The sequence below is a fragment of the Nitrobacter sp. CN101 genome (assembly GCF_055390255.1).
Map to the genome: position 1 here is coordinate 1740011 of NZ_AP038833.1, position 230686 is coordinate 1970696.

A 230686-nucleotide genomic window follows, 5' to 3' on the forward strand; every position below is an offset into this window, starting at 1 on the left:
TGAAAAAACGCTTCGCTTTCAATCGCCTTCGATCCGCGCTGCTTCCGATCTTGATCGGCTTCAATCCTTCGCCGTGCGAGCATTCGTTCCTCAACCCGCGTTCGAGAACATAGGCTGCATTAGCGCGGGATCGTCGCATTGCGTGTCATACATCGATCCAACTGCCGGCTGCAGTATTGCAAACATTTGTTCTGATGGCCTCCCAAGTCGCCAGCGCCTCCCGTCGGGTCGTCGCATTTTACTATGCAATGTATTCCCCTTTCCTGACACTGCCTCTGGTTCGCGCCTGATGGTGAGTTGAGGAGCGCGCCGGTAGCCAAGATCGTGATCGCGAAGAAGAGCTGCCGTGTCATCGTCGAGCCTCCTGAGAACCGCGCGGGCCGCTCTATGCCAACCTGACCGGGTTGACAGAGCCCAACTCAAGAGGACTGAACGCGCAAAGGCTCCTTGTTGATCTAGATCAACGGATGCCTGCCATGTGGTCGGGGTTGCGGTTGAGTAGCGGTTGGTAGGCACGTCGACCTCACGACTCCGGCCAACTTCGCGAACACCGTGCCTGCGGCGACTACCGACGCTCCTACGGCCATGGCGGTGATGACGATCTGCCACTTGGCCCATCCGCGCCCTTAATAGCGCGCGACCACTGGGCCGGTTCGCGCAAGTCGGTGGCGTAGCCGCTGCGATCCCTTCCGGAGAGGGCAGCCTTCAATTAAGAGCCCACAGGTAAGCGAGAGTCGCAGCGAAGCCGAGTACGGTTCTGACAGCATGCAGTCGTCCCCACGACACGAGTATGGCTCGCGATGTCGGACCCGCGTCGATCTCTGCGATAGCCTTCAGTCTGTTATTTGTCGGCATGATGCCAAGGAGGGTATAGGGCCAGTTGGCGAATATGAGCACCGCGCCAACGATCCATCGCCAGTCCCATGTGATCCACGCCGCAAGCAAACCGAGCGCCGCTGAACTGGCAGCCAAGCTTGCTTGCATGGTGTAGCCGGCGGCATAGCTGGGCTTCCATTGCTTAAGCAGATTTTCGTCGTCCAGCGCCAAACGCGCGGGATGCTCAGCGAAATTGATGTAGAAGGCTGCCCCCGAAAAGGCGGCGGCAAGAATGAGAGCCATCTGACCGGCAAGCATGGAGATCAGCATCCTCTACAGATACTACCTATCTTTTTACCGACCCGCGAGTTTTCAACCCCAAGAAGATCGTCTTGCCCATCTTGGGGTATATCGGTGTTGTGCTTGGTGGACGACTTGCTCCGACTTACCGGCGGTGAGGCCCTATCATAGCAAGCCAGGCGATCTTTCGCCTTTTGTATTGACTGGCAATCGCTCACCTGCGCAACGACCGGTCCACAAAGCGCGAAGAGCACGATCAACGATATACCGAATTTCATCTTGTCTCCTGCATGGCATCTATTGCCGTCATCAGTCGCATTCCAGTGTCGCTATTGCTTCAACGATCCGTCTAACACAGCCGTTTACAGACATCTTGCTCGAATCCAAGGCCACACGAGCCTCTGACCATACTTCGTACTCGCGACGCTGAACGCTGTTCCAATCCGGCAGATCAAGCCCAGCGATATCGCTACGACGTTGTTCTATCCGGCGTTTATGCTCGGCCTGATCCGAGCAAATAATCTCGACGTTTAGCAACCGCGCATTGCTGGCTAAGGCGGCTTGTGCCCACCAATTTCTCGTCACATCAATCGGGTTGACCGTGTCCGCAACGACGTCGAGCCCGTTGACTAGATTATCTTGCGCGACCGCCATTGCCGCGAGATATCCAGAATCTTCGGCCGGATGAATTTGCAAGCTACTGTTCTTCAGAGCTGCCTCGATCGAGTCAACGCGTACGTAAACGGCGCTGATTTCCCCAGCCAAGGCGCGTGCCACGGTCGTTTTGCCGACGCCCGGCAGGCCGGAGAATGAGATCAAGACCGACATGTTACCAGCATTGCCCGTCCGAGAAAGCCGAGGCAATCGCGAAGGCGTCGATAAAGCTAATCCTCACCGGCCTCACCCAACCAGCCCCAAAAACGCGCACCAACTCGCAGAGCGGCATCCCAGCCGGCACCCGCTCCATCCAGAGGTCCCGGCGTGGGATCTCAAGGCTCACTGGCGAGTCGAGTCTTTCATCCAGCCAGGCGGGGGACTTTTGTCGGAATTTCATCGGAGGCCATTCCGACGAAATTCAGGCCAGAAAAGCCTTTAGAATCAATATATATCGGGTTGTCGGTTTGAAGGTTGATCTCTGACCAACGCATGCCGGCACATTCTTCGCGGCGTTGCCCGGTCATCAGGGCTAACGTGAAGAATTGCCGCCAGGGCCAATCAAGCCGCGTGACCGCCATCGACAACAACCGCAGTTCGTCATCATCAAGGATGCGGTCGCGCGGCAGCTCTTTAATAGCCTCCGTCCCCTCAAACGGATTCCCGGCGCAAAGCTCTCGGCGCATACACCAGCCAAAGAAGTGCCGCTCATAAGCACGTAAGCGTTTCGACTGCACTGGCGCGCGCGCCTTCACCGCGTCGAGCAACCGAATAGCGTCGCCGCGACCTATGTCATCGATCCGTCGCCTGGCCCATCCCTTTAGCTCCCGAGTGAGAACCCGCCTTATCTCGCTCCCTGACTTTAGATGGTCAGCGTGATCCACAAAGTAGCGGCCGAGCACGTTCTCGACAGTATCGTCCCTCCGGCGTGCTTCGCGTTCCTCAGCTTCAATCCGCGCCGCTTCAGTCTGCCGTTCGGCCTTCGCTGGTCAGCCGGATCGCCACCCGTTGAGCGTAAACGCCGCGCGTCGTTCTGCATCGCGTGCTTGCTGCAAGGTGAGCGCACCGGGTCCGGCCGCTCGGCCTAGGGTGACTTTTACGCCCTTCCTGTCTTCGCGCTCGTATCTGTAAGCCCAGCTCTTTGCGCCGGATGACTGAACAACCAGCCGCAAACCGGGCTGGAGACTGTCGGCGATCTCGTATCGCCGGTCTCGCGGAGCCGCATTTATCACGTGCTTGGCAGTGAGTTTTTCGGGCACCTGATTTGCTTTCGGGGTACGGGCAGGGGTACGGGAAATTGGCGATAGGGTACGGTGTGGCTGCGTTACTAACGAGCCCTAACTTACCTGATAATATATTGATTACAAATGAAAAAATGCGGCGGATGAGAAATGGAAAGTGACGGATAGTTTCGTTGTCGCAGCTGACTCTTAATCAGCGGGTCGTAGGTTCGAGCCCTACATCGCAGTTCGTAGGAAACGGACTCCGTGGCATATCCCTCAATTTGTCCCGTAAATTGCGGGGTTTTGGCGATGCGTCTAGTCTCTGCGCGCGTCTCTAGCGTCAAATATATCGCCAAAGGGCGCCTCGTCTCTGCATCGAAAATTCCCGTTCCTGGCGGAGCGGCAGAGACCGGTTCGCTGACTGGGTGAGGCAGCCAGTTCGGCCCGCTGCAACCAATCGGTTCAACGGGACATAGCCGGCGTCATGCTACTCTATGAAGAGTTTGGACAATGTTGGTCTTGAATCGCGCTTTCGGGAAACGCTAGAAACGCCGCCGCTGCGACTTGGAAATGCAATACCGACGGTGTTGCTGGTCAGATTGGATCGAGAGCGAGCGCTTCGAGCTGACGATCCCATTCAAGCGGGAGCCCGCGAAGTTGTTCGAGTCCGATGCCGCGTGGCAACCGGCCTTCGACGGCAGCCTTGGTGAGTGCGGGAGAGAGGAAGGCCAACGACAGTGTCATGTTGACGTAGCGCAGGCTGCATCGCTCGCGCGTCGCGATCGCTTTGGCATCTGTCGCTGAATCGGTGATGAGTTCATCAAGCCAGCGCTGGCCGCGGGAGATTGCTGCGACCAGCGTGGCGCGTCGCTCCAGCTTCATCGGGCGGAGCGGACGTTTTGCGGAGGTCGGGCGCAGGATGGACCGTGCTCGTTTAGAGGGTGGCTTGGTCCAGGGGATGACGATGGTGGAGTGGTCTTCGTCGGCGTGATTGTCCGGATCCTGCTTCAGCTGCACGACGAGGCGGGTTTGCTGAACCTCGATCCGTTCGATCAGCAAGGAGGCGTAGGTGTTGTCGATCGGGTTCGTGCTTTTGTTTCGCGGCTCCAGGACAACCTTGCGGACCTGGTCGTCGACATCATGGGCAGGGATTCGAGAGACTGAACCAACTGCGGCGGTCGCTGCATTCCCGAACAGCAGTGGCCGCGAGACATAGTAGCTGTAGTGCCGACCTTTCTTCTGGGCCCGGGTCGGCGCCATGCGATGGCCGGCGTCGTCAAACATCAGACCGGTCAGGAGATGGCTGAAGGAGGTCCGGGTTCTGGTCTGATGACTCCGCTGGTCCGTGAGCATCGTCTGGACGCGCTCGAACAGGTCGCGATCCAGGATCGGGGGCTGCTCGCCCGGATAGATCTGGCCCTTATAGTTGACCTCGCCAATGTAGAAGCGATTGCGCAGCAGATGGAATAAGGCTCCACAGCCGAACGCAACACCGCCCCGAATTGTTCCGGTCTTGAGAACGCGCCGCCTGCTGACGATGTTGCAGTCGTTAAGGTCGCGCATCAAGGCACGGACACTGCCAAGGTCGAGATAGCGGCCAAAGATGTGACGAACCCGTTCGGCTTCTTCCGGGACGACGGCCACCTTACCGTTCTCCATGACGTAGCCGAGGGGGAGGGGACCTCCGACCCAGATGCCCTTCTTCTTGGAGGCCGCAACCTTGTCCCGGATACGCTCCGAGGTGACCTCCCGTTCGAACTGAGCAAAGGACAAGAGAACGTTGAGGGTCAGGCGTCCCATGGACGTTGTGGTATTGAACTGTTGGGTGACCGAGACAAACGACACCCGATGGGCATCGAACAGCTCGACCAGTTTGGCGAAGTCGACGAGCGAGCGGGTCAGACGATCGACCTTGTAGACCACAATGACATCGATCTTGCGGGCCCGGATATCCTCCAGCAGGTTTTGAAGTGCCGGCCGGTCGGTTGATCCGCCGGAGAAGCCGCCATCGTCATAGCGGGTCTTGACCTGCACCCAACCGGCATGGGCCTGGCTTTTGATATAGGCACTGGAAGCCTCATACTGGGCATCCAGCGAGTTGAACTCCTGGTCGAGGCCATTGTCGGTCGAGACCCGGGTATAGATCGCGCACCGGACGAGCTCTCGGGCCAACGCTTTTCCCGCCCTCACGGCTCATCCTCCCCACCGACCGTGCTATCCCGCAGGCCAAAGAAGCGGGGCCCGCTCCAGCGGGTACCGGTGATGGCGAAGGCGATCGCCGAGAGGCTGTCGTACCGTGTCCCCTCCCACAGGAAGCCATCCTCAACGACGATCGCCCGATGGTTGGTGCCGTTCCATTCCCTGGACAAGATAGTGCCGGCCTTCAACTCGACCTGGCCCCGGTCGAAGGCGACGAGCTTGGCCATGATGGATTCGGGTGTCTCCTTGTCGACAATACGATCAAGGAACTGGCGTATCGCCGGATCGAGATCGCCCGACTGATCTGCCTGTCGCCGATAGCTTACAATGGCTGTCTGGAGATGCTTCGGAAGATGCGCCAGCGCGGACCAGCTTGACCGACGACCACCAGACTGCGGTCGCTGACCACCGAGATCGCGACGGCCCGCGAGCTCGTTCTTCGCGGCCTTAGCCATCGTCAGGCCTGCTTCGCTGCGATGACGCGGTAGATGCGCTGATCTGCTTCAACTCTGAGACCAACTCGAGCCCGAGCTTCTTGCGAACCACGCCGGCCAAGAATCCGCGCACCGAATGCTGCTGCCAGCCTGACACTTCCACGAGCGCCGCAATGGTTGCACCAGCCGGGCGCCTCAGAAGATCGAGCAGGTTGGTTTGCTTGTTCGCCCGTTTGTTCGCTTCAGCAACTACGCTGACCACGCCGCCCGCTGGAGCCGGGCTTGAAGGAAGCGTTGAACGTCGTTTCGTCGGCTCTCTCACAGGACGAGGTGCTGTCCTTGCTGCCTTCGTTGTGGTGAGGGCCTTACCGCGTCGGCGGCGGTTCGATTGTGGCTTCCGATTGCGGGATGACTTCTGCATAGACCCTCCAAAATGATGCGACATCAGCGTCGCACCACCCGAGGCCCCGTCAGCGATGTTGCGCTGCGGGGCCGATCCAAGGGTCATCTCACGCCACAGCAATGCTCGCTTCGCCCACAAATGCCAGTCCTTTCTGGAAGAATCTCGACAGTAACGATGCGGGGATGGCACAGATCTTGAAAGCTGCCGGGATCTCGTTACTCGCTTCTGGGATCGGTGCGGTGGTGGATGTGAAGTTCTGGAGCGACACCAGAATCCGAATCTGGGGGTCAGGAGTTCGAATATCTTCGGGCGCGTCAGCTCTCTTTGTAGAGTTGGCCTTGGAAGGCGTAGCGCGAATCCCTCCGAACTAAACCACTCTGGCTGTCAACAACGCGTGGCCAACCATTTGGGTAGACGATTTCTACCTTAAAGCGGCACGGTCATAAAGGCCATGATGATGGTCTTTCCCGGCAGATCGGCAGGTTGGTAGATGGTCAGTTCAATCCCTGGCGATACGATTCGAACCGTACCCTTCAGCTGTGCGCTGATCTGGCGAAGGGTGGGATTGACCTGCTCGGAATTCACAATCATGGCGTCGCGTGAGGCGGCGCGGCAAGAACTCCTAGACCGGAAAATCGTATGGATGGGCCAGAGAGCTTCGATCACTTCATCGAACAACTGTCTCATCCGTCGGAAGCCATGGCCGACACCGTCAAGCATCTCCGCTTTTTCCGGCGTATGATGAAGCGCGAAGAAGAACCGCTCGTTCAGACCGATCGGCGCCTGTTCCATTGCTTGAGTTGCGTATGACGTGGACCCGCTCAGCAAATGCTCGAAATGGAAATGCGAGTCCTCCTGCGCATATCCACGGAAGAACAAGATCTCTCGGGCCACGGGAACGTGCGCCCAAGTGATCACGCGCTCCGGAATCGACGCCGCAGTCTGTCTCGTCTCCCATACCGTATCGGGCAGGGGACAAATTGCACAATCGATCGGGAACGGCGCGGACAGAAAACCGTGATTCATTCGAAAAACGGAGTCGGTGCAAGGGAGTCCGTAAGCCAAATTCGGCCGTTCCAGACCGGTTTTCTCGTCGATCAGGACATGCTCGTTCGTAAGGATGAAACGACGGCCGAACAGTTCGACGATTGAGCCTGTGCCTGATAGGCGCGGGAGATCATCGGGCTTCGTAGGAGATCGCGGAGCCGAATGGCGCCGTAAAGCCCTTCATCGCTGCCAACGCTTTGCGGCAGTGCTCCTTCCATTCGTCTCCCGTCATCGTGGGCACCTCGACGGGCTCAGACATAACGCGGCGTTTCCAAAAGCGTGGACAGTTCGATACGAGGTCGTTTCGAAAAGCCCTCTGGGGCAGGCACGCCCAGCCCAGCGACCTGCTCTGGCTCCTGGCTCATTCGGGCGTGGCTCATCCCGTGCAGAATCCCGAGAGGTCACCCGCCACGGCTTGTTCCCTTGGCGATCCCTGCGGAAGAAGGCGGCGGGCTTCCCCTGTCGCTGTGAGCTCATAGGCGACAGCGTTTCGGCGGAACAGGAGGTTCACGTCCGCCACAAATCGCGCAAGGCCGGCGTCTCGATCCCAACTCAAGTGATGGTGACGGTAGTAGGAATGATAGGCCCCCTGAATCGGCTCACCCACTGCGCTGGCGCAGAACTCGAGCAGATCGAGGGTCACCGGCGTGTCGGGCACGTTGCTCGGGGAGAGCGGCCATTCGATCCACGGCACCTCCGCGCCCAGCACCTGGCGGAAGGCCTGCTCGTCACACCCGCACGGACCATTCCCGTCAGGGCACTGTTCCGGAAAGCGCAGGCCAAATGAGCCGTTGCCAATTCCCGTCTGGATCAAGCTGTAGAGGCCGGCCCACAAGCGCTCATCGATGACATCGATTGTTTGGGGCCGTGTTCCGTATTCACGATCCGTAAAATAGGTAGACACCCGTTTCCCCCAATATCATCCCTTTGCCGCGCGGTTTGCCCGCTCTGCTATGTCTGCACATCGCTCGATTAGCGCCTCGAACGGCTCGGCATCTTCGATCAGCAGTCCGTCTTCGACCATGCGCGCATAGTCCGTGGCCAATGCCGTGCGTGCGTCACCACCCGGCGCGAGCTGCAGTTTCCCATCGACGGCGGCTTCGTAGTCGATGACCTCGCCATCGGCCGTCTTCTCGGAGAAGAACATGCTCTTGTGGCGAGCAACGACGTTGGCGAGATCGCGATCGGACATCGCGGCGGTGGCGATCCCCGCATCGTCCAGTCGAACAACGTCGTGCCAGTGGCGGGCGAAGCGTTCGCTACGAAGCCGTTCCTGCAAGCAGAAGACGTGCATCGCCGTCGCCTTCTCCCAGAAGGTCCGCTCGGCGTGCATCACGCGCGGATGCGCCGTTGGAAATTCAACACCTTCGATCAACCCGGCCGCGTCGCAGACGACATCGCGCGGGCTTGCCGGCTCGCCGGTGGAGCGGGCGCCGAACTCCAGCATCACGCTCGGAGCCACATAGCCCGACCCAGCCGAGGTCGCCTCATAGTCGACGAACAGCTTGTCGTCTTCGACGCGGAGCGCTGCGGGGAGCGATTGCGCTTTGATCGCGCGGGCAAGAAGGGGCAGGACCGTTCCGCTGACCCACTCGGGCAGGCGGTGCCGGACGGCCTTCGACCATCGCTTTTCCTCGCTGCGGTTTTTCGGCAGGGCTTCGCCGTTCTCGCCCACCAGGTCGGGGGCGACGGCGCGGATGTCGTAGGTGAGATCCACGTCTTCGGAAAATCGCCGGATGACGTGATAGGCCTTCGACAGCGACGTGCCGCCCTTGAACACGAGATGCTCGCCAAGATTGGACCCGAACAGCGTTGCGAGGGTCCAGACGACCCACACATCCTTCTCCAGCAGATGGTGCGGTCGCCCGGATCGATCGGCAGCGACAGCTAATGCCTCGCGCCGATCGTCCGCCGACAATGTGAGGAACGCCTCAGCCATGCGCGACCTTGCCCACCGTCCTGGCGAGCCAACTCGGTAGCTGGGGCGCGGCCACGACGAGTTCGCCGAAGGTGGAAGACGGCAGCTTGCGCTTCAACGTCTTCAACGCGGCTTCTGCCTTTTCCGGCCCCAGCCAGGCGAGCGCACGCACCGCCTGTCCGGCGGGCCGATCGGCCAGCGCCAACTGCCAGCGCGGCGCATGCCGCAGCTCGACGACCTGCTGGCCCAGATTCATCGTCCGGCTACGGCCCGATGTCAGATAGACCGACCGGACCGGCACCTGGGTCGTGAGGCCGAGCGCATTGGCGGCGGCTGCACCGTTCGACACGATGACCTCACCCCGCTGGAGCGCGAGGGCTTCGACGGCCTTCTCGACGGATGGTGCCCGAACGCCAAACCGACTCGAAACCGGGCGCAGATAGACGCCGCGCCCGGCACGCATCAGCTGGCCACGTTCAACCAGTCGCGACAAGGCCTGGTCCACCGCGGCGCGATTGCCGAGATGGAGCAGGCTCTTCGCCGCGATCGGAGCGCCCTCGGGCAAGCCCTCGGTATGCGCCAGAATCTGTTCGGTCAGTCGTTGCACGGCAATCTCCTGTCAGAAATATACGCAGTTTTCTGACAGTTTTCAATCTCGCCTGCGGCGTCGACCTAATCGGACTCTCTCCGGAGGGAAGGCATTCCTCTGCGACCAAGTCGTATCTCGGCGGCCAACCGGCGGGGCTTCGCGTTTGAGATGCGCTCGCCGATTTGACAATGTCGTATCTTTATTAAATATATCTGACATTGGAGGTCGGTAATGAGCGACGGTCCACTTAGATTCCGATCCGCGTGGTGATCTTGAACCGAAGGAGTCGGCGCTAGGCAGGCGCAATCGGTGCAGCTTCAGGCGGAACTTCGCATCCGGATGTGAAGCAAAGTACTCTGGGTCACTCTCATCGCACGAGAACACGAGGCGGTATTGGCCGCGATACCAAACCACGAACAGTACTTCTCTGCCGGGCACGCTGATCGCCGCGAAGAAGCCCAATAGCTAGTCCGGTGTGGAGAGAGGTCCCATCTTCGTATCACCGGCGACTAAAATCTTTCCGATATACCGCTTTAACGCATTTTCAGTGGGTCATTATGCGGTCGCGCCTTCACGAGTCCGCACATTTGGCGCTCGCTCCTGCACATGTTCGGTCCTGAAACCCAGCCCTATCAGGCGGCCCGCGAGATGAGCAAGAATAGGCCAGCGCGCGATGCGCCGCATGAAGGAGGGCGGCCCGTTTTGTTCTCCGCCCGCTGCTTCACGTCTGCTGCGGGCGCGCTGCATCATCAGTTGCACTTTCTGCGTCGCTTTCGTCGGGAAAGACCGCCGCGCCTCGACCGCCGCTAGATGTTTGTCCGCCAGTCTGGCGGTGCGTAGCGGCGCGGCGAGAATGTTTGCGGCTGCGACTGCATCCTGAATCGCAAGGTTTACGCCGAAGCCACCGATCGGCGACATCGCATGGGCGGCGTCACCAATGCAGAGAAGGCCCGGCCGCCACCAGCGAGTCAGGCGGTCAATGCGTATGCTAAGCACATGAACATCATCCCACGACCTCACCTCGTCCATACGTTCGGGCGGCAACGGTGAGATCGCAGCGACGGCTGCACGGAATGCATCCAGCCCCACGGCCTTCACGTCATTGAACGACCCCTTCCGAACAACGTAGCCGCATTGCCAATAGTCGCCACGGTCGATCATGACGAAGCCTTGCCGCGGTCCGCCATGTCCCATGACGAAGGGTGGATCATCGGGCCAGTGTGAGAGCTTCATCCACAGCACGTCGCGCGGGCTTCCGAAGCGTTCGATCTCGATGCCTGCCTTTTCCCGCACGATCGAATTGCGTCCGTCGGCCCCGACGACCAACGCTGTCCTGATGTCCAACTCGCCGTTCGGCGTAGCGGCCCGGACTCCGACGATCCGGCCGTCTTCCTCGATAAGCTCTGTCACCGCCGCCTGCATGATCAGCCGGAAATTCGCAAATCTGGACGCCTGCCGCGCGACATAGTCGAGAAAATCCCATTGCGGCATGAAAGCGATGAAACGACACCTCGTCGGCAGGCGTGAGAAGTTCGCGATGGTGATGTCCTTGCCGTCGATCTCGGCGTGCAGTCTCGGCGCTTGCGTGTGCGGCAGCTTCAGGAGCCCCTCAAGAAGTCCGAGTTCGTGCATCACTTCGAGGGTGGAGGGATGAACCGTATCGCCGCGAAAGTCGCGCAGGAAATCGCTGTGCTTTTCGAGAACGGCCACCTCGACGCCCGCGCGCGCAAGTAGCAGACCCAACATCAAGCCGGCTGGGCCGGCGCCGACAACGCAGCAGGTTCGATGGGTCATTCCCTGCACCTCCTAAAGGCAGTTTTGAAAATCGGTTGAAAAGGGGTCTGCACGCGGGGGAGTATGATTCAAGTTCTTGATGTGGACAGAGCAAAGCCGGTAGGCAGATGGTCCGTATTGCGAACCAAACGCTATCCGTCTCATTTGCCACCTTGCCACCTGTGATCGCCTTTCTTTCACATGGATGCGGTGGTTAACTTAAGGGGCAAGCTGTCGTTGGAATTTCGAACGGCGTTTAGCGTAACCGTAGAGTACGGCGTTTAGCGTAACCGTAGAGTAATGGCTTCGTCGGGATTCTTGGCTCTCGTATACGATCGACCGGCGTGGCCCGCGCAGCCAGAACCCAAGCACTGATGGAGGATATCAGATGCCGACCCTCTACACGATGCCTGGCACTTGCTCGCTTTCGCCGAACATCGCCGTCGCGTGGCTCGACGCCCCGGTCGCAATCCACAACATTCCCTATGGCGACCAGAAAAAGGAATATTATCTCGCCATCAATCCTCGGGGGCAGGTGCCGGCGCTACGCTTCGAAGACGGGGACGTGCTGACCGAGGCGACGGCGATCCTCGCTTGGCTCGGCGCCACCTATGGTAAGGAGGGCTATGCGCCCAGTAGCCGGCTTGGCCGCAAGGAAGCCGAAGCGCTGGCCTACATGAGTTCGGAAGTCCATGCGGCTTATGGAGGCCACTTCAACACTCCAAAGTTTGCCGAGAGCGCGGCGGCTCAGGATGAGGTTAAGCGCAAGACCTATGAGAAACTCGTCGGTCACTACGGGCGGTTGAATGGCGTTCTGAGCGGGAATGGCGGCAAATGGTATCTCGGCCAGCGCTCCTTCGCCGACACCTTTCTCTATGTGCTGACGCGCTGGATCGAGAAGACGCCGCTGTCAATCGGCGATTATCCGGCGCTGAAAGCGTACCGCGCGCATATGGAAGCGGACGAGGGGGTAAAACAAGCGCTTGCGCGGCAAGCCATGGAACCGATCGGATGAGCGAGGAAGAAACGGGCTGGCCGGTTTTGCATTATGGCGATTGGGCCGAAACATGCTCCGCGCTCCATCTGTGGACGCAGATCGTCGGCAAGTACCGGCTCGCGCACACACCCTGGGTCAATCACTCCTGGCACGCCACGCTCTATGTGACGCCGCGCGGTCTGACGACGGGAATGGTGCCCGACGGCAAGTCGGCCATCACCTTGACCTTTGATTTCCACGGTCATGCGCTGATCGGCGAAACGGCCGATACGCGCGAGAGCTTTCCGCTGGAGGCAATGCGTGTGGCCGACTTCCTGAGCCGGACGACCACGCTGGTCGAACGGCTTGGCGGGCGGATGAACATTCATGGCGCTCCGAACGAGATTCCCGATGCGAAACCGTTCGCGCAGGACACCGCATTGCGGCCCTACGATCGTAAGGCGGTCGAGCGATTCCATCGGGCGCTGGTGCAGATCGATCGCGTGTTTGCACGATTCCGCACCGGGTATCTTGGCAAGGTCTCGCCGGTGCACTTGTTCTGGGGCTCGTTCGATCTGGCTGTGACACGGTTCTCGGGCCGCAAAGCGCCGCTCCATCCCGGGGGGATTCCCGCGCTTCCCGATTCGATTACGCAGGAAGCCTATAGCCACGAAGTATCCTCGGCCGGGTTCTGGCCTGGCGGCGGCGGGGTGGATGAGGCGATGTTCTACTCCTACGCCTATCCGGCGCCCGGGGGCTTCGCCGATCGTTGCGTCAAGCCGGCGGCGGCCCGCTTCGACCAGAAGCTTGGAGAGTTCTTGTTGCCTTATGAGGCGGTGCGGACCAGTGCCGATCCTCAGGAGGAGCTCACGAGCTTCCTGCAATCGACGTACGAAGCGGCCGCTGACCTGGCTAAGTGGGACCGGCAGGCGCTCGAATGCGACTTGGGCATCCCACGGATTCCCACTGGTCATTCCGAAGCGCATCACGATCCATCGCCGATCTCCAAAACTCAGCGTTGAAACCCAATTTGCGCTTGCTGACTTTCCAGTTTCGTCCTTGAACGCCTTATCCTCGGAGCCGATTTTTAGCTGAATCTGCCACAGAGAAGGGGCTAGCTCCCTGAAACCAGAGACTGGTTCGGCAGACTGCGTGGTGGGCAACCAGTTCGAGCCATGCATCGTCCACCACCCAGTCCGCAGGGATCGCGCTCGGTGGCAGATCCGTCAATTTGTCGCGCAAATTGCGGGGCTTTCGCGATCCGTCCGGTCTCTGCGCGCGTCTCTGGCCTCAAAAATATCGCCAAAGGGCGCTTTGTCTCTGCATCGAAAATTCCCGTTCCTGGCCGAGCCGCAGAGACCGGTTCGCTGACTGGGTGGGAGTACCCCGTTCGGCCGCTGCAACCAAAATAGGGACATAGCCGGCGAAGGGTTTGGAAGGCGACGGTCTACCCTCTGCTTGAAACGTGCCTTGGGAAAAATGCCAGCAACGCTTCCGCCGCGACTATAGGCCGGTGTCGCTGGTCAGATCGGACTGAGACCTAGCGCTTCGAACTGACGATTCCATTCAACCGGAAGCTCACGCAGTTGTTCGAGACCGATGCCGCGTGGTAACCGACCTTCGACGGCAGCCTTGGTGAGTGTGGGAGAGAGGAAGGTCAACGACAAAGTCATGTTGACGTGGCGCAGGCTGCATCGCTCGCGCGTTGCGATTGCTTGGGCATCTGTCGCCGAATCCGTAATGAGTTCATCAAGCCAGCGCCGGCCGCGGGCAATCGCTGCGACCAGCGTAGCCCGTCGCTCCAGCTTCATCGGGCGGAGCGGAACTTTTGCGGAGGTTGGGCGCAGGATTGACCGTGCTCGTTTGGACGGTGGCTTGGTCCAGGGGATGAAGATGGTGGAGTGGTCTTCGTCGGCGTGATTGTCGGACCCTTGCTTCAACTGCACGACGAGGCGGTTTTGCTGAACCTCGATCCGCTCAATCAGCGAGCGCGCGAATGCGTTGTCGATGAGACCCGTAGCTTTGAGTTGCCGATGCTTCGGCTCCAGGACAACCTTGCGAACCTGATTGTCGATGTCAGGGGCTGGGACCCGAGAAACTGAACCAACCGCGGCGGTCGCTGCATTCCCGAACAGCAGTGGCCGCGAGACATAGTAGCTGTAGTGCCGACCTTTCTTCTGGGCCCGGGTCGGCGCCATGCGATGGCCGGCGTCGTCAAACATCAGACCGGTCAGGAGATGGCTGAAGGAGGTCCGGGTTCTGGTCTGATGACTCCGCTGGTCCGTGAGCATCGTCTGGACGCGCTCGAACAGGTCGCGATCCAGGATCGGGGGCTGCTCGCCCGGATAGATCTGGCCCTTATAGTTGACCTCGCCAATGTAGAAGCGATTGCGCAGCAGATGGAATAAGGCTCCACAGCCGAACGCAACACCGCCCCGAATTGTTCCGGTCTTGAGAACGCGCCGCCTGCTGACGATGTTGCAGTCGTTAAGGTCGCGCATCAAGGCACGGACACTGCCAAGGTCGAGATAGCGGCCAAAGATGTGACGAACCCGTTCGGCTTCTTCCGGGACGACGGCCACCTTACCGTTCTCCATGACGTAGCCGAGGGGGAGGGGACCTCCGACCCAGATGCCCTTCTTCTTGGAGGCCGCAACCTTGTCCCGGATACGCTCCGAGGTGACCTCCCGTTCGAACTGAGCAAAGGACAAGAGAACGTTGAGGGTCAGGCGTCCCATGGACGTTGTGGTATTGAACTGTTGGGTGACCGAGACAAACGACACCCGATGGGCATCGAACAGCTCGACCAGTTTGGCGAAGTCGACGAGCGAGCGGGTCAGACGATCGACCTTGTAGACCACAATGACATCGATCTTGCGGGCCCGGATATCCTCCAGCAGGTTTTGAAGTGCCGGCCGGTCGGTTGATCCGCCGGAGAAGCCGCCATCGTCATAGCGGGTCTTGACCTGCACCCAACCGGCATGGGCCTGGCTTTTGATATAGGCACTGGAAGCCTCATACTGGGCATCCAGCGAGTTGAACTCCTGGTCGAGGCCATTGTCGGTCGAGACCCGGGTATAGATCGCGCACCGGACGAGCTCTCGGGCCAACGCTTTTCCCGCCCTCACGGCTCATCCTCCCCACCGACCGTGCTATCCCGCAGGCCAAAGAAGCGGGGCCCGCTCCAGCGGGTACCGGTGATGGCGAAGGCGATCGCCGAGAGGCTGTCGTACCGTGTCCCCTCCCACAGGAAGCCATCCTCAACGACGATCGCCCGATGGTTGGTGCCGTTCCATTCCCTGGACAAGATAGTGCCGGCCTTCAACTCGACCTGGCCCCGGTCGAAGGCGACGAGCTTGGCCATGATGGATTCGGGTGTCTCCTTGTCGACAATACGATCAAGGAACTGGCGTATCGCCGGATCGAGATCGCCCGACTGATCTGCCTGTCGCCGATAGCTTACAATGGCTGTCTGGAGATGCTTCGGAAGATGCGCCAGCGCGGACCAGCTTGACCGACGACCACCAGACTGCGGTCGCTGACCACCGAGATCGCGACGGCCCGCGAGCTCGTTCTTCGCGGCCTTAGCCATCGTCAGGCCTGCTTCGCTGCGATGACGCGGTAGATGCGCTGATCTGCTTCAACTCTGAGACCAACTCGAGCCCGAGCTTCTTGCGAACCACGCCGGCCAAGAATCCGCGCACCGAATGCTGCTGCCAGCCTGACACTTCCACGAGCGCCGCAATGGTTGCACCAGCCGGGCGCCTCAGAAGATCGAGCAGGTTGGTTTGCTTGTTCGCCCGTTTGTTCGCTTCAGCAACTACGCTGACCACGCCGCCCGCTGGAGCCGGGCTTGAAGGAAGCGTTGAACGTCGTTTCGTCGGCTCTCTCACAGGACGAGGTGCTGTCCTTGCTGCCTTCGTTGTGGTGAGGGCCTTACCGCGTCGGCGGCGGTTCGATTGTGGCTTCCGATTGCGGGATGACTTCTGCATAGACCCTCCAAAATGATGCGACATCAGCGTCGCACCACCCGAGGCCCCGTCAGCGATGTTGCGCTGCGGGGCCGATCCAAGGGTCATCTCACGCCACAGCAATGCTCGCTTCGCCCACAAATGCCAGTCCTTTCTGGAAGAATCTCGACAGTAACGATGCGGGGATGGCACAGATCTTGAAAGCTGCCGGGATCTCGTTACTCGCTTCTGGGATCGGTGCGGTGGTGGATGTGAAGTTCTGGAGCGACACCAGAATCCGAATCTGGGGGTCAGGAGTTCGAATATCTTCGGGCGCGCCACTTGGCACTCATCTGCGAACTTGGTTCCGTCCCGGATCGACTGGCAAGAACTGCCCGTTCCAGCCCATCTTTACTGCCCTTGATGCGGATTTGTGCGTCATCGACCTCAATGATGTCGATCAACGAGCGAAGGTACACTCGATTGATCGGCAAGGAGACCGTGGTGAACCACACCGCGACATGCCTCAACTGCGATACCGCAACTTTGGAAGACGCCCGCTGACATTTCATGGTGGTGGCACAAATTGCCAAATCATTGGCCCATGATAGCAAAGACTGGGTTGACGGTTTGCCGCTATAGCGGCAGCGGCGTGGCGCCCGAACAAGGTTTGAGGGGTGGCGCTCATTTGCATGGCTTTAGGACTTCGTCCGGGTGCGCGAAGATGAGTCAGATGGACGGTTGAGTAAAGGAAAGCGACCTGCGCCACGTTCGTAAGGTGATTTTGTCCCCATGGCGGTGTTTCACGAAGGCGAGTTTTAAGCCGTGAAGACAATCAACTGGTTCAAGCTTCCGGCCCGGCCGCGTCACCCTTGGCTTTATTTTTTGATGTTTGGCGGAGCCTACGCGGTACTCTGCCTTTTCGGGGTTCTCACGGCGGACAATAAGATCTTGTCGCTGATCTGGCCCGCCAACCCGTTCATGCTCGGCATGCTCGTGCGCTTTCCCTTATTGGCGCATCCCTTGGGCTGGCTCGCTTGTCTTGCCGGATTCGCAATCGCGATCCCGATTATCGGTTGCGGGCTTGTGACAGGCGCGAGTCTGGCCGTCTATAATTTTGGTAGCGTGGCCCTCGGCTATGTCTTGCTGACTAGCATCGCTCGCGCCGACCAGCTTCTCCAGCGTCGGACGTCGGTTTTCGACCTGCTCGTTGCGGTGGGCGCCGTTTCCGTCTTTGCCGGCATCGTTGGCGCAATTCTGATCGGTCCCTTATTCCACGATCCGCTATTCCATGATCCGGGAACTATAAGCTTTTTGCGCTACTGGTTTTCCGTCGAACTTTTAAACCAGCTGGCTTTTTTGCCGATAATGCTGTCCTACCCGGAAGGCCATAAATGGTGGCGGCGGCAATTTCCGCCGCCGACTTTTCGCGATCAAGCACCGATTGTTGTGTTCGTTTTCTCAGCCGTCACGGGAATCCTTTTCGGGGGAATGGGAGCTCTAGCATTCCCTATACCCGCTCTTCTCTGGTGCGCCATTTCCTATCGCGTGTTCTTGACGGCCTTGCTGACCTTTTTCTTCTGCATATGGGTAATCATAGCGACAACTCTGGGCTACATCGACGTTTCAGATGTCGATCAATCGCTCGTGCTGTCGATCAGCTTGGGGGCTGCACTTATCTCCCTTGGCCCCCTCATCATCTCCACGACCACTGCGATGAGAAATGAAGTTCTTGATCAGCTAAGGCACCTCGCGGCCGAGCGTGAGATTGTGGCCAATGAACTGGATCATCGGATCAAGAACTTGTTCGCGCTCGTCAACGCGCTGGTCAGCCTGTCGGTCCGTGTCAACCCCGAGATGAAACCGTTGGCGGACATACTGAGACGCCGGATCGGGGCCTTACATCGTGCACATGGTCTTATCCGCAGCGACGCGTCGTTGGGCGCCCCTGGAGGACACACGTCACTTAAGGAACTCCTCGGCGCCCTGCTTCAACCTTATGAGGGGGCTGAGACCATCGATGGCGATGACGCGTTCATCCCTGGTGGAATCGTTACACCGCTGGCTCTCGTTTTCCACGAACTGGCGACAAATTCGAGCAAGTATGGCGCTCTTGGTGATCCCGACGGTTCCTTGAGCGTCAATATAAGCCGCGGAATTGACGAGCTGCGCATCACGTGGACCGAGAGGAGCCCAGTGAAGGCAGGCTGTTCTGATATCGCAGAGAGTGGCTTCGGGTCGAAGCTTTTGGATCTTATCATCGATGAACAGTTGCAAGGAAACTATGCTTGCACCTATACAGAACGCGGCATGGACTTCGAGATCATCCTGCCGGGCAACTGTTTAGCAGCACCCCAACCAAACCTTCCATCTCTTGGTGGATCAGCGCTAACTGCGCGTGACCGCTGGAATCTTCTCTCGGTGTGACGATACGGCAGGGCTGGGATGCATCGTCTACATTTTGCCGTCACCCGGCGGCAGCCTGGCAGCGAGCTTCGCTCACCGACTAATGCTCCCTGGTGACTCCCTGGTGAGAAGAAGTCTGCTGCGGATTGTTAGGCGCGACCCAGCCCGCGAACGGTGTCGCTAATAGTTGCCGGCATTGTCGACTGGACGGCTCGCAAGAACCTTCGCCACGGAACAATCGTCTACGATCTGGAGAGCCGGCGGATCCTGCTTCCAGATTGCGTGATTGCAACGATGTGCGGGCGTAGCTTCAGGCTTTGGAGTGCGCAATGTAACGAAACTGCCTACGGCGCCATGCTCTGGCGCCGTTTAAAAGAGCAACGCCTTCAGGGATGTTTGTTATCGCGAAGGCACCTCAATTGATCTAAGTCAAATTTCCACGCGGTCAGACGGTCGATGTTGGTGGTCGGGAGGCCCTTCTTGCGCAAGATGCGGAAGATGCGGAAGAATAATTTTTCTGACTGCTTATCGTGGATGCCAACCTCCACCGGGGGAATAGCGCGGCTCGCATGCGATCGATTGCGCGAACGGGGAATAGTTCCGGATCCGGTGATGTTGAGCGCTGGCGTTACAATCGAGGAGGTGCAGAACCGACAGCGTCGCCTTAACGCAAGTGCTCAGCTCCGGGTCTTGGAATTAGCCGCCCAAAAGTTGCATGACGATTGGTTCGGCTTCCATCTGGCTCTTGATTTCAAACTAGGTGAAATCGGACTATTGTACCACGTTATGACCTCCTCAGAGCGGCTCGGCGATGCTCTACGAAATGCGGAACGTTATTGCGCAATTAACAACGAAGGCGTTCGGCTGCGGATTTCGTCAGAGCGTTCGCTCACCATCGCGATTGAATATCTGAACATCGATCGTCTGTCCGATCGCCACCACATCGAATTCTGGCTCGTAACCTTGGTTCGCATCTGCCGCACTCTGACGAAGAGCAGCCTCGCCCCCATTCAGATCAAATTGAAACATTGTAGACCAGAAACGCCCCCAGATGTGCGATCTTATCTGGGCTGCGAAATTGACTTTGCGGCCAATAATGACGAAATATCATTTCTGCAGCGAACCGAAGCGTTGCCTATTATTGGGGCTGACGTCTACCTTAACAATCTACTCGTACAGTACGCGGATGAAGCTCTTGCCAAACGAGCAACATCGCGGCGCGCCAGCCTTCGATCTCATGTCGAAGATCAGATCGTCCAGTTACTCCCGCACGGTCGGGCGAACGTAACGGAGATTGCCCGCCGTCTTGGCATGAGCCGCCGTACCCTGGCACGCGTGTTGTGCTCCGAGAATGCAGCTTTTTCTGACTTGCTTGACGCATCGCGGCAGGCTCTTTCCAGACGCTATCTCCTGGAACAGCAACTTCCAATTACGGAGGTCGCGTGGCTCCTAGGCTATAGCGATTTAAGTTCTTTCACACGTGCTTTCACTCGCTGGACTGGTTTGACGCCGAAGGCGTACCGCAATTCGAAACGGGTTTGCTAAAATTGGCAATAATTGCCCGATTTTGGCCCGTGATAGCGAGGCTGAATTGGCCGGGCGCCGTATCGGCGATTGGCGCGCCTTCGCTGTTAATAGCGAAAGTTCATATGCCCGAGTGGCTTCCCAAACCTTTCCGCCTTGCGCAAAGTGTCGCAGTGGTCTCCCCACCATGTCATCATCCGCACTCGCTCGTCCCAAAAATCGCCACGGAGGTACCGTAACCATCGCCATTACCCCACCGGCCGGCCGATCTTGATCTTCTCGAGGTGGTCGATGATCTGCCGCAACTCTTCAGGCAAGGCGCGCTTCTTAGCGTCTCTTGCGCTGGGTCTTGGCCCTAGTCTTTGGCTTGGGGCTCGGCTTTTTGCTGGGCATCGCCATGATGGCGTAAGCGCTTTGCTGGTTACGTGTAACCAGGGGGCGCCCATCAATGTCGTCAGGTTACACATTGAAGGAATTGAAGGGTGGGGGTGTGCGTAACCACTATCAAAGATGCTCTGAAAGGCTTTCTTCCATTGCATCGATGAATTGCCGGGCGGCTCGATGCTCACATCATCGCCTTGTAACCATTCGGCCCTTCATGCGCATAGACCGCTTGCGCATCACACCTGTCCCTACCGTAAATCCAATCCTGCTGGCAGTTGATCGAGAATCGGATGATGCTGTCGCGTGATGTTGGACCTGTGCAGACTGATCTGGCGGATGTTCACGGATCTTTTCCGGTCGCGAGCTACGCTTGAGGCCGAGATTTTGGTATTGAGGCAACAAATCAATGTGCTTCGGCGAGGGGCGCCTCGCAAGCTTGCTTTCAACCTAATTGACCGACTGATTTTGATTGGTCTTTACCGGTTGCTCCCTCAGACTTGTCGTGCGCTTGCGATCGTTAAGCCGGACACTGTTATAAGATGGCACCGCGCGGGCTTCCGATCGTATTGGCGCTGGAAATCGCGACGCCGCTGCGGCCGACCAACGGTGCCGTTGGAAATTCGCCGGCTGATCCGCGAGATGAGCCTCGCCAACCCGTTGTGGGGAGCGCCGAGAATCCACGGCGAGCTTCTCAAACTTGGTATTGAGATCGGCCAGACCAGCGTCGCCAAGTATATGGCGCGGAGGAGGGCCCCTCCGTCACAAGGATGGAAGACGTTCCTTCGTAACCATGCTGACGGTATCGCAGCGATGGACCTTTTCGTGGTTCCGACAATCTCGTTCCGACTGCTCTATGGGTTGCTGATCATGGGCCACGGCCGGCGGCAGATCCTGTGGTTTGGGGTGACCGCGCATCCGACGGCGGAATGGATCGCCAATCAACTGATGGAGGCGTGTGGCTCGGAGCAGGTCCCTCGTGACTTGATCCGGGACCGCGATGGAGCTTATGGCGAGATATTTATCCGCCGCGTTCGATCCATCGGCATTCGAGATCGCCCGACGTCTCCTCGCTCACCGTGGCAAAATGCGTACGCTGAACGGCTGATCGGATCGATCCGCAGGGAATGCGTTGATCATATCGTGGTATTCGGCGAACGCCATCTGCGCCAGGTGCTGCTCTCGTACATGAGCTACTACAACGGCACGCGCACCCATTTGTCATTGAACAAGGACGCGCCGATATCACGTGCCGTTGAGACAGCCGGACGCATTCTCTGCCGTCCGATCCTGGGCGGACTGCACCATCAATATGTTCGGAGTTAATTTGCGGTAGGCACAGGGGATTGTCACCGAGCTGCGTGAAGAGGTCGCCGCACAGAAGCGTCCTCGTCGCTTCCTCGAACATCACGCCCGCGTCCCAACCATGCGGCGTATGTGGCGTGTCGATGTAGCGCACGCGCTTGCCGCCGCCGAGATCGATGAGCTCATTGTCGCCGAGCACGCGCGGGGCGCGGTCGGCCATGTCGTTGAGCGACACAAGGCAGCCCGTCACGCCGTGTGCGACTTGCGCATCCGGCGCGGCTGCCAGCCACTCATTCATCGCGCCGCATTCGTCCGCTTCGTAGTGCCCGAACGCAATCCAACGCAGGCTCGTGACTGGGATCAGCTTGGCGACGGCCTCTCGGTTCAAGGCAAACATCTTATGCAGTCCGGTATGGAAGAGCAGCGGTTGCTCGGCGCGGATCAGAAATGAGTTGAAGGCAAAACCGGCAGGCTCGGCGATCTGCGGCACGTAGGTCGACAGGCGATAAATCCCATCAGCGATTTCGGCGATCTTAGTCTCCATAGAACTCTCCGAAGGTTTGGGGGATTGGCGACTGGAAGTCGAGCCGCGGCTTTGTCACGTTAGCGGATGATGGGCGCGACAAATCCAGCATTCAATCGCGATCACGCCGCAGCAATCACTTCGCGCCACGTCTGCATCGCCGAGGCTCGGAATGCCCGGTGCGTCTTCGCTGAGATGAGGTGACGCTGGACGTTGAAGGTGTTGTAGGTGGCGGCGTGGACGGACAGAAATCGTTGGGTTGATCCCGCACTCTTGAACCCCTGCATCTTGCGCTCCCGTCGTCGGGTCGGTTGATGCGAGTTCTCCGCTCGGTTATTGCGCCATCGCCCCCGTTCATGGCGGATGCGCCCCTATCGCGCACGATTTGATTTGTGACAGGCACAGCCGGTTGCTCGCCCGGTTCAGCGAACCGGTGTGATCAGTTCACGCGCCATCCTGGGCGGACTTCATCATCGCTACGCCCGTGTTTAAGTTTTCGGTACACACAGGACATGATGCGTTTAAGCGCCGCCTCGGCAGGGTCCAGACGTAACGCCAGCGATCACGGAATGAGGACTGCGGCAAACGCCATAGCCATGGGAAGCAACCCAAAACCGATCACGCTGGCAGTATAAGCGACCTGACTGTCGAGTAGTGGTTTATGACGCATGGCCAACCCTCCTCGCAGCCCGACCAGCAACCCCCGCGTCCTTGCGGTCGGGGCAACTATCTAGCTGCTGAAGCATGCACCCACTGAAGCAATTGCGCCAGTTCTTTTGTATTCGCAGCCCGACCCCTGAGATGGGATCCGGGCTCATGGCCAGGCGTTCGACGACCGGCAGCAGGGGGCTCCTGCCGCCGTGATCGATCGCAATTGCCGAAACGGGAATAAAGGAATGTCATTTCCAAAAGAGTGCGAGGGCTGCCAATGTGCCGTCGAGACAGCCGGACGCATTCTCTGTCGACCGATTCTGGGCGGATTGCACCATCAATATGCTCGGATTTAATTTGCGATAAGGACAGGCACAGAGTCACCTATCACGGCGGTCGCCCGATACTTAGTCATCGGCTATGGTGTGCGCCGCTATGGTTGTGCGTGCATCGAAGTTATGCCTACCCTGTTAGCCTAGGCTCGGGCCTCATAAAGTCTGCGGCTCACCGCGGTCGCTCGCTACCCCTTCCATCTCGACGTATCCACTGGACGCGAGTGGACTAATCCGATCCCAAATGACCTGACGACAAACTGCGCAGAAAGGAACGCCAAGGTTGCGCATTTTGCAATCGTACTGGGGTCTGAACCCGCCGCAGTGGTAGTAGTGTGCGCCTTCGAATAGTCCCACCGTACCCGACGGCACGGAACTCGGACGGCTGTCCACTTGGGCGCAGTTCGGATTGCTCATGGTCGGGATCGCGGTCGTTGATGAAACCGCCCACCGCCATTTCAGCGTATTTCGGTCAGTATTAGTCGTAACGTTGGGTTCGCCTGGCTCACCTGCCGGATGGTGGTCATGCCCGGTCTCGTTGCCGCCAGCGTAATAGGGATACTCGTCCGCAAGATCGAATGCGGTATGCCCCATCTCATGAATTGCTATCTCAGTTGCCCCCCCGGCGAGTGAATAGGTGCCGACAGACCCGCCGCTGCCACCGTAGATGGGAGAATTCACGACGACGATAGCTACGGTAAATTCGGGTACTTGAGCTGCCGCCACTTGCAAAGCAGTTGTCGTATTACAGAGTAGCAGACGACGAATGCCATTTCCGCCGAATGTGGCGTCAAAGTACGTGCTGACTACGGCTCCCGTTCCTCCAGCAGAGGCCGGATCGTCAGCGCCGGAATCGGTCGAGCTGACGTTGACCCGAAAGACGTTAATTGCCGGAGCCAGTTCGTCGAACGGCGGCGTGCCGGAAAACGCCGTTAGAAAGCTTCCGCAAGCGGTGTTGAAGTCGGCTTGCTGGCCACCCGTAAAGCCCTCTGCCAGCAGGACGACATTGAATGCGCGATTGCGCGGGGCGGTACCGAAAATCTGGGTCGAGCCGAGAACCGCACCATCTGCAGTGGACATGGCTCCCTCCCTAGCGACTCAAGCGAAGCGGAAACCGGGCGAGTTCGCGCTCCTGCGCTCCCCCGACCGGCTGACTCGTGACCCGAGCGGCAGGCTGCGACACATTAGGTAGAGCCGGTACAACGTGCATTACCCTAACATGGTCGGCATTCTGGGGCACCGGTACGATGACCGTGAACGCCCCGCGCGGTCGGTCCACGTCCATGCGCGTGATTGGTTCGCCGGCTCTCTCGGGAAATACTTCAACGCCATGCTGGAACGCGCCACGCGCCAGCACTCGAGCGAGAACGCGGCCCGAGGCATCAGAAGTGTAGACGTAGTAGCCCTCGCGCTGAGTGTGCGTCAGATCGACGCCGGTAATTGAGACATCGACCGGTTGCTGGGTGACAAGGCGAACTTTGTCGCCCTCGTATTCAAAGATCAAGCGCATCGCAAGCGTTTGCGCCGACTGGTTGATATCACTCATGGCGCCAGCTCCCATCTTTGTAGGCTCGATCTTCCGTTGCAACCGGCAAGACTTCGGTATCTGTCAGCAATCCTCTCGGGCCATCCCGGATCGGCCTCAGGTCAAAGATCTTATCGTTGTACTAGCCAGTCCTCCAGATAAGACGACGACGCGCGCGAATAACTTTGCTTCATATTCTCCCAAAAGTTGTACAGCGTAAAGAGGCCAATAGGTTCTTGTACCTTGGCGCGACTGCCACCACAGAATGGGGTCAAAGAACGGGAACGGCGGCGCCACCACACCGCCTCTCGATGGTAATAGCGAAGGAGTCCACCAGTCGCTCGCGCACCGCACAAGCCTCTGCGCTATCAGTCCTGAAGCGGCTGAAATACTGAAGGACACGCCCTGTTCGATGAAGGTACTGGAATTACGCGAGCTGATCCGCGAGATGAGCATCGCCAATCCACTCTGGGGAGCGCCACGAATTCATGGCGAGCTTCTCAAGCTCGGCATCGACATCGGACAGACCAGCGTGGCCAAGTATATGGCCAAGCGGAGAGGCCCGCCATCCCAGGGTTGGAAGACGTTCCTCCGCAATCATGCCGACGGCATCGCGGCGATGGATCTGTTCGTCGTACCGACGATCTCATTTCGCTTGCTCTATGGCTTGTTAATCATGGGGCATGGTCGACGGCAGGTTTTATGGTTTGGCGTTACAGCGCATCCGACCGCAGAATGGATCGCAAATCAGATCACGCAAGCGTGTGGCTGGAAGCCGGCCCCCGCTATCTGATCCGCGACCGGGACGGGGCCTATGGCGAAGTCTTTATTCGAAGAGTTCGATCCATGGGCATTCGCGATCGACCGACGTCGCCGCGCTCCCCATGGCAAAACGGCTATGCTGAACGACTTATCGGTTCGATCCGACGGGAGTGCCTTGACCATGTTGTTGTGTTCGGCGAGCGGTATCTTTCGTCACTGTCCTCTGCAGTGCTCAGCCAAAGCCAAATGCGAAAGCCGCTTTCAGCAGCACGACGACGAAGAGTGATCCGGCCACCGCCATCAAAGTGACCTCGTATAGACTTTTAGGTTTTTTGAACATCAATTCACATACCGTGCCGGATGGATCTAGGCAATCACCATCCCGACAATCCTGCGATGTAGGTCTTGTATCGACAGACTTTGCTGCCACTTGTAACAAGTGAATGCATTTGTTGGAGTCGGGACGCGACCTAACGATCCGCGAGGCGCCGGGGGTGTGTCGCTATTCAGCAGCGACGTAGCGCGACTTGTAGCCGGAGATGCTTCGGAACTCGTTGCTTGAAGTTGACGAGGAGACTACGGAAGATTCGCAGCCTCTATAATGACACCGCGTTTCCGTTGCAGCGAAACAGGCGGAGCGGATCATGGCCACACGAACGCGCCGAGAGACGGTTTACTTCAAGCATCCATTCAACTTGCAAGGCATCGATCGCCTGTTGCCCGCGGGCCCTTACCAGATCGTCACAGACGACGAGATGATCGAGGGACTGTCGTTTCCCTGCTATCGTCGCGTGGCTACCATGATCGTGGTGCCGAGCGCAGCTTCGTACACAGCGGCGGTGGAAATGTTGTCAATTAGTCCGGTCGATCTGTCTGATGCGCAGTTCAGGGACGCGCGTATGGGCTTGTGATCCTTCCTGAATGGGATCTTTTGCGGTTGCGCGCCGAACCTGACGTTGCGCGCCGGATATGCCGGATATTCGGTGCGCTCGCTACAGGGAAGGAAACAATGTCATGACGCTGACGCGCGGAGCCTTTGGTAGGTTTGAATACGATCGAATGGTCGTGCTGTTCTCGATGATGAACGGCAAGGTGGAAGTCCCCTGCGCCATAAGCACCGACGCGCTCGACAGCCTCGAAAAATCCGGGCACGTCAAGCCTGGCCAGCGCGCGGCACAATTCGAGCGATTACGAGACCGGATCGAGGATTGCGCGATCCGCAAGTTTCAGATGTCGGAGTTCGAGGGTAAGCCGCCCGGTCTGATCCTACGCACCACCGACTTTCGTTGACAGGACGCAACGGCTAAGCGGTGGGTTGGCGATAAAGCAGATCAGCGGGGGAACACTTCGCTCTAAAATGGAAACCGTTGATCCCTTCCTGGGTCACTGATGCGCGGCTAGACGATCGCCATTCTAAAACTGTTTATTAAGAATGCCTCCCGCTACTTTCCCGTAGACCGGATTCGTTCTTTGAGAACGAAATGGATTCAAATCAAGAACTCCTGAGCGAGCGCCGCTCCTCTATCCACTGTAGCATGGATGAGGTCGCCGCGGCCAGCTATGTAATGGGAAGGTAGTGGGTCAGTTTGAAATTTCCGTACTGCGCTTTTTGTATGGGCCGCGAATTTTGGCGGCAGTGCTTGCTTCTTGAGCTTCGACCAGCGCGACGATATCAGACACCTCCCAAAGCCGATCCGAGATGCCAGCGGCCATTGCCGGCGACATACGCAGCTTGGAATGCAGCCGAACGAAATTGTAATACATCATATGAAGGGCAACCGCGTAGGCGTGGTTTTCGACCTTCTTGGAAAAGCCGTTGGTTAGGCGAGTAAACCGCCGCATGTGCATGCGGATCGTCAGATTGCTGCGCTCGACATATGACGTTGAGACGTGCGCCGGATCGGGCGCGCCCTCGATAAGCTCTTTGCGGGACCCGGTGCATTCAGCAGGGCTGTAACGGCCCTTGAAACTTTCTGGCGAAGCTCCGTAAATCTTTACAAGCTGGGCGTAGTCGATGTCCCCGCCGAAGGCACCTTCAACCGCCTCCAAATAAGCCTTGTGACCGTCCGATGTAAGTTGGACTCGATTGGCGAGGCGCGCCCGCAGATCGTCCATGAACCACATGGCGCATTCGCCATCCCGGCCGCCAACAAAATAGGAAACGATCATCTTGGAGTCGGCGTCGAGCGCCGTCCAAGTCCATGTATCGCCAGCCTGCTCTGGGGCGGCCTTGGCCTTCGCGACGTTCTTCTGCTTGGCGTAGGTGAAGGACCAGATTTCATCGACCTGAATGCGCCGGGCGGCGACGTTGCGCACGTTCGCGTCATGGTAGGCCATGCAGGCGCGGCCAGCGTCGCAAAGGAGCTTGGCAACAGTGTTCTTGCTGGCCCCGATCACGCGGGTGATTGCGCGGATCGACTGCCCTTCGCAGAGAAGGTGAAGGATACGGGTGCGATCTTCGGGGGTTAGCTTGTTCATGCATCCAAACTGACCAACTCAAACACATAAGTCAAGCATAAAAGGTCAATTTGATTTTTGGCGCAAGTTTTCCTTGAGCTGCGCTTCGCCCCGGTCTATCGTAGGAGAATGAAAGACTACAAAACCCCCGGCCAACTAATCTCCGACCTTCTCGATAAGCGGGGATGGACCAAGCGTGCGCTGGCGGTCGTCCTCGAAAAGGACGAGAGTACGATAAACAAGATTGTCTCTGGCAAGGGCGCGGTGACGACGGAAACGGCGTTGGCGTTGGAGGACCTATTCGGCACGCCGGCCGAGACATTTCTCGACCTCCAGAAGAAATATGATCTTGCCGTCGCCAGGATCGTAACCAAGCCAGATCTCGGTCGCGCGACCAGGGCGGCCATCTTTGGAGACCTACCTGTCGCTGCAATGTGCAAACGGGGATGGCTCGGCACAGATGATCCGCAAGACGTTCCAAGAGTTGAGGCCGGGCTAAAAGCATTTTTCGGCGTCAAGAATCTTGATGAGATTGTGGCTTTGCCGCACGCAGCAAAAAAGACGGATGCAGACTCTCCGCCGACATATTCGCAGATCGCTTGGTTCCATCGCGTGCAAGTGATCGCCCATGAATTGCTCGTGCCGAAATACTCTCCGGCCGCGCTGAAAGCGGCCATTCGAAAATTACACGCGCTGACGGTCGCCCCCGAAGAAGTTCGGAACGCCGCTCGTATTTTGGCAGAGTGCGGTGTCCGGTTGGTCATCGTTGAGAGCCTGCCTTCGGCCAAAATCGATGGCGTATGCTTTTGGCTCGACGAGCATTCGCCTGTCGTCGGCCTGTCATTGCGGCATGACCGCATCGACAACTTTTGGTTCGTGCTGAGGCACGAATTGGAACATGTCCTTCAGGGACATGGATTGCAGGCTTTTGTGCTCGACTCCGAACTAGAAGGGGAAAAGGCCGGGGCCGGCCCGAATGTTCCCGAAGAAGAAAGGATCGCAAATACGGCTGCTCAGGATTTTTGCGTTCCCAAGTCAAAGATGGATGCCTTCGTTTCGAGGAAAGCACCTTTATTCTCTGAAAGTGATCTGTTGGCGTTCGCAAAAATGTTGCGCGTCCATCCGGGGATCGTGGCCGGTCAGCTTCAACATCGCACCGGCCGATATGACAGATTCCGGCAGCATCTAAAGAGTATTCGCGTTCACCTCGGTTCCACCGTCGCAATTGACGGATGGGGCGATATTTATCCTCTTGGAGCATGAACAATGGCAAAGGTCGCGGACCGACAAAAATTCATCCGCTATTGGATGGATACCACTGGCGAAACCGAAATCGACATGACGGCTGTCGCCAAACTGGCAATCAAAATGGGCTGGAAAGCGCCTCCGCCCGTCACGGAAGAAGACCGGCTTGCTCAGCAATTCAAGGAAGCCGCTCGACAGGACATTCGGCACGACCGCAAAACGGGGCGCCCGTACCGGGGTTACCACGCTGTCCCGAAATATGACGCGACCGGGCAGCTCCACTTCTCATACATCGATATCGATGAACCGAAGACCAAACCAGATAGCTTCCGAAAGGCTTGCGTCATGAGGCGTGAGCAATCAGTCGGCGACGTGGTTCAACTGCGGCTTGACCAGCTTCACTGGAATGATACGCGCCCATCCGACCAACAAGTCGAACTGCTGCCGGCAGACATGGAATTCGACGTAGAATTGAAACTCGCCGGCATGGATACTGAAGACGACGCAGCTTAGCCTTTTTTCCAACGTGCTTGGGCGGCGGCGCTGGCGATCTCCGATCGCTGCTTGGGGGTCAGAGCGTTAGCCCGAGCCGGGCCGCCAGCAGTTCCCGCGTTCTTGGCTCTCGCGACTTTGGGCGTATCGACCTTCGCCGACGCTTCACCGGTCGCCGCATCGATGATGAACTTGGCGAGCTGGTTCGGGTCGCGCGGACGTTTGGGGTGCTTCACCATACCCTCTATATGGCATAGCCGGCGCGGCCTTTCCATGACGGTCAAGACCCGCCAATTTCAAACTGACCCACTACCAATGGGAAGTGGTGTAGGCGCTGGAAGCAGCTTGGCCAGTTTTCTCAGGTTTTGGGCCGTAGCGGCGAGCAGGAACTCGTCATGTGCGCCACATGGGCCGCGCAGTCGCAGTCGGTCGAGCTTGAGGATGCGTTTGAGGTGGGCAAAGCACATCTCAACCTTCTTGCGCTGTCGCCGCGAGGTTAGATAAGCGGCGGTCTTGGCGATGTGGCGGACGAAGTCTCGTGCGCCCTCATGGATACTGCGAGGCACTCGCCGCATCGGGGTGTTAGGGCTGCAACGAGATTTAAGAGTACAGGCGGAGCAGTCAGCCTTGCTGGCGCGGTAGAACAAGGTGGCGCCGTCGTTCACCAGCGTTCCCTTCGTCGTTAGGTTCTTGCCGCCGGGACAGACATAGATGTCGCGCTCATGGTCGTAAATAAATTCGTCTCGTGAGAAGGTCCCGTCGGTGCGTTGGGATTTGTCGAACACCGGCACGTGCGGCTCGATACCTTCTTCGTTGACCAGCCAATCGAGCATCTCGGCTGAGCCATAACCCGTATCGGCGGCGAGACGCGCCGGCTGAAGATCGAAGCGATCGTGGGCTCGCGTGATCATGGTCTTGGCGGCTGTAACCTCGGCCTGGCGTACGGCGCTGGATGCCTCCACCTCAACGATGACGGCATGATCAAGGTCGATCAGGTAGTTCGTCGCGTAGGCGAAGAACGCGAGGCCGCCGTTTGCCGCGGTCCACCGCGCGGCCGGATCGACGGGCGCGAGATATTTCGGCGCGACGGACGTCGCCGCACCGAAGGCTGCGTCATCTAGCACCGCCAGATACTCACGAACTGCGCGACGAGATCGAACTGGATCTAGCTCCTCGGCGCCCTGCACCCCGCTTTGGCGGTTGGCGTCGGCCTTGATCAGACTGGCATCGACAGCGAAGCTCTCACCGCCAACCAACCCCTCGGTCATGCAGCGACGCACCACGGTCTCGAACACATGTCGCAGCACATCGCTGTCACGGAAGCGGCCGTGCCTGTTCTTGGAGAAGGTTGAGTGGTCTGGCACGTCGCCATCGAGGCCTAATCGGCAGAACCAACGATAGGCGAGGTTCAGGTGGACTTCCTCGCACAAACGCCGCTCCGATCTGATGCCGAAGCAGTAGCCGACAATCAGCATCCGGATTAGCAGCTCCGGATCAATCGAGGGGCGACCCGTCGAACTGTAGAACGCTGCCAAGTGCGCCCGCACACCCTGCAGATCGACGAACCGGTCGATCGCCCGCAGCATGTGGTCCGCCGGCACGTGCCGCTCCAGCGAGAACAGATAGAAAAGCGCCGCTTGATCGATTCGCCGTTCACCCATCATGGCTTCGCCCCAGGCTTGGATGCCTGAGTGAATCAGCGCTTCTGACCGTTCACAACCCGGAGTTTTTCAACACAATCGGTCAACAACAGACTTGGCCAACCCGAAATGCGACTTCCGCTCTTCCCCCGCGAGCGGACTCAAGTCCGGCATCGCGCAATGTCCGAAACGGGCCTTAGCGGAATTTGCTCTGAACTTCCCAGCAGCACCAGTACGCGATGCCGCTGGATGGCGGCACCATGAAGCCTAGAGCTGCTTGTCCGCCGGCGCAGGGAGTACGGCGCGGCCATCCGCACGACCGCCTTTCGCTCCGTCAAATACCTCGTCCATGATTTCTCGGATGGTGCGGGCGCAGCGACCGCACTGAGCTCTGCAGCCAAGGCAGCTAAAAACATAGCTGGTGGTTCGGTGCGTCGCAGTGTTGGCGACAGTTCGTACCTCGGTGTCGCTTAGGATGTTGCAGGAACAAACGATCATAGGAAGTCCGCCAGCTCAATCCTATGTCTGCTTTATCACGCAGAAAGCGGACATTCATCACGACAACGCTGATACGAGCATTCAAAATTATCAATCGGAATCGGCAGGCGCTTGCGAAGTGCAAGCAGGCTTAGTGGTTCGGCTGCGCACATAATTCGGTGGCAGCCAATTCAGCGGTGCCGCAGACCGCGGTGCACATTCGGAGAGTGGGCCGTGATCAGGTTTTTGTGCTTCCGGGCCGCCGCTTCGGCCTCGCGAGCAAGTCGTTCAGCCTTTAACCTCTCGCGGTTAGCATGAAACGCCGCTTGGATGCGTTGATACTCGGACATCGCTACTTTGGCATCGGTTTCCTTGAAGACCCTTTGCGCCTCACGTTGGGCGGCAGTGGGCGGCTTCCATTCGTAATTTTTATAAGTGGTCATTCCCTCCTCCTTCGGTGATAGCCGTAGGGGCTGTTGGGTCCGACCGTCAAAGTCTCTGCCTGTTTTTCAGTTACCGCAATTGAATATTTGCCTGTCCCTACCGTAAATCCAATCCTGCTGGCAGTTGATCGGGAATCGAGCGATGCTGCTGCTCGATGTTGGATTTGTGCAGACTGATCGTTGGAATGGTAATCGACCTGCTGCGGTCGCGCGTTGTGCTCGAGGCAGAAATTCTGGTCTTGCGGCAACAAATCAATGTGCTTCGGCGAGGGGCGCCTCGCAAGCTTGCTTTCAACCTAATTGACCGACTGATTTTCATTGGTCTTTATCGGTTGTTCCCTCAGGCCTGTCGTGCGCTTGCGATCGTTAAGCCGGACAATGTTATAAGATGGCACCGCGCGGGCTTCCGATCGTATTGGCGCTGGAAATCGCGACGCCGCTGCGGCCGACCAACGGTGCCGTTGGAAATTCGCCGGCTGATCCGCGAGATGAGCCTCGCCAACCCGTTGTGGGGAGCGCCGAGAATCCATGGTGAGCTTCTCAAGCTTGGTATCGAGATCAGCCAGACCAGCGTCGCCAAGTATATGGCGCGGAGGAGGGCCCCTCCGTCACAAGGATGGAAGGCGTTCCTTCGTAACCATGCTGACGGTATCGCGGCGATGGACCTTTTCGTGGTGCCGACAATCTCGTTCCGACTGCTCTATGGGTTGCTGATCATGGGCTATGGCCGGCGGCAGATCCTGTGGTTTGGGGTCACCGCGCATCCGACGGCCGAATGGATCGCCAATCAGCTCACTCAAGCTTGCGGCTGGGAGCAAATCCCTCGTTACCTGGTCCGGGATCGCGATGGCGCATACGGCGAAATATTCAGTCCATCGGTATTCGCGATCGCCCGACGTCTCCTCGCTCACCGTGGCAAAATGCGTACGCTGAACGGCTGATCGGATCGATCCGCAGGGAATGCGTTGATCATATCGTGGTATTCGGCGAACGCCATCTGCGCCCCGTGCTGCTCTCATACATGAGCTACTACAACGGCACACGCACCCATCTGTCATTGAACAAGGACGCGCCGAAATCACGCACGGCTCAGAGAACAGGGCGTATTCTTCGCCTTCCAAGCCTGGGTGGCCTGCATCACCAATATATTTGGAGTTAATTTGCGGTAGGCACAGCAATCGGCAGAACCTTGCAGATCGGCTCGACCCCATAGACCTCGCGATGATCGTCAATAAACGCGATCATGTCTTTGACCGGCGGTCAGGCTCCGCCTGGGCAAATACGCGGATGCCTTGCGCAGGATCTCATTGGCTTGCCGGAGTTCACGGTTCTCGCGCTCCAAAGACTTCATCTTGGCGGTCATGTCCGTCGATGCGCCAGGACGCTTGCCGGTGTCGACCTCCGACTTCTTCACCCAGTCGTTCAATGTCTGGCCTGTGCAGCCGATCTTCGCGGTAACCGAGGTAATCGCAGCCCATCGCGACTGACGCTCATGCTCGTGATCAAGGACCAGTCGGACAGCGCGGTTGCGGACCTCAGGCGAAAACTTGTTGGTCGTCTTACTCATGGTGGCTCCATCCTCTCAAGAGTTGGAGCCTCCGGCAAACCCAGGGCGGTTCACAGGTGAAGAACAAGGCAGCCCCAAGGAAACCGGCAAGGCCGTGGCCAAGATTCTGTTTTGACGCCGCGCTACTCGGCCGCATCGATGCCGACGCTCGGCGGCTTGGGATCAGTCGCACGGCTTGGCTGCACGTTGCCGCAAACGGCTTGCTCGCGAAGTAGGGTGTTCCGGCTCGGGTCAGCGCAAAATGTCTGACGCAGAAGCCTAAATGGCGTTGGCGCTAAACAACGCGCAAAACGAGCTGTCGCTCATCTCCCGCTTCTGGCTTTTTGTTAGCGGCGTGCTATAAAACGCGGATGAGCGAAGAGCCCGACAATGACGACGTCCAACTGGTCGTCCATGAGATGCTGCGCGCCATTCGCCGCAACCAGACTGCTATCCTCACCAAGCTCGATAATATCAGCGAGGAAATTCGCGCTATGGAAGTGCGCTTCGGCGCGCTCGAAACTCGTTTTTCAGCCATGGAAGAGCGAATGGCTGGCGTGGAAGTGCGGCTCGATCGGCTAGTCATTCCACGAATGTAGCTTATCGGTCGGCCAGCCATTAGCATCGCAGCCGGCCGGGTTGCCGTAAATGGCGCGGAAGTCGTTGTCCTTATCGTAAACCTAATCCGGCTGGCAGTTGATTGAGAATCGGGCAATGCTGTTGTGTGATGAGGGACCTTTGCAGGCTCATTGGTTGGATAGTCGTCGATCTGATCCGGTCGCGGATAGCGCTCGAGGCAGAGATTTGGGTGCTACGGCAGCAAATCAACATTCTGCGGCGAACGGCTCCAACGAAACACGCCTTCAGCGCCATCGATCGGTTGATATTCGTTGGTCTCTATCGGCTGTTCCCTAAAGTTCGCGACGCGTTGGCAATTGTGAAACCGAACACCATTGTCCGCTGGCATCGCGCCGGGTTCAGATCGTACTGGCGCTGGAAATCGCGCCCCCGCGGCGGCCGGCCGACGGTGCCGCTGGAAATACGCGAGCTGATCCGCGAGATGAGCATTGCCAATCCGCTGTGGGGAGCGCCACCGATTCATGGCGAACTGCTCAAGCTTGGCATCGAAATCGGACAGACCAGCGTAGCGAAGTATATGGTCAGGCGTAGAGGCCCGCCGTCCCCAGGTTGGAAGACGTTTCTCCGTAATCATGCCGACGGTATTGCGGAGATGGACCTTTTCGTCGTGCCGACAATCTCATTTCGCTTGCTCTATGGCTTGTTAATCATGGGGCATGGTCGACGACAGATTCTGTGGCTCGGCGTCACAGCACATCCGACGGCGGAATGGATCGCAAATCAACTCACGGAAGCTTGCGGCTGGGAGCAAGCTCCCCGCTATTTGATCCGTGATCGAGATCGGGCCTATGGCGAGGTCTTCAATGGGTATTCGCGATCGACCGACGTCGCCGTGTTCCCCATGGCAAAACGGCTGTGCTGAACGACTGATCGGTTCGATCCGACGGGAGTGCCTTGACTACGTTGTTGTGCTCGGCGAGCGGCATCTTCGTCATGTGCTGCAGTCGTATATGAATTATTATAATGAGACGCGCACGCACCTATCCTTGGATAAGGATGCGTCGGTATCGCGCGCCGTCGATCGTCACCGTGCTCTCGGGCGCAGCGCGGCTGGGAATGGGAACGACAGACGATCACGACAAAGCTCAGGTTCTTCCCGCGGGTAGTTTCTTTGCGATGCCCGCTCGTTCGGTGCACTCGTTCTTCGCCGACGACGCCACGGTTATTCAGCTCAACAGCTCCGGTCCATGGGGCATCAACTACATCAATCCCAAGGATGATCCGCGTCCGAAGATGTAATAGCAGGATCAACGCCGAAGGTTTGCGGGCGGGCTTGCCAAGAGCGCGGCCTCGTTGCGGCCGCCCCGCGTGTCGCGGCCGTGACCTGCTGAGGAGTGTCTTTGGTCTCGCACGCAAAGTTCGGGACTACGCTCTCCGGAGGGGTATGGCTACCCAGCGGGTAGCGTCATTCATGCCGATGTTGGCCGCGCTTCACGCTTGCTTCCTGAAGAATCGGATTGTCATAGCAAAAGCCATTCCGACAGGCGACCGCGAATAGCCTTGAAATCGCCAAGAGCGAGTTTAGGGCCGCGTAGGGCGCTTCTATGGGTGTGGGCCAAAGAAGGCGCGGTTGTCCGGAACCCCTCTCGTCTCACTCAGTTACTCACGTTGAACGGGCGTGAGATCGCCGCCATGACTCTATTCCTGAGCAACGTTTTGATTCCGATCGCGGTGGCCGCAGTCGCTGCCGTACTGCTCACGGGTTTGATCAACATGATGCGCGGCGGTAGTCCCAACCTATCGCAAAAGCTTATGCGAATGCGGATTCTCCTTCAGTTCATCGCGATTGTCATCACAATGACGAGGGTCTGGATGGTGGGATAGCCATAATTCGCGCGCGCCGGGGCGAACAGGTCGCGCCTCACTATCGCGCTATACGTACCGATGTTGTGGTCGGACATCCATTTGCAAGTGTCCGCGCCGCGTATGGGTCAGAGCAATTCGGCGGTTGCGGGGCTCACGTTTTGGAGACTGGCGTAGGCCCCGATCCGGTGCAGCTCTCGCAATTCTCTCGCTAACTGGCGAAGATCGTTTCTCGCTGCGCCCACCGGAAGCTTGCGCGCTCGGCGAAGGGCATCGGCAGCATGCAGAATGATAGGGGACTTGGATGCGCCGCTCATCTCGGCTGCGCTTGCTCCTTCTTGAAACGTGATGTTCATATCGTGCTTGTTCGCCAACTGTTTCATGTACGCTGTTTCCAGTGATTGAGAGGAAGGCGAGGAGCGCTACTTGCTGTCGAAATTCAACGTGACGAAAAGAGTATGGCTTCGAAAATAAGGAAGAGCGAGTCGATTATTTTGGATTTTCGCCGGAACAAATGAATGCGCAAATTCAGACCTGCATCGTCATGGCGTTGCTGCGCCTGCTGAATCGCGTCGTGCGCATTGAACCAGTCTACGGCGATGTCAAAATCCGGATCGACAAAGCCGGAGCCAGCCTTGCGGGTCACCGGTGCCTTGCGCGAATGGCTGTAGGCGTCCCATGCCGCTGCTAAGATCGCGTCAAGCTCACGGCCGAGTGACGAAAACGCGGGGTCTCTGAAGCGATCGCGATAACGCCGCTCAAATTCGTCACGACCAAATCTGACCGGAGGCATTCCTTTTCGGACTAGCGGCTCCGCCATGAATATCTTCTTTTGACATCCGCAAATATGCAAAATTAATTCCGACCCTTGGCGAAGGTTCCCCTGCGAGTTTCCCGAGGGCATATGTCATATTGGATTCCAGCGTGCCGTGACCAAGCGAGAGTTATCAGCATGTTGGCGGTCGGAAGGTCATGCTTCTCGTCAACGCTGTCGGATGAATTGTTCTGATCGGGATGCTGTTCAATTTGCCGAGGTCAGGGCGGCGGTGCTGGTGCTTCCGATGCCGCGTCTTAAACGAAGCTTTCCTTAAAACGACGCCTCGGTAAACTCCTGCGTTGGCGATGTGCATCCGCACGGAGGTCCTCATGACCGAGGATCGGAAAAGAACAGGAGTTGAGCCCCCCCCGCGCAAATATGCGCCGGTCGGATGAGCATCGGCTGTAGTATCATAAATATCTCCGCTCATGGGGCTGCTATCGATGTTCAGAATCCGGGCGGCGTCCCCGACCGGTTTCAGCTTGTGACCGAGCATGGTCGCGTCGTGCTCAATTGCCGAATCCTCTGGATCAAGCAGAACGGATTGGCGTTGCGTTCGAATAGGTGTGGGAGCGGTGTTCGCCGCTCGCCATTTATGGCGATGGGCGTCTGCTCTGTTAGCCCGATCGCCACCGCTCCGTCTCGGAGCGCACCTGCCGGCAATCCGCGCGGATCATCGCCGCCATGATGTTGACGGCCGGATTGAGGTAGGTCTGCGTTGATGGTGTGACCGGACGCGCCGGGCACGAAAAGCTTGGACCATTGAACGCGCTTGCTGCCAATGAGCGCAGGAGCGCCGCTTCCGGCCGGTACTTGCTCGAGCCACCACCACTAGAAATCCCAAGAGTTTGCCGACCGCCCGCCTAATTGCGTGCGACAAATTCTACGCCGCACGTATTTCTGTCCCTCCACACCACGTGGCAATGCTTTGTCGTTCTGAAGCCATCCAATGATAGATCAAATTGGAAAGCGGCAATGTGAAACGTGACTGAGTAAAGCCTGGCTCCCCTATCGTGGATATCCACCACCATGCAGGGATGTACGCCGCAAACACCGTCAAGGTGAAACATCGCGAGCTGATTAATTTCAATGCGGTCAAGGGCTCGACGTTCAATCATCGGAACATCTCCCAAAACTTGATCTAAACCCTCCGAGGCATAAGGGGCGTAGATTAACGCCGTCGAACTGTTTTAAAAGTCAGGCCAGTTGACTCTTTAAACTTGTAAGAAAGCGCCGCGCAGTTCCCGCTCGGCCTGTCGGCGAAATTCCTCGTCCCTTCCTGAGGGAAAGCCCGCTTGCTGCCATAGCTCATACGACCGACGCTCGATTTGCTCTTGCGTTGGCTCGCTTGTGCTACCACTGAGGGCGCACGGCCCCACGGGGCTTGAGGTAGAGGGCGGCGGGACCGTGGTCGGCCATGGTCCCTGCGAATAGCCTGCGATGTAGCGGACGAGTTCCGCTAGAGCGGCTGCTCTGTGAGGCTTACCCATTGCTGCGTCTCCGCAGCGTATTATCGGCAAGCGCGATCCATTCGGCGGCGAGCTTTAGCCATGCCTCCTTGTCGATCGCGTGCCTCGCCTGCTCAGCGTGAGCCTGGCACTCGTCTGCTGTCGCGCGGTATCTTTCAACGTTCTGCTCGGACATCCATTTGGGATTGTCCAGGCCGCCCATCGGATCACCGCATGCTATCGAGGCCCGGTTCGGGACTCTCGTTGCTTTGGAGGTGGGCATACGCGCCCATCTGGTGAAGGTCACGCAATCCCCTCGCCAGCTGGCGAAGGTCGTTTCGTGCCGCCCCGACAGGAAGCTTGCGCGCGCGTCGGAGTGCGTCGGTCGCATGAAGTATGATCGGGGTCTTTGGCGTATCAGTCATTTCGGCGGCCTCAATTCGGGAGACGCAAGCCATTTCTCCAAGCGCGAACCGGCTTCAGCCTCGCTGGCGCGGCACAACAGAAGCTCTCGATATGAGTCGGAAGGTGTTTTGGCGAAATCTTCCCTGAGACGCTTAGCCTATTCGTTGAGGCACTCTTGGAAGGTCTTATCGTGCTTGACGCGGATACGCAGATTCATGACGCTATTCCTTTCCGTGGGAGGAAGGTGGAGCGCAATAAAGCGTTTCGTCATACGAAAAGGATAGTGCAACAGTGTGTACCGAAAATTGACAAAGCGCGAATCATTTTTAAGGGCCACCGGATTTTTTCTGCACGTTGATCAGCCGAGAGAATCAATTGACCGACCTTGCCCTCTGCATCAGTCACCATGCTCCGGTGAGTAGGGCAATTTCGCGGGCGCGAAGTCCTGCCCGAATCGAGAGCAGGAAGATCAGCCTGTTGCGGATCGGATGGCGGGTCTTAGAGGGGTAGCCTAGGACGGCTTCGACTTGGGCTTTGGTCAGAGGCTTGGCTTGTTTTCCGAGGGACACGGTTTTGCTCCTGATCGATCTATCAGGATGCAGAACCATACACAGTCACGGGTGATCGTACAGGCTATACTGAAATGCCCGTTTCTGACTCGCAACGGAACTCTGCCGATTACGTGACGACGCCGTTTCATCAGCGGCTTCGCAAGCTCGCCTCGCCCGGATTGATCCAGATCAACGTTCGGGTCCTGAACACGAACATGCTCCTTTCGGAGGACCAATCCGTGTAGGGAGGGTCGCATGACCAGAAGCAGTTTCCGACTGGCCCGCGCTACCGCGGTCGCATTTGCCTTCTTCGTAGGCTTTACCGTAGACGTCTCGCCAGCTGTCTGGCAGTCGGGCACCCTCATCTCGCAAGCCGAAGCCGTGATAGGCCGTCCGGCGACACCTAGAAGCGCGGCTGGAGTAGCGCGGCGGACGACGAGGCGCGCTGTGCGTCGCCATTACAACTAGGGACAGCAAGACAATCTTCGAACCAGGACTGCCGTAGGCGCGCCGCAATCTCAGCCAACCGTCTTTCCACTGATTTCCACCATCCATGCCGCGGGTTTGCATGCCGAGTACCTAAGGCAAAGGAGAAGCCACAATGGATCGGTTACCCTCATTGTCGCGATGACGGTGATCGGACTCGCAGCGCTCGCTGGCAGTGCCGTTTCCGCGATCCTTTGGCGCGCGCACCCAAACCGCTGTTCACGGCGAAGTACCGGTCTCGGTGTTTCAATGAACCACGACATTATCGTGAAACAACACGGTGGGAGCATTGATGTTGACACGCCGCATGGATCGTTCATCGAGTTCATTGACAGCAATGCGCTTTCTTCTTATCGAGCGTTCGCCTCATCCGAACACCGGTTCGGCCGTCCACCGCCCCATCTGCAAGCCCTGTAGTCCCACGGCACAACGTAACTACCAGCCCAGACACCGCGACCCGCACGCTCAGCGTCCTTTTGAGCGCCCGCATAATTTCCGCTTGAGTACCTGGGCCGCGAACGCGAGTCCAGCTCGCACGATCCATTCCCCAAGATCATCGCCGCCGACAAAACATACGGCAACAACACGCCGATATCGGTCAACGTCCACACCCTTGCAGCTAACCGGCCTATCAGCAATAAAGCGAGCTAGCTCGTTCGCAGCCTTCGCGCCGCACCGATATTGTAGGCTATCGTCGCCGCGACAGAGCTGATCGGACTCGGGCGCGTCCACGCCTGATAGGCGAATGCGCTGCCCGTGAATTTCGAGTGTATCGCGTCAACAACGAAAGTCTGTCCTGTGATTGTACCCGCGAGTGCAGGCGAGGAACCGAGTGTGACAAGTGCTGCGATCAAGAAACGGTTCAATCTTGAGGTCGAGATCGCTCGCATGGGGTCTTCCTTATTCGATCTTCGCGGCGATGGTGGCCTTCATTGGCATCAAGCGATTCTGGATGGGGTCAGCATAAACTCATATGTCGACGAAGCATCCAATCTGAGCCCTCGCGCCGCGCCGAAGATGCGTGCGCACTCTATACAAATGTCGTAGATCGGTCATACTTTGAGCTTGGCTTGAACGGAGGGTGCCGTGATGAACGAACACGACCGCGCCAATAGGTTGATGATCTTGACCATGACCGTTGTCTGTTTGCTTGTCGCGGGCAGCGTGGGTTTGGTTTGGAGCAGCGGCAACGCGCTTCCGTCGAAACCGATAGCAGAAGCTCCGAAGGCAAAGGCACAAGTCGCGTCTCCCCAAGTAGATGCGGTCGCCATGCTTGATAAGCGCTTGGTAGAGGTCGAATCCAAGATGAAGAATCCCCCGGCATTCGACACCTCTCAGCTCGAAGCACAACTTAAGGGTCTGGGGTCCCAGCTCGCGGCAATACAAACGCAGTTGGGCACTTTCAAGGGGGCGGATTTCGACGCTTTCAAGACAAAGATAGACAGCGCCGCAACGGCAAATTCTGAGTCCGTCAAAACGACGATAGACGCTCTTCAGACGGACGTTGGAAATCTGAACAAACGCTTTGATCAGCTATCGCAGCGGGCTCCTTCCGTCACAGCGCCGGATGATGTCAAACACAGATCGCAGAAGTCGCAGCACTCAAAGTCGAAATAGAGACTACCGCGGAGATTGGTGAAGCGCGGCAGGCGAGTTGCACAAGGCTAGGCTTTTTGTTCGTCGTTCGGATATCATTTGCGAATAGGCTCGCCTATTCAGAATGGTGGAATGTCCCGTCGCTTTGAATGCGCCATTCGGTTGCATCAAACGGAATGCAATGGTGCGGATTCCATGAGTCGAACATGGACCTGCGTCGTAAAACGCGCCGCTCTGCCGCTGAGCTAAATCCGCGTAAACGAAGCCGCCGAGCGGAGTATGTTCGATCGACGACTTCGCCAAGGTGGACCCGGACTTAGGGCAATGTCCGGTGTTGGGAAGCTAGCGCGGACTCCGGCAAACGCAACAAAACTCGCTTATTAAGCTTGATAGGCGCGTTGCGGGTTAATTCTGGAACCCTTCGCGGCACAATCTATCACCGGGTGAACGTGGTTGCTACCGGTCCATCCGTAGACTATGTGCGGTGGGAGCCTAGTCGTGGCTAAGCCACAAAGCGCTCACGGTAAACTTTTGAAACGACGAGTCCGCCGCCGACTCCCACCACTGCGCCTGCCAGTTTGATCGCGATATCATGCACAGTCCCATGTCTGTAATTCACGAAATGTTGCAGGTACTCAAAACAGCAAAGAGCGCCCGCAAGAAAAACTAAAACGACAAGGAGTCGGCGGGGATAGGCAAGAGAGAAGGCAAACCCGAGCACAGCGAGTGTCAGTAGTCGCTCAGCATTTGGGTAACCGAACGTTGGACGCAAGCCGAGCGGCCCAACCGTAAAAATGAAGAGGGCGAGTAAGAGTATCCAAGCCGTTGCTTTCAGTGCTTGCGCCATTATTGAGTGCTTAGCGACACACCGATGGTATGCGCCTTCGCTGCCGTTGCGCCTGGCGTTCGCTTCAACGTCTTTGCAATCTTCGCGACGCCAACCCTTTGCTTCGCGAGCGCCTTGAGAGTGCGAACGTGGTTTTTCGTCCATTCACGGCGAACAGCTGCTTTCTTCGTGGGCAAAATCTTCATTCCTCGATCGTAAAACGCGGGATTTAGCAGATCGCGCGTTTTGCGCAAGGCAATGGCAATGTCTCGCGCGAGCTTAGCCAACAAGGGAGGTTGATGAAATGGAGCGTAGGAAGGTCTCGTCGCAATCCCTCAAGCGATCTGACAAGGCTGTGCGTTTGGTCAACCGAGTCGCGGCCGCTATGTTGAGGAAATTGGACGTAGCGAATTATCGCTTCTGCGAGTGCGAGCGACGATGGTGACGTAGCCTCTTCACTGACCGTTAGTAATCACGGCGGTTGATTTTAGCGACGCTGATTCGTTCTTCGAGAACGGAATAGAGCCAGAGGGGGAACGAGCATGACGAACGCAGGCGAGAAAGCGAGATACCAATTGCTGCGATGAGACGGTCCTAGCGTCATTTAGCTTGATTCATGGCCTTCCATTTGCCGTCACGAATTGCCAGCATGACTTTGGCCTGGGGTGTGAGAATGGGATTTTGCTTGCTCGCTGCAAGCGCTTCGACTTCATCCCAATCGATTAACACCGTGCCGTCTTCCTTCACTTCATAGAGCGCGGTAGCGCTGAGCGATTGTGTGACTTTGACAGTCTTGATGGCCTTTAGCTCTTGGGCGGAGGCGGCGGTTAGAAAAAGTATCGATGCCAATAGCGCAGCATATCGCGTCACGATTCAAGCCTCCATCATAGGGCCTCGATTCTCTAGGCGCACGACGGCGTTCACACTATCAACCATCTGAATGTACGTCACACAACCGCCCTGGACCAGAAATCCAGCCAAGAAGGGAACTGTATCGCGTTATCCTTCACCACAACGTGCTCGATCTCTCCAGCACTACGCCGCCCCAAAAAGGCCATTAGGCGCATCATGGGATGCGCTGATACGTCAGAGTGACGGCTTCAACATGGGCGGCAGGAATAATACAGGCCAAAGGATAAAGCTGGTGGTGAACCTTCGAAGGATTTATGAATTGGAGTTCGTGGCTCAATGAATACTACGGAGACAAATTGGCCAGGACGGACGCGGTATGCGAAAAGGGGGCATCTGTTTACGTAGTGTTTAGTTGGATAACGGACCCGTACCTATGGAACGTGCTTCTTTGGAAAGAGTACGATGGATACGAGGCCATAAAGAATATACTCCCTAATGTGCCGGATTCTGAAACTCAAAAAAAATTGGTCCGGACGCTCGGGAATGGAGTTGGGGGGGGCTCAGTTGTTGAAACTTATCGCCTTATGCATGATAAGCTGAGGCTTCATCTTAGGAAGCCATTCGATGGCTTTGTCACGTTAGCGGATGATAGGTGCGACAAATCCAGCATTCAATCGCGATCACGCCGCAGCAGTCACCTCTCGCCACGTCTGCATGGCCGAGGCTCGGAATGCCCGGTGCGTCTTCGCTGAGATGAGGTGACGCTGGACGTTGAAGGTGTTGTAGGTGGCGGCGTGGACGGACAGAAATCGTTGGGCTGATCCCGCACTCTTGAACCCCTGCATCTTGCGCTCCCGTCGTCGGGTCGGTTGATGCGAGTTTTCCGCTCGGTTATTGCGCCATCGCCCGCGCTCATGGCGACGAGACAGCCCAAGCTCACGGGCGGCCGCGCCGTAGGATCGAAGATCGTCGGTCACAAACTTGTCCGGAACAAAGGCCATTTTCTTGAGCAGTTTCCGCAGCAATTTCAGTGCCGCGCGCTTGTCCCGCTTGCTCTGGACAACAACGTCGAGGACTTCGCCTTCGGTATCGACGGCGCGCTATAGATAGACCAACCGGCCATCGATCTTGATAAACACCTCATCGAGATGCCAAGTCGAATGAGGCTTGGGCCGGCGTCGTCGAAGGTCAGCTGCGATCGTCGATCCGAAGTATCTCACCCAGCGGCGCACCGTCTCATAGGACACCATGATTCCGCGCTCCGCCAACAGGTCTTCGACATCCCGGAAGCTGAGGGTAAACCGGGCATAGAGCCAAACGGCCTGCTGAATAATCACGGGTGGGAAGCGATATCCAGCGTAGCTGATTTTGCTCATGATCGACACCTATGGCCGCAGATCAGCGCCGGCAAGCCCAACAACGTGACAATGCCCTGCGATGGGAAAACCTTACGCGTAGGCCTCGATTGCCGATGTGACTCTCACGAAGGCGGCGATCGCGGGCGAACCACTTCGATAATATCGATAACGCCGTATTTGAAAAATCTTTCGCCCTCGGCAATCCCTGCCTTTTTTTGCATCAAACTATTTAGCTTCTAGGTCCGGTTCTAGGATAGCTCGAGCAATGGCAAGTTGGGCTTCCTTTTGAATCTGCCGCAGATGAGCGGGGCTGCAAAAGCTCTCCGCATAGATTTTGTAGACATCTTCAGTGCCGGATGGCCGCGCAGCAAACCAGCCGTTTTCCGTGATGACTTTGATTCCGCCGAACGGTTGGCCGTTGCCGGGTGCGGTGGTCAGCGTCGTGCGAACGGCTTCGCCAGCAAGTTCATCGAGGGCCAGGTCGGCGGGCGACAGGGCTTGCAGCCGTTTCTTTTGCGCCGGCGTCGCGGGCGCGTCGATACGCTCGTAAAACGGTATCCCCAATTCGGCGCTGAGTTGATCGAATAACTGGCTGGGGTCCCGTTTTGTCTTCGCCGTGATCTCCGCAGCCAACAGTCCCATGATTAAGCCGTCCTTGTCCGTGGTCCAAACCGATCCATCGCGCCTCAGGAACGAGGCGCCGGCACTTTCCTCACCGGCGAAGCCTAACGACCCCACATTGAGACCGTCGACAAACCATTTGAACCCGACCGGTGTTTCCGTCACGTCATGGCCAAGCCTTTTGGCCACGCGATCAAGCATGGCGCTGCTGACAATGGTCTTGCCCACGGCGCTATTCTTGGCCCAATCCGGGCGGTGCTCGAACAAGTATGCGATGGCGGTCGCAAGGTAGTGGTTCGGATTCAATAGGCCATTTGAATTAGTGACGATGCCATGGCGGTCCGCATCGGTATCGGTGGCAAATGCAACATCGAATTGGTCGCGTATGTCGATCAGTCGTACCATCGCGTAGGGCGATGAACAATCCATCCGGATTTTTCCGTCCCAGTCGGCGCTCATAAACCGAAATGTCGGATCGATTTCGTGACTAACGACGGTAGCCGCGATACCGTAACGGTCGATGATCGGTTGCCAATAATGCACGGCCGCGCCGCCGAGCGGGTCGATGCCGATCTTCACGCCAGAGGACCGGATCGCTTCCATGTCAACGACGTTTGCGAGATCGGCGACATAAGGTCCGATGAAATCGTAGCGATGAATGGACGGCGAATTGCGAGCGCGTTCATAAGAAATTCGCTTTACGTCCCTGAGATCGCCTTCCAGATACGCGTTGGCAACGCGTTCGATTCCCGCAGTTATAGCGGTATCGGCCGGCCCGCCATTAGGTGGATTGTATTTTAAGCCGCCGTCCTCAGGCGGATTGTGTGACGGCGTAATCACAACCCCATCGGCTAAGCCGTTCTCGCGGCCTTTATTATGGGTGAGGATCGCATGGGAGATAACTGGCGTCGGTGTATATCCGCCGTGCTCGTCGACCATGACGTTGATGCCGTTTGCCGCGAATACTTCCAGCGCGCTGATTAACGCAGGCTCGGCCAGTGCGTGGGTATCGATCCCAATGAACAGCGGACCTGTGATCCCAGAGCTTATCCGGTAATCACATATGGCCTGACTGATCGCCAAAATGTGCCGTTCATTGAAAGCGCAGTTGAACGCCGACCCGCGGTGCCCGGACGTGCCGAAGGCAACACGCTGCGCCGCTACTGCCGGATCGGGCTTGCCCGCGAAATAAGCCGTCACCAACCTCGGCACGTTGACGAGCATCGCCGATTCAACCGTCTTGCCAGCGAGTGGACTTACTTCCGCAGCCATGTGGCCTCCACTAAAATACAACGCTCCGCCGCATCTGCGTCATCAGGCAGAGGCGAAATGCGATCTTCTGAATTTATGGCCGCTATGGGCAGATCATCCTTTGCAAAGACGGCAAGTGGTATAGCCGCTATATCCATCCACCAGCCCTACACCAATCTCTGATTCCTAGCATCAATAGCTCCTTTTTTCGAAGCGGGTCTGTGCTGTATCCCGCACGAGAAAGCTGTGCACTTTTCCCGAGACACTATGGACCCCTGTTAGGATGTAGGCAGCCAGTTCGATTCGTCGGTTTTGGAATCGTGCGGCGCAGTTGCTTTTGAGTATCCCCACTTCGCAGTACGCCTTCACAACCGAGGAGCGTCGCCGATGTGGCAATCAAAGCACCAACCACGCATCAAGAAGACATGCGACTTCTGCAATGGGTCCGCCTTCGGCCTCATGCGCCGGCACAGCGGGGGCAAGACGTTCTGCTCCCCGCACTGCGAGGCGTCGTTCACTAACTGCCGGATGATCGAAGGGCCGGAGTTCGTCCCCGGGCCGCACGGCGACTTCATCGCCGCGCTTCGTTACCCGTGAAAACCCAGCCTTGTCGGATTTCCCTTCGTCCCGGCAAGCCAACTGCTCCCGCTTCACAGGCGGGAGACTTTTTGGACGTGATATACTTAAGGGAGTTACCAGCTAGCCTTGCGGCTATTGGCGGCTTCCTACTCGCAAAGCGGGGAGCTACCAGCCGCTTTCAATCGTGAAAGACATACCTGTCCCTGTCGGAAACTCAATCTTGCTGGCAACTGATATCGGTTCGGGCGATGCTCCTGCCTTATGCGAGAGGGCTGTAGCCGTTGGCGTTGGTCGGAGCGTTCTGGTCGCGGGTCTCCATTGAGGCAATGAACAAGGACGCGCCGATATCACGTGCCGTCGAGACAGCCGGACGCATTCTCTGTCGACCGATTCTGGGCGGACTGCACCATCAATATGTTCGGATTTAATTTGCGGTAAGGACAACTATATAATGTGACGCGCACGCACCTATTGTTGGACAAGGATGCGCCCCTATCGCGCACGGTTCAGAGAGCAGGGCGTGTTTTTCGCTTCCAATCCTGGGTAGCCTGCATCACCAATATGTTCGGATTTGATTTGCGATAGGCACAACGCCCGAGCTTAAGTTTTCGGTACACACAGGGGGATCGGCGCGCCGCGAGCAGCGCGCGGCAGCGCCAATACCCGCATTGGGCGAGTGCTGGTACTTGCGGTCGATGAAAGTGAAAGTCCGTGCCTCAACAAAACCCGCCGGCAAGGGAGACCACCGGCGGGTCTTTGGTCGGAGACGGTAGCCCATCCCAAAGGGCTAAATCAATGAGTGGGCTGCACATCCGGTCCGAACTGACAATAACTGATGCAGCCTGCGGCATAAATTCACTGAACCGTGAGCAACTAAAATCAGAAATAGCGATTAGGATGGCTTAACAGGTCGCGGCAAGACCAGGTTGCTTGCTCACGCGTCTGGCCTTGATCGTGATCTTTTCAAAACGGGCAAACTCGCGCCTTCTTGCGGCGTCGGGATTTACCCTCGTGAAAGGGAGACAACGAACATGGCCACTTCTTATCCTCTCGACCACACGTCACGACGACCAGGAGCGGTCGCTGCAGACGGACAGGTGATCCGGCACATCGGTTTCTCCGATCTTCTCGAAGCCTTGCGGCTGGGCTGGGAAGACTTCAAGGCGGTTCCCAGCCACGCCATCGTCCTATGCGTTATCTATCCCATAATCGGAATTCTGCTGTGGCGGATGGTGCTCGGCTATTCGGTCTTGCCGATGCTGGTTCCGATCGCCGCCGGCTTTGCTCTCATCGGGCCGTTTGCGGCGCTTGGACTTTATGAACTGAGCTATCGGCGCGAACTTGGTATGGAAGCGTCCGCCTGGCACGCATTCCGCGTGTTGCGGGCACCGTCATTCGGATCGATGCTTGGACTGGGCGCGCTGCTGCTCGCTATTTTTGTCGCTTGGGTGATAACGGCGCACGCGATCTACGTGTCCACCTACGGCGATACCCCGGCTTCGGCAATTCCAGATTTCCTCACGCGGGTCTTCACCACGTCCGAGGGCTGGCGCATGATCATGGTCGGCGTCGGCGTCGGATTCCTGTTCGCAGCCGTTGCCTTGTGCATCAGCATTGTGTCGTTCCCGCTGATGCTCCACCAGCACGCCGACATGAGCGATGCCATGATGACGTCGATGCGCGTGGTGGCGAAGAATCCAGTTGCGGCCGTGGAATGGGGTTTGATCGTTGCCGTTTTGCTGGTGATCGGGTCGATTCCCTTCTTCCTCGGCCTCACGATCGTCATGCCGTTGCTCGGTCATGCGACGTGGCATCTCTATCGCAAGGCGATCGAGAGCCCGTTGACGTCGTCAGCACACGAAGTCCCGGAAACGGAGAAAGAAAAGCGCTACGCGGCCGATTTCCCGTCCGTCTTGTTCCCGCCTTACGGGCACAAGCACCGATATTTCGATGGCTCGGATTGATGAAAAGACGCCCACAGGCCGTCTCGATGTCTGCGGCTATTGAGTTCGCGGGGGCATTGAGGCGGCCGCAACGTCCATATCCGCATCGGTATCTGCATCCAAATCTGTCCCTACCGGCTGAGTGATGTTGGACCTGTGCAGACGGATCTGGCGGATGTTCACGGATCTTTTCCGTCGCGAGCTACGCTTGAGGCCGAGATTTTGGTCTTGAGCCAATAAATCAATGTGCTGCGGCGAGGGGCGCCTCGCAACGCTGTCAACCCAATTGAGCGACTGATTTTCATTGGTCTTTACCGGTTGCTCCCTCAGACCTGTCGTGCGCTTGCGATCGTTAAGCCGGACACTGTTATAAGATGGCACCGCGCGGGCTTCCGATCGTATTGGCGCTGGAAATTGTGACGCCGCTGCGGCCGACACAACGGTGTCATTGGAATCCTTCGTAACCACGCTGACGGGATCGCCGCGATGGACCTTTTCGTGGTGCCGACAATCTTCTTTCGTCCTGTCTATGGATTGCTGATCATGGGCCATGGCCGGCGGCAGATCCTGTGGTTTGGGGTCACCGCGCATTCGACGGCTGAATGGATCGCCAACCAGATAACGGAGGCGTGTGGTTGGGAGCAGGCCCCTCGTTACCTGATCCGGGACCGCGATGGCGCATATGGCGAAATATTCATGCGTCGGGTTCGGTCCATCGGTATTCGAGACCTGTCCCTATCGTAAACCTAATCGAGCTGGTAGTTGATCGAGAATTGGACGATGCTGTCGTGGGATGAAGGACGTTTGTAGACTCATTGGGTGGATGGTTGTCGATCTGTTTCGATCGCGGGCAACGCTTGAGGCAGAGATTTGGACGCTACGGCAGCAAAAAACGTTCTGCGGCGAACGGCTCCAACGAAACACGCCTTCAGCGCCATCGACCGGTTGATATTGGTTGGTCTCTATTGGCTGTTCCCTAAAGTTCGCGACGCGTTGGCAATTGTGAAGCCGGAGATGGTCGTCCGGTGGCATCGTGCCGGGTTCAGATCGTACTGGCGCTGGAGATCGCGTCGGCGCGGCGGCCGGCCGACGGTGCCGCTGGAAATGCGCGAGCTGATCCGCGAAATGAGCATCGCCAATCCACTGTGGGGAGCGCCACGAATTCATGGCGAGCTGCTCAAGCTCGGCATCGAAATCGGACAGACGAGCGTGGCGAAATATATGACCAGGCGAAGAGGCCCTCCGTCCCAAGGCTGGAAGACGTTCCTCCGCAATCATGCCGACGGCATCGTGGCGATGGATTTGTTTGTCGTTCCGACAATCTCGTTCCGTCTGCTCTATGGCCTGTTGATCATGGGGCATCGTCGGCGACAGATTCTATGGTTTGGCGTCACATCTCATCCGAGCGCAGAATGGATCGCAAATCAGCTCGTGGAAGCATGTGGCTGGGAGCAGACGCCCCGCTATCTGATCCGCGACCGGGACGGGGCTTATGGCGAGGTTTTCATCCGAAGACTTCGATCCATGGGGATTCGCGATCGACCGACGTCGCCGCGCTCCCCATGGCAAAACGGCTATGCTGAACGACTGATCGGTTCGATCCGACGGGAGTGCCTTGACTATGTTGTTGTGTTCGGCGAGCGGCATCTCCGTCACGCGCTGCTGTCGTATATGAATTACTATAATGAGACGCGTACGCACCTGTCGTTGGACAAGGATGCGCCCCTATTGCGCACGGTTCAGAGAGCAGGGCGTATTCTTCGTCTTCCAATCCTGGGCGGGCTGCATCACCAATATGTTCGGATTTGATTTGCGACAGGTACAACCACGAAAGCATCGGCAATCTCACTCCCGCCGACGTCTACTTTGGGCGCGGCGACATCATCATGCTGGAAAGGGAAAGGATCAAACGCGAAACCATCAAACAACGCCGCTTGCTTCATCGACAAGCGGCCGCCTAAAATGACAATCCTGATGGGCCAGAGCCTCCGTTAGCTCACACCGCCGATGGTCCCAAAATCTCCGACGACGGACACACCATCAATATGCCCGGATTTGATTTGCGGTAGGCACACCCGAATTCCCATGGCGCGCAATCGACGGGTGACAACCACGCCACCCCCCGTAGAGCTTCGGAGGACAGCTTTCCGCGAGCGGAGCCACGTGAGCGATCTTCATGGCGTCGCGTTTCCTGCTGCTAAATTGCGGATTGATAGAGCGAGGCGTAGGCTTTCGCCGAATTGGTCCAGCTGAACGCTTGGCCCATGGCTGCTCGCCGCATTCGATCGAGGCGGTCTCTCGCGCCGAACGTGGAGAAGGCGCGGCACAGACTGCTTAGGAGACCATCTGAAGAAGGACGTTCGAATAAGAAACCAGTCTGACCGTCCTGAATGGTTTCGGCCAAGCCGCCCGTGCGATGGCCGATCGGCAACGAGCCAAAACGCTGGGCGTACATTTGGCTGAGACCACACGGTTCAAAGCGCGAGGGCATCAAGGTAAAGTCACTGCCCGCGAAGATGCGGCGCGCTTCGTTATCATCGAAGCCGATCCGCACCGCGACGGCTCCCGGGTGGCTTATCTGGGTCTGCCGCAACGCTTCCTCGAACTGCGCTTCTCCTTTACCCGTGACGATGATCTGTCCGCCAGCATCGACGATCGCCTTAGCATTTTGAATGACGAGATCGACACCTTTCTGGTGAACAAGCCGGGCGACAAGCGCGAAGAGGGGACCGCGCGAAACTGCCAGTCCGAACTGACGCCGAATTTCCCTGGCATTCTTAGATCGACTTCGCCAATCCCCAGCGTCGAAGGTCCGGGTCAGGGACGTGCAAGTCCGCGGGTCCCAACTTTCGTCGATGCCGTTCAAAATGCCAGATAGCTCGTTCTTTTCGGCGCGCTTACGGAGAATGCCCTCCAGGCCGCACCCGAACTCGGGCGTGGTGATTTCGGCGGCGTAGGTCTGGCTTACCGTCGTCAGCTGGGAAGCGTAGACCAGACCGGCTTTCATGAGGGACAAACGGTTATAGAACTCCACGCCATCTATATGGAAGGATTGAGCCGGAATGCCGAGGCGAAACAGCGCGTCTCGGGAGAAGACGCCCTGATAGGCGAGGTTATGAATCGTGAACACGCTCGGGAGTGACCGCTGCGACCATTCCAGGTAGGCCGGTATCAGCGCGCATTGCCAGTCATTGGCGTGGACAAGGTGTGCAGACCAGTCCTTGTCGATACTGCCCAGAGCGATCTGGGCCGCCGCGTAAGAGAACGTTGCGAAGCGGACGTCATTGTCCTGCCAATCGACGCCGTGCTCATCACTATAAGGAGAGCCTGGCCGCTCGAAGAGTTCGGGACAAATGACCACGTAGTAGGGCATGCCGTCAGTTGCATGCCCCTTGCCCACTCGAAAGGATGGAAGGCCGGCGAACGCGGGCGAGTTGCCGACGACCTCTAGATTGGCGAGACCGCGGCGCACTTGCGGATAGCCTGGTACGACGACACGGATATCAGCGAGTGGCAGAAGAGCACGCGGCAAGGCGGCAGACACAGCGGCGAGACCGCCGACCTGCACAAAGTCGCACGTCTCAGGGGTCGCGAAGAGTATCCTCATCGCAAGCGACCCTTACCCGAATGACTGTTCATTGAAGCCCCCGAACGCCTTGGGGCAAGGCGCACCTCCTTCAAATTCCAAACGTCGGTTTTAGTTCCATGTTGTGATGAGTAATTTGTCCACGCCGGTCTTCCTGTGACGGCTGGCGCGGGGCCGCGTCGCCTCCTCGACGATCCAGCGCTTGTCGGCTTCGCTGAACCGTCGCCGATGCCCTTCACGTGGTCTTGGAACAATGGGCTCCGCTGCCGTCGAGGAGGGATAAGACCCCGGACTTACGAGGGGACTTAACGGCGGACTAAGGGGAGGACTTAAGGGGCGTCGTCGATACAACAGCTTCCGCTTGGGCGGCTGTGGCTCCACTTTAAACAACGATCGCCAGTTGCCAAACGCCTTGAGCGGAATGCCGTGCGCTTCACAATATTGACGTTGATTCAAGTCGCTACGCGTCCATGCCTCGTGATGCGCCCGCCAAAAATCCTCGCCTTGACGCCTCCACCCTCGATGTTCGCTCGTCATGCTGTTCTCTCCATCTTCAAATTGAAGACAGGAACAGATCGGGGTCGCTAACGATCGAACAAGGGTGCGAGAAATGGACGCTTACGAATTCCCCTGATCCGTTGCTCAAAATTCCCGGCAACGAATCCAAAAATTCCCTGCTCGGCCGAGCAGGGAATTTGCCCGCAAATCTTTGAATTCTTGTGAAAATCACTGGTCGGATTAGGTCCTGGCAGCAGCGATTTCGTAAATTCCCTGTTATTTTCCCTGTTAGCAGGGAAATCGCAACGGAGACCGGTTCGCATCCGACTGCGTCCGCCACCACCCAGTTCGTAGGGATCGAACGCGGTGGCACATCCCTCAATTTGTCGCGCAAAATGCGGGGTTTTGCCGATCTGTCTGGTCTCTGCGCGCGTCTCTGGCCTCAAAAATATCGCCAAAGGGCGGTCCGTCTCTGCATCGAAAATTCCCGTTCTTGGCTGAGCGGCAGAGACCGGTTCGCTGACTGGGTGAGGCAGCCAGTTCACCCCTGCAACTAATCGGTTGAACGGGACATAGCCGGGCGTCATGCTCCTTTACGAAGAGTGTAGATGGCGGTGGTCTGCCCGTCTGCTTGAATCGTGCCTTGGGGGAAATGGCAGAAACGCTTCCGCCTCGCGACTTGGAAAAGGCAAGACCAAAAAGGCGGTGACGCTCGTCAGCTCGGATCGATACCTAACGTTTCGAACTGACGATCCCATTCAAGCGGGAGCTCCCGCAGTTGTTCGAGACCGATGCCGCGTGGCAACCGACCTTCAACGGCAGCCTTGACGAGTGCGGGAGAGAGGAAGGCCAACGACAAAGTCATGTTGACGTGGCGCAGGCTGCATCGCTCGCGCTTTGCGATTGCTTGGGCATCTGTCGCCGAGTCCGTGACGAGTTCATCAAGCCAGCGCCGGCTGCGGGCAAGCGCTGCGACCAGCGTAGCGCGTCGCTCCAGCTTCATCGGGCGGAGCGGAAGTTTTGCGGAGGCCGGGCGCAGGATGGACCGCGCTCGTTTGGATGGTGGCTTGGTCCAGGAGATGACGATAGTGGAGCGGTCTTCTTCGACGTGATTGTCCGGATCCTGCTTCAGCTGCACGACGAGGCGGGTTTGCTGAACCTCGATCCGCTCAATCAGCGAGCGCGCGAATGCGTTGTCGATGAGACCGGTCGCATTAAGCTGCCGATGCTTCGGCTCCAGGACAACCTTGCGGACCTGGTCGTCGACATCGTGGGCAGGGATTCGAGAGACTGAACCAACTGCGGCGGTCGCTGCATTCCCGAACAGCAGTGGCCGCGAGACATAGTAGCTGTAGTGCCGACCTTTCTTCTGGGCCCGGGTCGGCGCCATGCGATGGCCGGCGTCGTCAAACATCAGACCGGTCAGGAGATGGCTGAAGGAGGTCCGGGTTCTGGTCTGATGACTCCGCTGGTCCGTGAGCATCGTCTGGACGCGCTCGAACAGGTCGCGATCCAGGATCGGGGGCTGCTCGCCCGGATAGATCTGGCCCTTATAGTTGACCTCGCCAATGTAGAAGCGATTGCGCAGCAGATGGAATAAGGCTCCACAGCCGAACGCAACACCGCCCCGAATTGTTCCGGTCTTGAGAACGCGCCGCCTGCTGACGATGTTGCAGTCGTTAAGGTCGCGCATCAAGGCACGGACACTGCCAAGGTCGAGATAGCGGCCAAAGATGTGACGAACCCGTTCGGCTTCTTCCGGGACGACGGCCACCTTACCGTTCTCCATGACGTAGCCGAGGGGGAGGGGACCTCCGACCCAGATGCCCTTCTTCTTGGAGGCCGCAACCTTGTCCCGGATACGCTCCGAGGTGACCTCCCGTTCGAACTGAGCAAAGGACAAGAGAACGTTGAGGGTCAGGCGTCCCATGGACGTTGTGGTATTGAACTGTTGGGTGACCGAGACAAACGACACCCGATGGGCATCGAACAGCTCGACCAGTTTGGCGAAGTCGACGAGCGAGCGGGTCAGACGATCGACCTTGTAGACCACAATGACATCGATCTTGCGGGCCCGGATATCCTCCAGCAGGTTTTGAAGTGCCGGCCGGTCGGTTGATCCGCCGGAGAAGCCGCCATCGTCATAGCGGGTCTTGACCTGCACCCAACCGGCATGGGCCTGGCTTTTGATATAGGCACTGGAAGCCTCATACTGGGCATCCAGCGAGTTGAACTCCTGGTCGAGGCCATTGTCGGTCGAGACCCGGGTATAGATCGCGCACCGGACGAGCTCTCGGGCCAACGCTTTTCCCGCCCTCACGGCTCATCCTCCCCACCGACCGTGCTATCCCGCAGGCCAAAGAAGCGGGGCCCGCTCCAGCGGGTACCGGTGATGGCGAAGGCGATCGCCGAGAGGCTGTCGTACCGTGTCCCCTCCCACAGGAAGCCATCCTCAACGACGATCGCCCGATGGTTGGTGCCGTTCCATTCCCTGGACAAGATAGTGCCGGCCTTCAACTCGACCTGGCCCCGGTCGAAGGCGACGAGCTTGGCCATGATGGATTCGGGTGTCTCCTTGTCGACAATACGATCAAGGAACTGGCGTATCGCCGGATCGAGATCGCCCGACTGATCTGCCTGTCGCCGATAGCTTACAATGGCTGTCTGGAGATGCTTCGGAAGATGCGCCAGCGCGGACCAGCTTGACCGACGACCACCAGACTGCGGTCGCTGACCACCGAGATCGCGACGGCCCGCGAGCTCGTTCTTCGCGGCCTTAGCCATCGTCAGGCCTGCTTCGCTGCGATGACGCGGTAGATGCGCTGATGCGAGACGACGATGGCGGGATAGCTCTTCTTCTCATCGAAGCCCGCGGGAAAATTGATCACCGCCGACATCACGATGGTCTCGTTGTTCGAATTGGCGAAGCTGATCTTGCCCATGGTCCGGTTCCTTTCGATTCCATCGCCTCGCGGCTCGTTGCCGCCGCTTTAGCAAGTCCCTTGCTGATGAACGCAATCTAGGCCAGAACGATTGCATCGATTAGACGGGTAATTTGTCTTTGGCTTATCATTGAGGTGATAAATTCGGCGAGACGAGATTGCCGATCTGGCGGCCTTCGTGGTGGTCGCCGAGGAACGCAGTTTCACAAAGGCGGCCGCCCGGCTCGGCATGGCGCAATCCGCGCTCAGCCAGATCGTGCGGCGGATCGAGGAGCGACTGGGGCTGCGGTTGCTGTCGCGCACGACACGCAGCGTGGAGCCGACCGATGCCGGCGAGCGGCTGCTCGCGACGCTCGGTCCGATGCTGCACGATCTCGATGCGGCGATCGCCTCATTGGGTGAGTTGCGCGACCGGCCATCCGGCACGATCCGCATCACCACCGTCGAACACGCGGCAAAGACCATCCTCGTGCCCGCGATGAAGCGACTGCTCAAAGACAACCCGGATATCACGGTTGAGATGACGATCGACTATGGGCTGGCGGATGTCGTGGCCGATCGCTTCGATGCCGGCGTTCGCCTCGGCGGTGAGATGGCGAAAGACATGATCGCGATGCGCATCGGCTCTGATATCCCGATGGCGATCGTCGGCGCGCCGGACTATTTCCGCGCGCACCCCGCACCGGCGTCACCGACCCAATTGATCGATCATCGCGCGATCAATCTGCGGCTGCCGACCTCTGGCACGCTCAATAGCTGGCGGCTGAAACGCGGCGGCCGCGACGTTCGCGTGCGAGTCGAGGGACCGTTGATCCTCAACACCATCGACCTGATCCTCGATGCCGCGCTCGACGGCCACGGGCTCGCTTATCTCCCGCTCGATCAGGTCCAGCACCATTTGGATGGAGGGCAATTGGTGCGGGTGTTGAGCAAGTTCACGCCCGACCTTCCTGGCTATTACCTCTATTATCCGCACCGGCGTCACGCTTCGTCGGCCTTCACGCTTCTGGTGGAAACGCTGCGGTTTCGGGCGTGAAAGCGATTGTCCTGGGGCGCTCCCCGAATACGACGAGCCTCCGTTGATGACGGCGGCTCTCTAAAACGACTATCGATTAGCTTTGGGAGAGTTTTAGAGGGCTATAGCGTAGACATAGTTCGCATCATCGCCTGAAACGGCGCGCCAAAATCCCATTTCCACTACTTAAGTGCCCAAAATTGCCGCCGATCATCAACACGCGGCTTGCCCGCGTATCTGTCGGTAAGTGCGGCCCAATCTTCGAAAACTGCGCTTCCGTCAGCTCGACTCATCATGCTCCCCTTCGGGAGCCTGAATCACAACACGCCGATCACGCCAACGCATTTATGGGTCCGGACCCTACGCAAACAAGCTCTCACCCTCACGCCCGCTAGTTCAAAAATAGCTCATTGCTGATTCTGGCTATTACAGCCGTCGTATCTTCGAGGACAAATGTTTGCATTCTTCCACGACCCTGAGGGACCAAATCTTCTCGGGGTTACTTGGATGGCCGCTGTCATCTACCTCGTGTAGTCAGTTGTATATTTCTCAAACGTCTGTCCTTTGCTTGCAGGGTTCAACAGGATTTCGGCGACGATTTTCATCCAGACATTCATTGCAAAGGGCTTTTACGTAGGGTTGCGCTGATAGAATATAGAATGATGGTCGAGACCCATTCAGCCGATGTAGCCTCATGCGTGGTATTGCCGTTCGCGGCCGGCGGCGAGGGGCGGAACCGCGCGAAGCTATCAAATGCACAAGTGCGAATGCTGAGATACGAAGTGCTGAGCGAATTGCGCGAACTAAGGAACATATGGGTGCGAGGACATTCAGCCGCACAGGCTGATCCTACCAGCGGTGAGTTTGCAGATGCCGTTTTGCTGAATGCGTTTGGATTCTGCACACACAGTTATTCTGGAGATGTCTTTGAGGATGCGAGTTAGCTTTGTTATAGCTAGGTGTGCTCTATCATTGGCAGGATAGGCAGCCATGTTACCGTCATTCTTCCGTTTTTCGACCGCGGCACTTCCAGAGCGTGAGCGGCTCGCAATGTTTCGCGAGGCGTTCGGTCGTAATTTGTCAAATATGGACATCATGCCGCTGGATGAGAACTGCTGGGCGGAGATCGAGCTTCGCGCGCTTCCATCGGCCTGCATCATGTGGGGAACCAACTCGGCGCATCGTTTCGAGATGCTGCACGACCGGTCTCGCGGTTCGGACGAATTAGCACTCCTGTGGGTTTCCTCACCAGACGGACGTCCGCCGAAGAGGCTGACGCAGGTTGGTAGAGATGTAACGCTCGACAGCGGAATGGCCGTGCTGACAACCTGCGAAAGTCCGCTTTCGGCAGTGTGTGCCTCTATGCCTCATCACACTACCATCAAGCTCGCCCGATCTCGATTACAGCCGCTTCTTACCAATCTGGACGACGCTCTGATGCGCCCGATCCATCACGAGTCTAAAGCGTTGCGGCTGTTGAAGAGCTATGTAGGAAGTTTTCGCGAAGAGCAACCGACAGGTGCGGAACTCGAGCATGCCGTCGTGACTCACATTTGTGATCTGATCGCGCTCGCTATTTGTACGGATCGCGATGCCAGAGAACTAGCGCGCGGTCGTGGTCTTAGCGCCGCTCGCCTCGATGCCGCGAAACGACTGATACTGAAAAACCTCAGCGATCAGCATTTCTCAGTAGCTGATGTCGCATTGGCGCAAGGTGTGACGCCCCGCTACGTCCAGATGCTGTTCGAGAGAGAGGGCACGACATTCTCCGCCTACCTGCTTGAACGACGGCTCGCCTGGGCGCACCGCAGATTGAGTGATCCGTCGCAGGCGGATCGCCAGATCGGTACGATAGCGCTCGACGCGGGTTTCGGCGACCTGTCGTATTTCAACCGCGCTTTTCGTCGGGGCTATGGCGAAACACCATCCGATGTGCGCTACCGGGCTCTGCGTGTCGGCCCACAGGGACGCTCACGACCGGATCGGTAAGCATCGGCACCTGGCGTGCCGAATCAACGACGTCGAACTTCGTTTCAAGACTATTGGTCGCTTCGTTCCTGCCCAAGCATCAAATCTGCTTCGCTTGTAGGTTCTTGGACCGAACGGCGATGTCAGCTTCGATAAGCAGGCAGCAGATTCAGGTTCTCGAGGAGGCACGCCCCGATGATGGTCGAGTTCCGGTTTCACACGCTGCGCTGCGTCCGAACGGGAGAGTCGGGAGCGGGCGAGCCCTATTTGTGGGCGGCGGTCGTCAGACTCGATTCAACGCTGCTGGGGCAGACCGACGACGGCCGGTTCCTGACCGGCGAGCCTCAATTTATGTTCAATAAGGATAGCCAGGGTAATCTCGGCGGTCCGATCACAAAGGGCAGACACCGCACGATCGATCCGGCCACCGGCAGGTTCGTCTTCGACCTCCAGCCGCTGAATCTCAATCTGGGGACGTTCGGGATCGAGACCGATGGCGCGGTAGGCTATGTCGCGGTGCTGCTGGAAGAGAACATGGTGCCGGCAAAGGCGATGGAAGCCGCACATCATGCGTTCAACGCCGTGATAAAGCGGCGGATGGGTGAGCTCCTGCGGCAGATCGATTTGATCAGCGTTGGCTTGGACATGCTGAGCAGGAAGCAACATCATGCAGACGCCTCCTCGACCGAAGAGGAGCAACGTGCCTCCGACAGGGAGAATCGGACCCTCGTTCGACAGGTATTAATGGAGCGTTTGGGAGATCAGATCGCGACCATCCGGGACGATGCGACGGACGAGATCGTCCGCATCGCGGCAGCCGAGGGAGGCGTCGGGGCCGGTGTCCTGCAGAACGTCCTCGCAGGAATATTCGGCGTCTTCCCCGCAGTCGGGTTCGACGTCGACAACTTTCGCGGTCTTGAGTTCGATGCGTTGATGGGCGACGACATTGCCGAGGGCGAACCGATCAGGGACCAGATACGCTTCGCTACTGAGAAGCCCATTGTCGGCGGCGGCGGCGGCGGTGGACCGGGTGCGAGCGCGCTCTATCTCATCGATTTCAGTTTCTCGCGCACCGATGCGATCGACCGGTGGCAATCGCTGGGCGGTGAGCTGACGGAGGCGCCGGCCGCCGCTTCGACGGGGGAGAACCGGCTTGACGTTTTCGCGCGGGCGACCAATGACGCGCTCTACCGGCGGAGCTGGACGGGCAAGACCTGGACCGGCTGGGAGGAGCTGGGCGGCCGACTGGCGTCGGCACCGGCGGCCGTCTCCTGGGGACCGGGCCGCCTCGACGTCTTTTTGAGGGGCATCAACAACAAGCTCTGGCAGTGGTGGAGCGACGGCCCGCGCAGCGGCTGGCAGGAACTGGACGGCGAGCTTACCTCGGCACCCGCCGTGGCTTCGCAAGAGCGGGGCAGCCTCGACGTGTTTGCCCGTGCCACGGACATGATGCTTTACCGCAAGAAATGGCGCGGCAGCTCATGGGGCGAGTGGACACCGGTACCGGGCAGCATCCGACTGACCTCCGATCCGGCGGCCGTGGCCTGGGGGAAGGGGCGGCTCGACGTGTTCATGCGAGGCGAGGACGCGGCGCTCTGGCAGTGGTGGACGAACGCACAGCAGAGCGGTTGGCAACGGCTCGGTGGAGAGCTGACATCTGGTCCCGCAGCGGCCTCACGAAAGGTGAACAGGCTCGACGTCTTCGCGCGCGGCACTGACGATGCGATCTATCATCTCGTGTGGAACGGTACCGCATGGAGCCAGTGGGAGACGCTGGGCGGCCGTGCGGCTTCGTCGCCGGCGGCCGTCTCATGGGGACCGAACAGGCTCGACCTGTTTGTCAGGGGAAGCGACAACACGTTGCGGCAGAGATGGTGGGACGGGATTTGGCATCCCTGATCGAAGGGCTGCCGCCCGTCCGAAAGTGAGGCACGGTGGCCCATTCGTGTTCATGGGCACGTGTCGTCTTCAACCGGGCCGTCTATCTACGGAGCACGTCATCATCAAGGATCGGAAGTCGAGGGCAGAAGTTGATCACCCCGTGCGAACAGGTAGTAATGGAATGAGCATCGAGTGTAGCGTCGCAGATATCTCCGCTGATGGGGCGTCTATCGATGTGCCGGACGCGCGCCACATCTCCGATCAGTTTCCAGATCCTGCCGTGATGCAGTGGCTCTCGCCATGCAATGCCTCATGGCCAAGTAAGTTGAACACGCCGCTATGGGGGAAGATGAATATGTCTTTACGACTATTTGCTTCGATATTCTCGTTCGTTCTTTTTGCGTCAAGCACCGTCTCCTATGCCCAGCCAGCGCCCTGCCAGAGATTTGTAGTTGAAATCCCGTGCTCAATGGTTCTCAAGAAAAAGCTTAGCGTTACGCGGGAGTGCGTTAGGTCATCCGCTTCGGATGATTTCCCGACCGCCGATGATTACCTGTACAATCAGGAGGTCTATCGTCGCACTGCCAAGGAAGCTTGCGAAAGGGCAGCCTACTTCAATGCGGCAGGTCATGACGGAGGCGTTGTTGAGGTCACGAGCGCTGGCATGTGTCAATTCAAGGACGCAATGGGTAACCCTGAAGCAACCCCTGTTTACGATCGATTAGTTTTGGACCGGATGTGCACCATGAAGGTGCGTGGCCCGTACAGTGAGCGATTAGAGAGTTTTAAGAACGGCTCCTCGGTGCCGATCAATAAGAAGACCGGAAAGCCCGTCTTCCCCGCGAAATGGGTAAAGAACTCCGACCTTTATTCTAACAAAATCGCTGAGCTTGAGAGTGTCGTTCCCGAATACGGCGCGGAATTTTACCTCGGTAAACAGCTGGAGATGTTCAGAGTACTGAACCGCTGGGCGAACAACAAAAAGCTCCTTTCCGACAATCAAGTGCGCGACAAGCCTCGCGTCAAGATGAATACGATCCCTGAGCACGACAACCAGGCAACGGCTCACCACATCATTCCACGTAAAGATAGCTTTGGCTGCGACTGCGGATCGAACTCGATCGACAACGCGGTTTTGATCCCCTATGTCACGAACAATGCCATAGGCAACAACGGATCGCATCCAACGTTACGTCGGACAATTCGAACCTGGCGTACTCCCGATTGACACCATGCACCATGCCAGAGCAAATCCGTCCTAGATTCGAGCGATGATCGTGCGCGTCCGCTGGCTAGACTGCTCTACACAAGTTCGCCAAACGAATTCTGGATGAGCGGCTTGAAATCGCCTTGCCTGCGATGATCGTCGACGAGCGTGGTGAGAAGGAAATTGTCATCCAGGCGGAGAAGCGGACGTTCGATCGGGCAATTCTAGAAACGAAAGACGGGCAAATCATTCCCGATGTCGTGGATCCTGCGCGACCGCCGCTTGATCGTTGAGTTCAAGGTGACCCATCCGTGCGACGAACAAAAGATCGCACGGATCCAGATGAGGATTCAGTCTGGCCGACGGGTCTGCATTTGGTTTCTAAATCCCTCCTTAAAAGCTCTGATTCTGAGATGATCTTTAAAATTTCTACCGAGTTGGTCATGTAAACTTCTACAGAGTGTTTAGCCGTGGTTCCGCGCGGCGTGTTGGACCGTGATGATGCGCGACAACTTATGTGACGGCACGCATTGAGCGCGGGAGAACGTGCAATGGTCGGCGGTAGCGTCTTCCACTCACTTGGAGGGTCGTTCAAAACGCCCCAGTTTCTCGCTATCGTTGCCGTTCGCACGGCACGACGGTCACTCATTGCTTCCGTACTCGCCGCCACTCTAACGCTGGGAAGCGCGGCGGTGTTCGCCCAGGACGCTCCCCCAGCGTTGGAGGCAATCGATCCTGCACATGCTCAATACACCCAGACTATTCGAGCGGGCGAACAATTAGCGTAAGCGTCTATTCCTGACACGTTATCTTAGTTGAGGATAGTTGCCGGGCGCCAGTTCCATGGCAAGAGCTGATCGAGCCGGCTCATGGGATGACCGGCCGACATGCGTTCAAGGATGTCCTTGAGATAGGTGAAGGGCTCGACGTCATTTAGCTTTGCCGTGGTGATGAGGGAGCAGACTGTGGCCCAGCGCTGAGCCCCGCCATCTGATCCGGCGAACAGGTGGTTCTTTCGTCCGAGCGTGACCGGACGAATGGCGCGTTCGACGGTGTTAGTGTCGAGCTCGATGCGGCCGTCATTGAGGAAGCAGCAAAGAGCATCCCAGCGGCTCAGGGCATAGCGAGTGGCATTGGCGAGCCCGCCGCGCGGCGGGATTTGGGCGAGTTGCATTTCGAGCCATGCTTTCATCGCCGTGACCAGAGGCAACGACTTTGATCGACGCATGCTTTGCCGTGCTTCCGCGGTCTGGCCGCGGATGTGGCTCCACTTTAAACAACGATCGCTAGTTGCCAAACGCCTTGAGCGGAATGCCGTGCGCTTCACAATACTGACGTTGATTCAAGTCGCTACGCGTCCATGCCTCGTGATGCGCCCGCCAAAAATCCTCGCCTTGACGCCTCCACCCTCGATGTTCGCTCGTCATGCTGTTCTCTCCATCTTCAAATTGAAGACAGGAACAGATCGGGGTCGCTAACGATCGAACAAGGGTGCGAGAAATGGACGCTTACCAATTAGCCAAAGCGGGAGATTATCTGGGCGCGCTCGAGCAATATAAGAAGGCTCTCGCTCTCGGACCGCCGACCCGCGCGCCCTATCCATTTTGCTCACTTACCGGGCAGGCTCATTGTGGCACCTCGGACGGTCAAGCGAGGCGCTGGCTGATCAGAATCGTGCCGTAGAGGCTGACGCGAATGGATTTGCGCTCTGGGCGCGCGGAGAAACATTGCGCAAACTAACACGTTACTCAGATGCGCTACGCGATTACGATGCCGTAGCGCAAATAGCGCCAGATTATGCGCCGACCCACCTCGGACGCGGGATCGTGCTTTGGCGTCTCGGCCGGAATGAAGAGGCGCGTCGCGCATTCGATCGCGCTGTGATCCTCCAACCGGACAGCTACACGCTTACCCAAAGAGCTGATTTTCTGATTGGACAGAAGGAGCTCGCGGAAGCAATTTCCGATTTTTCCGAAATACTCAAGTTTGATCCGTCTCACCTCGGCGCTCGCCTTAATCGAGCCAATGCACTGGCGCAATTGGGAGAGTACGACAAGTCCTTAGACGACTATAACGTTGCGCTGAATGCGCATGCGAGCGATTCCCGCATTTACAGTGGTAGGGGCTGGGTATTTCAGCGCCAATGCCTGATCGGGCGAGCGCGGAAAGAGTATCGCCGGGCTCTCGAACTGAGTCCAACCGATCCGCGACTAATAAACGTCTTAAAGAACTTGCCGCAAAACTGAACTAGAAAAATGCCGTGTCGACGGTACCCCTGATCTGATACCCGGACCTTATGCCATCAACCTTGCATAGAATGCTGCTAGGCACTCAAAGCTGCATTTCGCGTTAAACGGCGCGATCTTGGCCTGCCCCTATGAGGTTGGTCCGGTTTCAATCTTAATGCATGATGGGCTGGAGCTGCCCGTTTTGTGGTCCAGATGTCAGGCAATTTCTCGAGCTGTTTGAGTTTGTCGTGCGAACTCGTTCGGCGTCAAGTTGCCGAGCGAGGTGTGGGGCCGATCATTGTTGTAGTGGCACCTCCATTCCTCGATCCGTTCGATAGCGTCGGCCATCGACAGGAACCATGAGGCATTCAGGCACTCCGCCCGGACGCGACCGTTGAAGGCTTCGCAAAACGCATTGTCCGTTGGCTTTCCGGGTCTCGAGAAGTCGATCTCGACGCCATTGTGATAGGCCCACTGGTCGAGCATCTTGCCGGCGAACTCGGGGCCATTGTCGCAGCGAAGGGTCTTTGGCTTGCGGGGCGCCCCCCAAAGCCGATTTTCGACGCTCATCCGCCGGATCAATACGCGTAGCTCCGCGTCGATCCGCGGGCGCCCTCCCTGCGGGCGCGACTTCCAACGCCAATAGCGGCGAAAGCCAGCCCGATGCCAACGCACGAGCGTCTCGGGCCGGATGATGGTGAGAACCTTCAGGATCGACGGGAACCAGCGATACAGCTGGATAAAGAACCAGCGATCACTATTTGCGAGTCGAACACGGCCACGCAACTTGCGCCGCAAAACAATCAACTGATGTCGAAGCGCCGCGTTCTCAGCTTCAAGCCGCCACTTCGACTTGAATGGCGAGGCCAGGACAGCCAGAACGAAACAGAACAGCCCGATCATTCCACCAGCTTAGGCGATTCCATCACATCATCAACTCGGATGAGGTTTTCGGCACACACAGGCAGTTCGGGCGGCAATCACTGCGCCTTGGTTCAACGGGCAGACCGAGGGTCAGATCATGCGCCTCAAGCTTGTCAGACGGCCCGGGACCGAAACGACGGCGAGATCGCACTGCTCTACAACGGGAACCGTCGGCCTGAGATCGAGACCCTGTGTGTACCGAAAACCTAAGCTCGCGTAGTGGTGGTGAAGTCCGCCCAGGACGGCACGTGATTTGATGCTTCCGGTTCGCTGAATTTTGACGAGAGGTCGGTGTTCTTGTCCAAGAATATCGATGCGAGAGATCGCGCGGGTGCGCGAAGGTTTAGTGAGCGCGTTGCGGGGATCAAAATCAAGTCTGAGTTATAAGGAGACACCGCGCAGAAAGATTGATGTTCGGCCAAATACTTGCTTCTCCTGCCTCGCCGAGGAGGCCAAAGACGAGGCCGCAATACAAGCAAAGGGTCGCGGGTTGGCACTCAATCGCCTTGTAGATAACACCTGATCACGTTGATGGTAACGAACCGCCGAATTGAGAATTGGGATGTGCCGCCGGTTACTGTTCGTACGGCTGGTTGGGCGCTAACCGCATTTCCTCGAAGACCGCAACAATAGCGATCATTCGGCATCGTACGGCTGAGGGACTGCCGTCCCGTAACGCAACGTCCCGCCACGTTCTTCGAGCCAGAGCCGGATCTGGTTTGCGGTGACGGATCCGACGCCCGGTTCGGACAACAATTCGTCCCAAGTGTAGGCGGCGGCGATCACGGCGAGATGACGGCCGCGCTTGGCGACGGTCTTGCCGCCAGTCGATGCGTGGCGGCCATGAAGCAAAGCTTGGATGGCGCGACGCGGCAGGTTGCGGCGCGGGTCTTTCTCACTCGGATTCGGATAAAGCGCCCGCACGTCGTGCTCCTCGATATCGAGCTGCGCGGCGATGCGCCGATGATCCATGCCGAGCGTACGCAGGATCCCGACCTCGTCGCGCAGCCATACCAGGAAGCGACGCCGGTTGTAATTATGGTGACGCGGCGTCGAATCCTGCTGGATGGCGAGATCATTCTTAGCCAGCGTTAGCATAGGCACCTCGTATTGGTGTATTGGTGGGTGTCTGATTTAACCGCGGTGCACAAACTCGGACCTATCTACGATCGAGCATGATCTTGTCGAGAACCAGCTTCCACACTTTTGGCTGGCGCAACCCAAGGTTCGGAATTGCGCGTTCGGTCCCTTAGCCTTGCTAGGACTGTTCATTCTAGTTCGTCGACAAAAGTCATTTGTTACAAAATATTAGGGCCAAGAACGCGTTGGGAAGTACGCGTATCCGTATCTTGACTTAGTAGATAAGCTTTGTCGAAGCACGCTCGCGTCACGTCATTGATGAGACCACCGTTCGGTATCGAAAACCGCGCGCGTTCAATCGTAACGGCAAATCCCGCGAGCGCGAACAAAAAGGCGTACCCGGCCCTGCCGCTTGTACGTAGAAGTTAGGTTCATCTTGACCGTTAGGCGGTTCGAGCGCAACTTTCCTTCGGCTTACATGCGCGCGAAGCACGCCGCCCGGAGGCGCCTTTTTACCATTAGGGCAGGGCGATCAGGTCACGCCCATTTTCGTACAGAATATCGAGCGCAGATCGAATGGAAACGAGCCGACGAAGGCCGACTTTCCAAGACGGCAACGGTCTTAGTAAGAACTGGTGCTGCTTAATCCAAAGGAGATACATCCCCGACGGATGATGGCTTGGGCGACTCAATCTTGATCCCGACTTATGCGGTTGAGCAACGAGGCGGCGTCATGGAGCCGTCCGGCTTCATAAACGAGCTGCTCGATATCCATTGAGACTTCAACGCCTTCAGCAATTGCGCCGTTCTGGACACAGGCATCGGCGGCTCTAGCAATGCGTGCCGCTTCGCTCAGGCGGGTATGAATCTCGGCAATGATGAGTTGGATCGCTGGTTCTAGGTTGGCGCGCTCCATCGAGCCCTCCTTAAACGTCGGACCCACTACCGCTCTGCTGTCGCGCGATGTCGAGCGGAACCTGGATAATCTTGTGACGAAGAGCGGGGACGCTGGATCACGATGTGACCGCAGGGGGGGGAGGGGGGCTATTTCGCCGATGCGCGCCGGGATTTGGCCGGCGGCTTGCCGGCCATCAGATCCCGCAGCAGCTTGATGGGATCAGCCCCAATGGCCCGCACGATGGCAACGAACTCGATGACATCAATGCGGCGCTCGCCGCCCTCGTATTTGGCGACAAAAGATTGGGGTCGCCTGAGGCGGCGTGCCAGCTCATGCTGGGTCAGGCCGGCCTGCTTGCGGGCAGCCACCATCAGGGCGCAGAAGGCGGCCTGATCGGAGGAATGGACGGTTTTGCCGATCCCGCGGGCGGAAGTTGTCATCGCCCGGGTAGGCTGATCCCGAGACGGGATTATCCCAAAAAAGGATGATATTAACTCTGACCTGTTGTGTTTCACGGCAGGCTTGCTTTTTCCCCAGGGGATCGGCGGTGTAAACGCTCGGGCCGCGGCGAGATATTCGGCGATATCCAGCCTGCACCCACCGCCTTCCTATTTGGCGACAAGGATTGAGCCGGTCCAGCGCTTCGGCCAACTGTTGCTGGCTGAGTTTGGAATGATTTCGCTTTGCATCGACAAGCTCGATCAGTTGCCAAAGTCGACTGATTAGGGTCGTCTACCTAACGCCTCAAAATTTGGCGCTATGCGATCTGATCCGAAAATCGAATTATCCTAAAATAGGATTATATTAACCGACCTCGGGGATGGTGGTGCGGACAGCCTGAGGTTGTGCTGGACTTCGCCCTAGACGGAAGCGACGTACTGGTCCACCCGCCAGGCGGCTGTGGAATCAAAAACTCTCAGTCGGCATTGCGTAAAGGTGCAGCCGATCAATAAACGGAGTGGTCCATGAACATCGCGATTAAAGCAGCCTTAGGATGTGCGCTGGGAGCTGTGGTTGTTGGAGCACTCGTCGGCGGCGGCGGCCAAAGTGCAGCGCCCCCCGTCCCGAAGGTACCCCCTCCATCCGATCAGGCTCGTTTTATGTCAGCCATTATAGAGGCTCGGTCCCAATTTAGGTCGGCACCAAACGAATTGGCCGCCGGTGGAATTCGCAATACCAGGCAGCAGGCGATCTGCAGTGCTGTTGGAGGCCAGAACGCCTCTGGATGGATAGGAAAGGTCTCTTATCTCTCCACCAATGGCGATGGCCGTGGCGTGATCACACTCGAACTTGGGCCGGGCTTGCACGTCTCCACCTGGAATAATGCGATATCAGATTACTCCGATAAAACGCTGATTGATCCCGATACGCAACTCTTCAAATCTCTCGCTGCGATGAAAAAAGGCGACGTAGTCCGATTTTCAGGGTCGTTCTTTCCATCGAACGTCGATTGTCTGCGAGAGCAGAGCTTGACTTTGGCGGGATCGGCTCAGGCGCTTTCTGCATTTCGCCGGTCCAGGCGCGGTGATTTTGCCTTTGCGCCGAAGACGCGCCGCTTGGCGTTCGGCTGGTCAATCAAATGAACGCGCGCTACGGCCAGCATACGGGCGTTCGCGCGAACCACGCCAAAGGTGCCGTGTTTGAAGGTATCTTCACGCCGGCGCAGGGCGCGGACTCCTTCAGCTCGGCTGTCTTTCTCAAAGGCGCTCCGACGCCGTTGGTCATTCGCTTCTCAAATGCGGGCGGCGTCCCCGATGCGCCCGACACCCACCCTTCGACCGGCGGGATCCGGGGCATGGCCATCAAGTTTCGCCTCTCGGATGGCAGCGAGCAAGACATTGTCTGTATATCGGCCAACGGGTTTCCGGTGGCAACCGGCGAGGATTTTCTAGCTCTGCTCCAAGCCATCGGCGCGAGCGGCCCCAATGTCCCCAAGCCGACGCCGGTCGAGAAATTCTTGTCGATTCACCCTGCGGCAGCAGCGTTTGTCACCACGCCTCGGCCTGTAGCTGTCAGTTACGGCACGCAACCCTTCTTCGGCGTGAACGCGTTCAAGTTCACCAACACGCAAAAAACGAGCAAGTTTGGCCGCTATCGCATCGTGCCGGAGAGCGGCCCGGCCTACGTAACCGACGAGGAGGCGGCGAAGCGTCCTCCGAATGCACTAGCTGACAATCTACGAGCGTCACTCGAAGCAGGACCGGTCAAGTTTCACCTTTTTGTGCAGGTTGCTGCCGCTGAGGATCCAACCGCGGACGCTACGAAAGTCTGGCCGGATAGCCGTCCGACGATAGAACTCGGAGAAATCGCAGTCATCAAGGCGTTGGATACGAAGAAGATCGAGAACGATCTGCTGCCGACCAATGTGACGACCGGCATCGAAGCTTCGGATGACCCGATCATCAATACGCGTACCGAGGCGTATGCCGAGTCGTTCGGTCGCCGCACCAAATAGATCGTTCGCCAGGTCATATTGACAAAGTCGTGACCAGCAATGGCTCGACTTCATCGGCATCAGCCCAGACCCGAAAAAAGCCGACGGAATGCAGTACACCATGACCGTGCGCGACTGAATTTTAGCGGGCTGTCGACATACCTGGAGTCTCCAAGCGCTGGTATGGTTCTGAGTTTTATCTGGGCTCGATCTCAGACGAGCAGACCCACGACACCGGGGCCAGCGTTACAGACCCTCGCAGACTTCGAAAAGACGTGGCAGGTGTCCTCGGCGAGACGTATCGAAACCGATTGTGCACCGATCTAACGTGCCCGACTTGAACTGAGCGTCAGATTGGTAACACTTGCCGCGAAATTCAGCCCGACCGATCTTTCGGTCGATAGCGGTTGGAGGATGATCGTGCGGCGGGATCCACCGATCAGTGCGTTGGCCCCAAAGCCCGGCCCAAATGCGATATTACCGCTGACACCCACATAATTGCCGCGCAGTGTGCCGGGACCGATGCGTGAGTTCCTAGCAAGAACGGCCCACGAAAGGACAGCTCCGCTGGTCACTCCGAGGTCAAGACCGACGCGCCGGATCCTCCCTTCGTAAACGTACTGCCGCCCCGAGTTTCCCGCCCGGAATACGCAACGCAAGTCCTGCGCCGAGCCGAAAACTTGTCCAACGCGCGGTGTACTGGCGCACAAAAGCCTGCCGACCCTAAATCTCTCCGCATGGGCGGGAAGAGCAACGACGCAAATCAAAGCAGACACGCAAATGGTCGCGAGACGCTGACTCATCATCATCTAAATCTCATCGGGGCTTTTGTGTCGGCTGGATGCGGCGCTCGTTTGACCGCTATTGCGAAACCAGAACGTGATGCCGAGGCCGATCAGAAAGACAGCCGCCAGCAGAAATAGGAGAATAGATTGTTTCAGCCAGGATATCATTGGAACCGCTGCGCCCATCGCAAGACCGAGAAAAGCGGTCTGCAGCGACAGAAGGCTCACGCCCGCGAGGAATGTCCCCAACGCAAGCAGCGTAAGGAGAACAAGACTGATTGCTGGTGTCGCCAGAAATTGACTAACGCCCGACAGTAATATGATGTTCATCGCAACTAAGACAGCGATCCAGTGTAGCGCCTGGGTCCAGACGAGTTGCCATCGTGCCTCTCTGCTATGCACCTGTGACCACTTGCTGATCACGCCGGTGACGCCGATCGCGAGTGCCAGAAACTCCCAATAACCGACGAGGGGTTGGCGCGACGCGTTCGTATACGCGACCCCGGCGATAGACAGCACCAGTGCAACGATAAAAGGAAACTGCTCCCTAACAAAGCGGGTCACCGGCGACCGCGCCACCGAAGGGTTCGTTCGATCGTCTCGTGTAGCTTCAATTTCATCCATCGGTGCCTCATTGACGATTCGCGGCTTGCTGGGGGATCATCGCCGATCGCAACGTTCCGCCTGTTTTCGTGTCGTTCATCAATCGGTCAGCCCGCCGAGCCACCTAGAGTGAACCAGCACCCTAGATTACCGAAACCCGTCTTGCCCATCAGGGATTTTCCCTAGAAAGCAGGTCGCCGTTCCCTTAGCGACGACCAAATCTCGTGCTGAGCAATCGCACCACCCTCGCCACAGGCGGGACCTTGAATACAATGCCCTCAGGTTACCGTTCGATCATGCCATTTAGAGCGGCAATCAGTACATTTGGCCGAAATTTTCAGGGTTTTGTGGGATATTCACCCGTGTTGCCACTAATGTAACTGCTGGTTTGCAGTTGATCGCGCTCTTTATTGCCCGACGTTTAGCCGGAAAACGGGAACGACGCCGTGAAGCGCTTCGTCATAGCAGATGATCATGAAGTTGTTCGCTCCGGACTTCGCGCGCTTGTCGAAACGCGAGCCGATTGGATCGTCAGCGCGGAGGCCATCAATGGAGAGCAGGCTGTCGCACTGACATTAGAAACGCGGCCTGACGTCGTCATCGTGGATTATTCAATGCCCTTGATGAATGGGCTGGAAGTGAGCCGCCGCCTCAAGTCAATGGGTGTACAGGCAGCGATCTTGGTCCTCACGATGCACGAGAATGAGGAGTTGTTGACTGAGGCCATTTTGGCCGGCGTTCGTGGCTTTCTCTTCAAGTCAGATGCAGGAAAACATTTGATTTCCGCAATCGAGGCACTGCTGGACGGCAGGCCCTATTTCACCGGCGCTCTAATGGAGAAATTACTTCATCACTACCAGACCAACAAGCAAAACAAGTTGGACGTTGTGCTCACTCCGCGCGAGCAAGGCATAGTTCAACTCATTGCGGAAGGGCATACGAACAGATCCATCAGCGGAATTCTGAAGCTCAGCGTGAAGACCGTAGAAACGCATCGCGCATCGGCCATGCGAAAGCTGGGTATGTCCTCGACAGCCGATCTAGTCCGTTATGCCATCCGCAAAAATCTGGTCGCACCCTGAGGGCGATCTGGATTTTAGATCGGCACCAGACTACGAATCTGGGGGTCAGGAGTTCGAAGCTCTTCGGGCACGCCATTTAAATCAATCACTTATGCGGAATCACCGTTCGAAAGCCAAAAATAAAAACGGTTTTTCAAACGGTTTTGGCAAATAGAGTAATTGCGGAAACCGGCGCGAATAGGCTCGCACAGATGCGTGGTCTTCCCCGGCTTGACCCGAGATCACAAATTCACACCGTTGCAGCCGCGCGTGTCGGTCTAGAGTCCAGATCATCAATATGCGGCGTGTCTTTGAGCTAGATAACCTCGCCGATGGTGTAGGGCACCGCGATCTCAATCCTCGATGCTTTCAGAGTTGTCTGTGCAGGTCAGAAGAAATCTCATCCCGGAGGTCGTTGTGCAATGGACAGAGCCCCCGACTATTCCTGCCTGAGATGAAACGATACGTACTGACTTAAGGGGTGAGCGACGAAAGCCTGACTGAAAGGCGGTTTAATGTGGCGGAGGATGTAGCATCAGGTCGGGACGGGACACCGCAGACGTGGTCTCTTGCCGACTTCTACAGGAACAACGGCGCGGCTTGGGGAGGGGCCGATCTCTTCCTGATCGGTGACCGTGACGTTCTGGACCACACCGCACAACTCCTTGCGGTGTTAAGGTTCATCCACCTGCCAGATGGAAAGCCAGCATTTCGAACAATCGTCATTGTCATCCCCCCATTCGAGAAACCGCCAGCAGAGTTCCTGACGGGACTTAGAGAAATCTTTTCGGATGCGGTACGGCGCACACGCGGGTATCCCGCCAGTCCGGCGGAAGTCGTAGCGGCGTTCTCCAACGTCCTCTGTGAACGTTGCTCGGATATGGACGTCTCGTCACTTGCGGCGCTCGTCCGTGAGATGAGGCCGAAATCCGCAGCGATCATCACGCACGGAGCGCTTTATAGAGCTGCAGGAGTGCAACCGACCGTGCGGAGTCCGCCGGTCCCTGACGACAATTGGGCGCCGCACCTGCATGCGCTGGGCGCCGCACTCGAAACGGCCGCCATCGATGCCGATGGCTACGTCATAGTGAATGGAGGCGCTTTCATTCCTTCGAGGCTTGAGAACTACGACTTGCTCGAGACGTGCAAATGGGGTGTTGCAGGCATCGAGGCCCCCGGACGTTCCGATTTGGCCATCACCGAACAGGCAGCGCGCTGGCATGGGCTGATGAGTGAAGGCCGTCTCGGAACAATTATGGCGGAGATCGACGCGATAGACGGGCTTTCGGCCACCGCACGATCGTTAATGAAGCTGCAGACACTGGCCTCCGCGGGCCTCGTGCTGGAAGTCCGATCGGCTCTTGAAAGGCAACCCGAGTTGACAGCCGATCTCGATCCCGTAGGCCGGCTAAAGGTGGCCATGCTCGCTGAAGTGGTGCCGACGCCAAGGCTACGGATCTGCTCAGGTCAGCCTCTGGTCAGTTGCGTTCGCAGGAAGATCTCGAAGATGCGCTTCACCTTGCCGTCAGGCTGCGCAACGAGCAGTTGACCAATGTTTTCGAGGATAAGTTGGCGTGTATGTTCTCCGGCAGTGCGCAGCTCAGGAGACATCGTCTCTCGAATCTGCTCGGTGCGCAGGACTACTCGGGCGCTGCAAGGCTGTTCCAGGATATCTCGACCCCGGATGGGCGCGCGGACTTCGAATATTTCAACGAACTGGCAAGGACGTTCGGCGGCGGCACCGAACCGGATGTCCCATCAGTCCTTCGCCTTCTCTCCGAACGGTTTCCCGCCCGCTGGAACGAAACCCTCCTAACGGCGGCCCGTTACCTCGAAGCGCACGCTCAGCGAGGCGCTGCCGTAAGGCTGCTCTCGAAGGCTGCAGTCAGCGAAGCGGATTCGGATCGTTGCACGATCGCACTTGCGATCGATATGGTTGAACGCGGCCGCCTGCTGCTTGATGAGCAGGTCGATAACCAACTCGTGCTAAACGTCATCGAGTGGCTGGCGCATGAACTGGCGCGGTTGCCGCACGACAGCGCCATGCGGCATCGCTTGGCGAAGCTTGTGTCGCCTGAAGTCCTCGGTTCAAGCGGGCTCCCGATCGTCGCGGCGGTGGTGTTATCGCTTTTTCGGCGGCCCATTACACCTAGGAGCGTGAAGCCGCTTAGCCAGAGGCCAAAGGCCAGCGGGCCGGACGAACTGTGGCTCCTGATCGAGCGGGGGATGAAGTGGCTCGTCGAGGAGCGGCCGATCGTGATCGGACGTCGTGTCTTTCCCGCTGAGATGATGAACGTGCCTGCGGATGAGGCTTTGGCGGGCTTGCAGCGACTGACCGAGCATATTGGGCGCAACGCGCAGAACGACAGTGTCGTGCAGACGATCGAGGTGTGCGTCGCCATCGCCGCGGCTACCGCTCCGCTCGCGGCAGACCGCAACGGTGACCTTCTCGTATTGCGACTGGCCGCAGGACACCTCACCGTCGCGGGTCGGGCGCAACGGGCTCGCGATCTTGTCGAACAGGGTCTCTCGATAGCAGGCGAAGACGCCGAGCGACAGCGCTTAGCATGGTTTGCATTCGCCGATGTCTACGCGCGTCTCGGCAATCTAGGCGAGGCGTTGATCGGACTAGCCTGTTGTGCTGTGGCGAACCAACAGCCGACTTGGGACCAAGTTTGGTACGAGACGCAGCTTCTGATGCGGATGCTCCGCGACCTCGGGATGCTGCCGCTCACGCGTCCGTTGCTCGCACCCGCCCGTCGTGCGTTGACCGAAATGAAAGCCCCCCAGCAATACGCGTTCCGGGTCGACACGCTTGAATTGCAGATACGTCTCTTTGAGACTGACGCCGCCGAAGAGGTTGATGCGGAAGCCAATACGACACTTGTGAAGGATCTCGAACGGAACGTCCGGCAGGTGCTTCAGGCGCGCGATGAAATAGAGCCCGCGGCCGTACTGCTTGCAAACGGGATCCGGCTGATGGCTGAGCACGGCCTGCCGCATAGAGGATCGGCCGTCTCGGCCCTCGACGAGGCTATGGAACGCGTCTCGAGTTCGTCGCGTGCATGGATCGAGGCGAGCCGCGCGGCGCGGCCCTCGGTTGACCAACTGCTGCCGCTGGTGCGTCGCATGGAGGCTGCACGGCATACGGAGGATGTCGGATATGATGTGAGAAATATAGTGATCACCGCAAAGCGGGTGCTCGGGAGCGACAAGGGGATGAGCGCTGGCGATGCAAATCTATACAACCGAGCTCCTCACTGATCAGGCGATCTCCCTACCGGCCGCCGGCCGCAATTCAAGTTTTCTCGGGGTCAGGCGGGACGCTCCGGCGGCGGCGGCGCAAGCTCTTTCGATGCACAATATATCGGTCGTCACGCTCGCAAGCTCTGAGATCGGCCTCGTCAGGACCATCGCCACGCAGGGAGCTCTCAGCGGTCCCTTCTTGGAACCTGTAACGACGTTTTCCGAAAGACGTCTCGCGGAATGGTCCGAGCATTATCCCTACGGGTACAAGCAGGTAAACCGTACGCCGAATTCAATGGCGATGATGAGCTGTGGACAGCGCTTGATCGCGTGAGTGCAGCTGCGAAGCGCGACAACAGATCTCTCAGCTATCTGCGTGGCTTCAGCTATTTCGAATCTGATCGTCTCCACATGCTTAAGCCGGCCACGATGCGGAATTGGTCCCGCACGGCTGCGCTCAACGACGCCGATGCCATCTTCGAGCACTTAGTAAGGCAAGAGGCATGAGCAGCCAGATATTCAACGGCCGCCTTGATCCACAATTCAATCCCTTCGACGACGACTATTTGGTCGAGATCTTGGAGGCGACAGCCGTTGCCTGGGCGCGGATGAATCAGCCAGGCACAAGTGAAATCGAGGATCGCATCACATTTCGGTTGGCGGGTCGGCTGGCAAATGATCCCTATTTCGCAGAGCTGCCCTATGACATCGTCGCGCAGTGCTGGCTATTAGATTTGGAGGGAGAGCGACTTGGACGTTTGGATCTCCGTTTTAAGCACCGGCATTCGCAGCGTGACTATTTTGCATTCGAATCGAAGCGGCTACACGTAACGTATCCCGGAGGTAGCTTCTCGACGGAGTACCCGGCTTATGCCGGAGAAGATGGTATGATGGCCTTCATCAGCGGACAATACTCTCAAGGATTGTTGGCAGGTGGTATGCTGGGATACGTTATGGACGGCAGGACGGACGGTGCGTGGAGCGGGCTTGAGCAACGCATTGAACTACAACGGACGCCTCTCAAGCTCATTGAGAGCTCAAAGCTTGCACAATCGGTCCTCTCAAGAGCCGTTGCAAGCGCGATGGCAAGCACTCATTTGGGAGAGACCGAGCATAACCTTGATACGCACCACATGCGCCTTTTCCATTTGCTGCTTCCGGTCAATGTCTAGTGACGTGTCCGGGTTCACCGGAGACGCAATTTCCATTTCGATCTCGCAGTAGAGTCTCCGGAGCGATCGATTGCTCCTCACTTCTTCACTTCGATTTCGGTCTGGTAGGCAGCGGAGGACTACGCTGCGAAGCGTGTGAAGAGGCGACTGCTATTTCTCGTTTGACTCTCGAAACTGGTGTTCGGAGATTGTCTGTACCGAAAACCTCAAATCCGGCCATAGTGGTGGTGAAGTCCGCCTAGGATGGCGCGTGAACGAATGACACCGGTGTGCTGCACTGAGCGAGAGACCGGTGCATCCTTGTTCAAAGACCGATGCGTTCTGAAACGGTTGTAATAGTCAGCGTAAGATTTCAGGACCCGACGCAAATGTGCCTCGCCACAGATGATCGCGTGATCGAGACACTCGCGACGGATCGATCCAATCAGCCGTTCGGCATAACCATTCTGCCAGGGTGAGGCCGGTGCAATAGGCTTCCCGGATGCCCATGGCACGCAGCCGGCGTGTGACGACCGCACCGTAGATGCGATCACGGTCCCGGATCATGTAACCCGGAGCACCGTCCCAAGGGAAAGCCTCGGTGATCTGCCGAGCGATCCACTCCGCCGTCGGGTTGGCTGTGACGTTGATCCAGACGAGATCTCTGCGATCAATCCGTACAATCACGAAGCCGTAAGCAGTTTGAAGCCAATGGTCGGGACCACGAACAAATCCATGGCGGCAATATCCGGAGCGTGGTTTCGCAAGAAGGTCTTCCACCCCTAACTGGGCGGTCCACGTCGTTTCACCATGTACCTGGCGACGGTTGATTGGGCGACGCTAAATCCAAGCTTGAGCAGTTCGCCGTGGATGCGCGGCGCACCCCAAAGCAAATTCTCCATGCTCATCTGCCGGATCAGCGCGCGCAGGTCCGCTTCGATTTGCGGGCGACCACCCCGCCGCCGCGATTTCCACCGCCAGTAGCAGCGAAAGCCCGCCCGATGCCAACGCACGAGGGTTTCAGGTTGGACAATCGTGATAACCGTCAGGATTGATGGAAACCAGCGATACAGCTGGACGAAGAACCAGCGATCGTGGTTTGTGAGCCGGCCGCGGCCACGCAGCTTCCGCCGCAATACAATCACCTGATGTCGGAGCGCGGCATTCTTTGCCTCAAGCCGCAACTTCGACTTGAATGGCGAGGCCAGGACGGCCAGAACGAAACAGAGCAGTCCGATCATTCCACCAGCTTAGGCGATTCCATCACGTCATCAACTCGGATGAGGTTTTCGGCACACACAAGGGGCTCGTTCTAACGTATTCGATCATCAAAGATCGTCGAAATCGGATTAAAGGTGTCAGGCATTAATCCGATAATCGAAGTCGAGAAGCCGACCTTTTAATCGCAGCGCGACTTGGAGATGACCCTGAAATGGCGCCAGAAATAGAGAACCCCGCGCGGATCATGGAGGATCTGATCCATTGACCAGCACAGCTATTGCTCTGATCGGATTCATCGCGTGGACGCTAGCTCTGCTGGTTCTGATGGAGATCATCCGGACTTACCTGGTTTTGGCAGGGAAGGTCCCGGCAAACGGATTCCATCCCGACAAATCTCTCGCCCTTTATGCAGCGCCTTGCCCGCGCGCACGCCAACTGCATCGAAGGCCTGCCAGTATTCGGAGGCTTGCTGGGCTTTGCAATCCTCCTCGAGAAGACGGTCGTCACCGACAGCCTAGCGCTATGGTTCTTGGCTGCGCGCATTACGCAATCAATCATTCATCTGGTTTCGACGAGCACCGCGGCGGTGAGCGCTCGTTTCGCAGCCTTCGCCATGCAAATGATGATCGGCGTTTATTGGGTAATTGCGCTGATATAGAAACCCCGCCGGAGCGGGGTTTCTATAAATTGACTGAAGACGATGGCGGGTGCCAGTCCGTCCTCCAACGGTCCGCGCGCCGGCCGCCTCAGTTACCATCGAGACGGCCTTGAGAGCATGCGCTGCTTTCCATCAATCCGAACTATCGAAGAACCGATGCTTGCGCCCGTAAGGGGGCAATAAGACGGACGGGAAATCGGCCGCGTAGCGCTTTTCCCTCTCAATTTGCTCGGGCTCGTGCGATGACGACATCAAAGGGCTATCGATCGCCTTGCGATAGAGGTGCCACGTCGCATGACCGAGCACCGGCATCACGATCGTGAGGCCGAGGAAGAACGGGATTGATCCGAGCATCAGCAGGAAGGCAACGATCAAACCCCATTCCAAGGCTGCGCTTGGATTCTTCGCGACCACGCGCATCGACGTCTGAATGGCATCGCTCATGTCGGCGTGCTGGTGAAGCATCAGCGGGAACGACACAATGCTGATGCACAAGGCAACGGCTGCGAACAGGAACCCGACGTGGTGAAGACCTGCGTGAAGAAATCGGGAATTGCCGATGCCGGTGTGTTGCCGAAGGCGGACACATACATCGCGTGCGCCGTTACCGCCCAGGCGACGAAAATGGCAAGCAGCAGCCCGCCCAGTCCGAGCATCGATCCGAACGACGGTGCTCGCAACACGCGGAACGCGTGCCAGGCGGACGCATCCATGCCGAGTTCGCGCCGATAGCTTAGTTCATAGAGTCCGAGCGCCGCAAACGGCCCGATCAGGGCAAAGCCGGCGGCGAGCGGAAACAGCAGCGGCAAGACCGAGTAGCCGAGCACCATCCTCGCGATCAGAATTCCGATCACGGGATAGATTGCGCAAAGGACAAGGGCGTGGCTGGGTACCACCTTGAAGTCTTCCCAACCTAGCCGCAACGCATCGAGAAGGTCAGAGAAACCGATGTGACGGATCACTGGTCCGTCTGCGGCGACAGTTTCTGAGGGCGGGGGTGACGTGCCTTCGAGAGGATAATAGGCGGCCATGTTCGTTGTCTCCCTTTCGCGGGGCCAATCCTCACGCCACCAGAAGACGCAAGTTTTGCCCTCCGGAAACGATCACAAGCAAACCCCCGCGAGAGCAAGGAAGGCTTGCCGCGACCTATTGGTTATTCCAATTCCTATCCCTGAATTTGGTTGCCCGCGATTCAGTGATTTTTTATGCCGCACGCTGCTAAGGCTGCATTCACCGGAACGCGCCTTCGCTCAATGCGTTATCGGTTCGGAAGGGCGTGCAGCCCACTCATCCGGGATGGGCTGTGATCTCCGACCAAAGACCCGCCGGTCGGCCGGTTTTTTTTGGATAGCCTACGCTTGGATTAAATTAGTCCCGCCAACCCGTCGGTGCCTCAGACCAGCGCCGCCGGGCGCTCCGCGGGCTGCACGGATCTCGGGCGCACCGATGCCAGGCGACGCAAGGTGCAGCAGCGCGTTCCAAGACGCCCGCGAATAGATTTCAGGCCGCGCGCCATACACTCGCGCGACCTTCATGACCTCGCAAGCGTGCTGGCCATAAGTGACGGCCTGGAACTTGATCTCATCCTCGGCTGCCAGGACTGGCACGGCGTCACCACGAAAATACGAACCAGTCATCGCGATGATGTGGGCTTTGTCGCGCGCCATGAAAGCGCCGAGCTGCGTGCCAAGGTGCGGTAACAGGGACCAAGGAGTGGTGTCAGCTTCCACGCGTTGAGAGACCCCGTCGCTAACCCCGATATCGATCCTGTCATGATGGTGCATCTTCTCTGGCGCGACGAAGTCATAGAACTCCTACGGCAAGCCGGATATGTGCCAAAGGACCTCCGACGGCCGAGAAGGCAGCTTTACGAGATACTTTGCGAGGCTGTGACGCTTTGCGAGATCACCGCTTCCATCCGTGCTTTCATGGTGTGACGCCAGACATGGAGAGGTCATCCAGCACATGCGTGATGTGGTGGTTGATCGTAACGAACTTCCACCAGGGTTGATTGCTAGGCTTCGCCGTCCTCGCCGCACATTTGGCGATGTAGTCATCGCCGCTTGAGAAACCCGCTCCGCTAAACTTGCCGGAGGCCACGATCGAAGCACAGTGGTCGTGCATCTGCCCTGGATTGTCTCGGAACGCCCCGCCTTTACGGACCTCCCATGCCGTCGATGTAGTATATACGGTTCTTCAGAGTCTGGGTGTCAGCGCTCGATCTTTCCCTGGTGTGTGTATTGCAGCGTTGAGGGCATCGCCGAGCATCAGCGACGCGAGGATGGCTGTCACTCACCGGCAACAACTGCTATTCATGTGCAGCAGGAGAATCATCTATGACTGCACGAGTGCTGTCCATCACTGCCATTGCCCTTTGGTCTGTTACCATTGCCGTCACTGCATTCTTCTTCGTTCGCGGTCAGACGCAACTGGCGTCCGACGGGCGCACGACTGTTCTGCTGGGATCAGATGAGCGCAATCTCGTTCTCACCGAAATGCGCGGTATGCTTGAGACCGTGCAGATTGTCGTTGACGGTGTGAACGAAGGCGACATGAAGCGGGTTGCGCAGGCGGCGCGCGCGAGCGGTATGGCAGCGGCCGCCGACGTCAATCCGGCACTGATGGCCAAGTTGCCGCTCGAGTTCAAACAGCTTGGGCTCAGCGTCCATAAGCGCTTCGATGAGATTGCTACCGCAGCCGATTCGGGTGCCAGCCGCGAGCAGTTGCTCGCGACACTCAGCACGCAGCTGTCGGCTTGCGTTGCCTGCCATGCGAGCTATCGTTTCGACGCGGTGACGCCGGCGGCGAAGTGAGTGAGGACAAAGAAATAAGCCTGAGGGTTGCTGCACGGTATGCGGCGCGCCAGTGATCCACTCCGACCTGTCTCTGTCGGAAACCTAATCCGGCTGGACAACTGAGGTCGGATCGCGCAATGCTTCGGTCTTATGAGAGAAGCTTGCAGCCTGGTCTGGTTGGCGCTGGTCGGATTGTTCCGGTCGAGGGCCTCGCTGGAAGCCGAAATACTGATCCTTCGTCATCAGCTTAACATCCAGCGACGTCAATCACCGAAGCGGCTGAATTTCAGTACTTTGGATCGGTTGATATTTGCTGGGCTGTATCGTCTGGCGCCAAGTGTTCGAGGGGCTCTGGCGATTTTGAAGCCTGAGACGGTGATCCGTTGGCATCGTGCCGGTTTCAGATCATATAGGCGCTGGAAATCGAGGCATCGCGGCGGCCGGCCGACGGTGCTGATCTGCGAGATGAGTATCGCCAATCCACTCTGGGGAGCGCCACGAATTCATGGCGAGCTTCTCAAGCTCGGCATCGACATCGGACAGACCAGCGTGGCCAAGGATATGGCCAGGCGGAGAGGCCCGCCATCCAGGGTTGGAAGGCGTTCCTCCGCAATCATGCCGACGGCACCGCGGCGATGGACTACTATAATGAGACGCGCACGCACCAATCGTTGGACAAGGATGCGCCCGTATCGCGCACGGTTCAGAGAGCAGGGCGTGTTCTTCGCCTTCCAATCCTGGGTGGCCTGCATCACCAATATATTCGGATTTGATTTGCGACAGGCACACGCGGGAGAAGGTCATCGACGGCGCTGCTAGGCGTTTTCTTCAATTTTTAGGTATTGAAACCATCAGCTATCAACTCTTTCGGTCCATCGTAGAAGTGAGTAACAACCGGGGATCGGATGTTTGTCCTGTTGAGTGTCGCGGCTATTTTGGCCGGGGTTGTACTGGCGTGGGCCGCGGATAGGCACCCCATCCATTCGAAAACATTGGAGACCTGCGCGGGCATATCGCTTTTTGCGGGATTCGGTCTGCTGGGAGCTTCGCTATGGTGGATGGTCGCGTGATCGAACGAGGCAGATTTTTCGCGATGGATTTATTGAGGGGGTCCTGATAGCCGCGCACTAGGCGAGTCGGCGGTCAGTGTTTGCAGAAATTCAATTAGCGCCTTCTTATCGGTTTCCGTCAGCGAGAGTGGTTCAATGGAAGGCGAACGGCTAGGTCGATCGATGCCGCCTCTATTGTACAACTCGATCACAGCTTCCAAAGTCGGAATCGAGCCATCGTGCATGTAGGGTGCACGCTTCGCGACGTTGCGTAACGTCGGAGTCTTGAAGGCGTAGCGCAGCATCTCTGATTTCGGAAAAATTCGTCCCCTTCCAATATCGGCGCCAGTCGCAGTACCAATGTCCTGAAAGGATCCATCGGTGAACGATGGGCCGCTGTGGCAGTGCGAGCAGTGGGCCTTGCCGTTGAACAGCGCGAACCCGCGCTTGGCTTCGGCAGAAATGGCCGTCTCGTCGCCCGCAATCCAGCGATCGAACGGTGCTTCACCGGCGACGATGGTGCGTTGGTAGATTCCCAACGCCTTCTCAATTCTGGTTCGTGTGATAGCGCCTTTCCCGAAGGCGGCGTTAAAGGCGGCAACATATTTCGGCGCGTGGCGCAGACGTCGTACCAGTTCACGTTCTGTGATGTTCATGATCTGCGGACTCACCAATGGCTTGAAGGCCACCGACTCGAGATCCGGAAATTTTCCATCCCAGCCAAGAATATCAACGAACGCGATGTCAATTAATGTGGGCGTACGAATCTTAAGTCCCGCCGGGTCTTCGCCGACCGCCTGCTGCAAGCCGTCTGCCCATGATTTCGACGGGTCATGACATGACGCACAGGAGATCTTGCGCGATCCTGAAAGGATGGGATCGAAGAACAGCATCTTGCCAAGATCAGCCTTGGCGGGAGTGTAGGGATTACTGTCCGGAAATGGGATCTTTGCCGGGCGTTGATAGTCGGACTTGACCTTATCAGAGATCGTTTCTTCGGCCGCTAAATAATTAGGCGGAAGATAGGAAACCATTAGCACTGCGAAAAGAAACCCAGTCAATCGCGCCATTGCTGCCCTGTGACTACGACTACAATGTTGGGTCCGCTTTCGGTCAATCAACCTGTACTAACCACTGATTGAATTGCCCTGTTCATGTTGTCATCCAAAAACGCGCGACGCTTTCATTATTTTTGCGTCGCTCGCGCCGCTGAGGATTGAAGCGAGCGGTCGGGCAGAGCTTTCCTCTCGGACTAAGACGATAACGCCGACTGGTTCCGCATCAACGTTCGGCAGCCGATGCGCCCCCGTTGATTGTCTTCCAATCCTCAATTTTTCGTATATTAATATATTGAAAGCACGTTCTAGTTGATCCGGTATCGGCAAGATCGGCCTTTTTACGAGGGAGCATCCCCATCCTGAGAAGCTCTTCTCTTGTCCTCGCCCGGTGTCTCCTCGCCTTGCTGTTCGCCGTGACGAGCACTGCCAATGCCAGCGCCCATGTGAAATGGTTCTGCGCTTACGATGTCGCGGGCCAACCACTGGAACTCTCCAACGTGCTGACCCAAGACTTCGGATTTCTGATCCTCGTAGCCGCGGTCGGACTTCTTGCCGGTTGCTTTCTCGAGAAGACGCCTCTCGGCGAAGCAATGTTACGGTCAATGGATCGCGTCACCATTGGAATACGCCTCCATACTGAGGAAATGGTGCGTGCGTTCTGCTTCTTTTTCTTCATCGGTGTTTGGACGCTGGGTGGCATCCTGTTAACGCCGGAATTGACCAGCAAATCGGCCCTCCTCCCTCCCCTGCAGTTCACAATCGCGATTTGCCTATTGTGGAGGCGGACTTTGCCGATCTCCGCGCTCGGCATCGTCATTTTGTTCGGCATGGCGATACACGACTACGGAATGTTCCATTTGGCGGACTACCCAATCTTTCTGGGCATCGCAGCGTATCTTGCTTTGAGGGGGCTTCAGAAGAAATTCTTCGGGATCGAGCCGATTGATATCATGCGTTATGCGACGGCGGTGACTCTGATGTGGGCGTCCGTCGAAAAATGGGCCTATCCTCAGTGGAGTTACCCGATCTTCATCACGCACCCGAGCATTACTTTCGGGTTTGATCCCGAGTTCTATATGCGTGCTGCTGGCGCCGTTGAGTTCGTACTCGCATTTGCGTTGCTCTGGACGCCACTGGTCCGGCGCTGCGCAGCGGCAATTCTAGCGGGTATGTTCATCGCTGCTTGCTTGGAATTTGGAAAGATAGACACCATCGGGCATTCGGGCATCATTGCGGTGCTGTTTGCAGTGCTTGCCGATGACCGCCGAGTAGAGAACGACCGGCGTGTTCCACTCGCCGCTCCGGCCGGGTTCTGCGCTGCACTTGCCGCAACGCTGTTTGTCTACTACGTCGGCCACGCAACGCTGTTCAATACGACGGTTTTGTAACCCGGGCGGCCAGCAAACAAACTCAGTTCACCTTCACCATCAGCTTCATTTTTGGATGGATCCCGCACCGCACCGTAAAGCTGCCCGCGACCGGAAAGACGACGGTGAACGAACTACCCGGCTTCTGATCGTTCGAATCGAACGAGAACGTTGGGGAGGTGAGATAGGCGTGGTGAAGAAGATCGCCATCGTCGTTGACAAAGCGCAAAGCCTCGCCGCGGCTAATGGCAATATGGCCTGGCTGAAATTCACGATTTTTCTGTGAAATTTGATAAGGGCCGGCAGCTAATACTCCGCCGGCGAGCAAACCACCTAACACTGCTAACAAAACATGCGTATCACTCCGTCTTAGAAGGATCGAAATCCATCTGAGCACATGCATTCCGTTACTCCGTCAGACCTTCATGCGCGAACTGAAAATCCAACCAATTCGATGCACTAACTGGTTACCACACTCCAGAAGTACCTTCACTCAACACCGGCCGTAAAGATTATATCGCTATTCCGATGAGTGATGTCACCTCCGAATGCCCTTATCGCCAGGGCTATCCCTGAGAATAGGGCTTATTCTTCGGTCGCTGACGGAAGTGGAGCCATCGTGTGGGTGCGAGTATGTCGTCAGGAGTCGGGACAAATCGCGCGCTGTTCCACGCTGCTTACGAAAGCATACGCTCCTGCATACCGGCGGGTAACACAATCCGAACACAGATCCTGGTTTGCTATCTGTTAATGAGTGCCATCACGGCGGCTCTCGGATTCTACGCCATGCAAAGCATTAAGCACGCTGGCGGTCTTGTTGCCAAAACATTCGACGAATCTCTCATGTCGATCAACTACGCACGGGCAGCGGCCGCAGACTTCTCTAAAATGCGCGCAGTCGCCTCCCGGCGACTGGGGACTCTCGACCTTCAGGCGCGCACCGAGCTTGATAAAAAAATTACCAGACTTGAAAGTGCCTTTTACGACGATCTGAATATCGCCGCCGAACGGTCTCAGTCTCCCGGCGCGACTGACGCGGTCACAAAGGTGCGCAAAGCCGTCAGTGACTGGGCCACGCTGTATAGCAACGGCGGCAAAGTACCTGATGTGAATAGCCGCGCCATCTATGTCGACCGCCTGGATGGCTACGCGAAGACCGTTGACCAGCAGATTGATCTTTTGATCAACCACACTGCTGGCGACGGCTTTTTGTTCCGCCAACGAGCTCTGTCCGCGATTGATCGTGACTTGCATTTCAATCTCGGCGCTATCGCCATCGCGCTTCTTCTCTCCGGATTCGTCACTTGGTTGTTAAGCCGCCGTATTATTGGGCAGGTTGCCGTTGCCTCCAAAGCCGCACGAAGCATCGCGGCGGGCGAGCTCGATGTTAACATCCCCAGGGGAGGAGCCGACGAACTCGGTACGTTAATCGCCGCGATGAGCGTGATGCGAAATAATATTAAAGATATGGTTGGGCGTGAAGTCGCTCAGCGGAGGTCCGCACAAGCGCGTTTGACCGATGCGCTTGAAAATTCCCGCGAAGGCGTCGTGCTCCTTCATCCTGATGGAAAGATCGCGCTGGCCAACTCCCGCTCAAGCGAATTTCTTGCCAGTGCACCGGAGCTTCTCCGGTTCGACTCGCTGGACACATTCAAGATTGCGTTTCCCTCAACTGGCCCAGCTCTCCTCGCGAACGACGACCTCACAGGCGAAGCTTGTTTACCGGACGGTCGGTGGCTGCGCATCAGCCGTAGCAGGACTCAGGAAGGCGGCGAGATTGTAGTTTTCAGCGACATCACAGCCTTAAAGAGGCAGGAAGAACAACTCTACGAAACCAACCGACGACTCGATGCCGCTCTCGACAACATGTCGCAGGGTTTATGTCTGTATGACAATGATGGTTGCCTGCAAGTCGTCAACCGTCGTTTCTGCGAGATTTTCCGCATTCCTTCCGGCCATGTCCGCGCTGGCATGCAGTTCGAATCTGTTCTGAAGCTGAGCATCATGGCAGGAAATCATGCGGGTCAGACCCTCGATGAACTCGTGGAGTCGTCCATATCGCGCTCGGAGATCGGAAGCTATTTTCAGAATTTAGACGATGGTCGCACTATTCGTATCGACCGTCGTTCGACCTCCGATGGCGGATGGCTGGAGACTTGCGAAGACGTCACCGAGCAGCAGCGGGCGGAGACTCAGATCGCTTTTATGGCCCGTCACGATGCCCTCACCCACCTGCCGAATCGTCTGCTGCTGGCGGAACGTATCGAACAAGCTATTGCCCAAGCTGGACGCGGAGCTGGATTTAGCGTTCTATGTTTGGACCTCGACAACTTCAAACAGGTCAACGACACACTCGGACATCCGATCGGCGACGAGCTACTTTGTGCAGTCGCCGACAGGCTGCTCGCCTGTGTCCGCGAGATCGATACCGTCGCTCGTTTGGGCGGCGATGAGTTTGCCATCATCCAAGCAGGCACGCGAGACTCTAACGATGTGGAGCGACTTGCACGACGCATCGTTGAATGCATCGGACAGTCTTATGAATTCAACGGACAACGGATTGTTATCGGCTGTAGTATCGGTATCTCGCTGGCTCCTCACGATGGCTCGAATGGCGAAAAGCTCCTGAAGAATGCGGACTTGGCGTTGTATCGTGCCAAGGCTGAAGGTAGCGGCGTCTGGCGGTTCTTTGAAACTGAGATGGAGGACAGTCTACAGAAGCGCCGCGCTCTCGAACTCGATCTTCGGGACGCGATGACGAATGGCCAGTTTGAGTTGGTCTATCAGCCAATCTACAGTCTCAAACTTGAAAAGATTTGCCGGTTCGAAGCTCTGCTGCGGTGGCGTCACCCGCAACTCGGCCTAATCTATCCTGAAAAATTCATCGCTGTGGCCGAGGAGATTGGTATCATCATCCAACTCGGCGAATGGGTGATCGATCAGGCTTGCCAACAAGCTGCATCTTGGCCAGACGACATCAAGGTCTCAGTGAATGTCTCTTCCGTCCAATTCCGTAGCCCGCGCCTCGTCGAGGCTTTCTCATCGGCGCTGATGCACTCGCGGCTACCAGCCGGACGACTGGAGATCGAGATCACCGAGTCGGTGCTTCTTACGAATAGCACGGAAACCATGGCGACCCTGCACAAGCTTCGCGCGCTCGGCTTGCGGATGGCGATTGACGATTTCGGGACGGGTTATTCCTCTTTGAGCTACCTGCAGAGTTTTCCCTTCGATAAGATCAAAATTGATAAGTCGTTCGTACATGATTTGACCTCGACAGAAGGCTCGAAGCTGATCGTTCGCGCCATCGTGAGCCTTGGAAAAAGCCTCGGCATGCAAATCACAGCCGAAGGCGTGGAGAACATCGCCCAGTTCGATCAGGCTGCCGCTGAAGGCTGCGATGAAGTGCAAGGCTATTTTCTTAGCGAGCCTGTCTCGGCACCCCAAGTCTCGTACGTCATTCGCAAGTTTGAGCGTCCAAATATTGTCCCGTGGCCGCGTTGAATCAGCAGCCGCGGCGAAATATAACAATCGGACATCCTCCCAAAATTTCCTGAAATCGGGGCTGCGTAGCACTAATCTACTCAAATAGCCCGCTTGAGCATATCAAATGTCGACCCTGCCGACATCCGTAATGGCCGCGGGCCACCTGCTTTCAGCTGACTGACATGTGAATGGCCCTACGCCTCGGTCAACTGAAATGAAGATCATAAGGAGACCTTGGCGCTGCCTGAGCAATTGCTTGGAGTATCCGTCGCTGACCATCTTCCTCGCGTCCCGGGAACCCTGTCCGTCCTTTGTCCTCTCAAGGCCGAAACAGGTGTTCGATTCCCTGGTGAGCGTCGTCGCACTTGTAAAATACTCATCGCTGGACGGTCTTAGTTCTGAGGCGGCAATTTAACCGCAGCGGTGCGCTTTTTCATTTGCACCATTGATGGGCCCTCCGGATAATCTACCCAGCGTTTAGCCCAGTCGCGTGTGGCTCGCCACGAAGTCGATGACATGCGGCGGTTGTCCTGCTTGCTCAGCCTTCGTGATGAACCAGCGTTCGGAACGAATGGAAGTCGTAAGGGGATTTCTCGCCAACGTCAGCCTCGATCTTCATCTTGCGTAGGCGGAGTGTGAAGGCCTGCGATGCCGCGCCGAACGCTGGCGCGTAACCGGAACGAAGCTGAAGCGTTGAGATGACATCAGAAGGCTAACCTGCGGCAGGCTTGCGTCCGCAGTTGACCGATCAGTAGGCTCAAGGCAGCGAAACAATATTCTTTGCTAGAGCATTTTTCGATTAGTTTGCGTCGTATTCAGCGGCGGCGAGATAATTTTGACATTCATTGGGTGAGAAGCGTTTGAGAGCGTTTGCGATTGCTTGCCAGAGGTCTGTCATGGTGCGCGCGGCAGCGGCGCGCACCAGCGCCTTCAATTTAGAGAAGGCCATCTCGATTGGGTTAAAGTCCGGACTGTAGGGCGGGAGCTAGACTTTCTTCCATCTAATGGGATGGACGGCTCTCCCTCCACCATTCAGGCTGAGAGCCTGCAACGGGAAGGAGAGCTGCAATGACCGTCGAGACGCTCGGTATCGATATCGCCAAGAACGTGTTTCAACTTCACGGGGTCAATCATCATGGCTGCGTCGTGCTGAAGCGGCGGGTGATGCGCGATCAGCTTCTCGACATTGTCGCGCAAGTCGAGCGCTGCACGATCGTGGTCGAAGCCTGCACCTGCACCGGCGCGTTCTGCTGGGCGCGCAAGTTCGAGGCGCTAGGCCACCAGGTCAAGATCATCAGCCCGCAATATGTGAAGCCCTTTGTGCGCCGGCAGAATGAACCGCCCCGGGTTTGCCGGAGGCTATTTCGTTTGAGTCACGCCGCCAGTTTCTGCTCATTGAGCATAGCGTAGTAACGTTCCTCAGCTTCGGCCGGCGGGATGTTGCCGATTGGCTCCAGCAGCCGGCGATTGTTGAACCAGTCGACCCAGGTCAGCGTCGCGAACTCGACGGCTTCGAAACTCCGCCAGGCGTTTGCCTTCGTGTCGAAGGGCGACTTCCTCGAAAGCGTGGATGAAATCCCGGAGCCGCATGCCTTCACCGTTCGGTTGGAGATCGACAATACGGCGGGCACCGAGATCCACGAGATCGCATTCAAGGAGCATGACCACAGCCACATGAATCTCGGCGACGAGGACGATGCGCATGCTCGCGCGCATGCCGCGGATATTCGACGCCGGTTTGACGGGCGCACGGTCACGACCGGGCAGATCATTCTCTTCGGCCTGACGGGCGGCCTGATTCCGTGTCCTGCGGCGATTACCGTGCTGCTTCTGTGTATGCAGCTAAAGCAACTCAGCCTTGGGTTCGTGCTGGTCGTGTGTTTCAGCATTGGGTTAGCGCTGACGATGGTATCGGCCGGCGTTCTCGCGGCGCTCAGCGTCAAGCACGTTTCGAGCCGCTGGTCGGGCTTCAGCAGCTTCGCAAGGCGAGCGCCTTATGCTTCAGCCGTCCTGATCGTGTTTGTCGGCCTCTACACCGGCTGGCTTGGCTGGCAGGGTATGCAACACACCGCACCGCTGCAAACATCTGCGCAAGGAGTTTTGCCTCAGAAGTCGTGACCGCTGGGTCAGCTCCATCGAGCCTTCCGCGTCGAGCTAAGGTACTACTTCCTATCGCTGATCTTGCAGGAGCAGCACCCGCCCATCCCAATCCGCATCTCCACCTTCATCGGAGCGCGTCGCATTAGGAAATTTAGCGACCAATGCGTCTCGACCGACGTTCATGTTGTGGCCGATCGTGGCCGACGTGACCAGCGAGAGGTGCCGGGCAAGCTGCTCCCCGACAACGGAGCCGATCCACACCGGCGTTGGTGCTGCACCGGACAAATTTACGTCTGTCGACCATAGCCGCAGCACCAGGCGCGACGGCACGGGCGCGGTGGCCATGTCATGAATCAGTTTGAGCGAAGGCAAGCGTCCACTGGCGAGGCGCGTCACGACGGGCAAATCGATAGGTGTCGCATTGGCGGTGAGCCAGCCAAGGGCGCTCGCCGATTGCCACGAAGCCGATTCTCGCCAGCCACTCGCGATAGCCTAATTCAGGGAGGACCACTTTTCAGGGAGTAGACCACTGCGGACGCACCAAATCGACGCGGATGACCCGAAGCAGAAGTCAGGCTCAAGTTACACACGGAAATTGCTTGCTCCAGATCAATCGGTGTCATGTTCGAGAGCCCACCGTACGCCACATGGCGCGGTACGACTTGGAAATCTGTCATGACCCTTGGCTCTGGCGGTTGGCACCCTCTGCATCCTCGTTCGCAACGTAATCTCGCGCACAAGGGGGTTATCGACAGCTGCTAAACCGACGAGAGAGATGCGACAATGAAGAGAAGCACGCTGATCAGTCTCAGTACTTCGGTATCGATCGCCGTTTTGGCAGCTGGTGTCGCGATTTCCGCGCAGGACAAATACACGGTGCAAGTCCCGAATGGCCTCGGGTTCTCTGAGTTTAGGGGATACGAGGACTGGCCAGTGATCGCGATCAGTGAGAGCGGAGGCAAGATTGCTGTGATTGTGGGAAATCAGGTAATGATCAACGCCTATAAGGAGGGCGTGCCCGGCAATGGCAAGCCCTTTCCAAACGGCGCCAAGATGGCAAAAATTCATTGGAAACCGAAAATTCAAGAGACGTACCCCGGTCAGCCAACGGTGCCAGGTGCCCAGACAGCGGCGGATGGGGATGGGCCGAGTTCCTCTACGACGCGGCGTCCGATACGTTTAAGCCCGCCACTGCAGCGCACAGTCCGCCTCAGGGAAACGACGCGAAGTGTGGGTTCGGGTGCCACTCAGTGGTGCAGAACCGAGACTACGTTTTCACGGAGTACGGAAAACGGTGAGTATCCGATAGCGTTAGCGGACGGTCGTAACCACTGCACTGAATAATGGTTGATGTTAGCACAAGGCCTTTTTCAGACCTGACTCTATGCTGAGCTTGAGACCCTTACGCATACAAGTGTCAATCGGCGTTGGAACGGGACCCTCCATCGGCCTTCAAAAGGCTTATTCCACGCCGAAACACAGCTGATTCTGAAAGAGGCTGTCTCGGGAAACTTCTTCTCTATTCGGGGGCGCATGATGCAAGCTCCCTTTTACACGTCCACGACATCAGAGATCATCCTGCGAGGCTCTTGCTTCTCTCCGAAGTCGGCATTTTGCAGCCTCATGATGGGATTAGAGGGAAAGGGCGGAGCTATCTAAGCCGCGCGGTCGTAAGTGCGCCGCACGAGTTTCCTCGGTTTCACCCAATCCCGTCGTCCTCGCGGGACGCCTCCTCCAGCATGGAGGAAGTTCGGCGTAAGTCCGTAGTGAGCACCCACGCACTTGGATCTTGAGAACCGCGCGGGATTGTCGACGCAGGTTCGGAACGTGAGAGCGACGATCGGTCCGACCCCTGGCGCGGACATCAGCCGGCGACAGACCGGATCGACCTGCACCAGATCAAGCAGCATGCGGTGAAGTTTAGCAAACTGAGCTCGTAAAGCTGCTCGTGTCTCTAACAACGGAGCGACGATGGCAGCAACGAACGAATGATCTGCAACGAGCTCACGGATACGGTCCTCAAATTTGATTGCGGAGATGACGGCCAAGATCGTACGCGGTTGGTTCGCAAAACTCGGAGCAAAGACGCTCTACATGGCGCCCGGCAGCCCATGGGAAAACGGCTATTGCGAATCTTTCAACGGCAAGCTGCGCGACGAGTGCGGCGAAATCTTTTACAGCCTGAAGTGAATGAGAAGTTGGCCTGATTCTATCTGCTCAGAATGAGCACCTCGCTTGCCACATTTGCGGCGAAAATCGGCAATCAACTAGTCTCCGTGATTCGCAATAATTTTGCGCGGCACGTGGGGGCGGGTATGGCAAAGGAACGGCTCAGCGTTCAGCAGGGACACATTCTTTGGGATGGAACGTCCCTGCGGTGCAAGGTCCGTCACCTAACGGCCACGTCTGCGACGGTACAAACGTGGGATGCGCCTGCGTTACCAGCAGCGTTTGCCTTGCGCGTACCAAACGCAGATCTTGATGCGCGATGTCAGGTCATCTGGCGCGACGAACGTCGGCTTGGTGTAACTTTTGTCTAAACCCCGTCCCTCGTTCGGGTGCTGGACCGTATTCTATTGAAGGCGTTCGTTGCCTTCCGACTTAATGTGCAAACTAGCGGCGCCGCGGACGTAACGGACCTGCACTTTTTCGCACCTATCTAACAATTGTTTCTCAAAATATGAGGCTCCAATGGTTCGATCGACCGCGATCGAGATCATACCTCGCCGCCTACACCGCAACGCGGGTAGGTTGGCGGCTGTGTGTTCCGAAAACCCTATCCGGGTTTATCGAATGATGGAATCGGCTAAGTTGGCGCAATGATTGCGCTGATCTGCTTCGCTCTGGCCGTGCTGGCCTCGCCATTCAAGTCGAATATCCTGTTCCTACCGCAAACCATATCCGGCTGGTAGTTGATGAGAATGACCGAGGCGCTCACTGATCCCGCGCCAGCTTCCGCTTCCCACCTTTGGCTCTTCTTGCGTTCCGCTGTCTTGCATTCGTCACGGCTTGGGGCTGTAATCGCGTCTCAATGTTTTGGGGAAGACTAACGTGGCAATTGGTACTGTGAAGTGGTTCAACGAGCAAAAGGGCTATGGCTTTATTCAGCCCGACGGCGGCGGCAAGGACGTGTTCGTTCATATCTCGGCCGTGGAGAAGGCAGGATTCACCGGCCTGGCAGAGGGCGCTAAGGTGTCCTACGAGGTCGTGGCTAACCGCGGCAAAGAGCGCGCGGAGAACCTGCGGATAGGTTAGTGAGCTGAGCCGGATGTACGCTCGCTCGTGATGTGGATGGCCCGGGCAATGCTTCGGGCCATTTGCTTTTCCGGGTTGCCTACCCCTTGATAACCTCGAAATAGCAATAGCCCTTAACGGCTATGTCCAACGTTGCGTCGGAATGCACCGTGGGGCTCTCGCGCTCGCTGAACAAGACCCGATCTTTTGCCGGAAATTGGGGCGGCAGCTTAGCGCCAGGCCTGATTGCCAAGCGTACCGAGGGGCGGCTCTTCTTGCGGTAAACGTCAAAAGTCTTTTTTGGGGTCGCATCCATCTGCCGTAAATATGGATGGGCCGATTGGCGTCAAACTGGCATCCGTCCTTAACGTTACCGGCTACCAAAGATGCGGCGATGAAGCGGCTGCGTAGCACGGATCGGTCGACAAAAAGGCCCGCCACTCGGTTATCGAGACCGAAAGCCGAGATCTAAAAACCATTGATCAAGGAGATGATACGCGGGATCGGGTTTCACCTTACAGAAGGTGCCACTTTGGAATGTTGATCTCGGACATGAGCGAACCTCATATCCGGTTTCAATAGCTACGCAGAATCTCCCATTAAGGACGTAACCGGTAGGGCAGATTCCACTCTCAGAGATATAGTTATTATCAGCCAGAGCTGGCGTCGCAGACATCAAAACAGCAATGGCAATCATCGTCTTCAAGCCACGACCGCTCAAGGTCCAAAAGCGCCGTCCGGTGCTGGGCATGGCCATCCCTCTTATCGCTCGTGCGCCACGAGGAGCGCCGCTCCGAATTATCGCCAACTTTCCGCAAGAACAGTTCGATGTCGCCGTCGATAGCTCAGGATGTTCGAACTTGTCAGGCTTTATCATTTCACTTGCCCTTCGCCTTCAGACCAAGCTCAACTAGGCGGCGGATGACTTGTGCGATCGGGCGGGCTCCCGAGCAGCGAAGCTGTTGATGCACAGAGAAATTGCTGATGCCATCAACAGCCGTGTTAGGGGTTTCACGGTGATGGGGAACTTGAGTTTTTCTTTGGCTCAGGATTACTCCCCGGTGGAGAATCCGATCGCAGGCCCATCCATGGGGCGTCTCCGGGAAGCACAACAGGATCAGCTTCATCCTCCTTGTTTCGGCGCAACGCTAGGCCAACGACGCCCACCACCACCAGCAAGGCTCCAGCTATCATCAGCCAATACGCTAATTCTATCGACGACATGGCAGTCTCCTTAGAGGCGATGCGCGGGCGTTTTTTCGTTTTCAGCCATCTCGGCCAAGCGGCGAGATGGCCGAGAATATCATCCTTCCTGTGGCCCAGTCATCATCTCGCATCACCGTCACCGTCGCCGCCCGTTGTCCCTGTCGGAAACCTAATCCGGCTGGCACGTGAGGCCGAATCGCGCGATGCTTCTGCCTTATGAGAGAAGCTTGCGGCCTGGTCTGGTCAGCGCTGGTCTTGTTGTTCCGGTCGCGGGCCTCGCTGGAAGCCTAGATCCTGACCCTTCGTCATCAACTTTACATCCAGCGACGGCATCTGCCGAAGTGACTGACCTTTGGTGCCATCGATCGTGTGATCTTCGTTGGGCTGTATCGTTTGGTGCCAAGCACCCTCAACGCACTGACGATTGTGAAGCCGGAGACTGTCGTCCGTTGGCATCGTGCCGGTTTCAGATCGTATTGGCGCTGGAAGCCGAGCCGCCGCTGCGGCGGATACAACGCGTTCCGATTGCTCTATGGGTTGCTGATCATGGACCACGGCCGGCGGCAGATCCTGTGGTTTGGAGTCACCGCGCATCCGACGGCCGAATGGATCGCCAATCAACTGACGGAGGCGTGTGGCTGGGAACAAATCCCTCGTGACCTGATCCGAGATCGCGATGGCGCATACGGCGAAATATTCCTGCGTCGGGTTCGGTCCATCGGCATTCGAGATCGTCCGACGTCTCCTCGCTCACCATGGCACCCATTTGTCATTGAAAAAGGACGCGACGATGTCACGCTCCGCCGAGACAACTTGACGCGATAGTCGCCGTTGCCTCAGCGAGTATGTGGGATAGTTCCTGCATACGACTCACTCCTTTGGATCAGGGAGCGGAAACTACTTCGCCAACGCCCAATACGCTTCAATAAAAACGTGAAACGCTCTAGAGCTTGGGCTGGTCAAAACCGTTTATCCGTAGGAAGCGTGCGGCATCGTCGCTACCCGGACCAAGCATCAACCCACGTTCTTCTGCCGGAGACGATCGACCAACGGATAAAGCCAAACCGCAGGGGAGAAGTCATGCCCAACACGATCCGTCTGCATCGCGTCATTGCCGCCAAGCCCGAGAAGCTCTATCGCGCCTTCCTCGAACCGGATGCTATTGCGAGCTGGCTTCCACCCTTCGGGTTTACCTGCACCGTTCACGAACTGGATGCAAAGGTCGGTGGCAATCATCGGATGTCATTCCGAAATTTTACCACGGGGAAAAGCCATTCCTTTGGCGGCTCTTATCTCGAACTCGTTCCGGGTGAACGTCTTGTCTATACCGATAAGTTCGATGACCCGCACTTGCTCGGCGAGATGAAGGTCACGGTGAGCCTGAAGGCCGTTTCGGTCGGCACAGAGGTGAATATAGAACAACAGGGTGTACCGGATCTGATCCCCGCCGAAGCCTGTTATCTCGGTTGGCAGGAATCTCTGCGTAAGTTCGCAAGACTGGTCGAGCCTGAAATCAATCAGTAGGTACGAGTAAAACTCGTGCCAGGACGTCAAGCGAATTGTTTACGCTGGATAGGCGGGCATGTTTCTTATAGTGCGTGGCTCCGACGGGGATTCATCTTGAACCCGTCGGACGTTCGTCGCTCGAGCAGTGCTCGTCCGACCATGCTGGTTTCTTCAATCAAATAGAAGCGGTGGACTCGTCACACCATCCCACTGCATTACCCCCATTCTCCATCACGACTAGACGCTCAAAAGAACGCCCCCGGCTGATTTTCAACGGGGTACTCTATGATGATCCTAATAGGCCTCTCACGACCGGGGCCACGCCCACTTTTCTCCCGCGAAACGCCGCCGGCAGACGCGCCGCCCTTTTCACGCGAGTCCTCACGTCGCCATGGGCAGCGCCTCACTCGCAGAAACACTCATCCCTGATTTTCCAAACGGGCCCTTAGGCCGTGCAGAAGCCATCGACCCGTGAAGTCGCCGTGGCTTTAAGATAGTCACGGCTTGGTGACTTAATCTTGATGTCGCCTCATGCGGCCGAGCAGCGAGGCTGCATCCTGCGAGCGTCCGGCTTCATAAATGAGCTGCTCGATATCCATGGAGACCTCGATGCCCTCAGCAATTGCGCCGTTCTGGACACAGGCCTCGGCGGCCTTGGCAATGCGTGTCGCTTCGCTCAGGCGGGTATGAATCTCGGCGATGATGAGCTTGATCGCTGGTTCGATGCTGGCGCGCTCCATTGGGCCCTCCGTATAAGTTGGACCCACTACCGCTCTGCTGTCGCGCGATGTCGAGCGGAACCTGGATAATCTTGTGACGAAGATCGGGGACGCCGGATCACGATGTAATCGAAGGGAGTCCCGAATAGGAGGAGGGTGGGCTATTTCGCCGATGCGCGTCGGGGTTTCGCCGGCCGCTTGCCGGCCATCAGATCCCGCAGCAGCTTGATGGGATCAGCCCCAATGGCCCGCACGATGGCCACGAACTCGATGACGTCGATCCGCCGCTCGCCGCCCTCGTATTTGGCGACAAAGGACTGAGGACGCTTCAGGCGACGCGCCAGCTCGTGCTGGGTCAAGTTGGCCTGCTTGCGGGCAGCCACCATCAGGGCGCAGAAGGCGGCCTGATCGGAGGAATGGACGGTTTTGCCGATCCCGCGGGCGGAAGTGGTCATCGCCCGGGCAAGCTGATCCCGAGACGGGATTATCCCAAAAATGGATTATATTAACTCTGACCTGCTGTTCTGGTGGGGCTACCTCGCTTTGGAGTGGATACAGCCGCGCAGCGAAGCAATTGCTGTGGCCATGTTCACGCGAGCCACGGAGGTTACATATGCAACTCAATCAACGCATCTGGCGGGTCGGCCAATCACCCGAGCGTCTTCCCGAAGCCAGGCTTGCCTCGGAAAGTCAGCTGGAAGAGATGATTGTGGCAAAACCCGAGATCGTCTCCGACCAGTGGATGATCATCGGTCAGCAGGAGGATACCGGTTTTAACGGGCGCATCGACCTTTTGGCGATCGCGCCGGATAGCTCGCTGATCCTGATCGAGCTCAAGCGTGGCCGGTCGCCGCGAGAGGTGGTCGCCCAAGCGATCGATTATGCCACCTGGGTCGAGGCGCTCGACGCCGAGGCCGTGACCCGGATCTATTCCCGGTTCAAGAGGGGCGGGGACCTTGCGAAGGACTTTGAAGCAAGATTTGGCGTCGGCCTCGATACCGAGGTCTTTCCTCACCAGCACCAGATCGTCATTGTGGCGGCCTCGCTGGATGCCAGTTCCGAGCGGATCGTGTCTTATCTCAGCAAGCGCCTGGTGCGTGGCAGTTTTCACAAGACCTGAAATGAAGGCTTGGTGCGATGAGAATCACGACCTAGTCGCAAGGGTACTGATCGATTTGCCTTGATATTCAAAGTCGACCCGTTTGAGTGGCACCTCGTAAAGAGTTGTCAGAGTTTGGTCAGAACGTCGGACTCTGTGTGCGTCGTAAAAAAATGTCGTCCAAATTTGACCGTCATATATCGCGGGATGCAACCTAATTGTGATCGTGCGGTTAACGCTACCGTCTGGTTATATCATGGCGATCGCTGACGTTGATCTGCGAGGATATTTCGACGAGAACGAACCGATAGACCAAAGCCTCGGACACAAGTACTCACCCTTATCGCTTGAGCGCACCATCAGTTCTTTCCGCCATGAATACGAACGGACCACCGCGCGAGTCGTGGGAATGGCAAGACCGAAAGGCCGATGACGTCAAATCGGACTGAGACCTAGCGCTTCGAACTGACGATCCCATTCAAGCGGGAGCTCGCGCAGTTGTTCGAGACCGATGCCACGTGGCAACCGACCTTCAACGGCGGCCTTGGTGAGTGCGGGACAGAGGAAGGCCAACGACAGCGTCATGTTGACGTGTCGCAGGCTGTAGCCCTCGCGCGTCGCGATTGCTTGAGCATTTATCGCTGAATCGGTGATGAGTTCATCAAGCCAGCGCTGGCCGCGGGCAATCGCTGCGACCAGCGTAGCGCGTCGCTCCAGCTTCATCGGGCGGAACGAAAGTTTTGCGGAGGTCGGGCGCAGGATTGAGCGCGCGCGTTTAGAGGATGGCTTGGTCCACGGGATGACGATTGTGGAGTGGTCTTCTTCGGCGGGTTTGTCCGGATCCTGCCTCAGTTGCACGACGAGGCGGGTTTGCTGAACCTCGATCCGCGCAATCAGCGAGCGCGCGAATGCGGAAAGCCGGAAGACGCGCGGCGTCGTTTCGATCAGGTAGTCTCGCGAGCGCAGAAGAAGGCAGATTGTACCTATTGACCGGGGTTAGCGACTTGAGCTGCACCCGGTTCGGTTGACACCCGCTTAAGCTAGACTAGCCTGCCGCTCGAACTCCATAGGACTCATGTATCCGATCGTCGAGTGCCGGCGTTTTGGGTTGTAGAAGCGCTCGATGTAATCGAACACATCGGCCTTGGCCTCGTCGCGGGATCGGTACACCTTGCGCGCTGTTCGCTCGGTCTTCAACGACGAGAAGAAGCTCTCCATCGCGGCGTTGTCCCAGACGTTGCCAGACCATTCCGCCGGCCAGATCCCCCGGTGCTTCGCAATAAAACCGAACTTCACGTCGATTCCTTCGCGAAGTAGGCCGCGGCTTTTTTTAGGATGTCCCGTTCGGCCTTCAGCCTGGCGACCTCGCGCTTGAGCTGCGCGATCTCCAACTGTTCCGGCTTCATCTGGCCGTGGCCAGGGAATGCATGCTGCGGATCATCCGCAAACTTCTTCACTCAATCGCGCAACTGCGTCGGATGAACCCCGAGGTCTTCTGCGGCCCGCGCATACGACACGCCGCGCTGCTTGATCAGCCGTACCGCCTCAAGCTTGAACTCCCGCGTAAACTGCCTTCTCTCCATCACGCACCTCCCGTTCCATAAAACACCTAACTCGGTGTCTTCGGAACCGGGTGCAGCTCAACTTGTTGTCAATCGGCTCGCAAATTTGGGTCTGACTCACATCTGATGATTTTTCTGTCGAGCTTGCGGTTCTCCAACGGGGGAACAGCGCCATGCGAGCCGGTATTCGAATTTCGTCGCTTGTGCCGAGCGGGCTGGTTATCGAGAGCGTAAGCGATTCATCTGACTCGATTATTTTAGCCGTCCGATCCGAAAGCGACGTGGCCGAGTGTCCATTATGCGGGGCGAGATCGCGCCGAATCCATAGCCGATACGACAGACAGGTCGCGGATTTGCCATGTGCAGGAAAGCAAATACGTGTCTGTACCGAAAACCTCAAATCCGGCCATAGTGGTGGTGAAGTCCGCCCAGGATGGGGCGTGAACGAATGACACGGATGTGCTGCAGCGAGCGGCATCTTCGTCATGTGCTGCAGTCGTATATGAATTATTATAATGAGACGCGCACGCACCTTTCCTTGGATAAGGATGCGCCGGTATCGCGCGCCGTCGACCGCGCTGGGAACATTCTTTGTCGTTCAATTCTCGGCGGATTGCACCACCAATATGTCCGGATTTGATTTGCGGCAGGCACAGCGTCGTGATCGCGATTGAATGATGGATTTGTCGCGCTTATCATCCGCTTACGTGACAATGCCGCCGACAGCGCTCCGCATTATGTAGAGCTTCGGCTCGGAGTAAGTCCGATGAAGAAACTCGTGCTCTTCATCCACGGTCTTGGTGGTTCGGCGAAGGGCACGTGGAAGAATTTTCCGGTCTTGATCGGCAGCGATCCGGCGCTCGCCGATCAGTACGACGTGGCGGCGTTTGAATACTCGACCGGGGGGATCGGGTCGAAACCGTCGCTCGCCAAGATCGCGGCAATCCTCAAGACCGAAGTCGATAACCGCTACCCCGCCTATTCCGACATCGCCCTCATCGCGCATAGCCAGGGCGGGCTCGTGGCGCGGTACTATATCGCCGAGCGGCTGAACAGCGGGCAGCCGTTGCGGGTGAGCCGCCTGCTGACCTTCGCCACGCCGCACCAAGGCTCGGGGTTCGCCAGCTGGCTGCGCCACGTTCCCTTGGCCAGTCAGCAGGCCGAGGACCTCGATCCGAACTCGGATTTCCTGCTGGCGCTGGCGGTCGCGTGGGGGCAGGCGAAGCCCGAGCAGCGCGGTCTCCTGACCAAATATGTCGTTGCGGCGGGGGATGCGATCGTCGGGCAGGTGAGCGCCATGGGCCAATGGGACCCAGGTTATGAGGTGGTCGGCGGCGATGGCCATCTCGCCGTGGTCAAGCCCGAGACAGCCGACCATACCAGCCTCCTCATCGCCCGGAAGTTCCTGCTGGAAGACGGCCGGCGGCCCGGCGGGGTGGAGCCGGACTATCGCGCGCCGCGGCTGCGCTTCAACCATGTCGAAGCCCGGGAAAACACGCGCTTCATCTACAGCGCCCGCGCCTTGCCGTTCATTGGGCGCGAAGCCGAGAAGGATGTTCTGGCGGCCTTCCTGGGCAGCCCGGAGCAGCCATTCCGGTGGATGGTGATGGCGGGGTCGGGAGGCGTCGGCAAGAGCCGACTGGCGCTCGAGCTTTGCCTGTCCGTCCACGGCGAGTGGCACGCGGGCTTTCTGCCCCAGGATGGCCAGGAACCCGACTGGGGTCGGTGGCAGCCGCTTCTGCCGACGCTGATCGTCGTCGATTACGCGGCGCGCGACACCGAACGCACCGGCAAGATGCTGCAGGCGCTGGCGGGCCGGGGACCGGCGGACGGCACCCTGCGCCTCGCCGCGCCGGTACGCGTCCTGCTGATCGAGCGCACGGTCGCGGAAGGCGTCGAGCGCATGGGCGGCAATGACTGGCTGAGCAAGGTCATCGGTTTCGGAACGGGGCAGGGGCAGGTCGAGGCCGCCCGTGCCGCGAATTTGCAGCTGGCAACCGTCGGCGACCTCTGGCCCATATTCGAAGCCGTGCTCAAGCAGCACAACAAGCCGCTGCCCGACAGAACGCAAACGCTGGCCGCCCTCGCCGAGATCGATCCCGAGCGCCGGCCGCTGTTTGCCTATTTCGCCGCCGATGCGATCGCGCATGGCGACGACATCCGTCATTTCAACCGGGAACAATTGCTCGAGCAGGTCATCAGGCGAAGCCGCGAGGGGTATTGGAAACCGGCGGGTGCCAAGCCGGAGGACGAGCGGCTTCTCGCCGTCGTGACCATGGCAGGCGGTTTTGCGGTCGAGGCGCTCGACAGCGTGACCGAAAAGCTGCTGCCGGCATGGGATGTCGACCATCACCCGGACGTGTTCCTGGCGATGACCGGCCGCAATTCCGGCACGGAGATCGCGCCGCTGGAGCCGGACATCGTCGGCGAACACTTCGCCCTGGCGAGCCTCGCACAAAAGAATCTCTCCGACGCGAACCGTGCTCGCTTATGCGACGTCGCCTGGGGGCTCAACCCCTTGGGCATGGCGCAATTCGTATCGCGCGTGATGCATGATTTTCGTCTGCAGGATCCGGCGTCGGCGCGGGCCTTGCTGGACATCGTGCGCAGCGTGGCCGATGCGCGCGACGACGCCGCCCTGTGGGAGACCTGGTCCCTCGCCGCTGCCGCAAGCATCGGCGGGGACCTCGAGACCCTCATGCGCAACTCGGCCCTGATGGGGCCGCCGTCCAGACGGTTCTTCAACGAGAACCTGCACGTGTCGCGCGCGCCCGACGCGGCGCGCGCGTTGCTGGAAGACATGTGCGGCGTGGCGGCCGCGCGCGACGAGCTTTCCCTGTGGTGGTCGTGGAGCTACGCGGCCCTCGGCATGATGGACGACCTCGCATCGCGCGATCCGGTCGCGGCATGGACCTTGCTCGACGGCGTCCTCACAGTAGCGTGGGCCAAACACGACGAAGACGTCCTGTCGATGTGGAATGCGTTCTTGCGAAACATCGTCAATGCGGCGACCGCGGACTGGATCGATGAGACGCTGGCGGCGCTGAAGCAGCGTGACGACGTTTCGCTGCGGGAGCAATGGGCGCTTGCCGCTGCGAGGCTGACGGTCAAACATGGAGCAAAGATCCAGATCGCGGCGGCCACCTTGCTGAAGGCGATGCATGGAATTGCAGAAGAGCGCGACGAAGCCCCGCTATGGGAATTGTGGGCCCAGGCATCCTGCGGCCTGCTGGTCGCGCTCGGGTCACACGACCTTGCCGTATCGCGAACTCTGGCGGGCGACTTGCTGGGTGCGGTGAAGGAACACCCGGGCGAGGTCGGCGGCTGGCAGACCAAGGTCGTCGGGCTCGTCCTCATGTCGGCCTTCGAGCTGACGAAGGATCTCGCAGGCGATGCCGACGCGGCACGGGCTTTTTGCGCCGAGCTCGGCATTCCGGAAGAGATGCTGCGGATGATGCAGTTCGGAGAGCGGGCCTGATCACAATCGCCCGCGAGCACCGTCCATTACAGTAACGTACTTTCCTTCGATCCAACCTGTCCCTGTCGGAAACCTAATCCGGCAGGCGATTGATCGAGAATCGGGCAATGCTTCGGCCCTATTAGAGAAGCTTGCAGCCTGGTCGGATTGTTCCGGTCGCGGACCTCGCTGGAAGCCGCCATCAAATCGACGACATTTTTTCCGCTGTGCAGGTGCTAGAGGAGTTTCTAGGAAACAACGTCGAGCTGCCTAATGGTGCCAGTTGGCTGCTCGATTTGATCACCCGCCACGTCAACAACGCCGATGTCGCTATGGACGAGTTGGGGGAAGGGTAATAGACAGAATCCCCTTCGCGCCGGTGCCGGAATAACGTCGGAACAAGAGGCGGACGCATTGTTGGCTGCATGGCAGGCTAATCGGCATCGTCCACCGACGAGAGGTTGGCGGCCTGAAACTATTCAAACTTGAATAATTTGGCCCGTCTCACCAAACGGGCGGGCTACTTTCAGCTACAAAAATCACCTTAAAATCAGTTACTTAACTAGGCTCAGGACTCATTGATCAGAGCCAAAAGATGACGGCTGCAGCGATGCAGATGGCAGACATGAAGGTATGTGAGCATCGATCGTAGCGGGTGTGGATGCGGCGCCAGTCCTTGAGCCTGCCGAACGCATTTTCGATCTTGTGTCGTTGGCGATAGAGCATGCGGTCATGTTCGATCGGCTTTGCGCGGCTGGCCTTCGATGGGATGCAGGCCGTGATGCCGCGGGCCGCGAGCGGCTGGCGGAACCAGTTGGCGTCGTAGCCCTTGTCGCCAAGCAACTGCTTCCCGGGCGGCAGCGCATCGATCATCAAGGCCGCCCCCTTATAATCGCTCATCTGGCCTTCGCTGAGCAGCATGATGACAGGGCGTCCCTGACCGTCGCAGACGGCGTGCAGCTTGGAGTTCAAGCCGCCCTTCGTGCGCCCGATACATCGGGGAACAGGTCCTTTTTTAAAAGGCTGGCGGCGGTGCGATGCGCCTTCAGATGCGTCGCATCGATCATCAGGAGAGAGGGCTTGCCACCTTTGCGTGCCAGCTCGGCAAAGATATTGTTGAACACGCCGAGCCGGCTCCAGCGCACGAACCGGTTATAGATCGTCTTATGCGGACCATAGCCGGGCGGCGCATCGCGCCAGCGCAGACCGTTTCTGATGACGAAGACGATGCCGCTGATCACCCGTCGATCGTCAACCCTCGCAATCCCGTGCGACAGCGGAAAATACGGCTCAATCCGGCGCATCTGAGCCTCCGACAGCAACAACAAATCGGCCATGGCGATGTCCCCCAAACATCGCCATTGAATCAACCCGCCAGTCCTCTCGCAACAGATTTAATGGGTCCTGAGCCTAGGTAGCCTTTTTCCGAGAACAGGCTTCCTGATTCTGAAAATAGGTTGAACCGGGCCGCATCTAGTCATCCGAATCAAGTGCTCTAAACATCAAATCCAGAAGCATCGGCCGCCGCGCTGGGTCAGCGGCCTTCAACATTTTTGAATACACCGCCGCGACTGCGCTTATGCCCGCTACCCATCGACCATCGGCAACGCGCGTCATGACAACGCCCGTACTCGAAGCCTCAAAAATGAACTCAGATGTGCTGAGTTTCAAATCGTCCATCAGAAAAATCCCCTTCTCCCCAAAAGGTACTGTCTGGATCGGCGCGGTTATGCCAGCGCATCGAACATCAATCCATGCAGCCTTTCTCGATACGCACCCGGCATTTCCGTCGTGACCATCTTTGCAAAGATCGCGACCACTTCAGCGCTGTTCGAAGTACGCTGCTCACTGTCCGCAACTCGCGTAATGCGTAATCCCTCACTAGTGGTTTCAAAGTTGAAGTTCGGACCTTGAAGTTTCAAATCACTTACAAAAATAAACCTTCTCGTTGAAAAAGACTGTCAGTTCAAAATTGGTTTGCTTTCATTCGCCAAGCCATGATGGATCACCGAATCTGTGAGTCAACTTGACTGCGGCGTCCCGATCCACGGTGGGAATTGCCATCGTTCGAAGCGGAGCGTCACGATTGCCATCAACAGGCCGGTACATCCATGACGAATACATGGCTGATCCGCCGGTTGGTCCGCAGCCCGCCCACCTTTGCCGTAATGCTGCGCATCAATTCGTCGGTGTGCAAACTGCCTTTCATCAGCATCTCGCCCTCGGCGGCATGGATGAGCTCAACGCCCTTTGCGGCCGCAGCCTCGCTGTGCGAAACGTCAACAATCTTGAATCCGGAGACGTCCAAGCCACACTTGCTAGCCGTCTCTTTAATTTTCCCTTCTGGCCCGACCAGTGTCGGCCGGATAATGCCTGCCGCCGCACTTTCGACGACGCCGCGCAACGAGGTTTCATCGCAGGGATGCACAACAATCGTCGCCGCCGGCGGCACCGCCTTAGCTGCAGCGATCAGACGGTCATACTTGCTGAGCGCGCGCGCGTTTCCTGATCGGCTAACATAGCGTTCATGGTGTGGCTCCGGATCTTTCCGATTAAAGGTTACGATGCCGTCGTTCTGAACCGCCCTGGGTTTGGCGGAGGCTCCAACTCTTGAGAGGATGGAGCCACCATGAGTAAGACGACCAACAAGTTTTCGCCTGAGGTCCGCAACCGCGCTGTCCGACTGGTCCTTGATCACGAGCATGAGCGTCAGTCGCGATGGGCTGCGATTACCTCGGTTACCGCGAAGATCGGCTGCACAGGCCAGACATTGAACGACTGGGTGAAGAAGTCGGAGGTCGACACCGGCAAGCGTCCTGGCGCATCGACGGACATGACCGCCAAGATGAAGTCTTTGGAGCGCGAGAACCGTGAACTCCGGCAAGCCAATGAGATCCTGCGCAAGGCATCCGCGTATTTTGCCCAGGCGGAGCCTGACCGCCGGTCAAAGACATGATCGCGTTTATTGACGATCATCGCGAGGTCTATGGGGTCGAGCCGATCTGCAAGGTTCTGCCGATTGCCCCCTCGACCTACCATGACCACGTCGCCAAGAGGGTTGATCCTTCGAAGTTATCGGTTCGGGCGCACCGGGATTTGGTGTTGAAGCCGGAGATCGAACGTGTCTTCGCCGAGAACTTCGAAGTCTACGGCGCACGGAAGGTCTGGCGGCAGCTCAACCGCGAAGGCGTCGTTGTCGCGCGTTGTACGGTCGAGCGCCTGATGGCCGACCTCGGCCTCCAGGGCGTGATCCGCGGCAAACCAGTCCGCACAACGATGCAGGACAAGGCCGCGGCTTGCCCGCAGGACCATGTGAACCGCCAATTCCATGCGCCGGCGCCCAATATGCTCTGGCTCTCCGACTTCACCTATGTGAGTACTTGGAGCGGGTTCATCTACGTCGCTTTTGTGATCGACGCCTACGCTCGTCGCATCGTCGGCTGGCGCGTCTCCCGAACGGCGTATGCAAGCTTCGTGCTCGACGCGCTGGAACAAGCGCTTCACGAACGGCGACCAGCACGTGGTGGCCTGGTGCACCATTCCGACAGGGGTTCGCAATACGTCAGTATTCGATACACCGAGCGCCTTGCTGAGGCGGGCATCGAGCCTTCCGTCGGCAGCGTCGGCGACAGCTACGACAATGCGCTCGCCGAAACGATCAATGGGCTCTACAAGGCTGAGGTCATCCACAGACGTGGACCTTGGCGGAGTTTCGAAGCCGTCGAGTTCGCGACGCTGACCTGGGTCGACTGGTTCAACAATCGCCGGCTGCTGGAGCCAATCGGCAACATCCCGCCGGCCGAAGCTGAGGAACGTTACTACGCTATGCTCAATGAGCAGAAACTGGCGGCGTGACTCAAACGAAATAGCCTCCGGCAAACCCGGGGCGGTTCAGTCCGGAGCGTTCGGCCTCGATTTCATGAAATGATTTTCTTACGCTTTAGAGGAAGGCCTCAGCACGCGGCGGTCATCGCAGAGCAATAGCTCCAATCCACCTAGCAGGCTGTTGAAAAAGGCCAGTCGCGGCCGAGCTGTGAGCATGATTCATTGGCTTTGAAGCGATTTGGATCTGATGGGTGCGCGGTGGTGACAATCTGACTGGCGAGTTGTTCAGCTACGTTGATCTGGAGGCGCGGGTTCGGCGCGATCACCCGCTTCGCGCCATCCGGGTAATTGTGAATGAAGCGCTTGTCGCTTTGGAGCGGGAGTTCGCGGCGCTGTATTCGCCACTCGGGCGGCCGTCGATCCCACCCGAGAAGTTGCTCAGGGCGATGCTGTTGCAGGCGTTCTACTCGATCCGCTCGGAGCGGTTGCCTATGGAGCGGCTGGAATACGACCTTCTGTTCCGCTGGTTCGTGGGCATCGGCGTCGACGATCCAGCCTGGGACCATTCGGTGTTCTCGAAGAACCGCGACCGGCTGCTTGAGGGCGACATCGCGGCCAAGTTCCTGAGTGCGGTGCTGGCCCAGCCCAAGGTGGAGAAGCTGCTGTCGAGCGATCACTTCTCGGTCGACGGCACGCTGATCGAGGCCTGGGCTTCGACGAAGAGCGTCAAACCGAAGGACGGCTCTGGCGAGCCGCCGGCCGGCGGCGTCGGGCGCAATGCCGAAGCCGACTTCCACGGCGAGAAGCGGACTAACGACACGCATGCTTCGACCACCGATCCGGACGCAAGGCTCTACAAGAAGGGCAAGGGCAAGGAGGCGAAGCTATGCTTCATGGGTCATGGGCTGATGGAGAACCGCCATGGCCTGTTGGTCGACGCCTGCCTGACGCTGGCCGGCGGACATGCCGAGCGGGTGGCGGCGTTGCACATGATCGAACCTCGCGCCGACCGGCCCCTGGCCATCACACTTGGCGCTGATAAGGCCTATGACACGGAGGACTTCGTCAACGAGTTGCGCGCGATGAAGGTGACGCCGCACGTGGCGCAGAACACAAGCGGCCGAAGCTCGGCGATCGACGGGCGCACGACGCGGCACCGCGGCTATGCCATCAGCCAGCGTCTCCGCAAGCGCATTGAGGAAGCGTTCGGCTGGATCAAGATGGTTGCCCGCCAGGACAAGACCCGCTTCCGTGGCCGCGACCGCGTCGGATGGGCCTTCACCTTCGCAGCCGCCGCTTACAATCTGGTGCGATTGCCGAAGCTCATGGCGGTGCCAGCATGACCGCGCCGTCTCACGGCCACGCCAAACTGCTCGACGGCGGCTCAATCCAGATCGCATTCGCCTATCACAACGGCGATCAAGCCATCCCCAAAGCCAGACGAAACACTTCTTCAACAGCCTGCTAGATGAAATGCATGGTTTCGGCGGACAGCAGAGAGCGCAGTAGGGCTATTTAGTCTTACCGTTTCCGCTCTTCTCGTTAGCGCGTCGCAGAGCTTCAGCAAGCGCTCCGCCGCCGGATTGCTGATGCGGCTTGCTCGGCGTCGACGTCATTCGCCGGCTTTTGTCTTTTGGGATGCCTTGCGCTGGCCGCTCGCTCATGCCGCCGAGCTCATCATCGAGACGGAGCGTCAATGCGATCCGTTTACGGGCGACGTCTACCTCCAGTACCTTCACCTTGACGACGTCACCTGATTTGACGACTTCACGTGGGTCTTTGATGAAAGACTTCGACATCGCCGAAATGTGTATCAGTCCATCTTGATGGACGCCGATATCGACGAAGGCGCCGAAGGCGGCTACGTTGGTTACGGCACCTTCGAGGATCATGCCAGGCTTCACATCTTTGAGGGTCTCGACTCCTTCTTTGAAGACCGCAGCCTTAAAGGCCGGCCGCGGGTCGCGACCGGGTTTTTCAAGCTCGCGTAGAATGTCGGCCACGGTCGGCAGACCGAAGGTGTCATCAACGAAGTTCTGCGGCTTGATCTGACGGAGGATATCCGTGTTTCCGATGAGCGCCTTGATGTCGCTTTTGGTAGCAGCAAGAATCTTGCGTACGACGGGGTAGGCCTCCGGGTGGACTCCCGAGGCATCGAGCGGATCGTCGCCACCAGTGATCCGCAGAAAGCCGGCGCATTGTTCGAACGCTTTCGGCCCCAGTCGAGGCACCTGCTTTAGCCCTTTACGTGCCTTGAACGGCCCGTTGTCATCACGGTATTGGACAATGGCTTGCGCCAACCCTGCGCCGATTCCTGATACGCGTGCGAGAAGTGGTGCAGACGCCGTGTTGGCATCGACTCCGACCGTGTTAACACAATCCTCGACCACCGCATCAAGGGAACGAGCCAGTTTACTTTCGCCAAGATCATGCTGATATTGGCCCACGCCGATCGCCTTCGGATCGATCTTGACCAGTTCGGCCAATGGATCCTGTAGCCGCCGCGCAATCGATACCGCCCCGCGTAGCGTGACGTCGAGGTCAGGCAATTCCTCTGACGCAAAAGCCGACGCTGAATAAACCGAAGCGCCGGCTTCCGACACCACGATCTTCGACATCTTCATATCGGGTAGGGATTTTACTAGATCCATAGCGAGCCTGTCGGTCTCGCGCGACGCCGTACCGTTGCCGATCGCGATCAAGTCAACGCCATGTTGAACGGCGAGCTTGCCGAGCGTGGCGAGTGCCGCATCCCATTGCCGCTGAGGCTCGTGCGGATAGACCGCCGTGGTGGCCACCACCTTGCCCGTCGCATCGACAATAGCGACCTTGACTCCGGAGCGGAATCCGGGGTCGAGCCCCATGGTAACGCGTGCGCCCGCTGGCGCCGCGAGCAACAGGTCGCGTAAATTCGACGCGAACACACGTACCGCCTCGTGTTCGGCTGTGTTCCAAAGTCGCATCCGCAAATCGATATTGAGATGAACCTGAATCTTGGTCCGCCAAGCCCAGCGCACCGTTTCTGTTAGCCATTTGTCGCCGGGCCGTCCACGATCGGAAATCGCGAAACGCTGCATGATCTTCAATTCGTAGGTGCTGACCGCAGCTGGCGTAGCCGTGGCTGGTTCGGGCAATATCTGAAGGTCGAGAATATCCTCCTTCTCACCGCGAAACATTGCAAGGATGCGATGTGACGGTAGCTTGGTGAGCGGCTCGCTGAATTCGAAATAGTCCTTGAATTTTTCGCCCTCGGTCTTCTTGCCGCTCCGCACGGTGGACGACATCACACCGTTCGACCACATCTGCTCCCGCAGCACGCCGATCAGGTCAGCATCTTCCGCGAAACGTTCCACCAGAATGGCGCGGGCGCCGTCCAGCGCAGCCGCAACATCGGCGATCGAGTTGTCGACGTTTACGAACGGCTCTGCTACCGTCTTCGGATCATTCTGCGGTTCCGCCAACAGCAATTGAGCCAGCGGCTCCAGTCCGCGCTCTTTGGCGATCTCAGCCTTGGTGCGGCGCTTCGGCTTGAACGGAAGGTAAATGTCTTCCAGACGCCCCTTGCTATCGGCAGCGAGAATTGCTGCTTCCAATATGGCGTCGAGCTTTCCCTGTTCGCGAACCGAATTGAGAATCGCGACACGACGGTCTTCGAGTTCACGCAGATAATTCAAACGCTCTTCGAGTACCCGTAATTGAGCATCATCCAGGGAACCCGTGATTTCCTTCCGGTAACGAGCAATGAAAGGAACGGTTGCGCCACCATCGAGCAACGCTAGCGTCGCTTCAACTTGCTGCTCGCGAACGCCGAGCTCTTCCGCGATCCGTCGATTGATGTTTGCCACGCGCCATCATCCTGAACCATCGCGACGAATAAAAATGTCTCGCCGCGAAATGACGCTTATCTACCGTCGACTGACTGATCAACCTCTTGGAACAAACAAATTAGTCTGGGGACGAACTTCGATCGTAATGATGGGCTTGACCACAATTTTAGTGCGAATCCGATACATCGCAACGAAGTAAAGACTTGCTGATCGCTGCTGTTCGGGATGAGAGTGATGGGTTAGCAAGTCCACGCATGAGAAACCCCGCCGGAGTGAACCGGCGGGCTGAATCTTCATAGATGCGGCTCTTCCATAAGACAGGAAAAACGCGGAAGTCTTGCTGTTGTTCCCACAGGCAGGAACCCGCTAACGCGTCGAAATCCTAGCGGAGCGCATTAGTCGTCGTCGCAAACTTCCATCTTCTTCATGCCGTCCTCCGCTTCTGACCGGGTCTTGAAGACGCCGAGGCCGACGATAGTCGACGGGGTTGTCGGGATGTTCGTGGTGGTCGCTGGCCTCTTGTCCACGATGGTGCACTTCTTCGTCGCGGCATCGCGGATGACGTAGTATTCCTCGTGATGGACCACCGTCTCGGCGAACGCCGGCGCGGCCGCAAACGCAATAAGCGCGCTCAGCGCGAGTCTCTTCATAGGAGCCGTTCTCCGTTTAGACAAGGCAGAACGCGTACCTCGTTGAGTCCGGCTAGTAAACCTCGAAATCCTGCGCCTGCGGCCCTTGCGTGCTTTTACTGCGGGAGGCAGAGCATCAATACGACTGAGTCGCGAAGCCGAGCATCTGCCACGCGATGGCGCACGGCATGAGGAGGTCGAAGTACCGCGTCGTGAGGCGCACATCCTCGTCGTGGTCTATGAGGTCGTCGCGCGTGTAGCTTCTCAGCTCGCGATGAGGTCGGGTCGCTCAGCTCCAGCATGCCGTCCTCCATCGCTTTGCGCAGGTCCATGAGCATGTGCAGCTTGGTCGCCGCGTAGCGGCCCCGGATAAGCCGACTAGGCTATAAAGGATACCGATTTGCACGGTGCACGAAATCGTTGCTCGGATTCAAATGGACGGGCGGCAAACCCTCCGGCTCACTTTGAGACTAACACGCCCAGCCAGGCCGGAACGCCTTCCAAAGGGCAAACAACGGGCATGGCCAGAAACGCCACCAGCGCAGAAACGGCAGTCGCCGCAGCGATCATCGATCCTTTCAACATAACATCTCTCCGATCGAGAGGCTTACTATCGTGTCCCGCCTTTGACACACCGACATGCGGGTATTTCTAAATCGACGCGCCGCCGTTTATCTCCTCGCGGAATGTCTCTAGCAGCCTTGTAACGAGAGAGGAGGCGACTATCACGCGCCCGTGTGCGACCTTCCGGGAACGGTCACGGCCCGGTGAGGTTGCTATCCCGAACAGGCATGGAGCGCAGCCATGGCATTCCCCAATAACGACGAGCCTCCCAGGGCAACAAGCGATGCGAAGCGCACCAAAACCACCCGCTGGGCTATCGCGGGCGTGGTCATCCTGGTGCTGTTTGGCCTCCTGCTGATCTCCCCCGGCCATAACACGCACGATAAGTCCGCCGAGAATCCGCCGCACCCCGCAACGCAAGCACAGCCCTAGGGATGAGCTGCGCCCCAAACGAAATCCGCCAGCCCGTTAGAGAGCTGGCGGCGAGCACGACTAGGGTCGAGAGCCTTCGGGGGGCAGTTCCCTAGCGCGCAATCCTACGGCCAGATGTCGCTGCAGCCGGACTTGGCGTACTTGATGTTCGCGTCGCCGCCCTCCGCGATCTTTTCGTGCCTACTCCCGTTGCGTCTGACATGCGCATTATCCGATTTGCTGTCGTTGTTGTGTGTGAAGGGATAACCGACGCGCTCCGCATGCGAGAAATGGGGTTTCACTTTCAACGATACTGAGCAGGCGAAGACGTGCATACCGGATAGCATTCGGTTTAGATCCCAATGCTGCTCCATCTTGCGCCGCTTACATCGCGACAATCAGCGCTGATTGCGTCAAAGACGGTGTTTGATGTAAAACGTTCCGAAAAGGCCGCTTCAATAAGTGCGCGCATTCTGAAAGAAAAAGGTCACCTCGGTAAGATCCAAGAATGGCGCCGGCGTTCATGCCGATACGCCACTGGGTCGATGAGGCGAGGCGTGCGCCAATCAATCTGCCGAAGCTCGCAGCTAAGATGGTCCCCACACAGTATAAGGCGATCCACGCTGCCGCTGCGGGATGTGACGCCATCGTGGCAACCGGCACTACGAGGCGTTCTTCGAGAGACTGCCGATCTAACTCCGCTTCGCCTTCAGCCCGATCTTCCAGGCGGCGGTCCAGAGCTGCTTCGGAGAGCTATATGAGACAAGCCGAGAGATTCCCCACCAAGCCACCCAAGGTCAAAGTAAGAACCTCGCTATAGTTAGACGTTCGAGCAAACCGCTTTTGAACCCCTGGTTGCAAATTTGTAGGTCACAAGGTTGTGACCAGGTTGCATCCGACGTACTCAAGAAGGGCATGATCAGAGAGTTTAATTCTGGCTCTGCGCCCCTCACCTAGGGCTCGTGTGAGTAACGCTGGATCTGGACTGCACTTGGCTGGTCCACTTCGCGACCATCATGACAAACGTGACGATCGCCCAAGCAGTGAACCCGAACAGGGCCGTAGCGATCAACTTCCTTCGCATTGGGCGTTTCTCTTGATGCCGAATACCGTCTTCGGATCGTCGGAACCTAGCTCGGATTGTACCGCGAGAAAAGGGACGCGGAGCTGCCGAGGGTGGCTCGACGGGCTCACGAGCCAGCCGCACCGCCCTTAGACGCTTGCGATTTTGATATGCCAGTACTGGCATGCCTTGGGGTCCAAGCTAGAAGCATCTAGCTGTCCCGCTGTACCAACTCGACGGTGATGCCCTCGGGACCCTCGAAGAGCCGCAGCTTTCGGTTGATGTAGTTCATCTCGTCGCTGAGCACCGTCACGCCACTATCCACGAGGTGTGCAGTGGTTGCCTCAAGGTCGTCGACGCGGAAGGCGAGATGATTGAAGCCTCGTCGTCGCAGGTTCGTTGGGTGCGCACCCGGATCGGCCCCTGGGGTGGGTTCAAACTCAAGAAGCTGAATCTCGAATTGTGGATCGGCTCCTTCGAGAGCGAGAGTGATGTGTTGCGCCTTCATGTCCGGCATGCCCATGTAGCGGGCAGGGAGTCCGCCGTCGATTATCGCGACGTGATCCTTTGTGAAGCCAAGAAGAGCGAAGAAGTCGATCGCCGGGCCAGCGTCTGCTACCGCAATCGTAATATGATCCGGATTGAGTATCATCATCACTCCGCGTCACTAGCGCCGCACATCTCCGCGCGCGAACCACCGGTATCCGGCTCACCGCTTTTGCAAGACTATCAGCTCGTCCCGCCACACGGTAGGCAAGGCTGGCTCGATGTTTCACTGCGCCGGTTCGTGCGCGAGGTCGCGGGCCAAGACCGGAAGTCGCCATCAGACCACGACCTGCGACCTACCCGCGCAGGAACGAGAAAACCATGCTAATGTTGTAGAGCGGCCGGGAGATGTGTGACTGCACGTCGAGTGTTCGTCCTGGGCGGATCGCACTGGCCATAGAATTTGACGCAGTCAAAGTCCGGCCTGATGCAAGTGCGAAACGCCCAACCCGAAGGAGTGTGCAATGCGTAAGAAAGTGTTGGCCATCCTAAGTGGCGTGGCAATCGTCGCATCGGTTCTCACGCTGGTGCCGGATGTGGCGGCGGCGAGAGGAGGAGGGGGCTTCAGGGGTGGTGGCGGATTTGGAGGTGGCGGATTTGGAGGCGGTGGCTTCCGGGGCGGCGGATTCGGCGGTGGTGGATTTAGAGCCGGGATGCCCGGCGGGTTTAGAGGCGGGTTCGTCGGTGGCGGGTTCAGGCGTGTGGGCTGGGCGGGTGGACGCTGGGCGGGTGGACGTTGGGTGGGTGGACGCTGGGCCGGAGGAGGCTGGGGATGGCGGCGGGGCTGGGGATGGGGCTTTCCTGTTGCGGTTGGCCTCGGTGGTTGGGGATGGGGCGGTGGCTGGGGTTATCCGTACGGTGGCTGGGGCGGGGGCTATCCGTATGGCTATGGTTGTGGTGGCTGGGGCGGGTACGGGTACGGGTGGAACGGCTGCTACCAGCCCTATGGCTGGTATTGATACGGAGCATGAGAGCCGGCGGGTTAGAAGTTTAGCCATGGGTTCACGCGAGGCGTAGCCCATGCAAGCTCAGCGGGACCTGCCGGCCCACGTTCGTTGCGAGCGTTGTATATTGCGAGTCTTTACGCAGAACCGGCGCATGTTGTGACCGTTCGAATGTTTTTTTTGGTGTTTTTAGCACCGAGTTTCCTCCAGAAACCTCTGGAGGAAACTCGGATGAAAGTTCCCATGAACTCAACGGTCGCCCCAGTGTGCAGCTTTTCCCATAGCCCGAAGTCGTAAAGTGCTGTCCTTAGGTTTTCGATGAACAATTCCTATACCCGCGAAATCGCAGCGGCACTCCTGATCGATGTTAACGGCAACGTGCTTCTGCAGCAGCGCGATAATATTCCCCACATCATTCAGCCCGGAAAAGTCGGCCTCTTCGGGGGGCACAGGGAAGGCGAGGAAACATTCTTGGAGTGTGTTGTCCGAGAGATCGCCGAAGAAATCAGCCAGCATATTCCTGCCGAACGATTTCAACATCTATTCAGCTTGGACGGAGCTGATCCGGAGCGATCTGGCGGTCACCTGAGAGGGGAATTTTTCGTTGCTTATGATGTTTCGACCGACGCCTTAGTGATTACCGAAGGCAAACTTTTGATAGTTCTTCCAGACGCCATTAGGAAAATGCAATCGAAGCTGACGCCAACAACTCTACAGGCAGTGAACGTCTTCATGAGCCGTCAAATCTCTCCGGCTGGCCGATGAGAGTGATCGTGGCGGCAACTATCTCGGATCTATCTATTGCGACCAATGAGCGGTAGATTCTGGTGTACCCTTCAGACTTCATAAATTTAGCTTGATCCAGGCCGGTGCGTGATCGCTGGCGTTGTCTTTGCCTCTTACGTCGCCATCCACGCCCGCTTCTACGAAGCGGGAAGTAACGGAATGGCTGAGAAGAAAGTGGTCAAGCCTGAGACCATGATCCTTTATCATGGCGATCTCGCCTGTACGTCCCTAAGGGCGTTGATGTAAAAAGCCCGCATCGCTGCGGGCTTCTTTTTTACCAACCACCGTATCCGCCTCTGCCGACGCCAACCCCCGGCCCACCATAGCCGCCCCCGCCGTAACCTGGGCCATATCCTCCGCCGTAACCTGGGCCACCGTAGCCGCCGCCTTGGCCATAGCCGCCCCCGCCATAACCTGAGCCACCATAGTTGCCGCCATGCGGAGCGTAACTATCGCTTCCTTGCTGACGATAGTAACCATGGCCAGATTGGCCATAGTGCCGGCTATGGCGGTGGCCATCGTGCTGACGCCCAGAAGAATGTCGATAATGCCGATGTTGAGATTTACTGCCGGCTGACGTCTGGGAGACGTCGGTCAGGCCCTTTTGCTTGGCTGCGTTTGCAGCGGAAACACTGAACAGTACAGCCGCGCCAACTGTCATCGCTACAATCAACTTGTTCATAAGCCAACTCCCATTAACGTGTGGAAGGCTAATTAACACGGACGGTTTGCGTTCCGGCGCATCACCCAGAAATTTGCGCTAAGTAGCTGAATATCTGTTCATATTCGAATATGGAGGCGTACAGGGCGGTTCTGCGCAGAGTGCTCGGAATGACCCAGGCGCACGATATCGCCTGCGGCGCGTTGCGCGATCGGCGCTGGTTAGCCGGGAAAGATGCCAGGCAGCGCGATGGAGCGGGTGGTGTTGGTGCTGCCTGAACCAATCGATCACGCAATACTGAACTCGCAATCTCCGGCGCAAGAGTTACATTTCAAGTGTCGCACGTGGAGTATCGCGATGCTTAGCACCCCGAATGATCTAGCTGATCGGATGGCGGCGCGACGCCACATATCGCGGGCCGACCGCAGTTATTTTCCCGCGTCTCGTCTGATCGATATGAAAACTATGCTGCCAAATCCGTTTGCCGAGATCGGCGAGCAAAGACAGCCGCGCAAGCGTAAGGCCAGCGGAACCAAGAAGCCCGCTCGTCGCGAACTTTGACAAAATGTCGCTGGCGCGAGTGGAATCACCGACGAGATCTGCGGCGCAGAGAACAGCGCTCGAACTCCCTCATGGTACCTACGCCACACAGTCGGCGTCGAGAGTCGCAAGACCTGAAGGGAATAGAGGAACGACAATCGTCAGGAACGAGCGGATGCGGAGTGGTGTCTGAGTAACATGACAATCCGGAAGAAGAAAAAGTCCGGCATATGTCCGATCCTCACTGTTACCGTGGTCCCTTGAGTGCTTTGCGGACCGCGTCAAACGCTTTTTGCTCCTCCGGCTCCATTTGTTCGAACCAATGGCCGGGAGGATATTTCGCGATGCGCCGAGCAAAAAATGACGCCGGCTGCCACGGGTCGCTATTCGTCTTTTTGAAGATAATGACGCCGTCGCGCGTAAAATATGACGGGCCGGCGATCTCGCAACTTACCGAAATCTGTAGCCGCCAAACATCCTCCTTGGGGGCCTCCTTGGGTAGAACGACGTAGTCGAGAGATACAGGATCGCCTATTGTGCAGCGTCCTTTCTTCAGAAGATCGCCTAGTCCACCCTGCGCCGTAACAACAAAGTCGTAGCTGGACGTGTCATGTAAAAAGGCAACGTTAGGCTGCGGGTATTCGTCTGCCATCTCTCTGGCAATGAGGGACAACGCGAACGGTTGCCAACCGAGTTGCATTGTCTTCGCGTAAGACGGGCCGAGTGACATGTCGCCCTTGGCCGATATATTCCAAGAGATTGTATATGCGTCGTCAGACTTGTCGCCTTGGCTTCTAGCCCACGAAAAGACCACGGGGGTTTCAGAGTCATGTTTCTGACCGACTTCCCAACCTCTCGGGACAAAATGGGCAATCTTGGCCGCGCGGGACAGTATATCGTCTATCGTCGCTCCATCTTGCGCTCGCCACGTGGTCTTGACGCGTTTTATCAACACGTCATCTTCGGCGTATGCACGATCAAAAATTGCACCTGTTATGGCGAACGTAGCAAAGAGTAACAGCCAACGATGAATCATGGGATTTTTGCGCCCAGCGAGTTGCAATCAATCTGACCGTGCCTCATCCCCGCTAGCAGAATTAAGATGACAATGAGTCGACGGGGATAACAGGAGAGAAGGCAAACCCCAGCACAGAGAATGCCAGTAATCGCTCAGCATTTAGATGCCCAAACGTCGGACGCAAGCCAAGCGGCCCAACCGTAAGAATGAACAGGACGAGTAAGAGTATCTAAGCCGTTGCTCAGTGCTGACACCACTATCGAGTGCTTAACGACACACCTATGGTATGCGCCTTGGCTGCCGTTGCGCCTGGTGTTCGTTTCAACATTTTTGCAATCTTCGCTACGCCTGCCTTCTGCTTCGCAAGCGCCTTAAGAGTGCGAACGTCGTCCTTCGTCCACTCGCGGCGAACAGCTTTTTTCTTCGTGGGCAAATCTTCATTCCTTCAATCGCAAAACGCGCGGTTTAGCAGATCGCGCGTTTTGCGCAAGGTAACGACGCGTGTCTCGCGCGAGCTAGTTAGCTAACAAGAATTTGATAAAATGGCGCGGTGGAGAGATCTCGTCTCCTTAAGTGCGATCAGGTTGCTTTTGGTCAACGGAAGTCTCAGCCGTCCTGTTGGTGAAGCTGGAGGCTTCGCCAACGGGTACTTTGGCGAATGTGGGCGATAATGGTTCTATGGCTTCTTCACTGACTGTTAGGAGTTACGCCGGGTTGTATGGCGATGTTGATTCGTTCTTTGAGAACGGAACAAAGTCAGAGGGTGAACGAGCATGTCCAGTGCAAGCGAGAAAGCGAGCGCAACGCAGCACTCTCGTCCAGCAAGGTCGTCCGGCCAATCCAGGATGGCGCTGGCTTCCCGCGAGCGACACGCGCGCAACGAAAAGGCAGGTCCGGTTGGTTCGACCGGACCTGCCAAGCATTCACGAGCACTGCGATCTGGGTCATTTTTTGAATGACGGATCGCTCTTTGCGTCTACGCGCGCTTTCCACTCGAGGGAGTAGTATTCGCCGCGATCGCGCGCCCACGGATCGAACGTATTGATCACGTGCCTGAGCTCGGGCTCTAGCTCGGGGGCGTTGCGTAGCAGGATGCGCTTAAGCGGAGCGACCTCCTGTTCGTGGCCGTTCGGCTCGCCTTGCTCCATCCGCTTGCCACCCGGGCCGTTATTATTGACCCAATCGAGCCCGAAGGTCGTGTAGAACTCTGGGCGGTAGCTCGACGTGAAGAACCGGTCGCTAAATAAGCGGCGCGAGGCGTTCAGGATGAACAGATGGAACTGAGTTTCTGAAATGGCGGAGCCATGCGGGCGGGTCGTCTCGGCGAGCCATCCGACCACCATGTCGACGTCCTCGATGTTGTCGACCTCGCTACCATTCGCATTGCCGAGGCAGTCGTTGATCGGCGAGCCGTCGGGATTGCGCTGCGCTGAGGTGATCTGCTTGCTCACGTCGCACTTGTGCGTGCCGTAGATCGCCCGCAGAGAATCCACTAGTTCTCGCTGAAGCTTTTTGTCCGCCTCGGAGACATCAGGTCGTTTGTCGATGAAGTCCTCAAAGCTGGTCAACTGGCGCAGGCCGATCTGCCGCCGCAGTTCATTGAAGCGTGGCAGGCCACGCTCGCGGTCGCGGATGAGATCGAGGGCGGCAACGTCGATCTTGGTGTCGAGGCGCGGGGGAAGATCGAGATTCTGCATGAACTGGGGATGATTGCGCAAGAACAGCAGACCGAGGCGCTGGCGGCCCATCGTCAGGGCCCAGTTTGCCAGTCCGCCGTCGTGCATCCGGGCGGTCGCCTTGCCGCGGAAGGTGTCGATGACCGCCACCTTCTTACGGATCTGGTTCGGGTCGTTCTCAATCTGGCGGAATTCGAGCAGGTCCGGTACGAGGGGGTGCAAGCGGTAGACCGTCGGAAACTCCTCCGGAAAGTTGAACGGTGACCCAAAATGGCTGGTGCCTCCGTTCACGATCTTCGGGTCCCACTTTCCCGTACTCTCGTCGACCAGTTTCTTGTTCGCGCCGGTCGCGATGATCCCAGGTCCCGACGACACCGCCGATGCGAGCACGTTGGCGTCCCTGGGGTCGCTTGACGCCCTGAACTTGTCGCGGATGCGCTCGACGATCCGGTTCATCACCGGGTATTTGTCCTGATCGATAAGGCCGGACCAGTTGGAGTTCATCGCCCGGTATAGCGGTTCGTTATAGAGAAGCTGCGTCGTCCATTCGATTGTGTGGATCTTCGCGATCTCGGCCGACACCACGAGCCGCGCCACTTGGAAGAGCTCCTCGGGCGTGACTTGCGAATAGGTGATGACCTGCCGCGGATTGGCGGGGTTGCGCAGACCCGAATCGGCGTTCGGCGTGAGTGCCGCTTGCTTGCGAAATTCATCCACGAAGCTGTTGTGCTCGCGCACGAACAGATTGTGATAGAAGCTCATGCCGATGGACCAGTTGTCCGGAAAGGCCGTAGCTTCCTGGCCGGCCCATTCGGGCTGAATCGGGTCGCACTGTCCGGTCGTCGCCCCAGGCGGGCATGCACTCCCGAACACAGGCAAATACCCAAGTTTCTCACCGGTGTGACCTGGCCGCATGTCGAACTTCGCGCGATCCGCCGCATCACGCTTGACGCGCCGCTCCGAGCGCTCGTCGTAGCCATAGATCTGCGACGCGTCCCACCAGGCCGTGACGTTGTTGCGCGTCGTCTTGTAGGACCGCGCGGGTCGTTCGGTCCCAGTCTCCGCGGCCTTGAACGTTGCGGGAGCGGTGGAGTCGGCGATCAGTGCCGCGTCCATCTTGTCGCCGGGGCGGCAGCCGAGTTGGACTGCCTCCGGCGTCGCGCAGCCGAGGCTCGTCATGATGTGCGACTGGTCGTTCCGCGAATCGTCGAGGTGTGAGAACCAGTCGTGCGTCATGAATTGGATCCAGAAGGCAGCGAGCACATTGAAGGACGGCGCCTTGCGGTACGGGCAGTCGGCGTCGACTGAATCGGACGCACCATGCCCTTGATTGCAATTCCGCGCCCCGGTCTGGTCGCGCGTGAACAGCTTGCGGCTAATCAGCTGCGGATCTGGCTTTAGCAGCCCGAGCCGGTCGCCGTGCCGATTCTTGGCGAGCTCGTTAGCGCCAATATCAGGAAACGTGCTTTCGAACTCCACGTTGCGGGCGAAAAGCTGCCCGCTGGCTCCCATTGCGGGATTCTCGATGTCGTTGCAGATGCCGGTCAGTGTGCGATGGCGGATCAAGTCTCCGTCGCAGCGCTGTGGTCCATTGCCGCCGACGCTGGCGAAGCTTGGATGCGTCGGCTCGAGCCGCATCTCGCTCCACTTTTTTAGCACCGGCCCGGTGGGAGAACCGGCATATTGCGCAAAGGTCTTATTGTCGAACAAATTGAATTTAATCAGCTCCATCCGCTGATATTCGAGATCGATCAAGGCGCCGGTGATGCCGCGTTGGTCGCGGACATCGAGCATCGATCTCTTCGAGGCGGTGCCGAAATAGTTCGACCAGTCAACCCACGGGGTCGGCCGTTGTTGAACCGCACTTGATCCGCCGCGGCACATCAGGCGGTTCGTCTCCGCGACCTTCCCCTGGAAGCGCTCGCTGCGTTGCGTCGCGATCGGGCGGAGAGGCTTCTCCTCATCAAGGCTTTGCAGGCCGAGGGCGATGCACGCCCGCAGGACCCCAAGATCATCCAGCTTATTTTCCTGCGCAGGCGCTGGTGTTCCCGCGCTCGCAACCATCGCGGTCGCGCAGATGATGCTTCCGATAACGAGATATGACCGGCGCATATTTTTTCTCCTACCGGGCCCCGATGCAAACAGCGACTGTCTGCCAACGACGGTACCGTCATATCCGAGCCCGCGCAACTTCTCGAACAGCAACTGCGTCGACCGGCGTTCTCGCTTCGGCAAGCTTTTGTTTACCGCGCTAGGCTTGCGATACCGAAGTTCTTGCTCAAGTCCGAAGACCGTGAGAACTTAGTGCATGATTTTATAAGAGAGGATAGATCATGTGGAGAGCATTGATCTCGATCATTGCGATTGCTGGCGCGTCATCGAGCGTTGCTGCGCAGACTGTCACCGACCCTGCCGAGGTTGTATCGCATCTCAAGCTCTGGTCGCAGGAGACGGGCGACCCGGTCTACTATGGCGAGGTTAGAGACGTCGATGCGCGCTCCAAGCGGGTCGGCGGCCATTACCAATGCCTGGCGCTCGCGTTTATCAAGTATGATGGCGGCGTACTGCAATATGCCCACAAGATGTGGTCTAAATCGCGAGACGGATCGTGCCATTATGATGATGTGACGTCGCGCAAGGTCGGCAATCATGGCGCGTGCGTGAAGGACTCTAATGCAGGTTTAGGGAAAGCGGTCGGCACAGCGCGCATGACCAAGGACAACATCGATTATGAACATAGCACCTTCAGAACCGTCGATCTGAACACCCGTCGCGTCGGCGAAACCAAATCTTGCATACCGCCGAGGGGCGCTAGCGCCGGTCTCTATTCCATGAGAATCGTCAACGGCAGATTCCAAATCATTACCACTCGGCCTTTGGCCTATGAGGTGAACATAGAGCCTCAGGATCCACATAATCCACCAACCAAGCCGGTGTTCTAGACTCTGTGGATAAGCCGGAAGCCAAGTATAGAATATTTGATTCGGCCTGAAAGCATTACGCGCCCACCATGATCTAATTCTGGGATCTGCCCTTGTGCAATCGATCGGCACAAGCTTTTGTCTTCTGGCCACAGCAATTGGTGACGACGTCATGCCATTCCTCGAAGCGCTCGATGCTCTGCCCGCAAACGATCCCGCCCGCACCGAACTGTTCTATCAGTGGCTCAGACGCGACTGGAGGGCGCTGTTCAGTGAGTTGCGCGAGCACCGACCGGTCATGACACTACCGCCCTTCACGGTTCTGGCGCGTTGGTCGGATGTCGTGGATACGCTTTCCCGCAACGAGACGTTCCGCGTGCCTTACGCGCCGCATATGGACGACTCAGTCGGTCCGTTCATGCTGGCCCGCGACGGAGCGGTGGAGAATTGGCGCGACAAATCAGTGATGCGCGCGCTGCTCCGTTGGGAGGACGTGCCGGCAATCCGTGCTCTAGCGGCAGGCACGGCGGCCGAAGCCCTCGCCGCCGTGCCGCCGCCTACGGTTGACGTCGTGCAGACCGTCTCCCGGCTCGTGCCGCTGCGCGTCGTGCAGCAAAGCTTCGGTTTCCCGGGGCCGGACGATGCGCACATGTTGCGCTGGTCGTGGGCGACGCAGGCCGATATGTTCCACAACCCGACAAACGACCGCTCCCTGCTTGATGCCTGCAACGCGGCCGGTGCCGAGATGCGGACATGGATTCGTTCGTTTCTTGTCGAACGTGAGCCTTGGAGCGACGCGCAAGGCGAGGATAGCGTCTCGCGTTTGCTGCGAATGACCGCGCGCGATCTCTCTGGCCTCGATACTGAGCAGGTGGTGAGCAACATCTGTGGCCTGCTGGTCGGCGCGATCGAAACGACGTCGCAAGCTATCGTTAACGCCACCGAGCAGATCCTGTTGCGTCACGACGTTACCGTGCGCGCGATCGAAGCGGCTCGATCCTCGGATGACGCAGCATTCGACGCAATCGTCTGGGAAGCGCTGCGGTTTAACCCGATGACCACCTTCGTCGCCCGCGTCGCTGCCGGACGGGCGGTGCTCGCCCCGGGCAGCCCGCACGAGACCACAGTGGCGGCCGGGTCGGTTATTGCGGTCGGCATTGGCTCGGCCATGTTCGATCCAGGTGTTTTCCCCGAGCCGAACGAATTTCGCGTCCGCCGCCGCACATCTTATCTGCATACGGGCTTCGGACCGCACGAATGCCTCGGCCAATTCGTCGCTTATGCTATCATTCCGGAGACGATCCGGCAGATTCTCCTGCTGCCTGGCGTTCGGCTGATCGAGGGCGATGCCGGGCACGTCGACATGGCCGGCGGCCCTTTCGCCGAGCATTTCGTCATCGGACACGGGGCAGGCGCGTAGGATTAAACGGGGCGCGAGCCCTCAGCGGGAGCTGCATGCACGGTGAAATACCGTTTCGATTCGGTGAACTCTGCTCTCTTTGCGGCCGCACGTTCCGACTGAGCTCCGTGCAACGCGGCCGTCGCCAGCTGCGATGATCAGCGCGTCACAGCTGCTGGTTGGACGTTTTGCTCGTACGTCGGTCTAATTGTCGATTAGAAGATCATTCTGTCGTAACGAATCGAATTGTGGCTTTCAGTGGTGGAGCGGGAGGGGAAAGTGATTACGAAACGTGGGGTGAAGACCGGAATCGGTATCGTCGCGGTCGTGATCGTTGCCGTGTCGCTTATTGGCTTCAAGCTTTACCGAGATAAGCTGACCGTCAGCTTGCCAGACTACGCGCCCATTAAAAAAGCCGTGTGGCTCGATCAAGGCTGGGACCAGAATCAACGTGAAAAATTTCATCACGCCGATCAGGGAACCCAGACGCTCAACATACCCTATGAGTGGTTCATCGCGCTGGAGCAGCCGCGGTTGTCGCTCGTGGGCGATGTCGGTCGCTTAAGCGATCCGGCTTATCTCGACCGATATGGATTCATCCCAGGTGCTACCAGGGGTGGCGAGAACCAGTTACCGGTAGGTTTTGCACGAGCAGGGACGATGCGCACGGCGGCAGGGCAGCCGTGGCTCAACCCACGAACCAAAGAGCCCATGACACGGCTCGGGTTTACTTGCGCCGCCTGCCACACCGGCCGGCTTGCCTATCGCGGCACGACCGTACTCATAGAGGGTGGCCCGGCTCTGACCGACCTCGGCAAGTTCCGACAAGGACTCGGGATTTCGGTTTTGCTTACGAAGCTCTCTTCCGGCCGCTTTCTGAGTTTTTTCTCCGACCGCTTCGATCGGTTTGCGAAAAATGTTCTCGGGGAGGACGCTAGTAAGGAAGACAAGGCGGAATTGCGTCAACAGCTGACCGCAGTGTGGGACCAGCTCGATGTCATCAGGAAGCTCGACAAGAAAGTCGCTGAGACGAGCGTTGACGAAGGCTATGGCCGTCTTGACGCCTTGAACCGCATCGGGAACCAGGTGTTTGGGCTCTCCCTGGGTTCTGAAGCCAGAGAAAAGAACTACGCCGCCACCACGGCGCCAGTGAACTTCCCTCACATCTGGACCACTCCCTGGTTCGATTGGGTGCAGTACAACGCGTCGATTATGCAGCCGATGGTGCGCAACGCAGGCGAGGCGATGGGGGTTTCTGCGTTGATCAATCTAACCGACCCCGGGAAAGGATTGTTCAGTTCCGAGGTTCAGGTGAAGGCGCTTGCCAACATTGAGAAGTCAATCGCGGGGAATCAGCCAAGCGAAACGAACGGCTTCACGGGGCTGACTGCGCCGAAATGGCCAGAGGAGATTCTGGGACCCATCGACACCGCACTCGCCGCGAGAGGCGGGGCACTTTATGACGATTTATGCAAGGGTTGCCATCTGCCGCCGGTTGGTACCAAGGCATTCTGGGACTCGAAGGCGTGGTTACCACCAAACAATTTTAACCAGCGCTATCTTGAAATTAAATCAAAGACGATCGCCGACCTCGGTACCGATCCAGCGCAGGCGGAGGACATGAGGAATCGGAAGGTGGTGATTCCGGACAGTTTAGGAATCGCCACAAACGAGTTTGGACCAGCCCTCGGCCAAGTGGTCGAGAAGGTAGTGACTCATTGGTATGACGCTCACAACGTTTCCGAATCCGAGCGTCCCGAGTTGAATGGGTTTCGGCCAAACTTGATCCAACATCCGCTCGCCTACAAGATGCGGCCACTTAACGGAGTGTGGGCAACGCCGCCTTTCATTCATAACGGCGCTGTCCCAAATATCTACGCGCTACTTTCACCGGTTTCGGAGCGGCCAAAGACCTTCTACCTGGGTCGGCGTGAGTACGATCCCGTCTGCATGGGCTATCAGATAACGGCATCGGCCGCGCCTGAGGACAATCTTGACCTGCGTTGCCTCGGCTCAAAAACCGATCCGGAAGCGGGACGGTTCACTGGCGGTTTCAAGCTGGATACAGCGCTGCGAGGCAACCGCAATACTGGCCATGAGTTCAATGATGGGCCACATGCGAATGGTGTAATCGGACGCAAGCTTACGCCAGACGAGCGGCGGGCACTGATTGAATTTTTAAAGACGATATGAGCCGTCGCCGATGCAGGGCGGCGGCAGTGCCAGGCTGGTGGCGCGTGCGGAGCAACTTCATAGGCGGCCGCGCTCCGCGCGCAGGCCGTCAACTTAGCCAGCACTTCAGCGGCTTTTCCGCAGATTTCGTGGAAATGCCGGTCCGCTCGAGGCCCTAAATCTCCCTAGGGCTACGGGAGGACTTGACGGCGCATGTGTTCGATTTTGGCTCAGGGTGGTCAAGGTTTAGCGCCGAAGAGCTTGATAGCCTCTAGCATCGACTGCCCATATTCCTCTGCAAAATTGTGGATCGCTTGACGAACTTGCTCCACCGACCAGCCATTTCGCCACAGCGACGGATCTTCAATGATCTTGTTTTTCCAAAACCTGAACTTGTGGTCGATATCTGCCTGATTGTTGTCGGCGGACATGTCAACGACGAGTACTAGAGCGTCAGGTACCCCTCTCGCTTTAGATGGCGACCAACCGACAAGGAACGGACCTTCTCCCTCAAAGTTTACGTGTTGCTTCTGCGCGTCTGAAATGGCGAGCTGTGAGGCCACAAGATCGTAATGATCCAGGACAAACTCGCAGTCATCAGCCTTTGCCTCGCTGGCCTGAGGATCATCCAACGGCCAGATCGTCACCATCTGATCTACGACTGGAACACTCGAAGTTTCGCTTCGCGGAAAAAAGGCAACGAAGGCCTTGCAGACCATCAGAAGCTTGGCACGGCTTGCTGCAGTAGGCTTTGAGTGTAGTACGAGTAAGCCATAGGCTCCTGCATCCGACGGCGGTATCTCTTGTGCCCGCAGATATGCTCGGACAGGCTGTAACGGCCTATGCGATGCAGAGTCACCACGTTCGCCGATTGAGGGGCTTGGACGACTCATGGTAGGTGCGGAGCGGGGTCTATAACCTACATTTCCGTTGGTAGCACCGCCACCGCCACCGGTGCCGTTGCGGTAGCTGGACCGGCCAGAGCCGGCATTTCCTGAATGTCCAGGCCCGGACTCTCCAACGAAGCGTCCCGATCTGCCTTTGCGTTTCTTCTTATGACTGCCGGCCCCTTCCGGTGACGAGTTGCGGAACGAATTAACCTTTGTTCGAGCAGAGTCGGAGCCATAGCTTTGGTCACAATTTCGGTCTCGCGGATCGCAATCAGCACGAGCGCTGGCCAAGTTGAGGCACAGAGCCAAAGCAGCAAAGCAAGTGAAGCGAATGAGCAATTTGGCCATGTCATTTCTCCTTCCTGATTGCGCCAAGAAGAAAGCTAAAAATCGTGCCCATGACCGTGCAAAACAGCGTCACTGTCACGACGAGAAAGATCGTTCCCGAACTAGTGTCCGGTCTAACCCACCACGTCAGGGCCACTGCAAGTAAGAAGCCGACTGCGGTGGATAGGCCAAAGCTCTTCACCCTCGTATCTCCCTCAGAGCGAGCGGATTAACTCCTCCGCAGTTTTCGATAGAGTTTGCATCCGCTGAGCCGGAGGAGGCAAGGCAGATTTGAGGTCGAATGGAAAGCTGCGACGAGGCCCGATCGGAATTTTGCCTGGGTCTTATCGAAGAATGCGCCTGTGCTGACGCTCGATCAAGATCCTCTCGGCCCGGCCGAGAACGTCGGCAGGATCAGATTACCCCGAGGAAACGCAACCCAGAAAGGGATCACTATGCCAGACCTGAAACGGAGCGCGTTCGCAGTCGCAAGCTTCGCCCTGATGTGCGCCGCATTGCCTGTATCGGCGCAGGAAACCGTTCGTATCCGGGGTACGATTGAACATGTCGACGGGTCGATATTCGTGATCAAGAATCGCGACGGTGCGGAGGTGAAGCTGACCCTCACCGACAAACCGCTCTTTGTAGCAATCGTGAAGTCGACGATGACCGAGATCAAGCCCGGCATGTTCGTCGGCTCAACCGGAATGACGCAAGCAGACGGCAGCCAAAGGGCGATCGAGGTGCACATCTTCCCGGAATCGATGCGGGGAACAGGCGAAGGCCACTATGACTGGGACCTCAAGCCGCAGAGTAAAATGACCAACGCGAATGTTGAGCAGACTGTCGCCGGGGTTGATGGACAGATACTTTCCGTCAAGTACAAGGGCATAGAGAAGAAGATTCTTGTTACCCCCGACACTGCGATCGTCACCTTCGTCACTGGTGACAGGAGCGACCTTAAACCGGGGACCAAGATCTTTGTCGCAGCGAAAAAGCAATCTGATGGAACCTTGCAAGCTCCACGCATTACGTATGGCAAAGACGGATTGGCGCCGCCGATGTGAATACGGCGCCGTCGATACAATCGAATCTGCGTGCGATTAACCGGAGAATTGAAGATCTCGGACGCGATGCCTCGCTCACATCAGCTCATTCCCGGCATTTCTGACCGCAAAGCCTGACCGTGACTTTCGCGCTGCCCCGATTGTTGTTCGGGCCATAGAAAGACGAGTAAATCCACGGCAGACCAATCACCGCATCGTTTACGTAGAGGAATAGCTCTCCACTGCGCTGAGCCCTGATCGTATCCCTGAACGACACCGGCGTACTGCCTCTGACCTTCACAGGGTCGAGGAAATATTCATCTACACCTTTCTCGCCGATCCTGGCGATGAGCCTGAACCACGGCCGGAAAAGAACGCGCCTGAGAAGGATAGCGCTCCTGGATGCCCATTCCTGCACGCCTTCCAATGTCGAGGTCCGGAAACCGACCGGCGTGGTCGGGATCTTATCGTCGGCCCAGGGGGCATCGATCATGACAACAATCTCGTATAGATACCCCGCCTTGACTGCCAGCCCGGTCGGCGCACAGAACGTGTCGGTCGAGAAATCCTTGGCGGGCTGCGGGATGCCGAGGTTCACAGCCTTCAACTCCGCCTTTGCAGACCCCGCGCAGAAGGCCCCAGCCGAGTCCGCAATGTTGAACACCAGATGGCTGAGAGCTGTCGCAACGATCCACACAATCGCCAAGGCGAAGAAAGCCGGCAGCACATGCCGCCTGCCGACTCGGATGACCCATCGGTAGATGCGCAGGTTGCGAAACCAGTAAATGACTTTGTGGACCAGGCTGTCTGGCAAGATTGATTGGCTGCCACGCGACTGCCAGATCACTCGCATCCCATCGTGAATCTTGCCGCTCAGGGATGAACCGAGGCCCATGAACAGCGCGATCGCGGCAATTCCTGCCAGGAGCCACTCCGGATTGGTCGCATACCAGTCGGTCCACCAATGGACCGATCTCGGCAGGGACGACTCGAAAAACCTGACAATCTCCGAAACTAGCCGAACGCTTGATGTGAACTCATGCTCGGGGCGAAGATGGTGAAAGAGCCAGAACGCGGCCAGGTGGAACGATGCTGCAAGAGTGGCAAAATAGGCAAGACGCCGAAGCCAGACGTAATTCCACAGCCGTTCCTGCTGAACATGACGCGCCGCGGCCTGCGCAGGCGTCTCGAACGTCGTTGCACCAAGCGGCTGCACGGTGCCATCGCCGAGCAAGACAACATACTCCGATGGCAGGCCAATCGGCGCGTAAGCATTGGCGCCGCTGTCGATGCGACCGAAGACACTTTCATGAATCTTGGGCATGGGGATGCTAACCCCTACCGACGGATCGTTGCACAGGTCGAAGACCTTGCGCGGACCATAGCGATAATAGGAGCCGAGACCGGCACGCGAATCATACAGGCGCCCGTCCTTGTCTTGCGATGAGGCCATCGCGATTAAGGCGTCCGGATCGGCCGTCGGCGCGGACTTGAACGACAGCCCGTACTTCTGCGCTTCCTGGATCAGCCAGTAGAGCGGGACGAACGCGAGTGCGTCGTCCGGATAACCGCCCCCGACATTGGCATGCATCCCGGTAAACCAGGCCTGGACCAGACGTTCCCCGGCGATACTTTCCGGCACAGGCGACACCGATTTTCCGGGCGGCTGTTCGGTCCAAAGGACCGGGTGGAACGTGGTCCTTTCATCGTCGAGTGCCAGGGCGTGTCGTGCGAACTTTACTTTGTCGCTGAGCACCCGGTTCGGCAGTTCGAGCGGCCAGACCCAATTGCTTATGCCCCGCGTCATCTCGTCGATCGGCAAGCCGTAGGCTGCCACCGTGTCCCACAACCCGAGGAATTCCAAGGACGGGACCGGGGTAAATATGATCTTGGAATAAGACTGGCGTCCGCGAAGCTTGTCACAGATCGGCACCAGCACGTAGTCTCGAAATAATCTGAACGGAACCTCTATGCGCCAGATCGAGTGATAATTCTTGGCGCGGTAGGCTCGATACGCTTTGAGGGCGCCATTATGCAGCTCGGCACCGGTGTTCGCCTGGACAAGACCTTGGTCGAGCACCAGGGCCGCAAGCACGCGGGCAGTGAACGCCCCGCGGCTGAAGCCGAATAGATAGATCTTGGAAGGCGGCAACGTATCATAGTTGCGGCAGATGAACTCGTACGCATCCAGGATATTACGCTTGAGCCCGTAACCGAACACACCTCCCAGTATCGCCAGCGGCAAGAACGATGACGTTCCCACGCCGTCATCGTATTTCGCGGCCTGCTTGTTGCTCCGCAGGTCCAACGCTTGGAAGACGCGCCAGACATTGGTACGCCACACGCTCGACGCCGCATTGCCCGTGCCATCGGACAGGATTACGATTTTCTCTGCTGCCACTCCGCCCCCTAGGACGCTGCGAAAATACAACGAATGGCGTTGTTGAGCCAGAGACGTCCGCGAAGCACTCGAACGCGCTAGCGCCTAAAAAGCCAGATGGTGTGCGAGACATTAATACCTAGCCAAAATACCTAGCCAAGCGGACCGCGACCTGAGCCTTCATTGGACAGATGACCTTAAGTCATCATCGATGCAGTCAAATGCGAAGGCCAAGGGTTATTTCCATCGCTCGGGCTACCCTCGATGTTGCCGCGATCGTTACCTATATGTGTTCTCGGCAGAGCCATGAATAAGTACCTAGCAACTTTGTTCGCTGTGAGTCTTGGAACTGCGGCAATGGCCGGCGGAAACGGCGACTCGGTTGCTCAAAAGGCAACAAGGAATAGCGAGGCCACAGGTTTGGCACGGATTTCGGTGCAGAAGGGCCCTATCAAGCTTGGCTCCGAGCCGACCCATATTCCACTCGGCGATCGCCCTCTTGCGGATATCAGCGCAGATATAGGAAACGCCGCGAGGGTGTACCTTGTCCTGGAGCATGTCCGCTTTGACCAGCCACCCGGTATTCTGTTCGAGGTGCTCATCGGAGATGAAAGTGCGCCGGGTTCTTACGAGCGTGTTGGTCGCTTCAATCTTTTTGAAACTCGAGAACTTCTAAGTTTTGATATAACAGAGCGATTTCGGTCTCTGGTTGCGTCAGACTCGCGGGGCATACTTGTCGTGACGATACGGCCTGCGGTCGGAGCGCGATCCGAGGCTGCAGCGCCTGGCTCCCCCGAGTGGTCTCGTTTGCATGCCCTTTTGGAGCAGGCTGCCGTTTCTATTGGCGTGATCAGGCTGGACGCCCGGTAATCTCGGGCGCGATGGGCACATCGGTTTGCGGGTGCGGTTAAGCTGTTGCTGCTCATAGTTGTTCGTGTACTCTCCTCCGGTGCAGCTTTGAGGAGGACGACCATGCCCGTGCTTTCACGCAGAAATTTCATTGCCAGCGGTGCGGCTCTTGCGACAATTCCGCTGCCGGCCTGGGTTCATCAAGCGCACGCACAACCAGCTACCGTCCTGACTCGGTACGAGGCGACAAGCCCGCAGGGACAGGAAATGCTGGAAAAATATGCCCGAGCCGTCGCTAAGATGATGGTTCAGACACCGGAGGCCAGTCCGTTATCTTGGCTGTTCCAATGGTACACGCACTCGGTCGATCCCACTAAGGGAATGGCGGCCGAGGTCGCACGGCTTTATTCCGGGGCGCCGCCGAACGATCCGAGCCGGCTTCTCGCGCTCGCGACGTGGAATACATGCCAACCGCATCAAGCGAACGGACTACCGCAGCAACAGCGAATGTTCCTCCCGTGGCATCGCATGTACGTCTATCTCTTCGAGCGGATCATTCAGAAACAGCTCAACGACGCCACCTTCACGCTGCCATATTGGGACTACACGACCGACGGAAAGAAGGCGATTCCTGAACAGTTTCGCAGACCGAATGATCCTTTGTACAAGGTGCTCTTCCGTGCAAATCGCAACGACGGCTCCATTCCTGGCACGGCCAATGTGAATGGAGGGCAGCCCATCGATCAGGATGCGGATGCGCCGTTAAATCTTGATGCGCTTGCCCGGCGGGATTTCGACATAAAAGGTGTTGCGCTCGGTTTCAGCGCTGATGTTGAGAGGGGGATTCACGGCGATGTCCACGTGCTCGTCGGAAACACTTCGAACATGGGCAGCGTGCCATGGGCCGCTCGGGACCCGATTTTCTGGCTCCATCACTGCAACATCGACCGTATGTGGTGGAGTTGGAATAAGGCGGGGCGAAAGAACCCGACCAGTACGAGCTGGCTCGACCAGAGTTTCGCGTTTGCCAACGAAAACAGCAGCCGGGTGGACCCGGTCAACCGTGATTTCGTGGAGCCCGAGGCGATCGAGAACGGTGCCTATACCTACGATCAGCCATTACCAGTTCCGCCGCTTCCGCCGACGCCCGCTGGAGCTATGGTTGCTGCTTTTGCTCCATCGATCATCGCCCAGCAAGCACAGCCCGGGCCTGTCAATCTGAGCGGGGCGGCGGTATCAGTGCCTCTCACGACGACTGCCGCGGTGCCGATGAGCGCGCAGATCGCGGCGGGCGGCCAAAACCAGCGCGTCTTCCTGGTCCTGCAAAATCTGCAGGCACACGCCCAGCCCGGAATCCGCTACAACGTCTATCTCGATCCGCCGTCTGGCGCTCCCTCCGGCCCGGCTTCGGGCCCCGTGGGTGCGATCAACTTCTTCGACGCCGTGGGACACGGCGAGCACGGCGGCATGGCACAGTCCGATAAGTTCTACAGCTTTGACGTGACGGGCAGGGTCACTGGCGCCGCGGCGGGCAATGGCACTCCTCCGACGGTGCGCATCGCGCCCGCGGGCGCGGCGGCAGAGGACGCGCGGCCAGCGGTCGGGTCGGTTGCCCTCGTACGGCAGTAGTCTAGGCTGGCCTGTCGGCGTGGCCCCCGGGAGCATGGCCAATGAACGACGACCGTATCGAGCAACTGATACTCATGTCGCGGCGCAGGTTACGCGCTCGGGGACCGTCCCTGTCGGCGGCCGCCAGGAGGGTTCTGCGCAAGCTGGACTCGCTGGCGGGTGCTGTGCACGAAACGGATCAGCTGTCTGAACTTCGCGCAGCCGTGACCCTGGCGAAGGGCGTTCGCTGCCGTGTCATCGATTCGATCCGCGGAGAGGGGCCCAAGCTGATTGAGGTGATCAGGCGCGACATTCCAGCTCTTCGGGCGGCATTCCCCGAGCTTGACTTGGTTCCGGTCGTTCATTACCGGCCTGCTTTGGCCCCTCGGCCTGCAGCGCTCTCTGGGGCCGTAGCTACGGATCCTGGAAGCGTAGGTTCGCTTTCTCTCAGGATCGTCGATAGGCTGACGGGACGCCCTGTTCAAGGCGCTCAAGTCGTGGCTCTTACGAATTTCGCGACTCGGGAAGGGCGGAATGGCGTATCCGACGAGGACGGACTGGCTCTGCTCGCGTTCGAGACCATGTCGGTGCGACTTGAGAGGCTATACGTATACCCGCCGCTCGCCGGATATTGGGGGCTTTTTCAATCCGAGTTCGTGCTCAACGATGGAGCGACCATCTCTCTGCAGCCGATCGATTTGACGCGCGCCGACAGCCTTAGACACTTCTTTCCGAGCGCTAAAGCTGACACTGGTGCCGGCGTCACGGTCGGAGTCATTGATGGTGGTGTCGGGCCTCATGCAGACCTAGTCTGTGAGGGCGACGCGGACAACGGCTCCGGGCACGGCACTCACGTGGCCGGAATCATTGCGAGCCGGGGCACGGCCCCGACGGGAGTTCGGGGCATTGCTCCGGGCGCTCGGATTCGAAGTTACCGGGCGTTCGGCTCAGCGGGCGGTCTTGCATCCAATTTCTCGGTTGCAAAGGCGATCGACGCCGCGGTTCGTGACGGCTGCGACATCCTCAACATGAGTTTCATCCTTGAAGATGGTGTTGAAGATCCGGCTGTGCGCACCGCGATTGAGGATGCACGCGAAGGCGGGGTGCTGCCGGTTGCAGCTACGGGGAACTCGTTTCGCCAAAGCGTGGGATTCCCGGCGCGCGACTCGCTCTGCCTTGCGGTTTCAGCGCTAGGCCGAAGAGGAACCTTTCCGGATGAGTCGGTCGAGGCGGCCGACGTGACGCCGCCGTTTGGTCTTGATTCCGACGACTATATCGCCGCGTTCTCCAACGCGGGCCTCGAGGTGGACCTCACAGCACCTGGGGCTGGCGTGGTCTCAACAGTGCCGGGCGGGTACGGAGTGTTGAGTGGGACCTCGATGGCCTGTCCGGTTGTTAGTGCAATGGCGGCACGGATGCTCGCTCGCAACACAGAAGTCCTCAGCATGCCTCGGAGGTCAGAGCGTTCGACGCGTCTCGCGCAGCTCGTGTTGGGCGCGGCGGCCTCGCTCGGCTTTCCTGCCGATCTGCAGGGGGCTGGGATACCGTATGAAGGAGGCGACGCGTAAGGTGGTCGTTTTTATTCTAAGGCAACGAGGCCCGGGGCCGCTACCCGATCAGGTGGTCGAAGTGGTGAAGAATCACCCTGGCCTTCAAATCATTGAACGTTCGACGAAGATGTTGCGGGTCGAGGGCACCAGCGAAGATTTGCAGGCTGTAACGGACGGGCAACTTGGGCTGCAAATTTCAGAGGAGCGGCAATATAGCCCCGTGAAGCCGTTCCAGGAATCTGCACGGCCTCCGAGACGCAAGCCTTGATCGTCACTTACGAGGTCAGTCGCCTTATCGCGAGACGGCATGCAGCTGTGGCAACAGGCATGAAGGATGGAAGGCTCATACAATATTAGAAAGGCTTTGAATTGGTCATCCGCTTTCGAGATAAGATGCCGTACATCCTCTGCATTAGTCCACCATCCGAGCGTGCGGGCAGGAATTCACGACCCCAGGGCGACGGGTCGGGATCGTGGGCCGAAAAACGATCTCATCATCTCCCTGTAGCCGAGAGGGGAGTCAAACTTTAAAACCCGATCACATGTTTCTAATTGGAGATGCGAGATGGCGATCACAGCCGACCAGGTTACTTTCGATGCGCCGGCGGTTGAGTTTCGGCTTCCAGCGACCGACGGCAAGACTTACGGACTGGACGACCTTGCGGGCCAAAAGGGCACCGTCGTCGTCTTCATCTGCAATCATTGCCCCTACGTCAAAGCGGTGATCGACCGCATGGTTGCGGACGCGCGAGTGCTGATGTCTGAGGGCATTGGTTTTGTGGCGATTTGTTCGAACGATGCGGCGAACCGTCCCGAAGATTCATTTGAAAATATGCAGCATTTCGCCAAGGCTCATGGTTTCCCATTTCCTTATCTGCACGACGAGACCCAAGCGGTCGCGCGAGCATATGGAGCAGTGTGTACGCCGGACTTCTTCGGCTACAACGCCGACCGCAAGCTCAAGTACCGGGGTCGCCTCGACGAAGGCCGCAAAACTGCGCCCCGCGCGGAGGCGCCCCGAGAGCTCGTCGAGGCCATGCGCGCGATTGCGAGCACCGGTGTGGCGCCAGCTGATCAAAATCCGTCCCTTGGCTGCTCGATCAAATGGAAGGATGCGTAAGTCGAGCTCTGTCATCGAGCGGCACCAGCTACGCGGTTCGAAGTCAGGCGAGCATAGACATACAGTCCGCGCGGGTCGCTTTCATACGATTCCAACGTCCGCCTCGCGCTACCAGTTGAAGCGACTCATCGGGTTAACGAGCAAACTAAACTGTGCAACCATTGGGCGAGACGCTCGTCTACAACGTATTCGATGATCCGAACCGTCCCGGGCTCTCCCATCTTGCGCTCAGAGTGAGTCTCAGCTTCATTCAAGCGGCAGACTGTTTTCAATCATTTTTTAAGTTGGCATGAACCCATGGGAACTGTGATTGGACTGTTACCGGTAACGCCTTCGATCGATCAATTCGCTCGGATAATTTCGAATGTTGCTGCCCCGGCATTTCTGCTCGGTGCGGTCGCGTCCTTCATCTCCGTCGTGATATCGCGCATCAATCGCGTGATCGACCGATTGCATTTCATCCACAGTATCCCCGATGACGACGTTTCGAGACTCCACTTTCGAAGTGATTTGCCTCGGCTCAGGCGTCGCGCTGTCCTTTTGAACCGCTCGCTCTTCTGCTCGATCCTGGCCGCAATCACGACCGCTCTGATCATCTTCGGAGCATTCGTCAGTGCGTTTCTTCATCTCCGGCACGAGTACGGAATCGCGCTCTTGTTTATGGCCGCCATGATCCTGTTCAGTGTCTCATTAGTTGATCTGGCCCGCGAGACCAGATTGGCCCTCCACGAGGTCGACCTTTACCGGTAAGCTGCAATTTGAACTTGGCGGCAAGCATCGCAGCGTCCTGAACGCGTTACAACGACCATGTCTCCAAAGACTTGCGCATCGGCCGAACGAGATGCGGGGGACCGCACGAATGGTCAGTCGCTGCATTTGAAGCGGGTCGATCCTCATCCGAGTGCTTCCTGAAAGGAATCTTACTTCGGAGAGTGAGTCATCTTGCAAGGTCGTCCGGTGTAAGCATCACCGACAGCTTCGAAACCTGTTCACACTCGATTGCATTGACTTAGATCAAGGCAATTGTTCGGGCGCTATCATAATCCATCTCGCGCTTTGTTGCATTGTGGCAGAGGAAACGAGGGTATGACAATGCTTACACACCAAGTTACGGGTTCGCTGCTTGCGGTCCTCCTGTTCACGATTTCCGCACCTCAAGAATCCAAAGCTCAAGCCGGTGCGCTTGCTGCCTGCAAAGCAGACGCGGCCAGAATATGCCCTGGCATAGAGCCGGGCGGTGGCAAAATAATTCAGTGTCTTAAGCAACATAAGGACGACGTGACCATCGGTTGTGCGAAGGAGTTGAAATCGATCAAAGCTAAGATGGGTAAGTGACGAAGTTGAGTTCGAGCCTAGCGTCTGATGCACGTCCCCCAAGGAGGCGCGACAGCTTCGACTTCGAGACCCTGCTCGGGCAGAAGTGCCTGCTCAACGTCGTCCACGACGAGACGACGTGAATACGGCGGCGGCCGAGGAGGTCGAGGCGCTGCCGAAGTTTATCAAGTCCAAGATATTCTCAAGCCGCGAGAAGCAGGGCCGCATCAAGCACGCGGAGAACATGAGCGCGGCGCTAAGCCGATCGAGCAGCGCGGTTGTCACCTTGGGCATCGCCGAACACGCTTGGCCATTCTCCGAAGGTGAATGGTGAAGAAATGTAACGAGTACGGACACTGCAATCGTCGACCACCGGCACCACCGAGGAATTGATCGATGTGCTACGTGAAAAGCACGGCGTGGTAGCTCCTGGCGCCGATTTGCTGCTCACCAACGTATTCAACGTCATGATGGCGGACGTGGTCGATGCCGCCGTGCTCGGCGGCGACATTTCGGCCGGTCTTGGCGTTGGCGCCAACCTGCTGGTCGGCGGCACGCGCAAATCGGTTTCGCTGCAGCCGTTGTCGGTGGAAGGACAGGTCGGCGTCAATCTCGCGCTCGGCGCCGCTCGCATGAAACTCAAGCCAATCAATTGAATACCGAAGCCAGGCAACGAAAGGAATTTATCCAAATGATCGCGAAAAAACTCATCTTGTCTTGCGTTGCGTTTCTTGTTGCTGCGCCGGCCGTGGCTCAGGTCGAACTCAACACCTACGCGGATCAAGACGGGCGTCTCGACGTTCAGAAGCTGACCTGCGCGCAGCTGGCGGGCACGTTCCAGGAAGACGCCGACTATTTGGCCGCCTGGTACAGCGGTTGGTACAATGGCCTCGCCAAGAAGCACATGGTGAATGTTACCCGCGCAAAAGCGCTGCAACACGAAGTCATTGTTTTTTGCAAGGCCAATCCAGGCAAAAAAGTCATCGAAGCCATCGACGTGGTGTTCAAAGAGTACAGGAGTCAAAACAACATCAAGATGAAAAAATAGTCGCAGCTTAAAAGGTAGCAGCCGAGACCTCCTTGCCTCGACCGACTGGTCCGCTTCGCGTAGATGTAACAACAGGTGCGGAAACTTGGGGGCGCGAGCAAATCGTTAGGAGACTTTGTAAGCCACTGGAGGCCAGAACGGTTACCTCGCAAGTTGCTCGCGCAAGACGGCATTCCGACAATGACTCGGCAGGGATCGCGGAGGTAAAAATCTAAAGTGATCGCCGTCGATTCTCGCGGCAGATCGGATACTGAACCAGCCGTTGCTGTCTCTTTCAGAGGAAAATGTCATGAGAAGATTTTTTCTAAACGCAGCTTTTGTTGCCTTGCTTGTTGGTGTAGCCGGCTTTAGCGCGCCATTGCGGGCCGAAACTGGTCAGGTTTCCGTCGTATTCACAAAAGGAGGATTCATCGTCGGGGCCGGGGGTGGCGAAGGTGTCCTTACCTTCAAGGGCAGGCGCTATCCATTCACCGTTTCGGGCATGAGTATCGGATTTACGATCGGAGCCTCGACGACCAAGCTGGTTGGACGAGCTCTCAATCTGAATAGCCTGGCCGCGTTTCAGGGCAACTACAGCGCGATTGGAGCTGGCGGTGCAGTTGCGGCTGGGGCGGCAGGCGTTCAATTGCAGAATGCCAATGGCGTCATCCTGCAGCTTAGTGGCCCTAAGGTCGGCGCTGAAGTGTCGGCTGCAGTAGGCGGGGTAACTGTCAGGTTTAAATAAGCGTGATGCGGCCAGGTCGCACGGTGCGCTTGATGCTCACACGTGCGGCTGGTCCGCTTCGTGCAGATGCGACAACAAGCTTTGCGGGACTTGGGGTTAAACATGTGCGGCGCTAAGCAGTCACGGGTTACGAGAAAATTGTTAGGATACTTTGCAAGCCACTGTTCGTTTCGGGGAATTTAAGAGCAGCAGCATCGGTGCTACTCGGTGGTGGGGAGTCAGTTGTCATGTCGACTTGGAGTGGCGGTCGTACGCTAGGCACAGTCGCCATTCTATTCTCATTCCTTTTGGTTGGTTGTGCTGCCAGACTTGGTTCGGAGGCTCTGACGCCGGTGGCGGCCTCGGTTGGCGGAAAGGCTATGCAAATTTACGTGGCGACTACGCGCGAACGCGATTTGTCACAAAACGCGTTCACCGCGAACCTCGCCAATGCACTCAATTTTGCAAGGTTTTCCGTCTCAGTTCCTCCTAACCACAAGTCCGGCAACATTGAAATGCCGACCGCAACTCCAGATCCAGAAAGAGAATTTGCTATCGTTGATCGGGCCGCACTTAGCGAGTCCCAGTTTCGTCAAGCTGTTACTCATCAGAACCATAGCCACCGTAAAAAGCACAAAGTTTTTGTTTTTGTGCACGGGTTCAACAACACCTTTCAAGAGTCACTGTTCCGAATCACGCAATTACAAGCGGACATGAAGATCGACGGAATTCCGATACTGTTTGCGTGGCCATCGCAAGGTCGCGTAGGGGCTTATGAAATAGACAAGCAATCGGCAAACTATTCTCGCGACTATCTGATGGCTCTCCTAACGATGCTTAGCAGTAATTCCGAGGTCAGCGACATTATGGTGGTAGCCCACAGCATGGGCGCCATGTTGACCGTTGAAGCTCTGCGTCAGCTTCGTATTGAAGGCAAAGACCGGGTGATCGCCAGGCTAAGCCGGGTGGTGCTCGCGGCACCCGACATCAATGCAAGAACGTTCCGTACCAACGTACAAGCTATCGGTCCGCTAAAGCCACCTTTGCTTGTTCTGGTTTCCAAGGATGATGGTGCGCTTCGAGCCTCTAGTTTTCTTGATGGTGGTATTGCTCGTGCGGGAGACATCGATGTCGACAATCCCATTGTGCGCGAGGCTGCCCTGAAAGAGAAGGTTCAAGTCGTCGATATTTCGAGGCTCGCAAAACACGATGACCTCGGGCATGATCGGTTTGTAAGTGTTGCCGTGCTTTATTCAAGGTCGCACGAGAAAGCCTTGCGATACCGCAACACTGCTGGCACGTTCATCTTTACCGATGATGACACGTTCATACGGCCAGTCGACATTGGAGATCGGGTGGCTCAATGATCGGCTTGCGGTAAGTATCGCGAAGTGTTCGAGACCCTAGACGTTGACATCAACAATCAGACGCCGGTCGTCGAGGGCATCGGATTCGGGTCCTGAGACGGGTGCCGGCACGGCCGGTTTTAGCGAGCCATCTAGTGCCGGAACTGGTCAGGCTTCTGTCATGGTTCACGAAGGGTAGATGGTCCGCAGGGCACATGCCCTGGACCCCGGAAAAAGTTTGTTGTGCAATTTTGAAAAACTGCGATATATATAGTTGAATACGACGATGGAAATACTCCCTCCGTCCGTATTCGCCGCAAGGCGGTTGTGACCCGGTTTCGGGCCACTAGCGTTCCCAAGACTTCCCGCGCTGTTCACCTCGGTGGATGGCGCGGCTTTCTTTGTGATACTCTGGAGAAGAGAATGTCGACAGGTACAGTAAAGTGGTTTAACGGCCAAAAGGGCTATGGATTTATCCAGCCGGATGGTGGCGGAAATGACGTGTTCGTGCACATCAGCGCTGTTCAGCGCGCCGGATTGAACAGTCTTGGAGAAGGTCAAAAAGTGTCTTTTGAAGCCAAGACCGATGAGGCGCGTGGCAAGGTGAGTGCGGAGAATCTGTCTCTAAGGTGAGAACAAATCTACGGATGCATTGTACTGAGGGTAGCTCGTCGGTTTCAACATTGGACGAGCTTCACCCCCTGGATCGGTTGAATACGCGCATCGGCGGACTCCAATTGCTTTTGTATCGCATTGGGTAATCGTCACGGCCTGCCGTATTCCAATTGTCGGCGCATGCACTATTGGGGATGGCGAGACATTTGACATGTGCCGGCTGGCGGTCGCGGCGCTTCTATTAGATATTAGACCAACGGGAAAAGCCGACTTCCGTTTTGCCAAAATGTTCAGGATGACAAGATAGAGCCGGTCAGCAGCCGTCTGGTCCACTCTGCGATATCGCCCAGATGGCCGACCAGCCAACCCTTATCTTTTCCTCACGCAGTATCACATTGGATTTACGTGAGAATATCCTGACCGATTCATTTTCTTTGGCGAAGGGCGCTTGGCGTCCAACGATCATAGCCCGCTCAGTGCGGACGTTTAACACCGCTGATGGCGGGACACTCCCTTTTCAACGTAGCTTGGCTTACACGCTTAGCGATAGAAAATTGACGTTACAAGTGATAGTATTGACGACTCAATCTGGGCGCATTGAGTGTGAAATGTCGGCCTCATCCAACAGAGCGCTACCCTCACTGATTTTACGGATCGATCTCGATTTTAGAGTGCCGCATTGGACCTGGCAAAATTCAGCTCCTTGAAAGCATACAGACTTGCGGCTCAATTTCGGCCGCTGGACGTGCCATGGACATGTCCTACAAGCGCGCGTGGGATCTCGTCGATGAAACAAATCGCATCTGCCGGCAGGCGGCAGTCGCGCGGCAGACTGGCGGCAAGAACGGCGGCGGCGCGGTCCTGACCCCCTTCGGGGTCGCGTTGGTCGCTCGCTATCGCAAGATAGAACGCGATGCCGCCAGCGCGGTCCACAAGGAACTCGAGGCGCTGCGAAACGACATCCGGCACCCGAAGAAAAGCACGGAACGAGACCGGGATGTCAAAGCTCGTTGATTTGGCTGCGCCCTGATGCCCGAGCGGCCCAGTTTTCTACCGCACCTAGCAGGCTGTTGAAAAAGGCCAGTCGCGGCCGAGCTGTGAGCATGATTCATTGGCTTTGAAGCGATTTGGATCTGATGGGTGCGCGGTGGTGACAATCTGACTGGCGAGTTGTTCAGCTACGTTGATCTGGAGGCGCGGGTTCGGCGCGATCACCCGCTTCGCGCCATCCGGGTAATTGTGAATGAAGCGCTTGTCGCTTTGGAGCGGGAGTTCGCGGCGCTGTATTCGCCACTCGGGCGGCCGTCGATCCCACCCGAGAAGTTGCTCAGGGCGATGCTGTTGCAGGCGTTCTACTCGATCCGCTCGGAGCGGTTGCCTATGGAGCGGCTGGAATACGACCTTCTGTTCCGCTGGTTCGTGGGCATCGGCGTCGACGATCCAGCCTGGGACCATTCGGTGTTCTCGAAGAACCGCGACCGGCTGCTTGAGGGCGACATCGCGGCCAAGTTCCTGAGTGCGGTGCTGGCCCAGCCCAAGGTGGAGAAGCTGCTGTCGAGCGATCACTTCTCGGTCGACGGCACGCTGATCGAGGCCTGGGCTTCGACGAAGAGCGTCAAACCGAAGGACGGCTCTGGCGAGCCGCCGGCCGGCGGCGTCGGGCGCAATGCCGAAGCCGACTTCCACGGCGAGAAGCGGACTAACGACACGCATGCTTCGACCACCGATCCGGACGCAAGGCTCTACAAGAAGGGCAAGGGCAAGGAGGCGAAGCTATGCTTCATGGGTCATGGGCTGATGGAGAACCGCCATGGCCTGTTGGTCGACGCCTGCCTGACGCTGGCCGGCGGACATGCCGAGCGGGTGGCGGCGTTGCACATGATCGAACCTCGCGCCGACCGGCCCCTGGCCATCACACTTGGCGCTGATAAGGCCTATGACACGGAGGACTTCGTCAACGAGTTGCGCGCGATGAAGGTGACGCCGCACGTGGCGCAGAACACAAGCGGCCGAAGCTCGGCGATCGACGGGCGCACGACGCGGCACCGCGGCTATGCCATCAGCCAGCGTCTCCGCAAGCGCATTGAGGAAGCGTTCGGCTGGATCAAGATGGTTGCCCGCCAGGACAAGACCCGCTTCCGTGGCCGCGACCGCGTCGGATGGGCCTTCACCTTCGCAGCCGCCGCTTACAATCTGGTGCGATTGCCGAAGCTCATGGCGGTGCCAGCATGACCCGCCGTCTCACGGCCACGCCAAACTGCTCGACGGCGGCTCAATCCAGATCGCATTCGCCTATCACAACGGCGATCAAGCCATCCCCAAAGCCAGACCGAACACTTCTTCAACAGCCTGTTAGGAGCGGAGTCAGTTGGCAATAGCTGCCTGGACGTCTCAATCGGGAAAGGGAAACTTATGTCCGGAAGTATCTTCAATAATAATATTGCGCGAGGAGCGGGATACACCAAAACTTGGCGACTGCTCTGGAGTTCGGCTGCAGCCATCGGCGCTCTTGCCGCAACCCCTGCAGGGGCGGCCACCTGTGATCCAGCATGCGGCTCGTACGATGCCACCATTGCCGTGGCGTCAAATTTCTTCGAGCCTGCAAAAGATTTACGTGCGGACTTCACGGCCTCAGGGCAGCCTGGCTACGGAAAGGTTATCCGTATCTGTCATGGCTCGACCGGTTCACTGAATACGGAAATCAGATCCGGTAATGCAAACGGCTATAGTCTGTTCCTGGCGGCGAATATGGCTACGCCGATAGGCCTGGAGGGTTCGGGCTTTGAACAAAGCGGGGCCACTACTGAACTTTACGCCAAGGGCATTCCGGTCTTGTTTGCAAAACAGACGACCGTCAGCGATGTCAGTACGCTGGTGCCGAGCAAATCTGGCGTTGCGGCAACAATCAACTAACGTGGCAATGCTTCCGGTTGTTGGGGGACAGTGCGGTCATATTCTTCGTACGGTCATATTCTTCGTAAAAGTCACTGAGTTCTGAATAAAGAGTCTACCGCGAACTGATTGTGGGCGGGTTGCTCCGACATCAAAACCGCCCCAACGAATTTTGCTACCTCGGCTTTGGCTGCGTCGAGGTCAGACAAATCCACGATTACGGCATCGATCAGTGGATTCCCGTTTATAAAGTGAAAACAATACTGCGGCATGGTGCTCCTCTCTTTGTCAGGGGACTCCATTGACCACTGAGGGTGAAGCGCCTGTGACGTTCGGCGCGTCGAGATAGACCGCGCGGCAGGTATCTACGCAATACGGTCCCCATTTGTTTTTGGTGGCTATCGAGGGGAGACAGCTTGGCTGAGGGAGAGATTGAAAGTATCCGCGCAATATTGTCTTCAAAGCCTCGTCCGATCGGATGGGAGCAGCGAAGGCAACGTCTCGATGAAGTCGGCTCAATCTGGCCGGTGGCGGACGATGTACAGCTGCGAACAGTCGATTGCGGAGGTGTAGCAGGGGAATGGTCGCTTTCGCCCGGGGCAGATGCCACACGGATACTTCTGTATTTTCATGGTGGCGGCTACTGTTCGGGCTCAATTGCAAGCCATCGGCGCCTTGTTACAGAGGCCGGGCGCGCCGCTGGTATAAGCACGCTGGCGATCGCCTATCGGCTAGCGCCGGAACATCCGTTTCCTGCTGCGCATGACGATGCCATGATCGGTTGGCGGCATCTGCGCCAGCAAGGCATCGACGCGCGGAATATTGTAGTTGGCGGCGACAGCGCCGGCGGCAATCTCACGATCGCCCTGATCAACGCCTTGCGCGAGGCGAACGAAGATTTGCCGGCGTGCGCGTGGCTGATTTCACCCTGGACTGATCTCACCATGTCGGGAAAGACGTTGGAGAGCAAGGATCATATCGATCCAATTATCCACCGTGGCTACCTGGTGGAGCTAGCCGATGCCTATGCTCCCATATCACTCGACCGCAGGAACCCACTTCTTTCGCCTTTGTTTTCGGTCCTTGCAGGATTTCCACCGACGCTCATCCAAGTCGGCTCTGCTGAAACATTGCTCTCGGACTCAACACGTTTTGCGGAAGCTGCCGCTGAAGCCAACGTTGCGACGACTTTGGATGTGTGGCCAGAAATGATTCATGCGTGGCCTCTCTGGAATGCCGGCCTTACGGATGCACGGCTGGCGCTCAAGTCAGCCGGACAGTTCATGAAACGCAGGTTGTTAGAGCGAGTTCCCTAGGCTCATGAGAATTTGCAAGGTTTCGGCATTTGCAACAAGCCTAGGGTCTGACGAGATTTGCCGACTGTCTTGGTAGATTGGCAAGCTGCCCTGAAGCAGACCCTTTGGCTTTGAGCTTTGTCTTTTGAGTGTCACCTGAGAGATGTTCCGCCGTCTCACGCAACAGGTCGATTGTCTGCAGCGTGACCTCCGCATGCCGGGACGGGATCAAAATCCCGGCCTCCTGGAAGGCTTCCAAAATAGCGATCCTTAGATCAGCGGTCACGTTGCCGCCCGCGCGCACATCGACAAAAGCGTACAGTTTGAACGTCAGGCCATCTACGCCGAAATCTTCAAAATCGAACGACGGCGCAGGCATTGTCAGGACACTGGGATGGTCCTGCGCGACCTTGAGCAGAATCGATTTGACCGCCCGCGGATCGGAGCCATTCGCAACCTTGACCGGGATCGCGATACGACGTCTGTTATCGCGCAATGTCCAGTTCTTCACCTTCTCCGTGATGAAATAGGAGTTCGGAATCACAACACTCGCTCGCTCAGACGTCTCGACCTCGGTCGAACGCACGCTGATCTTGCGAACATAACCTTCTTCGCCTCCGATGACGACCAAGTCACCGACCCTGATGGGGCGCTCAGCCAGAAGGATCAGCCCCGACACGAAATTATTGACGATACTTTGCAAACCGAACCCGATGCCGACGGAGAATGCGCCGGCCAGGATCGCGAGATTGGACAGGTCGAAGCCTGCGTAAGAGAAGGCCACAAGCGTTGCGATGACGACGCCGCCGTATCCCACTCCAACGCGAATCGAATCGCGGAGGCCGCCCGAAATACCCGCCGCCTTGAGAACCCGCTCATCGAGCCAGCCCTGGAAAAGTCGCGCGGCGCCATAGGCGAGCCCGAACACCATGACCGACGCGAGGAGCACCGCAATTGATACTTGGGTGTTGCCAACCCGGAAACCGAAGAAGAGCTGCGAGTACCAGTCGTAGACTTCCGGCCAACTGTACCCCCACTGGAGCAAAATGAGGGGCACCGACAGTATGACCACAATGGCCTTAAGGAGCAGGCCAATCGGCAGAGCCAACTGCTCGTGCCGCTGGTGTTGCTCACCAAGGCTTTCCTTGAGCCAGCGGCCTGTCGCTGCACGGTCGTCGCCCAAGCCCTGCATCAGCCCATCGACCCACAGCAGCAGAAGGTAGGCAAACGCCATAATGGAGACGGTCACGACCAATTGTTGCGCGAGAAATCGGGCAAGCGCCAGGTATCCGGCAAATGCCGAGATGATGATCGCGACGACTGCAATCCAAACAGGGGCCCGCAGCACGGCGAGGAGCCGCGGTGAGAGGCTTTGGTCCTGATGCTGCCCCTCTAGCGGCGTAAGAAGGATGGCAATGATGATTCCGGCCAAAAGCAGGCTCGACGGAAGGGCAACCGCGATCGTCAGCGCAAAGGGGGCCTGCACAACACGGGTGACCATGTAGAGCAAGCTGGTCACGCCGTACACGATTGCGAGCGCCAGAAGGAGTCCGCAAATTCGACGTGCTGTGCGATCAGAGACGGGGATCAACCGCCAATGCGGCATCCTCGGTGCGAACGCGCTGATGACGAGCACGCTGACCGCGAGAACGGTGATGATGGATTGCGCAGTCGTGTACAGCAGCCAATCGACACGTTTAGGCAGTTGATGCGTGTCGGCGACGAGCCCGTAGAGGAAAGCGATCGGCAAGACCGGCAAGAGCCACAGCAAGGCGATGGCGCCCGCGACTGCAGCCCGCCGCCAGAACGGCTGATCAACGTCCTCGGATCGCCGGCGGCGCAGCCGCCCGGTTCCAAAGGCGGCGGCAACGGCGAGCCCGAGCATGAGCAGTCCGGCTTCGAAAACGAGGAGCTTCACATCGTCCTGATCGCCAAGACTGCCCCACCAGTCGGCCACGATGTCGCGAACGCGGTATGTGGCTAATGGAACATAGTCCGGCACACGCGCCCAGGTCTCAGACGAGTAAATGCCAGGGAGCGGCTGCAACAGGCGCGTCGCGAAATTCTTTCGACGGATATCTTGGATGGCATCGATGAGTTTGTCGATGCGTAGATTGGCGGAGTCGATCTCCTTCTGACCTCCGGTCAACACTCCGTGGTAATAGGTCCGGTCGGCCCGACTTCGTGCGACGTCATCCGGCTCGGGTGGTTGACCGGCGGCCGGCGCCGGCCCGAGCAGGCCCAATTGGTCCTTGGCGGCCGCGAGTACAGGTTCAAGTTGCTTGTCAAAGCTTCCAATCTCGCTGCGAACGCGCTGGAGCTTGTCACGGAGGTCGTTCAGTTCGGAATAGCTCAAGCGCGGCTTTTTTAGGTCACCCTCCAGGCGCGAAAGCTCCTGCTCCCAGCCGTTGATACTCTTCTCGATGTCAACGCCGACATTTTTGTTGGCACGTGCAACGATCTCGGCCGTGTTGAGCGAAGCAGCAGGCTGTTTTGCCGGTTGCGCGGTGGCTGGCGCATCCGAAGGAGAATCTGCCCGCTGCGCCACATCTGGTTTGGGCGATGTCGGCGCCTGTGCGGTCTGAGCCTGAGCGCCGGCCACAACCAGCATAGAAAAGAGACTCAACGCCCACGCTACGACCCACAGTCGGCGGATCATCGGCAGCTCTCCCTTATTCGATGGCAATTTTGAAAATCCAGACGGCAAATTCCCCTCAGCCGTCTCCGAAAACTTGATGGCCAGACAATGACCAAATGTGCAATTCCGGGGTCAGCTACGGTGGTGCGTGTATCGTTTGAGACCGGCGAACCCACAAATCCGAGCCTGCGCGGCCCGCCTCGAAGCACTGAATAGCCTGGATTCGATTCTCGCGGTCAAGGGCCGCCTTGCCGCGGTCTCGAGCAGCTGCAAGCGGCAAGACAATGGTCCACTTGGGGGTATCTTCGCGACGAATCGGGAGGCCATCCGATCAATTGGTGTTGATCTTCTCCGCGGCGGGATCTTTAATATTATAAGGGGTGTCTTGTGATGCTTAGGCGCCCACATGCATATTCAAGATAGTAGGGTATCTACTCTGTGAATTAATGAGCAGCACAATGACGCGCAGAACCGTGCTTGGCGAGGTGTCACTGACCGGTTTGGAAGCAAGCTGCGATCAGCTTTACTGGAGTCGCGCTTCGGATCTTCTTTTTGCTGTGCGTCCCTTGAGCGCGGGACGCTTTACGTATGAGGCCATCAATCCAGCCTTCGAGGCCGCCCTTGGAGTTTCGTCACGGAAGATCAGGAAACTGGATGTCTTCGGCTATATGGGCGCGGAAGACGCTCGATTAATTTGCTCAGCTTTCCAGGCATGTCTTGCACAAGGGAGTGAGGTCAGGGTCCGTCACGGACTTGCATTTGGAGGTTCAAGGCACGACACGGAGACGACGGCCGTTCCGGTCATCCATCCAGACGGTGGCGTCCGATTGATCGGTAGCCACCGGATCTTGCGCGGGGAGGATGACATTCGTAGGAATGTTAGCCTTGCTTCCATCCAGGAGGACATCCATCAGCGGTTCGCATCGGAGCTCCATGATTCCACGTGCCAGCACCTGATTGCCGCAAGCCTTAGTCTCATGCGAATGCGCACCCACTTAGGCACTTCGGTCAATGCCGAGAGACTTTTCGATGAAATTGATGCATCCATCGGCGAGGCGTTAAAGGAAATCCGCGCATTCACTTATTTGCGGTATCCCCAAGCACTGACGGTCGACGGATTGAAAACGACGATCGAGTGCTATGCGCGAAGTTTCGCCACGCGAACGTCGCTGGATGTCAGTACGAACATCACGCGCGCTGTCGACCGACTGCCAAAAGAGCATCAGCGCTTATTGCTACGGGTCACCCAGGAAGCGCTTACGAATGTATTTCGGCACGCGAAGGCCACCAAGGTCAAAGTTGTCCTTGAGGAAACTGATGCTCACATCCGCCTTATGATCAGCGATAACGGATGCGGTCTGTCAGCCGGGCGTGCGGGCCGCGGTGTGAAGGCAATATCGACCGGTGTTGGAATTCCGACAATGAGCGCGAGGCTGAAACAGATCGGCGGCAGACTCGAAATCCATTCAGATCCGGCAGTGCCGCACTCTGGCACGACAGTATATGCTGTGTTCGCTCATGGCTTTACGACGAAGGTGCGTAAACGGAAGACGGTAGCGGCGACTGCCAAGGCCAAAGCAAATACGCAATAAAACGCAGAGTTCGTGGGTAAACGATTCCCGGGGGTGCGGGCCGAAGTCAAACTCGTGCCAGCGGTCGCGAATTGCCGCTTTTCCTGGAGTAGAATCTCAGCGAGGGCGCCGGACACATTTTGGGACGCCAGATCCATTAATGGGATTCGCCATCATAGATAGTTCTACCTAGTGATTTATCCTGAGGTTCGAGAATGTCCTCCGGAGAACTTCTGGAAGATGAAACGAATTCTCATAGCGGACGACCATGCCGCCGTCCGGCTCGGTCTGCGTGCGGTGCTGGAGCAGCGTCCCGGTTGGGAGGTCATTGCCGATGTGGATGACAGCAGGAGGGCGTTCGAGGTCGCCCTTGAGAAGCGCCCCGACGTTGCAATCCTGGACTTCTCGCTCCCGCATATGACGGGAGTCGAAGTTGCGCGACTCATCAGCAAACATTTGCGGGAGACGGAAGTCCTAATCTTCACTGTGCATGAGTCTAGGGTGCTGGCACAGGAAGCGTTTCGGGCTGGTGCGCGCGCATATCTAGTCAAATCTGACGCAAACAAGATGTTGTTGGCGGCCGTCGAGGCTTTAATGATGCATAGGCCGTTCGATGATGGGCGGTTTAGCGTCGGGCCGCGCTGCGAAAGGAACGGCGCGGACGCAGGGGGCCAGAAGCTCTCTCCACGCGAGCGGCATGTAGTCACGCTGGTGGCCGAAGGCTACAGCAACAAAAAGATTAGCTCCCTCCTCAATCTCAGTGTGAAGACCACCGAAGCTCATCGTGCGACAGCCATGCGAAAATTGGAGATCAATTCAATCGCAAGCCTCGTGCGATACGCGGTGAGGTCCAACATGATAGAGCCGTAACAAAACGGCGATTGATCTTTCCAATAATTGCAGGACTTGAGAGAAATATTCTCAGCTCACTTCGTTTGCGGGCATGGACTGGACCAACAAGAATCTCTGATGAGGTGGACGGGACATCGCGTAGTTCATCGCGGAATCGTTGGCAGATTGACCCGGATGAGCTCAGAAAAATCTGATTTCCCGTCGGCGGCCTGTGCGGCCTCATTGATGAGAGAGCGTCGCCTCAGCTCTTCGAACGGCAACGTCGTGTCCACTCGGCCCGAGTGGTAAAGATAGCTATCGATCAAGCCGTTGAGTAGGTGGCGGATATCGAACCGCCCCTGCCTGCCGCATTGGCGTAGCGGATAATATTGATGGTGCAGCTATTGGTCAGCAGGTGATAGAATTCAGGCGTGTCGGTAAGTTCGTTGATCCGGTTCAGATAGACAAGAAATAGTCGGCGCGCACTCTTGGCGGCGCTACTACAACACCGAGCGACCACACTCATCGCTCGGATACAAACCGCCGGCACCGGCAATCCTATGGTCGTCCAAGCCACCCCGATCGCCTCCGCCAGCCGCGCAAACAATGGCCGAAAAGCCGATCATGCATTAAGACTGAAACCGGACCACCTCATAGGGGCAGGCCAAGCCATATTGGCGAATGCATTGCGCCCACAGCCGACGTTTCCCAAAACTTAAGCGTGAAACTCGATCGACCTCAAAAAATGCTAATGCCCTTCCCGGATCTGGATCTGCGCCTCGTCCGAAATCCCGACGCGGGACCATACAAAGACCGCAAGCAGCGCGACGGGGATGCCGATGAGAGAGGTCCAGATGAAGAACCAGACGAATCCCGTATGCTCGATCACGAAGCCCGAAAATCCAGCCAGAATGCTGCCCGGAAAGGCGCAAAGGGAGGTCAGCAGGCCGAATTGGCTTGCCGCGTGTTCCACTGAAGCGAGCGTCGACATGTAAGTGATGAGCACGACCGACGCGAAGGCGTAGGCAAAGCCTTCAATGCCGACGGCCAGCGCGAAGGTCCAGAACGCCTTACCTCCATCCCCGCCATGTGCCGCTAGAAACGCGAGCGCAAGATGAGAGGCCGAGCCCGCGACGGTGCCAATGAGGAGGCTCGACATCATGCCGATACGCGGGATCAGCCAACCGGCCATGAAGGTGCCACCAAGCGCGATCCAGAAACCGAAGACCTTGGTCACGGTCGCGATGTCGGTATTTGTGAATCCCTGGTGCTTGAAGAGCGGCACCGCCATCGCGCTAGCAATGTAGCCCGGCATGCGAAAGCCCGCGACGAGCAGCAGGATCACGACGGCCATCGGACCCAATCGCTTGAGAAGGTCGTGGATTGGCGCCCAGATTGTTTCGACGAAGCCGGTATGCGGCTTGTGGGGCACCATATCGGAGGGTGGCTCGGGTGCGCATAGCGTCGCCACAATGCCTACCAGCATCAGGATAGCCATGCACAGATAGGCGCCCTTCCAACCGATGCGATCCGCAAGGTAAAGCGCGCCCGCGCCAGCGGCGAGATTGCCAATGCGCCAGCCGACCTCGGTCCATGAGGACAGCACCGCCTGTTTCTCTGGCGGTCGCACGCTCGTGATACGCCAACCGTCGAGCACCAGATCGAGCGTTGCGCCCGCAATTCCGAGTGCGATTGAGAAACCGACTGTCCACCAGATCCAATATCCTGGATTGCCAAAAGCGATCCCGGTCAGCATGGCCATGACAGCGAGAATGGCTACGATCAACCAACCGCGCCGCCGCCCGAGCATACGTCCGATTATCGGCGGATCGTATTGATCGAGAAATGGCGCCCACACGAACTTGAACTTGTAGGCGAAGGTCAGTTCGCTGAGCAGGCCGATCGTCGCCAGCGGCACCGCCGCATCAGTGAGCCAAGCCGATTGCGTGGAATAGGTTAGCAGGAACGGCATGCCCGACGTGAACCCAAGGCCCAGGGCTGGAGCCATCCGTCTGTCCTTGACGAGGGCTGACCAGAACGGGACGCGTTCGGTACCGGTACTTGTGATCGTCGTCTGCATCCCGGGGTCCTCGCATTAGTAGCCGGCCGATGCCGGGAGCTCATTCTACCGTTTTGTCGGCTTCATGAGAGCCGCACGAAACCACCTGAAGTGGAGTGTGTCCTACAAAGCCTATCATTTTCCAGGCCGTCGCGAGTCATCCTTAGAAATCAGTGCGCGCCTTTACGAGCGGTTTGTTTACGACGCGCCAAGACGCGAGATTGACAAGACCAAGCTACCGAATTGCATCATTGGCCGTAGTCTGACCTAGCAGGCTGTTGAAGAAGTGTTCGGTCTGGCTTTGGGGATGGCTTGATCGCCGTTGTGATAGGCGAATGCGATCTGGATTGAGCCGCCGTCGAGCAGTTTGGCGTGGCCGTGAGACGGCGGGTCATGCTGGCACCGCCATGAGCTTCGGCAATCGCACCAGATTGTAAGCGGCGGCTGCGAAGGTGAAGGCCTATCCGACGCGGTCGCGGCCACGGAAGCGGGTCTTGTCCTGGCGGGCAACCATCTTGATCCAGCCGAACGCTTCCTCAATGCGCTTGCGGAGACGCTGGCTGATGGCATAGCCGCGGTGCCGCGTCGTGCGCCCGTCGATCGCCGAGCTTCGGCCGCTTGTGTTCTGCGCCACGTGCGGCGTCACCTTCATCGCGCGCAACTCGTTGACGAAGTCCTCCGTGTCATAGGCCTTATCAGCGCCAAGTGTGATGGCCAGGGGCCGGTCGGCGCGAGGTTCGATCATGTGCAACGCCGCCACCCGCTCGGCATGTCCGCCGGCCAGCGTCAGGCAGGCGTCGACCAACAGGCCATGGCGGTTCTCCATCAGCCCATGACCCATGAAGCATAGCTTCGCCTCCTTGCCCTTGCCCTTCTTGTAGAGCCTTGCGTCCGGATCGGTGGTCGAAGCATGCGTGTCGTTAGTCCGCTTCTCGCCGTGGAAGTCGGCTTCGGCATTGCGCCCGACGCCGCCGGCCGGCGGCTCGCCAGAGCCGTCCTTCGGTTTGACGCTCTTCGTCGAAGCCCAGGCCTCGATCAGCGTGCCGTCGACCGAGAAGTGATCGCTCGACAGCAGCTTCTCCACCTTGGGCTGGGCCAGCACCGCACTCAGGAACTTGGCCGCGATGTCGCCCTCAAGCAGCCGGTCGCGGTTCTTCGAGAACACCGAATGGTCCCAGGCTGGATCGTCGACGCCGATGCCCACGAACCAGCGGAACAGAAGGTCGTATTCCAGCCGCTCCATAGGCAACCGCTCCGAGCGGATCGAGTAGAACGCCTGCAACAGCATCGCCCTGAGCAACTTCTCGGGTGGGATCGACGGCCGCCCGAGTGGCGAATACAGCGCCGCGAACTCCCGCTCCAAAGCGACAAGCGCTTCATTCACAATTACCCGGATGGCGCGAAGCGGGTGATCGCGCCGAACCCGCGCCTCCAGATCAACGTAGCTGAACAACTCGCCAGTCAGATTGTCACCACCGCGCACCCATCAGATCCAAATCGCTTCAAAGCCAATGAATCATGCTCACAGCTCAACCGCGACTGGCCTTTTTCAACAGCCTGCTAGGCCGAACGGGATGCGTTGATACAATACTTGAAAACGCTTTGAACAAGCTTGGCTGACGCGAGGGGATCGTCGCTCCAATGTGCTACGGCTGATCCATGAGTTATTGGAGACCGGTAAGGCGATTGACAGGCAATACGCCCGCGCCGCATCCTTATGAATGGACGTTTGACGAGGGGCAGGGCAGGCGTCTCACGTCGGAAGAATAGCGACGCGCATGGAATAGGCCGTCACGTCGCGACGGAAATCGACGATCGTTCGTTCGAATAGTGCGAATGCTTCAAGCTGAAATTCCGCAACGATCTTATGCGGCGGAAGCCCGCGGTCGCCGATCCTGCGCTTGAGATGATCGAGGCGTTCCGATTGCTCCGACCAAAGGTGATCGATCAGCGCCATCATCAGCCGGCGAAGGATATCAATAAACATCGTCTCACCCATGCTGGCTATCTTGCCGTCGATCCAGCGATCGGCCGCCGCGGTGATGAGCTGGGTGAGGGCCTTTGCGTCGGTTTTGGGATCGCTCGATGGAGGTCTGATATCAATGGCAAGAGTCAGGACGGACCGGATGGCGTGATCCAGCCCGGCAATGTCCCATGGAGCGGTTGGCGTGGCGAAACGATTGATCAGATCGTCGACCGTCTCATGACGCAGGCGCTTTACCAACATGAGCGTATCGCTCCCGTCGCGGATGCTTTGCCGCAAATCGAAAACGTTGTCGCGCTGGCGTTGAATGATTGTGTCGAAACGCAGGAGTCCAAGGCGGCGATCGAAACTGCGCATTTCATGCCGCTTCTGCGCCGCCTCGATCAGGCGGGTCGCAACCGAAGGCGCGATCGTGGCGGCTTGTTCTGTTAACGGTGTTGGTGGCGCGTTGATCGCAGCAGTCCGCAGAAACTCGTCTTGAAGCGAGGCGTGAATGACCGATCGCCCCGGATCGCCTTGCCTTCCGGCGCGACCGCGCAATTGTTCATCCATCCGCCCATGATCGTGATGGGTGGTGCCGATAACCAGCAGCCCGCCTGCGGCAATCACCCTGGCGCGTGTTGGCGCATCGGCATGTTCGCCGCCAAGCCGTATATCCGTGCCCCGGCCGGCCATTGCGGTAGCGATCGTCACCGCGCCCGGAGCGCCGGCTTCAGCGATGATCTGGGCTTCGCGGGCGTGATGCTTGGCGTTAAGGACGGAGAAAGTGCGGCTTGAACCTGGATTCTGAGCTAGTGCGTTTTGCTGCCGCCAGCCGTTAGCTTCAAGCATCGCTGCTAATGCTTCCGATCGTTCGATTGATGGAACGCCGATCAGTACGGGCTGACCGCGCGCGGCGGCGTCTTCCAACTCCCGCAGGATCGCCTGAAACTTACCGGCAGCGGTGGAGTGGAGCACGGCTTCGTCGACACGGATCATCGGTCGGTGTGTCGGAATTGAAATCACGTCGAGGCCGTAGATCTCCCGGTATTCTTCTGCATTCGCTTTTGCTGTGCCGGTCATGCCGGCTAGCTTGGCGTAGCGCTGAAAATAGGTCTGAAACGTGATCGCGGCGAGCGTACGCGTTTCCTCTCCGATGGCGCAACCTTCCTTGGCTTCGAGGGCCTGATGCAGCCCTTCATCATAGCGCCGCCCCGGCATCGGTCGGCCCGTCAGCCGATCGACAATGGTCACGCTGCCGTTCTCAACCACATAGTCGCGGTCGCGCGCGAGCACCACATGAGCCCGCAGCGACTGCATGACGTGGTGGAGCAGTGAGATCGACGCAATGTCATGTAGCGTCGTCGAAGTCTTCAGCAATCTTTGTTGCTGCAACCGCAACTCGATCTCACTGTATCCCGCCTCGGTCAGCGCGACGCGTCGACGATGATCTATCTCGTAGTGTGAGGGCTGCAACGAGGCGACCTCGGCATCGATCGCGTGATAAAACCCGGAGTGATCACCAAGCGGCCCAAACAGCGCCAAGGGCATGCTGGCCTCGTCGATCAGGGTGGCGTCGGCCTCGTCAACCAATGCGAATGAATGGCCGCGCTGCACAGTTTCCGCGGCCGAAAATTTCAGGTTGTCCCGCAGGTAGTCGAAACCGAACTCGCTGGCGATGCCATAGGTAATATCGCAACGATAGGCTTCGCGCCGGCTGTCGTCGTCCATCTCCTGCGTGATGACGCCGGTGCTGAGTCCGAGTAAGTCGTAGAACGGCCGCATCCAGGCGGCGTCGCGCTCAGCCAGATAGTCGTTCGGCGTGGCGACGTGAACGCCCCGGCCCGTCAAAGCATTGAGCGCGCAGACGAGCGCGGCAGTTAGCGTCTTGCCTTCACCGGTCTTCATCTCAGCAAGATGACCGTCATGAAGGGCGAGAGCGCCGATGATCTGCACCGGAACAGGGTGCTCGCTTAGCGCACGCCACGCAGCTTCGCGAGCCAGCGCGAAAGCCTCTTGCTTGATCTCATCGATGGCCGTGCCGGCCTGTATCCGCCGGCGCAGTTGGGAAGCGCGATCAAGCAACCCGCCGGAAGATAGTCGTCGACAATCCGATTCCTGGGCAAGGATCCGGTCGGCTGTCGCTTCGTATTGTGTCAGTTTCCGACGGGTGCCGAAACTAAGCGCGCGCCTTGCCAGGCGTGGGATCATTGAAACTCAAAAAGAATCGGCATCGTAAAAGCAAACTGAGTACCGCCGACATCGTTCGGAGGCTGAGGCAATGGCTGCGCGCGTTGCAGGAGTTCGAGCGTTTCGCGATCGAGAGCTGCAGAACCGCTGCCTTTCGCAATTTGGCTGGAAATAACGTGACCATTGCGGTCAACGATGAAGAACACCCGCGCTGTTCCGGTTTCATGGTGGGCCTGGGCATCCCGCGGGTATCGCTTGTTGCGCTGAAGGTGAAGGGCCAGCTTCCGTTTCCAGCTCACGAGTGGCGCCTTACGTGCAGCCGCGGCGGTTGGCGCCGTCGTGACGGACGAGGCGACCACCGGTGGCGTTGCGTTCGGAGTCTTTTCTTTTTCTTCTTTTTTCTCCTCCTCCTGTTTCTTCTGCTCAGGAGGGGTCTCCAGCGCAACATCCGGTTCGGCTACCTGCGGAAGTGGCGGTTCGGGCTCCGGCTCCTTCTCGGTCTTGACTTCGGCCTTCTCCTGAGGCGGAGGAGCCTCATCGGTCTGCATTTGCTCTTCGCCCGGCGCCACGTCTCTGGCCTCGGCGTCGCGGAACGACTCGGTCGTAAAATCGACTTCGATTGCCGTGACGGTATCGAAGGTATCGCCTTCAGCTGGAGTCATGAGCAGGGCGGCCGCGACCGCGCCATGTATCGACAACATTGCAACGAAGCAGGTGCCCCAGCGCAGCACTTCTTTCCGCGTCACGTGGCTGTAAAGGCGCGACATGCTCATTGCGCGGTTTCCCCGGATTGCGCTCCGCCCGCGGACTCAAGCCCGACCAGGGCGATCTTCAGATACCCTGCAGACCGCAAATCGTTCATCAGCGACATCACCTCGCCATAGGGAACGGTCTTGTCAGCGCGAACGAACAGACGCTTGCTGTGATCCGACGATGTCAGCGAGGCCAGCGAGGCAGCTAGCGCCATACGCGAGAGCGGCGTCTCCCCGACCGCCAGCGTACGGTCGGCCTTGAGCGTAATGAAGATCGGCTTTTCCGGACGTGGCTGGCGCACCGCCGTCGATGCCGGCAGGTCGACGGGGATGTCGACGGTCGCCAACGGCGCGGCAATCATGAAAATAATCAACAGCACGAGAATGACGTCGATGAACGGCGTCACGTTGATGTCGCTGACCTGCGTCATCTCGTCCTCGGACGATGCCGACTGAAGCGAAACGCCCACGGGTGTTACTCCTTACTCCGCAGCTATCCGATGAGGTATCATCTCCGCACGATTGAGATCTCTGCTCACCATGCGCATCAGCTCCGCCGAGCCGTCTCCGAGTAAGCCGCGATAGCCGGTGATGGAGCGCGAAAACATGTTGTAGATCATCACCGCCGGAATCGCCGCGACAAGCCCCATGGCTGTCGCCAGCAAAGCCTCGGCGATGCCAGGCGCGACGACGGCGAGGTTGGTGGTTTGCGTCTTCGAAATGCCGATGAAGGCATTCATGATGCCCCAGACGGTGCCGAAAAGCCCGACAAACGGTGCGGTCGATCCGATAGTGGCCAGAATGCTGGTCCCGCGGGTCATGCGCCGTGAAGCGCCCGCCTCAATGCGGCTGAACAGCGAAGCGACTCGTTCCTTGACCCCGTCATGGTTCATGGCGTCCTGCGAACGATGAATCTCAGCGCGCGCGGCCTTGGTAAGGATGGCTATATCACTGCCGGACTGCCGTAATATCTTGCTCGCCTCATCAAGTGAGCGAACGTCTTCCACGCTATGAAGATCGCGCACAAGTTTGGTCCGTGCGCTGAGCAACTCAATTGTCTTGGCAAGCCATACCGACCAGGTCACGACAGAAGCGAGCGCCAGACCGATCATCACCGCTTTCACGATGGAGTCGGCCGCCATGAACATGCCTATAGGCGTCAGTTCATGCGGCAGGATCGACTCGGAGACTTCGACTAGTTCGGTCGCTGGCGGTGTTTGATGTTCGACTGACGGCGTCGCCGGCGCAGCCGATTGCTCGGCGGGAGACGTTTTTGTGTCAGGTGCGGTCTGCGACGCGGGTTGCTGGGAATTAAGTTGCGTCGTCTGCGGTGCGCTAGGCGTTGATTGCACGCCTAGCGAAGGATTCTGGCCAGAAGAAACGGCGTCGTGAGAGCCGGGCCGCGATAATGACTGACCGTAAGCGGGGTGCGGTCCAACCGCCAACATCACCAACATCAAGAGGCATGCAAGCCCGACCGCTGAAGCCCTTGCGATCCGCATTCGGTCGTTTCCCACCATTATACGTGAGACATTCAAAGACAGCTTCATGGTGAAAGACTCTACAATCATGCACTGGTCTGGGCCATCCGAGCGGGCCAAGAACGAGTGCGCAAGCATCTGGCGAGTGGTCTAGCGTCTGGGCTTTCCGAATCAAACAGGCAAACCGGCAAACATTTTTAGAATCTCTTTAAGAGACGCGGCGAGAAGACGCTGGTTACTCGCGCCGGTTGATTTCGTTAGGGATACGCAGATGGACGGCGTTAGAACTTCTATAAACGGCTTCGAATTGTGCCTCAGACATATTGCTCAACGACAAAGTCTAAAGCTAATGACGAGCCGTCGTCGCGGATACTGTTTCTGTTTCCGTAGGGGTCGGCAATCGAGGAATTGGGGCAATGGTTATTTCATCGGCAGATCGTACGGGTGGTACAAGCAATCTTGACAGACAAGCAGAGGATTCGTCGGTAGTTGGATGGGGGAGAGCAATGATCGGCGTTGCCGCGGTCATGTTGATCCCCGATTTCGCCGATGCTCAGCCGGCGCCCAGCGGAGAGGATCTTCCGCAGGTTCGTGTCACTGCGCCAAAGCGGCAAGCCAAGAAAAGAACCGCACATCACGCGCCTGCACACGTTGCCCCAGCGCCAGTTGTTGCTGCCACGCCGAGCAACGTTCAGGTCAATCCCATGCTCGGCGACGCGCATGGCGTCACTGGCTATCAGGCGCCTGCGCAGGCAGGAATGGCCCGCCTTCCGGTGCCGCTCTCCAATACGCCGCAAACCGTCAACGTGGTGACGCAGCAGGTGATCCAGGAGCAGCGGGTTCTCACCATGGAAGATGCGCTGCGAACGGTGCCGGGCATCACCTTCGGCGCCGGCGAAGGCGGCAATCAGGGGGATACGCCGATTGTGCGCGGCTTCGCGGCACGCGGCGACATGTACCGCGACGGCCTTCTCGATCCGGGCTGGTACACGCGCGACATGTTCAGCAGCGATCGCGTCGAAGTTTACAAAGGGCCGTCGGGATTTGCCTTCGGTCGTGGTTCGACCGGCGCCGCGATCAACACCGTCTCGAAGGTGCCGCAAGCGACCACCTTCGTGAATAGCACCGTCAGCGGCGTCAGCAGCGGCGGTTATCGCGCCGATGTCGATGCCAATGGGACACAGGGGAATTTGTCCGGCCGCATTGCTGCGATGTATCAGGACATTCCTGTCCAGGACCGAAATCACATTTTCGCAAGGCGCTGGGGTGTCGCGCCGTCGCTCAAAGCGGAGTTTACGCCGGATACCCGCGCAATCTTCAGCTATGTTTATCAAGGCGAGGATGGCGTGCCGGATTACGGTCATCCATATCTGCCGCCGCCGGTCTACAGTTCGGTGACCGGCGCGAGGACCAACCCCGGCTATTTCGGCAATGGCGCGGCGACACCGCCGATACCGGTTCCCCGCCAAAATTTTTACGGCGTGGCTGGTGGCCCTCTGGCCGACCGTCAGGTCACTAATACCCACATCGCGACAGCCCGGTTCGAACATGATTTCGACGACGGCTTGAAGATTTCGAACTCGACCCGATACGTCAGTGTCGACCGCATGGCGCGGCCGACCCCACCGCGTAGCCTTGGTAATGCGAATAGCACTTTCGTGGTACCTCAGCCAGCAGCTGGGCCTGCGATAGCGCCGCCGCCGCCGGGCTATCCGGTCGAACTGATGACGATCGGGCGGCAACACTTCGAGACGTTGACCGATAACACGCTGTTCATCAATCAGACCGATCTGACCGGCAAGTTCCACACCGGCAGCCTGGAGCATACCTTCACGCTGGGTGCTTTAGCCTCGCAGCAAACCCGCGATCAGGTGCGTGCCAATTACTGCTTGCCAACCGATCCGGCGTGCCGGACCAGCGCCTTCGCTCCGGTCGATACGACTTATGGCGGACCGAACAACGGTTTCCTTCAGCCGAACTACACTATCTCGACGGACTACGCGGTTTATGGCTTCGATCAGGTTAAGATCAACGAGTACTTCGAATTGCTCGGATCGATCCGCTACGACGATTTCCGAACGACCTATACCAATCTCGCGGCGGTACCGCCCACGAGCCAGCAGCTCAGTCGGGCCGACCAGATGGTCGCCTGGCGCGTCGGCGGTGTCTTTCATCCGACCCATAATTCAATGGTCTACGCCGCCTATGGCGTGTCGAATAATCCGGCGGCGGAGTTCGATGTGCTGAGCGACGCCGGCAACAACGCGGCGAACTCCAGGCTAGCTCCCGAGCGCAACACGACGATGGAAGTCGGCACCAAGGTCGATCTTCTACACGGCAAGTTGACGCTGAGCGGTGCGGTGTTCCGCATCGAGAAAACCAACATGCGCATTCCGATCGATCCGGCCACGAATGCGGCGCTGGTGCTCGGCGGTGTGGCGCGCGTGGATGGTGTGGAAGTGGGCGCCGCGGGCAAGCTCACCGATAAGTGGGGCGTGTTCGCGGGCTACAGCTATCTCGACTCCAAGATCCTCAATACGACCGATCTTGCGCAGTTGGGCAACCAGCTTCCCCAGACGCCACCGCATAACTTTACGCTGTGGACCACTTACGAACTAACGCCGCTGTGGACTGTCGGCGGCGGTGCCGTTTATGCGGCGCAAACCTTCGCCAATGTCCAGAACACAAACTACGTGCCCAACTACTGGAAGCTCGATCTGATGACGAGCTATAAGGTCACGAAGGACTCGATGCTGCAGCTCAACATCTACAACCTGACGGATGAGCTGTACTACGCCCAGTACTACCAGGGTCACGCCGTTCCGGCCGCGGGGCGGACCGCGATGTTGACTTACCGCTATAGCTTCGTGCCGCCGCCGCCGGTCGCCCCGGATTATCCGGTGAAGGCTGAGCGTTACGTGAGTAAATAACTCACGTTACGGTAGGTCGAGGATAACGATATCGGAGCCGGCGTCGTAAGGCGCCGGCTCTTTATCTCAAGGAGCGTCCCGGTGCTAGTACGAGTTCCGAATGTCCTGACGCCGGAGCAGGTGCAACATTGCCGAGAGGTGATGGCGCGTGCCGAATGGGTGGACGGGCGAATTACGGCCGGGCATCAATCGGCGCAGGTCAAGCGCAATCTGCAATTGCCGGAGGGAACGCCGGAAGCCCGCGAGCTCGGTGACATTGTGCTGGCAGCCCTCAACCGCAATCCGCTATTTGTGTCGGCGGTGCTACCGAAGACGATCTTTCCGCCGCTGTTCAACCGCTACGATGCCGACGGCGAGATGAATTTCGGCTCGCACGTCGACAACGCCATCCGTATGGTTCCCGGCACAGGAATGCGTGTGCGGACTGACGTATCGTCAACGCTGTTTCTTTCGTCTCCGGAGGAATACGACGGAGGCGAGTTGGTCATTGAGGACACCTACGGTACCCATTCCGTGAAGCTGCCGGCTGGCGACATGATCGTGTATCCTGGCACCAGCGTCCACCATGTCACCAAGGTGACCCGGGGCTCGCGTGTCGCGTCGTTCTTCTGGACCGAAAGCATGATCAGCGATGTGTCGCGACGCGCCATGATGTTCGATCTGGATATGTCGATCATTCGCCTCAACGCTGACCACCCCGAGCATCCAACCGTGGTGTCGTTGACCTCACTTTATCACAACCTGCTGCGACAATGGGCGCAGACCTGAAATCCAACGTGCATGGCCCGAGCGCGGCGAGACAAGATTGCTGAAACGGCCATGAGCGCTGAAGCTGATGCATCCGCAACAATAGCGATCGTTCGGTATCAGTACGACTGAGGGTCTGCCGTCCCGTAACGCAACTTCCCGCCACGCTCTTCGAGCCAGAGGCGGATCTGGTTTGCAGTGACGGATCCGACGCCCGGCTCGGACAACAATTCGTCCCAGGTGTAGGCGGCGGCAATCACGGCGAGATGGCGGCTGCGCTTGGCGACGGTCCTGCCGCCGATCGAGGCGTGACGGCCATGAAGCAGCGCTTCCACGGCGCGACGCGGCAGGTTGCGGCGCGGGTCTTTCTCGCGCGGCTTCGGGCAAAACGCTCGCACGTCGTGCTCTTCGATATCGAGCTGCGCGGCGATGCGCCGATGATCCATGCCGAGTGCGCGCAGGATCGCGACCTCGTCGCGGAGCCATGCGAGGAAGCGACGCCGGTTGTAATCTCGCTGACGCGGCGGCGAATCCTGCTCGGCGGAGAGATCGTCCTTAACTAGCGTGTGCAAAGGCAATCTCCTCATATTGGTGGATGTTTGATTCAACCGCGCTGCACCCAATCTGACCTGTCTTTGATCGAGCACGATCTTTTCGAAAACTGTCTTGCGCTTTGCGCTGGCGTAACCCTAAGAGTCGGAACTGTGCCGTCGATCCCTCAGGCTTTGGCAGGCCCCTTCATCCCCGTTCGTCACGTAATCTTAGAGCCAGAGGGAAGGCGACCGGCAGTACGCGTATCCGTACCTTGACTTAGTAGATGGGTCTTTGGTCTGAGCACGCTCGCGTCAGCATCATTCTCGCGTCAGCATCATTGATGTATCCGCCGTTCGGCTGATCAACCACGGTTTTCAGATACCGGTCGCTACGAGAAACTCGCGCGATAGGAACGACAAATGTCGCTCAACGGAACATGGCGAATCCTCAGTTTTTGCGCCTGTATTTGCAGCGTTTCCAAATAGCAGAATGAGATCGCGATACACCTTTGCCTCGCCTTGGAACGGAAAACCGATTATTGTCCGGGGGATGGTAGAATGTCGGAAACCAGGCTTACTGGGCGTCGGCCGCATAGCGGAGCTATCACGCTTGCAACTCCTCGGGCTTAACTTCGTGTCGGCCACATCCAACTTCTGATGCACAAATGACGATCAAAATATGGTCTCGCATCCATACGTGGACATCGCTCGTCAGCATGTTGTTTTTGCTGATGCTATGCGTGACCGGGCTGCCGCTGATCTTTCATCATGAGATTGATGAGCTATTCGAAGAGGAAATATCCGCGCCCCCGATGGCAGCGAATACCCCTCGGGCATCGTTGGATCGTGTAGTCGAGGCTGCCCAAAAACTATACCCCGGCCAATTCATCCTTTTCATGCAGCCAAGTCAGACTGAACCGGTAGTGAGCGTTGCGACATCGTCCACTGCAGTTCCACTCCCAGGCATGTTCCGTCGCACGACGTTCGATGCGCGGACCGTTGAAGTACTGGGAGATGAGGTGCCGCATCTGGACGTCATGAACATCATATTGCGGATTCACAGGGATATGTTCGTCGGTCTGCCCGGCGAGCTTTTTCTCGGCGTGATAGGTCTTGTTTTCGTGGTCTCTATCGTGTCGGGCATTGTCGTTTACTGGCCGTTCATGAGGCGGCTGGATTTCGGCTCAATTCGCTACGCATCGTCTCGTGTGAAGTGGCTGGACGGGCACAATCTTCTGGGTATCGTGACCGTGACCTGGGCACTGGTTGTGGGGCTGACGGGCACAATCAACACACTTGCGGTTCCGTTGTCCGACCTCTGGCGTGCTCAGTATTTGCCGACCCTGCTTGCTTCCTATGCAGGAAAGCCGGTTGCGCGAGTTCCGTCCATTCAAGCAGTCGTTGATAACGTGCAAGAGAAATTCCCGGACCGGATCATCACGCAGATCATCATGCCGACCTCTGGCCGTTTCGGAAGCCCGCAACACCTCATCGTGGGGACCAAGGGCAGCACGCCATTCACGGCTCGGATGCGTGAACCCATTCTGGTCGATGCAAACGACGCGTCAAACATGATTGCGCCGCAGGTTCCTTGGTATCTCAAGGTATTGCAGGTTTCACGTCCGCTCCATTTTGGAGACTATGGGGAGTTGCCTCTAAAAATCATCTGGGCGCTTTTCGATATTATTACGATCATCATCCTGTTGAGCGGCCTTTACTTATGGGCAATTAAAAAACGGTCCTTTGGGATCGATCGCGCCTCTCGCAGCATACCTCGGATGGTTGATCCGAAGCGTGAGTATTGAATGCCTCAGATCCACATTCCCCGGCAAAAAGTCGTCCACAGAACGGTTTGGGAAGTTTTCCGTGTGCCTGTCCTTATAGCCGCTGTCACCACAGCAGGGCTTACGTTTGCTCTTTTGGGCAATGGTCTTTCGGACGCGGTTTCGTGGTTGGCACTCGCTGTGCCGGTAACAATCGCAGCTTTTTACTGGATTAAGGGCCGGTCTGTTTCCCGAAAAAGTGTCTGTGACCAATCTGGCCTTCACCGCTTAACTCCAGGCACGTAATACGCGTCGAGCTTTGACTTGAGTCTGGTCAGGGACTGACAAGGCCGGCTCTTTTTTCTTGCCGGGGAGAGTCGTCACCCGTCGCAGGTGGCGCGAACTGCGGGACATATCTGCGCTGTGGCTTTCAGTCGTACCCGAGATCCTGCCAGCGGTGAATTTGCGAGTGCTGTTTTGCTATAAGCATTTGGCAAGTGCCGAGTGATTTAAGCGTACTTTAGATTCATATTCGGATCTTCGCGCGCGGCCCGGGCTAGCGGCAATTTCCCGGTGAGAAGAAGCTTTAGCCTCGCTTAGTCTCCGCGCAATGAAACTCGCGCATTAAGCTTGATGTTGCGGCTTCGGGTTAAATCTGGAACTGCAACGCGACGGCTCGATGCCCGTCCGCTATGCAAATTAACACTACCCCCTAGATATCGTTGACCGATCCATCGCGTCGATCGAAGTGTTGTCGCACGGATTGGAGATCGACGATGTTCGAGGTGGCTCTATTTTTTGTTGTAGTTGCGATGGGTGCTGTTGTTGTGAAGCTCTATGAGTGGCGGCAGGATGTGTTCTATGGCCCTTATCTAAGGCCGGATGATCCTTCGGAATTGTAGTGGATCCACGCGGCGCCTGATCGCTGGCGTTGTCTTAGTCGCTTACGTTGCCATCCACGCCCGCTGCGACCAAACGGGATGCGACCACTGCTGAGAAGGAAGTGGTCGAGCCTGAGACCATGATCCTTCTCATGGCGATCTCGCCGGTAGGTCCTGAAGGCACTCTGGGTCTGTCGACGACTATTTTAGTCCCCGCATCATCCATTCGACTCTCGGATAGAAACATAGGCTGCACGTAACTTACTGAGCCTTGGCCATCTTCGGCCGAGATGACGGCACCTGCGCATTGGTTGCCGATGGCCGGTTCGACGGCAATGCTGGGTCGGGCGATCGGAAGGCAGGGTCGGACGGGGTTCCCTGCGATGGTCGCTGAGCAGCGGTTACCGGAAGCACGATCACTTTCGCTCCGACTTTCACCCGTTCATAAAGGTCCATCACGTCCTCATTGGTCAGCCGGATACAGCCGGACGAAACACGCTTCCCAATCGTATCGGGCTTATTGGTGCCGTGAATCCTATATTCGGTCTCGCCCAGATACATCGCCCGAGCGCCGAGTGGATTGCCGGGACCACCTGCCATAAAGCGCGGCAGATATGGCTGACGCGACAGCATCTCTGCAGGTGGACGCCAATCCGGCCATTCTGTTTTGCGGGCCACAGCTTGCTCGCCGGACCATGTAAAACCTTTGCGGCCAACACCGATACCGTAGCGCATCGCTTGCCCGTCGTTCAAAACGAGATAAAGGAATGTGTTTCCTGTATCGATGATGACCGTGCCTGGCGTCTGGTGGCTGACGTAGTCAACCACCTGCCGAACAAGTCTACCGGGAGCGTCAGCGGCTTTTGGTGTTTCGACCCGTGGCGCGGGGGCAGGGGTTGCAGCTTGAGTTGACGCTACACGAACTGAAGTTGATACGTGAGCTGGGGTCGACGGTGCTTGGACTAAACGCGCGGACGGCCTCCGTATTGGTTCGACGCTCGCAGGGCGAGACAGAAAAATGTACCCCAATGCGGCAGCGGCCACGACGCCGACTGCAACTCTTCCTGCGACCGGAAGTGTTATCGACTCTGTCTTTCCGCGTTTGGCCCGCTTACCCATATTTCTTCCCAGGTCCGTTTTCCGGGAAGGAGTATCTCAGCAAATTATAATAAACTTTGAAGCGATTTCGCTTGGGCCGGAGATCGTCAGGCGTCGTTAATACTCGTTTTGGCAAACTAAAATCGGCCTAGTCTCAGCATTACAGAGGTTGCGGTAAGCGGGCTAGACCCGCTTCACCGCGATCGGCGACCTGAAAACCACGGTGCGTGGCCGAGGAGGCTAGGAGACTCAAAGATTGAGATCACTTAGGCTCGGATGATCATCCGGGCGGCGGGCGCCGATAGCCCAATGGAAGAGGCGTGCGTTCTCTGTGATCGAGAGGTCGTTGATGCTGGCATGGCGGACAGCCATAAGACCAGCTTCGTTGAACTGCCAGTTTTCGTTACCGTAAGAGCGAAACCAGTTGCCGCCCGCGTCTTGCCATTCGTACGCAAAGCGCACGGCGATGCGTGAATCGCTGAATGCCCACAATTCCTTGATGAGGCGATATTCTCGTTCCTTCTCCCATTTGCGGGTCAGGAACTCAACGATCGCCTTGCGGCCGGAGAAAATCTCATTCCGATTCCGCCAGCGGCTGTCCAAAGTATATGCGAGGCTGACCTTTTCTGGATTGCGGGAATTCCAGCCGTCCTCGGCTCCTCGCACCTTGAGGACTGCGGTTTCGTGCGTGAACGGCGGGACTGGCGGACGAACTTCGGACATTTGTAATTCTCCTGTTGATGTTAGCGATGGCACGCAGGCCCGATTTTCAGTCGTGGCCGGTGTGCTCAGAAATTCCAGAGGCGTTGTCAGAATTGTCGTGAGCAGTTCGTCCTTGGAGTTGGAACAATAAAAGGGCCAAATCAAATGGCCAAGCTGATCTTTCAGATCGTCCTTATCGAACTATGAGGCTTGAACCATCTTCGCCTGCCATCGATGGCGTGAACTAACTGTCATACAGCGGCGGTAATTTCGAACCCTTCTATTGGGGGTCCGAGATGAGCCAGACCATCGAGATTATTCGCGGCGACGGCGGTGATGAGCCGCCATGCCTTGAGACCGGAAACCCGCGTTTTGGCGATCTTGTCGCGCGGCGCTTGAAGCGCCGGGACGTGCTCGCTGGCGCGCTGGCTACAGCGGTCGCCGCGTTGTTCGTCCGCCCTGGTGATGGAAGAGCCGGCGAGGGCCGCCTCGATTTCAAACCAATCCCGGTCAGCCGTGCCGATAGGGTGGCCGTTCCCGAAGGATACCGCGTGCAGTTCATCCTGCCATGGGGCGAGCCAATCCTGGGCCGCATGCCAGCCTTCACGATCGACAACAGCGCCGAGGATCAGGCGATGCAGGTCGGTAGTCACCATGACGGGATGCACTTCTTCGCAATCGATGGCCATACCGATGACGGGCTGCTTGTTATCAACCACGAATACGTCGAGCCGCGGTTAATGCACAACTCCGCCTCAGGTCTCAAGCTCTGCGCCGAAGATGCATATCTCATCGATGGCCGCCGACCGGCTGACGACGTGCTCAAGGAAATGAATGCGCATGGCGTCAGTGTCGTTAGGATCCGTCGCGAGGCCGGTGGCCGATGGGTGACCGTTGTCGACCCGCGCAATCGCCGCGTCACCGTGCTGACGCCGATGGAGCTGGCTGGACCCGTGCGCGGGAGCGACTTCGTCAAAACGAAATACAGCCCAGACGGCACCTGCGTACGCGGCACGCTGAGCAATTGTGCGTCGAGCGCGACACCGTGGAACACCTATCTTGCCGCAGAGGAGAACTGGGCGCTGTATTTTCGCAACGACGACAGCAAGGAAGGCAAGCCGGATCAGCCGCGGGAGCACAGCCAGTATCGGGTGCCGCGCGGCAAGACGCGCTATCATTGGGAGCTGGCCGACAACGGCGACGATGCTTTCGTTCGCTTCGATGCCTCGCGCAAAGCGCAAAGCCCGGCCGAGGACTATCGCAACGAGCCAAACGCCTTTGGCTGGATGGTGGAGATCGATCCGTCGCGACCCGGTGCGGTACCGGTCAAGCGCACCGCGCTGGGGCGCTTCGCACATGAGGGTGTTGTCTTCGCGCCGACGACCGAAGGCAAGCCGCTGGTCTGCTATTCTGGCGACGATGCCATGTTCCAGTTCATTTACAAATTCGTCAGCGCGCAGCCCTATAACAACGCCAGCTCGGGCAGCCATCTGCTCGATGACGGAACGCTATATGTCGCGCGGTTCAATGATGACGGGAGCGGCGACTGGCTGGCGCTTGCGGTTGGTCATAACGGCCTGACGTCTGAAAACGGATTCGGCAGTCAGGCCGAGGTGCTGGTCAACACCCGCGCCGCGGCGAAACATGTCGGCGCCACCCGTATGGACCGGCCGGAATCGGGCGCGATTGAGCCAACGACCGGCGCGGTCTACTTCAGTCTCACGAGCAATGTTAAGCGCAAGCCGGATGAGGTCGACAAGGTAAATCCACGCGCTGAGAATTATTTCGGGCATATCGTGCGTTGGACTGAAGAAGGCGCTGACCACGCAGCGACAAGCTTCCGCTGGGATCTGTTTGTCATCGGTGGCGACCAGGCCTCTGGCCGCGACCTGACTGGGCGTCCGCTGGACGATAACAGCCTGTTCGCTTGTCCTGATGGGCTGTGGTTCGACGCCAACGGCCGATTGTGGATCCAGACCGACATCGGCGACTGCGCACTGAACAAGGGCCGCTATGAGCCGTTCGGAAACAACGCAATGCTATGCGCAGATCCAATGACGGGAGAGATTCGTCGATTTCTGACAGGACCGCTGGGGCAGGAGATCACTGGCGTGACGACGACGCCGGACGGCCGCACCATGTTCGTCAACGTCCAGCATCCAGGGGCGCATACGAGCGCCGATGAGTTTGCGCAAGGACGTCTTGGTAGCCACTGGCCAGCCGGCGGTTCAGCGGTGCCGCGGTCGACGACGCTTGTGATTACCCGCGAGGATGGTGGTATCGTCGGAGCTTGATCGGTCTGCTCATACCACTGCGCGGCGATGCCCGAATGATGACGCGATGGGGAAGATCCACCATGAGGACGTCTGCCCCGCCCTGGATGACCGATAGAAGGTTAGCCCGGCTCCTGCGGGTTCGGCGTGAAGTTCACTTCAAGTTCCTTCAGGGTGTGCTCAACTAGACGGCTAATGTGCGGGACGTCAGTGTGGTCGCTGATCACACTCGAGCCGTTACCGCCGTTGCCGTAAGCCAAAGTGACGATACCGACACGCCGTGTTTCGACATCTAGTGCGAGCGTGTCCATATCGGTGCTGAACATCGCCTGGGTGATCTCGGCGAAATTCCGTGATCGGTCGACAACCATTTGCGTCCCCGTGACCGAAATTAGAAAGCCGTCGTTGATCGCATTTTCAACGAGCGCTTTTGCAATCTGCTCGTGGCATAATTTCTTTTGCATGGGAGCCTCCCGCATCGATAGCGATCGTAGTAACGAGGCAAGTCAAGGAGATGACGTTTCTGCGTCGTCGTGAACTCCGCTCGCGGTCTTGTGATCAACGAGCATGGGCTCATTTTCGTCGGCCAGAGCACCAAACTTCGGAGATGGCCAAGTAGTCAGCACCGCGGCTCTAGACGGCGTCATCACACGGTGGTCTTCGAGGTTTACCAACTTGGCGAACCTTATCACCCGCAGACGCACGCGCGGCCGAACAAATCTGGCGCTTACGGGCTGTATCCGATTGATCAGGGACTTGCCGATGACTCGTTACTATTTCGATTTGCGCGATGGAGATGACCTTATGCCCGACGATGAAGGGCTTGAGCTCGCTTCGTCCCACTCTGCACAGGAAGAAGCTGCGCTGTCGTTAGCTGACCTTGCAAAAGATGCCATCCGTAGTCGCCGTATCGACGGTCAGGGCGGCCTTTTAGCGGTTGAGGTTCGTGATGATAAAGGTCCTGTCTTGCAAGCACGCTTTACAGTTCATGTGAGATCATAGTCCGACCGGCCATGTTTTCGATCAACCGCTTCGAAGGCAGGGTTACTATCGGAGGGCAGCGGTGCGCCCACTACGCCTGAACGAGAGGCAGACCGCGGCTTCCGGATTTAGCCAAGCGACCGGTTCGTTCGCTGCAGAGAAGTCATGCCGTCTTCCGCAAGTGCTTCCCCGCCGCAATCACCTCCGCCAGTACGTCGTTTGCAGTAGCCTCCTCGTGGCCGATGAGACAGCCAATCGCGAAAGCCCTTTGTGCCGCTGGGCTGGATCGCGCGAAGTCGAGTGCTTGCTGAAGATGCATCCGCATGTCGTTGAGGTCGCCGAGCCCACTCTGTAGCTTTTCCAGGGCGTGATCGAGCTTACGTCCGGACTTTCGGCCACCCGTGCGGAGAGTCCTAAAGAATTCGCGACCATACCGTACCTTCTTCACTGCAATCCGCAGTTTGTGACGTCTACGCCCATCAAGCTGCTTAAGCTTGCGTAACCGCTTGTTGATCTTGTGGATACGGCGCGCCAGCTCGTTCTGCGCGAACGTCCGCGCCGGGCATCCACCCAAAGCCCGCGCTAGAGCATCACTGTCGTTGTGATACCCACTATCGAGCAGCCTTAACGCGACGTCCAGCAAAAGACGACGGAAACGTTCGCTGTCAACGGCCGCTCTTGCGGTTGCGAAACCAGCGTTGCGGGTTCTTTCGAGCTCATTCTGCAGTATTTCGAGCTCGCGCCGATCCCTGTGCTCAGCGCGATACGAAACCAGGGCCTTCCTGACGAAAACATCATAGTCGCGCGCCTGACCGAGCTGCCCAGTGAGCCATTTCAGCTCTCGTTTTAGTTTGGTGACCTTGCCGTCGTGCAATATCTTCTTGAACAGCGATAGCGACGCGCGCAGCCGTCTCAAGCCGACCCGCATTTGGTGAATGCCTTCGGGATCCCCGTGCCGCACAGCGCCGTAGTTCCACGCGATCTGGCGCAGACAGGCGAAACTCACCGTGAGAAAAGCCTCGGTGACCGTGGCCTTTTTCCCAATCACGACAGGCTCGGAAAAGACAGGGGCGTCCAGCGCACCCTCGAGCAACGCATAGCCTCGCTCTGCTTTGGAACCTACGGACAGCGTGATGGGAACGCTGCGCGCAAGCCTTTCTGCAAGTCGTGCCGCGTCACGCCGATCACCATATTTCAATTCGATCTCGATTTCCGCCAGGTCGAGCTTCGCATCCATGGTGGCCACGCGACCCTGATCGAAGGCAAGTTCAATATCGCTGTTGCCAAAATGCAAGGGAATGACCACGCGCTCCACCTGCGTCTCGAAGACGGGACTCAGGCGCTCTGTAAGCTCGGCAGTTAGTAGGGGCGCGAGTGCAGTGTCGCGAGCGAACTCCAGATTTGGCTGATCGCGGTCAATCGCTGTTTCCCACTCGTCGCGCGTTATAAGCGCACTGGAATTGGCTTTGATGGTTTGAAGTCGATGTCCGTCAACCCTGCGTACCCGCAAGCTGACGCCGTGTTCGCGCAAAGCGAAATCGTCGGTGTCGAAATAGACCGATGTGAGTGCTTGTTTGCAGCCGCTTTCACTGGCCTGTTTTTTTAGCCAAGGCAGCATCATCGCCCGGTGCAGACCGTTTTTCGACGTGGCGAGCTTGAGTTCGATCTCCGTGCCCACGGGTTGTTTCTCCTCTGACAAATCCAAACTCAACGTTCTGATAGCGAGGCGTTTTAATGCTAGTTATGTGGGGTGGCTGTCTCCGTCCGTAGATGTCCGCTTTTCAGGCCCTCGACACTGACCAAATGCGCCACTGCCTTACGAAGAGAGATAGGGTAACGGCGCAGCAACGGTCTCGTCTGGATTATTGAACCCTGGCATACGATCGACCGGCGTGGCCCGCGCAGCCAGAACCCAAGCACTGATGGAGGATATCAGATGCCGACCCTCTACACGATGCCTGGCACTTGTTCGCTTTCGCCGAACATCGCCGTCGCGTGGCTCGACGCCCCGGGTCGACAGCAGATCATTGGCCTCCGGCAGCATAAATTTGATAAAAGGTGACGATAATCTCGACCGCAATCAACACGACGATGATAAGCTCAAGGTGCAGCGATCTGCGCGTGTCGATGATGTCGGCGAGAGTGTTCGCCGTTTCGGCCACTACGGCGAGCTTCCGATTGAGCGCATCAACGCGCTCTTTTAGTTCGTATTCGTCTTCGAGCCGTGCGTAGAGCCGCTCCAGATCTGGACGGTCCCACAAAACATCCGGCTTTTCCGCTACCGCAACGCGGCCCGATACACGGTGCTGTACCAGCAGAGCATTTCCGAGGAGTTTAAGCATCCCTTTTCGGTTCCGCCGAGTACGTCCGCGATCTGCCAACTCTTTCGCAAATGGCTCGATGATCTCGAACACTTTTGCCACTTCGCGTTCGTCATGGGCAAGCACAACGCTCTTCGCAAGGACATCGGCAACGACCAGAAACCTGTCGGGCGACATGTCCCGCAACTGAAGCGGACCTCCCGCCTGAACCTGATCCTCGGTTTCACTCGCGATCGTGACAATCGCAGTTTCTTCCTCAAAACGCGCGAACTGGCCACCGATCCGGGGCTTCAACGCTTCCAAAAAGTTGACTTCTTCTTCGGGTGAAAAGCCGATCAGCACCGCGACGCCGTAGCGAAACAAAACAGCGACACGAGCCTCACCAATCCGGATCGCGAGGGGAAGAGCCGAAAGCACGTCACCTTCGAACCCCACGGTGTTGATCCGGTCTCCAACATACAGGGCATGTGCGGTGACCCGCGTACCCATTTCCGCAGAGAAATCCGCTGGTGTGCTCACCACGTATCGTCTCCGCGCGCCATGCTTTTTCTTTCACCTTATGAAGAGCGATAGCGTATCATCCGAAGTGACAGCGATTGTGACGACCATAAAACACAGGGGCGCCATGAGACAAACCGATGTCGCTTGCACGAAGTGCGGAGCTGGGTTCCGGCGACTAGAGCTGGTGTCGTTGCCCAATCAAGGCGGCGAATTCCGATGCCCGGTCTGTGGTGAGGTTTTGGAAGCCTTCAATGGAGACGAAGCGTTCGTCACCCATCGCCTCACGGTTCCGCCTCAAAAGAAAAGGCCCGGCGCAACCGCTGCACCGGGCAAGTCGGGAGCGGCTGGCCCAAAGGGGTCGGAGGACCTAGCGTCCAAGAAGTGATCTACTGATGATTCGTGACAGCCAGATTTCATGTAGGCATAGATCTTTGCTTATCTCGGAACCGTCTCTGCGGCCTAGGGTGATCGGTCAAGGTCGCAGGCTCGTCTAAGTGGCAGACCATTAGCGAAAGCTCCGCAAAGCTAATGGCCGCGATGTTCGATAGAATGTCGCATTGGAAGATGGGCCGCCCATTGTCGATGCGTCATACGCTTGAAACATCGTTGGGCGAACGTCGTGGAATTGAGAATCACAAAACTCGAGACCTCGATGCGAATTCTGGTGGCGACCGATGCCTGGCACCCGCAGGTTAACGGCGTAGTCCGCACATTAACGTCGCTGACCCGCAGCGCGTCGGCGCTTGGAGCTGACATCAAATTTTTGACCCCGGAAGGCTTTCCGTCAGTGCCTCTTCCAACCTATCCGGGGTTGAGAGTAGCCTTACCAAGCCGCGGCGAAATTGCCCGCAGGATAGAAGCGGCGTCACCGGATGCCATTCACATCGCGACCGAGGGACCGGTCGGTTGGATGGTGCGAGACTATTGTTGTCGTCGGAAGCTGGCCTTCACAACTTCATATACAACGCGCTTCCCGGAATACATTGCCGCACGCTCGATCATCCCGTTGTCGATGAGCTATGCGGTGCTCCGGCATTTTCATGCGGCTGCGGCCATGACGATGGTTGCCACTTCCTCGCTCAGGCAGCAATTGACCGCGAGAGGCTTCAAAAAGCTCGGAACCTGGACGCGAGGGGTCGATACCGAGCTGTTCACGCCCGATGATGCGTCCGAACTCGATTTGCCGAGACCTATTTTTATGAGCGTAGGTCGTGTAGCGGTCGAAAAGAACCTTGACGCGTTTCTCGCGCTGAACCTGCCGGGATCCAAGGTAGTGGTCGGCGACGGGCCACAGAAGTCGGAGCTGGAAATCCGGTTTCCGAAAGTCAAGTTCCTGGGCGAGAAGACCGGTCGTGAACTCAGTGCCCACTTGGCCGCAGCTGATGTCTTTGTTTTTCCAAGTCTGACGGACACATTCGGCATTGTGCAACTCGAGGCGCTGGCATGTGGCACTCCTGTCGCTGCTTTCCCGGTTACCGGCCCGTTGGATGTGATTGCCGATTTTCCGGTTGGTGCATTGGATATGAACTTAAGAAGCGCCTGCATCCGCGCACTCAGGATTTCACGTGAAGCCTGCAGGGATTTTGCCTTGCAACGCTCCTGGGAAAATAGCGCAAGGCAGTTCATCGGCAATCTGAGTGCATTGCAGCCGAGCCGTTCATTGCGACCTCGCGGCCGCCTGATGGCGCCAAGTGCTGCGCAGGGCTAACCAGGCGAGAAAGAGGAAATCGAAATTATCATGGCAGAAATCTTTAAGCTGGATGACGTCGAGCAGCTGGACTTCGACCGTGCGACGGTTGAGCAGGCTTACGATCGTTGGGCTCCGGTTTACGACCTCGTGTTTGGCGGCGTGTTCAGCAAGGGTCGCAAGACGGCTATTCAAGCAACCAACAGGGTCGGCGGGCGCGTACTTGAGGTTGGCGTCGGCACGGGAATCTCCCTACCGCAATATGCATCCCACCTTCGCATCTTCGGTACCGACATTTCGGAAGCGATGTTGCAAAAGGCGAAACGCAGGGTCAATGATCTCGGTCTAAAGAACGTCGAAGAACTCGCGGTCATGGATGCGGAGAAGCTCGAATTTCCGGACAATTCATTCGACGTGGTGATGGCGCAATATGTTGTGACGGCGGTACCGAACCCTGAAGCAGCCCTTGATGAGTTCGCTCGCGTGCTACGGCCGGGTGGCGAACTGATAATCCTGACTCGGATCAGCGCCGATGCCGGGGTGCGCCGCTTCATCGAGCGTCGATTGCAACCGGTGGTGCGTCCGCTGGGCTTTCGGACAGCCGAATTCACCTGGTCGCGCTATGCGCAATGGCTGGCAGTTGCAGCCGAAATGGAATTGGTGGAGAACCGGCCGATACCGCCGCTCGGCCACTTCTCGCTGCTCCGTATTCGAAAAACCACGACGACAGTGACCGCCTGATTGAGACGATCGACGTCCGCGCGAGCGCATCCTCGCGACGCATCTTGTGACATTTGCATAATGTCATCTTGCGTACATCGAATCCTTGTAAACCGAATAAACCGTATTCTAGGCAGAGAATGAATATGAGCTTTCGAGAGCAGCTGCGCATTCAACGATGGGATGACCATCGCTTTTACCATCACAGTCGCATCAACCAGAGCCTGCACTTTGTCAGCGCCTTCAGCTTTCTCGTTGCGTATGCATTGCTATTCGTCGATCCGGTTGCCGCCGCATTGGTCGGCTGGCTGTTCTCTATGACTACGAGGCAGGCGGGTCATTTCTTCTTCGAGCCGAAAGGTTATGACCACGTCAACCAGGCGACCCACGACCACAAGGAGGATATCAAGGTCGGATATAATTTGAATCGGAAGATCGTTCTGATGGCCATCTGGGCGCTTTCGCCGCTGGTTCTCTTCTTCGATCCGACACTGTTTGGTGTCTTTACGCCATGGGCCTCGCCGGCTGATTTCATGCGGCAAGTCGCCAAGATATGGCTCGCAATTGGAATTGGCGGCGTGCTATTTCGCACCGTTCATTTGTTCTTCATTCGCGATGTCGAGACCGGTCTTGTGTGGATGACCAAGATCCTGACTGACCCGTTTAACGATCTCAAGCTATACTACAAAGCGCCGCTGTATTTGATGAAGGGCGAGTTGATCGATCCAGGCCTTGGACAAATACAAGTGCGCAAAGCGCGCTCGAACTGAAAATGATCCGCACGACGACGGTCGCTGGCTTACCGCGGCCGTCTTCGCGTGATCATCTCCTTCAGGATTTGCCGGCGTACGCTCTTGTTGGTGAGCGAAGGATTGTGCCACCACCAGCCATCCCGCTTCATGTTTTTGGCCGCTGTCACGAAGCGATCGGCGACTACGGAAAAGTCAGCGTCGCTGTAATTCAGGCTGAAGATCAGGCGACCGGTACCAACCCAGCTCAAGGCGAGCCCTTCGGCCCGCAGATAATATTGAAACATCCAGTTGTAGCGGGACGGCTCAGTATAGTGCACCGTCCAGATCGACGACAGGTTGCTAACCCGCACCGCAAGGTCTCGCGCGCTCAGCAGCTCATTCAGCTGTTTGGCGCGTCCGTTCCAGATCTCATCGAGGCCGTCATAAATCGACAGGAAGTTCGGATCGGCGAGTCGGCTCAGGAACTCGCCCATCGCCGTCATGACGTAGGGATGCGAATTGAAAGTACCGCGGGCGAAGCAGACGTCGGCGGGACGATCGTCGCGGAAGCGCCGCATCAGATCCTTACGACCGCAGACCGCACCTACGGGAAGACCGCCGGCGAGGCTCTTGCCATAGGTCACCATGTCGGCGCGGACGCCGAAATATTCCTGCGCGCCCCCGGCGGCAAGACGGAAGCCAACGAAGATTTCGTCGAAGATCAGTACGATGCTCCGCTCGGTGCAGACCTCGCGCAGCCGCTTCAGCCATTCTCCATAGGCGGCGCGGTCGAACTGGCTTTTGCGAGAGCTGTCGACCAGGGCGGAATCAGCCGGTGCATTGCCGTTGGGATGAAGTGCCTGCAAGGGGTTCAAGAGAACGCAGGCGATATCGCGCCGCGTCCTCAAGACATGGAGCGTCCGCTCCGACATGTCGGCAAGAGTATAGGTTTCGTGCGGAGAAATTGGATTGCCCACGCCAGGCTGAACGTCGCCCCACCACCCATGATAAGCTCCGGCGAAGCGAACCAGATGCGATCGGCGCGTATGATAGCGGGCGAGCCGCACTGCCTGCATCACAGCTTCGGTGCCGGACATGTGAAACGAGACTTCGTCAAGACCGGAAATCTCGCAGAGCCGGCGCACATTGTCCGTAATCACGGGATGGTAGGGGCCGAGCACCGGCCCCAACGCATGGGCGCGCTTTTCCGCGGCGGCGATGCAATCCTTGTAGAAATCGTTGCCGAAGATATTGACGCCGTAGGAGCCGGCCAGGTCGTAGAAGACATTGCCATCGACGTCGGTGACAGTGACGCCGCACGAGGACTGCATGAAGGCGCTGGTCGAAAGATGCTCCCGCACCATCCGGCTGTACTGAAAGGGCACCCGATAGGTCTCGGTGAATCGCAGGTCGGAGATTCGGCTCGACGCCTCTGCGGTCAGTTGTCGACCCTTGGCGTAGCGTTCTTCATAAAGGCGGGCGAGCCGAAAGAAGGCTTCCCGCCTTTGTTTGACGACTTCGCGCGGTGCGCCGTCGGAACCGAAGAAGTCATCGTTATCGAACTCGTAGAACGGCAGCAGCCGTGCAACCGTCTTGGACAACTTGGAATGACCGGTCAGCGAGCGGTGTTTGGCCCGCGAAAGCGCCAACCGGGCGTTCAGTTTGGGAAAAGCAACTGCTGCGCCGGCAACCGCGGCGGCAGACAAGGCCAGAATCGGAAGAGGCAAATCCATGCCGCCAGCGCTATCCAACGCCTCTGACAGGTTCATGACAATGAGAAAACTGATCTCGGGCCTGACCCAGCAGGAGGATTTGAATTTCCTGCTGACCAACCGGATTCCGCGGGCAACCCTAACCTGGTTCATGGGATGGTTCAGCAAGATCGAACAGCCCCTGATCCGGGATCTCTCGATGGCTTGCTGGCGTCTGTTTTCCGACCTCGACCTTAGCGAAGCGCGCAAAACCAGTTTCAAGAGCCTGCATGATTGTTTCACGCGGGAGTTGCGTCCAGGCTTGCGCCCGCCGGATGCCGACCCCGCGATTGTGGTCAGCCCGTGCGATGCCATCATCGGGGCGTTTGGAAATATCGTCGACACGCAGCTTTTTCAGATCAAGGGCGCGCCATATTCGCTACTGGACCTGCTCGGCGATCCGGCACAGGTCGATGCGCACCGAAATGGCCGCTTCATCACCCTGCGGCTGACGTCAAGCATGTATCATCGCTTTCATGCGCCGCATGACTGCCGGATCGATCGCGTGACCTTCATTCATGGCGACGTATGGAACGTGAACCCGATTGCACTGAAACGGGTCGAGCGGCTGTTCTGCAAGAATGAACGGGCGGTGCTTCAGATGCGGCTGACAACCGGGGAGGCGCTGACCCTGGTGCCGGTGGCAGCGATTCTGGTCGCGAGCATTCGGCTGCATTTCATCGATGTCACCCTCAACGCTCAAACCAGAGGGTCGATGGGTTTTTCCTGCGATGCAAGCGTGCGAAAGGGCGAGGAGCTCGGCTGGTTCGAGCACGGATCAACGATCATTGTGCTGGCGCCAGAGGACTTCGAGTTTTGCGGCAACGTGGTGGAATCGGCGCGGATAAAGGCCGGTCAGCCTCTCATGCGAAAGGTTAGGGCAGGTGATCCTTGCCTGCGCGCTGAGCCGCAGGTGTAAGCCATGTCCTCACCGCTTCGCTGATCCCTCGGGAAGCGTCAGTACGGCGTACTGGGTATAATCGCGGAAAAGGCGATCAAAGCGCAAATGGGCTCCGGTATGTTGCGCCATCGCAGTGAGCAATTTCTGCAGTTCGTTGCGCGGCGTCACATCGAACAGCGAAAGCCATCTCAGGAGCAACGTGCGGGCTAGCGTCGGCATTTGTTTCTGGTTGCCGAAATCGACAATGTGTAAACGACCGCCGGGCTTTAGGCGGCTCACAGCTCTCTCAAGCACTCGACGCCAGTTTGGTATCATCGACAGGCTGTAGCAGATAAGCACGTGGTCGAACCGCTCGGTACCCAACAAGGGATGCGGCTCTAACGCGGTAGCATCGCCGTGCGCGACTCGAATCCGATCTTCCAGACCGTGTCGCGAAATACTCGAGATTGCCGATGTCAGCATCTCCGTTGAAACATCGATTCCGAAAAATCTTGCCTGAGGGTACATGCCTGCGGCTAAAACTAGATTCCTGCCGGTCCCGCATCCGATCTCCAGAACGGTCGCGCCTGCCTCAGGCCGTAGATCGGCGATTAGCTGGTCACGTCCGAGAAGGTAGTATCGCCGCGTTGAGTCGTAAAAGTGCCTTTGCCTCCGATACATTCGGTTCATGCGGCGGGTTGCTTCGACTGGCCACGAGGCATCTGCGACCATATCGGGGGAATGTGCGAACATCCATGCGCCCTCTCTCTGGTTAGCAGCTGACTCATGGAATATGTGCGCGACAGGGATATGACGAGCCAAGCGATCGTCGCCCGCGCAGATCCACGAGGGACAGCGTCTCGCGCTGATCTGGGTACCGGGATGACCGTAAATCCCGGAAAGACTCACAATCATTTTGTGAAGGAGGTGAGTGGGCGATCCTGCCACTCGCATCTCATTATTGAGCTTGGCGTTCTTTATCGAAGTGGCGGGGATACATCGACATGCAGGTCCGTTCGCATAGACCGACATGATTGCCGAGCGTGAATTTTAGGTGATGCCGCTATCACCTACATATACATAACGTATTGAAAATAAACATTTTATTGTCTTTGATCGGGTTGACATGTGTTCCGCGACGCACCACTGTTTTCGGCGGACGGAGGCTGCCGGATCATCCTTGGGATATCGCTGAGGGCAGACCTGCGCCCCGAATGACGGCTTCGATCAGATGGTCGTCGCAAACGAAAGGAAGCCCCAATGGCCACCACTGCGGAACTTGAGCAGCTGCTCACGCAGCGCTCGCTGACCGACGCGCAACTTCTAACGGCTGCGGATGCATCGGCGGATTTTCGGATTTTGCCTGACGCGACGGTTCTCAAGATCGGTGGACAGAGCGTGATCGATCGCGGTCGCGCGGCGGTCTATCCGCTCGTGGACGAGATCGTCGCCGCCCGCAAGAAACACAAGTTGCTGATTGGTACGGGTGCAGGAACCCGGGCCCGGCATCTTTACTCGATCGCGGCTGGGCTCGGCTTGCCGGCGGGTGTGCTCACGCAACTCGGGGCCTCGGTTGCCGGTCAGAACGCTGTGATGCTGGGACAGCTGCTCGCGAAGCACGGGATCTCGGCGGTCGATGGCGCCGGGCTTTCGGCTGTGCCGCTTTACCTTGCAGAGGTGAACGGCGTTGTCTTCAGTGGCATGCCGCCTTATGGCCTGTGGACGCGTCCCGCCGCCGAGGGCGTCATTCCTCCCTACCGAACCGACGCGGGATGCTTCCTCCTCGCTGAACAGTTCGGGTGCAAGGCGATGATCTTCGTGAAGGACGAAGACGGCCTCTACACCGCAAACCCGAAAACCTCGAAAGGCGCCACCCTGATTTCAAAGATCTCGGTCGCCGAAATGAAGGCCAAGGGGCTGCAGGACTCGATCCTCGAATTCCGCATGCTCGATCTGCTCGCCTCGGCACGCCACGTTCGTCAGGTGCAGGTTGTGAATGGCCTTGTCCCCGGCAACCTGACCCGTGCGCTTGCTGGCGAGCACGTCGGCACCATCATCACCGCGAGTTGAAAGGGACACGTCATGGCCAACACAACTGACACCATCAAGCACGTCGCCTCGCCGCTCGCGCGCCAGACCCTGCTCGACGGCGAACTTACCACTCCCGTCGCCGGCAAGCGGCCGATCCGGCTGCTGCCGTGGCTGCAAGTGGTGAAGATCGGAGGCCGCTCCATCATGGATCGCGGCCGCGACGCGATCCTTCCGATCGTGGACGAGATCCGAAAGCTTTTGCCTGAACACCGTCTACTGATCCTGACCGGTGCCGGAATCCGCGCGCGCCATGTCTATGGCGTTGGCCTCGATCTCGGCCTTCCGGTCGGGTCGCTGGCCCCGCTTGCTGCGAGCGAAGCCGGCCAGAACGGCCACATTCTCGCCTCGCTCCTCGCTCCGGAAGGCGTCTCCTATATCGAGCACCCGACCATCGCGAGCCAGTTGGCGATTCACCTCACCGCGGCCCGCGCCGTGGTCGGAAGCGCCTTTCCTCCGTATCACCATCACGAGTTTCCAGGCTCTCGTATTCCGCAGCACCGGGCGGATACCGGTGCGTTTCTGCTAGCCGACGCGCTGGGCGCGGCCGGCCTCACGATTGTGGAGGATGTCGACGGGGTGTCTACTGCGGACCCCAACGGCTCCGAGGGAAAGACGGCGAAATTGCTTCGCGAGATGAGCGTCGCCGATCTTGCAAAGTTCAAGGGCACGTTGCCCGTCGATACGGCTTTGGCCGAGGTCATGGCGACTGCGCGTCATATCGAGCGCGTGCAGGTTGTAAATGGCCTTGTTCCGGGACGACTCACCGCCGCTTTGCGTGGCGAGCACGTTGGCACGATCATTCATACTGGCGCGCATAAGGTCTGATCTTCGTTCCAGATTATCGATCTGGTATCGGAAAAACGGGTCGGAGCAAGTGCTCCGGCCCGTTTTGCATTTGCAGATTCGGCTTCGTTCCCGGCGCAATATCCGTTATATATGTTGAATATATAACGCGGGGCAGGGCGTGATGGCGATTGAAGCGCTGGTCACCTTGAAGGGCGAGAACGTTCCAGCGGTCGGACGGGAGCGGTTGAGGTTACTCGAGGCGGTTGCGCGCGAGGGCAGCATTTCAGCTGGGGCACGGGCGGTCGGCATCACCTACAAAGCCGCATGGGACGGTCTCGATGCGATGGCCAACCTTTTTGGCAAGCCGTTGCTCGTCGGGCGCGCTGGCGGTCGCGCCGGCGGCGGAGCGACGCTGACGGCGACTGGCCACTCTGTCATCGAGGCGTTCAGAAGAATGGAAGCGGAGATGGCCCGCGTCTTGCGAACGATCGAACCTGAGCTCGCCGAGGCCGGCGTTTCTCCATTGGATCTTGTCTCGGGATTTCTTATGAAGACCAGCGCACGCAACGCGATCCGCGGCAGCATCATCAATATCGTGTCCGATACGCTGAGTGCAGAAGTCGAAATTTCGGTCTCGCCCCAAACGACGATCTATTCGCTTATTACGCACGCCAGCATGGAAGAGTTGGGACTATGCTCGGGCCGGCCGGTGACCCTGCTGATCAAGGCACCATTCGTTGCTATTGCTACAGGAAAAACAGCGCCGAAGACCTCCGCTCGCAATTGCATCAATGGGATCGTCAGCCGATGCGAGACATCCACCGTGAGCGCCGAGATCGTCCTCGACATCGGTGCAGGCAAAACGCTTGCGGCCAGCGTCACTGCGCAAAGTGCCAAATCGCTTCGGCTCTCTCCAGGAAAGCCCGCATTCGCCCTTTTCGATGCTGCGCACGTTATCATCGCGATCAACTGACGAGAGTTGTTGCGTTGGGCTGATCGCAAACAGTCTATCCGCCGGCTTCCTGGATCAAAAATATATCGAGGTGTGCGCCGCTAAGGGAAAAAACGAATCTACAAAATCGGGAAGTTTGGCATCGCCGCTCCGTCTTGCCGTCGTTGCAGAAATGCAACGACGTTGAGCTTTTTGCCCTGAATTCGACTGCTATTCCATAATATTAGAAGTAATCCAAAATATATGAGATTGCGGGGGAATTTCTGCCCTCATAGAGAATGGCGAGCGGTTGCAAGCAGGAAGGCGCCCCCGCGCATCCTTGCGACCGAGGGGCAACCCGTGGCCTTTGATATTCAAGATCTGTTTCGGCGGCATAGTGAGGAGCTGAGGCGCTTCCTGCGGCGGCGGGGTGCGACCGCCGAAACCGCCGCCGATCTCACTCAGGAGACCTTCCTGAGGCTCCTCACCGCGACGCCGGTCGCGCCAATCGACAACGTGCAGGCCTATATTTTCCGGACCGCGAACAATCTCTCGATTGATCTCGCGCGCAGGCAGCGGCTCATGCCGCTCGTCGATAGCAGTGACGATGTCCTCAAGCATATTGTCGACGAATCGCCATCCGCGGAGCGCGTGCTGCTGTCGCGTCAGGAGCTGGCGCTCTTGCAGGCAACTCTCAATCAAATTCCGGAGCGGCCGCGCGAGGTGTTCCTGGCACGCCTCGAAGGCAAGACATTCGCCGAGATTGGTCGAACCATGGGCATCTCGCCGCAATCGGCGTTCAGCCAGATGCTCAAGGTCATGATGCATCTCAAGCTGGCGCTCGACCGGACGCACGAATAATTTTCTGTGCGCGTGAGATATCTCGCTCTCCAAATCGTCTCCAGATAATAAGAGCGCTATAGTTCAGCCGGTCCTGGGTCGTGTCCCAGGTCTGCCAAAGGAGCGTGTCTGATGGGGCCGGATCCCAGTTGGACCGACGACAACGATTTCGGCGGAAGTCTCGATCCGATATCGCAGGAGGCCGTGACGTGGTTCGCGACCGTACATGCTGACGAGGTGACGAAGGCTAATCAGGTAGCTTTCCGCGCCTGGCTGCGACGGGACGAGCGCCATCGCGCCGCCTATGCGGAGGTCGAACGCCTGTGGTCGGGAGCCGCAGAACTTCCGATCGTCCAGGCGCGCCGTCGCGCAAGGCAGATGGCCATCACGCGCCGGACTTTCGGCAAAGGCGTGCTCGCTGCCATGGTCGGTGGAGGCGGTTGGGTCGCCTACCGGCAGCATCCATTCGCGGACTACCGCACAGGCACCGGCGAACGCCGGACGGTAACCCTCGCCGACAATTCGACCGTGGAAATGGCCGGCGCGACAGCCTTGTCTGCCGATTTCAGTTCGCACCTTCGCCTGGTCACCTTGCATCAAGGCGAGGCTTTCTTCTCGGTTGCGCCCGAGAAATCGCGTCCTTTCGTGGTTGAGGCGGCTGCAGGCCGCACGATGGCTGTCGGAACTTCATTCAATGTGGACTATATCTCCGACGACGACGTGCGCGTTACTGTCGCCCGGCATGCCGTAAACATCCGCGTCGGCGCGGCAGACGCGCGGTTGGACGCAGGATCGCAGCTCACATACAACCGCGAGAGCATCGGTGTTCCTCAGAGTATCGATCCGGTTTCGGAGCTTGGCTGGCGCGACGGCCGCTTGATCTTTCTTTCGCAGCCGTTCGGACGGGTCATCGCCTCACTCAATCGCTGGCGGCGGGGCAGGCTGATGGTAATGGGATCGGCCTTGGCGGCCCGTCCAGTCACGCTCATCATCGACCTCGAGAAATCAGGGAATATTCTCGCCACCCTTGAGGAAGTCCTTCCGATCCAGGTCGTCAATGTGACCCCCTACCTGACCCTGGTGTTCGAGGCCTGACGCCGCTCTTTTAAAAAAAGTTCGCGCCCAATCGGATAATCGCAAGTCTGCTTCGTCTAACCCAGTGGGGACGTCGGCATCATGCCGGCGTTAATCTGATGACGGAGCGCGACGATGGCGGGGCGGACTATTTCGAGGGTCAAGGCGACCAGGCTGATGACTTTGCTTGGGTCGTCGTCGATCGCCGTCCTGCTGCTGTCAGCTCCATCCGCATTTGCGCAGACCGCGCCTGCACCTGCTGCGGGCACCATGCAACGGTCGATCACTTTCGCCATCCCGCCGCAGTCCTTGTCGACTGGCATCGTGGCCTTCTCGCGCGCCGCCGGCGTCGATCTCGTATTCGATGGCGCGGTGCCGAGCGGAGCACGCACGCCGGGCGTCTCGGGCACACTCACCGTTCGCGACGGCGTCAACCGATTGCTGGCCGGCACCGGACTGACCGCGCGGCTCACCGGCGCCCGCACGGTCCAGATCGTCAATCCTTCATCGGCTGGCGCTAGCGTTGGCGCGATGCCGGCCGGCGCGGTTGCGCTCGACACGATCGACGTGCAGGGCGAGAACCCATTGGGTCCTGTTAACGGGTATGTTGCCAATCAGAGCATGACCGGCACCAAGACCAACACCCCGATCATAGAGACGCCGCAGTCCATATCGGTGATCGGCAGGGAGCAGATTCGGGATCAGAACATCAACGCCAAGTTCGACGAAACGCTGCGCTACACGGCCGGTGTTTTCGGGGGCACGGCCGGCAGCGATCCGCGCAACGACTGGTTTCAAATTCGCGGATTCCAAGTGCAGGAACAAAGCACGTTTCTGGACAGTTTGCAGCTGACGTCCATGTCTTTCGCTACCTGGAAAATCCAGCCGTTCGGTCTGGATCGCGTCGAGGTTCTGCGCGGCCCCTCAGCCATGCTTTTCGGCGGTTCCGGCGCTGGCGGCATCGTGAACGCCGTCAGCAGGTTCGCTGGCGAAGAGCCAACTCGCTATATCGAGGCAGGCGTCAACAATTTCGGCAATGCCTACACCCAGTTCGATGTCGGTGGTCCTCTAAATGCAGGAAACGATGGAAAACTCTTTTATCGGATCGTCGGTCAGATCCGGGGCGGAGGCACGCAGGTCAACTTCATCAACGACGATAACTATTTCCTCCAGCCGTCGCTGACATGGATGCCGGATATCGATACGCGACTGACGATCTACGCTCAGGCGTCACACAACGTGACGCGCGGCCTAAACTTCCTTCCCTATGAAGGTACGGTGGTGAACGCTCCATTCGGTCGGATACCTACCAATCTCTTCGCCAGCGAACCAAGCATGGATAGGCAACGCCGCGATCAGGCGATGGTCGGCTATCAATTTGAGAAGCATCTATCGGAGAACGTGACGTTCCGTCAGAATGCCCGTTATGGGTATGTGGACCTTTATAACGCGACGATGTTCGGAGGTGGATACTTAACCACGCCCGCCGCCGCAGATCTCTATCGAGATAGTTTTCTGGTGCGCAGCAAAGCGAGCCAGGCCAATATGGACAGTCAGCTCGAATCTCGATTCGAAACCGGCCCGGTGTCTCATAAGGTTCTCGGCGGGTTCAACCTGAAGCGCTTCACCCTTGATGATATGCAGGGTATTGAAGAGGGCTTGCCCATAAATCTGGTCAATCCTGTCTACACTCCGACCGCGCCATTTAGCGGTGCGCCATATCGCGATGCGCATGTAACTCAGAACCAGGTCGCACTCTATCTTCAGGATCAGATCAAGTTCGATCGCCTGACGCTCGTTCTGTCGGGCCGCAACGATTGGGTTGGCACAATCGATAACGATCTTGCCAGGTCGTATCAGACCCGAGAGGACAGCAAGTTTTCTGGTCGCGGTGGCATTATTTATAATTTTGACTTCGGCCTGGCTCCTTACGCTTCGTATGCAACCAGTTACAATCCGATCGTCGGCATCAATGGCGCCACCGGAAATATCTTACTGCCGCAAACGGCCGTACAATCTGAAGTTGGATTGAAATATCAACCGACGGGGCTTAACGCACGTTTCGGTGTGGCGCTATTCGATCTGAAACGTAGAAACGCGCTGACGACCGATCCGAACAACCCGCAACTGCAGATTCAAAACGGCGAGGTCACGTCCCGCGGCCTTGAACTGGAGGCCGTTGCCAACATCACGCGCGATTTCAAGATCACGGCCAGCTATACCAATTTCAATTTCTTTGTGAGCAAGGACCTGGACACATCGCTGATTGGAACAGTGCCGGTCAGCACTCCGCGTGAACTCGCGTCGCTGTGGACTGACTACACCTTCCGCGAAGGAGCGCTAAGCGGCTTTGGCCTGGGAGGCGGCGTCCGATACGTCGGATCGTCTTTTGCGAATACTGCGAATACCCTTATCGTGCCAGCCGTGGTCCTTGGTGATCTGGCGGTTCACTATGAATGGGGGGACAACTGGCGGCCCGCAGTTAACTTCATCAACGTCGCCGACACGATCTATGTCGCGACATGCTCGAGTTCGGATTCGTGCTTCTACGGCGATCGGCGCCGCATCACGGGAAGCCTCTCGTACAAGTGGTAGCAGGCAGACGACCACCAGAAGCTGGACCTTTTGTCCGAAAAACCGGCAGCAGGCCACGAGAGTCTTTCACCGCTTCACGGCAACGGTGAAAGACTCTAGCTTTTTGATTTGACGCGTTCTTCACGCGAACCGGTATCCATCCTCGGGTGTGACCCGAGGCCATGCTTCGCTCGAAACGCTACAACACCAGCCGAGAGTGAAGGTTTCCAGCGATTACCGTTCCACAGCTGGCGGGTTGATCGTGCGTTTGACCCACTGACCAAGGACATATGACACCACGAATATGGCCGTGGCGATCAACGCGATCGTTAGATCCGCGGCCTCGTCTTTAAGCGCCTTGGCCAGGATATAGACGCCGGCGAGCCCGACTCCAAAGACAGCTAGCGAGGCGACTTCGGCAATGAATTTCCGGGTCAATTTTGTTTCCATGGGGATAGACTCTGGATTTGTGAGAGCAATGCGGAATTGTCATCGCGCAGGGGCATGAGCCGATCGGGCACCCCGATATAGAGCCTTTCCGCTCCTTACGGAATCAGAAGCAGAGCTCTATGAGTTGATTTGGCGCGTTTTCTTCATGCGAACCGGTAACCGCTTCGCTCGAAAACGCTATAGAACATCACCGATAAAATATCGACGCCATTCTGGTTCGCAACCTCAATAGCAATGAGATGAGTTGAGCTTGGCATGGCAGGTTCGCCTGCATCTATCCGTTTGATCGACGCCGTAATTCTTGATCGCCGGTCCGCTTACCTCTCGTCCCCGGCAAGAACAACGTTGCTCCCGGCATCCGAAGTGTCTGCCTGTTCAAACCGTCGAAATACCGCTTTATTTTTGGCCTTCAAACGGTAATCTACCGCCTATGCCATCAGGTATGTGATGGCACCGGACGGGACGGAATTTGCGAACGCAATGTAATTGAAGTCGCTATATAGCGATGGGTACAAAGAGCTTCCTTTTGCCCTAGACTTGTCGTGGTTAAACGCGATCTGGAATTGATAGACGTTACTTGCCCCGCGAATGGAGGCTCGAACGATAGCAACGTGTCTTCCGCTCAAAGTGCACTCCGAATATTGGTTGTGCATGGACCCACGACCTCACGCTCATCGAAAAATTTTTTAGGAGTGTGCTTGCAAGACAAGCGCACTCCCTGAGGAGACCGCGATCCCCAGCGGCCATTGCTGTGAAATTATCAGAACTGACAGCCACTTAGCTCAACGGAGAGTTTGGAAAATGAACTCGGACATCAAGCTGGACGCTGAAAATGACGGATGGGTTACCATTGAATCAAACGTGCTGAAGGCAAATTCGAGTGACTTCATGCTGGACAACAGTTCGCGCCGAACAACCCCGGAGGGTAACCGGCGCGCGCTTGTGCATAATGAAAAAGACGGCCTCACCGTCAATTTCAATGGCGACTATCCGGGCGGCGTTACAATTGAAGGTGAAGTTAGCCTTGGAGGCGGTGTTAAAATTGGAGGCGGCGCCCGCATTGAAGGCGACGTCAGAATCAAAAGCGACGCCCGCGTCGAAGGTGCTGCCCAGATTGACGGAGGCCTGATCCTCGGCGGCCGGTTGCGGCTGCGCAAGGTTGACGCGCCGGACAACGCGCTTCCCCGCAAGGGAAATGTTGGCGACATCATTGTCGTGCAGAACGCGACAATCGATCCGGCTGCCTTGATAAATGACGTAGGTCTTTGGATCTGCATTGGCAAAAGGATCGGGATCGGTCAAGGCGACGATGTCTTGTGGCAGCGTCTTTCGGTTGGTGAGCCGGTCGCCGGAACGCGCGACGATTGACGATTCAATTTGATACGGGAGCTCCGCCATGGCCCTTTTCGGATTTCGATTGCAAACACTCGCGACGATTTTGACACGCAGCCGCCACACCGACGACGACGTCATTACATTTGGCGTCGTCGTCAATGAAAAGGCGCGCGGGCAATGCTCCGGCCGTTCCCCTGCATTTGGGGGCACGACGATGGACATGGCCTACGTTCCCGCAACGGTTGGCAGCGGGAGCTGGGATCGCGAATTCCTGGTTGGGCCGTTCGATATTGAACCTGACGATACTATTCGCGTCTTCTACTCCGTGACCAATATCGGCGACACGCAATTGCCGGACTCGGAGGCGGAGAAATACCAGATTGAGATCATGGACAAGATGCTGATGGCTGCGGTGGGTGCCTTGCTCGGCCCTGGCGGTATCGCACTCGGCGTGATCGGTGAAACGTTAGCGAAAGCCTTGGGTCTCATTTCGAGCCCTGTAGGGGCCGTGCTGGGCTGGAAACCAAACGGCCCATGCAACGGCGTGGTTCTTGCCGGTACTGTTGAGTTCACCGGCTCTGGCCTCGCGCAGCTTGATTATTCGGATCGCCCTAGTCTTGCGTCGGGTGTGGGACCAGAAAAAGCCAGTCGGGTCACGCGCCATTACGACGACCAGGCGACGCACGATACGGAAAAATGTGGCGCGGTCGCGCAAACGGATCTCACCTTCGAAGTCATGAAATTCGCCCGCGCGGTGTCGGTGCGGACCTTCGCGCTTCGACTGCGGCTAACGGGACCACAACTTCGCGAGGGACTTCGCAAGTTACGGCCGGATGCCGGTGCTGTGAGCGTGCGTCAGCTGTTGGGCTTGCAAGCTTAAGTAATTTCGCAAAGAGCATTAAATCTAGCCGAAATTCCCAAATGGTCGGAAATGTAGCGGCCATCGTGGGTAAAGTTTAAAACTTCTGTGGCGTCGATCATCGCGATGCTTGCTGAGCCAGCTTTCAGGAGAACGTAATCGAGACGCTGGTTTTCTTTCGGCCGATCGTCCGGGTCGTCGTAGAAGTTGCTGTCGACGATCAGGGTATAGCCGCTGTCCGGCGCGTTTCCGGTCGCGGTCCAGCAATCGACTGGGCCGCCTAGTCTTTGAATAAGTTGCGCATAGTGCCCGGCATTCTCGCCGGGTATATTGAGATCGCCCATGATCAATGTGGTAAGACCTGGATCGCGATGGCCTTCGACAAATGCATTCAGTTCATTTAGCTGAGCGTAGAGCGCGGGAGCGCCGTTTGCGGTTTCAATGTCCTGCGTGTGACTGAGGAAAACATCGACACTGGCAAGGCGCATATGCAGGACACCCTTTGCAGTGAGGCAGTCCTGCCGGTCGCAATGCGAATACGTCATGGTGTTGGTTGCCGTGACGGGCTCGCTGCTCAGCAGGAGCAATCCGCCGTTGGAGACTTTGGGCAAATGCGCTTCTGGTCCATCAATCCAATGTGGATACCAGGGCGCGAGCGCTTCGCGGATTTCGTCGCGCTCGTCACCGACCCAGACTTCCGACAGGCCCACGATGGTTGGACGCGCGGCAAGGATTTGACCGACGATTTGCCCGATCGATCCGTCCCTTTGTAGAAGGCCGGCAAGAGCGCCATGTTGTGCGCCATGACCGACAACGCTGCAGGAGAATAGGAAAGGCGCAGCGGGCCGCTGCCTTTTTTCGTAGCCTCGCGTAATCCGACCAGACCTGATGCGCGTCCGGTCGCCTGCCGGCAGAGTTGTCTCAGTGAAAAGCCTTCTGAGGTCATGCCAAATCTCTAAACTTACGTCGGGATCAGCTTTTGGGATGCTCCCAGCGGGGTGCTCCCAGAGATGTCAGGAATTACTATCAACGCTTATGCGACCTTTAATACAGTACAATATGCCAGTGAACTGAAACCATGCCAATTGCCGCGAGCGGTAGCGGATGGCAAATTCCATACCTGCCGCAATGTTGATCCCGCTTGGTCGCGCGCGTTCAAATCCGATGGCGGGAGAGGAGAGCTGAATGGCCGGACTGTATTTCGAGCAGTTTTCCGTCGGGCAGAGGTTCGTTCACGAAATCCGGCGAACCGTCACCGACATGGATAATGTTCTGTTTTCCTCGCTCACCTGCAATCCGGCTGCGGTGCACATTGATCACGAATATGCCAAGTCGACTGAATTCGGTAAACCTCTGATCAATTCCATCTTTACGCTGGGTCTCATCATTGGCCTTTCAGTGCAGGACACAACTCTCGGAACCACGGTCGCAAACCTCGGTATGGAGGAAACCAGGTTTCCGCGTCCGGTATTCGCGGGCGATACGTTGCGCGCGGAATCGAAAGTGGCTTCGGTTCGCGCCAGCAAGTCGCGTCCAACGCAGGGTATCGTCACTTTCGAGCATCGCGGATACAATCAGCGAGATGAGGAGGTGGTGTTTTGCCGCCGCAACGCGCTGATGATGCGGAGGCCGGCATGAAGTGGCGCTCGCTTCTTTTCGTCCCGGCCGATAGCGATCGCAAGTTCGCGCGGGCCGACACCTGCGGCGCGGATGCGCTTGTCCTTGATCTGGAAGACTCTGTCGCGCCCGGCCGCAAGGCGGTCGCGCGTGACGCAGTGAAGAGCTTTCTCGGCGCGACTGCTCGAGATTGGACGTTTTTGGTGCGGATCAACGCGCTCGGAACGGGCCTGACGCTGGCTGATCTTGCTGCTGTCGTCCGACCCGGGCTGGACGGCATCCTGATTCCGAAGGTCAACGGCATTCAAGACGTCGAGCAGATCTCGCACTATGTCGATGTTCTGGAGGTGGCCGCGGGCATTCCGCCAGGGCATGTGAAGTTGCTGGCTATTGCCACCGAGACGCCGGCTGCGATGCTTGGTTTTGCCGGCTACGTCAGGCGGAATCCCGGTGCGAGCGCAAGGCTTGCGGCCATGACATGGGGCGCTGAAGATCTCAGCACCGCGCTTGGCGCGTTGACCAATAAAGAGCCGAACGGCGATTGGACGTCTCCTTATCAGATTGCACGTGCCCAATGCCTTTTTGCGGCCAACGCGGCTGGCGTTCTTGCACTTGAGACGCTGTACAGTGATTTCAAGGATCAGGTGGGCCTCGCCGAGAGTTGCCGTGTCGCCCGCCGCGACGGATTCGTCGGGCGACTTGCGATCCATCCGGACCAGGTTGCCACCATCAACGCCTGCTTCACTCCATCCGAAGCCGATCTGGCACACGCCCGCCGCGTCGTCGCTGCCTTCGCCAGTCAACCTGATGCCGGCGCGGTGGGTATCGAGGGCAAGATGTATGACATTCCGCACCTGATCGCGGCGAAGCGGGCATTGGCCTCGGTCGGCGAGATCATCAAGGAATGAGCGTCGAGGAAGGCGGGATGGCGCTCCCTCAAAGATTGCTCTCGGTGATGGCCGCATAGATCATGGTGCGCAATTCGCGGCGGACCGGATAGGCGCTCGACGGCAGCACCTGCGTCATGAAGATGGCGATCAGGTCTTCCGCCGGATCGATCCAGAACGAGGTCGTTGCAGCGCCGCCCCAGGCGTATTCACCTGGGCTCCCAGCTATTAGCGTCTTTGCCGGGTCCATGGTGACGGAGAAGCCGAGGCCGAAGCCGATGCCGGCGTAGGTCGCTTCCGCAAACATCGATCGTGACATGTCCGGCAGATCGCGGTTGCCGGGCAGGTGATTGGTCGTCATCAGCGCCAGCGTTTTCGGCCCGATCAGCCTGACGCCGCGGCGTTCGCCGCCGTTGAGCAGCGCCTGGCAGAACGTGAGATAGTCGGCGGCCGTCGAGCACAGGCCGCCGCCTCCCGAGATGAAGCTGGGCAGCGAGAGAAAAGGGCTCTTGGCGGGATCATCCTGCAACGTCAGTCCGCCCTTCGCATCCGGCGAACGAGCCGATATCATGCCGCCGACCGTCGTATTGTAGCAGGCCGCGAGTCGTTGCGCCTTGTCGGCTGGCACGAAGAAGTCGGTGTCGGCCATTCCCAACGGATTAAAAATGCGCTCTTTCAGGAATTGTTCGAAGGAAATGCCGCTGATCTTGCCCACGAGGTAGCCGATCACGTCCGTGGAGACCGAGTAATTCCAGGCCTCGCCCGGCGAGAATTCCAGCGGAATGTCGGCAAGGCTTGCGATCATCGAATCAAGCGTGCCCGCAGGGTCGAGCGTGCCGATCTGCTTGTCGCGATACGCCGCGTCGACGTTGGTTCGCTGCTGGAAACCGTAAGTCAGCCCGGATGTATGACGGAGCAAGTCAATGATCTGCATGGGCCGCGTCGGCGGTTTGGTCATGAAGGCAGGCGCGGTGCCGGCCTGAAACACGCCAAGGTTCTTCCACTCGGGAATATACTTGTGAACCGGCTCGTCGAGCGCAACGAGGCCTTGCTCCACCAGCATCATGAAGGCGACCGACGTGATCGGCTTGGTCATGGAATAGATGCGGAAGATGGTGTCGTCCTTCAGCGCCACCCGGCGTTCGAGATCGGCAAAGCCCTGCACAGAACTGTGCACGAGGCTGCCGCGGCGATACACCATCAGCTGCGTGCCCGGAAACCGGCCGGCATCGATATATCGCCGCCTCAGATGGTCATCGACGCGCTTGAGCGCGGCACCGGACATCCCTGAACCTTCGGGAGAGCCGGGATTGAGGGCTGTCATCTGGGATTACTCCGGGGCAGGGGGCAAATTGGATAGCTCACGGCGTTCTACGGACGCAATGTGTCGCATGACCCGATCGTTTGCGAACCGCGGATCCGTGAGGAGTGGCAATCTGCGGCAGGTTCGTGCAAGAAAACGGCGCGGAGCGAAGCTCGCGGCAGAAAGATAACACTTTGGAGGCGATATGACGGACGTTCAGATCATTCCAAGCTGGTCGGTTTGACGAATGGTAGAAGCACCGATTCTGATCGTCGGCGCCGGCCATGCCGGCTTTCAATTAGCGGCGTCGTTGCGTCAGGCCGGGTACGAGGGACCGGTCAGCCTCATCAATGACGAGCCGCATCTGCCCTATCAGCGGCCTCCGCTCTCGAAAGCCTATCTGAAAGGCGGCGGCGGTCCTGATACGGTGATGTTTAGGCCAGAGAAATTCTATCACGATCAGCGCATTGAGCTGATTTCCGATCGCGTCGTCGCCATCGACCGCAGCGCGCTTCAACTCGTCTGCGCCTCCGGTGCTTCCCGCGCTTACAAGCACCTTGTACTGGCAACGGGCGCGCGCAACCGCCTGCTCGATATCCCCAATGCCGGTCTGAAGGATGTCCTCTATCTCCGATCGCTCGACGAAAGCGAGATGCTGCGGCAGCTCTTTCCCACCAGGCGGCGAGTGGTGGTTGTCGGGGCGGGCTTTATCGGTCTCGAATTCGCGGCGACCGCGCGGGCGAAGGGCCTCGAGGTCGATGTCGTGGAGCTTGCGCCTCGCGTGATGGCGCGTGCGGTCACGTCGGAGATTTCGGAGTTCTTTCAGCGCCGTCACAGCGAGGCAGGGATTCGGATTCATTTCGGAGTGCAGGCGACGAGCATCACCAGCAACGAAGGTCGTGTGACAGGCGTTACCCTGAGCGACGGCAGGCCGATCGCAGCCGATCTCGTGGTCGTCGGCGTTGGCGTTTTGCCCAACGTTGAACTGGCGGCGGAGGCGGATCTTCCGGTGGCCTCCGGCATCATTGTCGATGAGCACTTGCTCACGGCCGATCCTAATATTTCAGCGATCGGCGATTGTGCGCTGTTTAAGAGCGTGCGTTTCGGTGCGCCGCTGCGGCTCGAATCCGTGCAGAATGCGGCCGATCAGGCCCGCTGCGTGGCGGCGCGGCTGACGGGCGATGCGAAAAGCTATGACGGATTTCCGTGGTTCTGGAGCGATCAGGGACCCGACAAGCTGCAGATCGCGGGCCTGACGACCGGCTACGATCAGGTCGTCGTGCGTGGCGACGCCGGGCAGGGGTCGTTCTCTGCCTTCTGTTACAAGAACGGTCGCCTGATCGGAATCGAATCGGTCAACCGTGCATCGGATCACGTCTTCGGCCGCCGCTTTCTGGCTGTGAACGGTTCGATCCCGCCGGAGCAGGCTGCCGATCCTGCTTTCGATCTGAAGCGGGCGCTTGCGTGAAATTCTGCCGACAATGAGGACATCGCCTGTCCCATGGGCAGGCTCGATAACCGGAGCGTCCATTGAACCATCGTACATTCATGTGCGGCGGCGATACTTTTATACAGCCTTTAATCTGAGCGACGGATGTTATCGTTTGGTGGCGTGGCTATACTGTTCACAATCATGTGTCATAGCAGGCGGCAACTCGTCTCTCGGCGAGGCATATCCCGCAAAATCAAAGGCCTGGGCACGATCGCGAACCAGGATCACGAAGGAGAGAACGATGACGGTCTACGCCGGCCCGGTCTTCGACATGGCGGTTCAGCAGTTCGGAGTCATCGCCAATCACCTCTCGATCCCGATGGACGAGCGAGAGCGTATCCTGATGCCGAAGCGGGCCATTACGATTTCTTGCCCGGTTCATCGCGACGACGGATCGATTGCGGTCTTCGAGGGATACCGCGTGCAGCATCACCTCACGCTGGGTCCGACAAAGGGTGGAACGCGCTTTGCGCCCTGCGTGGACATCGGCGAGGTGGCAGCACTCGCCATCTGGATGAGCTGGAAATGCGCGCTGGTCGGATTGCCCTATGGCGGAGCCAAAGGCGGCGTCAGGGTCGATCCCCAATCGATCTCGATACGCGAATTGGAAGGACTGTCGCGCCGTTACATGCAGGAGATGATTCCGTTCGTCGGGCCGCACACCGATGTAATGGCCCCGGACATGGGCACTAACGAGCAGGTGATGGCTTGGTTCATGGATACCTATTCCATGTATCAGGGCCGCACCGTCACTGAGATCGTCACTGGAAAGCCCGTAAGTTCGGGCGGCACGCTGGGGCGTCGCGAGGCTACGGGCCGCGGCGTCGCTCATCTCACCCGCCGCGTCATGAACGAACTCGACATCGCGTTCGATAGTGCGACCGCCGTCGTTCAGGGCTTTGGCAACGTCGGATCCCATGCGGCTCTCGAGCTTTACAACTCGGGCGTCAAAATCATCGCGGTGAGCGATCACACCGGTGCGCTTTATGACAGGAAGGGTCTGGATATTCCCGCGCTACTGCGCCACGCGGGGACGCATGGAAGTATCGCAGGATATTCCAATCAGCTTCAGTACGATCCCGCGGCGATCCTGACGCTACCGTGTGATGTGCTCGTTCCTGCCGCGGTGGAACGCGTGATTGATGCACATATCGCCCAGAACCTGAAATGCCGTGTTTTGGCGGAGGGCGCCAACGGGCCAACGACGCCTGAAGCGGATCTGATCCTGGAGACACGTCAGCATGAGATTTTTCTGATTCCCGACGTCCTCTGCAATTCCGGTGGCGTGGTGGTGAGCTATTTCGAATGGGTTCAGGATCTGCAGCAACTGTTTTGGGAAGAAGACGAGGTGACGCGCCGCGAATATCAGATCCTGGATCGCGCCTTCGGGCAGATGGTCGATCGTGCGAAAAAGGACAATATCTCGCATCGCACCGCGGCAATGGCGCTCGGCGTAGAGAAAGTGCGGGCTGCGAAGGCAACGCGGGGACTTTTCCCGTAAACCTCTGACCGGATAGCCACATCTACAGTTCTCCGGTCTCGGGCGACCAAGCCCCGCGATCATCTTCGTTTTAATTGAAATGATGCGATGCAACATTTCTCTTGACTAAGATAGAGTGAGTGCTTACTCACGTCCCATGAGCAATCTGCGGATGACCAGCGATGTACGGCGGGAGTTGATCCTGAGCGCTGCGAAACGGTGTTTCGCGCACAACGGGTTCGCCGGTACGACGACCAAGAGTGTTGCGGCAGCAGCCTCGATTTCCGAGGCGTTACTGTTCAAACACTTTCCCACCAAGGCCGCGCTCTATGCCGAAATTCTGGCTGAAGCCTGCCAGGCCGATCCGGCGCTGCATCGCTTGCTTGATCGCGAGCCTTCAACCGAGACGCTCGTCATTCTTATCCGCGGCATGGTCGAGCACTTCCTGAATGCCTCCGCTTCGCCGGATCAGCAGGAGGCGCAGCGTCTGCGTCTCATGGTTTCAAGTCAGCTCGACGATGGTGAATTTGCCCGATTGCTATACGAAAAAATCCGAGACTTGATTGGCCGAGCTTTCACGGCCTCACTTGAGCGTGCGATCGCCGCCGGGGATGCGGTGCCGGTCGGGCGCGAGCCGCTCAATCTGTTCTGGTTTGCGCATCATACAGTTCTCATGATGGTTCTAACTAACCTTCCCTCCGTTCCAACCCTGTCATACGGCAGCGGACCCGACCTGGAGCGGCAGATTTGTGAGTTCATTCTTCGAGGGGTAGGTCTGAATGCAGCGGCAATTGCCTTGCATCTGGACCGGGAACCTATATTCAACGCCGCCCAAACGTCGGCCGCAGAAAGTGCATGACATGACGGTAAGAAGGGAAGGCAATACCGGCGACAAGACTATCGCACCGCCGCGCGAACTGGACGAGAAGCATCGCACGCGCCCGGTGCGCATGATGCGCTGGTTTATCATTGTAGGCGTACTGCTCGCGTTGCTGGTCGGCGGGTTGGTCGGATTCAACGCGTTCCGCGCGCATATGATCGCGCAGTTCTTCGCCAACAACAAGCCGCCGGCGGTGACGATCAGTGCGGTCGAGGCGAAGTCCGAGGTGCTGCCGAATCTGCAGCGTGCGGTGGGCAGTCTGGCCGCGGTGCATCAGGTCAACGTCACCTCCGACGTCAGCGGCCGCATCACCGACATTCTGTTTACCGCCGGCAGTCGCGTCACCAAGGGCACGCCGCTGGTGCAACTGTTCGACAAGCCGGAGCAAGGCGATCTGGCCAATTACAAGGCCCAGGCGACGGTGGCCAGGCTCGCGCTGGATCGAGCGAAGCAACTCGTTGCACGTCAGGTCGGCGCACAGGTAACGGTGGACACGACGCAGGCCGCTTTCGACCAGGCCAGTGCCGGAATCGCCAAGACCGAGGCGATCATTTCGCAGAAGCTGGTGCGCGCGCCTTTCGATGGCGTGCTCGGCGTACGTCAGGTGGAGGTGGGACAATTCCTCACCGCCGGCACACAGGTCGTGTCGCTGAGCGATCTGTCGACGCTGTTTGCGAATTTCACCGTCACTGAAAAGGAAAGTGGACGGCTTTCCGTCGGCCAGACGGTGCGGGTATCGGTCGATGCCTATCCGGGCAAAAAGTTCGAGGGCAGGATCACGACCATCGAGCCGCAGATAGCCACCGAAACCCGCAACATCCGCGTACAAGCCACTATCGCCAACCCCGACAACATCCTTAAACCCGGCATGTTTGCCGATGTTATCGTGGTGCTGCCGGAGAAGCCGCCGGTTATCACGGTCGCGGAAACCGCAGTCGAGTACACGCTATATGGCGACTCCGTCTATCTCATCAAGGAGAAGAAGGAGGATGACGGCAAGACCAGCTTGACGGTCGAGCGCACCTTTGTGCGCACCGGCGACCGCATCGATGGCCGCGCTGTCATCGAGAAAGGGCTGCAGCCCGGCGACAAGGTCGCTGCCGTCGGCCAGCTCAAGCTGCAGTCGGGCGCCGCGGTCGAGATCTCGAAGGATCCGCTGCCGCAGATTCCGGAGAATCCGCCGCTAAACTGATTCAAAAACGGGTCCGCCAAGGCGGCCCCGCATCGATCGAACGTCTCGCGGTTGTGCTTCGATCCACGGAGCGGCCACGCGTCAACGGAGCGCCTGCATGGCATTCACGGACATCTTCATCAAGCGGCCGGTATTGTCGGTCGTCGTCAGCCTGCTGATCCTGCTGATCGGCATGGCGGCGGCCTACAATTTGCCGGTCCGGCAGTATCCGAAGCTGTCCAACACCGTGATCACCGTCACCACGGCGTATCCGGGCGCGTCGGCGGATTTGATGCAAGGCTTTATCACCACGCCGATCGAGCAGGCGGTCGCGTCGGCCGAGGGCGTCGACTACATCACCTCGTCCTCGACCCAGAGCCAGAGCCAAATCAAGGTTTACGTCAAACTGAACTTTGATCCGAATGCAGCGCTCACTGAGGTTTTGTCGAAGGTCAATTCGGTGAGATACCTGATCCCGAAGGAAGCCAACGACCCGGTGATTTTGAAGTCCACCGGTGAAACCACGGCGGTGATGTATATCGGCTTCTCGAGCGACGAACTCTCTGGTTCGGCTATCTCCGACTATTTGACGCGCGTGGTGCAGCCGATCCTTTCGACCGTGGACGGGGTGGCTTCGGCCGACATCCTCGGCGGCCAGACCTTCGCGATGCGGGTGTGGCTCGATCCGATAAAGATGGCCGGACGCAATGTGACCACCACGGAAGTCGCGCTCGCGATCGCCGCTAACAACTTCCAGGCGGCGGCGGGTCAGACCAAAGGCTACTATACGATCTCCAACGTTTCGACCAATACCGACCTGCAAAGCGTCGAGCAGTTCAAGCGCATGACAGTGAAGGCCAAGGACGGCGGCTTCGTGCGCATGGAAGACATCGCCGAGGTGCAGCTTGCGGCGCAAAGCACGAACGCTAGCGTTGCTTTCAGCGGGCAGCGCGCGATCTTTATTGGAGTGCAGGCAACCCCGCAGGGCAACCCGCTGAATATCGTCTCCGGCGTGCGGGCGCTGTTTCCCGACATCGAGCGCAACCTTCCTCCCTCGATGAAGATGAAAGTGGCTTACGACTCGACCAAATTCATTAGATCCTCGATTCATGAGGTGCAGAACACTTTGATCGAGGCGGTCCTCATCGTCATCGTTGTGATCTTTTTGTTTCTTGCCTCACTGCGTTCGGTCATCATCCCGGTGGTAACGATCCCGCTGTCGCTAATTGGCGTCTGCGCCCTGATGATGGCAGCGGGATTTAGCTTCAATCTGCTGACGCTGTTGGCGATGGTGCTTGCGATCGGTCTCGTGGTCGATGACGCCATCGTGGTGGTGGAAAACATCCATCGCCATCTCGAGGAGGGCAAGACGGCGGTTCAGGCGTCATTGCAGGGCGCGCGCGAAATCGTCGGTCCGGTCATCTCGATGACGATCACGCTGGCCGCAGTGTACGCGCCGATCGGCTTCCTCGGTGGCCTTACCGGGGCGCTGTTCCGGGAATTCGCCTTCACGTTGGCCGGTGCGGTGATCGTTTCCGGAGTTATCGCGCTGACGCTCTCGCCGATGATGTGCTCGGTGCTGCTCAAGCACGGCGGGCAGGGCTGGTTTGCCACCAAGGTCGACAAGGTCTTTAGTTCGGTCACGCATTGGTACGGCCGAAAGCTGGATCGCTCGCTCGACTACCGACCGATAACTGCCCTATTCGCGGTGACGATCCTCGGACTGGTTGGCTTTCTCTACATGAACACGTCAACGGAGCTGGCGCCGGAAGAGGATCAGGGCATCGTGTTCTCGGTCATCAAGGGACCGAAATACGCCAATATCGACTACATGGACTTTTACGGCGAAAAGCTCGACAAGGCGTTTGCGGGTTTTCCCGAGACTGATCTGCGCTTCATGATCAACGGCACCGATGGCATCAATAACGGCATCGCCGGCATGTTGCTGAAACCGTGGGATGAACGCAAGCGCTCCGCGATCAATATCAAGCCGCTGGTGCAAGCTCAAATCAGCAAGGTCGAGGGCGTCAACGCCTTCGCCTTCAATCTGCCGCCGCTACCGGGCGGTCCGGGCGGTCTACCGGTCCAGATGGTGATCTACAGCACATCCGGTTTCCAGGCGGTCTATGAGGAGATGATTAAACTCAAGGAGGCGGCGAAAAAGAGTGGCCTCTTCATCGTCAGCGATAGCGACCTCGACTACAACCAGCCGGTGGTTCGCGTTGCTATCGATCGGACCAAGGCAAATGACCTCGGCGTCACCATGCAGCAGATCGGCGTGACGCTGGCGACGCTGCTCGGTGGCAACTATGTGAACCGTTTCAACCTCCAGGGACGCTCTTATCAGGTCATCCCGCAGGTGCCCCGCGGCGAGCGCTTGTCGCCGGAATCCCTCGAGGGGTACTATGTTCCGAGCAACACCGGCCAGCAAATTCCGCTCACCACGCTGGTGTCCATCAAGACCGAGACCGATCCCAATGCGTTGACGCACTACAATCAGCTCAACGCGGCGACCTTCCAGGCGGTGCCGATGCCGGGCGTGACGGTGGGCAAGGCTGTGGAATTCCTCGAGCAACAGGCGAGAAATCTGCCGAAGGGGTTCAGTCACGATTATCTTGCTGACGCTCGACAATACGTAAAGGAAGGCAATCAGCTTGCGATCGCTTTCGGTTTTGCGCTCATCATCATCTTCCTGGTGCTGGCGGCACAGTTCGAAAGCCTGCGTGATCCGCTCGTCATCATGATTAGCGTGCCGATGGCGATTTTGGGTGCGCTGATTCCGCTGTTCTTCGGTATCGCGACTATCAACATCTATACTCAGGTGGGCCTGCTGACGCTGATCGGCCTCATCAGCAAACACGGCATCCTGATGGTCGAATTCGCCAACGAACTGCAACTCAAGGAGCGACTCGACAAGCGCACCGCGATCGAAACGGCTGCCCGGATCAGATTGCGTCCGATCCTGATGACAACGGCGGCGATGGTCACCGGCCTGCTGCCGCTGCTGATCGCGTCCGGCGCGGGCGCGTCGAGCAGGTTCTCGATCGGTCTCGTCGTCGTGTCGGGCATGATGATTGGAACGCTGTTCACCCTGTTCGTGCTTCCGGCTGTCTACGTGGCGATCGCAACTGATCACCTTGCCGGCATCGGGTCGGAACGCAACAAGCAGATCGCGGAATTCGACACGGACTCGAAAGCCTTGCGACCGACGTGAGGATCGAAAATGTATCAGCGGTCATGATTTGCTGCGTCTGCCGTGTCGATCCCATCATCCCGGCTCTTTGCATGTTCGCGAGGCCGGAGAGCCACTGGTTACAACCGAGCGGTTTGCGCACTTGAACTTCAATACTTAAGTCTGAAGGACAACGTTCGGCAAAGCCGTACGATTTTTGCGTTCGGAGAGCCGCGTGGCACTAATCAAATCCGATGTTCTGGTCTTGGGTGCGGGAATTGTCGGCGTTTCCGCGGCGCTGCATCTCCAGAAGCGCGGGCGCGATGTCATCCTTGTCGACCGGCATGAAAGGGCTGGCGAGGAGACGAGCTACGGAAACGCTGGCTTGATCGAATGCGCGTCGGTTTTCCCGTACGTGTTTCCTTACGATCTGCGGCAGGTTCTGCGCTACGCGCTGAACCGGTTTCCCGAGGCGCATTATCGGTTTCGCGATCTGCCTGCGTTTCTGCCGTGGTTGATCCGCTATATTTTTGCATCCTCGCCTGAACGCGCGTTCCGCAGCGCAATGGCGGCGTTGCCGCTGATTCAGCGCAGCCTTGTCGAGCATGAAACTCTGATCGCAGAAGCAGGCGTGCCCCAGCTTCTGCGCCGGACCGGCTGGATCAAGCTGTTCCGCTCGAACGCGACGCTGGACAAGGGCATCGCGGACCTCGAGCGCGTTCGTCGGTATGGCGTCGAAGGAGATGTTCTCGATGCCAAAGGGATCGCCGCACGCGAGCCGAATTTGTCGGGAACGTTCGCGGGTGCGATTCACTGGCCGGCGCCGGGCTTTATCCCGGATCCGGGAGCGTTGACGAAAGCCTATGCGGCGTTATTCCTGCGCCGAGGCGGCCGTTTTATTGCGGCCGACGCGTGTACGCTAACGCAAAGTCAGGCGGCATGGCGCATCGAGGGTCCGAACGGAGGGCTGATGGGGCGCGAGGCCGTGATTGCCCTGGGGCCGTGGTCGGATGATGTCTTCCGCGGACTCGGTTACAACATGCCGCTCGGCATCAAGCGCGGTTATCACTTGCATCTGGCGCCGCGTGGCAATGCGGTGCTCAATCGTCCTGTTCTCGATTCGGATCTCGGTTATCTGTTGGCGCCGATGAATCAGGGCATCCGCCTGACGACCGGTGCGGAGTTCGCGCGGCGCGACGCTCCTCCGACCCCGGTGCAGATTGAACGGGCGCTGCCTCTGGCGCGCGAGTTGTTTCCCCTGGGGGAGGCGATCGATGCGACGCCCTGGATGGGGAGACGTCCGTGTATGCCTGATATGCTGCCTGTGATTGGAAAGGCGGCCCGCCATGCCGGATTGTGGTTCAATTTTGGACACCAGCATCACGGTCTGACCCTGGGTCCGGCAACAGGCCGGCTGCTGGCCGAAATGATGACGGGTGCCGCGCCGTTTGCAGACCCGAGACCGTTTGCCGCGGAACGCTTTCGCTGAATATTAGTCTGCGCCGCCGCACCGTTGCCGTGATGACTTGCGCCACAGGCGTCCCCATAGCGATACTGCGCCGCGTCGGCACATCTAAGGAGCGCTCCATGAAGGTGAATATAGAGTTCGAGTGTACACCCCTTGAGGCCCGTCAGTTTTTGGGGCTTCCGGACGTCCAGCCGATGCAGAATGCCGTGATGGACCAGCTTCAGCAGAAGATGGCGGAAAACATCGACAAGTTCTCGCCCGAAGCAATCATGCAAAACTGGTTTGATCCCAAGATGGCGGAGCGCTTCCAGGATATGTTCGTTAATATGTCGGGACTCGGGGCCGTACGGACAAAAGATAAAAAGTAGAGAAGCTTATCGCATTGGTTTCATTATAGTATCGACTGTTACGACTTCTGCGCGCGCCGCCAGGTTCGCCGGTCGGACAAGATCTGGGCCGCCCATCTTTTGTGCATCAACCGGCCAGCATTTCTTGCGTCGCAGCACGAAAATTGCGACTGAAGAACCGACTTTTCAGGAGCAGCGTGATGTCCAGTCTGATGCCGTTACCTCGTGCAGGTCAGCCGGAGTCTGACGCGGCCGTCCTCGATGCAAGGCTGCGCGACGATATCCGGCTGCTCGGGCGAATTCTCGGCGATACCGTGCGCGATCAGGAAGGACCGCATGTGTTCGATCTTGTCGAACGCATCAGGCAGACTTCGATCCGCTTTCACCGCGATGACGATAAGCCAGCGCGGCACGAACTGGAGGCCATCCTCGACGGCATGTCGACGGAGGAAACAGTCCTCGTCGTCCGCGCCTTCAGCTATTTTTCGCATCTTGCCAACATCGCCGAAGATCAGAACAATATTCGCCAGATGCGCAGTCAGACCCTTGCGGGCGGGGAGCCGCACCACGGTCGGCTGTCGCGCACGCTTGCTTGCGCCCGTGAGGCTGGGTTCAGCGGGGAGGAATTGCGAGCCTTTTTCGACAGCGCTGTGGTCAGTCCGGTGCTGACCGCTCATCCGACCGAGGTTCGCCGTAAGAGCACCATCGATCGCGAGATGGAGGTCGCGGCGCTGCTTGACCGGCGCGAACGGATGCAACTCACTCCAGACGAATACGAGGCTAGTGAGGAACAGCTGCGCCGCGCGGTGCTGACGCTGTGGCACACCAATCTTTTGCGGCGAACCAAACTGACGGTGCTCGACGAAGTTGCTAACGGCCTGTCGTTCTACGACTATACGTTCCTGCGCGAGGTGCCGCGGCTGCACTGCATCCTGGAAGATCGTTTGCAGGATCCCTCCGACGGCAGCGCCACGAACGAGATTGCGTCGTTCCTGCGGATTGGAAGCTGGATCGGCGGTGATCGCGACGGCAATCCCTTCGTGACGGCGGACGTTATGCGCGGCACTCTCCAACGGCAGGCCTCGCGGATATTGCGTTATTATCTTGATGAACTGCACGAACTTGGCCGCGAGCTGTCGCTGGCCGCAGATCTCACGGATGTCTCGCCGGAACTACGCGTGCTGGCCGAACGAACGGCCGACACGTCGCCGCATCGCCGCGGCGAACCCTACCGCCTCGCGGTGTCCGGCATCTACGCGCGGCTTTCGGCCACGGCCATAAAACTGAAAGCGGACACGCTGCGCCCGCCGTACGGCGCGGCTCCGCCCTATGCGAGCGCCGCCGAATTTAGTGCTGATCTTGACGTTCTCCACCGCTCACTGACCGCAAATAACTCGGAGGTGATCGCGCGCGGGCGGCTGCGTTATTTGCGCCGCGCAGCCGACTGCTTCGGTTTCCATCTCGCCTGTCTCGACTTGCGGCAGAATTCCACCGTTCATGAACGAACGATTGCCGAACTACTCGATGCCGCCACGCCGGGCACGTCCTATCTGACCCTGGACGAGGAGGCCCGCATCGTCGTGCTTCTGCGAGAACTGCGCAGCGCGCGCCCGTTGACGTCCCCGTTCATCACATACAGCGAAGAGACGCTGGGCGAGCTCGCGGTGTTTCATGCCGCCGCGGAGGCGCACAAGACGCTCGGCCCCGATGCGATCCCTCAATGCATCGTCTCGATGACCAAGGGCGTTTCCGACCTGCTCGAAGTCGCGCTGCTGCTTAAGGAAGCCGACCTCGTCGATCCCGCGGGACATAGCGCCATTAATATCGTGCCATTGTTCGAGACCATCGAGGATTTGCAGGCCTGTGCCGGCATCATGGATCGGTTGCTATCGCTGCCGGTGTATCGCGCGCTGGTCGACAGCCGGGGCGGCTTGCAGGAGGTGATGCTCGGCTATTCCGACAGCAACAAGGACGGCGGCTTCGTCACGTCGGGTTGGGAGCTTTATAAGGCAGAGATCGGCCTGGTCGATGTGTTCGAGCGCCACGATGTGCGGCTTCGCCTGTTTCACGGCCGCGGTGGATCGGTCGGACGCGGTGGCGGGCCGAGCTACGACGCCATCCTCGCGCAACCCGGTGGTGCGGTGAACGGCCAGATCAGGATCACTGAACAAGGCGAAATTATCTCCAGCAAGTATTCCAACGCCGAGGTGGGCCGCAGCAATCTGGAAATCCTCGCCGCTGCAACGCTGGAGGCCAGCCTGTTGCAACCGCGGCAGAGCGCGCCGAGCCTTGAATATCTCGACGCGATGGAGTCACTTTCATCGCGTGCCTACACGGCTTACCGCAACCTCGTCTACGAGACACCGGGGTTCGAGGACTATTTCTGGGCCTCCACCGTTATCAACGAGATCTCCACACTGAACATCGGCAGCCGGCCGGCGTCGCGCAAGAAGACACGCAAGATCGAGGACCTTAGGGCGATTCCGTGGGTATTCAGTTGGGCGCAATGCCGTGTGATGCTGCCGGGCTGGTACGGGTTCGGCAGCGCGATGGAGTCGTGGCTAGCGGATCATCCCGACAAAGGCATGGCGTTTCTGCAAGAGCTTTACGGAGAGTGGCCGTTCTTCCGCATGTTGCTCTCCAACATGGACATGGTGCTCGCGAAAAGCTCGATCGCGATCGCGTCGCGTTATGCCGATCTGGTGCCAGACGTGGAACTTCGCGAGGCCATCTTCGGACGCATCCGGCGTGAGTGGCATCTCACCATCGACATGCTGCTCGCCATCACGGGGCAGGAGCGGTTGCTCGCCGGTAATCCGTTGCTCGAGCGCTCGATCCGCAACCGCTTCCCGTATCTCGATCCGCTCAATCATGTGCAGGTCGAACTCTTGAAGGACCACCGCGCGCAGTGTGGGGATGAGCAGGTGCTGCGGGGTATCCAGATCACCATCAACGGGCTTTCCGCGGGCCTGCGCAATAGCGGCTAAGACACCATCCATCTATCCGTCTGCGAGTTTCGCATGTCAAATCACCCGACTCTGGCGACGCTCGCCGCTGATCTCGCGATGGGCCGCACCACGGCACGCAAGCTGGTCGACGACTGCCTTGCGAAGATCGCCGACGAAGCGGGCGAGGGCGCGCGGGTGTTCATTCATGTTGATGCGGACGGTGCAGTAGCTTCCGCCGAGGCCATGGACAGACTGCGCGGGGTCAATGCCGAGCCGTCGCCGTTCGCCGGCATTCCGGTATCGATAAAGGACTTGTTCGATATCAAGGGACAGGTGTCGCGTGCCGGCTCGCGCGCGCTCGACGATGCACCGCCGGCGGCGAATGATGCGCCGGTGGTGGCGCGTCTACGCCGCGCCGGCTTCGTGGTGATCGGACGCACCAACATGACCGAGTTCGCCTATTCGGGTCTGGGCATCAATTCGCACTACGGCACGCCAAAAAACTGCTGGCGGCGCGACGTCGGCTATGTGCCGGGCGGATCTTCATCAGGTGCGGCGGTATCGATCACTGATGGCATGGCGCATGGCGCGCTCGGCACCGATACCGGCGGCTCTTGCCGGATTCCGGCGGCTTATGGCGGCATCGTCGGCTACAAACCGACCGCGCGCCGGATTCCTCTCGATGGCGGTATCCCACTGTCTGTCACGCTGGACAGCTACGGCCCGATCGCGCGCTCGGTCGGCTGCTGCGCCGTGTTGGACGCAGTGCTGGCGGCCGAACCCATCGCGCCGGTCGAGCCTTGCCCGATCAAGGGGATGCGGCTCGCGGTGCCGACCACGGTGATGCTGGACGACCTTGATTCCGCGGTTGCGCGGGCTTTCGAGCGCGCGTTGGACCGACTGGCCGGGGCCGGCGCCTTGATCGATCGCATCGCCGTACCTGAGTTCGGCGAGGTCGCGGCGCTGAACGTCGGGGGCGGGTTCTCGGCTGCGGAAAGCTGGGCCTGGCACCGTGCTCTGATCGCGGAAAAGGCCGAGCTCTACGATCCACGCGTCCTCAGCCGCATCCTTCGCGGCGAAAGCCTCAGCGCCGCGGATTATGTCGATCTACTTCGTATCCGCCGCGCGATCATCGCAGGCTTCGAGCGCCGCGTCGCACCCTACGACGCGTTGATCGCGCCGACGGTGGCGATCACGCCACCGGCGATCGCCGATCTCGCCCACGACGCGGCCTACACCAAAGCTAACATGCTGTCGCTGCGCAATTGCGCGTTGATCAATACCCTTGATGGCTGTGCGATCTCGCTGCCCTGTCATCGCGAGGGCGATGCGCCGGTGGGGTTGATGCTGACCGCGGTCGGCGGCTCGGATCGCCGGATTTTCGAACTCGCTGCGGGTATAGAGAAGATCGTTCGCGCCTAAACCCATGCTGTCTCGTTCCCGCAAAACGCGGAACGCATTTTCGCGGATATCGCAGACCCTGGCGTTCTGGCATGGTCGGTAAGCGAGTCTTGGCCTTTTCAGCTTCGTCACATTGTTGAAGAAATTGTCGCTCACGTTTCGTGCAGCGCATTCCGTTAGCTCCCACCTGGAACCATTGCGAGCTCCAAGAGTTAGTAAGGATTCTTGCTTGATGCGCATTTTGCAGGACGGGGAGATGCGCGGGGAAGGTGCGATGAGGGGCGTGAGTCAGTATGGCAATCGGCGCATTCTTTGCGTCTTTCCCCGTTACACGTCCTCATTCGGGACATTTGAGCACGCCTATCCCCTGACTGGTGGTGTCCAAGCCTTCATGCCGCCGCAGGGGCTCCTGCTGATCGCCGCCTATCTCCCCGCCGACTGGAAAGTCCGTTTCATCGACGAGAATATTCGCTTTGCCACGGATGAGGACTTCGAGTGGGCCGAAGCGGTGTTCGTCAGCGGCATGCACATCCAGCGTCAGCAGATGAACGATATTTGCCGCCGCGCCCACGCCTTCAATCTGCCGGTCGCGCTCGGTGGCCCGTCGGTCAGCGCCTGTCCCGACTACTATCCAACCTTCGACTACCTTCACGTCGGTGAACTTGGCGATGCGACGGACGATCTGATCGAACGACTGGCGCGTGATTCGTCACGGCCCGGGAGTCAGGTCGTCCTCAAAACCGCCGATCGGCTGGACATGGATAAATTTCCCATTCCTGCCTACGAACTGGCGGACATCAAGCGTTACTTCCTGGGAAGCATCCAGTATTCCAGCGGCTGCCCGTATCAGTGCGAGTTCTGCGACATTCCCGGCCTGTATGGCCGCAATCCGCGTCTCAAACGTCCCGAACAGATCACGCGTGAACTCGACAAGCTGCTGGAATGCGGCATCACCGGGTCGGTCTATTTCGTCGACGACAATTTTATCGGTAACCGGAAGGCCGCGCTGGATCTTCTGCCGCACCTGATCGAATGGCAAAAGAAGACCGGTTTCGTGCTGCGTTTCTCCTGCGAGGCGACGCTGAACATCGCCAAACGCCCGGAGATACTTTCGCAAATGCGTGAAGCATTCTTCGCCACGATATTCTGCGGCATCGAGACACCGGACCCTGTCGCGCTAAAGGCGATGCACAAGGATCACAACATGATGGTCCCCATCATGGAGGCCATCCAGACGCTGAACGACTACGGCATGGAGGTAGTGTCCGGAATTATCCTCGGGCTCGATACCGACAAGCCCGAAACCGGACAGCATTTGCTGGAGTTTATCGATCACTCCCAGATACCGCTGTTGACCATCAATCTCCTGCAGGCGCTGCCGAAGACGCCGCTGTGGGACCGTCTGAAACGCGAGAATCGCCTGATCGAGGACGAGGGCCGCGATTCTAACATCGATTTCCGGTTGCCTTACGACCATGTCGTGGCGACATGGCGCGATTGCATGGGGCGCGCGTACGAACCTGAAAAGCTTCTGGAGCGCTACGAGTACCAGATCCGCGAAACGTATCCGAAGCGAATCCAGCCGCGCACGCCGCAGCAAAGGTCATGGCGGAATATCAAGCTCGGCCTGACCATGCTTCGCAACATTTTCTGGAAGGTCGGCGTGTGCGGCGACTACAGGCGCGTGTTCTGGAAATTCGCGCTACGCAGGCTGGCTCGCGGCGAGATCGAATATCTTATCAGCTCGGTACTGGTTGCTCATCACCTGATCATGTTTGCGCGCTCGGCCTCTCGCGGCAAAACCAATGCCTCCTATTATTCTTTGAAACTGCGGGAAGCCGCGGTTCCCGCGGAATAAGCGACAGCGATCACGCCGACCCCGCACAGCTGACAGCTCGAGCGTTCAGCGGGCCACCGAACGCTGCCCCGGTCTAAGGCGATGCCTGCGATGGCCACAGCGCTCGCTTGGAAGGCCCACCCTTTCGACATCATTTCGCCGTGAGCGGCGTGGATGGGAGCATAATCGGCCCTTGCTTGTAGTCTATCCGGGAAACGGCTAAACGTTGCGCCCGAAAACCGGTGCATGCTGTCACGACCGAGCGGATTGCCCGTGGTTTCCGTCAGCTCCAAAGTCTTTCTGGAAATTTGCTAGACGATGGTTTTCACGACAGGACGGACAGCGCATGCATGAGCGAAATCCCGATGCTGCCGATCTGACCAAACCGGCCAAACGGACGCTCAGCATCGCTTTCGGATTCGAGCGGATCGGGCTGCTTGCAATGCGTGCGCCGATCCTGTCCTGCATCGTTCTGCTGGCCATGGTCGTCGGCGCGGTGTTCGGAATCCAGCGGATCAAAATTGACGATTCGCTTAGCCAGTTGTTCCGTTCCGATACCAGAGAGTATCGCCAGTACGAGGAAGTCACCAAGCGTTTTCCGTCGACCGAGTTCGATGTGCTGGTGGTGGTCGAGGGCAAGACGCTGCTCGAGCGGGACAACCTCGAAAAGCTGCGGGATCTGGTCACCGATCTGCAACTGGTTGATGGCGTGCGCGGCCTGATCTCGTTGTTCTCGGCGCGTCAGGCACCGGAGCCGGGCAAATTGCCTGCGGCGCTGTTTCCATCCGAATTGCCGGAAGGCGCCGATTACGACAGTTTCATCGAGACCGTGAAGTCCAACGAGATCATTCGCGGCAAGCTGCTGTCCGAGGATGGCACGCTGGCGCTGGTCGTGCTGTCGCTGCAACCGTCGATCGTCGGCGACAGCAAGTTGAAAACGACCGTTGGCCAGATCCGCAAGGTTATGGACGACGATCTCGCCGGCACCGGACTCACCAAAGAGCTGTCCGGCGTGCCGGTGATGCAGCTCGAAATCCGCAACGCGGTGGAGCGCGACGGGATTATCTATAATGTCGCCGGCATTCTGGCTGGCTGCCTGATCGCGATCGTGTTTTTCCGCAAAGTATCCTTCATGGTGGTTGCGGCCTTCCCGCCGCTCCTTGCCATCCTGCTGTCATTGGGCGTGCTGGGTTGGGCGAATTTCAGCCTCAACATGTTCCTCAATGTGATGACCCCACTCATCATGGTCATCAGTTTTTCCGATTCGATGCAGTTGACGTTCGCGGCGCGCGACCGCTTGATCGCCGGCGAGGACAAGTATTCTGCCTTCCGCAATGCTGTCCTCGTGGTCGGGCCGGCCTGCGTCCTGACCCATGCGACCGCCGGAATCTCCTTTCTCGCGCTACAGTTTTCCAACTCGGATTTGATCCGCAGCTTCGGCGAGGCCGGCCTGATGGCGACGATCATCGCGCTCCTCGCGGTGCTGCTGCTGGTGCCGGTGTTCGGAGTTTTGCTTGTTCGTGACGAGCGGCGTTTCGCGGAGAAATTCAAAACGGCGGACTGGGGCGTGCAGGCGCTGCGCCGATTCTGTGCCTGGATCGCGGTGCGGATGGTGGGGCGTCCCGGCTTGTTCAGCCTGCTGGCCCTGCTGGTGGTCGGCGGTCTTGCGGTGGTCTACGCCAACCTGGAGCCGCGTTACCGACTCGCGGATCAGGTGCCCGACAAGCAGCAGGCGGTGGCCGCCAGCGGCCGTCTCGACGCAAAACTTACCGGCGCCAACCCGATCGATATCCTGATCGAATTCCCCAAGGGCGAGACGCTGTATTCGCCGCAGACGCTTGCCACCATCGCCGAGGTTCACAAGCTGGTCGAGGAGCAGGCCGGTGTCGGCAATGTCTGGTCGCTCGAAACGCTGCGGCGGTGGTTGGCCGAAAAGGCCGGCAGCCATGACGTTGAGACGCTCAAGGAATATGTCAGCGTCATTCCAAAACATCTGGTGCGCCGCTTCATCTCTGAAGACCAGGCGGCAGTCGTGGTCTCAGGCCGCGTGCCCGACAAGGATTCCAGCCAGATACTGCCGGTGGTGGAAAAGCTCGACCACGCGATGGATGCGGTCAGGACAGCGCATCCCGGTTATGAAATAGCCGTCACCGGCCTGTCGGCCATCGCCGCCCGTAACAGCGCGAGCATGATCGAGAAACTCAACCACGGTCTCACGATCGAGTTTGCCCTGGTCGCGGTGTTCATCGGACTCGCATTCCGTTCGGTCGTCGTGATGTTTGCCTGCGTTCTGCCCGGGATTTTCCCGGTCGTGCTGTCCGGCACGGTGCTGTGGGCACTCGGGGAGGGGCTGCAATTCGCCAGCGTGGTGGCTCTCACGGTGTCGTTCGGCCTAGGGCTTAGCGCAACAATCCATTTTCTCAACCGCTTGCGATCGGAGAGCCAGCCGGGTATCGGCGCTGGTAAGGCGGTTGAGCGCGCAACCGTGCTGATGGGACCGGCGCTGATCCTCACCACCGTGGTGTTGGCCTGCGGTCTGGTCGTGACAGTGTTTTCGGATCTGCCATCGCTGCGCCTGTTCGGGTGGCTCAGCGCCTTCGCCATGGTCGCCGCTCTTGTGGCGGACTTCCTGATCCTTCGCCCGACGGCGATGTGGTTGATTACCTTTGCTGAGCGTTTCCGCCGCGGCAGCCAGGTGAAGACGGCGAGATAAGTTTAAGGCGGCCGACCAGACACGATTCTATCAGGTTGCGGCCTCAGCCACGTACCATGGTGATGGAAACGTTTCTGATTTCACCTTTAGAGGTGATCCAGACCGATTGCCTTTTGCCCTGGGTGCGTATCGTCAGGTTTGCGGCATACCCGGCGGCTTGCGCGAACACTTCGATCTCGCCGCCTCCCGCGCGGCCGCGCAGGGAGCCGAACAGATTGCGGCTGGCTTCGCTCCATTGCCCGGTAATCTCATTGCCATGGCTGACAACGTTGCTGGAGAGATCGAACCTGTAGCTGTCGCTTGCGCAATGCAGGCTCTGGTTCATGGTCGTGCCTGTGCGGTCCACCCCGTAAGACGCTTTGCAACGAATGTTCTCTTTCGATCCGTCTGACAGGGTGACCGTGCCTTTTCCAGACCAGTTTCCCCCGAAGCCTGCAAACGGAGCAGACTGGCCGAAGCTAGCCGGGGCGGACAATGCAAGGCCCGCGACAAGGCCCGCTGCACTCGCCGATCTCCGAATCAGCTTGATGGAAAACAGCTTCATGCCCGGTTTCCTATCAAAAGGTGCTTGGCAATGATTCCCTGCTATATCTTTAGTCTCACCGCGTCTCACGAGGTTCAATCTTCAAAGCCGAAGTTGCCGCAGTGTAGCCGCTATGAGCAGATTTGAACTGTCACTAAACTGAGCGGATGGCACTTGACTGACCATCGGCAAACCTGCCACGTGAACTTAGCTGAAGCTTCGTTCGTACTTTAGTCGATTATTTCAGGCGTGTTAGAAATTATTATTGGGATAAGGTGTTGGGCTGCAGCGGTATCCCGCGGTTGCCGCAATTTTAGCCGCATTCGCAGCGTTTTTTGCATGAGGATGTGCTCAGGAATGGCTCAGGTTGATCTTGATTGCTGTGTGCCGCGGCAGACAGACGTTGGCAGCGTCGACGCGTCCGTATCCTCTTGCGAACTCTTTCGATATGGTATCGATAAAGGGTTTGTGGCGTGATTGCCCTCCAAGATTTGAAATGCCTGTCATCCGGTATGCGCCGCGTTGTGCAGGATCGAACTCTCCCTCGTTGCAGTGAAGGATTATGATGTCCAAGATTCTATTCTCGTTCGCCCTCCTTCTATCATTCGGCTCGACCGTGGCGATGGCGCAGGTCCGAGGGCAACCGTATGGCGGGCAGCTCCAAGGACAACCGTACGGCGGGCAGGTCCAAGGGCAACCGCACAGCGGGACTGAAGCGGAACACCGCGCCTGCGCGCGGGACGTCACCCGTTTCTGCCGTCCAGTGATGGATCAGGGCGATTTCGCGGTTCTCGCGTGCTTGCAGCAGAATCGCCCGAAAATCTCAAAGCCGTGTAACCAGGTTCTGGCGAGCCATGGCCAGTAAAGCATATCATCTCGCTTTATCCGTTCCCTTTTGTCGCAGCGCCGGACCCTGGGGCTAAAAAGCGAAAGATAGCATTGGTTTAGCCCGCAGTTTCCCCTATATGGAGCGCGGGCGACTCTCTGCCCGTCGGTTTCGGAACCGGCGGGAGGCCCGATTGCGATTCAATCAACGTAACCGGTCCTGATGCCTGCCGCGAACCAACTGCGATCCGGAAAGACCCATCGCGACGAGAACTTTCCCGTCGCATCGTGGGTTATTCACCCGCGTCACCGCGGACTGATCCTCGCGTTCTACAATTTCGTCCGGACGGCGGATGACATCGCCGACCATGCCGAACTCGGTGAAAAGGACAAGATTGCCTGGCTCGACCTGTTCGAGAGTGAGCTTCTGGGGCAGGGAGATAGCCAGCCCGAAGCTGTGAACCTTCGCAAGGCGCTGGCGCAACGGTCGATGCCTCCGCGCCATGCCGTCGACGTGCTAAAGGCGTTCCGGATGGACGTCACCAAGCTGCGCTACGAGACCTGGGACGACGTGATCGACTATTGCCGCTATTCGGCGATGCCAGTCGGACGATTCATGCTCGACGTGCACGGCGAGAGCGAAGAGACCTGGGTCGCGTCGGACGCGCTGTGCGCCGGCCTGCAGATCAACAACCATCTTCAGGATTGCGCCAAGGATTACAGAAACCTCAACCGCGTATATCTGCCGCGCGATGCGCTTGCTGCATCGGGCGCCTCCGTGGAGATGCTCGGGGACGACAAAGCCCCGCCGGTGCTCCTGCGATGCTTGCAAGCGGTCGCCGGACGAACCGAAGCATTACTCAACCAGGGCCGGCCGCTCGCGGGTGAGATCAGGGATATGCGGCTAGGACTTGAAGTCGCCGTGATCCAGATGTTCGCCGACAGGATCGTCGCGCTGCTGAAGGTGCGCGATCCCTTGAGCGAGACGGTTCATCTGAAGCCGCTGCAATTGCTCGGCTACAGCGTCGCCGGTATCACCACGGAGATGCTCCGCCGTTCGGTTCGACGGCGGCCGGTGTCCAACCCGGCTGCTGGCGCATGACAATCGAGACGACAGATGCCAGTTCGGGAGCGACTGCCTCTAGCAGCTCGTTCTACGCGGCGATGCGTATCCTGCCGCGCACGCAACGCGAGGCGATGTTCCAGATCTACACGTTTTGCCGTTACGTGGACGACATTGCCGATTCGGATCTTCCGCGGCCCGAACGGCAGGCCGCGCTTCAGCAGTGGCGTGACGACATCGATGCGCTCTACCGGGGGCAGGCCCCAGAGCGGTTGCGCGATTACACCGCCTCCGTTCGCGGCTTTGGCCTGCGCCGCGAGGATTTTCTCGCCGTCATCGACGGCATGGAAATGGACGTGCTGGCGGATATCCTTGCACCTGACGATGCCACGCTCGATCTGTATTGTGATCGCGTCGCAAGCGCCGTCGGGCGGCTATCGGTCCGGGTGTTTGGATTGCCAGAGCAGGACGGCATTCTGCTTAGTCACCATCTTGGCCGTGCACTGCAGTTGACAAACATCCTGCGTGACGTCGACGAGGACGCGGCGCTTGGACGGTTGTATCTTCCGCGCGAAGGCTTGCTTCACGCCGGTATCAGCAGCTTCAATCCGTCCGCCGTGATTTCGAACCCGGCGCTCCCGCAGGTCTGTGCCGAGCTGGTGAAGCGGGCGCGGGGACATTTCGCCAAATCGGACGAAATCATGAATCGCAACTCGCGCCGCGCCGTGCGCGCGCCGCGCATCATGTCGAGATACTATCACGCCATATTGGATCTGCTGGAGGATCGCGGCTTTCAGTCGCCGCGGTTACCTGTCCGCGTGAGCCCCGCGGCGAAGATCGCCATTGTTCTCCGATACGCGTTGATCTGATGCAAAGAACCGTTCATATCGCCGGTGGTGGCATTTCCGGTCTTTCAGCGGGTGTGCGTCTGGCCGATGCCGGCTATCGGGTTCGCGTGTACGAGGCCGCGCAACAGGTGGGCGGCCGTTGCCGTTCCTACTTCGACGGCGCGACCAATCTCACGATCGATAACGGCAACCATCTGGTGCTTTCCGGCAACCACAGTGTGCTGGCGTATGCACGCAAGATTGGTTCCGAAGCTGGCTTGCAGGGGCCGCCGAAGGCCGAATTTCAGTTTATCGATATTGCCGCCAATAAACGCTGGACCTTGCAGATCAACGATGGGCGGGTTCCGTTCTGGGTTTTCGACCGCAACCGCCGGGTGCCGGATACATCGCTCGCAGACTATTTTGCCCTCGCGCCGCTGATTTGGGCCAATGCCCGCACGCGAGTCGGCAATGCCATCAAGTGCGAAGGCGTGCTTTACAAACGGTTGGTGCTGCCGCTCCTGCTTGCGGCGCTGAACATCGACCCGCCCGACGGATCGGCGGGTCTCGCCGGTACGATCATTCGCGAAACGCTGCTGGCGGGTGGTCAGGCGTGCCGCCCGCTGATCGCGCGCGACGGACTGAGCTCGGTACTGATCGAGCCGGCGATCGACTACATTCGTGCCAGGGGTGGCAGCGTCGATATCGGCCACGAAGTACGGCAGATCACCATGGCGAACGATCGGGTTACGGCGCTCTCGCTGGGCGATCAGACCATCGCGCTCGACCCGAACGATGCCGTCGTGATGGCGGTGCCGCCGCGATCGGCAGCCACGCTGGTGCCCGGCCTGACGGTGCCGACGAAATTCCGCGCCATCGTCAATGCACACTTCCGCTTCGTTCCACCGCCACATCACCCCCCGATGATCGGCGTCGTGAATGGCCTGATTGAATGGCTGTTCGCGTTTCAGGACCGCTTTTCCATCACCATCAGCGGCGGCGACCGGCTGGTGGACATGCCGCGCGAGGAACTGGCGCGGGCGATCTGGAAGGACATCTGCGTGGTCGCGGGTATCGAAGCCGAGATGCCGGCCTGGCAGATCGTGCGCGAGCGCCGCGCCACATTCGAGGCCTCGCCCGAACAGGCAGCCCTGCGTCCGGGAGCGCTGACGGCGTGGAAAAACCTGTTCCTTGCCGGCGACTGGACTGATACGGGGTTGCCGGCAACCATCGAGGGATCGGTCCGCTCCGGAAACCGGGCTGCCGATCACGTTCTGAAAGCCCGTTCAATCTGAGACATCAGTCGCCATGAGTTCCATGAACGCCACGGCCGCGCCGATTGATGATGCCGTCCTCGGGGACCGCATCGGCGCCGCTACCCGCGGACTGCTGAACTTTGAGCAGCCGGACGGTCATTTTGTGTTCGAGCTTGAGGCCGACGCGACCATCCCGTCCGAATACATCCTGATGCGACACTACCTCGGCGAGCCGGTCGACACAGTGCTCGAAGCCAAGATCGCGGCTTACCTCCGCCGTATTCAAGGCGCGCATGGTGGCTGGCCACTGGTGCATGATGGTCCGTTCGACATCAGCGCCAGCGTAAAGGCCTACTTCGCGCTGAAGATGGCCGGCGACTCCGTCGACGCGCCACACATGGCGCGCGCGCGCGAGGTGATCCTGTCCCGCGGCGGCGCGGCCAACGTGAACGTCTTCACGCGCTTTCTGCTCTCGTTCTTCGAAGTTCTGACATGGCGCAGCGTTCCGGTCCTGCCGGTCGAGATCATGCTGCTGCCGATGTGGTCGCCGTTTCATCTCAATAAGATTTCCTATTGGGCGCGCACCACCATGGTGCCGCTGATGGTTCTGGCCGTACTGAAGCCGCGCGCGCGCAATCCACGCGGCGTCGGCATTCGCGAACTTTTTCTTCAGGATCCGGCCACCGTCCGCACGCCGAAGAGAGCTCCGCATCAAAGCCCGGCCTGGTTCGCATTGTTCAGCGGTCTTGACTGGATCTTGCGAAAGATCGAGCCGCTGTTTCCTAAGTGGCTGCGTGCGCGCGCTATGAAGAAGGCGATTGGGTTCGTCGAGGAGCGCCTCAACGGCGAGGACGGCCTCGGCGCGATCTTTCCGCCGATGGTCAATACGGTGATGATGTACGATGCGCTGGGGTTTCCACCGGAGCATCCGCCACGTGCGGTGACGCGACGCGGCATCGACAAGCTGTTGGTGATCGGCAAGGATGAGGCCTATTGCCAGCCCTGTGTATCGCCGATCTGGGATACCGCGCTGAGTTGCCACGCGCTGCTCGAATCCGGCGGCCCCGAGGCCCTGAACAGCGCCGGCAAAAGCCTCGACTGGCTGCTCCCGAAGCAGGAGCTCGTTCTTAAGGGCGACTGGGCGGTGAAGCGCCCGGACGTGCGACCGGGGGGCTGGGCATTTCAATATGCCAACGGCCATTATCCCGATCTCGATGACACCGCTGTCGTAGTCATGGCGATGGACCGGGTACGCCGTAACGAGGGGACCGATAAATATGACGAGGCGATCGCGCGCGGCCGCGAGTGGATCGAGGGGATGCAGAGCCGGGACGGCGGCTTTGCCGCGTTCGATGCCGACAATCTTGAATACTATCTCAACAACATCCCGTTCTCCGACCATGCGGCGCTGCTCGATCCGCCGACCGAGGATGTCACCGCGCGATGCGTTTCGATGCTGGCGCAACTCGGCGAGACTGCTGAAAGTAGCCCGTCCTTGGCGGCCGGAGTTGAGTACCTGCGCCGGACCCAGCTCGCCGAGGGATCCTGGTACGGCCGCTGGGGCCTGAACTACATCTATGGCACCTGGTCGGTTCTCTGCGCCCTCAACTCCGCCGGGGTGGATCGCCAGGATCCGGCGATTCGCAAGGCGGTGGATTGGCTGGTCTCTATCCAGAACGCGGACGGCGGCTGGGGCGAGGATGCGGTCAGCTACCGACTCGATTATAAGGGGTTCGAGGGGGCACCCACCACCGCTTCGCAAACCGCGTGGGCGTTGCTTGCGTTGATGGCTGCGGGCGAGGTCGAAAATCCTGCAGTGACCCGGGGAATCGGGTACCTGATAGACACACAAGCAAAAAAAGGCCTGTGGGATGAGCAGCGCTACACGGCCACGGGGTTCCCACGGGTATTTTATCTGAGGTACCATGGTTACTCAAAATTCTTCCCGCTCTGGGCGCTGGCGCGGTATCGGAATTTGAGAAGCACCAACAGCAAGGCGGTAGGGGTCGGGATGTGAATTTGGGGGCGGCGATTGACGTATCCGCGGGCAATGCCTTTGACCCGCGGCCGGTATTAATTGTGACCGGTCTGGTTCAGGAAGCCCGCATCGCCGCGGGCCCCGGCATGACTGTCATTTGCAGCAGCAGCAATCCCCGGCAGTTGCGAGCGCTTCTCGAAGGGTTCGATCCGTCTACGGTACGCGGCGTGATCAGCTTCGGCGTCGCCGGTGGGCTCGATCCGTCTCTGAAATCGGGAGACGTCGTGGTTGCCACGGAAGTTGTGAACGGTACTTCGCGGTGGCGGGCAGGCCTTGCGCTCAGCGAGGAATTGATCAACGGCTCCGGTTTAGGCGGCCAGAAAGTGGTCCGCGCCGGGCTTGCCGGAGCCGAGCAGGTCGTCCTGGAGCAGGCCGGCAAGGCAGTGCTCCACGCTACGACCGGCGCTTCGGCGGTCGACATGGAAAGTCACATCGCGGCCGCCTATGCTACCGCGGCGGGTCTCCCCTTTGCCGCGCTACGCGTGATCAGTGATCCCGCAACGCGGGCGCTGCCGGCGATCGCCCGCAACGCCATCAAGCCAAACGGCAACATCGACTTGAAAAAGGTGCTCCGTGGCCTTGCTCGAAATCCGTTCACCCTGGGCGCATTGGTATCTACCGGAGTCGATTTCAATCGGGCACTCCGCTCCTTGCGCGGGTGCCGTAATTTTCTGTTAGGCGGCGAAAGTCTCGTTCCGGCGGATTATATGGCAACGCCGTCGGTCGCAAGACCGAGGGGGCCAGGTCATCGAAAAGGTCGCACCGGAGAGTCTGTCCCGGCGCGAGGCTTTTCTGGTTTGCGAGCGAATGTGTCGCAACCCCGTGCAGCTTTGATGGAATTGAAGCCGGGCTCGGCTCTTTAAAGTCAGATTCAAGAGAGTCGGATTTCAACGTCGTTGAATCAGACTTTCTTACTTCTTTGCGATTGAGCATGATCTTGACCGAAAACCGGTTGCCGGTTTTCGGGATCATGCTTTAGCGGCTACATGGTGCGAACCGGTGCCGCTATCGTTGGATGGCGTCACGCTGCTGTAGAAGCCTTTTGCTCCTTTGCAGCTTCTTTTGCAGCGGCGGCGGCAGCTTCGTCCTTGCGGATATCTGACAGCTTCTTTTGAACCTGCTCGGCAAAAATGTACTGTGCCGGACGCTGCTTGCTGAGGTCGATTTCGGGCGCCATCGGGCCCGTCGTCCGGACGCCGCGCAGTGCTACCCACATGGTCTTGAGCGGATTGTTCAGCGCCGCGGTAGCCGCGGTCGGCTCGTAACCGCAATGCGCCATGCAGTTGGCGCACTTTTCGTACTTGCCGGTGCCGTAGCTGTCCCAGTCGGTGGTCTCCATCAATTCCTTGAAGGTCTTGGTGTAGCCCTCGCCGAGGAGGTAGCAGGGTTTCTGCCAGCCGAAGATATTGCGCGCTGGCATCCCCCACGGCGTGCAATGGTACTCCTGATTGCCGGCCAAAAAGTCGAGGAACAGGCCAGAGTGCATGAAGTTCCACTTCTTGCCCTTGCCGCGCGCGAACACGTCGCGGAACAGCGTCTTGGTCTTGGTGCGGTTTAGGAAGTGCTCCTGATCGGGAGCGCGCTCATAGGCGTAACCCGGCGACATCGAGACTCCGACGCCAAGCTCAGCCGTGAAGTCGAGGAACTTTGCGATCTCTTCGGCTGGATAGTTGTCGAAAATCGTGGCGTTGACGTTGACGGTAAAGCCTTTCGCCTTCGCAGCCTTGATCGCGGAGACGGCGCGATCGAACACACCCTCCTGGCACACGGATTTGTCATGGTGCTCCTTTAGGCCATCGAGATGCACCGAGAAGAACAGATACGGCGAGGGTTCGAACAGATCGAGCTTCTTCTCCAGCAGCAGCGCGTTGGTGCAGAGCGAGACGAACTTCTTGCGCGCAACAAGGCCGCGCACGATCTCGCCGATCTCCTTGTGGATCAACGGCTCGCCGCCCGGAATGGCAACCATCGGTGCGCCGCATTCCTCGGCCGCGTCCCAGCACTCTTGAGCGCTCATACGACGGTTGAGGATCGCGTCGGGATAGTCGATCTTGCCACATCCGGAGCAGGCGAGATTGCAGCGGAACAGCGGCTCGAGCATCAGTACAAGCGGATAGCGCTTGCGGCCCAGCATCTTCTGCTTGATCAGATATCCGCCGATCTTCAGTTCTTTAAAAAACGGTATTGCCATCACAAGTCTTCTCTCTGGAGTTACCAGCTAAAATTTTGAAGGGGATCAAGCTGAGGTGAGTTCAGACGGGAGCCGGAATTCGATGTTTTCTTCCCGTCCCGGCAGTACCGAGACGGCTATCGGCCCGATGCGCTTCAATGCCTCAATAACGTCGTCGACAAGAACCTCCGGAGCCGAGGCGCCGGCCGTAATGCCCACGGCTTTCGCCCCTTTCAACCACTCCGCGTTGAGTTCGCTGCCATCAGCGATGAGGTAACTTGCAACGCCGACTTCGGTGCCGATTTCGCGCAGCCGGTTCGAATTTGAACTGTTGGCTGCGCCGACCACTAGAATAACGTCCACCAGCTTGCTGAGGTCCCTTACCGCAGATTGCCGATTCTGTGTTGCATAGCAGATATCGCGTGTGTCGGGACCCTGAATATCGGTGAAACGCTGCTGGAGGGCGAGAATGATGTCCTTGGTGTCGTCAACGCTGAGCGTCGTCTGGGTAATATAGGCCACCGGCGTATCGGAAGGCAGCGTCAGGGCCGCGACGTCATCCACATCTTGAACAAGCAGGACGGGGCCTGGAACCTGTCCCATAGTTCCCTCAACCTCAGGATGGCCAGCGTGGCCAATTAAGATCAGGGTTCGCCCCTTGGACGTGTAGCGTTTGCCCTGGTTGTGAACCTTGGTGACCAGCGGGCAGGTGGCGTTGAGCACGGGCAGGCCGCGAGCAAAAGCTTCTTCTTCCACGCTCGGCGCAACGCCGTGAGCGCTGAACACGGTAACGGCCTTCGGCGGAACCTCCGACAGATCCTCGACGAAAATTGCCCCTTTATCTTTCAGGCTTTCCACAACGTACTTATTGTGAACGATCTCATGGCGGACATACACTGGGGGTCCGTACTTCTCCAGCGCGCGCTCGACGATCTCGATCGCGCGGACGACGCCTGCGCAGAATCCACGCGGCTGTGCCAGCAGAATTTCAATTGGACGAGGATCAGTCAATTTGCACCTTATGCATTATGCTGTAACTCCACATAGAACTGAACGTTCTTCTAAATAATCCCACGTGCCTTCAAGAAATGTCACAGGTATATAATCTGCGGGTCGCGCTCTCTGGATTTCAACGCTATGATATATATGGCCTTTGCGTCAGAACAAAACGTTGCAATGACGCAGGCTTTTTAGTCGGCGGATTGATCCGGAACTGGTATTTTCGGTATTATGATATGGGCTAACCCGCCCAAATGGCCCTCACTGATTCGTCACTTGCCGTCCGCGGAGACAACGATATCAAAGCGCTTGAATCGTCGGCAAATCTCCCGAACTAGAACCCACCGCAGGTGTTGCGCACCTTATTCTCTGAAATACCATACAAAAGTCGTTAGATCAGGCAGAAGAACCGGGCCGGGTCCGTTCATGTGCGTATACGTACACGGTAGCAGAAAGAAAGAATGTGCTGACAGGTATTGTTGTTTCGATCGTTAAGACTTGCACACGGTTTGCTTGGGTTACTGCGTTGGTTGCGATCGTGCTGGCCGCCGGTGCGGTCTTCTATTCGGCGAAAAATTTCGAAATAAATACTGATATCAATAAGTTAATCTCGCCTGATCTGGATTGGCGGAAACGCGACATCGCTTTCGAAAAGGCGTTCGACCAGGAAAGACTGATCCTTGCGGTCGTGGAGGCTCCCACGGCGGAATTTGCCAGCACTGCCGGTGCCATGCTGGCCGCGAGGCTCAAGAACGACCACCGCAATTTCGAATCGGTTCAGCTACTCGGCGGAGGGCCGTTTTTCGAGCGGAACGGCCTGTTGTTCCTTCCCACTGAGGAGGTCAAGCAGCTCACGGGCCAGTTTGGCGAGGCCGCGCCCCTGGTCGAAATTATGGCCGGCGATCCGAGCTTGCGCGGGCTGACCGCCGCGCTCGAAACGGCGCTGGTCGGGTTGAAGCGGGGTCAGTTCGAGCTGGACAGCACGGCGCGGCCTTTCTCGCTGATTGCCCAGAGCGTTGAGGACGTTCTGACCAAGGGAAGCGGCAGCTTCTCCTGGCGTCAGCTTGCAAGCGACAAGCCGCTGTCGAAATCCGATCTTCGTTCGCTAATCCAGATCAAGCCGTACCTCGATTTCAATGCGCTCGAGCCGGGCAAGGATGCCACCGATGCGATCCGCAGAGCCGCCTTCGATCTGGATATTGCCGGCAAGTTTGGTGCGCGCGTCCGACTGACCGGGCCGGTGCCGATCGCCAACGAAGAATTCGCTACCGTGCAGGAGGGCGCCATCGTCAATGGCGTGGGGACGGTGGTGATCGTGCTGGTAATCCTTTGGCTGGCGTTGCGCTCGCCGAAAATCATCTTCGCGGTGTTTGCGACGCTGTTCGTCGGACTCACGGTCACGACGGCGGTCGGCCTCATGATGGTGACATCGCTCAATCTGTTGTCGATCGCCTTTGCCGTGCTGTTTATCGGCCTCGGCGTTGATTTCGGCATTCAGTATAGCGTCCGCTACCGTTCCGAGCGGTTCAAGACCGATGATTTGGAAAAAGCGTTAGTGGTGGCGGCGAAGCGTTCCTCGGTCCCTCTGTCGCTGGCGGCGATGGCGACTGCGGCGGGCTTCCTGTCGTTTTTGCCGACGGATTACAAGGGTGTGTCGGAACTCGGCAGAATCGCCGGCGTAGGTATGTTGATCGCGTTTCTCACAAGCATCACCGTTCTTCCGGCGTTGCTGCGTCTTCTGAACCCGCCGGGTGAGAAAGAGCCGGTCGGCTACGCGTTTTTGGCCCCGCTCGACCGTTTTCTCGAAGACTATCGCGTGGCGATCGTCGGCGGCACTATTGCAGTGGTCATTCTCGGAGCGCCTGCGCTTTACTTCCTGCGATTCGATTTCAATCCGATCCACCTAAGGAGCTCAAAGGTCGAATCGATCGCCACATATCTGGATTTGCGGAGAGATCCCGATACCGGTGCGAACGCCATCAACGTGATGGTCAAGTCCGAGCAAGAAGCTCAGCGGGTCGAGGCCCGGCTCGCTGAAGTGCCTGAAGTTGCACGCACCCGGTCGCTCGATAGCTTTGTCCCGGCTGACCAGCCTGAGAAACTCAAGCTGATTGCGCGAGGCGCTAAAATTCTTGGTCCAGCGCTCAATCCGGATTCGATTGATCCGCCACCCTCCGACGAGGAGAATGTCGATGCGCTGAAGAGCACCGCCGATAGTCTGCGGAAAGCGGCCGGCACTCATCAGGGACCGGGTGCCGCGGCCGCAAAGCGGCTGGCTGACGATCTTACCCGGCTGGCCGATTCGAACGAAGCCATGCGTGAAAAAGCGCAAGCCACCTTCGTCGAACCGCTCAAGATCATGTTCGAACAGCTTCGAAATTTACTGAAGGCCGAACCTGTCACCCTTGAATCCTTGCCACCGGATTTCGTGAAGCTCTGGAAGAGCGAAGACGGCATTACGCGCGTCGAAGTGTTGCCGCGCGGAGATCCGGACCACAACGAGACGCTGCGAAAATTTGCCAGCGCTGTGCTCGCGGCTGCGCCCAACGCCATCGGCGGGCCGGTATCGATTCTCAAGTCCGGCGACACCATCGTTAAGGCGTTTATCGAGGCGGGACTCTGGGCTTTGATCTCCATCAGCCTCCTGCTTTGGCTGGCACTGCGCCGAATTACCGATGTGCTGCTGACGCTGGTGCCGCTGCTGGTGGCGGGAGCGGTGACGCTCGAGATCTGCGTGATGATCGGGCTTCCTCTCAACTTCGCCAACATTGTCGCGTTGCCGTTGCTGCTCGGCGTCGGCGTGGCGTTCAAGATTTATTATGTCACGGCCTGGCGATCCGGCAGAACGAACCTGCTGCAATCAAGCCTCACGCGGGCGATCTTCTTCAGCGCTCTGACAACCGCGACCGCTTTCGGTAGCCTGTGGTTGTCGAGTCATCCGGGCACGGCAAGCATGGGTAAGCTGTTGGCGCTGTCGCTCATCACCACCCTTGCCGCGGTGCTCTTGTTTCAGCCCGCGTTAATGGGCCGTCCCCGCGATCTCGGGAAGTAGACAGATATCGCCGACAGGATCGGTCGGCGGGGTGGCACTGGTAGCGGACTTTTGACCGATGGTCTTGTGCGCAGACTTCGACGGAGCGGTCTTGGCCATGCCCGCCTTCGGCGCGGTGCTGGCAGGACCGTTGGATGGGCTGCTTGGAATCGGGGGGGCGGCGCGGGTCCAGGTTTCGCCGCCGCATAGGATGCCGAGCATGCAACCTTTGATCTCGAGTTTATCAGGGTCCAGTAGACGGATGCTGGCCGTTTGAAGCCGGCCGGTGGTTTTCGCGTCGTAGACCTGCCCCTCCCAAAGATCTTCGTTCGCTTTTTTCTTCATATCAAACAGCAATGGCATGCCGAGCGTGGGCCGGGCTTGCTTGGCGTGGTCGGCATTATTGCTGTCGACGCCCGGCTCTTTTTCCCAGGAGATCGCACCCCACATGCTGCCCTTGCATTCGGCCACCCGGACTTTGGCGACCCCGTCGGCAACCAGCCAATCCCCGGTGGGATCACCCGCGATAGCGGACCCTAATCCCGCTGTCACCAGAGCGGTTGCGACAAGGGAGGAAATAGCGGAAGTTCTGCAATAATCTAAAATGCGCATGGTATGTCCTGGGCGCTGCAACATGTTTTCAAGCCTGTGCTTAAGTAGAAGGGCTGGGGATCAGTGACAAAGTCAAATACCGTGTTCGTGCTTTTCAGTTGACGAAGCGACCATCAACCGAACTATGTAGCGGATGCTATATCCAAATCTAGACGTTTCCGAGATGTTTGTGGAACGGCAGGCGCAGCGCAGCGCGATGCATGTCCGCCACCTCAATGAACAGCTTGTCAGGGTTCTGAAGACCATCGGCTACGACGTTGGTTTCCAAAGTGGGCAGGGCCAATATCTGGTCGATCGCGAGGGCGCACATTACCTTGATCTATTGAGCGGATTTGGCGTTTTTGCGATTGGTCGGAACCATCCTGTGTTGCGGAATGCCCTGAAAGGCGTCCTCGACAGTGATCTCCCCAATCTTGTGCAAATGGATGTCTCCACGCTGGCCGGTGTTTTGGCTGAGCGGCTGCTCGTTCACGTTCCCTACCTCGACAAGGTCTTTTTTGCGAATTCCGGAGCGGAAAGCGTCGAGGCCGCCATCAAATTCGCGCGTGTCGCCACCGGACGGACGGGCATCGTTTACTGCGATCACGGCTACCACGGACTGACCTATGGCGCGCTCTCGCTGACAGACGACAAGAATTTCCGCGGCGGATTCGAGCCGCTGCTGCCCGATTGCAAAGTGATTCCGTTTAACGATCTCGCCGCGCTGGAGCAAACGTTGTCGTCGCGCCAGATCGCGGCCTTCATCGTCGAGCCGATTCAGGGCAAGGGCGTCAACATGCCCACCGATGAATTCCTGCCGGGAGCTGCCGCGCTGTGTCGGAAATATGGCACGCTGTTCGTGGCGGATGAGATCCAAACCGGTATCGGCCGGACCGGACGGTTTCTGGCCGTCGAGCACTGGAACGTCGAGCCGGATATGGTGCTGCTGGCGAAGGCGTTGTCCGGCGGTCATGTGCCGATCGGCGTGGTGCTGACCCGCAAGCACATCTTCGACAAAATATTCAACCGGATGGATCGCGCCGTCGTGCACGGCTCGACGTTCGCCAAAAACGATCTCGCGATGGCGGCAGGCATTGCCACGCTTGAAGTGCTGAAGGCCGAGAAACTGGTCGAGAACGCCGCGCAGCGCGGCGCGGAATTGCAATTGGCGCTCAACCGCATGGTGCCGGGTTACGAGCTTCTGAAGGAGGTCCGCGGCAAGGGCCTGATGATCGGCGTTGAGTTCGGGCCGCCGAAATCGCTGCGACTGAGGGCATCGTGGAATCTGCTGGAGACTGCCAACAAGGGCCTGTTCTGCCAGCTTATCACCGTGCCGTTGTTCAAGGATCACAAGATACTCACCCAGGTCGCCGGTCACGGCAGCCATACGATCAAGCTGCTGCCGCCACTCATCATCAATGATGAAGATTGCAAGTGGATCGAGACCTCATTCGACAGCGTCATTGCCGCAAGCCACCAGGTTCCGGGCGCGATCTGGTCACTCGGCAAGACTTTGATGGATAATGCCGTTCGCAAGTCGGCGTGACGCCCTTTCGTCGGCTGAAAATGCTTTAGCGAAGATCCGTGCAACCCGATCGGAAACAAGAATGCCTATCGTCAACCGCGTTGCCGATCTGCAATCCGAAATCGCTGGCTGGCGCAGGGATATCCACGCGCAGCCGGAGCTTCTGTACGACGTTCCTCGCACCGCTGCGTTCGTGGCCGACCGCTTGCGGGAATTCGGCTGCGACGAGATCGTGACCGGGCTTGGCAGGACCGGCGTCGTCGGCGTCATCAAGGGCAGACGTCCCGCTGGCGGGGAAGTCAAGGTGATCGGTCTGCGCGCCGATATGGACGCGCTGCCGATTCAAGAGGAAACCGGTTTACCTTACGCCTCGAAGACCGCCGGCAAGATGCATGCCTGCGGCCATGACGGCCATACGGCGATGTTGCTCGGTGCCGCGCGTTATCTCGCGGAGACGCGGAATTTCGCCGGCGAGGCGGTCGTGATCTTTCAGCCGGCGGAAGAGGGCGGCGCAGGCGCCGCGGCGATGATCAAGGACGGGCTGATGGATCGTTTCAGGATCGATCAGGTCTACGGCATGCACAACAATCCTGGACTGCCGCTCGGCGCCTTCTCCATCCGGCCGGGGCCTATCATGGCGGCGACCGACAGCGTCGATTTCAGGATCGAGGGCCACGGCGGCCACGCCGCGCGTCCGCATCTCTGTATTGATCCGGTGCTGGCCGGCTCGCAGCTTGTCGTTGCCCTGCAATCGATCGTGTCGCGCAATGTCGATCCGTTGGAATCGGCGGTGATTTCCGTATGTGAGTTCCACGCCGGCAGTACCAGCAACGTCATTCCCCAAACGGCCGAGCTGCGCGGAACGGTCCGCACCCTGAGGGCGGATATTCGCGACTTGATGGAAAAACGGATTCGAGAGGTTGCCGCTGGCGTGGCGCTGACGACTGGCGCCAGGATCCATGTCAAATTCAGGCGCGGCTATCCGGTCACAGTGAATCACCCCGAGCAGACAGATACCGCGATCAGGATCGCGAAAGAGATTGCTGGCGATAACAATGTACACGGGACGCCGCCGATGATGGGCGCGGAGGATTTCGCCTATATGCTGGAAGCGCGGCCCGGCGCCTTCATCTTCATCGGCAATGGCGATAGCGCGGGCCTGCATCATCCCGCTTACAACTTCAACGACGACGCTATCGTGTACGGCACGTCGTACTGGATCAGGCTGGTCGAGACCACGCTGGCGGCATAAGGTGCTTTGCACACAGAACTTGCTGTGCGCCGCTACCAGCGGCCATCACGCTGCCTTGCCGCGCTGCAGTTGTGTCGCGGCAATTTTCAGATCGCCGACAAAGCGCTCATATTCACGGGCTCTGGCGTCCTGATCCAGCAGCCGCAGCAGATAGGACGGATGCACCGTCACAGCGCCTTGCGTCCGTCGGCCATGTCGATCAGCCGTCCACGTGATTTGTTGATTGGCGTGCCAGAACACGCTTTGCGCCGCGGTCGCGTCCGGCGTCACCACCTGCGCCGGAGACCATTGGCGGCACGCCCTGATTTCCTTTGGTATCACAAAGCATCGCCGGAAAGTCCCGGTTGACTCTTGGCCTTGGCCGACGTTTACTAGAACGTATAGTGAACATTCAGGCTTGTCATCGGTTCTGACGTCACGACGGATTTTTGATCATGCCTGGAATCGGAAGCAGCGCAGGGAAGCTTGCGCGCCTGCGTGACCGCATCGCGCGCATCGAGACCGATCACGGGGGCGGAATGCCGGGCCGGGCGGCGCTCGGTCATGGCGAGGCGGATGCCGTGCTGCAGGGCGGGCTTGCGCAGGGCGCCGTGCATGAGGTGTTCGCGGAGGGGCGGCATAGCGCGGCGGCGACAGGGTTCATCGCAGGTCTTGCGCAGCGTGTTGGCAAGGATCGGCCGCTGCTCTGGGTGCGGCAGGATTTTGCCGCGCGGGAATCCGGTGCGCTGTCGATGCGTGGATGGCGGGAGATCGGCCTCGCCCCCTGTCTTTTGGTGACGGTCCATGCGCCGGATGTGGAGAGCGCGTTGCGGACAGCGGCCGATGCGCTGGCCTGCGATGCGCTCGGCGCCGTGGTCATCGAGATTTGGGGGGAGACGCGTCTGTTCGATCTCGTCGCCAGCCGCAGGCTGACGCTGGCGGCACGGGCCTCCGGCGTTACCGGGCTGCTGCTGCGGGTGGCGGCAAGCCCGCTGCCTTCGACGGCGGAGACACGGTGGATCGTGCGCCCGGCGGTGAGCCGGCCGTGCGCGGCCTGGCAGGCATGGGGCGCGCCCGTATTCGAAACCCAGCTTGTCCGTAATCGTCATGGCCAGACCGGCCAATGGATCATGGAGTGGAAGTGTGATGAGTGCCTCTTCCGTGACGTCTCGTTCCATGACTCCGAGACGCATCCTCAGCCTGTGGCTGCCGCGGCTGCCGACCGACCGCATCCGGCGCGAGTTATTGCGCTCCGAAGTGTCGGCTGAAACATGTGATTCACAATCTAGCTCGGCAAAGACGAAGGGAAAGTTGCCCCATATCGTCGTTGCCAAACAAAACAACGCGCTGGTTATCACCGCGCTGGACGATGTGGCTGCACGTCTCGGCCTTGCGGTCGGGCTGCCGCTGGCCAATGCCCGTGCGATCTGTCCCGACATCGACGTGTTCGATGCTGACGAGATTGCGGACGAGCAAACATTGAACGGCATCGCCGACTGGTGCGACCGCTTCACGCCGTTGGTGGCGCTCGATCCGCCGCACGGTCTGCTGCTCGACATTACCGGTTGCGCGCATCTGTTCGGCGGCGAGGCCGCGCTGATGAACGCGCTGTGCGACGCGCTGAGGCGACGTGGCTTTGTTGTCAGCGCGGCGATCGCGGGCACACCGGTCTGCGCGCGAGCGTTGACGCGCCATGCCCATGGCCGGATTGTCGCGCCCGGCGCGGAGCTAGAATCTGTTGCGCCGCTGCCGGTGTTCACGCTGGGGGCGGATGATGCGATCACGCGCGGGCTGTGCCGCGCCGGGTTGAAA

General features: G+C 58.2%; 206 protein-coding genes, 4 tRNA genes, 26 pseudogenes and 2 other annotated features (1 of these 238 only partly in view). Of the genes and pseudogenes, 131 read left to right on the top strand and 105 right to left on the bottom strand.

All coding sequences use genetic code 11. The features are described 5' to 3' along the window. Positions 1-705: 705 nt before the first annotated feature. From ACZ5IL_RS08575 to ACZ5IL_RS08585, 3 genes are all read right to left on the bottom strand, one after another. Positions 706-1134 (bottom strand): anthrone oxygenase family protein, encoded by a 429-nt coding sequence (locus ACZ5IL_RS08575; RefSeq protein WP_464596869.1) that lies wholly within the window; start codon positions 1132-1134, stop codon positions 706-708. 291 nt (positions 1135-1425) lie between these two features. Further along, positions 1426-1944, bottom strand: coding sequence for a P-loop nucleotide/nucleoside kinase family protein (locus tag ACZ5IL_RS08580; RefSeq protein WP_464596329.1), 519 nt, complete (start codon positions 1942-1944; stop codon positions 1426-1428). 188 nt (positions 1945-2132) lie between these two features. After that, positions 2133-2537, bottom strand: coding sequence for a hypothetical protein (locus ACZ5IL_RS08585; protein WP_464596331.1), 405 nt, complete (start codon positions 2535-2537; stop codon positions 2133-2135). A gap of 108 nt (positions 2538-2645) precedes the next feature. Here ACZ5IL_RS08585 and ACZ5IL_RS08590 point away from each other — a divergent pair, with 108 nt between their 5' ends. After that, a complete protein-coding gene (locus ACZ5IL_RS08590; protein WP_464596996.1) occupies positions 2646-2858 on the top strand; it encodes a hypothetical protein in 213 nt (70 codons plus the stop codon). Here ACZ5IL_RS08590 and ACZ5IL_RS08595 read toward each other — a convergent pair. Continuing rightward, positions 2760-3029, bottom strand: coding sequence for an Arm DNA-binding domain-containing protein (locus ACZ5IL_RS08595; protein WP_464596333.1), 270 nt, complete (start codon positions 3027-3029; stop codon positions 2760-2762). The two genes, ACZ5IL_RS08590 and ACZ5IL_RS08595, sit on opposite strands and share 99 nt — an antisense overlap. Before the next feature lie 115 nt (positions 3030-3144). Between ACZ5IL_RS08595 and ACZ5IL_RS08600 the strand changes: the two genes are divergently transcribed. Then, positions 3145-3237: transfer RNA gene (locus ACZ5IL_RS08600), tRNA-Lys, on the top strand. A gap of 350 nt (positions 3238-3587) precedes the next feature. On the opposite strand, the gene ACZ5IL_RS08605 is transcribed toward ACZ5IL_RS08600, so the two are convergent. The 3 genes from ACZ5IL_RS08605 to ACZ5IL_RS08615 are packed head-to-tail and all read right to left on the bottom strand — an operon-like array spanning position 3588 to position 5888. Next, complete coding sequence (locus ACZ5IL_RS08605; protein ID WP_464596335.1) at positions 3588-5183, bottom strand: recombinase family protein; 1596 nt, start codon at positions 5181-5183, stop codon at positions 3588-3590. Further along, on the bottom strand, positions 5180-5647 hold the full coding sequence (locus ACZ5IL_RS08610; RefSeq protein WP_464596337.1) for a DUF2924 domain-containing protein: 468 nt from the start codon (positions 5645-5647) through the stop codon (positions 5180-5182). Before ACZ5IL_RS08610 ends, ACZ5IL_RS08605 begins: the two co-directional genes overlap by 4 nt. After that, the gene (locus ACZ5IL_RS08615; RefSeq protein WP_464596339.1) at positions 5640-5888 is read right to left on the bottom strand and encodes a DUF3489 domain-containing protein; all 249 of its coding nucleotides are present in this window, start codon (positions 5886-5888) and stop codon (positions 5640-5642) included. Before ACZ5IL_RS08615 ends, ACZ5IL_RS08610 begins: the two co-directional genes overlap by 8 nt. Positions 5889-6265: 377 nt before the next feature. On the opposite strand from ACZ5IL_RS08615, the gene ACZ5IL_RS08620 reads away from it, so the two are divergent. Next, positions 6266-6343, top strand: a tRNA-Arg gene (locus ACZ5IL_RS08620). Between the two features lie 112 nt (positions 6344-6455). Here the strand turns inward: ACZ5IL_RS08620 and ACZ5IL_RS08625 are convergent. Then, positions 6456-6821, bottom strand: coding sequence for a hypothetical protein (locus tag ACZ5IL_RS08625; RefSeq protein WP_464596340.1), 366 nt, complete (start codon positions 6819-6821; stop codon positions 6456-6458). A gap of 225 nt (positions 6822-7046) precedes the next feature. On the opposite strand from ACZ5IL_RS08625, the gene ACZ5IL_RS08630 reads away from it, so the two are divergent. Further along, positions 7047-7181, top strand: coding sequence for a hypothetical protein (locus ACZ5IL_RS08630; RefSeq protein ID WP_464596342.1), 135 nt, complete (start codon positions 7047-7049; stop codon positions 7179-7181). 25 nt (positions 7182-7206) lie between these two features. Here the strand turns inward: ACZ5IL_RS08630 and ACZ5IL_RS08635 are convergent, their stop codons facing one another. The 5 genes and pseudogenes from ACZ5IL_RS08635 to ACZ5IL_RS08655 form a co-directional block, all read right to left on the bottom strand. Then, the gene (locus ACZ5IL_RS08635) at positions 7207-7335 is read right to left on the bottom strand and encodes a hypothetical protein (protein ID WP_464596343.1); all 129 of its coding nucleotides are present in this window, start codon (positions 7333-7335) and stop codon (positions 7207-7209) included. 174 nt (positions 7336-7509) lie between these two features. Further along, a pseudogene (locus ACZ5IL_RS08640) lies at positions 7510-7980 on the bottom strand (AbiJ-NTD4 domain-containing protein); the annotation flags it as partial. Positions 7981-7995: 15 nt separating this feature from the next. Then, complete coding sequence (locus ACZ5IL_RS08645; RefSeq protein WP_464596345.1) at positions 7996-9015, bottom strand: nucleotidyl transferase AbiEii/AbiGii toxin family protein; 1020 nt, start codon at positions 9013-9015, stop codon at positions 7996-7998. Then, positions 9008-9601, bottom strand: a complete 594-nt coding sequence (locus tag ACZ5IL_RS08650; RefSeq protein ID WP_464596346.1) for a DUF6088 family protein — start codon at positions 9599-9601, stop codon at positions 9008-9010. Before ACZ5IL_RS08650 ends, ACZ5IL_RS08645 begins: the two co-directional genes overlap by 8 nt. Positions 9602-10138: 537 nt before the next feature. Then, a complete protein-coding gene (locus tag ACZ5IL_RS08655) occupies positions 10139-11377 on the bottom strand; it encodes an FAD-dependent oxidoreductase (protein ID WP_464596347.1) in 1239 nt (412 codons plus the stop codon). A 367-nt stretch (positions 11378-11744) separates the two neighbouring features. Between ACZ5IL_RS08655 and ACZ5IL_RS08660 the strand changes: the two genes are divergently transcribed. Both ACZ5IL_RS08660 and ACZ5IL_RS08665 read left to right on the top strand, forming a co-directional pair. After that, a complete protein-coding gene (locus ACZ5IL_RS08660; protein WP_464596348.1) occupies positions 11745-12371 on the top strand; it encodes a glutathione S-transferase family protein in 627 nt (208 codons plus the stop codon). Then, entirely contained in the window at positions 12368-13354 is a 987-nt protein-coding gene (locus ACZ5IL_RS08665) for a DUF5996 family protein (RefSeq protein ID WP_464596349.1), read from the top strand. Before ACZ5IL_RS08660 ends, ACZ5IL_RS08665 begins: the two co-directional genes overlap by 4 nt. A 501-nt stretch (positions 13355-13855) precedes the next feature. On the opposite strand, the gene ACZ5IL_RS08670 is transcribed toward ACZ5IL_RS08665, so the two are convergent. The 3 genes from ACZ5IL_RS08670 to ACZ5IL_RS08680 are packed head-to-tail and all read right to left on the bottom strand — an operon-like array spanning position 13856 to position 16165. Then, positions 13856-15460, bottom strand: coding sequence for a recombinase family protein (locus ACZ5IL_RS08670; protein ID WP_464596350.1), 1605 nt, complete (start codon positions 15458-15460; stop codon positions 13856-13858). Continuing rightward, positions 15457-15924 carry a DUF2924 domain-containing protein gene (locus ACZ5IL_RS08675; RefSeq protein WP_464596337.1) on the bottom strand — a complete coding sequence of 156 codons (468 nt, stop codon included), beginning with the start codon at positions 15922-15924 and terminating at the stop codon, positions 15457-15459. The genes ACZ5IL_RS08670 and ACZ5IL_RS08675 overlap by 4 nt, the downstream gene beginning before the upstream one ends. Then, positions 15917-16165 carry a DUF3489 domain-containing protein gene (locus ACZ5IL_RS08680; RefSeq protein ID WP_464596339.1) on the bottom strand — a complete coding sequence of 83 codons (249 nt, stop codon included), beginning with the start codon at positions 16163-16165 and terminating at the stop codon, positions 15917-15919. Before ACZ5IL_RS08680 ends, ACZ5IL_RS08675 begins: the two co-directional genes overlap by 8 nt. Before the next feature lie 377 nt (positions 16166-16542). Between ACZ5IL_RS08680 and ACZ5IL_RS08685 the strand changes: the two genes are divergently transcribed. The 4 genes from ACZ5IL_RS08685 (at position 16543) to ACZ5IL_RS08700 (ending at position 21919) form a co-directional block, all read left to right on the top strand. Then, positions 16543-16623 (top strand) — tRNA-Arg (locus ACZ5IL_RS08685). 484 nt (positions 16624-17107) lie between these two features. Next, positions 17108-18709 (top strand): sensor histidine kinase, encoded by a 1602-nt coding sequence (locus ACZ5IL_RS08690; RefSeq protein ID WP_464596351.1) that lies wholly within the window; start codon positions 17108-17110, stop codon positions 18707-18709. 468 nt (positions 18710-19177) lie between these two features. Then, a complete protein-coding gene (locus ACZ5IL_RS08695) occupies positions 19178-20233 on the top strand; it encodes a helix-turn-helix domain-containing protein (protein WP_464596870.1) in 1056 nt (351 codons plus the stop codon). A gap of 969 nt (positions 20234-21202) precedes the next feature. Further along, positions 21203-21919 (top strand): integrase core domain-containing protein, encoded by a 717-nt coding sequence (locus ACZ5IL_RS08700; protein ID WP_464596352.1) that lies wholly within the window; start codon positions 21203-21205, stop codon positions 21917-21919. An 85-nt stretch (positions 21920-22004) separates the two neighbouring features. Here the strand turns inward: ACZ5IL_RS08700 and ACZ5IL_RS08705 are convergent. The 4 genes and pseudogenes from ACZ5IL_RS08705 to ACZ5IL_RS08720 form a co-directional block, all read right to left on the bottom strand. Next, positions 22005-22442, bottom strand: a pseudogene (locus ACZ5IL_RS08705) (oxygen-binding di-iron domain-containing protein); the annotation flags it as partial. Between the two features lie 101 nt (positions 22443-22543). After that, positions 22544-22762: pseudogene (locus tag ACZ5IL_RS08710) on the bottom strand (IS6 family transposase); the annotation flags it as partial. Positions 22763-23560: 798 nt separating this feature from the next. Then, a complete protein-coding gene (locus tag ACZ5IL_RS08715; RefSeq protein WP_464596353.1) occupies positions 23561-24484 on the bottom strand; it encodes a M64 family metallopeptidase in 924 nt (307 codons plus the stop codon). A gap of 10 nt (positions 24485-24494) precedes the next feature. Continuing rightward, a complete protein-coding gene (locus ACZ5IL_RS08720) occupies positions 24495-24950 on the bottom strand; it encodes a hypothetical protein (RefSeq protein ID WP_464596354.1) in 456 nt (151 codons plus the stop codon). Between the two features lie 244 nt (positions 24951-25194). Between ACZ5IL_RS08720 and ACZ5IL_RS08725 the strand changes: the two genes are divergently transcribed. From ACZ5IL_RS08725 to ACZ5IL_RS08740, 4 genes are all read left to right on the top strand, one after another. Then, on the top strand, positions 25195-25722 hold the full coding sequence (locus tag ACZ5IL_RS08725) for a hypothetical protein (protein WP_464596355.1): 528 nt from the start codon (positions 25195-25197) through the stop codon (positions 25720-25722). Positions 25723-25775: 53 nt separating this feature from the next. Then, a complete protein-coding gene (locus ACZ5IL_RS08730) occupies positions 25776-26000 on the top strand; it encodes an integrase core domain-containing protein (RefSeq protein WP_464596871.1) in 225 nt (74 codons plus the stop codon). 335 nt (positions 26001-26335) lie between these two features. Beyond that, positions 26336-26602, top strand: a complete 267-nt coding sequence (locus tag ACZ5IL_RS08735; protein ID WP_464596357.1) for a hypothetical protein — start codon at positions 26336-26338, stop codon at positions 26600-26602. A gap of 103 nt (positions 26603-26705) precedes the next feature. Next, positions 26706-26981 carry a DUF1488 family protein gene (locus ACZ5IL_RS08740; RefSeq protein ID WP_464596358.1) on the top strand — a complete coding sequence of 92 codons (276 nt, stop codon included), beginning with the start codon at positions 26706-26708 and terminating at the stop codon, positions 26979-26981. Between the two features lie 291 nt (positions 26982-27272). On the opposite strand, the gene ACZ5IL_RS08745 is transcribed toward ACZ5IL_RS08740, so the two are convergent. Further along, the gene (locus ACZ5IL_RS08745; protein WP_464592541.1) at positions 27273-28169 is read right to left on the bottom strand and encodes an IS1 family transposase; all 897 of its coding nucleotides are present in this window, start codon (positions 28167-28169) and stop codon (positions 27273-27275) included. Positions 28170-28277: 108 nt separating this feature from the next. Here ACZ5IL_RS08745 and ACZ5IL_RS08750 point away from each other — a divergent pair. The 3 genes and pseudogenes from ACZ5IL_RS08750 to ACZ5IL_RS08760 all read left to right on the top strand — a co-directional run. Further along, positions 28278-28451, top strand: a pseudogene (locus tag ACZ5IL_RS08750) (helix-turn-helix transcriptional regulator); the annotation flags it as partial. A 129-nt stretch (positions 28452-28580) separates the two neighbouring features. Further along, the gene (locus ACZ5IL_RS08755) at positions 28581-29411 is read left to right on the top strand and encodes an ImmA/IrrE family metallo-endopeptidase (protein ID WP_464596980.1); all 831 of its coding nucleotides are present in this window, start codon (positions 28581-28583) and stop codon (positions 29409-29411) included. A gap of 3 nt (positions 29412-29414) precedes the next feature. Further along, positions 29415-29906 (top strand): hypothetical protein, encoded by a 492-nt coding sequence (locus ACZ5IL_RS08760; RefSeq protein WP_464592539.1) that lies wholly within the window; start codon positions 29415-29417, stop codon positions 29904-29906. Here the strand turns inward: ACZ5IL_RS08760 and ACZ5IL_RS08765 are convergent. The 4 genes from ACZ5IL_RS08765 to ACZ5IL_RS08780 all read right to left on the bottom strand — a co-directional run bounded on the left by ACZ5IL_RS08765 (position 29903) and on the right by ACZ5IL_RS08780 (position 32445). Continuing rightward, complete coding sequence (locus tag ACZ5IL_RS08765) at positions 29903-30124, bottom strand: hypothetical protein (RefSeq protein WP_464592537.1); 222 nt, start codon at positions 30122-30124, stop codon at positions 29903-29905. The genes ACZ5IL_RS08760 and ACZ5IL_RS08765 overlap by 4 nt on opposite strands. A 57-nt stretch (positions 30125-30181) precedes the next feature. Continuing rightward, on the bottom strand, positions 30182-31549 hold the full coding sequence (locus ACZ5IL_RS08770) for a transposase (RefSeq protein WP_464596359.1): 1368 nt from the start codon (positions 31547-31549) through the stop codon (positions 30182-30184). 243 nt (positions 31550-31792) lie between these two features. Next, a complete protein-coding gene (locus ACZ5IL_RS08775) occupies positions 31793-32023 on the bottom strand; it encodes a (2Fe-2S)-binding protein (RefSeq protein ID WP_464596360.1) in 231 nt (76 codons plus the stop codon). Between the two features lie 170 nt (positions 32024-32193). Then, positions 32194-32445: a hypothetical protein gene (locus ACZ5IL_RS08780; RefSeq protein ID WP_464596361.1), complete on the bottom strand. Its 252-nt coding sequence runs from the start codon at positions 32443-32445 to the stop codon at positions 32194-32196. Positions 32446-32900: 455 nt separating this feature from the next. On the opposite strand from ACZ5IL_RS08780, the gene ACZ5IL_RS08785 reads away from it, so the two are divergent. Together ACZ5IL_RS08785 and ACZ5IL_RS08790 are read left to right on the top strand one after the other, a co-directional pair. Further along, entirely contained in the window at positions 32901-33386 is a 486-nt protein-coding gene (locus ACZ5IL_RS08785) for a hypothetical protein (RefSeq protein WP_464596997.1), read from the top strand. Continuing rightward, entirely contained in the window at positions 33383-33604 is a 222-nt protein-coding gene (locus ACZ5IL_RS08790) for a hypothetical protein (protein ID WP_464596872.1), read from the top strand. Before ACZ5IL_RS08785 ends, ACZ5IL_RS08790 begins: the two co-directional genes overlap by 4 nt. A 5-nt stretch (positions 33605-33609) precedes the next feature. Here ACZ5IL_RS08790 and ACZ5IL_RS08795 read toward each other — a convergent pair. After that, positions 33610-34012, bottom strand: a pseudogene (locus ACZ5IL_RS08795) (transposase); the annotation flags it as partial. Next, positions 33616-33731, bottom strand: a sequence feature (AL1L pseudoknot). It overlaps the preceding pseudogene by 116 nt. A gap of 350 nt (positions 34013-34362) precedes the next feature. Here ACZ5IL_RS08795 and ACZ5IL_RS08800 point away from each other — a divergent pair. The 5 genes and pseudogenes from ACZ5IL_RS08800 (at position 34363) to ACZ5IL_RS08820 (ending at position 36454) form a co-directional block, all read left to right on the top strand. Beyond that, positions 34363-34590: a hypothetical protein gene (locus ACZ5IL_RS08800; protein WP_464596362.1), complete on the top strand. Its 228-nt coding sequence runs from the start codon at positions 34363-34365 to the stop codon at positions 34588-34590. Between the two features lie 209 nt (positions 34591-34799). Next, positions 34800-35492, top strand: coding sequence for a hypothetical protein (locus ACZ5IL_RS08805; RefSeq protein ID WP_464596363.1), 693 nt, complete (start codon positions 34800-34802; stop codon positions 35490-35492). Continuing rightward, positions 35434-35562, top strand: a pseudogene (locus ACZ5IL_RS08810) (integrase core domain-containing protein); the annotation flags it as partial. The gene ACZ5IL_RS08805 and the pseudogene ACZ5IL_RS08810, both read left to right, overlap by 59 nt. Positions 35563-35593: 31 nt before the next feature. After that, entirely contained in the window at positions 35594-35869 is a 276-nt protein-coding gene (locus ACZ5IL_RS08815) for a cupin domain-containing protein (protein WP_464596365.1), read from the top strand. A gap of 393 nt (positions 35870-36262) precedes the next feature. Next, a complete protein-coding gene (locus ACZ5IL_RS08820; RefSeq protein WP_464596366.1) occupies positions 36263-36454 on the top strand; it encodes a twin transmembrane helix small protein in 192 nt (63 codons plus the stop codon). A 418-nt stretch (positions 36455-36872) separates the two neighbouring features. Here the strand turns inward: ACZ5IL_RS08820 and ACZ5IL_RS08825 are convergent, their stop codons facing one another. After that, the gene (locus ACZ5IL_RS08825) at positions 36873-37337 is read right to left on the bottom strand and encodes a hypothetical protein (RefSeq protein WP_464596367.1); all 465 of its coding nucleotides are present in this window, start codon (positions 37335-37337) and stop codon (positions 36873-36875) included. A 304-nt stretch (positions 37338-37641) separates the two neighbouring features. Between ACZ5IL_RS08825 and ACZ5IL_RS08830 the strand changes: the two genes are divergently transcribed. Next, positions 37642-37938: a PilZ domain-containing protein gene (locus ACZ5IL_RS08830; RefSeq protein WP_464596368.1), complete on the top strand. Its 297-nt coding sequence runs from the start codon at positions 37642-37644 to the stop codon at positions 37936-37938. Positions 37939-38464: 526 nt separating this feature from the next. On the opposite strand, the gene ACZ5IL_RS08835 is transcribed toward ACZ5IL_RS08830, so the two are convergent. The 3 genes from ACZ5IL_RS08835 to ACZ5IL_RS08845 form a co-directional block, all read right to left on the bottom strand. Beyond that, positions 38465-38740, bottom strand: a complete 276-nt coding sequence (locus ACZ5IL_RS08835; RefSeq protein WP_464596369.1) for a DUF2934 domain-containing protein — start codon at positions 38738-38740, stop codon at positions 38465-38467. Then, entirely contained in the window at positions 38733-38921 is a 189-nt protein-coding gene (locus ACZ5IL_RS08840; protein WP_464596370.1) for a hypothetical protein, read from the bottom strand. The genes ACZ5IL_RS08835 and ACZ5IL_RS08840 overlap by 8 nt, the downstream gene beginning before the upstream one ends. Before the next feature lie 583 nt (positions 38922-39504). Then, positions 39505-39672, bottom strand: a complete 168-nt coding sequence (locus ACZ5IL_RS08845; protein ID WP_464596371.1) for a hypothetical protein — start codon at positions 39670-39672, stop codon at positions 39505-39507. Positions 39673-40371: 699 nt separating this feature from the next. Here ACZ5IL_RS08845 and ACZ5IL_RS08850 point away from each other — a divergent pair. Further along, a pseudogene (locus ACZ5IL_RS08850) lies at positions 40372-40557 on the top strand (hypothetical protein); the annotation flags it as partial. A gap of 48 nt (positions 40558-40605) precedes the next feature. On the opposite strand, the gene ACZ5IL_RS08855 reads toward ACZ5IL_RS08850, so the two are convergent. Next, entirely contained in the window at positions 40606-40872 is a 267-nt protein-coding gene (locus tag ACZ5IL_RS08855; protein ID WP_464596372.1) for a thermonuclease family protein, read from the bottom strand. Between the two features lie 357 nt (positions 40873-41229). On the opposite strand from ACZ5IL_RS08855, the gene ACZ5IL_RS08860 reads away from it, so the two are divergent. Then, on the top strand, positions 41230-41757 hold the full coding sequence (locus ACZ5IL_RS08860) for a hypothetical protein (RefSeq protein WP_464596373.1): 528 nt from the start codon (positions 41230-41232) through the stop codon (positions 41755-41757). A 161-nt stretch (positions 41758-41918) separates the two neighbouring features. On the opposite strand, the gene ACZ5IL_RS08865 is transcribed toward ACZ5IL_RS08860, so the two are convergent. The 5 genes and pseudogenes from ACZ5IL_RS08865 to pgm form a co-directional block, all read right to left on the bottom strand. Continuing rightward, positions 41919-41991, bottom strand: a tRNA-Lys gene (locus ACZ5IL_RS08865). Between the two features lie 247 nt (positions 41992-42238). Then, positions 42239-42583, bottom strand: coding sequence for a VanZ family protein (locus ACZ5IL_RS08870; RefSeq protein WP_464596375.1), 345 nt, complete (start codon positions 42581-42583; stop codon positions 42239-42241). A gap of 579 nt (positions 42584-43162) precedes the next feature. Then, entirely contained in the window at positions 43163-43432 is a 270-nt protein-coding gene (locus ACZ5IL_RS08875) for a hypothetical protein (RefSeq protein ID WP_464596377.1), read from the bottom strand. Between the two features lie 662 nt (positions 43433-44094). Then, positions 44095-44790 (bottom strand): annotated as a pseudogene (locus tag ACZ5IL_RS08880) (IS6 family transposase). Positions 44791-44997: 207 nt separating this feature from the next. Then, positions 44998-46665, bottom strand: coding sequence for a phosphoglucomutase (alpha-D-glucose-1,6-bisphosphate-dependent) (gene pgm / locus ACZ5IL_RS08885; RefSeq protein WP_464596378.1), 1668 nt, complete (start codon positions 46663-46665; stop codon positions 44998-45000). 366 nt (positions 46666-47031) lie between these two features. On the opposite strand from pgm, the gene ACZ5IL_RS08890 reads away from it, so the two are divergent. From ACZ5IL_RS08890 to ACZ5IL_RS08905, 4 genes are all read left to right on the top strand, one after another. Further along, positions 47032-47241 carry a hypothetical protein gene (locus ACZ5IL_RS08890; protein WP_464596379.1) on the top strand — a complete coding sequence of 70 codons (210 nt, stop codon included), beginning with the start codon at positions 47032-47034 and terminating at the stop codon, positions 47239-47241. Positions 47242-48254: 1013 nt separating this feature from the next. Next, positions 48255-49187 (top strand): DUF2189 domain-containing protein, encoded by a 933-nt coding sequence (locus tag ACZ5IL_RS08895; protein ID WP_464596380.1) that lies wholly within the window; start codon positions 48255-48257, stop codon positions 49185-49187. A 465-nt stretch (positions 49188-49652) separates the two neighbouring features. Further along, complete coding sequence (locus ACZ5IL_RS08900) at positions 49653-49910, top strand: hypothetical protein (protein WP_464596381.1); 258 nt, start codon at positions 49653-49655, stop codon at positions 49908-49910. A 126-nt stretch (positions 49911-50036) separates the two neighbouring features. Then, complete coding sequence (locus ACZ5IL_RS08905; RefSeq protein WP_464596383.1) at positions 50037-50975, top strand: integrase core domain-containing protein; 939 nt, start codon at positions 50037-50039, stop codon at positions 50973-50975. Positions 50976-51363: 388 nt separating this feature from the next. Here ACZ5IL_RS08905 and glgA read toward each other — a convergent pair whose 3' ends face one another. The 6 genes from glgA to ACZ5IL_RS08935 all read right to left on the bottom strand — a co-directional run bounded on the left by glgA (position 51364) and on the right by ACZ5IL_RS08935 (position 56192). Beyond that, a complete protein-coding gene (glgA, locus tag ACZ5IL_RS08910; RefSeq protein ID WP_464596385.1) occupies positions 51364-52773 on the bottom strand; it encodes a glycogen synthase GlgA in 1410 nt (469 codons plus the stop codon). Positions 52774-52863: 90 nt separating this feature from the next. Continuing rightward, the gene (gene tnpA, locus ACZ5IL_RS08915; protein ID WP_464596386.1) at positions 52864-53289 is read right to left on the bottom strand and encodes an IS66 family insertion sequence element accessory protein TnpA; all 426 of its coding nucleotides are present in this window, start codon (positions 53287-53289) and stop codon (positions 52864-52866) included. Positions 53290-53336: 47 nt separating this feature from the next. Next, complete coding sequence (locus tag ACZ5IL_RS08920; protein WP_464596387.1) at positions 53337-53837, bottom strand: hypothetical protein; 501 nt, start codon at positions 53835-53837, stop codon at positions 53337-53339. 128 nt (positions 53838-53965) lie between these two features. After that, positions 53966-55570, bottom strand: coding sequence for a recombinase family protein (locus ACZ5IL_RS08925; protein ID WP_464596389.1), 1605 nt, complete (start codon positions 55568-55570; stop codon positions 53966-53968). Beyond that, complete coding sequence (locus ACZ5IL_RS08930; protein WP_464596337.1) at positions 55567-56034, bottom strand: DUF2924 domain-containing protein; 468 nt, start codon at positions 56032-56034, stop codon at positions 55567-55569. Before ACZ5IL_RS08930 ends, ACZ5IL_RS08925 begins: the two co-directional genes overlap by 4 nt. 2 nt (positions 56035-56036) lie before the next feature. After that, entirely contained in the window at positions 56037-56192 is a 156-nt protein-coding gene (locus ACZ5IL_RS08935; RefSeq protein ID WP_464596390.1) for a hypothetical protein, read from the bottom strand. 142 nt (positions 56193-56334) lie between these two features. On the opposite strand from ACZ5IL_RS08935, the gene ACZ5IL_RS08940 reads away from it, so the two are divergent. The 5 genes from ACZ5IL_RS08940 to ACZ5IL_RS08960 all read left to right on the top strand — a co-directional run bounded on the left by ACZ5IL_RS08940 (position 56335) and on the right by ACZ5IL_RS08960 (position 62556). Continuing rightward, entirely contained in the window at positions 56335-57228 is an 894-nt protein-coding gene (locus tag ACZ5IL_RS08940) for a LysR family transcriptional regulator (RefSeq protein ID WP_464596873.1), read from the top strand. A gap of 969 nt (positions 57229-58197) precedes the next feature. Next, on the top strand, positions 58198-59196 hold the full coding sequence (locus ACZ5IL_RS08945) for an AraC family transcriptional regulator (protein WP_464596391.1): 999 nt from the start codon (positions 58198-58200) through the stop codon (positions 59194-59196). Positions 59197-59370: 174 nt separating this feature from the next. After that, the gene (locus tag ACZ5IL_RS08950; RefSeq protein WP_464596392.1) at positions 59371-61074 is read left to right on the top strand and encodes a PLL family lectin; all 1704 of its coding nucleotides are present in this window, start codon (positions 59371-59373) and stop codon (positions 61072-61074) included. A 163-nt stretch (positions 61075-61237) separates the two neighbouring features. Beyond that, positions 61238-62284 (top strand): hypothetical protein, encoded by a 1047-nt coding sequence (locus tag ACZ5IL_RS08955; RefSeq protein ID WP_464596393.1) that lies wholly within the window; start codon positions 61238-61240, stop codon positions 62282-62284. Between the two features lie 122 nt (positions 62285-62406). Further along, complete coding sequence (locus ACZ5IL_RS08960; RefSeq protein WP_464596394.1) at positions 62407-62556, top strand: hypothetical protein; 150 nt, start codon at positions 62407-62409, stop codon at positions 62554-62556. A 518-nt stretch (positions 62557-63074) separates the two neighbouring features. Here the strand turns inward: ACZ5IL_RS08960 and ACZ5IL_RS08965 are convergent. After that, a pseudogene (locus tag ACZ5IL_RS08965) lies at positions 63075-63524 on the bottom strand (IS66 family transposase); the annotation flags it as partial. Between the two features lie 25 nt (positions 63525-63549). After that, positions 63550-63690 carry an IS66 family insertion sequence element accessory protein TnpA gene (tnpA, locus tag ACZ5IL_RS08970; RefSeq protein WP_464596395.1) on the bottom strand — a complete coding sequence of 47 codons (141 nt, stop codon included), beginning with the start codon at positions 63688-63690 and terminating at the stop codon, positions 63550-63552. A gap of 300 nt (positions 63691-63990) precedes the next feature. On the opposite strand from tnpA (ACZ5IL_RS08970), the gene ACZ5IL_RS08975 reads away from it, so the two are divergent. Then, a complete protein-coding gene (locus tag ACZ5IL_RS08975; protein WP_464596396.1) occupies positions 63991-64509 on the top strand; it encodes a tetratricopeptide repeat protein in 519 nt (172 codons plus the stop codon). A 198-nt stretch (positions 64510-64707) separates the two neighbouring features. Here ACZ5IL_RS08975 and ACZ5IL_RS08980 read toward each other — a convergent pair. After that, positions 64708-65022 (bottom strand): annotated as a pseudogene (locus ACZ5IL_RS08980) (transposase); the annotation flags it as partial. Positions 65023-65443: 421 nt separating this feature from the next. Between ACZ5IL_RS08980 and ACZ5IL_RS08985 the strand changes: the two are divergent. Then, a pseudogene (locus ACZ5IL_RS08985) lies at positions 65444-65635 on the top strand (hypothetical protein); the annotation flags it as partial. Positions 65636-66051: 416 nt separating this feature from the next. Here ACZ5IL_RS08985 and ACZ5IL_RS08990 read toward each other — a convergent pair. The 3 genes from ACZ5IL_RS08990 to ACZ5IL_RS09000 form a co-directional block, all read right to left on the bottom strand. Next, positions 66052-66513, bottom strand: coding sequence for a hypothetical protein (locus tag ACZ5IL_RS08990; RefSeq protein ID WP_464596397.1), 462 nt, complete (start codon positions 66511-66513; stop codon positions 66052-66054). Positions 66514-67183: 670 nt separating this feature from the next. Beyond that, positions 67184-67411 (bottom strand): hypothetical protein, encoded by a 228-nt coding sequence (locus tag ACZ5IL_RS08995; protein ID WP_464596398.1) that lies wholly within the window; start codon positions 67409-67411, stop codon positions 67184-67186. 128 nt (positions 67412-67539) lie between these two features. Beyond that, on the bottom strand, positions 67540-67833 hold the full coding sequence (locus ACZ5IL_RS09000) for a helix-turn-helix domain-containing protein (RefSeq protein WP_464596399.1): 294 nt from the start codon (positions 67831-67833) through the stop codon (positions 67540-67542). Positions 67834-68358: 525 nt separating this feature from the next. Between ACZ5IL_RS09000 and ACZ5IL_RS09005 the strand changes: the two genes are divergently transcribed. Both ACZ5IL_RS09005 and ACZ5IL_RS09010 read left to right on the top strand, forming a co-directional pair. Beyond that, on the top strand, positions 68359-68976 hold the full coding sequence (locus ACZ5IL_RS09005; protein ID WP_464596400.1) for a hypothetical protein: 618 nt from the start codon (positions 68359-68361) through the stop codon (positions 68974-68976). Continuing rightward, complete coding sequence (locus ACZ5IL_RS09010) at positions 68973-69848, top strand: catalase family peroxidase (RefSeq protein WP_464596401.1); 876 nt, start codon at positions 68973-68975, stop codon at positions 69846-69848. The genes ACZ5IL_RS09005 and ACZ5IL_RS09010 overlap by 4 nt, the downstream gene beginning before the upstream one ends. A 302-nt stretch (positions 69849-70150) precedes the next feature. Here ACZ5IL_RS09010 and ACZ5IL_RS09015 read toward each other — a convergent pair whose 3' ends face one another. Together ACZ5IL_RS09015 and ACZ5IL_RS09020 are read right to left on the bottom strand one after the other, a co-directional pair. Further along, on the bottom strand, positions 70151-70636 hold the full coding sequence (locus ACZ5IL_RS09015) for a DUF992 domain-containing protein (protein WP_464596402.1): 486 nt from the start codon (positions 70634-70636) through the stop codon (positions 70151-70153). Further along, the gene (locus ACZ5IL_RS09020) at positions 70637-71236 is read right to left on the bottom strand and encodes a hypothetical protein (protein ID WP_464596403.1); all 600 of its coding nucleotides are present in this window, start codon (positions 71234-71236) and stop codon (positions 70637-70639) included. 425 nt (positions 71237-71661) lie between these two features. On the opposite strand from ACZ5IL_RS09020, the gene ACZ5IL_RS09025 reads away from it, so the two are divergent. From ACZ5IL_RS09025 to ACZ5IL_RS09045, 5 genes are all read left to right on the top strand, one after another. Further along, a complete protein-coding gene (locus tag ACZ5IL_RS09025; RefSeq protein WP_464596404.1) occupies positions 71662-72297 on the top strand; it encodes a response regulator in 636 nt (211 codons plus the stop codon). Positions 72298-72793: 496 nt separating this feature from the next. Then, positions 72794-73825, top strand: coding sequence for a hypothetical protein (locus ACZ5IL_RS09030; protein WP_464596405.1), 1032 nt, complete (start codon positions 72794-72796; stop codon positions 73823-73825). Further along, positions 73759-75540 (top strand): hypothetical protein, encoded by a 1782-nt coding sequence (locus ACZ5IL_RS09035; protein WP_464596406.1) that lies wholly within the window; start codon positions 73759-73761, stop codon positions 75538-75540. Before ACZ5IL_RS09030 ends, ACZ5IL_RS09035 begins: the two co-directional genes overlap by 67 nt. Next, entirely contained in the window at positions 75509-75856 is a 348-nt protein-coding gene (locus ACZ5IL_RS09040; RefSeq protein WP_464596407.1) for a hypothetical protein, read from the top strand. The genes ACZ5IL_RS09035 and ACZ5IL_RS09040 overlap by 32 nt, the downstream gene beginning before the upstream one ends. 169 nt (positions 75857-76025) lie before the next feature. Continuing rightward, complete coding sequence (locus tag ACZ5IL_RS09045; RefSeq protein WP_464596408.1) at positions 76026-76694, top strand: hypothetical protein; 669 nt, start codon at positions 76026-76028, stop codon at positions 76692-76694. A gap of 206 nt (positions 76695-76900) precedes the next feature. On the opposite strand, the gene ACZ5IL_RS09050 is transcribed toward ACZ5IL_RS09045, so the two are convergent. The 3 genes from ACZ5IL_RS09050 to ACZ5IL_RS09060 all read right to left on the bottom strand — a co-directional run bounded on the left by ACZ5IL_RS09050 (position 76901) and on the right by ACZ5IL_RS09060 (position 77914). Further along, entirely contained in the window at positions 76901-77122 is a 222-nt protein-coding gene (locus ACZ5IL_RS09050; RefSeq protein WP_464596874.1) for an integrase core domain-containing protein, read from the bottom strand. Further along, positions 77034-77360 (bottom strand): hypothetical protein, encoded by a 327-nt coding sequence (locus ACZ5IL_RS09055; protein WP_464596998.1) that lies wholly within the window; start codon positions 77358-77360, stop codon positions 77034-77036. Before ACZ5IL_RS09055 ends, ACZ5IL_RS09050 begins: the two co-directional genes overlap by 89 nt. Positions 77361-77455: 95 nt before the next feature. Further along, a complete protein-coding gene (locus ACZ5IL_RS09060; RefSeq protein ID WP_464596409.1) occupies positions 77456-77914 on the bottom strand; it encodes a hypothetical protein in 459 nt (152 codons plus the stop codon). A gap of 386 nt (positions 77915-78300) precedes the next feature. On the opposite strand from ACZ5IL_RS09060, the gene ACZ5IL_RS09065 reads away from it, so the two are divergent. After that, positions 78301-78552: an MAPEG family protein gene (locus tag ACZ5IL_RS09065; RefSeq protein WP_464596410.1), complete on the top strand. Its 252-nt coding sequence runs from the start codon at positions 78301-78303 to the stop codon at positions 78550-78552. Between the two features lie 132 nt (positions 78553-78684). Here ACZ5IL_RS09065 and ACZ5IL_RS09070 read toward each other — a convergent pair. The 3 genes and pseudogenes from ACZ5IL_RS09070 to ACZ5IL_RS09080 form a co-directional block, all read right to left on the bottom strand. Then, positions 78685-79583, bottom strand: a pseudogene (locus ACZ5IL_RS09070) (DUF2189 domain-containing protein). 321 nt (positions 79584-79904) lie between these two features. After that, positions 79905-80336, bottom strand: coding sequence for a hypothetical protein (locus ACZ5IL_RS09075; protein ID WP_464596999.1), 432 nt, complete (start codon positions 80334-80336; stop codon positions 79905-79907). Between the two features lie 142 nt (positions 80337-80478). Further along, positions 80479-80682: pseudogene (locus ACZ5IL_RS09080) on the bottom strand (beta family protein); the annotation flags it as partial. A 206-nt stretch (positions 80683-80888) separates the two neighbouring features. On the opposite strand from ACZ5IL_RS09080, the gene ACZ5IL_RS09085 reads away from it, so the two are divergent. Further along, positions 80889-81365 carry a hypothetical protein gene (locus ACZ5IL_RS09085; protein WP_464596411.1) on the top strand — a complete coding sequence of 159 codons (477 nt, stop codon included), beginning with the start codon at positions 80889-80891 and terminating at the stop codon, positions 81363-81365. A 1081-nt stretch (positions 81366-82446) separates the two neighbouring features. Here ACZ5IL_RS09085 and ACZ5IL_RS09090 read toward each other — a convergent pair. After that, complete coding sequence (locus ACZ5IL_RS09090) at positions 82447-83517, bottom strand: cytochrome-c peroxidase (protein ID WP_464596412.1); 1071 nt, start codon at positions 83515-83517, stop codon at positions 82447-82449. 341 nt (positions 83518-83858) lie between these two features. Between ACZ5IL_RS09090 and ACZ5IL_RS09095 the strand changes: the two genes are divergently transcribed. Continuing rightward, a complete protein-coding gene (locus ACZ5IL_RS09095) occupies positions 83859-84842 on the top strand; it encodes a hypothetical protein (RefSeq protein WP_464596875.1) in 984 nt (327 codons plus the stop codon). A 22-nt stretch (positions 84843-84864) separates the two neighbouring features. On the opposite strand, the gene ACZ5IL_RS09100 is transcribed toward ACZ5IL_RS09095, so the two are convergent. Continuing rightward, complete coding sequence (locus ACZ5IL_RS09100; RefSeq protein ID WP_464594489.1) at positions 84865-85224, bottom strand: cupredoxin domain-containing protein; 360 nt, start codon at positions 85222-85224, stop codon at positions 84865-84867. Between the two features lie 347 nt (positions 85225-85571). Between ACZ5IL_RS09100 and ACZ5IL_RS09105 the strand changes: the two genes are divergently transcribed. Further along, positions 85572-88325, top strand: a complete 2754-nt coding sequence (locus ACZ5IL_RS09105) for an EAL domain-containing protein (RefSeq protein ID WP_464596413.1) — start codon at positions 85572-85574, stop codon at positions 88323-88325. Positions 88326-89106: 781 nt separating this feature from the next. Here ACZ5IL_RS09105 and ACZ5IL_RS09110 read toward each other — a convergent pair. After that, a pseudogene (locus ACZ5IL_RS09110) lies at positions 89107-89292 on the bottom strand (IS630 family transposase); the annotation flags it as partial. A gap of 83 nt (positions 89293-89375) precedes the next feature. Between ACZ5IL_RS09110 and ACZ5IL_RS09115 the strand changes: the two are divergent. Then, positions 89376-89717, top strand: coding sequence for a hypothetical protein (locus ACZ5IL_RS09115; RefSeq protein WP_464596414.1), 342 nt, complete (start codon positions 89376-89378; stop codon positions 89715-89717). On the opposite strand, the pseudogene ACZ5IL_RS09120 reads toward ACZ5IL_RS09115, so the two are convergent. Beyond that, positions 89681-89833 (bottom strand): annotated as a pseudogene (locus ACZ5IL_RS09120) (IS3 family transposase); the annotation flags it as partial. The gene ACZ5IL_RS09115 and the pseudogene ACZ5IL_RS09120 overlap by 37 nt on opposite strands. Here ACZ5IL_RS09120 and ACZ5IL_RS09125 point away from each other — a divergent pair. Continuing rightward, positions 89829-90425: pseudogene (locus ACZ5IL_RS09125) on the top strand (nickel/cobalt efflux transporter); the annotation flags it as partial. The pseudogenes ACZ5IL_RS09120 and ACZ5IL_RS09125 overlap by 5 nt on opposite strands. Before the next feature lie 51 nt (positions 90426-90476). On the opposite strand, the gene ACZ5IL_RS09130 reads toward ACZ5IL_RS09125, so the two are convergent. Continuing rightward, the gene (locus ACZ5IL_RS09130; RefSeq protein ID WP_464596415.1) at positions 90477-90752 is read right to left on the bottom strand and encodes a hypothetical protein; all 276 of its coding nucleotides are present in this window, start codon (positions 90750-90752) and stop codon (positions 90477-90479) included. A 438-nt stretch (positions 90753-91190) separates the two neighbouring features. Here ACZ5IL_RS09130 and ACZ5IL_RS09135 point away from each other — a divergent pair, with 438 nt between their 5' ends. Then, positions 91191-91751: a cytochrome P460 family protein gene (locus tag ACZ5IL_RS09135; RefSeq protein WP_464596416.1), complete on the top strand. Its 561-nt coding sequence runs from the start codon at positions 91191-91193 to the stop codon at positions 91749-91751. Positions 91752-92154: 403 nt separating this feature from the next. Here ACZ5IL_RS09135 and ACZ5IL_RS09140 read toward each other — a convergent pair. Continuing rightward, a pseudogene (locus tag ACZ5IL_RS09140) lies at positions 92155-92440 on the bottom strand (transposase); the annotation flags it as partial. Here ACZ5IL_RS09140 and ACZ5IL_RS09145 point away from each other — a divergent pair. The 4 genes and pseudogenes from ACZ5IL_RS09145 to ACZ5IL_RS09160 form a co-directional block, all read left to right on the top strand. After that, positions 92418-92594 (top strand): annotated as a pseudogene (locus tag ACZ5IL_RS09145) (integrase core domain-containing protein); the annotation flags it as partial. The pseudogenes ACZ5IL_RS09140 and ACZ5IL_RS09145 sit on opposite strands and share 23 nt — an antisense overlap. A gap of 864 nt (positions 92595-93458) precedes the next feature. Beyond that, entirely contained in the window at positions 93459-93662 is a 204-nt protein-coding gene (locus ACZ5IL_RS09150) for a cold-shock protein (protein ID WP_464596417.1), read from the top strand. Between the two features lie 665 nt (positions 93663-94327). After that, complete coding sequence (locus ACZ5IL_RS09155; RefSeq protein ID WP_464596418.1) at positions 94328-94555, top strand: hypothetical protein; 228 nt, start codon at positions 94328-94330, stop codon at positions 94553-94555. Between the two features lie 1372 nt (positions 94556-95927). Next, positions 95928-96371 (top strand): SRPBCC family protein, encoded by a 444-nt coding sequence (locus tag ACZ5IL_RS09160; RefSeq protein WP_464596420.1) that lies wholly within the window; start codon positions 95928-95930, stop codon positions 96369-96371. Between the two features lie 494 nt (positions 96372-96865). On the opposite strand, the gene ACZ5IL_RS09165 is transcribed toward ACZ5IL_RS09160, so the two are convergent. Then, complete coding sequence (locus ACZ5IL_RS09165) at positions 96866-97093, bottom strand: hypothetical protein (protein ID WP_464596421.1); 228 nt, start codon at positions 97091-97093, stop codon at positions 96866-96868. A 140-nt stretch (positions 97094-97233) separates the two neighbouring features. After that, a complete protein-coding gene (locus tag ACZ5IL_RS09170) occupies positions 97234-97527 on the bottom strand; it encodes a helix-turn-helix domain-containing protein (protein ID WP_464596422.1) in 294 nt (97 codons plus the stop codon). A gap of 158 nt (positions 97528-97685) precedes the next feature. Here ACZ5IL_RS09170 and ACZ5IL_RS09175 point away from each other — a divergent pair, with 158 nt between their 5' ends. Beyond that, on the top strand, positions 97686-98192 hold the full coding sequence (locus ACZ5IL_RS09175; protein ID WP_464596423.1) for a hypothetical protein: 507 nt from the start codon (positions 97686-97688) through the stop codon (positions 98190-98192). 414 nt (positions 98193-98606) lie between these two features. Here ACZ5IL_RS09175 and ACZ5IL_RS09180 read toward each other — a convergent pair whose 3' ends face one another. Together ACZ5IL_RS09180 and ACZ5IL_RS09185 are read right to left on the bottom strand one after the other, a co-directional pair. Further along, the gene (locus ACZ5IL_RS09180; RefSeq protein ID WP_464596425.1) at positions 98607-99029 is read right to left on the bottom strand and encodes a resolvase; all 423 of its coding nucleotides are present in this window, start codon (positions 99027-99029) and stop codon (positions 98607-98609) included. Positions 99030-99206: 177 nt separating this feature from the next. Beyond that, positions 99207-99754, bottom strand: a pseudogene (locus ACZ5IL_RS09185) (transposase). A 152-nt stretch (positions 99755-99906) separates the two neighbouring features. On the opposite strand from ACZ5IL_RS09185, the gene ACZ5IL_RS09190 reads away from it, so the two are divergent. The 3 genes from ACZ5IL_RS09190 to ACZ5IL_RS09200 all read left to right on the top strand — a co-directional run bounded on the left by ACZ5IL_RS09190 (position 99907) and on the right by ACZ5IL_RS09200 (position 103546). Further along, positions 99907-100185, top strand: a complete 279-nt coding sequence (locus ACZ5IL_RS09190; protein ID WP_464596426.1) for a transposase family protein — start codon at positions 99907-99909, stop codon at positions 100183-100185. Positions 100186-100499: 314 nt separating this feature from the next. Continuing rightward, the gene (locus ACZ5IL_RS09195) at positions 100500-103211 is read left to right on the top strand and encodes an esterase/lipase family protein (RefSeq protein WP_464596427.1); all 2712 of its coding nucleotides are present in this window, start codon (positions 100500-100502) and stop codon (positions 103209-103211) included. A gap of 131 nt (positions 103212-103342) precedes the next feature. Then, the gene (locus ACZ5IL_RS09200; protein ID WP_464596429.1) at positions 103343-103546 is read left to right on the top strand and encodes a hypothetical protein; all 204 of its coding nucleotides are present in this window, start codon (positions 103343-103345) and stop codon (positions 103544-103546) included. A gap of 226 nt (positions 103547-103772) precedes the next feature. On the opposite strand, the gene ACZ5IL_RS09205 is transcribed toward ACZ5IL_RS09200, so the two are convergent. The 3 genes and pseudogenes from ACZ5IL_RS09205 to ACZ5IL_RS09215 form a co-directional block, all read right to left on the bottom strand. After that, a protein-coding gene (locus ACZ5IL_RS09205) for an IS5 family transposase (protein WP_464592345.1) occupies positions 103773-104527 on the bottom strand; the annotation gives its coding sequence in 2 pieces (ribosomal slippage) (positions 103773-104209 and positions 104209-104527; 756 coding nt in all). A 136-nt stretch (positions 104528-104663) separates the two neighbouring features. Continuing rightward, positions 104664-104870, bottom strand: a complete 207-nt coding sequence (locus tag ACZ5IL_RS09210; protein ID WP_464596431.1) for a hypothetical protein — start codon at positions 104868-104870, stop codon at positions 104664-104666. A 421-nt stretch (positions 104871-105291) separates the two neighbouring features. After that, positions 105292-105663: pseudogene (locus ACZ5IL_RS09215) on the bottom strand (phosphate acetyl/acyltransferase); the annotation flags it as partial. A 156-nt stretch (positions 105664-105819) separates the two neighbouring features. On the opposite strand from ACZ5IL_RS09215, the pseudogene ACZ5IL_RS09220 reads away from it, so the two are divergent. The 3 genes and pseudogenes from ACZ5IL_RS09220 (at position 105820) to ACZ5IL_RS09230 (ending at position 108483) form a co-directional block, all read left to right on the top strand. Further along, a pseudogene (locus tag ACZ5IL_RS09220) lies at positions 105820-107045 on the top strand (IS3 family transposase). Further along, positions 106101-106217 (top strand) — a sequence feature (AL1L pseudoknot). (Overlaps the previous pseudogene by 117 nt.) 221 nt (positions 107046-107266) lie before the next feature. Continuing rightward, a complete protein-coding gene (locus ACZ5IL_RS09225) occupies positions 107267-108358 on the top strand; it encodes an IS5 family transposase (protein ID WP_464592499.1) in 1092 nt (363 codons plus the stop codon). After that, positions 108355-108483 carry a hypothetical protein gene (locus ACZ5IL_RS09230; RefSeq protein ID WP_309774534.1) on the top strand — a complete coding sequence of 43 codons (129 nt, stop codon included), beginning with the start codon at positions 108355-108357 and terminating at the stop codon, positions 108481-108483. Before ACZ5IL_RS09225 ends, ACZ5IL_RS09230 begins: the two co-directional genes overlap by 4 nt. A gap of 43 nt (positions 108484-108526) precedes the next feature. On the opposite strand, the gene ACZ5IL_RS09235 is transcribed toward ACZ5IL_RS09230, so the two are convergent. The 3 genes from ACZ5IL_RS09235 to ACZ5IL_RS09245 form a co-directional block, all read right to left on the bottom strand. After that, positions 108527-110860: a Tex family protein gene (locus ACZ5IL_RS09235; RefSeq protein ID WP_464596432.1), complete on the bottom strand. Its 2334-nt coding sequence runs from the start codon at positions 110858-110860 to the stop codon at positions 108527-108529. Between the two features lie 377 nt (positions 110861-111237). Then, positions 111238-111492: a hypothetical protein gene (locus ACZ5IL_RS09240; protein WP_464596433.1), complete on the bottom strand. Its 255-nt coding sequence runs from the start codon at positions 111490-111492 to the stop codon at positions 111238-111240. Between the two features lie 438 nt (positions 111493-111930). Then, positions 111931-112056 carry a hypothetical protein gene (locus ACZ5IL_RS09245; protein WP_464596434.1) on the bottom strand — a complete coding sequence of 42 codons (126 nt, stop codon included), beginning with the start codon at positions 112054-112056 and terminating at the stop codon, positions 111931-111933. A gap of 219 nt (positions 112057-112275) precedes the next feature. Here ACZ5IL_RS09245 and ACZ5IL_RS09250 point away from each other — a divergent pair, with 219 nt between their 5' ends. Further along, on the top strand, positions 112276-112467 hold the full coding sequence (locus tag ACZ5IL_RS09250) for a hypothetical protein (protein ID WP_079448347.1): 192 nt from the start codon (positions 112276-112278) through the stop codon (positions 112465-112467). A gap of 1253 nt (positions 112468-113720) precedes the next feature. Here the strand turns inward: ACZ5IL_RS09250 and ACZ5IL_RS09255 are convergent. Then, the gene (locus ACZ5IL_RS09255) at positions 113721-114161 is read right to left on the bottom strand and encodes a VOC family protein (RefSeq protein ID WP_464596435.1); all 441 of its coding nucleotides are present in this window, start codon (positions 114159-114161) and stop codon (positions 113721-113723) included. Between the two features lie 358 nt (positions 114162-114519). Here ACZ5IL_RS09255 and ACZ5IL_RS09260 point away from each other — a divergent pair, with 358 nt between their 5' ends. Continuing rightward, positions 114520-115014: a hypothetical protein gene (locus tag ACZ5IL_RS09260; protein WP_464596437.1), complete on the top strand. Its 495-nt coding sequence runs from the start codon at positions 114520-114522 to the stop codon at positions 115012-115014. 303 nt (positions 115015-115317) lie between these two features. Continuing rightward, entirely contained in the window at positions 115318-115764 is a 447-nt protein-coding gene (locus ACZ5IL_RS09265; protein WP_464596438.1) for an NUDIX hydrolase, read from the top strand. Between the two features lie 78 nt (positions 115765-115842). Here the strand turns inward: ACZ5IL_RS09265 and ACZ5IL_RS09270 are convergent. From ACZ5IL_RS09270 to ACZ5IL_RS09285, 4 genes and pseudogenes are all read right to left on the bottom strand, one after another. After that, positions 115843-115986: pseudogene (locus ACZ5IL_RS09270) on the bottom strand (exodeoxyribonuclease III); the annotation flags it as partial. 73 nt (positions 115987-116059) lie between these two features. Further along, a complete protein-coding gene (locus tag ACZ5IL_RS09275) occupies positions 116060-116467 on the bottom strand; it encodes a hypothetical protein (protein WP_464596439.1) in 408 nt (135 codons plus the stop codon). 766 nt (positions 116468-117233) lie between these two features. Continuing rightward, entirely contained in the window at positions 117234-118022 is a 789-nt protein-coding gene (locus ACZ5IL_RS09280) for a nodulate formation efficiency C protein (RefSeq protein ID WP_464596440.1), read from the bottom strand. A 926-nt stretch (positions 118023-118948) separates the two neighbouring features. Beyond that, entirely contained in the window at positions 118949-121792 is a 2844-nt protein-coding gene (locus ACZ5IL_RS09285; protein WP_464596441.1) for a peroxidase family protein, read from the bottom strand. Between the two features lie 221 nt (positions 121793-122013). On the opposite strand from ACZ5IL_RS09285, the gene ACZ5IL_RS09290 reads away from it, so the two are divergent. The 3 genes from ACZ5IL_RS09290 to ACZ5IL_RS09300 all read left to right on the top strand — a co-directional run bounded on the left by ACZ5IL_RS09290 (position 122014) and on the right by ACZ5IL_RS09300 (position 126193). After that, entirely contained in the window at positions 122014-122622 is a 609-nt protein-coding gene (locus ACZ5IL_RS09290; RefSeq protein WP_464596443.1) for a hypothetical protein, read from the top strand. A gap of 151 nt (positions 122623-122773) precedes the next feature. After that, a complete protein-coding gene (locus ACZ5IL_RS09295) occupies positions 122774-124021 on the top strand; it encodes a cytochrome P450 (protein ID WP_464596444.1) in 1248 nt (415 codons plus the stop codon). A 306-nt stretch (positions 124022-124327) separates the two neighbouring features. After that, positions 124328-126193: a di-heme-cytochrome C peroxidase gene (locus tag ACZ5IL_RS09300; protein ID WP_464596446.1), complete on the top strand. Its 1866-nt coding sequence runs from the start codon at positions 124328-124330 to the stop codon at positions 126191-126193. Positions 126194-126411: 218 nt separating this feature from the next. On the opposite strand, the gene ACZ5IL_RS09305 is transcribed toward ACZ5IL_RS09300, so the two are convergent. Then, positions 126412-126822 carry a hypothetical protein gene (locus ACZ5IL_RS09305; RefSeq protein WP_464596447.1) on the bottom strand — a complete coding sequence of 137 codons (411 nt, stop codon included), beginning with the start codon at positions 126820-126822 and terminating at the stop codon, positions 126412-126414. Positions 126823-127751: 929 nt separating this feature from the next. Here ACZ5IL_RS09305 and ACZ5IL_RS09310 point away from each other — a divergent pair. Beyond that, positions 127752-128456: a single stranded DNA-binding domain-containing protein gene (locus tag ACZ5IL_RS09310; protein ID WP_464596448.1), complete on the top strand. Its 705-nt coding sequence runs from the start codon at positions 127752-127754 to the stop codon at positions 128454-128456. A gap of 85 nt (positions 128457-128541) precedes the next feature. Here ACZ5IL_RS09310 and ACZ5IL_RS09315 read toward each other — a convergent pair whose 3' ends face one another. Beyond that, positions 128542-130836 (bottom strand): DUF2235 domain-containing protein, encoded by a 2295-nt coding sequence (locus ACZ5IL_RS09315; protein ID WP_464596449.1) that lies wholly within the window; start codon positions 130834-130836, stop codon positions 128542-128544. A gap of 336 nt (positions 130837-131172) precedes the next feature. Between ACZ5IL_RS09315 and ACZ5IL_RS09320 the strand changes: the two genes are divergently transcribed. The 16 genes and pseudogenes from ACZ5IL_RS09320 (at position 131173) to ACZ5IL_RS09395 (ending at position 143881) form a co-directional block, all read left to right on the top strand. After that, entirely contained in the window at positions 131173-131685 is a 513-nt protein-coding gene (locus tag ACZ5IL_RS09320; RefSeq protein WP_464596450.1) for a hypothetical protein, read from the top strand. Positions 131686-131787: 102 nt separating this feature from the next. Continuing rightward, a complete protein-coding gene (locus ACZ5IL_RS09325; protein ID WP_464596452.1) occupies positions 131788-133293 on the top strand; it encodes a tyrosinase family protein in 1506 nt (501 codons plus the stop codon). 41 nt (positions 133294-133334) lie between these two features. Further along, complete coding sequence (locus ACZ5IL_RS09330) at positions 133335-134840, top strand: S8 family peptidase (protein ID WP_464596453.1); 1506 nt, start codon at positions 133335-133337, stop codon at positions 134838-134840. Beyond that, positions 134821-135090 (top strand): hypothetical protein, encoded by a 270-nt coding sequence (locus tag ACZ5IL_RS09335; RefSeq protein ID WP_464596454.1) that lies wholly within the window; start codon positions 134821-134823, stop codon positions 135088-135090. Before ACZ5IL_RS09330 ends, ACZ5IL_RS09335 begins: the two co-directional genes overlap by 20 nt. 297 nt (positions 135091-135387) lie before the next feature. Then, the gene (locus ACZ5IL_RS09340) at positions 135388-135942 is read left to right on the top strand and encodes a thioredoxin family protein (RefSeq protein WP_464596456.1); all 555 of its coding nucleotides are present in this window, start codon (positions 135388-135390) and stop codon (positions 135940-135942) included. Positions 135943-136239: 297 nt separating this feature from the next. Next, positions 136240-136692 carry a DUF2721 domain-containing protein gene (locus ACZ5IL_RS09345; RefSeq protein WP_079445820.1) on the top strand — a complete coding sequence of 151 codons (453 nt, stop codon included), beginning with the start codon at positions 136240-136242 and terminating at the stop codon, positions 136690-136692. A gap of 336 nt (positions 136693-137028) precedes the next feature. Further along, positions 137029-137277: a cysteine rich repeat-containing protein gene (locus ACZ5IL_RS09350; protein ID WP_464596457.1), complete on the top strand. Its 249-nt coding sequence runs from the start codon at positions 137029-137031 to the stop codon at positions 137275-137277. A 118-nt stretch (positions 137278-137395) separates the two neighbouring features. Beyond that, positions 137396-137590, top strand: a complete 195-nt coding sequence (locus ACZ5IL_RS09355) for a hypothetical protein (protein ID WP_464596458.1) — start codon at positions 137396-137398, stop codon at positions 137588-137590. 64 nt (positions 137591-137654) lie between these two features. Next, complete coding sequence (locus tag ACZ5IL_RS09360; RefSeq protein WP_464596459.1) at positions 137655-137912, top strand: DUF992 domain-containing protein; 258 nt, start codon at positions 137655-137657, stop codon at positions 137910-137912. A gap of 35 nt (positions 137913-137947) precedes the next feature. Next, positions 137948-138304 (top strand): HdeA/HdeB family chaperone, encoded by a 357-nt coding sequence (locus ACZ5IL_RS09365; protein ID WP_464596461.1) that lies wholly within the window; start codon positions 137948-137950, stop codon positions 138302-138304. Positions 138305-138593: 289 nt separating this feature from the next. Further along, positions 138594-139028: a hypothetical protein gene (locus ACZ5IL_RS09370; RefSeq protein ID WP_464596876.1), complete on the top strand. Its 435-nt coding sequence runs from the start codon at positions 138594-138596 to the stop codon at positions 139026-139028. Positions 139029-139255: 227 nt separating this feature from the next. Beyond that, positions 139256-140374 carry an alpha/beta hydrolase gene (locus ACZ5IL_RS09375; protein ID WP_464596462.1) on the top strand — a complete coding sequence of 373 codons (1119 nt, stop codon included), beginning with the start codon at positions 139256-139258 and terminating at the stop codon, positions 140372-140374. A gap of 402 nt (positions 140375-140776) precedes the next feature. Beyond that, entirely contained in the window at positions 140777-140986 is a 210-nt protein-coding gene (locus tag ACZ5IL_RS09380; protein ID WP_464596463.1) for a cold-shock protein, read from the top strand. A gap of 590 nt (positions 140987-141576) precedes the next feature. Next, positions 141577-141982: pseudogene (locus tag ACZ5IL_RS09385) on the top strand (winged helix-turn-helix domain-containing protein). Positions 141983-142108: 126 nt separating this feature from the next. Then, a complete protein-coding gene (locus ACZ5IL_RS09390; protein ID WP_464592499.1) occupies positions 142109-143200 on the top strand; it encodes an IS5 family transposase in 1092 nt (363 codons plus the stop codon). A gap of 180 nt (positions 143201-143380) precedes the next feature. After that, entirely contained in the window at positions 143381-143881 is a 501-nt protein-coding gene (locus ACZ5IL_RS09395) for a type 2 periplasmic-binding domain-containing protein (RefSeq protein ID WP_464596464.1), read from the top strand. 71 nt (positions 143882-143952) lie between these two features. Here ACZ5IL_RS09395 and ACZ5IL_RS09400 read toward each other — a convergent pair whose 3' ends face one another. Then, positions 143953-144162 (bottom strand): DUF6894 family protein, encoded by a 210-nt coding sequence (locus tag ACZ5IL_RS09400; protein ID WP_464596465.1) that lies wholly within the window; start codon positions 144160-144162, stop codon positions 143953-143955. Positions 144163-144276: 114 nt separating this feature from the next. Between ACZ5IL_RS09400 and ACZ5IL_RS09405 the strand changes: the two genes are divergently transcribed. Then, on the top strand, positions 144277-145176 hold the full coding sequence (locus ACZ5IL_RS09405) for an alpha/beta hydrolase (protein WP_464596467.1): 900 nt from the start codon (positions 144277-144279) through the stop codon (positions 145174-145176). Between the two features lie 40 nt (positions 145177-145216). On the opposite strand, the gene ACZ5IL_RS09410 is transcribed toward ACZ5IL_RS09405, so the two are convergent. After that, entirely contained in the window at positions 145217-147814 is a 2598-nt protein-coding gene (locus tag ACZ5IL_RS09410; RefSeq protein WP_464596468.1) for a mechanosensitive ion channel domain-containing protein, read from the bottom strand. Positions 147815-148461: 647 nt separating this feature from the next. Here ACZ5IL_RS09410 and ACZ5IL_RS09415 point away from each other — a divergent pair. Both ACZ5IL_RS09415 and ACZ5IL_RS09420 read left to right on the top strand, forming a co-directional pair. Further along, on the top strand, positions 148462-149385 hold the full coding sequence (locus tag ACZ5IL_RS09415) for a sensor histidine kinase (RefSeq protein WP_464596877.1): 924 nt from the start codon (positions 148462-148464) through the stop codon (positions 149383-149385). Between the two features lie 219 nt (positions 149386-149604). Continuing rightward, on the top strand, positions 149605-150234 hold the full coding sequence (locus tag ACZ5IL_RS09420) for a response regulator (RefSeq protein WP_464596470.1): 630 nt from the start codon (positions 149605-149607) through the stop codon (positions 150232-150234). A 283-nt stretch (positions 150235-150517) separates the two neighbouring features. Here the strand turns inward: ACZ5IL_RS09420 and ACZ5IL_RS09425 are convergent, their stop codons facing one another. Beyond that, entirely contained in the window at positions 150518-150721 is a 204-nt protein-coding gene (locus ACZ5IL_RS09425) for a lipoprotein N-acyltransferase Lnb domain-containing protein (protein WP_464596471.1), read from the bottom strand. Between ACZ5IL_RS09425 and ACZ5IL_RS09430 the strand changes: the two are divergent. Further along, positions 150682-150828, top strand: a pseudogene (locus ACZ5IL_RS09430) (integrase core domain-containing protein); the annotation flags it as partial. The gene ACZ5IL_RS09425 and the pseudogene ACZ5IL_RS09430 sit on opposite strands and share 40 nt — an antisense overlap. Before the next feature lie 115 nt (positions 150829-150943). On the opposite strand, the gene ACZ5IL_RS09435 reads toward ACZ5IL_RS09430, so the two are convergent. From ACZ5IL_RS09435 to exbB, 6 genes and pseudogenes are all read right to left on the bottom strand, one after another. Continuing rightward, positions 150944-152275, bottom strand: coding sequence for an AmpG family muropeptide MFS transporter (locus tag ACZ5IL_RS09435; protein ID WP_464596473.1), 1332 nt, complete (start codon positions 152273-152275; stop codon positions 150944-150946). A 370-nt stretch (positions 152276-152645) separates the two neighbouring features. Then, positions 152646-153737, bottom strand: a pseudogene (locus ACZ5IL_RS09440) (IS5 family transposase). A 270-nt stretch (positions 153738-154007) separates the two neighbouring features. Further along, entirely contained in the window at positions 154008-156428 is a 2421-nt protein-coding gene (locus tag ACZ5IL_RS09445; protein WP_464596475.1) for a preprotein translocase subunit SecA, read from the bottom strand. Beyond that, positions 156425-157180, bottom strand: a complete 756-nt coding sequence (locus tag ACZ5IL_RS09450) for an energy transducer TonB family protein (protein ID WP_464596476.1) — start codon at positions 157178-157180, stop codon at positions 156425-156427. Before ACZ5IL_RS09450 ends, ACZ5IL_RS09445 begins: the two co-directional genes overlap by 4 nt. After that, on the bottom strand, positions 157177-157590 hold the full coding sequence (exbD, locus tag ACZ5IL_RS09455; RefSeq protein ID WP_464596878.1) for a TonB system transport protein ExbD: 414 nt from the start codon (positions 157588-157590) through the stop codon (positions 157177-157179). Before exbD ends, ACZ5IL_RS09450 begins: the two co-directional genes overlap by 4 nt. A gap of 51 nt (positions 157591-157641) precedes the next feature. Beyond that, a complete protein-coding gene (gene exbB, locus ACZ5IL_RS09460) occupies positions 157642-158511 on the bottom strand; it encodes a tonB-system energizer ExbB (protein WP_464596478.1) in 870 nt (289 codons plus the stop codon). A gap of 635 nt (positions 158512-159146) precedes the next feature. Between exbB and ACZ5IL_RS09465 the strand changes: the two genes are divergently transcribed. Together ACZ5IL_RS09465 and ACZ5IL_RS09470 are read left to right on the top strand one after the other, a co-directional pair. Then, on the top strand, positions 159147-161570 hold the full coding sequence (locus ACZ5IL_RS09465) for a TonB-dependent receptor (protein WP_464596479.1): 2424 nt from the start codon (positions 159147-159149) through the stop codon (positions 161568-161570). An 81-nt stretch (positions 161571-161651) separates the two neighbouring features. Beyond that, the gene (locus tag ACZ5IL_RS09470; protein ID WP_464596480.1) at positions 161652-162338 is read left to right on the top strand and encodes a Fe2+-dependent dioxygenase; all 687 of its coding nucleotides are present in this window, start codon (positions 161652-161654) and stop codon (positions 162336-162338) included. A gap of 98 nt (positions 162339-162436) precedes the next feature. Here the strand turns inward: ACZ5IL_RS09470 and ACZ5IL_RS09475 are convergent, their stop codons facing one another. Then, complete coding sequence (locus ACZ5IL_RS09475; protein ID WP_464596481.1) at positions 162437-162889, bottom strand: hypothetical protein; 453 nt, start codon at positions 162887-162889, stop codon at positions 162437-162439. 626 nt (positions 162890-163515) lie between these two features. Here ACZ5IL_RS09475 and ACZ5IL_RS09480 point away from each other — a divergent pair. Both ACZ5IL_RS09480 and ACZ5IL_RS09485 read left to right on the top strand, forming a co-directional pair. Next, positions 163516-164655, top strand: coding sequence for a PepSY-associated TM helix domain-containing protein (locus tag ACZ5IL_RS09480; RefSeq protein WP_464596482.1), 1140 nt, complete (start codon positions 163516-163518; stop codon positions 164653-164655). A 734-nt stretch (positions 164656-165389) separates the two neighbouring features. Beyond that, on the top strand, positions 165390-165515 hold the full coding sequence (locus ACZ5IL_RS09485; protein ID WP_464596483.1) for a hypothetical protein: 126 nt from the start codon (positions 165390-165392) through the stop codon (positions 165513-165515). 240 nt (positions 165516-165755) lie between these two features. On the opposite strand, the gene ACZ5IL_RS09490 is transcribed toward ACZ5IL_RS09485, so the two are convergent. Then, complete coding sequence (locus ACZ5IL_RS09490) at positions 165756-166613, bottom strand: L,D-transpeptidase (protein ID WP_464596484.1); 858 nt, start codon at positions 166611-166613, stop codon at positions 165756-165758. Between the two features lie 228 nt (positions 166614-166841). Continuing rightward, positions 166842-167315 carry a nuclear transport factor 2 family protein gene (locus ACZ5IL_RS09495; protein WP_464596485.1) on the bottom strand — a complete coding sequence of 158 codons (474 nt, stop codon included), beginning with the start codon at positions 167313-167315 and terminating at the stop codon, positions 166842-166844. A 275-nt stretch (positions 167316-167590) separates the two neighbouring features. Here ACZ5IL_RS09495 and ACZ5IL_RS09500 point away from each other — a divergent pair, with 275 nt between their 5' ends. Further along, positions 167591-169588: a PhoX family protein gene (locus ACZ5IL_RS09500; RefSeq protein ID WP_464596486.1), complete on the top strand. Its 1998-nt coding sequence runs from the start codon at positions 167591-167593 to the stop codon at positions 169586-169588. 101 nt (positions 169589-169689) lie between these two features. Here ACZ5IL_RS09500 and ACZ5IL_RS09505 read toward each other — a convergent pair whose 3' ends face one another. Continuing rightward, positions 169690-170031, bottom strand: coding sequence for a hypothetical protein (locus ACZ5IL_RS09505; protein ID WP_464596487.1), 342 nt, complete (start codon positions 170029-170031; stop codon positions 169690-169692). Positions 170032-170329: 298 nt separating this feature from the next. On the opposite strand from ACZ5IL_RS09505, the gene ACZ5IL_RS09510 reads away from it, so the two are divergent. Beyond that, the gene (locus ACZ5IL_RS09510; RefSeq protein ID WP_464596489.1) at positions 170330-170569 is read left to right on the top strand and encodes a DUF6894 family protein; all 240 of its coding nucleotides are present in this window, start codon (positions 170330-170332) and stop codon (positions 170567-170569) included. Positions 170570-170711: 142 nt separating this feature from the next. On the opposite strand, the gene ACZ5IL_RS09515 is transcribed toward ACZ5IL_RS09510, so the two are convergent. Then, a complete protein-coding gene (locus tag ACZ5IL_RS09515) occupies positions 170712-172226 on the bottom strand; it encodes a CYTH and CHAD domain-containing protein (protein WP_464596490.1) in 1515 nt (504 codons plus the stop codon). Between the two features lie 346 nt (positions 172227-172572). After that, positions 172573-173358, bottom strand: a complete 786-nt coding sequence (locus tag ACZ5IL_RS09520) for an RMD1 family protein (protein WP_464596879.1) — start codon at positions 173356-173358, stop codon at positions 172573-172575. A 664-nt stretch (positions 173359-174022) separates the two neighbouring features. Between ACZ5IL_RS09520 and ACZ5IL_RS09525 the strand changes: the two genes are divergently transcribed. From ACZ5IL_RS09525 to ACZ5IL_RS09535, 3 genes are all read left to right on the top strand, one after another. Further along, a complete protein-coding gene (locus ACZ5IL_RS09525; RefSeq protein ID WP_464596880.1) occupies positions 174023-175078 on the top strand; it encodes a glycosyltransferase family 4 protein in 1056 nt (351 codons plus the stop codon). A gap of 30 nt (positions 175079-175108) precedes the next feature. Continuing rightward, positions 175109-175798 (top strand): class I SAM-dependent methyltransferase, encoded by a 690-nt coding sequence (locus ACZ5IL_RS09530; protein ID WP_464596491.1) that lies wholly within the window; start codon positions 175109-175111, stop codon positions 175796-175798. A gap of 119 nt (positions 175799-175917) precedes the next feature. Continuing rightward, positions 175918-176547 carry a hypothetical protein gene (locus tag ACZ5IL_RS09535; protein WP_464596493.1) on the top strand — a complete coding sequence of 210 codons (630 nt, stop codon included), beginning with the start codon at positions 175918-175920 and terminating at the stop codon, positions 176545-176547. Positions 176548-176576: 29 nt separating this feature from the next. Here the strand turns inward: ACZ5IL_RS09535 and ACZ5IL_RS09540 are convergent, their stop codons facing one another. Further along, complete coding sequence (locus ACZ5IL_RS09540; protein WP_464596881.1) at positions 176577-178241, bottom strand: aminotransferase class III-fold pyridoxal phosphate-dependent enzyme; 1665 nt, start codon at positions 178239-178241, stop codon at positions 176577-176579. A 34-nt stretch (positions 178242-178275) separates the two neighbouring features. Between ACZ5IL_RS09540 and asd the strand changes: the two genes are divergently transcribed. Next, on the top strand, positions 178276-179178 hold the full coding sequence (asd, locus tag ACZ5IL_RS09545; protein WP_464596495.1) for an archaetidylserine decarboxylase: 903 nt from the start codon (positions 178276-178278) through the stop codon (positions 179176-179178). A gap of 9 nt (positions 179179-179187) precedes the next feature. Here asd and ACZ5IL_RS09550 read toward each other — a convergent pair whose 3' ends face one another. Further along, positions 179188-180171 carry a class I SAM-dependent methyltransferase gene (locus ACZ5IL_RS09550; protein ID WP_464596497.1) on the bottom strand — a complete coding sequence of 328 codons (984 nt, stop codon included), beginning with the start codon at positions 180169-180171 and terminating at the stop codon, positions 179188-179190. A 228-nt stretch (positions 180172-180399) separates the two neighbouring features. Here ACZ5IL_RS09550 and ACZ5IL_RS09555 point away from each other — a divergent pair, with 228 nt between their 5' ends. The 6 genes from ACZ5IL_RS09555 to ACZ5IL_RS09580 all read left to right on the top strand — a co-directional run bounded on the left by ACZ5IL_RS09555 (position 180400) and on the right by ACZ5IL_RS09580 (position 187456). After that, positions 180400-181209, top strand: a complete 810-nt coding sequence (locus ACZ5IL_RS09555) for an amino acid kinase family protein (RefSeq protein WP_425905216.1) — start codon at positions 180400-180402, stop codon at positions 181207-181209. Between the two features lie 12 nt (positions 181210-181221). Then, positions 181222-182055 carry an amino acid kinase family protein gene (locus ACZ5IL_RS09560; RefSeq protein WP_464596499.1) on the top strand — a complete coding sequence of 278 codons (834 nt, stop codon included), beginning with the start codon at positions 181222-181224 and terminating at the stop codon, positions 182053-182055. 142 nt (positions 182056-182197) lie between these two features. Next, the gene (locus tag ACZ5IL_RS09565) at positions 182198-182989 is read left to right on the top strand and encodes a TOBE domain-containing protein (RefSeq protein ID WP_464596500.1); all 792 of its coding nucleotides are present in this window, start codon (positions 182198-182200) and stop codon (positions 182987-182989) included. 318 nt (positions 182990-183307) lie between these two features. Continuing rightward, on the top strand, positions 183308-183808 hold the full coding sequence (locus ACZ5IL_RS09570; protein ID WP_464596502.1) for an RNA polymerase sigma factor: 501 nt from the start codon (positions 183308-183310) through the stop codon (positions 183806-183808). A gap of 111 nt (positions 183809-183919) precedes the next feature. After that, positions 183920-184882: a FecR family protein gene (locus ACZ5IL_RS09575; RefSeq protein WP_464596504.1), complete on the top strand. Its 963-nt coding sequence runs from the start codon at positions 183920-183922 to the stop codon at positions 184880-184882. Positions 184883-184996: 114 nt separating this feature from the next. Then, on the top strand, positions 184997-187456 hold the full coding sequence (locus ACZ5IL_RS09580; protein ID WP_464596506.1) for a TonB-dependent siderophore receptor: 2460 nt from the start codon (positions 184997-184999) through the stop codon (positions 187454-187456). Positions 187457-187669: 213 nt separating this feature from the next. On the opposite strand, the gene ACZ5IL_RS09585 is transcribed toward ACZ5IL_RS09580, so the two are convergent. Next, positions 187670-187873 (bottom strand): hypothetical protein, encoded by a 204-nt coding sequence (locus ACZ5IL_RS09585; protein WP_464596507.1) that lies wholly within the window; start codon positions 187871-187873, stop codon positions 187670-187672. An 867-nt stretch (positions 187874-188740) separates the two neighbouring features. After that, the gene (locus ACZ5IL_RS09590; RefSeq protein ID WP_464596508.1) at positions 188741-189442 is read right to left on the bottom strand and encodes a hypothetical protein; all 702 of its coding nucleotides are present in this window, start codon (positions 189440-189442) and stop codon (positions 188741-188743) included. On the opposite strand from ACZ5IL_RS09590, the gene ACZ5IL_RS09595 reads away from it, so the two are divergent. Further along, positions 189435-190100 (top strand): hypothetical protein, encoded by a 666-nt coding sequence (locus tag ACZ5IL_RS09595; protein ID WP_464596510.1) that lies wholly within the window; start codon positions 189435-189437, stop codon positions 190098-190100. The two genes, ACZ5IL_RS09590 and ACZ5IL_RS09595, sit on opposite strands and share 8 nt — an antisense overlap. On the opposite strand, the gene ACZ5IL_RS09600 is transcribed toward ACZ5IL_RS09595, so the two are convergent. After that, on the bottom strand, positions 190097-190789 hold the full coding sequence (locus tag ACZ5IL_RS09600; RefSeq protein ID WP_464596511.1) for an endonuclease/exonuclease/phosphatase family protein: 693 nt from the start codon (positions 190787-190789) through the stop codon (positions 190097-190099). The two genes, ACZ5IL_RS09595 and ACZ5IL_RS09600, sit on opposite strands and share 4 nt — an antisense overlap. Before the next feature lie 475 nt (positions 190790-191264). Here ACZ5IL_RS09600 and ACZ5IL_RS09605 point away from each other — a divergent pair, with 475 nt between their 5' ends. Both ACZ5IL_RS09605 and ACZ5IL_RS09610 read left to right on the top strand, forming a co-directional pair. Beyond that, positions 191265-191717, top strand: coding sequence for a MaoC family dehydratase (locus ACZ5IL_RS09605; protein WP_079447316.1), 453 nt, complete (start codon positions 191265-191267; stop codon positions 191715-191717). Then, positions 191714-192604: an HpcH/HpaI aldolase/citrate lyase family protein gene (locus ACZ5IL_RS09610; RefSeq protein WP_464596513.1), complete on the top strand. Its 891-nt coding sequence runs from the start codon at positions 191714-191716 to the stop codon at positions 192602-192604. Before ACZ5IL_RS09605 ends, ACZ5IL_RS09610 begins: the two co-directional genes overlap by 4 nt. 28 nt (positions 192605-192632) lie before the next feature. Here the strand turns inward: ACZ5IL_RS09610 and ACZ5IL_RS09615 are convergent, their stop codons facing one another. Further along, positions 192633-193907, bottom strand: a complete 1275-nt coding sequence (locus ACZ5IL_RS09615) for a serine hydrolase domain-containing protein (protein ID WP_464596514.1) — start codon at positions 193905-193907, stop codon at positions 192633-192635. Positions 193908-194133: 226 nt separating this feature from the next. On the opposite strand from ACZ5IL_RS09615, the gene ACZ5IL_RS09620 reads away from it, so the two are divergent. From ACZ5IL_RS09620 to ACZ5IL_RS09670, 11 genes are all read left to right on the top strand, one after another. Beyond that, positions 194134-195354: an NAD(P)/FAD-dependent oxidoreductase gene (locus tag ACZ5IL_RS09620; protein WP_464596515.1), complete on the top strand. Its 1221-nt coding sequence runs from the start codon at positions 194134-194136 to the stop codon at positions 195352-195354. A gap of 265 nt (positions 195355-195619) precedes the next feature. After that, entirely contained in the window at positions 195620-196879 is a 1260-nt protein-coding gene (locus tag ACZ5IL_RS09625) for a Glu/Leu/Phe/Val family dehydrogenase (protein ID WP_464596516.1), read from the top strand. Between the two features lie 136 nt (positions 196880-197015). Beyond that, positions 197016-197717 carry a TetR/AcrR family transcriptional regulator gene (locus ACZ5IL_RS09630; RefSeq protein WP_464596517.1) on the top strand — a complete coding sequence of 234 codons (702 nt, stop codon included), beginning with the start codon at positions 197016-197018 and terminating at the stop codon, positions 197715-197717. Between the two features lies 1 nt (position 197718). Beyond that, positions 197719-198930 carry an efflux RND transporter periplasmic adaptor subunit gene (locus ACZ5IL_RS09635; protein ID WP_464596518.1) on the top strand — a complete coding sequence of 404 codons (1212 nt, stop codon included), beginning with the start codon at positions 197719-197721 and terminating at the stop codon, positions 198928-198930. Positions 198931-199027: 97 nt separating this feature from the next. Next, on the top strand, positions 199028-202123 hold the full coding sequence (locus ACZ5IL_RS09640; protein WP_464596520.1) for a multidrug efflux RND transporter permease subunit: 3096 nt from the start codon (positions 199028-199030) through the stop codon (positions 202121-202123). 193 nt (positions 202124-202316) lie between these two features. Continuing rightward, positions 202317-203570, top strand: a complete 1254-nt coding sequence (locus ACZ5IL_RS09645; RefSeq protein WP_464596521.1) for an NAD(P)/FAD-dependent oxidoreductase — start codon at positions 202317-202319, stop codon at positions 203568-203570. A 98-nt stretch (positions 203571-203668) separates the two neighbouring features. Then, entirely contained in the window at positions 203669-203917 is a 249-nt protein-coding gene (locus tag ACZ5IL_RS09650) for a DUF6489 family protein (RefSeq protein WP_079447350.1), read from the top strand. A 179-nt stretch (positions 203918-204096) separates the two neighbouring features. Further along, positions 204097-206883, top strand: coding sequence for a phosphoenolpyruvate carboxylase (gene ppc / locus ACZ5IL_RS09655; protein WP_464596523.1), 2787 nt, complete (start codon positions 204097-204099; stop codon positions 206881-206883). A 33-nt stretch (positions 206884-206916) separates the two neighbouring features. Next, entirely contained in the window at positions 206917-208266 is a 1350-nt protein-coding gene (locus tag ACZ5IL_RS09660) for an amidase (protein WP_464596524.1), read from the top strand. 253 nt (positions 208267-208519) lie between these two features. After that, positions 208520-210103 (top strand): B12-binding domain-containing radical SAM protein, encoded by a 1584-nt coding sequence (locus tag ACZ5IL_RS09665; protein WP_464596882.1) that lies wholly within the window; start codon positions 208520-208522, stop codon positions 210101-210103. 325 nt (positions 210104-210428) lie between these two features. Beyond that, positions 210429-212795 (top strand): efflux RND transporter permease subunit, encoded by a 2367-nt coding sequence (locus tag ACZ5IL_RS09670; protein WP_464596525.1) that lies wholly within the window; start codon positions 210429-210431, stop codon positions 212793-212795. 43 nt (positions 212796-212838) lie between these two features. Here ACZ5IL_RS09670 and ACZ5IL_RS09675 read toward each other — a convergent pair whose 3' ends face one another. Then, complete coding sequence (locus tag ACZ5IL_RS09675) at positions 212839-213339, bottom strand: hypothetical protein (protein ID WP_464596527.1); 501 nt, start codon at positions 213337-213339, stop codon at positions 212839-212841. A gap of 544 nt (positions 213340-213883) precedes the next feature. Between ACZ5IL_RS09675 and ACZ5IL_RS09680 the strand changes: the two genes are divergently transcribed. The 6 genes from ACZ5IL_RS09680 to ACZ5IL_RS09705 all read left to right on the top strand — a co-directional run bounded on the left by ACZ5IL_RS09680 (position 213884) and on the right by ACZ5IL_RS09705 (position 220190). Then, entirely contained in the window at positions 213884-214183 is a 300-nt protein-coding gene (locus tag ACZ5IL_RS09680) for a hypothetical protein (protein ID WP_464596529.1), read from the top strand. A gap of 183 nt (positions 214184-214366) precedes the next feature. Further along, on the top strand, positions 214367-215245 hold the full coding sequence (gene hpnC, locus ACZ5IL_RS09685; protein ID WP_464596531.1) for a squalene synthase HpnC: 879 nt from the start codon (positions 214367-214369) through the stop codon (positions 215243-215245). Then, positions 215242-216075 (top strand): presqualene diphosphate synthase HpnD, encoded by an 834-nt coding sequence (gene hpnD, locus ACZ5IL_RS09690; RefSeq protein ID WP_464596533.1) that lies wholly within the window; start codon positions 215242-215244, stop codon positions 216073-216075. Before hpnC ends, hpnD begins: the two co-directional genes overlap by 4 nt. After that, positions 216075-217328: a hydroxysqualene dehydroxylase HpnE gene (hpnE, locus tag ACZ5IL_RS09695; protein ID WP_464596535.1), complete on the top strand. Its 1254-nt coding sequence runs from the start codon at positions 216075-216077 to the stop codon at positions 217326-217328. Before hpnD ends, hpnE begins: the two co-directional genes overlap by 1 nt. Before the next feature lie 13 nt (positions 217329-217341). After that, positions 217342-219306 (top strand): squalene--hopene cyclase, encoded by a 1965-nt coding sequence (gene shc, locus ACZ5IL_RS09700; RefSeq protein ID WP_464596537.1) that lies wholly within the window; start codon positions 217342-217344, stop codon positions 219304-219306. Beyond that, complete coding sequence (locus ACZ5IL_RS09705; protein WP_464596539.1) at positions 219303-220190, top strand: phosphorylase; 888 nt, start codon at positions 219303-219305, stop codon at positions 220188-220190. Before shc ends, ACZ5IL_RS09705 begins: the two co-directional genes overlap by 4 nt. Before the next feature lie 158 nt (positions 220191-220348). On the opposite strand, the gene hpnH is transcribed toward ACZ5IL_RS09705, so the two are convergent. Together hpnH and ispH are read right to left on the bottom strand one after the other, a co-directional pair. Continuing rightward, the gene (gene hpnH / locus ACZ5IL_RS09710) at positions 220349-221518 is read right to left on the bottom strand and encodes an adenosyl-hopene transferase HpnH (RefSeq protein ID WP_464596541.1); all 1170 of its coding nucleotides are present in this window, start codon (positions 221516-221518) and stop codon (positions 220349-220351) included. Between the two features lie 45 nt (positions 221519-221563). After that, positions 221564-222490 carry a 4-hydroxy-3-methylbut-2-enyl diphosphate reductase gene (gene ispH / locus ACZ5IL_RS09715; RefSeq protein WP_464596883.1) on the bottom strand — a complete coding sequence of 309 codons (927 nt, stop codon included), beginning with the start codon at positions 222488-222490 and terminating at the stop codon, positions 221564-221566. Between the two features lie 469 nt (positions 222491-222959). Here ispH and hpnN point away from each other — a divergent pair, with 469 nt between their 5' ends. Next, positions 222960-225548, top strand: a complete 2589-nt coding sequence (gene hpnN, locus ACZ5IL_RS09720) for a hopanoid transporter HpnN (RefSeq protein ID WP_464596543.1) — start codon at positions 222960-222962, stop codon at positions 225546-225548. Here the strand turns inward: hpnN and ACZ5IL_RS09725 are convergent. Next, positions 225516-226163: a DUF2147 domain-containing protein gene (locus ACZ5IL_RS09725; RefSeq protein WP_464596545.1), complete on the bottom strand. Its 648-nt coding sequence runs from the start codon at positions 226161-226163 to the stop codon at positions 225516-225518. The genes hpnN and ACZ5IL_RS09725 overlap by 33 nt on opposite strands. A 109-nt stretch (positions 226164-226272) precedes the next feature. Between ACZ5IL_RS09725 and hpnO the strand changes: the two genes are divergently transcribed. Together hpnO and ACZ5IL_RS09735 are read left to right on the top strand one after the other, a co-directional pair. After that, complete coding sequence (hpnO, locus tag ACZ5IL_RS09730; RefSeq protein ID WP_464596546.1) at positions 226273-227664, top strand: aminobacteriohopanetriol synthase HpnO; 1392 nt, start codon at positions 226273-226275, stop codon at positions 227662-227664. 61 nt (positions 227665-227725) lie between these two features. Further along, entirely contained in the window at positions 227726-228895 is a 1170-nt protein-coding gene (locus tag ACZ5IL_RS09735; protein ID WP_464596548.1) for a M20 aminoacylase family protein, read from the top strand. Positions 228896-228940: 45 nt separating this feature from the next. Here ACZ5IL_RS09735 and ACZ5IL_RS09740 read toward each other — a convergent pair. Beyond that, a pseudogene (locus ACZ5IL_RS09740) lies at positions 228941-229204 on the bottom strand (UdgX family uracil-DNA binding protein); the annotation flags it as partial. Positions 229205-229329: 125 nt separating this feature from the next. On the opposite strand from ACZ5IL_RS09740, the gene ACZ5IL_RS09745 reads away from it, so the two are divergent. Together ACZ5IL_RS09745 and ACZ5IL_RS09750 are read left to right on the top strand one after the other, a co-directional pair. Continuing rightward, positions 229330-230142 (top strand): ImuA family protein, encoded by an 813-nt coding sequence (locus ACZ5IL_RS09745; protein ID WP_464596550.1) that lies wholly within the window; start codon positions 229330-229332, stop codon positions 230140-230142. Next, on the top strand, positions 230051-230686 hold the beginning of the coding sequence (locus ACZ5IL_RS09750) for a DUF6504 family protein (RefSeq protein ID WP_464596884.1). 972 nt of this gene lie beyond the right edge of the window; 636 of the gene's 1608 nt are visible here — the first part of the coding sequence; its start codon is at positions 230051-230053; its stop codon lies beyond the right edge, outside the window. Before ACZ5IL_RS09745 ends, ACZ5IL_RS09750 begins: the two co-directional genes overlap by 92 nt.

Coding starts and splice junctions, on each gene's coding strand:
- ACZ5IL_RS08575 (WP_464596869.1), bottom strand. CDS start 1,134: ATGCTTGCCGGTCAGATGGCTCTCATTCTTGCCGCCGCCTTTTCGGGG.
- ACZ5IL_RS08580 (WP_464596329.1), bottom strand. CDS start 1,944: ATGTCGGTCTTGATCTCATTCTCCGGCCTGCCGGGCGTCGGCAAAACG.
- ACZ5IL_RS08610 (WP_464596337.1), bottom strand. CDS start 5,647: ATGGCTAAGGCCGCGAAGAACGAGCTCGCGGGCCGTCGCGATCTCGGT.
- ACZ5IL_RS08625 (WP_464596340.1), bottom strand. CDS start 6,821: ATGGAACAGGCGCCGATCGGTCTGAACGAGCGGTTCTTCTTCGCGCTT.
- ACZ5IL_RS08635 (WP_464596343.1), bottom strand. CDS start 7,335: ATGTCTGAGCCCGTCGAGGTGCCCACGATGACGGGAGACGAATGGAAG.
- ACZ5IL_RS08645 (WP_464596345.1), bottom strand. CDS start 9,015: ATGGCTGAGGCGTTCCTCACATTGTCGGCGGACGATCGGCGCGAGGCA.
- ACZ5IL_RS08655 (WP_464596347.1), bottom strand. CDS start 11,377: ATGACCCATCGAACCTGCTGCGTTGTCGGCGCCGGCCCAGCCGGCTTG.
- ACZ5IL_RS08660 (WP_464596348.1), top strand. CDS start 11,745: ATGCCGACCCTCTACACGATGCCTGGCACTTGCTCGCTTTCGCCGAAC.
- ACZ5IL_RS08665 (WP_464596349.1), top strand. CDS start 12,368: ATGAGCGAGGAAGAAACGGGCTGGCCGGTTTTGCATTATGGCGATTGG.
- ACZ5IL_RS08675 (WP_464596337.1), bottom strand. CDS start 15,924: ATGGCTAAGGCCGCGAAGAACGAGCTCGCGGGCCGTCGCGATCTCGGT.
- ACZ5IL_RS08695 (WP_464596870.1), top strand. CDS start 19,178: ATGCGGAAGATGCGGAAGAATAATTTTTCTGACTGCTTATCGTGGATG.
- ACZ5IL_RS08715 (WP_464596353.1), bottom strand. CDS start 24,484: ATGTCCACTGCAGATGGTGCGGTTCTCGGCTCGACCCAGATTTTCGGT.
- ACZ5IL_RS08720 (WP_464596354.1), bottom strand. CDS start 24,950: ATGAGTGATATCAACCAGTCGGCGCAAACGCTTGCGATGCGCTTGATC.
- ACZ5IL_RS08725 (WP_464596355.1), top strand. CDS start 25,195: ATGGGGTCAAAGAACGGGAACGGCGGCGCCACCACACCGCCTCTCGAT.
- ACZ5IL_RS08730 (WP_464596871.1), top strand. CDS start 25,776: ATGGGCATTCGCGATCGACCGACGTCGCCGCGCTCCCCATGGCAAAAC.
- ACZ5IL_RS08735 (WP_464596357.1), top strand. CDS start 26,336: ATGGCCACACGAACGCGCCGAGAGACGGTTTACTTCAAGCATCCATTC.
- ACZ5IL_RS08740 (WP_464596358.1), top strand. CDS start 26,706: ATGACGCTGACGCGCGGAGCCTTTGGTAGGTTTGAATACGATCGAATG.
- ACZ5IL_RS08745 (WP_464592541.1), bottom strand. CDS start 28,169: ATGAACAAGCTAACCCCCGAAGATCGCACCCGTATCCTTCACCTTCTC.
- ACZ5IL_RS08755 (WP_464596980.1), top strand. CDS start 28,581: ATGTGCAAACGGGGATGGCTCGGCACAGATGATCCGCAAGACGTTCCA.
- ACZ5IL_RS08760 (WP_464592539.1), top strand. CDS start 29,415: ATGGCAAAGGTCGCGGACCGACAAAAATTCATCCGCTATTGGATGGAT.
- ACZ5IL_RS08765 (WP_464592537.1), bottom strand. CDS start 30,124: ATGGTGAAGCACCCCAAACGTCCGCGCGACCCGAACCAGCTCGCCAAG.
- ACZ5IL_RS08770 (WP_464596359.1), bottom strand. CDS start 31,549: ATGATGGGTGAACGGCGAATCGATCAAGCGGCGCTTTTCTATCTGTTC.
- ACZ5IL_RS08775 (WP_464596360.1), bottom strand. CDS start 32,023: ATGATCGTTTGTTCCTGCAACATCCTAAGCGACACCGAGGTACGAACT.
- ACZ5IL_RS08780 (WP_464596361.1), bottom strand. CDS start 32,445: ATGACCACTTATAAAAATTACGAATGGAAGCCGCCCACTGCCGCCCAA.
- ACZ5IL_RS08800 (WP_464596362.1), top strand. CDS start 34,363: ATGAGCGAAGAGCCCGACAATGACGACGTCCAACTGGTCGTCCATGAG.
- ACZ5IL_RS08815 (WP_464596365.1), top strand. CDS start 35,594: ATGAGACGCGCACGCACCTATCCTTGGATAAGGATGCGTCGGTATCGC.
- ACZ5IL_RS08820 (WP_464596366.1), top strand. CDS start 36,263: ATGACTCTATTCCTGAGCAACGTTTTGATTCCGATCGCGGTGGCCGCA.
- ACZ5IL_RS08825 (WP_464596367.1), bottom strand. CDS start 37,337: ATGCCCTCGGGAAACTCGCAGGGGAACCTTCGCCAAGGGTCGGAATTA.
- ACZ5IL_RS08830 (WP_464596368.1), top strand. CDS start 37,642: ATGAGCATCGGCTGTAGTATCATAAATATCTCCGCTCATGGGGCTGCT.
- ACZ5IL_RS08835 (WP_464596369.1), bottom strand. CDS start 38,740: ATGGGTAAGCCTCACAGAGCAGCCGCTCTAGCGGAACTCGTCCGCTAC.
- ACZ5IL_RS08840 (WP_464596370.1), bottom strand. CDS start 38,921: ATGGGCGGCCTGGACAATCCCAAATGGATGTCCGAGCAGAACGTTGAA.
- ACZ5IL_RS08860 (WP_464596373.1), top strand. CDS start 41,230: ATGAACGAACACGACCGCGCCAATAGGTTGATGATCTTGACCATGACC.
- ACZ5IL_RS08870 (WP_464596375.1), bottom strand. CDS start 42,583: ATGGCGCAAGCACTGAAAGCAACGGCTTGGATACTCTTACTCGCCCTC.
- pgm (WP_464596378.1), bottom strand. CDS start 46,665: ATGGCTGCGGAAGTAAGTCCACTCGCTGGCAAGACGGTTGAATCGGCG.
- ACZ5IL_RS08890 (WP_464596379.1), top strand. CDS start 47,032: ATGTGGCAATCAAAGCACCAACCACGCATCAAGAAGACATGCGACTTC.
- ACZ5IL_RS08895 (WP_464596380.1), top strand. CDS start 48,255: ATGGCCACTTCTTATCCTCTCGACCACACGTCACGACGACCAGGAGCG.
- ACZ5IL_RS08900 (WP_464596381.1), top strand. CDS start 49,653: ATGGACCTTTTCGTGGTGCCGACAATCTTCTTTCGTCCTGTCTATGGA.
- glgA (WP_464596385.1), bottom strand. CDS start 52,773: ATGAGGATACTCTTCGCGACCCCTGAGACGTGCGACTTTGTGCAGGTC.
- tnpA (WP_464596386.1), bottom strand. CDS start 53,289: ATGACGAGCGAACATCGAGGGTGGAGGCGTCAAGGCGAGGATTTTTGG.
- ACZ5IL_RS08920 (WP_464596387.1), bottom strand. CDS start 53,837: ATGACGCCCGGCTATGTCCCGTTCAACCGATTAGTTGCAGGGGTGAAC.
- ACZ5IL_RS08930 (WP_464596337.1), bottom strand. CDS start 56,034: ATGGCTAAGGCCGCGAAGAACGAGCTCGCGGGCCGTCGCGATCTCGGT.
- ACZ5IL_RS08935 (WP_464596390.1), bottom strand. CDS start 56,192: ATGGGCAAGATCAGCTTCGCCAATTCGAACAACGAGACCATCGTGATG.
- ACZ5IL_RS08945 (WP_464596391.1), top strand. CDS start 58,198: ATGTTACCGTCATTCTTCCGTTTTTCGACCGCGGCACTTCCAGAGCGT.
- ACZ5IL_RS08950 (WP_464596392.1), top strand. CDS start 59,371: ATGATGGTCGAGTTCCGGTTTCACACGCTGCGCTGCGTCCGAACGGGA.
- ACZ5IL_RS08955 (WP_464596393.1), top strand. CDS start 61,238: ATGAGCATCGAGTGTAGCGTCGCAGATATCTCCGCTGATGGGGCGTCT.
- tnpA (WP_464596395.1), bottom strand. CDS start 63,690: ATGACGAGCGAACATCGAGGGTGGAGGCGTCAAGGCGAGGATTTTTGG.
- ACZ5IL_RS08990 (WP_464596397.1), bottom strand. CDS start 66,513: ATGCTAACGCTGGCTAAGAATGATCTCGCCATCCAGCAGGATTCGACG.
- ACZ5IL_RS08995 (WP_464596398.1), bottom strand. CDS start 67,411: ATGGAGCGCGCCAACCTAGAACCAGCGATCCAACTCATCATTGCCGAG.
- ACZ5IL_RS09000 (WP_464596399.1), bottom strand. CDS start 67,833: ATGACAACTTCCGCCCGCGGGATCGGCAAAACCGTCCATTCCTCCGAT.
- ACZ5IL_RS09005 (WP_464596400.1), top strand. CDS start 68,359: ATGAACATCGCGATTAAAGCAGCCTTAGGATGTGCGCTGGGAGCTGTG.
- ACZ5IL_RS09010 (WP_464596401.1), top strand. CDS start 68,973: ATGAACGCGCGCTACGGCCAGCATACGGGCGTTCGCGCGAACCACGCC.
- ACZ5IL_RS09015 (WP_464596402.1), bottom strand. CDS start 70,636: ATGATGATGAGTCAGCGTCTCGCGACCATTTGCGTGTCTGCTTTGATT.
- ACZ5IL_RS09020 (WP_464596403.1), bottom strand. CDS start 71,236: ATGGATGAAATTGAAGCTACACGAGACGATCGAACGAACCCTTCGGTG.
- ACZ5IL_RS09040 (WP_464596407.1), top strand. CDS start 75,509: ATGCAAATCTATACAACCGAGCTCCTCACTGATCAGGCGATCTCCCTA.
- ACZ5IL_RS09045 (WP_464596408.1), top strand. CDS start 76,026: ATGAGCAGCCAGATATTCAACGGCCGCCTTGATCCACAATTCAATCCC.
- ACZ5IL_RS09060 (WP_464596409.1), bottom strand. CDS start 77,914: ATGATCGGACTGCTCTGTTTCGTTCTGGCCGTCCTGGCCTCGCCATTC.
- ACZ5IL_RS09065 (WP_464596410.1), top strand. CDS start 78,301: ATGCAGCGCCTTGCCCGCGCGCACGCCAACTGCATCGAAGGCCTGCCA.
- ACZ5IL_RS09075 (WP_464596999.1), bottom strand. CDS start 80,336: ATGCACCATCATGACAGGATCGATATCGGGGTTAGCGACGGGGTCTCT.
- ACZ5IL_RS09085 (WP_464596411.1), top strand. CDS start 80,889: ATGACTGCACGAGTGCTGTCCATCACTGCCATTGCCCTTTGGTCTGTT.
- ACZ5IL_RS09100 (WP_464594489.1), bottom strand. CDS start 85,224: ATGCATGTGCTCAGATGGATTTCGATCCTTCTAAGACGGAGTGATACG.
- ACZ5IL_RS09105 (WP_464596413.1), top strand. CDS start 85,572: ATGAGTGCCATCACGGCGGCTCTCGGATTCTACGCCATGCAAAGCATT.
- ACZ5IL_RS09115 (WP_464596414.1), top strand. CDS start 89,376: ATGACCGTCGAGACGCTCGGTATCGATATCGCCAAGAACGTGTTTCAA.
- ACZ5IL_RS09130 (WP_464596415.1), bottom strand. CDS start 90,752: ATGGCCACCGCGCCCGTGCCGTCGCGCCTGGTGCTGCGGCTATGGTCG.
- ACZ5IL_RS09135 (WP_464596416.1), top strand. CDS start 91,191: ATGAAGAGAAGCACGCTGATCAGTCTCAGTACTTCGGTATCGATCGCC.
- ACZ5IL_RS09155 (WP_464596418.1), top strand. CDS start 94,328: ATGGCAATCATCGTCTTCAAGCCACGACCGCTCAAGGTCCAAAAGCGC.
- ACZ5IL_RS09160 (WP_464596420.1), top strand. CDS start 95,928: ATGCCCAACACGATCCGTCTGCATCGCGTCATTGCCGCCAAGCCCGAG.
- ACZ5IL_RS09165 (WP_464596421.1), bottom strand. CDS start 97,093: ATGGAGCGCGCCAGCATCGAACCAGCGATCAAGCTCATCATCGCCGAG.
- ACZ5IL_RS09170 (WP_464596422.1), bottom strand. CDS start 97,527: ATGACCACTTCCGCCCGCGGGATCGGCAAAACCGTCCATTCCTCCGAT.
- ACZ5IL_RS09175 (WP_464596423.1), top strand. CDS start 97,686: ATGCAACTCAATCAACGCATCTGGCGGGTCGGCCAATCACCCGAGCGT.
- ACZ5IL_RS09190 (WP_464596426.1), top strand. CDS start 99,907: ATGCGAGCCGGTATTCGAATTTCGTCGCTTGTGCCGAGCGGGCTGGTT.
- ACZ5IL_RS09195 (WP_464596427.1), top strand. CDS start 100,500: ATGAAGAAACTCGTGCTCTTCATCCACGGTCTTGGTGGTTCGGCGAAG.
- ACZ5IL_RS09210 (WP_464596431.1), bottom strand. CDS start 104,870: ATGGACGATTTGAAACTCAGCACATCTGAGTTCATTTTTGAGGCTTCG.
- ACZ5IL_RS09230 (WP_309774534.1), top strand. CDS start 108,355: ATGACCGCGCCGTCTCACGGCCACGCCAAACTGCTCGACGGCGGCTCA.
- ACZ5IL_RS09240 (WP_464596433.1), bottom strand. CDS start 111,492: ATGAAGAGACTCGCGCTGAGCGCGCTTATTGCGTTTGCGGCCGCGCCG.
- ACZ5IL_RS09245 (WP_464596434.1), bottom strand. CDS start 112,056: ATGTTGAAAGGATCGATGATCGCTGCGGCGACTGCCGTTTCTGCGCTG.
- ACZ5IL_RS09250 (WP_079448347.1), top strand. CDS start 112,276: ATGGCATTCCCCAATAACGACGAGCCTCCCAGGGCAACAAGCGATGCG.
- ACZ5IL_RS09255 (WP_464596435.1), bottom strand. CDS start 114,161: ATGATACTCAATCCGGATCATATTACGATTGCGGTAGCAGACGCTGGC.
- ACZ5IL_RS09260 (WP_464596437.1), top strand. CDS start 114,520: ATGCGTAAGAAAGTGTTGGCCATCCTAAGTGGCGTGGCAATCGTCGCA.
- ACZ5IL_RS09265 (WP_464596438.1), top strand. CDS start 115,318: ATGAACAATTCCTATACCCGCGAAATCGCAGCGGCACTCCTGATCGAT.
- ACZ5IL_RS09275 (WP_464596439.1), bottom strand. CDS start 116,467: ATGAACAAGTTGATTGTAGCGATGACAGTTGGCGCGGCTGTACTGTTC.
- ACZ5IL_RS09280 (WP_464596440.1), bottom strand. CDS start 118,022: ATGATTCATCGTTGGCTGTTACTCTTTGCTACGTTCGCCATAACAGGT.
- ACZ5IL_RS09285 (WP_464596441.1), bottom strand. CDS start 121,792: ATGCGCCGGTCATATCTCGTTATCGGAAGCATCATCTGCGCGACCGCG.
- ACZ5IL_RS09290 (WP_464596443.1), top strand. CDS start 122,014: ATGTGGAGAGCATTGATCTCGATCATTGCGATTGCTGGCGCGTCATCG.
- ACZ5IL_RS09295 (WP_464596444.1), top strand. CDS start 122,774: ATGCCATTCCTCGAAGCGCTCGATGCTCTGCCCGCAAACGATCCCGCC.
- ACZ5IL_RS09305 (WP_464596447.1), bottom strand. CDS start 126,822: ATGGTGACGATCTGGCCGTTGGATGATCCTCAGGCCAGCGAGGCAAAG.
- ACZ5IL_RS09320 (WP_464596450.1), top strand. CDS start 131,173: ATGGCCGGCGGAAACGGCGACTCGGTTGCTCAAAAGGCAACAAGGAAT.
- ACZ5IL_RS09325 (WP_464596452.1), top strand. CDS start 131,788: ATGCCCGTGCTTTCACGCAGAAATTTCATTGCCAGCGGTGCGGCTCTT.
- ACZ5IL_RS09330 (WP_464596453.1), top strand. CDS start 133,335: ATGAACGACGACCGTATCGAGCAACTGATACTCATGTCGCGGCGCAGG.
- ACZ5IL_RS09335 (WP_464596454.1), top strand. CDS start 134,821: ATGAAGGAGGCGACGCGTAAGGTGGTCGTTTTTATTCTAAGGCAACGA.
- ACZ5IL_RS09340 (WP_464596456.1), top strand. CDS start 135,388: ATGGCGATCACAGCCGACCAGGTTACTTTCGATGCGCCGGCGGTTGAG.
- ACZ5IL_RS09345 (WP_079445820.1), top strand. CDS start 136,240: ATGGGAACTGTGATTGGACTGTTACCGGTAACGCCTTCGATCGATCAA.
- ACZ5IL_RS09350 (WP_464596457.1), top strand. CDS start 137,029: ATGACAATGCTTACACACCAAGTTACGGGTTCGCTGCTTGCGGTCCTC.
- ACZ5IL_RS09365 (WP_464596461.1), top strand. CDS start 137,948: ATGATCGCGAAAAAACTCATCTTGTCTTGCGTTGCGTTTCTTGTTGCT.
- ACZ5IL_RS09370 (WP_464596876.1), top strand. CDS start 138,594: ATGAGAAGATTTTTTCTAAACGCAGCTTTTGTTGCCTTGCTTGTTGGT.
- ACZ5IL_RS09375 (WP_464596462.1), top strand. CDS start 139,256: ATGTCGACTTGGAGTGGCGGTCGTACGCTAGGCACAGTCGCCATTCTA.
- ACZ5IL_RS09380 (WP_464596463.1), top strand. CDS start 140,777: ATGTCGACAGGTACAGTAAAGTGGTTTAACGGCCAAAAGGGCTATGGA.
- ACZ5IL_RS09395 (WP_464596464.1), top strand. CDS start 143,381: ATGTCCGGAAGTATCTTCAATAATAATATTGCGCGAGGAGCGGGATAC.
- ACZ5IL_RS09400 (WP_464596465.1), bottom strand. CDS start 144,162: ATGGAGTCCCCTGACAAAGAGAGGAGCACCATGCCGCAGTATTGTTTT.
- ACZ5IL_RS09410 (WP_464596468.1), bottom strand. CDS start 147,814: ATGATCCGCCGACTGTGGGTCGTAGCGTGGGCGTTGAGTCTCTTTTCT.
- ACZ5IL_RS09415 (WP_464596877.1), top strand. CDS start 148,462: ATGGGCGCGGAAGACGCTCGATTAATTTGCTCAGCTTTCCAGGCATGT.
- ACZ5IL_RS09420 (WP_464596470.1), top strand. CDS start 149,605: ATGAAACGAATTCTCATAGCGGACGACCATGCCGCCGTCCGGCTCGGT.
- ACZ5IL_RS09425 (WP_464596471.1), bottom strand. CDS start 150,721: ATGAGTGTGGTCGCTCGGTGTTGTAGTAGCGCCGCCAAGAGTGCGCGC.
- ACZ5IL_RS09435 (WP_464596473.1), bottom strand. CDS start 152,275: ATGCAGACGACGATCACAAGTACCGGTACCGAACGCGTCCCGTTCTGG.
- ACZ5IL_RS09445 (WP_464596475.1), bottom strand. CDS start 156,428: ATGATCCCACGCCTGGCAAGGCGCGCGCTTAGTTTCGGCACCCGTCGG.
- ACZ5IL_RS09450 (WP_464596476.1), bottom strand. CDS start 157,180: ATGAGCATGTCGCGCCTTTACAGCCACGTGACGCGGAAAGAAGTGCTG.
- exbD (WP_464596878.1), bottom strand. CDS start 157,590: ATGACGCAGGTCAGCGACATCAACGTGACGCCGTTCATCGACGTCATT.
- ACZ5IL_RS09465 (WP_464596479.1), top strand. CDS start 159,147: ATGATCGGCGTTGCCGCGGTCATGTTGATCCCCGATTTCGCCGATGCT.
- ACZ5IL_RS09480 (WP_464596482.1), top strand. CDS start 163,516: ATGACGATCAAAATATGGTCTCGCATCCATACGTGGACATCGCTCGTC.
- ACZ5IL_RS09485 (WP_464596483.1), top strand. CDS start 165,390: ATGTTCGAGGTGGCTCTATTTTTTGTTGTAGTTGCGATGGGTGCTGTT.
- ACZ5IL_RS09490 (WP_464596484.1), bottom strand. CDS start 166,613: ATGGGTAAGCGGGCCAAACGCGGAAAGACAGAGTCGATAACACTTCCG.
- ACZ5IL_RS09495 (WP_464596485.1), bottom strand. CDS start 167,315: ATGTCCGAAGTTCGTCCGCCAGTCCCGCCGTTCACGCACGAAACCGCA.
- ACZ5IL_RS09500 (WP_464596486.1), top strand. CDS start 167,591: ATGAGCCAGACCATCGAGATTATTCGCGGCGACGGCGGTGATGAGCCG.
- ACZ5IL_RS09505 (WP_464596487.1), bottom strand. CDS start 170,031: ATGCAAAAGAAATTATGCCACGAGCAGATTGCAAAAGCGCTCGTTGAA.
- ACZ5IL_RS09510 (WP_464596489.1), top strand. CDS start 170,330: ATGACTCGTTACTATTTCGATTTGCGCGATGGAGATGACCTTATGCCC.
- ACZ5IL_RS09520 (WP_464596879.1), bottom strand. CDS start 173,358: ATGGGTACGCGGGTCACCGCACATGCCCTGTATGTTGGAGACCGGATC.
- ACZ5IL_RS09525 (WP_464596880.1), top strand. CDS start 174,023: ATGCGAATTCTGGTGGCGACCGATGCCTGGCACCCGCAGGTTAACGGC.
- ACZ5IL_RS09530 (WP_464596491.1), top strand. CDS start 175,109: ATGGCAGAAATCTTTAAGCTGGATGACGTCGAGCAGCTGGACTTCGAC.
- ACZ5IL_RS09535 (WP_464596493.1), top strand. CDS start 175,918: ATGAATATGAGCTTTCGAGAGCAGCTGCGCATTCAACGATGGGATGAC.
- ACZ5IL_RS09540 (WP_464596881.1), bottom strand. CDS start 178,241: ATGGATTTGCCTCTTCCGATTCTGGCCTTGTCTGCCGCCGCGGTTGCC.
- asd (WP_464596495.1), top strand. CDS start 178,276: ATGACAATGAGAAAACTGATCTCGGGCCTGACCCAGCAGGAGGATTTG.
- ACZ5IL_RS09550 (WP_464596497.1), bottom strand. CDS start 180,171: ATGTCGGTCTATGCGAACGGACCTGCATGTCGATGTATCCCCGCCACT.
- ACZ5IL_RS09555 (WP_425905216.1), top strand. CDS start 180,400: ATGGCCACCACTGCGGAACTTGAGCAGCTGCTCACGCAGCGCTCGCTG.
- ACZ5IL_RS09560 (WP_464596499.1), top strand. CDS start 181,222: ATGGCCAACACAACTGACACCATCAAGCACGTCGCCTCGCCGCTCGCG.
- ACZ5IL_RS09565 (WP_464596500.1), top strand. CDS start 182,198: ATGGCGATTGAAGCGCTGGTCACCTTGAAGGGCGAGAACGTTCCAGCG.
- ACZ5IL_RS09575 (WP_464596504.1), top strand. CDS start 183,920: ATGGGGCCGGATCCCAGTTGGACCGACGACAACGATTTCGGCGGAAGT.
- ACZ5IL_RS09580 (WP_464596506.1), top strand. CDS start 184,997: ATGGCGGGGCGGACTATTTCGAGGGTCAAGGCGACCAGGCTGATGACT.
- ACZ5IL_RS09595 (WP_464596510.1), top strand. CDS start 189,435: ATGGACATGGCCTACGTTCCCGCAACGGTTGGCAGCGGGAGCTGGGAT.
- ACZ5IL_RS09590 (WP_464596508.1), bottom strand. CDS start 189,442: ATGTCCATCGTCGTGCCCCCAAATGCAGGGGAACGGCCGGAGCATTGC.
- ACZ5IL_RS09605 (WP_079447316.1), top strand. CDS start 191,265: ATGGCCGGACTGTATTTCGAGCAGTTTTCCGTCGGGCAGAGGTTCGTT.
- ACZ5IL_RS09610 (WP_464596513.1), top strand. CDS start 191,714: ATGAAGTGGCGCTCGCTTCTTTTCGTCCCGGCCGATAGCGATCGCAAG.
- ACZ5IL_RS09615 (WP_464596514.1), bottom strand. CDS start 193,907: ATGACAGCCCTCAATCCCGGCTCTCCCGAAGGTTCAGGGATGTCCGGT.
- ACZ5IL_RS09620 (WP_464596515.1), top strand. CDS start 194,134: ATGGTAGAAGCACCGATTCTGATCGTCGGCGCCGGCCATGCCGGCTTT.
- ACZ5IL_RS09625 (WP_464596516.1), top strand. CDS start 195,620: ATGACGGTCTACGCCGGCCCGGTCTTCGACATGGCGGTTCAGCAGTTC.
- ACZ5IL_RS09630 (WP_464596517.1), top strand. CDS start 197,016: ATGAGCAATCTGCGGATGACCAGCGATGTACGGCGGGAGTTGATCCTG.
- ACZ5IL_RS09635 (WP_464596518.1), top strand. CDS start 197,719: ATGACGGTAAGAAGGGAAGGCAATACCGGCGACAAGACTATCGCACCG.
- ACZ5IL_RS09640 (WP_464596520.1), top strand. CDS start 199,028: ATGGCATTCACGGACATCTTCATCAAGCGGCCGGTATTGTCGGTCGTC.
- ACZ5IL_RS09650 (WP_079447350.1), top strand. CDS start 203,669: ATGAAGGTGAATATAGAGTTCGAGTGTACACCCCTTGAGGCCCGTCAG.
- ppc (WP_464596523.1), top strand. CDS start 204,097: ATGTCCAGTCTGATGCCGTTACCTCGTGCAGGTCAGCCGGAGTCTGAC.
- ACZ5IL_RS09660 (WP_464596524.1), top strand. CDS start 206,917: ATGTCAAATCACCCGACTCTGGCGACGCTCGCCGCTGATCTCGCGATG.
- ACZ5IL_RS09665 (WP_464596882.1), top strand. CDS start 208,520: ATGAGGGGCGTGAGTCAGTATGGCAATCGGCGCATTCTTTGCGTCTTT.
- ACZ5IL_RS09670 (WP_464596525.1), top strand. CDS start 210,429: ATGCATGAGCGAAATCCCGATGCTGCCGATCTGACCAAACCGGCCAAA.
- ACZ5IL_RS09675 (WP_464596527.1), bottom strand. CDS start 213,339: ATGAAGCTGTTTTCCATCAAGCTGATTCGGAGATCGGCGAGTGCAGCG.
- ACZ5IL_RS09680 (WP_464596529.1), top strand. CDS start 213,884: ATGTCCAAGATTCTATTCTCGTTCGCCCTCCTTCTATCATTCGGCTCG.
- hpnC (WP_464596531.1), top strand. CDS start 214,367: ATGCCTGCCGCGAACCAACTGCGATCCGGAAAGACCCATCGCGACGAG.
- hpnD (WP_464596533.1), top strand. CDS start 215,242: ATGACAATCGAGACGACAGATGCCAGTTCGGGAGCGACTGCCTCTAGC.
- hpnE (WP_464596535.1), top strand. CDS start 216,075: ATGCAAAGAACCGTTCATATCGCCGGTGGTGGCATTTCCGGTCTTTCA.
- shc (WP_464596537.1), top strand. CDS start 217,342: ATGAGTTCCATGAACGCCACGGCCGCGCCGATTGATGATGCCGTCCTC.
- hpnH (WP_464596541.1), bottom strand. CDS start 221,518: ATGGCAATACCGTTTTTTAAAGAACTGAAGATCGGCGGATATCTGATC.
- ACZ5IL_RS09725 (WP_464596545.1), bottom strand. CDS start 226,163: ATGTTGCAGCGCCCAGGACATACCATGCGCATTTTAGATTATTGCAGA.
- hpnO (WP_464596546.1), top strand. CDS start 226,273: ATGCTATATCCAAATCTAGACGTTTCCGAGATGTTTGTGGAACGGCAG.
- ACZ5IL_RS09735 (WP_464596548.1), top strand. CDS start 227,726: ATGCCTATCGTCAACCGCGTTGCCGATCTGCAATCCGAAATCGCTGGC.
- ACZ5IL_RS09745 (WP_464596550.1), top strand. CDS start 229,330: ATGCCTGGAATCGGAAGCAGCGCAGGGAAGCTTGCGCGCCTGCGTGAC.